Origin of the sequence: Micromonospora hortensis (genome assembly GCF_022230935.1) — a bacterium.
GTDB classification, from domain to species: domain Bacteria; phylum Actinomycetota; class Actinomycetes; order Mycobacteriales; family Micromonosporaceae; genus Micromonospora; species Micromonospora hortensis.
The window spans coordinates 1-230,067 of sequence record NZ_JAKKFE010000020.1 but is presented as its reverse complement, the minus strand read 5'-3'; the positions used below and the strand labels follow the sequence as shown (position 1 = coordinate 230,067).

The window sequence follows — 230,067 nt, the reverse complement described above, 5'->3', positions numbered from 1 at the left end:
GTGCAGAAGGACGCCGCGTACGTTCGGGCTCTTCTGGACAGCTTGCCCGGACCGGTCGTGATGGCCGCCCATTCCTACGGCGGGCTGGTCATGACCGAGGCCGCGGCCGGTGCCGCCAACGTCAAGGCCCTGGTGTACGTCGCCAGCGTGAGCCCGGACGTAGGCGAAAGTGTGATCGGGTTGCTCACCAAGTACCCCGGAAGTCAGCTCGCCACCAGCATCAACATGGTGCCGATCCCCTCCGACGACGGCGGCACGACAATGGATCAGTACATCTTCCAGGACAAGTTCCCCGAGGTGTTCGCCGCCGATGTCGACCCCGAAACCGCCAAAATCATGGCGGCGACGCAGCGACCCGCCTCGGCGAGCGCCCAGGAGGAGGGCGTGACCAAGGCCGCCTGGAAGACGATTCCCTCCTGGACCTTGATCACCACCCAGGACCAGGGCATTCCGCCGGACCTGCAGCGCTTCCTGGCCGACCGGGCGGGTTCCACGGCAGTGGAGATCGCCGCTTCCCACGCCGTGGCGGTCTCGCAACCCGGCCCGGTCGCAGACCTCATCGACACTGCCGCCCGCGCCACCGCCCGCTCGATGCAGATGTCCAAGAGTCGTCAAGGTTGACGAGGGTTTGCCGAAGCTGCGATGAGCCGTCGGTGAGTCAGTCAGCAGGATTGACGGTGGCGGGCACGCCCGGCCGGCTGGGCGCGGTGTCGGATCAGTGCGGGAAGGCGCGGGGGAGGCGTGCGCCGAGAAGCTCGTCGCGGAACGCTTGGATGCGTGTGATGACCTGGCGTCTGCCGATGGTGTTCTCGATGCGGTCGAGGTAGAGGCATCGGGCCGCGAGTTGGTCGAGATCGACGGTGAAGTAGATCGCCATCAGCGGGTTGACGAACAGGTCCCCGCCGCCGGTGCGTCGGGTGAATCGGACGTCGCCGAACCCGCCGCTGGTGGCGGCGGCGATCTGCCCCTGAACGATGCTCGGCCGCTGCGGGGTAGCCGCCTGGGCGTCAGCGACGGCAGCGCGGTAGAGCTCCGCCTCCCGGCTCGAACCGGGGATGGACAGAGCGCCGAGGTAACCACCGTCGCGGTCGAGCGCGGCGAGGTTCTCCAGCACCTCGACATGGTTGACGCCGTCGTAGGCGTCGATGCCGAAGCCCAGGCTGGTCACGAGCTTGACCGGTACGTCCAGCGCGGCCACGGCGGCCAGGCTGGTCATGTCCTCCACTGGAGTGCCGAGATTGCTTTCATCGCCGCGCAGCAGCACGTCGGTGCCGCCGTCGACCAGCACCACGGCGTCGATGTCGAGGTGTTCCACCAGGTGCCGGTACGCCGTTCGCAGCGGTTGGACACCGAGCGGCGGAAACGCGTACACCGTCGATGGCAGTTCTTGAGCCGCCAGCCATCGGGCGAGCGTCCGCTCCGGGAAGTACCAGTCGGTGCTGGTGGTGTCCGGCCGAACCGCTGCGACGTGCTCCACCATCCACGCGTCCCGGTCGATCAACTCGAGTTCCGAGAAGGAGAGGCTGGCCAGGTGCACCTGCGCGCCAGCGCCCCACAAGGCGAACGCCAAGGGCAGGCCCGCGTACACGTCGAAACCCCCGCCCGCTCCGGCGATGAGGATGTTCCGCGCCGGAGCCAACGCGGCGAACAGTGGCGGAACTGCCAACGAGAACGCACCGGAGTCGGCCGGCGGCGCCACAGGGGTCATCACCGCTCAATGATCACCGAGGCGTGGTGGACACGGCCAACCCTTCTGCCTACGCGGTTAAGCCGCACAGCCTGATCGCTGCGTGAGTGTGAGCTGTCCGAGTTCCTGGGTGCATCGGGTGAGCGCGACGTAGAGGCCGTTCCAGCCGCGCGGTTCGGCGGCGATGCCCTGAGGGTCGATGAGGAGCGTCGCGTCCCATTCCAGTCCCTTGGACTGGGTCGCGGTGAGCACTGGCACATCACTCAAAACCGCTTGGAGTGTGGCGATGCGGTCCGCGGGGGCGATGACGCCGACAGTGCCGCCGTGCCACCGTTGCCGCAACTGCCGCACTGCTTCCACGGCGGCGTCGGCGAGCTCAGCCGGTGTGATCGTGCGCTCCCAGGGGGCGATGCCGGAGGAGCGTACCGCTCGTGGCGGGGTGTTGTGGCTGCCAGCCTTCGTCAAGACCGGTTCGGTGAGGTCCATGACCTCGCGGGGGGTCCGGTAGCAGATGGTGAGTTCCGCGGCGGTCCAACGGTCGCCGAAGGCAGCCCGTACCGCTTGTGCCCAACTGGTGTGCCGGTGGGCTGCCTCGGCCTGGTCGATGTCGCCGACGGCGGTGATGGAGCGACTGGGACAGCGCCGGAGGACCATCTGCCACTGCATTTCGGACAGTTCCTGCGCTTCATCGACGACGACGTGGCCGTACACCCAGGCGCGCTGGCGGCGAGCGCGTTCGGCGAGGAACTCGCCCTGTGGTTGCGGGGTGTCGACCTCGCCGAGCAGGTCGGCGAGCGCGTCAAGCAGGGGGATGTCGCTTGATGCCCATGGGGTGGGCTCGGCCACGACGGCGGTGATCTCGTCGGGGGACAGTTGCGGGGCGAACCTGGCCAGCAGGGTGCGGTCGGTCAGGAGGTCACCCAGCAGAGCTTCGGCGTCGAGGGTGGGCCACCATGCCTCGATGAACCGGGCGATGGTGGCGTTCTCGGCGATACGACAACGAAGCTGCTCGACTTCCTCCTCGGAGAGCAACCCGTCGATGTCGCTGCCGGTGGACGTCCGGGTGGAGGAGTGGTCCTGCCCCATGCCCTTGTCGACGCGGGCGAGGATGTCCTCGAAGCCTTCCTCCATCTCCGCCATCAGCGCCTCGCGCTGCTCGGCGACGACATCGGCAAGGAGGTGGTGCACCTGCTCGGCGAACGCCGCGCGGGCGCGGTGGTACGGGCGTCCCTGCACCGCCGAGGCGAGCGCCTGCGCCACGGTCGCGGCTGCAACGACGTAGAACTCGCCCTCCCAGCGCAGCTTCAGCTCGCGCGGTCGGGGGAGCAGCGACGCGACGTAGCCTTCGAGCGTGGGCTGCCAGAGAGCGCGACCCTTGATTTCGGCGAGAAGTCGGCTCTCGTCGCGGCCCACCTGAACGTCGGCCAGCAGGGTGTCGCAGGTCGCCGAGACGACGGCGGTCTCACCGAGCGCGGGCAGCACCTGGGCGATGTACTGCAGGAACCGCGGCGAGGGGCCCAGGACCAGGACCGCCTGGTCGGCCATCTTTCGGTGGGTGAACAGCAGGTACGCGACGCGGTGCAGGGCAACCACTGTCTTGCCCGTGCCGGGACCACCCTGGACGATCAGCGGGCCGGTCGCCTCCGCCCGGACGATGTCGTCCTGTTCGCGTTGCAGGGTGGAGATCGCTGTCGACATGCGACCGGTGCGCCGCTGGTCGAGGGCGGCCAGAAGAGCGCCTTCGCCGACGAGTTCCGCCGTTGCGCTCCCGTCCAGGGGCTCGTCGTCCACGCCGACGACGGCCGATCCCGTCGTACGGATGTGCCGGCGCCGCGCCTGACCCTGTGGGTCGACAGCCGTCGCGGTGTAGAACGGCCGAGCCGCGGGAGCGCGCCAGTCCACCAGCAGTGGCTCAGTGTCGTCGCCGTCATCACGGAGACCGACACGGCCCACGTGGCGCACTGTGCCGTCGAGGCCGTCGAGGCGGCCGAAGACCAACCCCTCATCTGCTCGCCGTAGCTCGTCGTACTGCTGCCGGAGCATGCGCTGCCGGGCCCGCTCCAACGCGTCCATGGGCTCCGACGAAAGTTCGACCTGTAGGTGATCGGCCAGCCTGTCGCGCCGGGCCGTGGCCAAGTCCAGAAACGCCTGTTCCTCGGCGACCGCGGACCGGCGCGCGGCACCCTCTGCGGTAGAGGCCGGCAGTTGGCCGTCAGGTGCTACTTCGCCAACGCCGGCGGTGCCGTTGCTCGGGGCAGACTTCCGGTGCATTCGCAAATCCTTGTATCGGGGTAACCCTCGGCCCGGATGAGCCGCAGCGCATTCGGCGGCAAGCATAGAGTTGGTTCCCCTCAACGGCCACGAAATCCGCCGGCAGAGATCGGAATCTCAATGCCTTGCAGTTCCGGGGATGCTTATGGCCTCACCGGTGCCATTTTCTTATTGACAGTCGAGCCTTTTTCTGTTCTGCGGATGCTTTCCGAGCAGTGAGGCGCTCTTCGGCCTCAGGTCGGGGGTTGGGTTGTTCTCAGCCGGACTCCGGGCGGAGTCGGCTGTCGCATCAGGGGCGGTGAGGGCCGTTCCGCGCAGGTCAGCTCAATGTGAAGGACACGTCGTCGACGTCGAAGGCGGTGGCGCCGTTGCCAGCCGTCTCGCTGGCGAGGAAGCTGGCCGTCGCGGTGCGCTCGGTAGTGCCCGTTCCGCTCGACATGACGTACTGCCGCCACTGCGCCCCGCCGTCGAAGGCCAGCGAGAACCTCGTCTTCGGGGGTATCCCGGTGACCGCCAGTCCGACGTTCAGGTAGTCGCCGCGGCGGGTCTCCGTGGTGGTGGTCCGCACCCAGAAGCGGACCGTCAGGTCGCAGTTGGCCGGCACTGTGACGGTGGTGCGCAGCAGGTCGGCACGCGTCACGTCCAGCCCGGCGAAGGTGGCGTACGCACGGTCGGTGTGTGCGGGTCGGGTCGCGTCGCCGAGCACGACGATGCGGGGGCCGGCCGTCCAGTCGGCGGTGCCGCGCTCGAACCCCGGGTTCGGGTGGATCTGCCCGCTGCAGGGCGGGTCGGCCGCTGGCTGGCCGTGGGATGCGCCGCCCGTGGCCAGGAGCAGCACTGCCGCAACCGAGATGGTGGTGACGAATGCCTTCATCGGTTCCCCCAGCGTCCATACATTCGAGACGGTCTATGTCTATCGACCATGCGCGATGGACGTGGGCGCGTCAAGCCCTTCCCGCCGTCGGCTCCGCGCCGGCGGCGGCTGACCGGAACATGCTGGCGCTAGCGGCGGCGGCGGGCGTCGGCCTCGGTGTCGAGAAGGTCGTTGAGCGTCAGCGCCGAGTTGATCAGTGAGAGATGGCTGAACGCCTGGGGATAGTTGCCGATCTGCTCCCCGGTCGCGGCGATCTCCTCGGCATAGAGGCCGAGGTGGTTGCTGAAGGTGAACATCTTCTCGAACGTGAGTCGGGCGTCGTCGAGGCGCCCGGAACGGGCCAGCGCCTCGACGTACCAGAAGGTGCACATGTTGAAGGTGCCCTCGTGGCCCGGGAGGCCGTCGGGGGAGTGGACCGGGTCGTACCGGTGGACCAGGCTGTCGGAAACCAGCTCGCGTTCGATCGCCTGCAGGGTGGACTGCCACAGCGGATCGCTCGGCGTGACGAAACCGACCGCCGGCATGGCGAGCAGCGCCGCGTCCAGCACGTTCTCGTCGTACGCCTGCACGAAGGTGCCGCGGGCCCGGTCGTATCCGCGCTCCATGACCTGGTTGTAGATGCGGTTGCGTTGCTCGGTCCAGCAGGTCATGTCCCCGGGGCGGCCGGTGCGGGTGGCCAGCCGGATGGCCCGGTCCAACGCGACCCAGGACATCACCCGACCGAAGGTGTAGTTGCGGGGGTGGTGGCGGCTCTCCCAGATGCCGGCGTCAGGTTGGTCCCAGTTGTGGCAGAGCCAGTCGACCAGCCGGACGGTGCTCTTCCACACCTGGTGCGAGACGCGGATGCCCTGCTCGTCGGCGAGGTGCATGGCGTAGAGGGCCTCGCCGTGGATGTCGAGCTGGAGTTGGTCGGCGGCGCCGTTGCCGATCCGCACCGGCCGGGAGCCTCGGTAGCCCTCCAGGTGGTCCAGCACCTCCTCATGCAGGTCGGAGGAGCCGTCCACCCGGTACATGATCTTCAGCGGGTCCTGGTGGTCGCCGGCCTCGCGGATCCGCTCGTCGAGCCAGTTCATGTACCGGCTGACCTCCTCGGTGAAGCCGAGGCCGAGCAGTGCGTGCACGGAGAACGACGTGTCGCGTACCCAGGTGTAGCGGTAGTCCCAGTTGCGGGTTCCGCCGACCAGTTCGGGCAGCGCGGCGGTGGGTGCGGCGATCATCGCGCCGGTCGGCGCGTACGTCATGAGTTTGAGCGTGATGGCCGAACGCTCGACCATCTCCCGCCAGCGGCCGGTGTAGCGGGAACGTTCGAGCCAGCGCCGCCAGTAGTCCCGGGTCCACTCGAACATGCCCTGGATCTCTTCCGGCGCGAAGATGCGCGGCTCGGTTCCGCCCGTCTCCAGGACCACCCCGCCGGTGTCGCCCTCGTTCAGCGTGCCGTACGCGACCAGGTCGCCGCCCTCAAGGTGGACGTCACCCTGTTCGGAGATCAGCCGCCGCACGGGGTCGACCGGGTTGAACGTCAGCGTCGCCGACCGGCTGCGGAAGACGTAACCGTTGTGGTGGCGCTCGAGCTGATGCTCTTCGCGGGCGTAGTCGAAGCGCGGGCGGCACTCCACCCGGAAGCGCATGCTGCCCCGGACCATGGTGACGGTGCGGACCAGCCGATGCGCGTCGGTGGCCCGCTCGCCGGTGACCGGCATGAAGTCCATCACCTCGGCCACCCCGTCGGCGCTGATGAACCGGGTGATCAGGATGGGCGTGCCGGGGAGGTAGAGCTGCTTGGTCACGTACCGCACGTCGTGCGGCGCGATCTGGAAGTAGCCGCCCTTCTCCTTGTCCAACAGGGCGGCGAAGATGCTCGGCGAGTCGAACCGCGGCGCGCAGAACCAGTCGACGGTCCCGTCACACGTCACCAGCGCGGCGGTCTGCAGGTCGCCGATGAGCCCGTGATCCTCGATCGCCGGATAGCTGTCCACGTCTCTCCCCGGTTCGGCTGCGTCCTGCGCACCGAACCTAGGGGAGGAATTGTCGACTTAGGTGAGATTCACGTTCCGCCACCCTGTCGCGTGCCCGCACGTGCCACGGCGACGGCCGGGGTGCTGCGCCGCCTGGCCCCGGACGTCAGTGCAGCGGGCGGCAGGAGGAACGGATGACCAGCTCGGTGGGGAGCCGGATGTGGGTGTCGCGTTCGACGCCGGCGATCAGGTCGACGAGCAGGCGCAACGCCTCGGCGCCCATCCGTTGCAACGGCTGCATGATGGTCGTCAGCGGCGGGTTGACCAGCGCGGACTCCGGCACGTTGTCGAAGCCGATCACCGACAGGTCGTCGGGCACCGACAGGCCCATGTCGCGGGCCACTGTCATCGTGGAGATAGCGGAGAGGTCGTTGCCCGCGAAGATCGCGCTCGGCCGGTCGGTGAGGGCGAGCAGCTCCGCGGCGGTGCCGGCGGCACTCTCGATCCGGAACCCGCCGACGCGGACGAGCCGCTCGTCCACCGGCACGCCGGCCTCGGCCATCGCACTGCGGAAGCCGGCCTCGCGCAGCTGCGCGGACTTCAGGTCGGTGCGTCCACTGATGTGCCCGATCCGCGTGTGGCCGAGGGACAGCAGGTAGTTGGTCGCCAGCACCGCGCCGGCGAAGTTGTCCGAGTCGACGGTGGGCAGGTCGGACGGCCCGGTGTGGGGGTCGACGGCCACGACGTGAAAGCTGTGTTCGGTCTCGACCACTGTCGGTGTGACGATCACGGCGCCGTCGATGAGTGTGCCGGAGAGCCGGGCGAGCGAGCGCCGTTCCCACCCCACCGCGGCGCCCTCGCCGTCCCCGCTGGAGTAGGCAAGCAGTTGGTATCCGCTCCCGGCGACCTCCTGCGACGCCCCCTTGAGCAGTTCGGTGGAGAACGGCTCGAACTCGGCGACCAGGATGCCGAGCACGTTGGTGCGGTGGCTGCGCAGGCTCTGCGCCCCCAGGCTCGCCTCGTAGCCGAGCTCATGGATGACCCGCTGGACGCGCTCCACGGTCGCCTGGGCCACGCCGTAGCGGCCGTTGACGACCTTCGACACGGTCGCGACCGAGACGCCGGCAGTACGTGCCACATCCGACATCTTGACGCGCTGCTGAAACACCACGTCGATGATGATAGGGCCCCGCCGGGGGCCCGTCGTCAGCGACTCGAAAACGTTATCGATACCGATTGACATCAAGTTACATGACTGTAAAACTTCGCCGCAGGCCGAGTACCGCGACTGACTAGTCGAGGAGACATCGATGGCAACGAAGCGGCGTGCGAGTGCCGTTCTGGCACTGTTAATGACAAGTGTTGTCGTCCTCGCCGGGTGTTCCGGCGGCGGCGAAGAGGCGGCCCCTCAGAGCGAGCTGTACAAGGACCCGGTGACCCTGAGCTGGTGGCACAACGCCTCACAGGACGGGCCCGGCAAGACCTACTGGGAGAAGGTCGCCAAGGACTTCTCCGCACTTCACCCCACCGTCAAGATCGAGATCGAGGCGATCGAGACGAACCAGCTCCAGCGCACCCGGCTCCCTGCCGCGCTGCTGAGCAGCGACCCGCCGGACATCTTCCAGGCCTGGGGCGGCGGCGAGATGACCGAGCAGGTGGAGGCCGACTACCTCAAGGAAATCACCGACCAGACCAAGACCGAGGTCGGCGACATCGGCAGCGCCGCGGAGATCTGGCAGGTCAAGGGCAAGCAGTACGGCCTGCCGTTCCGGATGGGCATCGAGGGCGTCTGGTACAACAAGGAAATGTTCGCCAGGGCGGGCATCGCGGCTCCGCCGACCACCTTCGAGGAGCTCAACACCGCGGTCACCAAGCTCAAGGCGATCAACGTCATTCCGATCGCCGTGGGTGCCGGTGACAAGTGGCCGGCCGCGCACTGGTGGTACAACATGGCGCTGCGCGCCTGCTCGGTCGACGCCCTCAAGAAGGCCTCCGCGGAGAAGAACTTCGACGATCCGTGCTTCGTGAAGGCCGGCCAGGACCTGAAGGCGTTCATCGACACCAAGCCGTTCCAGCCCAACTTCATCGCCACGCCGGGCCAGAACGACCCGACCAGCGCCAACGGCATGCTCGCCAACGGCAAGGCCGCGATGGAGCTCATGGGTGACTGGAACCGCGGCACGCTGGACACCGTCACCACGGACAAGGCGAAGCTCGCGTCGTTCCTCGGCTGGTTCCCGGTGCCGGCGATCTCCGGTTCCCCGGGCGACCCGAAGGCGGCTCTCGGCGGTGGCGACGGGTTCTCCTGCGCCAAGAACGCCCCGGCGGAGTGCGTCGAGTTCCTCAAGTACCTCGTGAGCCCCGAGGTGCAGAGGGGCTACGCCGAGACCGGCACCGGCCTGCCTGTCGTCAAGGGCGCGGCGGACGCCGTGAAGGACCCCGCGCTGAAGTCCATCCTGGAGGCCACCTCCGGGGCGAGCTACGTCCAGCTCTGGCTGGACACTGCGTACGGCAGCACGGTCGGCAACGCGATGAACGACGCGATCGTCGCCATCTTCGCCGGCAACGGGACGCCTGAGAAGGTCGTCTCGGCAATGAAGGCGGCCGCAAGCAAGTGACCTCCGCCAACCAGATCCGTATGCCCGCCGGCGGCGCTTCCGCGTCGCCGGCGGGCCCCCACAAGGCCGGGCGCGACTCCGCCCGCCGAGCCGACAACCGCCGCAAGTGGTACGAGATCATCGGGCTCACCACGCCGGCCGTCCTGATCTACGTGATGTTCGTGCTGGTGCCGATGGGCTTCGCGGTCTACTACAGCCTGTTCCGGTGGCGCGGGGTCGGCCCTCCCACCGAGTTCGTCGGTCTGCGGAACTACACCCTCGCCTTCCAGGATCCGATCTTCCTCGACGCGTTGCGCAACAACGCGATCATCGTCTTCGGGTCGCTGCTGATCCAGGGCCCGATCGCCCTGGGCGTCGCCCTGCTGCTCAACCGTCGCTTCCGTGGGCGGGCAGTGTTCCGCCTGCTGGTGTTCGTGCCGTACGTGCTGGCCGAGGTCACCGTCGGCATCATGTGGAAGCTGCTGCTGACCGGCGAAGGCACTGTCGACGCGCTGCTGCGGTCCCTGGGTATGGGCGGCCTGGTGCAGGCCTGGCTGGCGGACCTGGATGTTGTCATCTGGACCCTGCTGGCCATCCTCACCTGGAAATACGTCGGCTTCGCCATCATCCTGCTCCTCGCCGGACTGTCCAATGTGCCCGACGAGCTGACCGAGGCGGCGGCCATCGACGGCGCGAGCTGGTGGCAGATCCAACGGCACGTCACGATCCCGCTGCTCGGCCCGACGATCCGGATCTGGATGTTCCTGTCCATGATCGGCTCGCTGCAGATCTTCGACATGATCTGGGTGACCTCGGTGCCCGCGGTGCGATCCCTCGGCGCATCGGCCACCATGGCGACGTACATGGTGGACAACGGGTTCTTCGCCCGGCTGTGGGGCTATGGCAACGCTGTGGCGGTAATCCTGTTCGTCATCTCCTTCGTGGCGGCGCTGCTGTTCCAGCGGTTCCTGCTCCGCCGCGACATCGAGGGCGCCATCACCGGAAGGGCGAAGTGACGATGGCCGTGAACTCGGTTCTCCCCCCGTCCACCGGACGCCGTCAGGTCTCCTGGGGCACGCCGCTCACCTACGCGCTCGCCCTCGCGATCGCGGCGGTGTCGATCGCCCCGGTCATCTACGTGGTCATCGGAGGCTTCCGCACCACCCCGCAGATCGTCGCGGACCCGGCCGGCCTGCCCGACCCGTTCGTCTGGGACAACTACGCCAGGGTGCTGACCCAGAGCAACTTCTGGCAACAGGCGTTCAACAGCGCGGTCATCGCCCTGGGAACCACGCTGGCCGTGGTCGTGCTCGGACTCGCCGCCGCGTTCGTGCTCGCCCGCTACAGCTTCCGCGGGCGGGAAGGGCTCTACACCTTCTTCACCCTCGGTCTGCTGTTTCCGGCCGGGGCGGCGATCCTGCCGCTCTACCTCATGCTGCGTGACCTGAACCTGATCAACTCCTACTACGCGGTGATCCTTCCGCAGGTCGCCTTCTCCCTGCCACTGACGATCGTGATCCTGCGTCCCTTCCTCTCGGCCATCCCGCGAGAGTTGGAGGACGCAGCCGCCATCGATGGCGCGAGTCGACTCGGCTTCCTCTGGCGCGTCGCGATGCCGTTGTCGCGGCCCGCGCTCGTCACCGTTGGCGTCCTGGCGTTCGTGGCGAGCTGGAACTCGTTCCTGCTGCCGCTGCTCGTGCTCAGCGACGTCAACCTGCACACCCTGCCGCTGGGCGTGCAGAACTTCTCCAGCCAGTACACCACCGACACGGCAGGCGTCCTCGCCTTCACCTCGCTGGCGATGCTGCCGGCACTGCTCTTCTTCACGCTCGCGGAGAAGCAGATCGTCGGAGGCCTGCAGGGCGCGGTCAAGGGCTGAGCGGCAGCGGCACGAGCACAACCACAGGAAGGCACAGCATGACTGAGGTCCACACGGTAGTGGGCGGGCCGACGCCGGCTCAGACAGGGCCCGAGCACGGACGACCGGACGCTCGCGACGGCGAGGCCCGCGTCCGCGATCTCCTCGGCCGAATGACGATCGAGGAGAAAATCGCCCAGCTCGTCGGCTTCTGGGAGAAGGAAGACGGCGAGGCGGTGGCCCCTATGCAGGGAGAGTTCGGCGGGAACGCCAAGCTCGAAGAGTTCTCCCGGCACGGGCTCGGTCACCTCACCCGCACCTACGGCACCCGCCCCGTGGACGCGGCCGAACACGCGCCCTGGTTGTGGAAGTTCCAGCGCGACCTGGTCACCGGAACCCGGCTCGGCATCCCGGCGATCGTCCACGAGGAGTGCCTCACCGGGCTGTCCGCGTGGAAAGCAGCCACCTTCCCCACCCCGCTGGCCTGGGGTGCCGCGTTCGACCCCGAACTGGTCACCGAGATGGCCGCGGCGATCGGCGCCTCGATGCGGGCCCTGGGCATCCACCAGGGGCTCTCTCCGGTGCTCGACGTTATCCGTGACCCCCGCTGGGGCCGGGTGGACGAGTGCATTGCCGAAGACCCGTACCTGGTCGGCACCATCGGCACGTCGTACGTGCGCGGTCTGCAGTCGCAGGGGGTGCACGCCACCCTCAAGCACTTCGCCGGATACTCCGCCTCGCGCGCCGGGCGCAACTTCGGCCCGGTGCACATCGGCCGCCGGGAACTGGCCGACGTCCTGCTCCCTCCGTTCGAGATGGCGATCATCGACGGTGACGCCCGCAGCGTCATGCACTCGTACACCGAGATCGACGGGATGCCCGTCGCCGCCGACCCGACCATGCTGACCGGCATCCTGCGCGACCAGTGGGGCTTCGACGGCACGGTGGTGGCCGACTACTACGGGGTCGCGTTCCTGAACCTGTTGCACCACGTGGCGAGCGATCACGCGGAGGCGGCCGGGCAGGCGCTGACCGCCGGCCTCGACGTCGAACTGCCGACCGGAGACGCCTATCTGACCCTGGGGGAGTCGGTGCGGGCGGGCGCCCTCGACGAGGCGCTCATCGACCGCGCGGTGCTACGGGTACTGCGCCAGAAGCTGGACCTGGGTCTGCTCGACGCGACCTTCGACGACGAGCCGCCCCAGGCGATCGACCTGGACTCGCCGGAGCACCGGTCGATCGCCCGCCGGCTCGCCGAGGAATCGATAGTGCTGGTCGCCAACCAGGACGCGCTGCCGCTGCCGTCGGGGCGACGGGTGGCCCTCATCGGCCCGAACGCCGACCGGCAGAGCGCGCTCTTCGGGTGCTACTCGTTCCTCAACCACGTCCTCGTCCAGCACCCCGGCGTGGAGACCGGCATCGAGGTGTCGACAGTGCTCGACGCCGTGCGAGCCGAGTTCGGCGGCGACCTCGTCACCTGGGCACGCGGCTGCGACGTGGACACCGACGACCGGTCCGGCTTCGACGAGGCCGTCACCACGGCCTCCGACGCGGACGTCGCCGTCCTGGTCGTCGGCGACCACGCCGGCCTCTTCGGGCGCGGCACCGTCGGCGAAGGCTGCGACCGGGACGACCTGGAACTGCCGGGCGTCCAACGCGAACTGGTCGAGTCGGTGCTGGCGACCGGCACACCTGTCGTCCTCGTGCTGCTCACCGGCCGGCCGTACGCGATCGGCTGGGCGCTCTCACGCTGCGCGGCGGTGGTGCAGGCGTTCTTCCCGGGTGAGGAGGGCGCCGGGGCGATCGCGGGAGTGCTCTCCGGGCGAGTCAACCCGTCGGGCCGGCTGCCGGTCAGCCTGCCCGGGTCGGCCGGCGCGCAGCCATACTCCTACCTGCACCCCACCCTCGGCGCGGGGAACGCGGGGACCAACCTGCTGGCGACGCCCGTGGCGCCGTTCGGCCACGGCCTGTCCTACACGACGTTCGCGTACAGCCAGCTCACAGTGCCCGCCACGGTGCCCACCGACGCGGCGATAGGGGTGACGGTGCGGGTGACGAACACCGGCGCGGTCGCCGGCGACGACGTGGTCCAGCTCTACGGTCGCGACCTGGTCGCCTCGGTGACCCGGCCGGTGGCGCAGCTGCTCGGCTACCGGCGAGTCCATCTGGAACCGGGCCAGTCCGTCACTGTCGAGCTGACCGTGCCCACCACCCGTCTGGCCTTCTCCGACCGCACGTTCACCCGCGTGGTGGAGCCCGGCGACGTCGAGCTGTGGGTCGGCACCAGCGCGCGGCGGGACACCCAGGCGGTGACCACGCTGGTCGGTGACACCGTCCCGGTCACCACCGCCTCCCCACGCTGGACCACCACCGACGTCCGCTGACAGCCGGTCCGCCGACTGTCCCCAGCGGGCAGTCGGCGGACCGGTCCCACTCGCACGCCGATCTGCGCGCTGACCTCACACGGAAAGCGCAGGGCCCGGCGCGTGCGAGCCGGCGACGCCAGCACCACGAGGTGTCACTCGGGCACGCGGTCCTGGTGGGGGCCGAGCTGGCTGATCTCGTACCCGTCGGGATAGCTCTTGGCTGTGATCCCGTCGGCGAACAACGCGGTCGTCCGCGGCACACCGAACCATCGCTGCAACCGCGAGCGCGTCCGCAAGGCCAGGTGCAACCCCGCCCGGACCGGCCAGACCGGCGTGTCGACCCGCGTCGCGCCCCGCAGCGGCGCGTCGTACAGGGCGCTGACCAGTGCGTTTCCCAGTGGGGCGAGCATTCGGGGGATCCGGGTGAGCATCAGCATGCGGGTGGCGCGTTCGATGGCCGCCGCGTCGTCGTTGGGTTGCAGGTGAGCGGCGTCGTACGCGTCGAACCAGGTCTCGAACTCGTCGTACGACCCGGGGATGTCGGTGATGCCCATCCGTCGGCCGAGCTCCCGATAGAACAGGTGCGTGGCGTGACGTTCGTGGCAGCAGGGTGGGCGCCAGCCGTACTCCTGCAACCACCGGGTGGGGATCACGACCAGGCAGCCGAGGACGTAGCGGAAGTCGTCGTTGCTGATGTCGTACCGGCCGTGGATCTGGTTGACGCGCCGCAACGCCTCGCGGCCCCGAGGCTGGTCGAAGCCGTTGAGCACCATCTCGTACATCAGCAGGCCGGTGTCGTCGATCCGCTTCTGGGTGCGTTCGGTCAGCTCGCCCGTGGCGGTGTGCACCGTGGCGATGGCGGGGATGGAGAACGACCGGTTGAAGGCGAGGTTGAGCCCCAGCTTCATGTCCCACGGAAACTCGTAGCGCAGCATGGTCTGGTAGATGACCAGGTGGTCGCGCTCCGGGTCGAGAGCACGGGTGCGGGTCAGGTTGTCGTAGCGGCCTCTCATCGGCGGACCCCCGGGTTCTGGTCATCCATCCAGGTGACGGTTGTCAGCGGGCTGCCACGGACGGTGCGCCATCAACCGAGTGTACGGGTGGCGGAGTGGGTCAGGTCGGCTCGCCGGTGGTCGGTAGCACCGCGATCAGGTCGAGCACCTCGACGGCGTTGGCCGGGCCGACGGTGTCGGTGAGGATGGCGGTGAACGCCTCGTCGCCGAGCCCGGCCCGCAGCTCGCGCAGCGCGTTGAGGTCCAGCGCCGCGTTCGTCGACCCGATCTGCCGGTCGATGCTCAGTGCCTCGACGATCAGTGGGATGCCCTCCGCCGGGTGGCCCTGCTCGACGCGCAGCTGCCCGATCGCCACCTGGTCCAGTGCCACCTCCTCCCAGTTGCCCTGCTCACGGTCGATCCGCAGGCAGGTCCGGTAGCACCGTTCGGCCAGGACCCGGTCGCCGCGCAGACCGGCCACCCGGCCAAGGTGGAAGGTGCTGTTGGAAACGCCCGACAGGTTCCCGAGCCGCTTCTTGATCGCGATGGAGCGGCGGTAGAACTCATCCGCGTCGGCGAGGTCCTCCTGCTCCTCACAGACCCGGCCGAGCTGGTGCAGGACGATGGCCTGGTTGGGCTCGTGGCGCAGCACGCGGTAGACCTGCAGCGCCTGCTCGTAGCGGGACCGGGCTTCGGCCAGCCGGCGGGTCTCCAGGCCCACCCGGCCGAGGTCCTCGTGGCACTTGGCGACCCCCGCCTGGTAGCCGGCGGCGGCGCAGATCGGCAACGCCCGCAGCAGGCACATCCGGGCGGTGCCGAACTCACCCGCCTGGGCGGCGGTGATGGCGAGCAGGACGTAGCCACTGCCGAGCGGCGTCGGGTGGGAGCCGTCGAACCGGAACCGCAGGTACGCCTCGACCCACTCGGCCCGCTGCGCCGCCTGCCGCCGGTCGAGGTGCCGGGCCAGCAGGTCGGAGAAGGCTCGCGCGCCCAGTTCCAGGCGCTGCACAGCCAGCCATTCCAGTGCCGCCTGGAGCGGCGGCTCGTCGTCCCCGCCGATCGCGTTGAGGGTGTGCGGCACCGCCTCGGCGGCCCGGCCGAGGACTGTTCGGACGCCGCCGAGCAGTTCGTCGCAGCGGCGCAGCAGCGGGTCTTCGCCGAGGGCCGCGACGATCGTCCGGGCGCGGGCGAAACAGCTCTCGGCGAATTCGAGGTCGTCGAGGTCGCGGGAGAGGTGACCGAGCAGCAGCGAGCACTCCGCGATGTGACCGTTGCTGCCGGCCTCCTCGAAGATCTTCAGGGCGGCGCGGACCCGCTCCTCGGCGGTCTCGTACGCGAACCTGGCGAGGTCGATCCGCCCGAGCATGACCAGCCCGCTGCCCTGCTGGACCCGGACGCCCAACCGTCCGTAGGCGGTGATCGCCACCTGGATGCACTGCTCGGCCTTCACGAGGTCGCGGGCCTCGAAGGCGAGTACGCCGATCTGGTGGTGGCTCGCCGCGATCCCCTCCAGGTCGTCGAGGTCCCGGGCGATCGCCAGCTCCTCCAGGTAACGCGACATGGCCAGCTTGGCGTCGCCGTTGCCGCGGGCGATGCCGGCGAGCTGGTGCAGGGTCCGGGAGACCGCCGAGCGGTCGTCGAGCCGGCTCAGGATCGTCAACGCCTCCTGGAACAGCCGGTCCGCGGTTGCCCGGTCACCCCGGTTGTCGGCGACCAGGCCCAACTGGTGCAGGAGTTTGCCGACCCCGCTGTCGTCGCCGAGATCCCGGTAGACGGCAAGCGCCGCCTCGTAGCGCTGCGTCGCCTGCGGGTACTCGCCCCGGCTGAGGTGCACGTCGCCGAGTCCCTTCAGGAAGCTCGCCCCGCGCGCCGAGCCGGGGGGCGCCATCGGCAGCAGCTCCCGCCAGATCTTCTCCTCCCAGGCCCAGTGCCCGGCCGCGTGCAACTCCTGGCAGGCCAGTTCGGAGTAGGTGACGACCTCGTCGGTGTCACCCGCCACCAGGTGGTGGTACCGCGCCTCGACGGCCCGGCGGATGTAGTCGTGCTGGTCGGTGCTGGATCGGGCCCGCCAGCCCCAGTAGCGGCCCGCCCGGCGATGCGCGTCCACCACCGCGTCGCGGCCGGCGATCCGCAGCAAACTCGCCGCCGTCCACCGGTGCACCAGGTGGCCCCCGGTCACCGGGGCGAGCAGCCCCAGCTGCGACAGCGTCTCGACCGACTCGTCCAGCCCCGCCGGTTCCGGTGGTGGGTCGTCGCCGTCCGTCGAGTCGGCGAGCTGCCAGGCGAGGCCGGTCCGGTCCGCCGGGGTGCGGTACACCGCCGCGCCGAGCAGCAACCGACGGGCCGCCGGGACGGCCTCCAGGCGGGCGAGCAGCCGGGGCAGCAGCACATCCTCGGCGGCCAGCGCGCCGGCCTCGGCCAGCGGCGTGCCGACCTCGGCCGGCCCGGCGTCCCGGCCACCGCCGGCCGCGGCCAGGCGGCCGGCCACCTCGTCGGATCGCGCGTTGCCGCCGTGCAGCAGGCCGTCGAGGTATTCCAGCGCGCGCGGGTGACCACCCAGCCGGTGCCACATCCGTTGCTGTTCGGCCGGCGCCAGTTGGCCGACGCCCGGCAGCCGCCAGAGCAGCTTGCGGGTCTCCTGCCAGGAGAGCGGACCGAGGTGACAGGTTTCCAGACCGGCGACCGGGAACGGGTGCCGGCTGGTCACGACCAGCTCGTGGCGGGACGCCCAGGCGGCGAGGAACGCGGCCAGGTCCGCGTCGGCCAACCGGTGCTCGGCGTCCAGGGCGTCCTCGGCGTTGTCGAGGACGAGCAGCAGTGCCGGGCCGCCGGTGCCGATCGCGTCCAATCGTCGCCGCCAGTCCTGGCCCGGCGCGGCGAGGGCGACGAGCCATCGCCGCAGCGGGTCGTCCGGTGCCGCCCGGACGCACCGGCTCTCCACCTGACGGCGCAGCTCGTCGAGGATCCCGTCGACTGCGGCGTCGCCGTGGGTCGCCACGACGATGCCACCCGTGTCGCGGAACCGCCGCGCGAGTTCCGCGGCGAGACTCGTCTTGCCGATCCCGCCGATGCCGTGGACGAGCACCCGAAGCTTTCCCCGCGACAGCCGACGCAGGATCTCCCGGCGGCCCACGAAGTCCGTGGGCGCGCGCACCACGCCGTCCCCGACGATCGACTGGACGGGCGGCGCGGCGACGGCAGCGCCGCCCCGTCCGCCGGCCAGCCGCAGCCCGGGGTCGGCCAGGAACAGCGTCGGCACCCACCACTCGGCGGCGGTCGGGGCCAGCTCGCGGCGTACGGCGGAGACCTCCGCCAACAGCTCCGGCTCGCTGCTGGCGGCCAACCGCTCGTAGAGCCGAGCGCAGAACTCGATGGTGTACCCGTCGCTGACCGTCCCGTTCATCGCCAGCACCGCCGGCGCGCCGTGGGTCAGCAGCGCGCCGGCCAGTCCGGGCAGCTCCCGTTGATCCTGCCGGGCGGTGGAGCAGCCGGCCAGCACGATCAACGGTACGGTCCGGCCCGGCGGCAGCACCTCGGCCAGGAACCGCGCGGCGTCCACGCGGTCCTCCGTGCCGGTGGGGGTCTCCAGCAGCAGCGCGCCGGGGCGCGCGTGACTGGAGACGTGCAGGACGTGGAAGGGCTCCTCGGCGAGGGCGGCCCGGATCGCGGCGGCGCTGCCCCACTCCAGGACGCGCACCCTCACCCCGTGCCGATGCCCGGGCTCCACAGCGCCGAGGATCCGACCGAGTTCCCGCTCGTGGTCCAGCAGCGGGTGGGTCGAGTCGTCCGGGCTCGCGATCGCCGCGAGCATCCGCAGCGGGCCGTCCACCCGGACCGTGGGTGCCGGTATGTCGGGGCCGATCCGGCAGACGTCGACGTCGGGGCGCAGTGCCAGCGGCAGTTCCTCGCCGGGCAGCACCAGGGTTTCCCAGGGCAGGTCGGCCAGGGCCGGGTCGGCGACCTCGATGCCGAGCCGGTGCCGGCCGGGGCGGTCCAGTTCGGCGCGCAGGGCCGGGCCGGGGGCGTCGAGGAAGCGGCGGCCGAGCACGACGCCGACCTCGTACGACAGCTCCACCGAGGGGCCGCCGCGCAGTCGCCAGAGCAGGTCGGCGCTACGTTGGTCGGCGGGGCCCACAGGGTGCCGACGCCGGTCTCCCCGAACGGCCAGGACCACGTCGGTCGCGCTGACTGTCAACCGGATCACGAAGGCCCCCCCCCTGCGGTCGCCCGGCGGACGACCCGACGCCGAAGTGGATTGCCGGGCTGACCGATACTGTATCCATGGCTGACGATCCTGAGGAGATTGCGCACGTCAACGCCGTGCGGATCAACGACAGCGGCGAGCTGGAGTTCTTCGACGGCCAGCGCTGGGTGCCGTACACCGATCTGCCCGACGACGAGAACGGTCCGCTGGGTGTCGTCTTCCGCGACGACAGCCGATGACCGGGGAGTCGCCGACGGGCGGCGCGGGACTGGACGCGCTGCCGTCCCCGTTGGACTCCGTGGCTGACAGTCGGGCGGCGGCTCGGTGGATCATCTCCTCGGCCGGCGCGGTGGGCGCGCTGCTGCTCGGCGGCGGCCCGCTGATCGCCGCCGGCAAGGTCACCGACTGGGCCCACGCGGCGTGGGCGGGCGGCGGTCTGCTGGTGACGCTGCTCGGCGTGGCCTGGGCGATCTGGCGGACCAGCGAGGTGCTCGTCCCGCCGATGACCACGCCGGCGACGCTCAGCGGGCCGGAGCTGCGCGGCCTGCGCGAGCGGCTGGAGGCCGAGCCCTGGTACCACTTCGGCGGGTACGCCGTCGACGTCGACGGTCTGCTGCGTCATCGCCGCATCGCTGCGGAGATCACCCGCCGCCTGTCGACGGTCCCGCCGCAGGAGCGGGCCGCACTCCGGGCGGGGCTCGCCACCGCGCGCCGCAACATCGCCCGGACCGATCCGTACCTGCGCTGGCTGCTCGCCACTGCGCACGCCTGGCAGGTCCGGGAGGCGTTGCGCCGGGCCCGACGGCAGACCTTCCTGGCCGCCGCGCTGGTGGTGGTCGGGGCGGTGGTGTTCATCGCCGCGACCGCCGGATAGCGCGCCGCTTTCGTCGGGCTACGACGACAGCGGCGCGCCATCCAGCCGTCGGTCAGTACGGATATCCGGGAACGTTCAGTCGCACGCTGTACAGCCCGGAGTCGCCCCACCGGCCCGACGTGACGAAGAGGGTCTGCCGGTCGGGGCCGCCGAACGCCACATTGGTGGTGCCGGAGTTGCCGGACCGGATCGTGCCGAGCTGGGTGCCCGCGGGGGAGTAGACGTGGACCAGGGAGTCCCCGCCCGAGGTCCAGTACACGTTGCCGGCGCAGTCGATCGTGCCGCCGTCCGGGCCGCCGATGTAGTTCACGAAGACGCTGCGGGCGCCGATGCTGCCGTCGGGCTGGACCGCGTACTTGTAGATCTTGTTCTCGGAGTAGGCGCCCACGTACAGCGCGGTTCCGTCCGGTGAGAGCGAGATGCCGTTGGGTTGGCGCAACCGGTCGTCGACCAGCGACACCTGCCCGTTGGAGACGCGGAAGACGCTGGTACGCCCGCTCATCTGGTCCGGGCGGTTGCCGCGCTGGAAGTTGGGGTCGGTGAAGTAGACGACGCCGTCGGAACGGACCGCGACGTCGTTCGGCGAGTTGAAGGCCCGGCCCTGGTAGTTCGGCGCGACGGTGCTGCGGGCCCGGTCGCTCAGCCGGTAGGCGGACACGCTGCGCTGGTCGTGGGTGGCCGCGACGAGCTGCTGGCCGTCGGCGCTGAGGGCGAGGCCGTTGCTGCCGGCGTCGGCGATGAACGTGTCGAAGCTCGCCGGCGGGGTGAACCGGCGGATCGTCGACGGCTGGACGTTGTACGGCCCGGTGCCGGCGGTCATGTCGGAGAACAGCAGGTAGCCGCCGTCGGCGACCCAGACCGGCCCTTCGAGGAACGTGAACCCACCCTGGATTCGCGGGGCCGTCACGGTGCTGGCCGGCAGCGGCGGGCCGTAACTGGCCCCCGTCGGGCAGGCCCCGGGCGGTGCGCCGGGCGGACCGGCGAGCGCGGCGTGAGCGCTGACATGCGCGGCGGCGACGGCAGCACCGGCGGGCACGGGGGTGGCGCTGACCGCCAGGCACAGGCCGGCCAGTGCGGCAATGGTTGGACGCCAGGTCATCGAATACTCCAATCGGCGTCGAGGGTGGCGATGGCCGGCGTGCGAGGTCGGTGGCTGGCACGGCGTGAGGGCGGGCCGTCGATGTGGGTATTCGGGAGCCTAGGTGATGAGCTGGCAACCCGCAGCAATCTTTCGGCGTTGATTCCGAGCGGCACGAGGGCCAGAAACACAAAGACGCTGGTCAATGTCAGAGCGGTCTCCGGAAATCTTTCCGGTACAACCACAGTGGACAGCTCAGTGATGGCGGGACACCCCCGGGCCCGGCCGAGCGGTAGGGCTTCCGACCGTTCTTCGACGGGGACGCAACCTGATGACCGTCCGGTCCCGTCGAGCATGCGGAGGAGGGAGCCTCGATGGTGGAAGCCGAGGGTGAGTTCGTGGAGTACGTCTCCGCGCGACTGCCGAGCCTGCATCGGACCGCGTTCCTGATGTGCGGCGACGCCCATCTGGCCGACGACGTGGTGCAGCAGACGGTGACGGCGCTCTACGTGAACTGGCGCCGGGTCAGCCGGGCCGACAACGTCGACGCGTACGTACACCGGATGCTGGTGCACAAGCTCGTCGATGAGAAGCGGTTGAACTGGGCGAAGGTTCGCCTGCTGGGGTCGGTGCCGGTGCCGGAGCGCTCGCCGGTGACACCGCACGACGACCTGGCCGAGCGAGACAACCTGCTCGCCGCGCTCGCCAGCCTCCCGCGCGGCCAGCGCACCGTGCTGGTCCTGCGGTTCCTGTGCGACCTGTCGTTGACCGACACGGCCGCCGCGATGGGCTGCTCGGAGGGCAACGTGAAGTCGCAGACGGCTCGAGCGTTGGCGGCCGTCCGCCAGGTGCTCGACGTGACCGAGATGTCAGTGAGGAGTCCGAGATGACCACCGTGGACGAGCAGCGGATCGCCGAGCTGTTGCGGGCGGCGCCGGTGCCGGAGCCTCGGGTCGACCTGAGCCGGGCGGTCCGCGACGGTCGGCGGCGCCGACGGCGTCGCCGTGTCGGTGGGATCGCCGCGCTGGTGGTGCTGGCCGGGGTCGGTGTCGTGGGTGCCGTTCAGGTCGGTGCGACCACCGGCCCGCCGGGTCCGACCCCGCCCGCGCTCGCGGTGACACCGGAGAACACCGGGTCGATCGCCCCGCGCCCGCCGGTCACCTGCCAGGCGTCGTGGTTGCCGCAGCCGGTCAAGGGTCCGGTCGCGGTGGCCAAAAGCGTTGATCCCACCGGACGGCACATCGTCGGCGACATCGGCACCGGGCAGGAGGACGGACGGGTAGTGCTGTGGACCGACGGCCGGCCGGTCGTCCTGCCGGCGACCGCGCGGCACGCGGCCGCGGTCAACACCCGTGGCTATGTGGTGGGCACCAACGGAGACGGCACCGGATGGCTGTACCGGGACGGGAAGCTGCGTTTCCTGGCGACGCCGCCCGGCTACGACACGGTGCTCGTGCACGCCATCAACGGCCGGGGCGACATCGTGGGCACCGCCGACCGGTCCGACGACTCGCACCAGGCTGTGCGCTGGTCGACGGACCACCCCCAGAAGTACCGGTTGGTCGGCCAGCGGGGGTCGTCCGCGACCGGGATCACCGAGGACGGCACGATCGTCGGCACCGTGGGCGAACAGCCCTACCGGTGGACGCCGCAGGGCGTCGGGGCGGCGTTGGCGGTGCCCGACGGCTACCCGCGGGCGTCGGTCGAGTCGGCGCGGGGCGAATGGGCGATCGGCATGGTTCCCGGCGACCAACGCAGCGGCGCCGTGCAGATGCTGCCGGTGCGGTGGAATCTCACCACGGGAGCGGTGAGCCTGTTGCCCTTCCCGGGGGCGAGCGCCATCGCCGGCAGTGGTGACGTGCTGGTCGCCGACGGTGCGCCGCTGGTCGTCGCCCCGGACGGCACCTCCCGCCGATTGGCGGGCCGACCGGAGGTGCGGGCGACCGAGGCGGGCACCTACACGGCCGAGGCGATCAGCGACGACGGTCTGACGGTGGTCGGGGCCGTCTACGAGAACCGGGCGTATCGGCCGCTGGTATGGCGGTGCACGCGCTGAAAGGGTGAGCAGCCCAATCTGAACTCCGTCGTGGGGGCGTGCCGTCCGGACCGTTTCAACCGAGCCGGTCCGTGGGTACGCTCCCACCGCTGATCACCCGACCGACGGAGACTCCCGTGATTATGGCTCTGCTGCTCGACCTCGCCAACATCGTCGGTGGCTTCCTGCTCGCCGTTGCGGTGCTGCGGCTGCTGCCGCGCGTCGGCGACGACCTGGGCCGCCTCGCCGGTCGGGCCGCCCCGATCGCGTGGGTGGTCGGCCTCGTGGCCCTGGTGACCGGCGGCTACTACCTCATCGTCCATTTGGTGTCCGGGCCCCGGGTGTTCCACTTCGAGGTGGTGGGGATCGGTGTGGGGCTCGCCCTGCTGTGGGACCGGTTGACCGGGCGGTCGACGCCGCGCGACGAGCGGTCGGACGGCGCCACCGGCGTCCGGCTGTTGCTCGCGATCTTCGGCCTCATCGCGATCGTCGTCGGCGTCCAGGGGCTGTTCACCCCCGACGGGTGACAGCCAGTCACGCGGTCAGATGGTGGACGGTCGCGGCGCCCGGGTACCCCCGGCGCTGGCGATCAGGAGTATCACCGCTGGTAGGAACGCGACGCCGATGCCCAGCCCGAGCAGCAGACCCCATCCCGTGAGGACGAGCGCGGCCACCAGATCGGCGACCACGGTCAGCCGACCGACCCGTTGCGCGAGGACGGGCAGCAACGCCGCGACGACGGGAACGCCGAGCAGGTAGCCGGCCGCCGCGCCCGAGTCGTCCACGGTGAAGGGAACCAGCACGGCGGCCACCAGCACGGTGATCGCCAGGGCCGACCATCTGAGCACCGAGCGGGTGTTGGCCGGCTTACGGATCAGGACCACGAGACCGACGAGCAGGACACCCACGATTGCGCCGACGGTCGCCAGACCAGTCATAAATGCCCTCCTCGACCGCAGCGGGTGGCGTTTAATCGAAGACGGCGGATCGTCGCCCCCGCGTCTCACGATACGGCTGGTCGGCCAGCCGCACGAGATCCAGCGTCGAGCAAGGAGGTCCTGGCATGCCTCTCCTGCGAATCCACCTCGGCACCGACCGGGGCACCGCCCGCCGGGTGTTGCAACTGCATCAGCAGGGCAGGGCCCATCACGAGTCGCGGGAGGCGGCCCGGGAACAGGCGTGGCGTCAGGGCCGCACCCCGGCCGGTGACCCGGTCTTCGTCGGCGTCACGAACGGCCGCCGCGACGTGCAGTTGCTCTACGACGTCGAGGTCTACTCGGAGGCGACCGGTTGAGCGGACGTCAGCCCGCGTCCAGCACCTCCCGCAGCCGCGCGGCGAACTCCTCGGGCTTGCCCGCGTAGCCGAACTCGCCGCCGAGGAACCCGCCGTGGTGGCTCGGGAACACCACGGCCTCCTGGCCGAGCAGCGCCGCGAGGCCCAGGGCGGTGCGGGCGGTGTACGTGCCAGCCGACTCCTCGCCGACAGCGACAACGATCCGGGTGGGCGCGGCGGTGAGCACGCTCGCGTCGGGACGGTAGTCGGTGATCGCCCACGAGTTCCGCGACAGCAGCGGGTCGTCGCGGCTGCCATCGTCGTCGGCGGCCATGCCGAACATCGCCGGGTCGGGAGCGGGCTGGGCGAAGTAGGCATCGGTGAACTCGCCCTGCCATGACGTCATGGCGATGAACGCGGCCATCCCCGCACCCGAGCCCTTCGCCTGGTACGCCTCGTAGAAGCCGGCTCGGGCGCGCTCGGCGGCCGTGGCGTCGGGGAGCACAGCGTTGATCGGCGGTTCGTGCGCCACCAGGGTGGCGACGTCGTCGGGGTGGGTGGCGACCAGTTCGAGTGCTGTCACCGCGCCGCCGCTACTGGCGAACACGTCGACGGGACCGACGTCCAGGGCCTGGATGAGCGCGTGCAGGTCGGCGGCCTGCTGCTGCGGCGTGTGGTCGGACCGACCGTCCTTGCGGACGCTGCGGCCCAGACCACGCGGGTCGTAGGTGAGCACCGTGCGGTCCGTGAAGTGCGGCGCGAGCTGTACGAAGCCCTCGGCCGCCATCGGCTGGCCGATCATGAGCAGCGCGCGATGGGCGCCAGCGGGAGGTAGCGGGCCGCGGACGTCGTAGACCAGGTCGACGCCGGGAATGGCCAGGGTGTGCGTCTGGGTGTCCTGCATTCGATGAGACTACGGACGGCCGACCTGTGTCGGGGTGCCTTGCGGGCGGCGAGCCGTCGGGTTCTTCGGGACGGCGCTCGCGCGTCGGGTGCTACCGATCGGTGGTACGGCGGATGGCCGCGGCCATCTGCGACGAGTCGTGGCCCGGCTCGACTCCGTCGACGAGAATCACCTCGCCGGTGAGGTGCCTCGTCCGCAGGGGCTTGATCTCCTGATAGGCGCTGGACCGGTACCAGGAGCGGGCCCGGTTCAGGTCGGGGAACTCGATGACGATCACGTCGCCGGGCCAGTCGCCCTCCAGGACGTCGACGGCGCCGCCGTGGACGATGAACCGGCCCGCGAAAGGCGCGAGGGTGGCGTCGATTCGCTCCAGGTACGTCAGCACCTCGGCGTGGACGGGTGCCTTACGGAGGTGTGCGAGCGCGTACGCGGTCATGGTTGTCGGTCCTTCGCGTTGTGTTTTCTCAGGTGGGAGTCGATTTTTTCAGTGTCGTGGTGGGCTGTCGATTACCTCGCAGGTAATGGCTCGGCCGTCGGTGCGGAACTAGGGTCGGTGAGTGAGGATCTCGACCCGACACGGGCGACCAGTGGGGGAGCTGCTGCGCGACTGGCGCCGGGCTCGCGGAATGAGCCAGCTCGACCTGTCGATCGAGGCGGGAGTCTCGGCCCGGCACCTGAGCTTCGTCGAGACCGGGCGGTCCCGGCCGAGCCCCGACCTCATCCTGCGGCTGGCCGAACACCTGGAGATGCCGCTGGCCGAGCGCAACACGATGCTGCTGGCCGGCGGTTACGCGCCCGCCTTCCCGCGCCACGAACTGGGCGACCCCGAGCTGACACCCGTCCGGGCCGCCGTACGGCGGATCCTCGATGGTCACAGCCCGTACCCCGCGCTGCTCGTCGACCAGCACTGGCACCTCGTCGACGCCAACCCTGCCGTCGCCCTGTTCACCATGGACGCGCAGCCCCACCTGCTCACTCCACCGATCAACGTGTTGCGCCTCAGCCTGCACCCCGACGGTCTGGCACCGCGCATCGTCAACCTGCCCGAGTGGCGCGCCCACCTGCTGAAACGGCTGCACCAGCAGGCGGCGACAACCAACGACCCGATCCTGTACGACCTGCACGAGGAGCTTCGCGGTTATCCCGGTGGCGACGTCGAGACGACACCGCCAGGCGATGCCGTCTCACGTGTTCTCGTCCCGCTGCGCTACCGGCACGGTGACCAGGAGTTGTCCTTCGTCAGCACCACGACCCTCTTCGGTACGCCGCGGGAGGTCACAGTCGCCGGGTTGGCCGTCGAGGCGTTCTTTCCCGCTGACTCGGCGACCACGCAGACCCTCCGGGCCCGTGCCGATCATGACTCGGCTGCCCGTCATCCTGCGGGAGCGGGCGGCGGCTGACGGAGCGCGTCGCCGATGATGCCGGGCATCCGCCGGGCCACTCCCGCAAGGAGATCCGCTACCTGCACTCGCGGATCGTCTCGGGAGTCGACCATCACCAGCCCCGCCAGGGGCGACACCCCGTTCGGCAACGTCCCAGCCCGGTCGACGCCGGCCGCCGACGCGTAGCCGTCGGCCAACACCCGCTGCAGGCGGGTCAGTCGGTCGGCCGTCAGGGCGCTCTGCTCGTCGTGGGTCACCAGCACCTGCCGCCGGCCGCCGCTCCAGGACAGGACCGTCTCCGCCAGCGCCGGCAGCAGCGGTTCCAGTGGGGGAGGGACCGTGCGGTCGTCGACGTCGAGCCTGGCCACCACGGCCCGCACGTGACTCGGGCGGAGCCCGTCGAGGACGGCGTCGGCCACCGTGCCGAGGCCGTGGCGTCGCAGCGCGTCCCGGGCCTGGAAGAACCGCCGCACGGTCTGGTCGACCGGAAGTCGCCGCTTCATCCGGACCAGATCGACGAACGCCGAGAGGAAGGCGGCCCAGTCGCCGTCGGTCGAGCGTCCGGCCTCGTGCAGGGCGAGAGCCGCCGGATGGTGCTCGCGCGCCAGGCGGGTACCCGCCGCGTACGACGGCTCGGTGAGCAGGAAGTCCACGATCCGGGTGACGAGGAAGAACTCCTTGTCGATGAGGTGGACGTGCGCGCGGCCGGCCAGCGCAGCCAGGAACCACTCCAGTGCCTCGTCCGCGCCCGAGCCGCGCAGGAACCGGCCTGACTTGAGCTCGTGCGGCGCGAACCGGAACCCGGACCGCAGGGCGGTGATGAGCGCGACCGCCTCGTCGACGGTCAGGTCGACGCTCGCGTGCGTGATCACCGGGGCGGTCGAGTGCAGCAGGTTCGTACCCGAGAATCCCGACTCGTCGCAGGCGATCTCCACGACGGCGCCGACCACCACCGCGCCGCCGGGCGGTAGTCCACCTTGCAGAGGCGATCTCACCCCCGAACTCCCGCCATGCCGCCCATGGTCACCCGTGCGCCGGCAGAGAACAACCCGATTGCGTACGGGAGTCGCAGTCCGCGATGTGCGCTCCGGTGTGCAGACCATCGCGGACGCCCTGTGCTCGCTGCCGGCCGGGCGCGTCGACGCCACCTGCTCAGTGGTCGCGGCAACCGACCTGGTCGCCGATCTCCGTCGGGATGCCGAACGGGGTGCATTCGAGTGCGCTGCCTTCGCCCAGCTTCTGCCATCTGCCGTCCGAGTGCTTGAACAGCAGCACACCGTCGCCCTGCATCCCGGGGTCGACGGCGATCACACCGGCCGTGGCCCACTGCCTCGCGCACTTGATGTGAGCGGGATCGATCCGTAGGGCGTTGCTCAGCCCCGATGCGCGTTGCAGGGTGGCGGCGCTCACCGGACAGGCGGTCGGGGTGGCGGTGCCAGACGACGTGCTGCGGGTCGGCGAGGCGGTGACGGCGGTGGACGGCGTCGCGGGCGAGGCGGGCGTGGCGCTGGCAGGTGGCGTGCTGCTCGCCCCGGCGACGGGAGCGGGGGAGGGGGTGGTGCAGGCCGCCAGGCCGGCCAGCGCGGCGACGGGCAGGAGGGCGCGGAGCGCGGTCAGGGTCATCGTTCCTCCGGTGAGACATCGATCGGGTTTCCCACTACATGTCCGTGGACCCGCCGGGGTTGCGCTGCCGCTTCGGGGCGCCCACGGATGCTGGTGCAACGGCCAGCTCGGATGCCCTCCTTCGTACATCTGATGTATGTCCGTCTGGCTGGGTGGTCGTCGGCGTGATTCTGGCGGGTCGCCGTGCTGTGCCGCGTCGGGCCGCCGCTGCTCACCCGCCCGTTCGCTCCGCTGACCGGCCAGAGCCGTGCCACCCCTGTCCATCGATCGACCGTTGCCTATTCTGTGGCCCCGGAGTAACCTTCCCGAAACACATCAGATGTCTGGCTCGCCAAAGCCCGGCGTCGGCCTGCTCAGGCAGGGTCCCGGTTGGCGCCACCAAGCGGATCCCCATGTCGAGTCCCATAGTTGTCACGCTTCGGGGTGGCCGGACTGGTCACCGTTTGGAGGATCGATGTCAGACCTGACCCGACGGCAGGCCCTCAAGGTCGGCGCGGCCGGCGCGGGCGGTGCTCTCCTGCCGGTGCCCTGGACCGCCGTGGCACGAGCGGATTCGGCGGCACCGCCACAGGTGTTGGCCGCCGGGGACCTCGCCCTCTGGTACGACGAAGGGGCCGGGAGCGACTGGCTGCGGGCGCTGCCGATCGGCAACGGCCGGCTCGGCGCCATGGTCTACGGCAACGTCGACACCGAGCGACTTCAGCTCAATGAGGACACCGTCTGGGCCGGTGGGCCGCACGATCCCAGCAACCCCAGAGGCGCGGGAGCACTCGCGGAGATCCGCCGGTTGGTCAACGCGAACCAGTGGACCCAGGCCCAGGATCTGATCAACCAGACCATGATGGGCAACCCCGGCGGCCAGCTTGCCTACCAGACCGTCGGCAATCTCCGGCTCGCCTTCGGTTCCGCCAGCGGAGCGTCACAGTACGACCGGACGCTCGACCTCACCACCGCCACCGTCACGACCTCGTACGTGCTGAACGGGGTTCGTCACCAGCGGGAGGTGTTCGCCAGCGCGCCCGACCAGGTCATCGCGATGCGACTGACCGCCGACCGGACCGGCTCGATCAGCTTCACCGCCACCTTCGACAGCCCGCAGCGCACAACGGTGTCCAGCCCGGACGGCACCACGATCGGCCTCGACGGCGTCTCCGGGAACATGGAGGGCGTCACCGGTGCGGTCCGCTTCCTGGCCCTGGCCAACGCGACAGTCAGCGGCGGCAGCGTGTCCAGCTCCGGCGGCACCCTGCGGGTGACAAACGCCAACAGCGTGACCCTGCTGATCTCCATCGGCTCCAGCTACGTCAACTACCGCAACGTCGGCGGCGACTACCAGGGCATCGCCCGGCAGCGCCTCACCGCCGCGCGGGCCAGCAGCTACGACCAGTTGCGCAGCCGGCACGTGGCCGACTACCAGGCGCTGTTCGGCCGGGTCACTCTCGATCTGGGCCGCACGTCCGCGGCCGACCAGACGACGGATGTCCGGATCGCCCAGCACAACAGCGTCAACGACCCGCAGTTCTCCACGCTGCTGTTCCAGTACGGGCGCTACCTGCTGATCTCGTCGTCGCGGCCCGGCACCCAGCCGGCCAACCTCCAGGGCATCTGGAACGACTCGCTGGCCCCGGCGTGGGACTCGAAATACACGATCAACGCCAACCTGCCGATGAACTACTGGCCGGCCAACACCACGAACCTGGCCGAGTGCCACAACCCGGTCTTCGACATGGTCAGGGATCTCGCCGTCGCCGGAGCGCGGACCGCCCAGGTGCAGTACGGCGCTGCCAGCGGCTGGGTCACCCACCACAACACCGACGCGTGGCGGGCCACCGCTGTGGTGGACGGCGCGTTCTGGGGCATGTGGCAGACCGGCGGCGCCTGGCTGTCCACGTTGATCTGGGACCACTACCTGTTCAACGGCGACATCGAGTTCCTGCGCACGAACTACCCGGCCATGAAGGGCGCGGCGCAGTTCTTCCTCAACACCCTGGTGACCGAGCCGACCCTCGGTTACCTGGTGACCAACCCGTCGAACTCGCCGGAGCTGAGCCACCACGCGAACGCCAGCGTGTGCGCCGGGCCGACAATGGACAACCAGATCCTGCGGGACCTGTTCGACGCCTGCGCCCGGGCCAGCGAGATCCTCAACGTGGACAGCACCTTCCGCGCGCAGGTTCGCGCCACCCGGGACCGGCTCCCGCCGATGAAGGTCGGCTCGCGCGGCAACATCATGGAGTGGCTCTACGACTGGGTGGAGACCGAGCCCAACCACCGGCACATCTCGCACCTCTACGGTCTGGCCCCCAGCAACCAGATCACCAAGCGCGGCACCCCGCAGCTGTTCGAGGCCGCCCGACGGACCCTGGCGCTGCGCGGCGACGACGGCACGGGCTGGTCGCTGGCCTGGAAAATCAACTTCTGGGCTCGGATGGAGGAGGGCAAGCGGGCCCACGACCTGATCCGCTACCTCGCCACCACCGCGCGGCTCGCGCCGAACATGTTCGACCTGCACCCGCCGTTCCAGATCGACGGCAACTTCGGCGCCACCGCCGGAATCGCCGAGATGCTGTTGCAGAGCCACACCGGCGAGTTGCACGTCCTGCCCGCGCTGCCGCCGGCCTGGCCGAGTGGGCGGGTGACCGGCCTGCGCGGTCGGGGTGGGCACACCGTCGGCATCACCTGGGCGAGCGGTGTGGCCACCGAGATCCTCATCCGGCCGGACCGGGCCGGCACCGTCCGCCTGCGCTCCCGGATCCTGACCGGCACCGTCACTGTGGTCGACACCGCCGACGGTACGGCGGCCCGGACCACCCGGATCGAGTCCGACCTGATCGACGTCACAGTGCAGGCCGGACGCACCTACCGGGTCACCAGTTCCGGTGCCACCACGCCGACGCTGGAGCAGAGCTTCAGCAACGTCGGCATCACCAGCGACAGCAACACCAACGTCGGGAACTTCGACGGCGGCGGGGCCTCGCTCTCCGCGCAGGCCCTGGCGCAGGCCGGTGCCAGCCCGGGTGGCACGGTGAGCCGCAACGGGGTCAACTTCCGCTGGCCCAACGTCAGCTCCGGGGCCGCCGACAACGCCATCGCCTCGGGCCAGACCATCGGCGTGACCGGCACCGGCAGCACGCTCGGCTTCCTGCTGACCGGCACCTACGGCGCGGTGTCGGGAACAGGCACCGTGGTCTACGCCGACGGCACCCGCCAGACGTTCACGTTGAGCACGCCGGACTGGTACGGCGGGCCGCACTCCGGGGGCACCGCGGCCATCGTGTCCGCGTACCAGAACCGGCCCAACAACGGCCGTCAGGCCACAGCGGCCTGCGTCTACTACGTGGGTGTCGCGTTGCAGAGCAAGGCGGTGGCCTCGGTCGTGCTGCCCAACATCAGCGCCCGGCCCGCCACGAACGTGCCGACCATGCACATCTTCGCCATCGCGATCGGGGGCTGACGGCAACGAATCCTGCTCGGGGGAGCACGACCGGGCCCGTCCCCACTGGGGGACGGGCCCGGTCGCGGCTTGCGGTGCTGCGGTGGTCCTGACCGTCGGTCGCCGTCGTCGGGCGGACGCGGTATTGAGCGGTATACCTCAGAGGTATGACTATGACTCTGAGGTATACCGCTCAACAGCACATCGACGTGCTGGTTCAGCGGATGCGCTCGCCGCGGCTCTCGATCCGGAAGTAGTCGAAGGCGACGTCGAGGTCGGTGGAGGTGCCGGCCCGGTTGAAGGCCAGCAGCCCGGCCTTCGTCGGCTCGACGTTCAGCGTGGTGGAGCCGACGTAGCGGTACACGCTTCCGTCGGTGGAGTAGTAGGCGCGGTAGCTGTCCCCGATCTTGGTCAGTCGTAGCCAGATGGCGCCGTCGGCCCCGACGATGCGCTGGGCGTCGGCTCCGGTGATCTCCAAGGTGGACGCCGTGCCGTTCTGCTCGCGCAGGAAGACGATCCGGGTCTTGTTGACCGCCGCGGTGGCGTTGCCCATCTCCCAGGCGAGCTTCACGTAGTTGTTGTCATCCGCGTACCCGAGCAGACCGCCCTGCTCGTTGTTGGCGGCCAGTGGGCGGGAGAAGACGACCCGGGACTCGGCGGTCCAGTCGCCGTCGACGTCCTGCAGGGCCAGGTTCCTGGCGGTGTTGGCGTTGCCCTGGAGGTCGCCCTGCTGGGCCGTGATGACCAGGGACCCGTCGGCCAGACGCCGGCTGCTCTCATCCGGCCGGACCCACTGCCACTGCGGGCCGAGCTGGGCCGAGGCGAACTCGTCGCTGCCGGTGATGGTGGTGTTCAGGTCAACTGTGTAGACCGACGAGGCGCCGCCGTTGGTGACGGTGACCCGAGCCTGCCCGGTGGGGCTCGTCGCCTGCTCGACAGCGACACTGGCGGCGGAGTCGGCGGCGCTGGCGGTGACCGTCGGCACGGTAGTGGTGCCGGCCGGCGTGAGGGCGTTGTAGCGCAGCACCGTCGGCGCGAAGGACGCCAGACGTGTGCCGTTGACGCGCACTGCCGTCAGCGTCGTGTCGGGCACCAGGTTGAAGACGTAGTTCTTCACCAGGGGGCCGAAGAAGCTCTCGGTCGTGACCTTGACGACCGCCTGACCGGGTACGCCGGCGGCCTGGGAGATGATCTCGTAGCGGGCCTTCCGGTCGGCCGTGCGCACCTTGGTGATGGTCGGCGACGCCCCGGCCGGCACCGGAATGGTGTACGAGGCGTCCGACAGGTTGAAGCCGCCGAACCTCTTCCCGTTCACCACGATCGTCGCCGACAGCGGCGCGTCGTCGACGGGGATGTCCCGCCCGCTGAACTCCTTCCAGTAGTTCACCGAGGTGTCCCGCCAGTCGGCGGCGTCCGCCTCGTGCACCGCCAGCTTGGCGCGTACCTCGGCGAACCGGCGTGCGTCGATGTCGGGTTGGAGCGCGTCCCAGGTCTCCCGCATCCAGGTCACGTACTGCACGCCCATCTGGTAGCGGTAGACCAGCTCGTCCCAGAACGTCCGGCCGCTGTCCATCCGATGGCCCCACGGCACGTGGTGGAACCACATCAGCAGGTTCTCCGGGACCGATTTGATGTTCCCGTAGCGCTGCTGCAGCCGGGGGAAGTACTGGGCGGCCAGGTTGCTGCCGGTGGGGGAGCGGTCGAAGCCCAGACCGACGCTGTCGGCCTTGTTGTAGTAGATCGGGCTCCAGTCGTCGCGGCCCGCCCAGTCGGCGGGGTCGGGGCGGTAGTGGACGCCCTCGGCGAACTGGTGGCCGATGCCCAGCGGCGTCTGGTAGCTCACCAGCGACTCCCACGAGCCCATCATCATCCGGTGGATGGTGTCGACGACGCGCCGGTCGTTGCTCCAGGTCATCCGCGTCCAGTCGGTCGCGATGTCCGCCGACTCCAGCGTCCAGTCCCACGCCTGACGTCCGAAGGCGAAGAGGTTCGCCTGGGCGAAGTGGTGCCCGGTCAGGTTGTCCGCGTTGCCGAGGTTGGCGACACCCACGATGGCGGTGTCCGGGTGGTGCTGGGCGGTCCCGTCGACGATGTTGCCGACCAGGCGCTTCTTGAGCAGCTGCCCGTTCGCGTCGGTCGCGTACGTGTCGGTCTTGAGGATCTCCTCGTACATCGGGCCGAGGTAGGCCAGCATCCAGTTCTGGCCGGTGTACTCCTGCGTGATCTGGAGTTCCAGGGCCTGGTTGGTGTTCTCCATCCGGCCGAACATCGGGTGGATGGGCTCCCGGGCCTGGAAGTCCAGTGGCCCGTTCTTGGTCTGGAGGAACACGTTGTCGGCGAAGCGCCCCCGGCTGCCGTCCGGCTGGACCTCGTCGTCGATCGGCCCGAACTCCAGGTAGGCCCGCTTGAGTCGGTCGTTGTCGACCTCGGCGTTGTAGACGAACGTCCGCCAGTGCACCGTCATCCCGAGCGGCGCCACCGCGGCGGCGATGGCGTTGGCGCCGTCACCGTGGTCGTACCCGAAGTCCTGTGGCCCCGGCTGGCCCTCGGAGTTGGCCTTGACGGTGAGGCCCATGAAGTCCGGGATCGCGGCCTGGATCTGCTGGGCCCGGCGGTGCCACCAGCCCCGGAAATCCGCGCCGTACGGATCGAGTTGGCTGTTGGTCAGCGTGTCGGGGGCGAACCGGCTGTCGGTGGGCGCGGTGTAGCGGATCGACAGGCCCAGCTTGATCCCGTACGGACGCAGCGCGTCGGCGAGGGCCGCCTCCTGCGCGATGCGGGTGCTCGTCAGGTACGCGTTGTCGGCGTTGACGTTGTTGATGGTGATGCCGTTGATGCCCAGCGACGCCAACGCGCGGGCCATGACGAGGTAGCGGTCGAGGATGACGGGCAGGTTCCGGCCGGCGCTGGCACCGGTGGCGGCGAAGTTGAAGATCGCCCCGCTCTCCCCGTTCAGCCCGCCGATTCCGGAGGCGTTGTTGCCCGCGTAGAGACGTTCGGTCTCCCAGTTGTTCAGCAACCGATGCTTGATCTTCGGTGACTCCGCGACGCGGAGGTGGTCGATGGGTTTCTGGGTCTGCAGCAGCCGGAGGAAGGCGAAGGTGCCGTACAGCGCGCCGAGGTCGCTGTTGCCGGCGATGACGGTGAAGCGTGCCCCGCCCCTCGACACCGACCGGACGAGGTAGCCCTCGTCGCCCACTTTGGCCAGGTCGCGGGTCGCGATGGTGCGGCCCACCAGCGGCGAACTCGTCGGCGTGCCCACCACTACCGCGCCGTCGGGGACCGTGCCGCCGTCGACAGTCGCCGTGGGTGTCGGTTGGCCGAGCAGCCCGCCCAGACCGCGGACCAGTTCGTCCCGGGCGGCGCCCAGCGTGGTCTCGACGAGCTTCTCGCTCGAACCGGGGGCCATGGCGAGGTCCGTCGTGTGCCGGTGGACCTTCGTGGCGTCGGCGTTCTCGACCACGATCGCCGTGACCGCGCTGCGGTAGTCACGCAGCAGCTTCGCGTCGTCGACCGGCACGTACCGCAGCCACAGGTCGGAGCCGTTGTAGTCGTCCGGCGACGGGGCCGCGGCGACCGGCGTGGTGGTGGCGACGGTGAGGGTGGCCGCGACGGTGGCCAGTGCCGTGCCCAGCACGATGAGGGTTCGCCGTAGCCGGGGTACCGAAGCTCGGTTCATCGCCATCTCCTCGTTCGTTCGCTGGGACGCCGTTCGGCCCGTCCCGCGAGCGCAACGACGTTGCTGGATGGATGCGCGTCGATCCTTCCCGGCGTGGCTCCGCCCCGGCAACGAGTTGTCGTTTCTTGTCGCGGGGCCGCGCGGCCCTCACGGCAGGCGGACCGCCGGGCCCGGAACGGGCCGCTGCCGCACCCACCCCGGTCGGGCCCGACCGGGGCTCGGGTTGCGCGCGGCCGTCGAGTCGCGGACCACGAGGCGTACCGGCAGGACCATCGGCCGGCCGGTGTGCCCGGGCGCTCCCTCGATCATCGTGAGCAGGTGCCGGGTAGCGGCCGAGCCCTCCGCGTAGAGCGGTGCCGCGACGGTGGTGAGCCCGGGGGTGACGATGTCGGCGGCGAGGATATTGTCGAAGCCCACGACGCTGACGTCGCCCGGAACGTTGACGCCCATCCGGCTGAGACCGCGGATGATCCCGATGGCCATCTGGTCGTTGAAGGCCAGGACCGCCGTCGCGGGACGCGCGCACAGCTCCTGAGCGGCCCGCTCACCGCCGGCCAGGGTGGGGCTGAACGGCCCGATCTGGCGAACCTTGATCTCCAACTCCATGCCGGCTTCGAGCAGCGAGCGCCAGCGCACACCGTTGGGCCAGGACGCCTGCGGCCCCGCGACGTAGGTGATGTGGTCGTGTCCCAACTCGCCGAGGTGCTCGGCGGCCCGCCGCACGCCGCGCGGGTCGTCAGTGACGACGCACGGCACGTCGGCGAGGGCGCGGTTGAGGACCACCACCGGCCGCTGCTTGGCGACCATCCGGATGGCCGAGTCGGACATCCGGCTGCTGGCCAGCACGATGCCGTCGACTGTCGACATGGTGCGTTCGACCGCCGCCCGTTCCAGCCGGTCGGACTCCTGGGCGTCGATCAGCACCGTGGTGTACTCGCCGTCGGCCGCCACCTCCTGCGCGCCGCGCACGATCTCGGCGTACACCGGGTTGGTGATGTCGGCGATGACCAGCGCGATCATCTGCGTCCGCGACGTGGTGAGGGCGCGAGCGAGAGGGTTGGTCCGGTAGCCCAACCGCTCGGCGACCTGCCGGATCCGTTCGGCGGTCTCGGAGTTGACCCGACTCGGTCGGGAGAAGGCGCGGGACACGGTGGACGGCGAGACGTCCGCATCGAGGGCGACGTCGTAGATCGTGACTCGCCTTCCCGGCGGCCTGGTGTGGTCGGGCATCTGCATGCTCCTCCCGGCTAGGCGCCGTGATCATGCTATGGCGGCCGTGAATACTCGGCAATGCCCCCGCAACAATCCAGCGGTCCGATCACATTCGCGCGAGGCAATACATGGCAACCCGTTGCCGCCGCGGCGCGCCGGCTGCCTCAATCAGCACTGATGACACCTGGCGGAGGGAACGGCTCATGGGTATCACGCGGCGCGGCGCTCTCCTGGTCACGGCATCGTCGCTCCTGGTGGGCACTGTCGGGTGCGGGGCACCCGAGGCCCCCGGCGACAACACTGGCGACAGCACCGGCGAGGTGCCACAGCGGCCCGGGAAGGCCGTCACGCTCAACGTCCTCGACGTGGCGGGCAACCTCCAGCTGACCCAGGGGATGATCGACGAGTTCGTCTCGAAGAACCCCGACGTGATCTCCCGGGTGACCTACTCGAAGGCGCCGGCGCCCGAGCTGGCCGGGAAGATCAAGGCCCAGCAGGGGGCGGACCGGGTGGACATCGGCCTCGTGCTGACCGGCGTCGACGGCCTGGCCGCCGGGATCGAGCAGGGGCTCTGGATCGACCTGCTGCCGACCTTCCAGGACCGCCTCGGCGGCATGAGCAACTACCTGGAGCCGGCCGCCGCGATGCAGAAGCTCGCCGGCAACGCGGGCGTCACCGTCACCTACTACCCGTCGGGTCCGCTGCTCGAATATCTGCCGTCCCGCCTGGCGACGCCACCCACCAGCGCGGACGCGCTGCTCGCCTGGGCCAGAGCCAACCCCCGCAAATTCCAGTACGCCCGGCCGGCCAACTCCGGCCCGGGGCGCACGTTCCTGATGGGTCTGCCCTACATCCTGGGCGACTCGAACCCCAAGGACCCCACAGCCGGCTGGGACAAGACGTGGGCCTTCCTCAAGGAACTGGGCCAGTACGTCGACTACTACCCGTCCGGCACCACCGAGACGATGAAGAACCTCGCCAACGGCACCGCGCACCTGATCGTCAGCACGACCGGTTGGGACATCAACCCGCGGGTGCTCGGCACGGTGCCCAAGGAGGCCAGGATCACCCCGATCGACGGCTTCCACTGGGTCACCGACGCGCACTACGCCGTCCTGCCCAAGGGCGTGTCGACCGACACCCAGGCCGCCGTGCTGGCCCTGCTGGCGTTCATGCTCACCCCTGAACAGCAGGCGAAGGCGTACGACGAGGGGTACTTCTACCCCGGCCCGGCCATCAAGGAGGTCCAGCTCTCGTCGGCGCCGCAGAAGAGCCAGGACGCGATCCGGGAGTTCGGTCGCCCCGAGTACGACGCGCTGATCGCCGGCAACCCGACCGAGGTCCCGCTCGACGCGAAGAGCCTGGTGGCGGCGTTCAGCCGCTGGGACCGCGAGATCGGCGGCGGCAAGGTCAAGCAGGGATGAGCGCCTTCACCCAGCTGCGGCTGGACGGGGTGTCCCGCCGATTCGGGGGCCAGGCCGCGCTCACCGAACTGGACCTGACGATCGAGGCGGGGGAGTTCATCGCCCTGCTCGGCCCGTCCGGCTGCGGCAAGTCGACGGCGTTGAACTGCCTGGCCGGGCTGCTGCCGTTGACGGAGGGGAGCATCTGGCAGGACGAGCGCCGGATCGACACGCTCCCGCCGGAGCGGCGCGGCTTCGGCATGGTGTTCCAGAGCTACGCCCTCTTTCCGCACCTGACGGTCCGGGCGAACATCGCCTTCGGGCTGCGGATGCGGCGGCTGCCCAAGGAGGAGACGCGCCGGCGTACGGAGGAGGCGGTGCGCCTGGTACGACTGGAGGACCACGTCGACAAGCTGCCCGGTCAGCTCTCGGGTGGCCAGCAGCAACGCGTCGCCATCGCCCGCGCCGTCGTGTTCGAGCCGTCCCTGGTGTTGATGGACGAGCCGTTGAGCAACCTCGACGCCAAACTGCGCCTGGAGATGCGGACCGAGATCCGCCGGCTGCACCAGTCGTTGGGGCTCACCACCGTCTACGTGACCCACGACCAGGAGGAGGCGCTCTCCCTGGCCGACCGGCTCGTGGTGCTGCGGGAGGGGCGGGTGCAGCAGATCGGCTCGCCGCGTGAGCTGCACACCCGACCGGCGAACTGGCACGTCGCCGACTTCATGGGCTACCGCAACCTGTGGCGGGGGCAGGTGGAGCAGCTCGACGGGCCCCGCGCCACCGTCGAGTCGTCCGGTCACCGCCTGATCGGCGAGGTGGTGGGGGATCTTCAGCCCCGGGCGGAGGCCATGGTCGCGGTACGCCCCGAGGACATCCGCGTCGACGGCCCCGGCGAGACCCGCAACGCCATGTCGGCGACGGTCGAGGTGGTGGAGTACCAGGGCCGCGAGTTGGCGGCCGAGGCCCGCACCGACACCGGGCTGCTGCTGCACCTGCGGACCGAGCAGCGGATCGCCCCGGGCGACCAGGTCAAGCTCGCCGTCGACCCGCAGCGGCTGCTCGTCTATCCCGCCGACGCGGCGCGGGAGACCGACCGCCTCCCGGAGGCTGCGGGGACGACCCGGTGAGCGGGCCCGGGAGGCCGCTGGCGCACTGGCAGCACCGTCTCGCCGAGCGGGGCGTCGACCGTCAGCTCTGGTTACTGGTCCCGGCCCTGGTCTTCGTCATCGCCCTGTTCCTCTATCCGTTCTTCTACGGGCTGACGCTCTCGTTCCAACCCACCAACGGTGGGCCGTTCAGCGACTACGCCCGGTTCTTCTCCGACTCCTACGAGCGGGGCACGATCTGGATCACGCTGCGGATCGCGTTGCCCGCCGCGCTCCTGAACGTCCTCGCCGCGGTGCCGATCGCCTATCGGATGCGCGGCCGGTTCCGGGGCAAGCGGCTGGTCACCACGCTGCTGGTAGTGCCGATCACGCTCGGCACGGTCCTCACCGCACAGGGGTTGCTGAACTTCCTCGGCCCGACCGGCTGGTTCAACCGGATCCTGCTGGCCAGCAACCTCGTCGACGAGCCGGTGCGGCTGACCCACAACTACTGGGGCGTGTTCTTCTCGCTGGTCATCACCGGCTTTCCGTTCGCGTTCCTGCTGGTGCTCTCGTACCTGTCCGGCATCGACCCGACCCTGGAACGCGCGGCCGCGACGCTGGGCGCGGACTGGCGTCGCCGGTTCACCCGGATCACCCTGCCGCTGCTGATGCCCGGCCTCGCCACGACCTTCTGCCTGACGTTCGTCCTGGCGTTCAGCGTGTTCCCGTCTGCCGTACTGGTCGGCAACCCGGCCGGGGAGACCCGGGTCATCTCCCTCGCCGCCTACCAGGCGGCCTACGAGCAGTACGACTACCCGTACGCGTCGGCGATCGCCATGATCATGGGCTTCGTCGAGCTGGTCATCATCGCTGTGGTGCTGGCCGCTCGTAGCCGCTTCTACACCGGCTCCACCGGAGGCAAGGGCTGATGGCAACGACCACCCAGGCCCCACCAGCGCGGCCCGCCGCCACCAGCACCGACCGGCGGCGGCGCATCGTCGCCCGCCCGGCCGCCTGGATCGTGTGGGGCGTCGTCATCTTCTTCTTCCTCAACCTGCTGGGCGTCGTGGCGTCCGTGCTGGTCAGCTCGTTCGGCCAGCGCTGGTTCGACACCTGGCTCCCGGACGGCTACACCACCAGCTGGTACGCCCGAGCCTGGGACGAGTTCGCGCTCCTCCAGGTCATCGTCGTGACGCTGGAGGTCTCCGTACTCGTCGTGGGTCTCTCGCTGGTGATCGGCGTGCCGGCCGCCTACGCCCTCGCCCGGCGCTCCTTCCCGGGCAAACGGCTGATCTTCCTGGTGTTCCTGCTGCCCATCCTGATGCCCCCGATCACCTACGGCATCCCGCTGGCGACCGTCCTCTACAAGTTCGGCCTGGCCGGGCACATGTCCGGGGTGGTGCTCGCCAACCTCGTGCCGTCGGTGCCCTTCGTCATCCTGACCATGACCCCGTTCATCGAGCAGATCGACCCGAAGATCGAGAGCGCGGCGCGCATGTGCGGCGCGGGCCTGCGCACGGTGTTCCTCCGGGTTCTCACGCCGCTGCTCGTGCCGGGCATCCTCGCCTCCGCGATCCTCGTGCTGGTGCGGACCGTGGGCATGTTCGAGCTCACCTTCCTGACCGCGGGGCCGGACTCGCAGACCCTGGTGGTGGCGCTCTACTACTCGATGTCCGCGTCCGGGATCAGGGCTCAGCAGTCGGTCGACGCCATGGCGGTCATCTACACCTCGATGATGCTGGTCCTCCTCGTCGTCGCGCTGCGCTACGTCAATCCGACCCAACTGGTGGCGCGGGTCAAGGACGAACCGGAGCACTGAGGCCGGCGCCGGCGTCGAGGATCTCGCCCAGGCGACCCGCGACGCTGAGGAGCGCGGGCAGCCTCGCCCGCAGACCGCGATAGGCGGCGGCGACAGCCGGGTCCACAGCGACGGGCTCGCCGCCGGCGACCCCGGGATCGAGCTGGCTGACCGCCTGCTGAAGATCGGAGGTGTGACCGATCGCGAAGAGCCCGAGGGTCGCCGCGCCGAGGGTGACCTGGTCGGCCACACCCGCGACGCGGACCGGACAGTCCAGCACCGCAGCCATCACCTCACGCCACAGCGGAGACCCGAAGGCGCCACCGGTCAGGCGGACGCTGTGGATCGGCGTCAGCTCGGCCAGCCGGTCACGGACACCAGCGAGTTGCAGGCAGACGCCCTCCACCGCGGCCCGGACCAGGTGCCCACGCGAGTGCTCGCTGCGCAGGCCCAGGAACGCGCCCGGCGGGGCGCAGCCCTGCGGCGGGGCCTCGTCGGCCCGCAGGTAGGGCAGCATCACGAGACCGTCACTGCCCGGTGCGATCCGCTCGGCGAGTTCCAGGAGCGCGAGCGCGGCACCGTCGTCACCGAGGACGCGTCCCGCCCACCGTACGACGTTGCCGCCGTTGCTGAGCGCACCGCCGACAACCCACGCGTCGTCGGTCAACGCACCGCAGGAGAAGGTCTCCGACGGGTCGGTGAGGGGAGCCTCGACGACCGTCCGCAGGGCCCCGGTGGCCCCGAGCGTCAGGCCACCGACTGTGGGGTCGATCGCCGCCGCGCCCAGACTCCGCAACGGGCCGTCTCCCGCGCCGACGACCACCGGTGTGCCGGAGGGTAGGCCGACCGCGCGCGCGGCCGTCGGCGACAACCGCAACACCGCCGTCGTGGGCAGCACCGGGGGTAGCTGACTCTCGGACGCCCCGGCAAGATCGAGTACGGCGGGACTCCACAGCCGACGGTGCACGTCGAACATTCCGGTGCCGGATGCCGAGGACAACTCCGTCACCAACATTCCGGTGAGCCGATGGACGACGTAGTCCTTGAGGCCGATCCACCATCGCGTCGCCGTGCAGAGATACGGCTCGTGGCGGGCGAACCACAGCAGCTTGCAGAGCGGGTTCATCGGGTGCACGGGTGTGCCCGTCAACCGGTGCAGCTCCCGGCTTTGGCCGGAGGACCGCAACTCACGGGCCGCCTCCGACGACCGCGTGTCGCGCCGGGTCAGCAGTGGCGTCACCGGCGTCATGGCCGCGTCCAGCCCGATCAGGCCGTACCTGGCGGAGCTCAGAGCGACGGCTACCACCTCCGCACCGGCGGTGCCGGCCACACACGCGGACATCGCCGCCAGTGTGGCCGCCATCAGCACGTCGGGCTTCTGCACCTGCCAGCCGGGCACCGGTTCAAGCAGTGGGTACTCCCGCGTCGCGACGTGTCGTGCGGTGCCGTCCAGTGCGAACGCGACAGCCCGCACGGCAGTGGTGCCCACGTCGACACCGACGATCACCCGACGCTCCGGCCCCATCCGCACATGGTCGAGCGGCGTTCGCCGGGCCGGCAAGCTGTTGCGCGCAGTTGTCCTGTCGTGGCACGAAGCCCAGCACACTAGCGCCGATGGTTGTTGCGGCCATCCGCATGACCGGCCGAAGGCCGAAGACGAAGAAGACCGAGCGCTTCACCTCACCCGGCACCGACGTCAGACGGTGAACCTGCCGCCCTTGATGCCCCGGACGAAACCGGCCCACTGACCCGCGCCGAACGACAGCACCGGTCCCTCCCGGTCCTTGGAGTCCCGGACCATGACCATCGGGGTTGGCGTGGCAACCTCGACGCAGTTCCCCTCGTTGCTGCGGGTGCTCGTCTTCCAGTTGAGCGTGGTCATGTTAGTTCCTCTGCGATCGATGCCATGAGTTTGCGAGACTGCGCTTCGGTCAGCGCGGGGTTCTCCATGATGTCCCACGCCTCTCCGTACGCTGCGACCTCGGCGGGCTTATCGAGGTAGAGCGCACCTGTGAGGCTGTCGGAGTAGATGATCGACGGCTCGGCTCCCCCCTCGAATTCGAGGATCGTGAACGTGCCGCTGGTCATGTTGCCCCGGTGCAGACCCCCGGCTAACGGAATTACTCGCAGCGAGACGTTCGGCTGCCTGCTGACCTTGATCAGGTGTTGCAGTTGCTCAGCGTCCACCCCACGCCGCAAGACAGCCTCCTCGAGCAGAACGTCGAACTGCGGCGCAGGTGGTGCCGAGCGCGTCAGCAGCGCCTGACGACCGAGACGCACGGCTAGCCGTCGCTCGATCTCCGCCCGGGTGATGTCTGGACGGGCTACCTGTAAGACGCGGGTAGCGTACTTCTCGGTCTGAAGCAGGCCGGGAACAAGCTGCCCTTCGTACGTCCGGAGTCGAGCTGCTGCGGCTTCTAGTCCCACGTACAGCTCGAACCACTCGGGGATGGCGTCACCGTAGGAGTGCCACCAGCCTCGCCCCTTCGTCTCCTTGGCGAGGCCCATCAAAGCCTCGGTCAGTTCTGGTGACGCTCTGTAGATTCTGCACATCGCTTCTACGTCGAGCGATCTCATCGAAGTAGCGCCGGTCTCGATGCGCCAGATCTTCGGTGTCGACCACTCCAGCGCGTCGGCTGCTGCCTTGACCGTCACGCGGGCTTCCTCGCGAAGCTGTCGCAGGTACCGCCCTAGCTGTCGCCTCGGGACTGTAGAGCCGGTGTCTGTCGTCACTGCCGCTCTCCTTATCCGTGACTACATACCGGGCGCAGCTTGCACTCGATATGTAACTCCTATCGGTCACGCGTAGCAACGAAATCTATCAAGATGAAATCTGCTCTTATGTTTCATCCAAAATGTAATATTGCATATCCGCGTTGACCGGTAAACCATTGCGCTGGGTGTGGTGGTCGAGTCACTGTGGGTAGCCGTGCTGCCGCCAACCTCTACGAGGGAGGGCGGATGAGCCGGCACGTGCCTTACGGCGAGTACCTGGCGGCGGTGGCGATGACTCTGGCTCGCAGGCATAAGCCGGTGTGGTCGTGGATCAGGTGGCGGAACGTCTGCACGTGCGGGAACGAGCTGCCGTGTCGGATCAGACACAAGATCCCGATCAACCGGGGTCACTGGCCGGGTGAGAGCTGATGACCACACACGGGCCGGTGCTTCCGCTGTGGCTGTGCGAGGCGTGCGAGCGACCTTGGCCATGTCCCACCCGCCGCTTGGAGCTGCGGGGGGAGTACGCCACGTCGCCCGCAGCCCTCAGGATCTACATGGGCTCGCATCTCACCGCAGCCATCGAGGACATGTCCTGGGCTCCCGCCGACACCGTGTACCGCAGATTCCTCGGGTGGCTGGCATGAAGGCGGGAGACGTCGTGCTGATCGGGTCGGCCTGCTCGGTGCAGTTCTCCGGGGATCGGGCCCTGATGCTGCGTCTGGTGTCGATCGGCGAGACCGACCCGTACAACGACTGGATCTGGATCACCGGGTACGTGCTCGACACGAAGGGGCTGGCTACGGCCAAGCGCGAGCTGTACGTCTTGAGGGCCGGGTTGCGTATCCGACGGCGAACCGCCCCGGCGAGTGCGCAACCGCGGCGGTCCGGTTCGCGCATGATGGCCTAATAAGCCAGCTGCACCAAATCTCCTTCCACGGCGTGGCCCGGTCGACAACCGCCGGCACCCACGGCGCAAGCGGGCAACACCCACCGTCCACATCAGTTAGATTCCTCGCGCGGCGGTTGACACGCGGGGTGTCAACACGGGGCGTCGCGGGTGCGTTGCACGGCGACAAGCCTGTCCGCCTCGGGTCCGCGTGTATGAGCGACCGTTTCACGGCGCGCTCTGAGCGGAAGGCGGGAACGGTCACCCATGATCCGAGCACAACGCCTGGTCTCCCTGTCGGCGGCGGCCCTCATGGCGCTGGCGGCCACGGTCTTCGTCGCCGCCGGCGCCGCCCCGGCGTCCGCCGGCGTCGCCCCGGTGTCCGCTGACCCGACGCCGTCGCGCTACCCCTACAGCAACCGTGACGTCGGCTTCTCCGAGGTCGGCTTCGACTTCAAGACTCCGGGTGGGATCGGCGACCATCTGGACCGCATGCAGGCGTTCGTCCCGGGCCGCACGCCGATCATCAGGGCATGGACCGACTTTCACACGTACGCGTCGAAAGATGAGGTCACGGGTGCCATCAGCATGGACTTCGACCACCTCGACAAGGTGGTGATGGAGGCGCACCGCAAAGGCATGCGACCGCTCGTGACCCTGTTCGGCTCGCCCAGCTGGCTCAACGGCGGCCACATCTGGACGGCCAACCCGACCCAGGACCCGCCGGAGACCTGGCTGCCGGCGGACAGCGAGGCCTGGAAGACGCTCGTGGACCTGACCGTGCAGCACTACGGGCCGCCGCCGGGTTCGCCGCCCGGCACCCCGCCCATCGTCGACGCCTTCGAGGTGTGGAACGAGCCGAACATCGACGGCTTCGGCAAGTACGACGGCGTGTACGGGGACGACGGCGTCATCCGGCCGGGGGACGGGATCTACGACACGGCCGCCGACGCGACCGCGACACTGGCCCGGTACTGGGAGCTGGTCAAGATCGCGTCCACGGAGATCCACAGCACGTGCGGCCAATGTTATGTGCTGGCCGGCGGGTCGGCGGGGCTCGGCGCGATTCACGGCGACGCGGCGAGGTCGCCGTCGGCGTGGCTGGACTGGGGGTACGCCCACGGTTACAAGGACACGTTCGATGCGGTCGCCCATCATCCGTACTCCGAGATGAACGAAGCCCCGGACACGCCGAAGTGTGGCGCGCCCTGGGAGAACCTGTTCGGACCGCCGGCCGACGACACGCCCGGGCAGGTCTGTGGTGAGCTCGCTGCGCTCCGCGACGTAATGGTGCGGAGAGACGACGCGGGCAAGAAAATCTGGGGCACCGAGTGGGGCTACGGGCTGATCACCCCCAATCCCGCCTGGTGGTGGTCGGAGAAACGCGACCAGTTGGTCAAGGGCGTCCGGATGTGGCAGGCGCAGGACTACACCGGCCCGCTCGTCCTGTTCTCGTACCGCGACTCCAAAGGCAACCCGTACGGCATCGTCGAGGAGCAGGGCTTCGTCAAGAAGGACGTGACGCTCTACGACGACCTGAGCCTGGCGTTCACCAACCCCGACCTGCGGGTGCCGTTCAAGTCGCAGGGCGGGATCGGCGGGTACGACCTGTCCGATCCCCGAGACCGGGTGGTGCCGTTCGACTACGAGCACACCGGCAAGCTCGACCACCTGCTGGTCTACCGGCCGGGCACCGGGATCGTGTACGTGCTGCGGCGAAAGACGACGGTCGGCGCCGAGCGGCCCAGCTTCGAGACGGTGTTCAGGTCCACGAACGGGATCGGCGGCTTCGATCTGAGCAGCGCCAACGACCAGATCATCAGCTACGACTTCGCGCACACCGGCCGGCAGGACTACCTGGTGCTGTACCGGCCGGGGACGGGCGTTGTGCACGTCGTCGGCCACGCGTCGGACGGCAGCTTCTGGCCGGTGTACACCTCGACCAGCGGCATCGGTGGCTACGACCTGGCGTCGACGAAGGACCGGCTCGTGGCCTACGACTACGAGCACACCGGCAAGCTCGACCACCTTGTGGCGTACCGGCCCGGCGACAACGTGCTGTTCATCCTGCAGCACAGCGCCGCGGGGCCGTTCACGCCGGTCGTCGGTTCGCATCAGGGCATCGACGGCTTTGCCCTGACCAGCCCGGACGACCAGGTCATCGCCTACGACTATGCGCACACCGGCAAGCAGGACGCCCTGCTGCTGTACCGCCCCGGCGCCGGGCTCGTCACCATCGTCGGGCACGGGGCCGGCAACACCTTCTGGCCGCACCTGATCTCGTCGAGCGGCATCGCCGGCTACGACCTCGCCGACCGGCGGGACCGCATCGTCGCCTTCGACTACGCCCACACCGGCATGGCCGACCACCTCGTCGTCTACCGGCCCGGCACCGGCTACCTGGACGTGGTGCGGCACGACCCCACCGACACGTACTCGGCGGTCCACGTCTCCCACCAGGGCGTCGGCAGCGTCGGCTGGTTCGACCTGCGCAACGCCCAGGACCGGATCGTCGCCTATGACTTCGGGCATACCGGCAGCGCGGACCATCTGCTGCTGTACCGGCCCGGCGGGCGCGCCGTCACCATCGGCACGCGATAGGACATGCCTTAAGGACAGACCGGCGGCGGCGGGTCCCGGTGCGACCGGGGCCCACCGCCGACCGAGCGTCAGGCGTTCGGCAGGTGCGGCTCAGCCGGGCCACCGTTCAATGTGCCTGTGGGGACCATCGGGTGATCCTCGGTCCCGTCGTGTTCGCCCTTGCCGTGGACGATGCACGATAACGCCCGAGGGCGCTCAGACCAGGAACTCCTCGCGCATCCGCGCGCCTAGGTTGATCCCACCGACCGCCCGTGGGCCGGCCGGATCGTGCACGGCGACGGTGTTGTTACGACGCATCAGCTCCCGGACCGCGGGCGGCAGCCGCGGCGGGTCGTCCATGGCCGCGAGGACCCGCCCGGCACTGACGATCAGCCGATCGGCCAGGGTGGCGGCGTCGGTGTCCACCCGCACCCGGCCGTACTCCCAGCCGGAGGTGGTCAGGTCGAGCACCTCGAACACGCGGGTCACCAGCGGGTTCGGGTCGGTCACCCGGTCGAGCCGGGGCGCCCGGCTGCCGACCACTGTGACGGCGGCGGCCACCTGCGCGTACGGGTGGAAGCCGCACGGCAACGCGAACAGCGGCCAGCGCAGGGCGGGCCCCGCCTCCTTCCACAGCGGCCGGTAGTTACGGCGGTGCACCAGCAGTCGCCGGCCCGTCCGCCGGTGGATCTCCTGGGCCTGGGCCTGAAGGTCCACGTGGGCCTCGTCGGCGACCTGGCTCACGATCCGGGTCGCCACCACCAGGCCGTCGTCACTGTCGAGCGAACCGGTGAGCGCGTCGACCTGCTCGGTGAACCGGATCCGCGCGTGGGGGCCGTACCGGGACTGGACGTCGTGCAGCAGCGCCTGCTGGCGTCCCGGGTCGAGCTGGACTCGCCTACCGCCCAGCAATCGACGGAGCCAACGCATGTCGCCTCGATTCAGCAGAGCCGTCGCGGACGGCGGCAATGCTAGTGCGTCGACCCTCCCTCATGTTCCCAAGGGGGCTGATCCACTCCTGCCTCGGGGGCGGCGATCACCGCCGACGCGGCGTGATCAGCCCCGACTCGTACGCCCACACGACCAGCTGGGCCCGGTCACGGCAGTGCAGCTTCGTCATCGCCCTGTTGACGTGTGTCTTGGCGGTCAGCGGGCTGATCACCATGCGCGCGGCGATCTCGTCGTTGGTCAACCCACGGGCGACCAGCTCGACGATCTCCTGCTCCCGGGCGGTCAGCACGTCACGTCCGGCCGTCGGCACGGCAGGCGGTGGGCCGGCCACGAACTCACTGATCAGTGTGCGGGTGACGGTCGGCGCGAGCAGCGCGTCGCCGCGCGCGACAACGGTGACGGCGTGCAGCAGGTCGGCGGGGTCGGCGTCCTTGAGGAGAAAGCCGCTGGCGCCCGCGCGAAGGGCGGCGAACACATAGGAGTCGAGCCCGTAGTTGGTGAGGATGAGAACGCGGATCGCGGCCAGGTCGGGATCAGCGGTGATGCGCCGGGTGGCTTCGATGCCGTCGAGGCCGGGCATCTGCACGTCCATCAGGACGACGTCCGGGCGCAGACACCGTGACAGGTGGACAGCCGAGGTGCCGTCGGTCGCCTCACCGACGACCTCCAGGTGGTCCTCGGCGTCGAGCAGTGCCCGGAAGCCGGCTCGCATCAGCGCCTGGTCGTCGGCGATCAGCACCCGGATCATTCCGGCTCCCGTAGCGGGAAGGTGGCCCGGACGGTGAACCCGTGGTCGTCGTGCGCGGCGGTCCGCAGCGTGCCGCCCAGGGCACTGACCCGTTCCCGCATGCCGCGCAGTCCCACGCCCGGGGTCAGCGGCTCAGCCGGCGACGCCTGACCGTCGTCGGTGACCGCGACGGTCAGCCCCGCCGGGGCGTACTCCACCTGGATGTGCGCGGTCGCGGGCCCAGCGTGGCGGGCCACGTTGGTGAGGGCCTCCTGGATGACCCGGTACCCGGCCTGGTCGACCTCGTCGGGCAGGTCCCCGCGTTGACCGGTGACGGTCACCTGCACCGGTACGCCGACCGCCCGGGTGCGCTCGGCCAGCTCGTCCACCCGGGCCAGCCCGACCCGATCGCCGTCGGTTGGCGCGCGGAGGACGTCCAGGGTCGTACGGAGTTCGCGCATCGCGGCGCCGCTGGCCTCCTGGATCGCCAGCAGCGTGGCCGACGGCTCCTCGCCGTGTTTGCGGGCCAGGTGCACGGCGATCCCCGCCTGCACCTTGATCACCGAGATGCTGTGGGTCAGGGAGTCGTGCAGGTCGCGGGCGATGCGCAGCCGCTCCTCCCCGGCGCGCCGCAACGCCATCTCCTCGCGGGTGCGTTCGGCCTCGAAGGCCCGCTGCTCGACCTGCTCCAGGTACGCCCGGCGCTGCCGCGCGACGAGCCCGGCGACGTTGGCCGCCACGAACCAGCCGAGCAGCAAGGCCGTCCGCTCGGCGACCAGTTGACCTGGCCGGTTGGCCGGCGCCATCGAGATGTCGCGGGCCAGGAAGCTACCGAGAAAAGCGAGGCTGGCCACGGCGGCGGCCGACCGGTGTCCCTGCCAGGCGCTGACGTAGACCGCGCAGAGGACGGGGAACGCTGCGGACACCCCGGGGTGCACCCGGACGTGAACGGCCAGCATGGCGACGGTGACCACGCCCAGCGCCACCACCGGGTAGCGCCGGCACGCCGCCAGGGCCACCACAGTGGCCAGGACCAGGGCGACGTCGAGCACCTCGACCGGCGCGGCGTCCGGGGTGAGCACGGCGTTGCCGAGCAGGAGGACGCCGAGGGCGAGACCGCCGAGGGCGTACGGGAGGTCACGGCGCATGGACGCACTGTAGAACGGCCGTCGTCGGTGCAGCATCCCGCGCGCGTGGTACCTGCGGCGTACCACGGTCGCGGTATGAGCGGCGGGGCAAGTGTCTGCGGCGGCACGACGTTTTCCCGGCTCGCTGGAACAAGCATCGAGCTCATGACGTACCGCTTCTTCACCCCCACGCCCCCGAGGGCGGCCACCGGCCGCACCGCGGCGGTCTACCAACAGTTGCGCGACGACTTTCTCGGGCCGTTGCCGACCTTCCAGGCGCTCTCGGCTGTGCCGGAGGTGCTGGCCGCGACCTGGGCGCTGATGCGGGAGGCGCTGCTCGCCGGGGACGCGCCCCGGGTCGACCGCGAACTCGTCGCGGCGACGGTGTCCCGGGCCAACCGCTGTCAGTTCTGCGTCGACGCCCACGTGCTGCTGCTGCACGCGCTGGGCGTACCGAAGCTGGCCGAGGCCGTCGCCCGGGGCGAGACGCCCGCCGAGCCGAGGCACGCCGTGCTCGTCGGTTGGGCGCAGGCGAGCCGCAGCCCCAGAGCCGCCGACTGGACCAGCACCCACGGCCCGGAGATCACCGGCACCCTGCTCGCCTTCCACTTCATCAACCGGGTCGTGTCCGCGTTGCTCGACCCCGATCTGCTCCCCGGCGGTCTGCAACGCTCCCCGCTGGTGCGCTCGGTCGGGGGCCGGCTCTACGCCAAGGCGGCCCGGGAGTCGAAGGAGCCCGGCGCAAGCCTTCCGCTCCTCGACGCCGACCCGGCGGCATCACCTCCCGCGTGGGCGGGGGACAGCCCGGTGGGCGTCGCCTACGCGTCGCTGCGCGACGCCGCCGTGCGGGGTGGGGATCTGCTGCTGGGCGACGTGGCGCGCGAGACCGTCACGGCCACCGTGCGCTGGGAGGACGGGCGGTTCCCGGCCCGGCCGGCGGACTGGGCCGTCGACCTGGTCCGGGACGTGCCGGGCACGGACCGCATCGGGACGCGGATCGCGTTGCTGGCGGCGTTCGCGCCCAGCGCCATCAGCCCGGGCGACGTCGCTCTCTGGCGGCTCTCCCACCCCGCCGACGCCGACCTCGTGCGGTTGGTCGCGTACGGGGCGATCACGGCCACCGATCACGTCGCCCGGGCTCTCGCCTCGGCGCGCCTCTAGGAGGTAACCCATGCGCAAGGCTCTCGTCATCGTCAGCGCCGTGTTGCTCGTCGCGTTCGCCGTGCAGTTCGTCCTCGCCGCCGTGGGCGGGTTCACCAGACCCGCAGGCGAGGACGCGTACGCGCTGCACAGCGTCAACGGCATGGCGGTCATCCCGATTCTCACAGTGCTCACCGCGGTGTTCGCGGCGCTGGCGAAGGCGCCGGGAAAGGTCATCGGACTGGCGATCCTGCCGATCGGCCTCGTCGTCCTCCAGCCGATCATCGCCATGCTGGCCGAGGCGTCCACCGACGCGTCGGGTGTCAGCACCCCGCTCGGCCTGACCATCGGCGGGTTGCACGCGCTCAACGGAATCATCGCGGTGCACGTCGTGGTCGGCGTCCATCGGGCGGCGCGACAGCTGACCGCTCCGGCTCCCGCCGAAGCGGCCCGGCTGGTCACCCGGGAAGGAGAGCCGGCGTGACCACCGGCTCGCTGCTCGTGGCCGACCTCGTGATCGCGGTCCTCGCGGCCGCCGCCTGGCTGGGCGGTGGCGCCGCGTCCGCCGCCCGCCGCCGCCCGTTCGCACTGGGACTGGCGGCCGTCGCGCTGCTCGCCACGCTCACCCGCGCGATCACGATTACCGCCCTCGCCCGCGCCGGCTGGTGGTTCGCCGCGGAGAAGGTCCTCATCGCGGCCCCACTGTCGCTCGCGGCGGTGGGCGTCGCCGGTCCGCGGTTGCTGCGGGCCCCGGGTGACATCCGGGCCGTCGCGGTTCCGCTGCTCTTCGCCGGGTACGCCACGAGCAGCGCCCTGCTCCTGACGGTCCTGCACGGCTATCCGGCGTCGGCAGGGGCGGGGCTGCTCGCGGTCGCCGGGGTCGTGGCGGCGACGGTGATCTCGGCGCGTGCGCTCGGTGCCCGCCCGTCCCGGACGGTGTCCCGGGTGGCCCTCGTGGTGGCGGTCGCGGCGCTGCTGACCGGAACCGGGCTGACCGTCGCCCCGGGCGCCGCGCCCGCCGTACCGCATGATCATGGTCTTGCGGCGGCCCGGATCGCCGACGAACCCACCCGGCGGTTCACACTGACCGCCGCAACCGCCACCGTGGACGCGGGCGGCCGGAACGTCGCGGCCTGGGCGTTCAACGGACAGGTCCCCGGACCGGAGCTGACCGCCACCGTCGGCGACGTCCTGGAGGTGACGCTGCGCAACCGGGACATCGGGCGCGGGGTCACCCTGCACTGGCACGGGTACGACGTGCCGAACGATCAGGACGGGGTGCCCGGGGTGACGCAGGCGGCGGTGCGGCCCGGGCAGGAGTTCGTCTACCGGTTCCGCGCCGACCAGGCAGGCACGTACTGGTACCACACGCACTCGGCCTCCGACGTCGGCGTGCGGATGGGTCTCTACGGGGTGCTGGTGGTGCGACCGGGCCCGGTGACCGGCCTCGACGTCACAGTGCCGGTGCACACCCTGTCGGGCCGTCCGTTGCCCGCGCCGAGAGTGGAGAAGCTCGACGCCGGCGTGCCGGTGCGGTTGCGGCTGATCAACACCGACAGCACGACGCACCGGTACGCGGTGGCCGGGACCGCGTTCCGGGTGGCCGCGATCGACGGCGTCGACCTGCGCGGCCCGACGCCGCTGGTGGACACCGCCGTGCTGATCCCGGCCGGGGGACGCTACGACCTGGTCTTCGACGCGCCGGCGACCCCGGTGGCGCTGTTCGTCGACGGGCGGACGGTCTACTCGACCGGCCCGGTGTCGACGGCGACCGGCGCCTGGCCGGTGCTCGATCCGCTCGGCTACGGCGCGACCGCCCCGGTGCCCTGGTCCCGGTTCGACAAGACGTTCACCCTCGTCCTCGATCGCGGCCTCGACCTGCGCGGACTGCTACCCCGGTACGCCCACACCGTCAACGGCGCGGCCGACCCGGACATCCCGCCGCAGGTCGTACGCCTGGGCGACGTCGTACGGTTCACCATCGTGAACAGGTCGCAGATCGTGCACCCGTGGCACCTGCACGGCCACCACGTCCTGGTGCTGGCCCGCGATGGCGAGCCGGCGGCCGGGAGCCCGCTGTGGCTGGACTCCTTCGACGTCCGTCCAGGTGAGGTGTGGGAGGTGGCGTTCCGGGCCGACAACCCGGGGATGTGGGCCAATCACTGCCACAACCTGGCGCACGCCGATGCCGGGATGACGCTGCATCTCATGTACTCGTGATCACGGAGGCCTGTAGTTTTCTGTCATGACCGATGACACCTTCCGTTCGGTGGCGATCGAGCGCACCAGCCTGGGCAACTACGTCGTGCGGAACTCCCGTGGCGGGTCGGTGTCGTTGGGCACGGGCGAGGACGGCAGTTTCACGCCGGTGGAGTTGCTGCTGGCCGCTATCGGCGGCTGCACCGCTGTCGACGTGGACCACATCACCAGTCGTCGTGCCGAGCCGACCGGGTTCGCCGTCGCCGTCACCGGTGACAAGATCCGCGACGAGGCCGGCGGAAACCGGATGCGGAACCTGCGGGTCGAGTTCACAGTCACGTTCCCCGAGGGTGCGGAGGGCGACGCGGCCCGCGCGGCGCTGCCCCGGTCGTTGCAGCAGTCGCACGATCGGTTGTGCACTGTCTCCCGTACCGTTGAGCTCGGCACTCCCGTCGCGATCGCCGAGGGCCCCGCGCCCACCGGAGATTGACCGGCGCTGAGCACTGCTACTCAGGCCTGTGCGGTTCGTTGGTGTAAGGGTGACGGCATGCGTCGACTACTGGTGCCACTGCTGATCGTCCTCACCGCGGTGGTGGCCTGCGCCGACCCGAACGCCCAGTCAGGTCGCTCGGACCCGACGGTCGCGGAGCCGGCGCCCACCGAGCTGCTCGCCGACGGCAGCGCGCCCTGGGCCGATCTGAAGATCACCGGCGAGGACCTCAACGGCCGCCCCGCCGCGCCGAGAACGCCGGCCGCCGGCAGCGAACCGTGCCGGGCAGAGCAGCTGACCGGCCGGCTCACCACCTGGACGCGGCCCGGCACCGGCGGTGAGACGCCTCGGGGTTTCGACGCCGCCATCGGCAAGCTCATCGGCGAGGTGGACGTGCGGAACTCGTCGACTGTCGAGTGCACGCTGCAGGGCGAGGTACCCACGACCATGCTCGCCGGCGGCCGTGAGATCCCGATGCTCTACACCCACGGCATCGACGAGGAGGGCCGTACCCGGGTGGTCGCCGTGCCGGCCGGCGGCAACGCCAGCCTGCGCCTGGACTGGTCCGGGCCGTTCTGTCAGCCCGTGAAGGGGGCGTTGGAGCTCGCGATCGAGCTGCCGCACGACGGCGGCAGGTTGCGCGCACCGGTCACCGCCGACGAGCGTCCAGGCTGTCCGCAGGGGGAGAGGGTGCACCCCCGCGCGCGGGGGACGCTGTCCGCGAGCGGGTTCACCGAGCCGGTGACGGTGTCGAAGCCCCCGTCCTCGCCGCTCGAGAAGCTCACCGTCGCTGTTCAGGGGCCGACGACCGCCGCCGCCGGGTCGCGGCTCTCCTTCCGGGTGACGCTGGGCAACCCGACCGGCGGCCCCCTCGTGCTGGACCCGTGCCCGGGCTACCTGATGGAACGGTTCTCTCTCGGCGACGCGACGAACGACGCGGTGAACTCGGCCCAGCTGTACCGGCTGAACTGCCGCGCGCTCCCGCAGATCCCCGCCGGCGACAGTGCCGTGTTCGAAATGGTCGCCGAGGTGCCGGCCTCGATGCGGGCCGGGCGCGAGCTGAGCGTGACGTGGAAGCTCTATCTGCCGCACTACGTGCAGCGGAGTAACCAGTTTGGTGTCCTCACCCTCACCGTCGTCTGAGGAAGGTCGCTGCCGGGCCAGCCGCACCGGTGAAGTCGACGTAGGTGAGAACGGGAGATAGATACTGTTGAGTGCGTGGGAGCGCTCCCGTACCATACCTGACGCGGCCTGTTAACGTTCACAATCGGTCACCGCACAGCGACCACCACCAATGCATAGGCCGCCGTCCCGCGAGGAGGGTGCTATATGACCAGATCCAGAGCCACCAATGTTGGTCTGGTTGCGGCCGGCGTCGGCTTACTGGTGTCGTCGACAGTTGTCGGGGCCCTGCCGGCCGGTGCCGCAGCCGAGGGTTGTTCGGTGAACTACGCCGTGTCGTCGCAGTGGCAGGGCGGCTTCGGCGCCAACGTGGCGATCACGAACCTGGGTGACCCGTTGAGCAGTTGGACGCTGACCTGGTCGTACGGCGCCGGTCAGACGGTGACGCAGGCCTGGAACACGTCGCTGACGCAGAGCGGGTCGGCGGTGACGGCGAAGAACGTGAGCTACAACGCTGCGGTCCCGACCAACGGCACTGTGTCGTTCGGGTTCAACGGGTCGTGGACGAGCAGCAATCCAGCACCGACGAGCTTCGCCCTGAACGGTGTCACCTGCACCGGTGACACGACGCCGACCGATCCGCCCACCGATCCGCCCACCGATCCGCCCACCGATCCGCCGACCGATCCGCCGACCAACCCACCGACGTGCAACCTTCCGTCGACGTACCGGTGGTCCTCGACGGGAGCGCTGGCGCAGCCGAAGTCCGGCTGGGTGTCGCTCAAGGACTTCACCGTGGCCCCCTACAACGGCCAGCAACTCGTCTACGCCACCACCCACGACAACGGCACCCGGTGGGGCTCGATGAACTTCGGCCTCTTCACCAACTACTCGCAGATGGCCTCCGCCAGCCAGAACGCGATGAACAACGGGACCGTCGCGCCGTCGCTGTTCTACTTCGCGCCGAAGAACATCTGGGTGCTCGCCTACCAGTGGGGTGGGCCCGCGTTCTCGTACCGGACCTCGACCAACCCGACCAACCCGAACGGCTGGTCCGCGGCACAGACGCTGTTCAGCGGAAGCATCACCGGTTCGGGCACCGGCCCGATCGACCAGGCGGTCATCGGTGACGACCAGAACATGTACCTGTTCTTCGCCGGGGACAACGGCAAGATCTACCGGGCCAGCATGCCGATCGGCAACTTCCCGGGCAGCTTCGGCTCCAACTACACGACCATCATGAGCGACACCACCAACAACCTCTTCGAGGCCGTTCAGGTCTACAAGCTCCAGGGCCAGACCCGCTATCTCATGATCGTCGAGGCGATCGGTTCGCAGGGTCGCTACTTCCGCTCGTTCACGGCCACCAGCCTGGGCGGCTCGTGGACGCCGCAGGCCACCAGCGAGAGCAACCCGTTCGCCGGCAAGGCCAACAGCGGTGCCACCTGGACCAACGACATCAGCCACGGTGAGCTGCTGCGCACCAACGCCGACCAGACGATGACCGTCGACGCCTGCAACCTGCAACTGCTCTACCAGGGCCGTTCCCCCAACTCCGGGGGCGACTACGGCCTGCTGCCGTACCGGCCGGGTCTGCTGACCCTGCAGCGCCCGGTGTGATCACGCTCGACTGACCACCAACGGGCGGGCACGGCGTCCTGCCGGGCCCGCCCGTACCACGCCGGGCGCGGTTGATCCTCTGTCCACGCAGGGTCCTCGCCTGGCTCACCGCGCCTCGCCCGCGACTACGAAACCCACCCCGGCACCTCAGACACCATCGCCTGCTGGGCCGCCATCGCCGGCATGTTCCGCCGCCTCACCCGAGGTGGATCAGCCACCCGCCAACAATGCCGTACCTTCATACGCGACCGACGAAGATGGGAGAGGCCTTCTGAGGGATGCGGGTCTCGGGGCCGGTCTCACAAACTGTAGTTGTCTACAGTGCTTGACGCCGCCTTGCCGAGACGCTGTCCGAGTGCAAACGGCCGCACCGTTGCCGATCTAGGTGGTCCTCGGCGATTACGAGCTGGAACGCTGAGCGGAGCGATTAGCCCGGCCACTCGACTTCGCCAGGCCGATGAACGCCGCTCCGCCCGCGACTGCCAACATCAACACGGCCGGCACGGTCACCGCGACCGACAGCCCGTCCGCGGCCGCGACCGCGCCGATCGCCACCGGGCCGACCAGGCTGCCGACTGTGCTTAACCCCGTCACGATAGCAATGTTGCGGCTCGGGTTACCCACTTGAGCGTGCCCGGCGATGCTCATGATTTGGGGAACCACGCATGAAACGCCCAGGCCCATCAGGATCAGGCCGGCGTACGCACCGGCGACCGTATGCGACAGCACCCCAGCGGCCAGACCGGTGCCGGCGACTACCGCGCCGACTCGAATCAGCCTGAGCGGGCCCCATCGGTCCGCCAGCCGGTCGCCAACCAGCCGACCGGCCGCGACCGCCGCCGAGAAGCACGTCAGTCCCCAGGCTGCCAGGCCAGCCGGCACGGCAAGGGCGTCGTGCAGGTACACCGCCGACCAGTCGGTCATCGCACCTTCGGCAGCGGCGCCGAACATTGCCAGCACACCAAGCACCATCACGGCCCAGTGCAGGTCGCGGCGGCGGATGCCCGGCGCCACGCGCTCGCCTGCCAGCGTGCTCAGCTTGTCGCCCAGTTCGTCGCCGAACAACCATGCCAATGACACGCCCGCGCCGAAGAGGAAGACGCTGGTTCCTGTGAGCGATACGGTAAGCGACAGATGTAGCTGCGTAAGAAGGCCGCCGGTCCCGGCTCCGGCGATCGCGCCGATGCTGTAAGCGGCATGGAACGACGACATGAGCGGCCGCGCGTACGCCTTTTCAATCGCCACCGCTCGAGCGTTCATCGAAATGTTGAGCAGGCACAGAGCAGAGCCGAACAACAGTAGTGCCGGGATCAGCTCAGCCAAGCCACGCGCAAAACCGACCGGCACCAGCGCGACCGGGGCGGCCAGCACGGCCGCCCGCAGCACCGACCCGCTGCCGTATCGCTCGACCGCATGGCTCGCCCAGGGCAGGCTGAGCACGGTAGCCAACGGTAGGGCGAACAGGGCCAGCCCGAGGGTGCCGTAGTTGAGGTCTGCCTGGTGCCGGACCTCCGGGATCCGGCTGCCCCAGATCCCCATCTCAACTCCAAGCAGGACGAAACAGGCCAGCACCGGAAGCCGAACTCGTCCGCAAGCCATGTGCACACGCTAAGGAGTTGGAGCCTGCACTTGCTCAGCAAGGAGATGCCTTACACACTGTTGCGGTGTCATCACCGTAGGGAGGCACCGATGTGGACGCAGATTCTCACCCTGGCCGCCGTGCTGCTCGGCGGATCGATGTCGTACGTATTCACCTCCCGCTTGGAGCGCGACCGCAACCGACGCGAGATGGTAATCCGCTGGGACATTCGTAAGTACGAAGCATTCACTGACTACCTGGCTGCGGTGACCCGGATGGCGCGAGTGAGCGGCCAGCTCGTCCGGCCGAACGGATGGGACGACCTCGCGGCCGAGGTGGAGCCGACGACCGGGCGCACAGCGCTGGACGAATTTGAGAGCGCGCGCACCGCAGCGTACGAACGGGTCGTCATGCTGGCCGACAGGAGATGCATCGATGCCGCAGACGCCCTGAACACCGCGGTCTGGAAACTGGAGTGGTTCGGGCGGGCTGTCGTCGTAGACGGTACCGAGCAGGAGTGGCGTGCGGCGCTGGACGCGTACACCACCGCGCTAGACACGTTCCAACAGGCGGCGAGGGACAACCTGGTCGTGCCCGGGGTGCTCCTCGCTCGGGCGATCGAGCGACCGGTACCCACGCCCCGTCGGGAGGGCAAGAGCGTCCCGGGCGTCTGAGAAGGTGTCATTCGTCGGCGGTCGATCCAATACCCTCCCCTCTCGTACTGAAAGGGGAGGGTCTCGTACTGAAAGGGGGGGTATTGTGCTGCGGGACTGGCTCGACGCCGATCTGCCGCACATGCCGGGCCTCTTCGACGCGCCGGACATCGCCGCGAACACCGATATTCCTTCTCCATTCGACGTGGACGCCTTTCTGGTCAGAATTCGGCGTCGCCGTGCCCAGGGCATTGTCGACTTGGCCGTGACGCACGACGGCGGGGAGCCGTTTGGCCTGGTCGCACTTCACGTGGCGAGCGGGGTACTGGGGTACGCGGCCCGGCGCACCGCGGCCGAGGCCTGGCGTCGCGTTCTCTGCGGTTGATGACGAGCTTCTGCCACGACGAACTCGGCCTCACCCGACTGCGACTGAGCATCGTGCAGGGCAATGTGCCCTCGCAGCGGGTCGCCGAGTCCGCCGGATACGTCCGGAGCGACGGTGACGCCACCGGGAGGACGAATCGGTTGGGGCAGCCAAAGCTGCTCGAAAGCTGGCATTGGATTGCTCCCGCGACGTCTGGCTGACAAAGACGGGATACGACACGCACCATCGGGGCGGCCTGTGGCTGACGAGTTTGGGACGATGCGCCGGTCGACCTACCGACATCACCCGACTCGAAGGGACCCCGCGATGGCAACTGTCATCTCCACGCTGTTCATCTCGGCCGACGGCGTGGCCGAGATCGACCCGGACTGGCACTTCCCGTACTTCGACGAGAACATGGGCCGCGCCGTCACCGAGGACTACGACGCCGCCAGCGTGCTGCTCATCGGCCGCGAGACGTACGACAGCTTCGCCGGAGCCTGGCCCGACCGGGAGGCCGCCGGTGGCGAGGACGCGCCGTTCGCCAAGCAGCTCGGCGACATGCGCAAGGTCGTCGCCTCGCGCCAGCCCCTGGAGTTCTCCTGGCGCAACTCCGAGCTGATCGACGGGGACCTCATCGACGCCGTCACCGCGCTGAAGGCCGATGCCGACGTCCGGGGAATCCTCATCCCCGGGTCGATCTCCGTCGTGCAGCAACTGCTCGCCGCCGGCCTGGTCGACGAACTACGTCTGCTGGTGCATCCGGTGGCCGCGCGCAAGGGCCGCAAGCTGTTCGACGAGGGAGACGCGGCGTACCACCTGCGACTGGTGGCGTCGGAGGCGTTCCCGACCGGCGTCCTTCGCGTGATCTACGCCCCGGGCACGGCACCGACTCCGGTCGGGTACGACGAGATCAAGGACCAGGTGCCGGCCGGAAACTAGGCGCGCTTCGGGGAAGCAGTCCCGGCGGATCGGGGCCACCGGTGCCCAGCGGTACGCACCGCTGGATTGACCACCACCGATTCATCCCACACTTCGGACCGGCATTTAGTGAGGGCTATCGATATTGACGATTGGTGGCTGCGGCGACAGGATCTCGGGCACCACCACCCTGATCCCCCTCCTGGGAGGCGCCATGACCCGTCCCCGCCTGCCCCGCCTGCCCCGCCTGCGGGCAGCCACCCGGTTGGCCGCACTCGCCCTCGCCACCGCCGGCGTGCTGCTCACCGTCGCCACCCCGGCCAGCGCCGCCGTGCCCACCGGCCGTTACGTCGCGCTGGGCGACTCGTACACCGCAGGTCCGCTGATCCCGACCCAGGTCGACCTCAACTGCCTACGGTCCAACCGCAACTACCCGTCGTTGGTGGCGGCGTCCGCGGGCTCGTCGTCGTTCGCCGACGTGAGCTGCTCCGGCGCCACCACTGACGACATCCTCTACGGCGGTAGCGGCCAACTGGGCATCGCGTTGCCGCCGCAGCTCAACGCGGTCACGTCGAACACGTCGCTGGTGACGGTGCAGATCGGCGGCAACGACATCGGCTTCTCCGGCATCATCGGCGACTGCGCGGAGGCGAGCGTCAGCAGCCCGCTCGGATCTCCGTGCAAGAACCGGTACACCGCCGGAGGTGTCGACCAGTTGCAGGCGCGGATCGTCGCCGCCACGCCGAAGATCACCGCCGTGGTCCAGGCGGTCCGGCAGGCCGCGCCGGGGGCGCGGGTCGTGGTGCTCGGCTATCCGGCGATCCTGCCGGACAGCGGTTACGGCTGCTGGCCGGTCGTTCCGATCGCCTACCAGGACGTGCCGTACCTGCGTGGCGTCGAGAAGTCGCTCAACGCGATGCTGGCCAGCGTCGCGAGCGCCAACGGCGCCACCTACGCCGATGTCTACACGCCGTCGATCGGCCGTGACGCGTGCAAGGGCAGCGGCACCCGGTGGGTCGAGGGTCTGGTGCCGCAGAACTCGGCCGCGCCGTTCCACCCCAACGCCCGAGGTGAGCAGGGCATGGCCACCGCCCTGATCGCCAGGCTGAACAGCTGACCGGGCCGTAGACGGCCGAGCCCGCCCCGCCGGCAGCGGCGGGGCGGGTTTCTCCTGCGGTGCGCCGACGCGGCGCGGTGCCCAGCCTCGCCGTGCTTGAGATCGGGTAGTCCGGGGTACCGAAAGCTATGCCGAATGTGGGGCAAGTCGTCGGAGACCGTTACCGCCTGGTCGAAAGCATCGCCAGCGGCGGAATGGGTGACGTGTGGCGGGCGGTCGACGAAACCCTCGACCGCTGCGTGGCGGTCAAGATGCTGCAACCACGGTTGGTTACCGACGGCGGCTTCGGTGAGCGGTTCCGGCGCGAGGCGCGGGCGATGGCGGCCCTGCGTCACCCGGGTGTCGCCCAGGTCTACGACTACGGTGAGGTGTCCCAGTCCGGAGCGCTGGCCCTCGCCTACATCGTGATGGAATGCGTGCAGGGGCAGCCCCTGTCGGAGCGGATCGCCGAGGTCGGCCGGCTGGACGTGGCCGAGACGATGTCGATCGCCGCGCAGACCGCCCGTGCGTTGCAGGCCGCGCATGACGCCGGTGTCGTCCATCGTGACGTCAAACCCAGCAATCTGATCATCGAGCCGGACGGGCACGTCGTACTCGTCGATTTCGGTGTTGCGGTGACGCAGGAAGCGGCGAGCCTGACCGGAGCGAACCAGATCGTCGGCACTGCCCTGTACATGGCACCCGAGCAGGTAGCGAAGAACGAGATCACACCGGCGATCGACATCTATGCGCTGGGGGCTGTCGTCTACCACTGCCTTGCCGGTCGGCCGCCGCACGAGGGCGAGAATGCCGTCGCGGTGGCGCTGCGGCATCTCGAAGAGGAACCGTCGCCGCTGCCCGAGGACGTTCCGGCGGAGGTCCGGCGTGTGGTCGCCACCGCGATGGCCAAGGATCCCGCCCACCGCTTTCCGACGGCGGAGGCCATGGCCAGGGCGGCGCAGACGCTCGCGGACCCGTCTGACCACCTGCCGGCCACCGCGACCGGGGCGACCGAGGTCGGGGTGCGGACCGAGGTCACGGCTGCCCGGCGGTCGGCCGTCGGCGGCACTGCGGGCCGGGCCGTCACTCCCGGGCCCAGAGCGCTCGCGGTGCTTCTCGGATCGTTGGCCGCCGCGGCTGCCGTCCTGGTGCTCGCCGATCCCATCGGGATCATGCCCGGCCCGACCGGGCGACCGTCGACGCCTCCCGTGGTGCCGCCAGCGGTGTCGCCAACGGTGCCGCCCGAGCGGGAACCGGGCCCCGGCGTCGGCGGCGGTGAACCGGCCACCCGCAGTTCGGCGGGCATGCCGGTCCGGGCGCCCGGCTCTCCGACTCCGACTCCGACGCCGACCCGGGGCGAGGGGACGGTGGATCCGTCGACGCCGTCCGGTGGGAGCACTACGGACGCGCCCGGTCCCACCGCGTCCGAGAGCGCTCCCGCGGAGCCGACGAAAGCCCCGACGGCAGCCCCGACAGACGGAACGACAGCGCCGCCGACCTCGGGGACGACGGAGAACCCCGCGGCGGACCCCACCTCGCAACCGTCGGCGGAGAATCGACGGCCGGAGGAGAGACCGCGGCGCCGCAGGCGTAGCGGACGGCGGTGACGACAATTGTCTCGCGACTGGACCGTGCCGCAAGTTCCGCCCTTTGCTCTGCACCCGCGGAAGCGCCATGCAGCGGTAGGCCGGCGGTGCCTCGGCGGGTGCAGAGCAAAGGGTGCGTCGAGCGGGGCCGGCCCGACGCCGTCATGGACGGTGGGCGGGCGAGAGGTTGCCCGCGCAACGCAGTCTGGCGTGGCGACCGAAGCCGCCACGCCAGTGATGCGATGTGTCAGGAACCTGTCGGGGTCAACTGGTGCGACAGGTGACCGTCGGCCAGTTCCAGTTGCCGTTGGCCATGATCGTTAGGCCGAAGTTGTTGCCGTTGCCGTTCGGCGTCGCGGTGACGGTGCCACTGTTGCCGTTGACGGCGGCGTTCCAACTGTTCTGAACGCTCTGGCCGCCACCGAGGCCGAGGCTGACGACCCAGTTGTTGGTGCCGCTGACCGCGACATTGAGGTTGAACCGGTCACCCCACTGCTGGCCGGCGGAGATCGTCGCGTTGCAGTTGCCGGTCCCCGGGTTGCCGGTGGGGGGAGGGGTGGTCGGGTTGCCGCCGCCGCTGCCCTCCCGGACGGTGATGTCGGAGCTTCCGCTGCTCTGGTAACCCTCGGTGGCCATGACCTGGTAGCTGTGGTTGGTGCCGAGGTTCAAGCCGGCCCGGGCCCACGCGTCGAAGTGGTTGGCGGTGGTGATGGTGCCACTCGAGCGCTTCTGCTGGCGGACGCTCCAGAACTGGTAGAACGTCTGGTTGCCGTCGATCGACGGGGCGTTGACCCGCTGGCTGCGGAGGATGTCGTAGGTGCCGCCGTCGGTGGTGACAGTGCCCATCCGCTGCGCGCCACTGCTCGGGTTGTAGGTGCCGAAGTTCTCCACCACGTAATACTCGATGAGCGGGTTGCGCGTCCATCCGTACAGGGCGAGGTAGGTGTTGTTGTTGCCCGGGTTGTAGCTGCCCGAGTAGGTGACCGTCCGTCGGTTGCCGGTGGCCCAACCCTTGCCGCCGACCCAGTTGTTGGTGCTCCGGTCCCAACTGCTGGTGTACCGGCCGTCGGCGCGCAGCGTCATGCTGGCGTTGCCGCTGTCCTTCCAGAACGAGAAGTAGTACCCGTTGTGCGTGCCGGTGAGGTTCGACGTGAGGGTCCGGTCGGCCTCGGCGTACGCGTTGGTGGCCGTCATCGTGCCGGCGACGGCCACGACGGCGGCGCATGCGGCGCCCAGGAGCAGCCGCATGCGGCCGCGACCTCTCGGTTTGGTGTGGCTGGTGTCGGTCATGGAACTGTTGCCTCCTCTGACGGCTGGCGGGGGCCAGCGGCGCGGTACGCCTCGGCAGGCTGCCGGTGGTCGGGTAAGGGCCACGGCGTCGTACCGCTCGGTGGTGGTGGGCCGGTCGTCCTGCACGACGATCGGAGAAGTGGGTCGTGGTGGCTGGTGCTGACGACAATCGAGCGCCGTCGATGGCGACCGTATTAACCCAGCCGTCGCCTTGTCAACAATTTTCGGAAACAGGGTGGCAACACCGCTGTCGTCACCGGAGCGACATCCATCCAGGTCAGTAGTCGATCAGAGTCCGGGGCCGTCACTGCGGCGTCGCAACACCTGAACATCGCTCGGGGTGGGGGTTGCCGAAAGTTCCGGAGACTTTCCGGACCAGGTGCCCCGGCCGTGCCGAGCGGCGCGGGCAGCCGTTGCCGTTACCCGCGGGGTCAGCGACGCAGCAGGGCGTTGAGCCGGGCGGACTGGCGGGTCAGGTGGTCGCGTTCGGCGAGGTTGGGAGCCTGCTGGGCGGCTTCGGCGTACAGCCGCGCCGCCGTTGCCAGGTCGCCGTCGCGCTCGTGCAGGTACGCCGCCACCGCCGTGTACCGGGGCAGTGCGTCGTCCACCGCCGCGAGTGCCTTCAGCCCGGCCCGGGGGCCGTCGGCCTCACCGACCGCCACCGCGCGGTTGAGTCGGACGACCGGGTTCGCGGTCAGGCGCGCCAGCTCGTCGTACCACTCCACGATCTGCACCCAGTCGGTCTCGGCGGCGGTCGGCGCGTCCGCGTGCAGCGCCGCGATGGCCGCCTGGGCCTGGAACTCACCCAGTTGGTCGCGGGCCAGCGCCGCCTGCAGGATCTCGACGCCCTCGGCGATCGACCGGGTGTCCCATCGGCGGCGGTCCTGCTCGGCGAGCGGCACCAGGCTGCCGTCGGGCCCGGTCCGGGCGGCGCGCCGGGCGTGGTGCAACAGCATGAGGGCGAGCAGCCCCGCCACCTCGGGGTGGTCGATCGCGGCCGCGAGCTGCCGGGTGAGCCGGATGGCCTCGGCGGCGAGATCCACGTCACCGGAGTAGCCCTCGTTGAAGACCAGGTAGAGGACGCGCAGCACGGTGGCGACGTCACCGGGTCGGTCGAACCGCAGCCCGGACACGGTGCGCTTGGCCCTGCTGATGCGCTGCGCCATGGTCGCCTCGGGCACCAGGTAGGCGTGGGCGATCTGCCGGGTGGTCAGCCCGCCGACGGCGCGCAGCGTGAGCGCGACAGCGGACGACGGCGTCAGCGACGGGTGGGCGCACAGGAAGTAGAGCTGGAGCGTGTCGTCGACCGTGGGGGCCGGCCCTGGCCCCGGTTCCTCGTCGACGAGATCCTCGCGCCGACGGCGAGCGGTGTCGGCTCGGGCCGCGTCGAGGAACCGTCGCCACGCCACAGTGGTCAGCCAGCCCAACGGGTCGCGCGGCGGGTCGGCCGGCCAGACCCGGACCGCCTCGACCAGGGCGTCCTGCACGGCGTCCTCGGCCGCCGCGAAGTCGATTCCGCGGCGGACGAGGATCCCGAGGACGCTCGGCGTGAGGCTGCGCAGCAGCGTCTCGTCCATCGAAGCCGTCACTCAGTGATGGTGGGGGGCTCGCTCAGGAACGGGCGTAGCTCCAGCCACTCGTGGATCGGCTTCCCGCCCGCCCCGGGAGCTGCCGACAGCTCCCCAGCCAGCTCGACGGCCCGGTCGTGACTGTCGACGTCGATCACCATCCAGCCGGCGATGAGATCCTTGGTCTCGGCGAACGGGCCGTCGGTGACCGGCGGGCGGCCCTCGCCGTCGTACCGGACGAACGTCCCCTCCGGGGCGAGGGCCTGGGCGTCGACGAACTCCCCGGTGCCCTCGAGTCGGGCCGCGAAGTCGCGCATGTACTGCACGTGGTCCGAGATCTCCGCCGGTGTCCACTGGTCCATCGGCACGTCGTTCACCGTGGCCGGGGTGCCCCGGTAGTGCTTGAGCAGCAGGTACTTCGCCATCGTGGTGCTCCTCGGTGCTGGCTGCGACCCATTGTGGTCGCGTTCACTGCGGGGACGAAGCCGGTAGGCGCTTCTCGACATCGCTGTCCGGTTTTTTTCCTCCCGCAGGTTAATCTCGGGTGAATCGTCCGCCGTTGGGGCACCTCGGAGGGCGCAAAACTTGATTCGTTCCAAAATAGTGAGCTAGTGTTCGTACCCGTGATGTCCGACTTCGAGGCGCAGCTGCGGGCCGTCTCGTTGCGCGTGACCCGGCCCCGGTTGGCGGTGCTGGCGGCGCTGCGCGACCACCCGCACGTCGGCACCGACGCGGTGATCGCGCTGGTCCGCGCGGAGCAGCCCACTGTCTCCCACCAGGCGGTGTACGACGTGCTGCGCGTGCTCACCGACGCCGGCCTGGTGCGGCGCATCCAGCCGGCCGGGGCGACGGCCCGCTACGAGTCCCGGATCGCGGACAACCACCACCATGTCGTGTGCCGCTCCTGCGGCGCCATCGCCGACGTCGACTGCGCCGTCGGTCACGCCCCCTGTCTCACCGCCTCGGGCGACCACGGTTTCACGGTCGACGAGGCGGAGGTCGTCTACTGGGGCACCTGCCCCGACTGCGCGACCGACCGCACGCCCCAGAGATCCGCAAGCTCGGAAGGAAGTACATGAGCGACACCCAGGACAACGGCCCCGTCAGTGCGCAGGGCGTGGACCAGAAGGCAGCGGCCGGCTGCCCGGTCGCGCACGACTCGGTGACCGCGCACGGCAGCGAGAGCGAGAACCCGGCGATCGACTCGCCGACCCCGAAGACCGGTGGTCGCCCGCGCACCAACCGGGACTGGTGGCCCAACCAGCTCGACCTGTCGGTGCTGCACGCCCACTCGTCCAAGGGCAACCCGCTGGGCGAGAACTTCAGCTACGCCAAGGAGTTCGCGAAGCTCGACGTCGAGGCCCTCAAGCGCGACATCGTCGAGGTCCTCACCACCTCGCAGGACTGGTGGCCGGCCGACTTCGGTCACTACGGCGGCCTGATGATCCGGATGAGCTGGCACGCCGCCGGCACGTACCGCATCGAGGACGGCCGCGGCGGCGCCGGCGACGGTGGGCAGCGGTTCGCCCCGCTCAACAGCTGGCCGGACAACGCCAACCTGGACAAGGCCCGCCGGCTGCTCTGGCCGGTCAAGCAGAAGTACGGCCAGCAGATCTCCTGGGCCGACCTGCTCGTGCTCGCCGGCAACGTCGCCCTGGAGTCGATGGGCTTCAAGACCTTCGGCTTCGGCTTCGGTCGCGAGGACGTCTGGGAGCCCGAGGAGATCTTCTGGGGTCCGGAGGACACCTGGCTGGGCGACGAGCGCTACGCCTCCGAGAAGGAGATGGCGGCCGGCGTCGGCTCGACCGAGATGGGGCTCATCTACGTCAACCCGGAGGGCCCGCGCGGTAACGCGGACCCGGCCGCGGCGGCGCACTTCATCCGCGAGACCTTCGGCCGGATGGCGATGAACGACGAGGAGACCGTCGCCCTCATCGCCGGTGGTCACACCTTCGGTAAGACCCACGGTGCCGGCGTCGCCGACAACCACGTGGGCGCGGAGCCCGAGGGCGCTCCGCTGGAGGCGCAGGGCCTGGGTTGGCTGAGCACCCACGGCAGCGGCAAGGGCGCCGACACGATCACCAGTGGTCTCGAGGTGACGTGGACCGACGTGCCGACGCAGTGGAGCAACCGCTTCTTCGAGATCCTCTTCGGCTACGAGTGGGAGCTCACCACCAGCCCCGGCGGTGCGAAGCAGTGGGTCGCCAAGGACGCCGAGGCGATCATCCCGGATCCCTTCGACCCGGCGAAGAAGCACCGGCCGACGATGCTCACGACCGACCTGTCGCTGCGCGTCGACCCGGCGTACGAGAAGATCTCCCGCCGCTTCCTGGAGAACCCCGACCAGTTCGCGCTGGCCTTCGCCAAGGCGTGGTACAAGCTGCTGCACCGCGACATGGGCCCGATCGAGCGCTTCCTCGGACCGTGGGTGGCCGAGCCGCAGCTCTGGCAGGACCCGGTGCCGGCCGTCGACCACGAGCTGGTGGGCGACGCCGACATCACCGCGCTCAAGGCGAAGGTCCTGGAGTCCGGTCTCACGATCGACCAGCTGGTCTCCACCGCCTGGGCCTCTGCCGCGAGCTTCCGGCACACCGACAAGCGCGGCGGCGCCAACGGCGCGCGCATTCGCCTCGAGCCGCAGCGCAGCTGGGAGGTCAACCAGCCCGAGCAGCTGGCCACCGTCCTCACCACCCTTGAGGGCATCCAGCAGGAGTTCAACGCTGCCGGCGGGGCGACCATCTCGCTCGCCGACCTGATCGTGCTGGCCGGTTCGGCCGCCGTCGAGAAGGCGGCGCGGGACGCCGGCGTCGAGGTGACAGTGCCGTTCCGGGCGGGCCGCACCGACGCGACCCAGGAGCAGACCGACACCGATTCCTTCCGGGTCCTCGAGCCGCGCGCCGACGGTTTCCGCAACTACCTGCGCGCTGGCGAGAAGACCCAGCCGGAGGTGCTGCTGGTCGACCGTGCCTACATGCTCAACCTGACCGCGCCCGAGATGACCGTCCTCATCGGCGGCCTGCGCTCCCTCGGTGCCAACGTCGGCGGCAGCCAGCACGGTGTGCTCACCGACCGGCCCGGCGTGCTCAGCAACGACTTCTTCGCCAACCTGCTCTCCCCGGGCACCCGGTGGAGCGCGTCGAAGTCCGACGAGCACGTGTACGAGATCCGCGACCTGGCCACCGATGAGGTGAAGTGGACCGCCACCGCGGTCGACCTCATCTTCGGGTCCAACTCGCAGCTGCGCGCCCTCGCCGAGGTCTACGCCAGCCAGGACGCCCGCGACAAGTTCGTGGCCGACTTCGTGGCCGCCTGGACCAAGGTCATGGAGCTCGACCGGTTCGATCTCGCCTGACAGGTACCACCGACGAGCCCCGGCCGATCCGCACGTGATCGACCGGGGCTCGTCGCCCTTTGCGTGCCGTTCGACGTGGCACCGGCGCCGTCCACCTCGATGTCACCCCGGTGCCATTCCCTTCGCGACGAATCCCATGGATGATTTTCCTGTCTCATTGATCAGCTGGCGGACGGGCCCATCCATGGCAAGGTGTTGACCCTGCCCGGGCGGCGGGCGCGGACCTAGTCACGCAGGGAGTCAACGTGGCCCATCCCGACCTGCAGGCCGAGGACGTGGACCAGCACGCCGAAAGCCCTGCGATACCCCGGCAGCGGGTGGTCCCCGCCCGGCGGTCCCGAGCGGGCGTCGCCGACACCGACACCGTCTGGCGGCCGCTGCGGATCGCGATGATCGGCCAGAAGGGGATACCGGCGACCTACGGCGGGATCGAACGGCACGTGGAGGAGATGGCCAGCCGGCTCGCCAGCTACGGCCACGAGGTCACCGTCTACTGCCGCCGGAGCTACGGCGAGACACCCGCCGACGGCTACCGGGGCGTACGGCTGCGCCAGACCCACACGATCTCGAGTAAACACCTCGACGCCATCGTGCACGCGGCGACCTCGACCATGGCGGCGGTGGCCGCGCGGCCCGACATCGTGCACTACCACGGGCTCGGGCCGGCCCTGGTCGCCCCACTTCCGCGTGCCCTGTCCCGGGCACGCGTGGTGCTGACAGTGCACGGTCTGGACAACCAGCGGAGCAAATGGGGGCTCGCCGCGCGGGCGGTGCTGGGCAGCGCCCACTGGTTCAGCGGGTACGTTCCGCACCAGCGGGTGGCGGTCTCCCAGGGGCTCGCCGCCCACTATGACGCCCGGTTCGGCCGCCCGACGACCTACATCCCCAACGGCGTGAACCCGGCCCGACCGGCGCGGACCCGTCAGATCCAGGACCGGTTCGGGCTGACCCCCGGCGGCTACCTGCTGCTGGTCGGTCGGCTGGTGCCGGAGAAGGCGGCCGACCTGCTGATCCGGGCCTTCCGCCGGACCGAGACCCCGCTGCGCCTGGCGATCGTCGGCGGGTCGTCGTTCACCGACGACTTCGTGGACCGGCTGCGCCGGGAAGCCGGGGCGGACGACAGGATCGTCTTCACCGGGTTCGCCTACGGTGACCTGCTCGCCGAGCTGTACGCCGGTGCCGCCGGCTTCGTTCAACCGTCCCGGTTGGAGGGACTGCCGTTGACGTTGCTGGAGGCCGCCGCGTACGGGCTGCCGGTGGTCGCCAGCGACATCGCGCCGCACGTCGAGGTGCTCACGTCCGACACCGCCGGCGGGCGGTTGTTCCGCGACGGCGACGAGGACGACCTGGTCCGGGTGTTGACGTCGCTGCTCGCCGACCTGCCGGGCGAACGGGCCGGTGCGGTGGCGCTGGGTGAGCGGATCACCAGCAGGTACAGCTGGGACACCGCCGCCCGCGAGTTGGAGCAGCTCTATCTCCGGCTGGCTCCGGAGCCGGGCCGCCGGGGCAGCGCGCGACCCACGGGGGCCGCCGACTGACCGGACGGCGTCGGCCGGTGGGGTGTCGGATCAGCCCCCCGGGGGACGGAGCAGTCGGTGCAACGGCCCCTTCTGCCGTCGGGGTGACAGGACTAGATTGAACCGATCTTGTGCCGGGAGGACATCGATTGGCCGCGCCCGGCAGCGGCCGGGCAGCGCCGATTCAGTTCAGTGGGATCAGTGGAACAACACACGCAGCAGGTCAATCCGCTCATGACCAAGCGGCTCGACCCGACCCGCCTGCTCACCGGCGGCGCGGCGCTGGCCGCCGCGGTCGTGGCGGTGGGCGCGGGCGTCTCCATGGCGGCCGGTGACCGCAGGGGCATGGTGCTGCCGCTCGCCGCGGTAGCGGGGATCGCTGTGGCCGTCCTCGCGCTGACCCGGTTCGCCGGGTACGTGCTGCTGATGCTCGCGGTGCGCTCCTGCGTCGACCTGTTCAAGCTGACCGGCCCGAGCGCCGGCCAGGCCGACTCCGCCGGAACGGCCCGGGCGGTGGACCCCTCCACACTGCTCGCTGTGCTGTTCCTCCTCGCCGCCGGGCTCTGGCTGGCCGCACAGCTCAGCCGTCACGGGCGGCTACGCGGCTCCCCGCTCAGCTGGGCCATGCTGCTCGTCGGCGCCAGCAGCGTGGTCAGCGCCCTCGGTGCCAGCCGGCCGGCGAACAGCCTGTTGGAGGCGCTGCGGATCCTCACCGTGGTGGTGATGTTCGTGGTGCTGGAACAGCTCATGCCGGACACCGCGGCGATCCGTCGGGTCCTGCTCGCCTGCTACGCCTCCCTGGTGCTGGCGCTGGGCTACACCGTCGTGCTGTCGCTGCTCGGCAACCCGCCGGCCGAGGTGAAGGGCGACTTCACCCGGATCAGCGGCACGTTCAGCCAGTCGACCACGTTCGGCCGCTACCTGATGTTCATGGTGATCTTCGGGTTCGCGGTGTACCGCTTCCTGGATCGTCGACTGCGGGTGTCCCTCGCGGTGCTGCTCGCCCTCTCACTGCTGTTCCTGCTGCTCACCAACACCCGCAGCGCCCTGCTCGGCGCGGCGATCGGGCTGGTGGTGGTCGCGGCGCTGCATCGCAGCAAGCGGATGCTGGTCACTCTCTGCGTGGTGGCGGTCGCCGGGGTGGCACTGGTGCCCGCCGTCGGCGAACGCTTCGCCCAACTCGGTACGTCCCGCGCTGTCGGCGGAGACCCGACCGGAAACACCCTGGCCTGGCGGATCGACTACTGGACCGAGATCGTCACGCTCGCCGACCGGAACCCGGTGACCGGGATCGGGCCGAACATGACCCAGCGTGAGACCGACGAGGCGAAGAAGCCGCACAACGACTTCCTGCGGGCGTACGTGGAGACCGGGCTGCTCGGTCTCGGGGCGTACCTGCTGATGCTGTTCGCCTTTCTGCACACCGCCCGGACCGCGCTGCGGCGCGCGCCTCCGGGCAGCTTCGAGCGTGGCGTCGCTGTCGGGTTCACCGGCTGCGCCGCCGCGTTCCTGGCGGTCAGCGCCGCCTCCAACGTCATTTCCAACGTGGTCACCCTCTGGTACTTCGTCGCGTTCGCGGCGGCGGCCAGCGTGATCGCCCGCCAACCGGCTCCGAACCTGACCGGCGAGCAGCCACGAGGCACGTCCGTCCCGGTTTGACTGAACGACAGCATTGGGGAAAAAGTGGAGATCGTCGACTACCTGCGGGTCGCCCGGCGGCGCCTCTGGGTACTCGTGGGGGTGCCGGTGCTCGCCACCGGCGCCGCGGCCGCCATCGTCCTGTTCGCGCCGCAGCAGTTCAGCGGGACCGCGTACGTGGCGGCGCCGGCCCTGGTGGGCGGCGCGGCCGGCACGCAGTACACCGGCACGCAGGCGGCGAACCAGTTCGTCGCGGCGTTCGGCGCGGCGGTCACCTCGCCCCGCGTCCTCGCCGACGTGGCCGCCGACAGCGGGGTGCCGCCGGAGCGGCTGCGCGACGGGCTCGCCGTCAGCCAGGTCGGCGCGAGCAGCCAGTTGGAGGTGACGTACACCGCCGGCGACCGGGCGACTGTCGCGCCGGTGCTGACCGCGACCACCACCCGGGCGCTTGCCTTCCTCTTCTCCTCCCAGGTTGGCATCGCCACCGGTGAGGTCGAGGCGGCCAACGCCGACGTCACAGCGGCGACCAAGGCCATCGGTGAGTGGGAGAAGGCGAACAAGGTCTCCCAGCCGGACCGGATCTACCAGGCCACGCTGGGTGAGCTGACCAGCCTGCGCCAGCAGCAGCTCTCCATGCAGGCGGTCGGCAACGGCCGGGGTGTCGACGCGGCGACCGCCGCGATCACCGCCGCCCAGAGGAAGCTCGACGAGCTGGGGCCGAAGCTCCCCGACTACCAGGCCCTGCTCGCCCAGCGCGACGCGGCGACCAACGCCCTGTCCCAGGCGCGGGAGGGGTTGCAGGCGGCGCGTGCGCAGGCCCAGGCCGCCGATCCCAAGCAGGTCACCAGCATCGGCGAGGCGCACGAGGTGAGCCGGATGACCGAGCTGGTGCGCACCGCCCTGCCGGTGGGCGGTGCGGGTCTGCTGCTCGGGGTGCTGCTGGTGGGCGTACTCGAACTGCTCTCCCGGGGTCGTGCCGCCACCCGGCCGGTGGCCTCGGCGGCGACCACCGCGGCCCCCTCGGCGCCGGCGGAGACCGTGACCGCGGCACGGCCGTGACCGTCGCGGAACGAGCCGCCGGGTGCGCGAGGTGACCGGCCGGTCGCCGGCCGCGCCGGAGGCCGGCGACCAGCAGGTACGCGGCATGGCCCGCGGCGGTGTGCTGAACCTGGGCGGCGCCGTGCTCAGCCAGGTGGCGCTCTTCCTGGTCATGCTGCTGCTGGCCCGGGTCCTGGGTGTACGCGAACTCGGCCGGTACGCCCAGGTCTACGCCGTGCTGTCGCTGCTGGGGCTGCTCTCGCTCTCCGGTTTCCGGGCCGGGCTGACCCGGTTCGTGGCGGTGCACCTCGCCGACGACGAGCCGGCCGCCCTCCGGGGCGCGGTCCGGCTCGGGCTCGGCATCTCGGCCGTGGCGTCCACAGTGATCGCCCTCGCTCTGGCGGTCGGCGCGCCGTGGCTCGCCGACGCCCTGCACGACCCGCAGCTCACCACCGGGCTGCGGTTGGCGGCGCTCTGCCTACCCGCCACCACCGTCTGTGAGGCCGCGCTCGCCGCCACCCGGGGGTGGCGCACACAACGGGCCTACGCGCTCATCGGCCAGGTCTACGAGCCGGCCGCCCGGCTGGTGCTCACCGCGCTGGCGCTGGCCCTCGGAATGGGCCTGACCGGCGCGTTCTGGGCGCTGGTGGCGGCGAGCTGGAGCGCGGCCGGGCTCGCCCTCGTGGCACTCGCCCGGATGGTGCGCCGGGTGCCCGCCGCCCGGCCCGCGTACCGGCCGGGCGAGCTGTTCCGGTTCTCCACCGTCAGCTGGGTCTCGTCGCTGTCGTCCACCGGGCTGATCTGGGTGGACGCGCTGCTGCTCGGCTTCTTCGACTACGGTCCCGACGCGATCGGCGTCTACCACGTGGCGACCCGGCTGGTCACTATCGCGGTGTTCGTGCTGGCGCCGGTGAACGCCTCGTTCGGTCCGCACCTGGCGCACCTCTACCATCAGGGTCGACTGGACGAGGTCCGCCGGATCTACCGGGTCGCCACCGGTTGGGTGCTCCGGCTGTCGTTGCCGGCCTTCGTGGCGCTGCTGGTCTTCCCGGAGCAGTTGCTGCGCCTGGTCGGCGGGCCGGGCCTGGCCGGCGGCGCGGCGGTGACTGTGGTGCTGGCGCTCGGCCAACTCGTCAACGCCGCCACCGGGCCCTGCGGGACGCTGCTGAACATGTCCGGCCGGGTCTCGGTCAACATGCTGGACAACCTCGCGGCCCTGCTGCTCAACGTCCTGCTCAACCTCTGGCTCATCCCGGCGTACGGCATTCTCGGCGCGGCGGTGGCCTGGGCGGTGTCGTTGGCGGCGGTGAACGTCGCCCGGGTCTGGCAGGTGCGCGCGCAGGTGCACACCGTGCCGGTGACGGCGGGCATGGTCAAGGGCCTGGTCGCCGCGCTGGTCGCGATGGGCGTCGGGTTCGGTGTGCGGTGGCTGGTCGGGGGCGGGATCGGGCAGCTCGTGGTCGGTCTGGCCGCGATCGTGGTGGCGTACCTCGCCGTGGTGCTCGCCCTCGGGCTCAGCCGGGAGGACGTCATGGTGTTGCGTTCGGTGACCCGCCGAGGTGGTCGACGCGCCGCGGCCGACCCCGCCGACGGCACCGGTGTGGGCGCCGGCCGCCCCGTGGTCCGCTCGTGACCGGCATCGTGCGGCGTCAGGTCACCGACCGGCTGCGTCGGGGGGTACGCGCGGCACGGGCGTGGGGGCGCGCGGCCCGGCCGGGAGAGCCCGGTCCGCTGCCCGACTTCCTGGTAATCGGTGGGCAGCGCTGCGGCACCACGTCGCTGTACCACCACCTCGCCGCGCACCCCCAGGTCCGGGTGGCCAGCGGTAAGGAGTTGCAGTACTTCAGCGTCCACCACGGTCGGGGGGTGCGGTGGTACCGGGGGCACTTCCCACGCCTCGCCCCGGGTGAGCGCACGTTCGAGGCGAGCCCCTACTACCTGTTCCATCCGAGCGTGCCGGCCCGGGTCGCGGCGACCCTGCCGCAGGCCCGCTTCGTCGTCCTGCTGCGCGATCCGGTGCAGCGGGCCTACTCGCACTACCTGCACACCCGCTCGTACGGCGTCGAGCCGCTGTCCTTCGCCGACGCGCTCGACGCGGAGGAGGAGCGGCTGGACCGGGCAACGCGCGGCGGCCCGGACAGCGCCGCCGCGCACCGGGCGTTGCGCAATTATTCGTACGCGGCCCGGGGCTGCTACGCCGAGCAGTTGGACCGGTGGTTCGCGCAGGTCCCGCGAGAGCGGATCCACGTCGCCCGGACCGAAGACCTGCACACCGACCCGGCCGGCACGTACGGCGACATGCTGCGCTTCCTCGGCCTGCCGGCCTTCACCCCCGAGGCGTTCACCCGGCACACCCGTCGCGTCGACAACGGCGTATCGCAGCTGACCCCTGCTCTGCGCGAGCGACTCGACGCGTACTTCGCGCCGCACAACGCCCGCCTGAGCGCCCTGCTCGACTGGCCCGACCCCTGGCCGGCCCGTTAGCGGACGGCGGCGAGGATCCGGTCCACCGGCTGGTCGGCGCGGAGCAGGACGGGTACGTCGGTCACTGTGGTGCCGTCGCCGGCCGCGCCCAGCGGGGAACCCACCACCCCGGTCTTTCCGCCCGGTGTCGCCGGCACTGTCACCGGCGCGTTCGACGCCGACCAGAGCACCAGCGTGCTCGACCCGCCCCGGACGAACGCGACCCCGTGCAGCCTGCCGGCCACCGGGGCGGGCAGCGGGGTGACTGTGGCGTCCCGGGCCGCGTCGGCCAGGGCGGCCAGCATTCGGCCGGCGTCCCGTTCGGCGCCGTCCGGTTCGAGCAGGCCGTAGCGGACCTCGCTGCCGGCGGCGTTGTTCGGGTTGTACGCCAACGGCAGCCAACTGATCTCGCCGATCCCGCCGGCGACCAGCAGGGTGACCGTCTTGACCATCTCCGCCGCCCGGCTGGCCGGGTCACCGTCGCCGTCGCGCCAGAACTGCCCGACCTCCCACGCCTGGATCGGCACACCCGGCGGTGTGGTGGCGCGCAGGTAGTCCAGCAGCGGGGGCACCCCGTTGAAGTGCTCGTAGAAATGCACCTGACGGACGTCGACGGTGCGGTCGGTCAGCAGCGACTCGGTCACCGCCAGGAAGCGCAGGCTGCGGCTGTTGGTCTCGGTGCCGAGCGCCCGGCGTAGTTGCGCCTCTCCGGTCACCGCCGGGATCTGCTGCCCCCGGGTGCCGACCCGACGGTGGAAGTACGCCTGGTAGGCGGCGATGGCCTCGGGTATCCGCCCGGCGCGTACCAGCCGGTCGGCGACACCCATGCCGTACGCGACGCTGCTGATCCCGGAGTCGACCACCCGCGCCTTCGGGTCGGTCGCGCGGATCGTCTCGGCGGCGGCCCGGACCAGCCGCGCGTACTCCTCGGGACTGCCGGCCCAGTAGCTCGGCGCGTTGACCTCGTTCTCGATGGCGTACTCCCGCACCCCGTACGGGCCGTAGCGCTGCACCACGGAGCGGACGAACCGCTGGTACGCACCGAGGTCGGTGGGCATCGCCGACTCGGTCTTCTTCGCCGCGCCCCGGGTGTAGCGGGCGGTGCCACCGGTCGCCCAGCACACGCCCGTGCGGATCTTCAGGTGCAGTGTGATGCCCAGCTCCCGGCTGCGCGAGGCGATCTCGTCGAGCCCGGCCCAGTCGGCCTGCCCCGAGGTCCGTTCGATCTCGCACCAGGAGATCTCCTCGTACGTCGCCGAACCGGCGAGCCGGCGCAGGTACGGCTCGAACTGCTGGTACCGCGACCAGTCCCAGTGCGCGCCGAACGGGTTGCTCACCTGGCCGGCGGTGCGCCCCGGCGTGCCGACTCCGGGCGCCGCCGTCGCGGAGGGGGTGGCGGCCGGCGGCGGATCGTCACCACCGGCGGTGCAGCCGGCGGTGAGCAGGAACGTGACGGCGACGGCGGCGGCGACCGCGCGCAGCCGGCCCGGGCGGGTCACCGGTAGCCCAGCGTGCGCAGGGTCCGACCGGAGAAGACCCAGACCAGCAGACGGAGGAACGGGTCGAGTTCGCGGCGGTAGCTGCCCACCCGGGAGCCGTAGATCGGCGCGGTGTCGCCCACCGCCGCGCGTCGTCGCTCCGCCTCGGTGGTGTACTTCTGGGCCACGTCGTGCTGCTTGCTGTCGTAGTCGAGGATGCCGTCCTCCCAGGGCTCGCCGAGGAACTCGAAGAGACCCCGCATCGCCTTCTCCGGCTCGCTGACCGCCTGCTCGTACCGCAGCTCGTAGTAGCGGTCCGCCGGCAGGGTCGCGCCGACCGCCCGCGCGGCGCGGATGTAGCGCGGCCACTTCACCACGCACTTCACGGCGGACCAGTAGCCGAACCGTTTGCGGTGCGAGACCACCACGTCGCGTCCGTCCCGGATGAGGTGCACGATCTGGGCGTCCGGGAAGACCTCGGTGACGAAGTCGAGCGACATCGCGTACAGCGGGGTCTTGTCGGCCCACCGGGTCTTGCCCCGCGCGGCGGCGTAGTCGGCGTGCACACCGCCGAAGAAGTCCCGGATCCGGCGCAGCCAGTCCTCGCGCGGAAAACCGAAGCGGGCCAGTCGTTCCCAGTCCCGGCCGACGATCCGTCGCAGGTCCGGCAGGAACCGGGTCTCCGGGCCGCAACTGATCCGCGAATGCGAGTCCAGGACCAGGCGCACCATCGTGGTGCCCGACCGCTGACAGCCGACCAGGAAGATCGGCGCCGTACTGGTTCCGGTCTCAGCCACGATCGACCGCCTTCGTCGTCTCGGATCGGGCGTCGGCCGCGGCGCGGTCGAGCCGGTCGGTCAGCTCGTCGCAGCGGGCCCGGACGCGCCTGTCGATCGGTAGCCGTCGGTCGCTCGCCGCGCCGTGCGACGTGCGCGGGGCGATGTGCGCGTGCAGCCGGGGATGGTAGGGGAAGTCGAGGAAGGCGCAGAGCCGTCGGAGCTGCGCGGCGGGCTCCGCGACCAGGCTGTCGTAGCGGCAGAGCAGCACGTCGGCCCGCCGGTCCAGGCCGAGCTGGAAGAACAGCGCGTTGCGGACGTACCAGAACAGGGCCGCGCCGCTGTGCGGATCCAACCCCTGCGGGTCGTGGGCCCGGATCAGCTCGATCGTGTCGGCGTCGAGGCGTTGCCCCTGCCACCGGCGGCCGATGCTGCCGTCGGCGATCGCGCGCAGGGCCCGCAGGTTCGCGTCACCGAACTTGGCGACCTCGGAGCGAGCCCGGTCGTCGACGTCGCGGTAGACCCAGAGCGCGCGCCCCGGCGTCACCCCCGGCAGGGCCAGCAACTCGTCCACGCGGTGGCTCTCGCAGAGCGGCTTGACCAGGACGTACGCGTGCCGGCTGCGGTGGAGGGCGGCGGTCAGCACCGGGTCGGGGCGCAGTTGGAAGCGGTGGAAGACGGTGCTGTCGTTCTCGTTGCGGACCTCGACCTCGGGCGCGGCGTCCAGGCCCCGGACCAGCATGTTCGTGCCGGAGCGTTGCAGACCGACCAGGTAGACCGGCATCGCCGAGCCGGGCGTCCGGCCGGCCCGCCGTCGCCAGCGTCGTTTCGCCAGGGCGGTGCCGATCCGGTCGACCGGGTTGAGGCGGTCCTCCTCGATCAGCCGTCCGATCCCCTCGGTACGCGCCCAGCGCAGATGCCGCCGGACCCGCCGCGCGGTGTACGCGAGCGCGGAGACCTCGTCGTCGGCTGCCACGGTCCTCCTCGTCGGACACCGGCCCGGCCCTACATCCGAGTGGGTGCGACCGGCGGCAGCCAGGCTATCGGGAGATCATGGCGGGAGGCCAGGCCGCGGACCGCACGGGCAGACGAAGATCACCCGTTCAGCCACATGCCAAACGTGAGCTGGACTCGCCGACCAGCCCTGCATACCGTGGGCCCTGGCCGGGGCGGGCAGACCCCGGTCATCACCTCCGGGCCCGGATCGCCCGATCGACGTGAGCAGGGCGAGTCGATGCGCGTGCTGCATGTGAACAAGTTCCTCTACCGCCGTGGCGGCGCGGAGGGGTATCTGCTCGATCTCGCCGACCTGCAGCGGGCTGCCGGCGACACCGTCGCCTACTTCGGCATGAGCCACCCGGAGAACGAGTCGCCCCTGCCGTACGCCGCGCGGTTCCCGTCCGAAGTGGAGTTGGAGCCGACGCCGAGCGGGGTACGGCCCCGCGCGGTGGCCGTCGGCCGGATGCTGTGGTCACCGACGAGCCGCCGCGGGCTGGCCCGGGTGATCGACGACTTTCGGCCGGACGTGCTGCACCTGCACAACATCTACCACCAGCTCTCCCCGTCGGTGCTCGCCGCGGCCCGGGCCGCCGGTGTGCCGTGTGTGCTGACCATGCACGACTACAAGCTCGCCTGCCCGAGCTACCAACTGCTGGACCGGGGTCGCCCCTGCCAGGCGTGCGTCACCGGTGGCCCGTTGCAGGCGGCCCGTCGCCGCTGCAAGGACGGATCGCTGTCGCGCAGTGGCCTGCTCGCCGTCGAGTCCTGGTTGCACAGGCAGTTCGACGCGTACGACCCGGTGCAGCTCTTCGTGAGCCCGAGCGGGTTCCTGGCCGACGTGATGCGCCGCGCTGGCGTCTACCCGGACCGGCTGCGGGTGGTCAACCACTTCGTCGACCTGACCGGCGTCGCGGCCAAGCAGACGCCCGGCGGCGGTGTCGTCTTCGCCGGCCGGCTCGCGCCGGAGAAGGGTGTCGACGTGCTGATCGAGGCGACCGCCGCGCTGCCGGACGGGGTCAGCGTGGACATCGCCGGAGACGGCCCGGCCCGCCCGGAGTTGGAGGCGCTCGCCGCGCGGCGGGTGCCCGGCCGGGTCCGGTTCCACGGCCGTCTGGACAAGCCGCGCCTGCACGAGCTGATCCGGTCGGCGGCGGTGGTCGCCGTTCCGTCCCGGTGGCACGAGAACCAACCGATGGCGGTGCTGGAGGCGTTCGCCTGCGGTGTGCCGGTGGTCGCCACCGACCTGGGCGGTCTTCCCGAACTGGTCGAGCCCGAGGTGGATGGCCGCGTCGTCGCCGCCGACGCGCCGACGGCCCTCGGCGACGCGCTCAACGACCTCCTGGCCGACCCGGAGCGGGCGTACCGGATGGGCCGGGCCGGCCGGGCGAAGATCGCCGCCCAGTTCGCCCCGGACCGGCACCTGGACCGGATCCGTGGGCTGTACGCGGAGGCCGCCGAGGCGCTGCCGTCGCGGCGGCGGGCCGCCCGGGGCACCGCCGGTGGGGGAGCGGTCCGATGAGCCCGGTACGGGTGCTCTACCTCGCCGGCAGTGGTCGCAGTGGCAGCACACTGGTGACCACGGTCCTGGGACAGTTGCCGGGCTTCTTCGCTGCGGGCGAGCTGCGGTACCTGTGGCGGCGCGGGATCCTGGAGAACCGGCAGTGCGGCTGCGGATCCCCGGTCGCCGACTGCCCGCTCTGGGCCCGGGTGCGCGCCGACCTGACCGACGCCGACCCGGCCGGGATCGCCGCCCGGTTGGCCCAGCGGCTGCGGCTGCGCGGGCTGCCCGCACTGCTGCGCCGCCAGCGTCGGGGGCAGCCGCCGGTAGCGGGCCACCCCGACGACACGCAGCTGGCCCGGCTCTACGCCTCGATCGCCGAACACGCCCTGGCCGGCCGGCCGGACGGCGTCATCGTCGACTCCTCCAAGCTGCCGCCGTACGGGGCCCTGCTCAGCAGCCTGCCCGGCATCGACCTGTACGTCCTGCACGTGGTGCGCGACCCGCGCGCCACCGCGTACTCCTGGCGTCGCCGACGCCCGCTGGACGGGCGCGCCGACGATGAGCTGATGAGCCGGCCACCGGTCGGCAAGGCCGCGCTGCTCTGGCTGGTCTGGAACACCGCGACGGTACGGCTGTGGGGCGACCGCCGTCGTGCGCCGGGCCGCTACCTGCGGGTGCGGTACGAGGACTTCGTGGCCGATCCGGCTGGCGTCACCGCCCGGATCGCCGGCTTCGTCGGCGCGCCTCCCGACGAGCTTCCGTTTCCGACACCGGCCACGGTGCGGCTCGCCCCCACCCACTCGGTGGCCGGCAATCCGTCGCGGCACCGCACCGGACTTGTCGACGTGGTCGCCGACACCGAGTGGCTGACCGGGCTACCCACCCGCGCGTACGCCGTGGTGACCGGGCTGACCGCCGTGGTCTTGCCCCGGTTCGGCTACCCGTTGCGTCGCCCGGCGGCCACCTCTCCCGCCGCCCGCCTCGCCGCGGAACCGGCTGTCTCTCCGTCACCCGCCACCCGGCAGGAAGGCTGAACGATGCTCTCACTGGTGGTGGGCACCGGTCGCTGCGGTTCGACACTGGTCCAGGAGTTGCTCTCCCGGCATCCCGCTGTCGGCTTCGTCTCCGGCCTGGACGACAAACTGGCCCGGCTCAACCCCAAGGGCAGGTTCAACGGCGCGCTCTACCGGCGTTCGGCGCCGCGCCCGGCGGGGATGACCTCGCTGCGTCACAGTCGACGACTGCTGGAGCGGGGTCGGCTGCGGGTGGCGCCGTCGGAGGCGTACCACCTGCTCGACCGGCAGGTGCTTGCCGGCTTCTCCCGGCCGTGTCGGGACCTGGTCGCCGAGGACCTGACCCCGTTCGTGACCCGGCGGCTGCGGGCCTTCTTCGACGAGCGGATCGCACGGCAGGGCTGCCAGCAGTTGGTGCACCACGTCACCGGATGGCCACGGACCGGCCTGCTGCACGCCGCGTACCCGGACCTGCGGGTGGTCAACGTGGTGCGCGACGGCCGGGCGGTGGCCAATTCGTGGCTCCAGATGGGCTGGTGGGACGGGTGGCGTGGGCCGGACAACTGGATCTACGGCCCGCTCCCGTCCGACCTGCGCGAGGAGTGGGCCGAGTCCGGTCGCTCCTTCCAGGTGCTCGCCGCGCTGGGCTGGAAGATGCTGATGGACGCCTTCGCGCAGGCCCGGCTGCGTCACCCGGTCGACCAGTGGTTGGACGTGCGCTACGAGGACCTGGTCGAGCAGCCGCGCGAGCAGGTCGGCCGGATGCTCGACTTCCTCGGGTTGAGCTGGTCGACAGCCTTCGAGAAGGGCTTCTCCCGTTACGACTTCACTGTGGGCCGGGCGGAGGCGTACCGGGACGAACTCAGCCCGGCGCAGCTCGCCGCTATCGAACGGGTGCTGGAGAAGCCGCTGGCCGAGTGGGGCTACCCGGCCTACGGCACGCTGCAGGAGTAGAGCACAGCCGTCAGCATGCTGACCGTGCCGGTGACCGGGGTCGACGTCCAGCCGCCCGGGCCGTTCGCCACCAGGTTGAAGGTGCCGCTCCCGATGGACAGCAGCGCCCCGGAGAGGGTGATCGAGGTGGCGCTGGGGCCGAGAGTGCCGCCGCCGGTGAAGCCGCCCGACAGCGACCAGGTGAAGCCGCTGCGCGTCAGGCCGCCGACCGGCAGGGTCCAGGTGAAGGTCGGCGGGGTGAGCAGACCCGCTGTGCACTGCAGGTTGGTCGGTGGGTTGACGGTGCCGGCCTGCAGCGAGCCGCGGCCGTACTCGGTGTCGGTCCAGGCGGCCAGCGTCGACTGCGGCGGTGGGAGCACGACGGCGGTGCCGGCGAGCAGCAGGGCCGTGGCACCGGCGAGCCAGCGCCGCCGGACGTGACCGGTTCGCTGCCGGGTCGGCAGAGCGCGAATGCGTGCACGTCTCACGGCCGCCCCACGGGGATGCGGTACCGGCGCGCGGCGCGCACGAGCAGCAGACCGGTGAAGAGCGCACCGCCTCCGGCCAGCAGCGGTGTCCACAGGTTGGTTCCGGTGCGCGGCAGCGGGCCGACAGTGCCGCCCGCCGATGCGCTGTCGCCGAACCCGGTCGCAGTGACGATCAGGTCCGCCGACCCCGAGGCCACCGAGTTGGCGAGCAGGCTCGCGGTGACGAGCACCCAACGCTGCTGGTCGGCGCGCATCGAGCTGATGATGATCGGGTGTGCGGCCAGTCTGGTGGCAGGACCGTCGGCGAGGACCTGCTCACCCTGGCCGGTGGGGCAGGCACCCTTCACCCACCGGATGGCGCAGACGGCGACCTTCACCTGAAGTCCGTCCGGTCGGACGGTGAGGGGGCCCGACGCCGAGAGCGAGATGGTCACCTCACCGGGCTGCCTCGCGTGTGCCGATACGCCCACCTGCCAGGGCACTGGCTGGTCCGGCGCCAGGTTCGTCATGCGATCGTTGTCGCCGATCGAGACCAGTGTGAGGTGCCTGCTCCGGATGACCTCCTCGGTGGTGTCCGCACGGGCCTGGCCCGGCGTCGCCAGGACCGCGGCGGCGACGCCCGGCAGTACCGCCAGCACCACCAACATGCGCCCCAGCGTCGAGTCGCCGTGCGCTCCCGGACCGCTCGGCTGGGTGCCGATCTCCGGCACTGCCCCCGCGTCGTCCGGCACCGCCGAATCCGGTCGCCGGCGTCGCCGGGTCCCCTGCTCGCCCCCGCGCGGCCAGAACGCCCACGTGACGATCGCGGCGGCCCCGATCGTGATCAGACTCGTGGCGTACACGTTCGACACGGCTCGCACCGCGTACCCGAGCCTGGGCACCGACCACTCCACGAGCCGTACGTGGCTCACCGCGTGCGGTGCGGCGTCGTTGGTCGCGTTCGCGTCCCCCCGCAGGGTGAGCAGGCGGGTGGGCCCGCCGCCGTTGGCGATGTCGACGACCCGGTGGGTGATCGGTGCCAGCGGCGTGCGGTCGACGGTGACGACGTCTCCCACGTGGACCTCGGACGCGGGGATCTCCCGCACCACGGCCAGTGACCCGGCGGGAATGGTCGGGCCCATCGACCCGGTCTTGAACAGGATGAGCGAGATGTCGAAGAAGAACGCCAGCGGGACGAGGACGACGCAGGCCGACCCACCGACGGCGAGCGCTGTCAGCACCAGGTCGCCGACCCGGGCGAGGGTGCCGTGCCGTCGACGTTCGCGTCCCACCATCTGCAGATCCTTTACGTAGACGTGGCAGTGAACACCCAGGTGACGATCCCGGTCGTGCCCTGGTACGCGTTGCTGGCGCCGGCCTGGACCCGGACCTCGAAGCAGAACCGCAGCTGCGGCGTCGCGCCGCTCGGCACGGTGATGGGGGACGACACCGGCGAGCCGGGAACCGCGGTGATGGCGGAGTAACCGGGCCCGACGATCCAGGTGGGTGAACCGGAGAAGGCGGCGGCGGCACACGTGGTGCTGGTGGTGGCGGTCCGCACCGCCCGGTACTCGAGCGCGGGCAACAGGGCGCCGGAGTTGTTCGACGAACTCGTCAGCGCGACAGTGCCGCCGACGTTCGTCGTCGAGGTCGTCCGGATGTCGATGAAGGCGTAGAACGACACCGAGGGGGACATCGCCGTCGCGTTGAACGCCAGCGCCGCGGCGTTCGCCACCGGGGTGTGGCTGGCCCAGGTACTGGAGGCGGTCTGCGATTCGGTGCCGAAGACGCTCGCGCCGAACGACCCGGTGCCGTACTCGCTGTCGGTCCACGCGGCGAGCGTGGACGTCGTCCCCAGGCCGAGAACGAGGGCGCCAGCGAGTACGGCACGGGTCCGGCGAAGCCGTGGTGTTCCGGCCGGCGTCCGACGGTTGACCACGGCCACCACCTAGACGGACTCGGCCAGGAGCTGCCAGGTTTCCGTTACCGACGTGCCCTGCACCAGAGTGCCCCCGGCCGTGACGACGAAGCAGAGGTTCACCGGAGCGCCCGGCGTCGTGGGAGGGGTGCCCTGCGTCAGGTTGAACGGCACCGCGCCGGCCACCGAGTTGAGCGGAGTGCCCTGCGCCACGATCCAGGTCGGGGTGGTGGGTGTCGCGCTGCAGTCGGCGAAGGCCGGGACGGTCGCGATCCCGTAGGTGAGGCCGACGAAGGCGGGTGGAGCGGGGGTCGCTGACGCCACAGTGACTGTCGCGTCGTACGTCGTGGCGGCGGTCAGCCGGACGGCGAACGGTGCCGCGACCACGTCACCGGGGCTGATGTCGTCGAAGCCGGTGCTGAAGGTCAACGCTGCCGCCGTGCCGGCGGTGTTGTGCTCGGCGTAGGTGGTGCCGTTGGTGCTGCCCTCCATGCTGAAGGTGCCCGCCGTGAACGTGCCGGTGGCGTACTCCGAGTCGTTCCAGGCGGCGAGGGTGATCGTGGCACCGAGGCCGAGGACGATTCCTCCGGCCAGGATGGCCTTCAGCTTGCGGCGGCGGCCTCGACTGCTCGGTTTCTCCACTGCCACCCCTGTCGGTTCGCTCAATGTGTCCTCCTCGGTGCTGGGCGGTTGGTTGTCGTGGGCCGGTGCCAGCGGCGCAAGGATCACGATAAGCACCAGACATGGACAAAACACCCAAAGCACTCAAGTCGGCACGAGAGGGTGCAGGCGGGCGGCCGGACCCACCGGTCGGCACTATCGACGGACGTCGCGGGGCCGGTTAATCTTTGGCCCCACACCATCGATGTGAGGAGATGCGATGGCGCGCCGTACCGGCCGACCCTCCTACCAGCTGGACAAGGCCGACGTGCGCCGCCAGCGAACAGTGCGCTCGGTAGCCGTCGCGGGGGTGATCGCACTGGTCACCGCGCTGCTGGGTGGGTTGATCGGCTACCAGGTGGGCCGTCCGGACGCCACCGAGGCGACCATCGCGAGCATCAAGCAGGACGAGGCGAAGCGGGACGCTCAGCAGATCGTGGAGCTGATCGAGACGGCCCGACGGGTCCGCGACCAGGTCGCCCCGGTCCTGACCGCCATCAAGACGGAGACGACCGGCGGACGTGCGCCGGATCCGGCGAAGGCACGCCAGTGGCAGGAGGCCATGCGCCAGGCGGCCGAGCCGTTCGCCGACCCGCCGTCGGGGGCCACCGCCACCAACGTGGCGCGCGGAGGATTGCGCGGAGCTGTCCAGCAGGCGTCGCTGGCCGTCGACGCCTACGCTCTGGCGGCCGGCGTTCCGGTCGCGCAACGGGCGGCCCTGCTGGACGTCACCGCGCGGCAGGCGGCCGAGGCCGCGACGATCTGGTCGGTCGCGGCGACCCAGCTCGATCAGATCAGCGTCGATTCCGGCCAGGGTCACCAGCACGTGTTCCTGGACACAGACCCCCACGAAGGGGCCCTCACCCCGGACGGGGCGGCCGAGGGAACCGGTGGCTGAGGCACTTTGCGGGGCAAGTGTCGGGTTTGCCGGCGGAGGTGGCCGGGCGGGGTCGACCGAGCGGTCACGGTGTGATCTGGGGGCGACGCGCCGGATCGGGTACGGTCGCTTATCGCAAAGTCTATGAACCAGATTGGCTTTCTGTGCAATGGAAGCCGAATCGGAGGGACACAGCCGTGAGGTTCCCCAACGCCGTCCGTCAGGCCGGCCTCGTCGTGGCCGTCGCCGCCCTCGCGCTGACCGCGGGTTGCGCGAAGAAGGACGACAGCGAGGTCCAGGCGAGCGGCGTCAAGCTGGTCGCGGCGGGCAAGCTGACCGTCTGCACCCACCTGCCGTACCCGCCGTTCCAGTCCAAGGACGCCAGCGGCAAGGTGACCGGCTTCGACGTCGAGATCATGGACCTGGTCGCCAAGGAGCTCGGCGTCGAGCAGACGATCATCGACACCCCGTTCGAGGGAATCAAGTCCGGCCAGGACCTCAACACCGGCAAGTGCGACGCGGCAGCCGCCGGCATGACCATCACCGAGGAGCGGCGGAAGGTCGTCGACTTCTCCGACCCCTACTTCGACGCCACCCAGGCGATGCTGGTGAAGACCGGCAAGACGTACAAGTCGCTCGACGACCTCAAGGGCAAGAACCTCGGCGTCCAGGCGGCCACCACGGGTCGTGACTACGCCAAGAAGCTCGAGGCGGAGAAGGGCCTGAAGCTCGTCGAGTTCGAGGACCTCGCCGCCCTCCAGCAGGCCGTCTCCAACGGCCAGGTCGAGGCCGCCATCAACGACCTGCCGGTCTGGACCGAGTACCTGAAGAAGAACCCGGGCGGGTTCGAGGTGGCCGCCGAGTTCGACACCGGCGAGCAGTACGGCTTCCCCGTGAAGAAGGACGCCAACCCGGAGTTGCTCAAGAAGATCAACGAGGTGCTGGCCAAGGCCAAGCAGGACGGCACGTACAACACGATCTACGAGAAGTGGATCGGTAAGCAGCCGAGCGCCTGAGCCGCGCACAGCGGCCGAGCGCCTGAGCCGCGCACAGCGGCCGAGCGCCTGAGCCGCGCACAGCGGCCGAGCGCCTGAGCCGCGCACAGCGGCCGAGCGCCTGAGCGCCGCGTAGTACCGGAGGGCGCGCGTCCCGCGCGCCCTCCGACGTCGGTAACCTCCGGGAAGGCAACGAGCGAACGTGAAGCTGCGACGCCGCCAGCGGGAGCGGCTGTCTCTCGGGCTCCAGTACCTGGTCTTCATCGCCATCATCGCCACGGTGCTCGTCGCCGCGGACTGGGACAGGTTGGCCGACGCGTTCTTCCGCGTCGACATCATCAAGTCGATGTTCCCGACGATCATCACCGTCGCGCTGCGCAACACCATTCTCTACACGCTGGGCGCGTTCGCCTTCGGCCTCGTGTTCGGCACCATCCTGGCGCTGATGCGCCTGTCCCGGGTGGCCCCGTACCGCTGGGTGGCGACGGCGTACATCGAGCTGTTCCGGGGTCTGCCCGCGCTGCTGGTGCTCTTCCTCGTCGGGTACGGCATCCCGATCGCCTTCCCGGAGCGCGAGATTCCGGGCGGGGTGTTCGGTTCGATCGCGATCGGCCTCGGGCTGACCGCCGCGGCGTACATGGCGGAGACGATCCGGGCCGGCATCCAGGCCGTGCCGAAGGGGCAGATGGAGGCGGCGCGGACCCTCGGCATGTCGCACTTCACCGCCATGCGCACGATCGTCATCCCGCAGGCGTTCCGGATCGTGATCCCGCCGCTGACGAACGAGCTCATCCTGCTCACCAAGGACTCGTCGCTGGCCTACGTGCTCGGGGTGACGGCGCAGACGATCGAGATCACGAAGTTCGGTCGGGACATGCTCAACGACCGGGTGAACGCGACCCCGCTGCTGGTGGCCGGCCTCGCCTACCTGGTGATCACCCTGCCGCTGTCGCAGGTGGTACGACGCCTCGAACTCCGCTACGCCAAGGCCCGGTGACCCTGATGACGACCACCCCATCCCGCCCCGCCGTGGAGATCCGCGACCTGCACAAGTCCTTCGGGCCGCTCAAGGTGCTCAAGGGCATCGACTTCGAGGTCGGCCAGGGTGAGGTGGTCTGCGTCATCGGGCCGTCCGGCTCCGGCAAGTCGACCCTGCTGCGCTGCGTCGACCTGCTGGAGGAGCCGACCGCCGGCAAGATCTGGGTGAACGGGGTCGAGATGACCGACCCCGACGTCGAGATCGACGCGGTCCGCCGCGGCATCGGCATGGTGTTCCAGTCGTTCAACCTGTTTCCGCACCTGACCGTCCTGAACAACCTCACCATCGCCCAGCGTCGGGTGCTTCGGCGAGGTCGGGCCGAGGCCGAGGGGATCGCTCGGGCCAACCTGGAACGCGTCGGGCTCACCGACAAGGCCGACGCCTTCCCGGCGCAGCTCTCCGGTGGGCAGCAGCAGCGGGCGGCCATCGCCCGGTCGCTGTCGATGGAGCCGAAGCTGATGCTCTTCGACGAGCCGACCTCCGCGCTCGACCCGGAACTCGTCGGCGACGTGCTCACCGTCATGCGCAAGCTGGCCGAGGACGGCATGACGATGATGGTGGTCACCCACGAGATGGCGTTCGCCCGCGACGTGGCCGACCGGGTCGTCTTCATGGACGGCGGTGTGGTGGTCGAGCAGGGGCCGCCGCAGGACGTGCTGGGCGCGCCGAAGCACGAACGGACCCGCGCGTTCCTCGCCCGGGTCCTGGACCCGACCCGCGTCGCGCAGCTCGGTCAGCCGGACCAGGCGTCCGCGCCGCCGCAGACCCCCAGCCTGCCGGCGGACGATCGCCACCACCTCTGACAGCACCTCCCGTACGTCCCCACCGGGCTGCCTCATCGAGGGCAGCCCGGCGTTCCTCTGTGCGCTGCCCGGGAGGGGGGCGGCGTCCGCCCCGCCACCGACCAGGTCGACGGGCTCCGTGTCAGCTTCATGTCAATCGACGGACGTCGTGATGTCAAGGTAATCTTTTTGCAATCAGACCTGTACTTTCGTCGATGGATTACATAAGTTGCTGTCATCCATCGAAAGTTCTGAGTCTTCCGAGCAAAGCCCGCGACGAGCCTCACCCTCAGTCGTGCCACCGCCCGTGCTCGGCGGTCAATGCACCCTGCCCTCGTCGCGTCTTCGCCCGGTCGGGAACGGAGACCCATGGACGATCACGCTGGTGGCCCTCACCGCCACCTGTCCCGCAGATCGCTGATCGCCACCGGCGCGCTCGCCGCCGGGGCGTTGGGCGCGTCCGCCCCAACGATCGGCACCGCGTTCGGCGGTAGCCCCGCCCGGGCCGCCGCCGGTGTCACCAAGAAGATCACCATCTACGCCGAGCAGTTGCCCGGCAACCTGTTCGGGTACGGCCTGGCACCCGGTCAGGCCACCGTCCCGGGCCCGATCCTGGAGATGTACGAGGGTGACACGCTGGAGATCACCCTGGTCAACACCACCAACCAGCGGCTGTCCATCCATCCGCACGGGGTGGACTACAGCACCGAGTCCGACGGCAGCCCGTTCAACGCCTCGTTCAACAACCCGGGTGAGACGCGGACGTACGTCTGGCGCTCCCACGAGATGGTGGCCGCGGCGGGTCGGCGGTACATGCCGGGCAGTGCCGGCTACTGGCACTACCACGATCACGCGATGGGCACCGACCACGGCACCGGCGGTGTCGCGAAAGGACTGTACGGCGCCCTGATCGTCCGACGGCGTGGCGACATCCTGCCGTCGAAGCAGTTCACTGCGGTGTTCCACGACATGATGATCAACAACAAGATGGCTCCGGCGACCCCGATGTTCGAGGCGAACCTGGGCGAGCGCGTCGAGTGGATCGCCATCGGCCACGGCAACCTGTTCCACACCTTCCACCTGCACGCGCACCGCTGGGCGGACAACCGCACCGGGATGTTGGAGGGGCCGAGCGACCCGAGCCTGGTGGTCGACAACAAGGACCTCAACCCCGGCAGCTCGTTCGGTTTCCAGGTGCTGGCCGGGGAGGGCGTGGGACCCGGCGCGTGGATGTACCACTGCCACGTGCAGACGCACTCCGACGGCGGCATGGCCGGGATCTTCCTGGTGCGCAACGCCGACGGCAGCATGCCGCCGGGCGCCGAGGAGGCGATCCACCGGTTCCAGGGCCACACCCACACGCACGGAAGCTGACCGAACCGAAAGTGGGGACGGGCATGACCAGAAAACTACGACGAACCCTTGCCGCGGTAGCGGCCTTGGCGACACTGCTCCCGGCGACGACGGCGGCTGCGGCCGCACCACGAACGGCGGCCGCCCCGCAGGCGGCGGTGCCGCAGCAGACAGCGGTCCTGGTGTTCCACGGCCCCGTGGCCGAGCAACAGGACCCGGTCGCACGCGCGGTGGACACCATCAAACAGCTTGGTGCCCTCCATGACATCGATGTCACGGCCACCACGGACCCGGCCGCCTTCACCGCGGCCGGCCTGTCCGCGTACCGCAGCGTGGTCTTTCTCTCCGCGACGGGCGCCGCACTGAACCGCGACCAGGAGTCGGCGCTGCAGAACTACGTCAAGGCCGGCGGCGGTTTCGTCGGCATCGCCGACGCCGCCCGCGCCCAGGTCGACTCCACCTGGTTCACCGGGCTGATCGGCACCCGCCCGGCCGGCGCCATCCCGGTCGCCGAGCCGGTGACCCGGGTGACCGCCAGCGGCGAGAACCCGCCCAACGAGACCAAGGAGAAACTGACCGACGGCGACGCCAACACGAAGTGGCTCGTCCGCACGCCGACCGCCTGGGTGGCGTACGAGTTGAGCGCACCGAAGAAGATCACCGGGTACGCGCTCACGTCGGCCAACGACTCCTCAGGTCGGGACCCGAAGGACTGGACCCTGCAGGGCTCCACCGACGGTCAGAGCTGGACCGACCTGGACCGCCGCACCGGGCAGACCTTCCCGGACCGGTACCAGACCCGGCGGTTCGACATCGCCGCGCCGCAGGAGTTCACGCGCTACCGGCTCAACGTCACAGCGAACAGCGGTGAACCGCTGGTCCAACTCGCCGACCTGCGCCTGTTCACCGGCAGCACCACCGCCCCGGAGCCACCCGCGGTGAACCGCGCGGTGGTGAACATCCTGGACCGCAAGCACCCGGCCACCGCGTCGCTGCCGATGACCCTCACCCGGTCCGACCGCTGGGAGAACTGGGACCCGAATCCGATCGGGACCGTGCACACGCTCGCCCAGGTCGAGGAGCGGCACTACAACCCGGGGGCGGCCGCCAACGGCGCCTTCCACCCGGTGTCCTGGTGCCGGGACTACGACGGCGGCCGGTCGTTCTACACCGGCATGGGCCACACCGAGGGCAGCTACGGCGAGGAGGCGTTCCGCACGCACCTCGTCGGCGCCCTCAACTGGACCACAGGTCGGGTACGCGGCGACTGCCAGGCCACCATCGCCGCGAACTACAAGGTGGAGCGACTCACCGCCGCCAACCAGACCGGGCAGCTGGACCAGATCGGCGAGCCGCACGGGCTCACCATCGCGCCGGACGGCACTGTCTTCTACGTCGGCAAGGCGGCCTGCCCGAGCGGCCCGATCGCGGACTGGAACAACCCGAAGGTCGGCTTGGGTTGCGGCACCATCCACTCCTTTGACCCGCGAACCAAGCAGGTCAAGCTGCTCACCACCCTGGAGGTGATGGGCAACCGGGGCAGCGGCTCCGAGTTGGTCAAGAACGAGGAGGGTCTGCTCGGCATCGTGCCCGACCCCGCGTTCGCCGAGAACGGCTGGCTCTACGTCTACTGGATGCCACACGACTCGGTCGACCGGGTGAAGCGGGTCGGTCAGCGGACCGTCTCGCGGTTCACCTACGACCGGCAGGCGCAGAGCGTCGACCAGGCGACCCGCAAGGACCTGTTGCAGTTCCCGGTGCAGATCCACAGCTGCTGCCACGCCGGCGGCGGCATGGCGTTCGACGCCAAGGGCAACCTCTACGTCGGCTCCGGCGACAACAACTCCTCCGAGGGGTCGCAGGGCTACGCCGGCAACAACTGGACCCAGGAGTACGAGGGGATCTCGTTCCAGGACGCCCGCCGCACGTCGGGTAACACCAACGACCTCGCCGGCAAGATCATCCGGATTCACCCGGAGCCGGACGGCACGTACACCATCCCGGAGGGCAACCTGTTCCCACCGGGCACCGAGAAGACCCGGCCGGAGATCTACGTGATGGGCGTACGCAACATCGCCCGCCTCCAGATCGACCCGGTGCACCAGTGGCTGACCGCCGGCTGGGTCGGCCCGGACGCCTCGTCGCCCAGCCCCACCCTGGGCCCGGCGAAGTACGAGACGGCCACCATCATCACCTCCGCCGGCAACCAGGGCTGGCCGTACTGCATGGGCAACCGGCAGCCGTACCGCGACCGCAGCAACACCGACGCGACGGTGCTGACCGGCTGGTACGACTGCGACAACCTGAAGAACACCTCGCCGCGCAACACCGGACTGGAGGACATCCCGGCGGCCCGGGACAACATGATCTGGTACTCGCCCGACGGTGGCGGCCCGGTGTTCCCGAAGCGGACCGACGGCAGCGGCCTGCCGACCTACGTGGCGGCCGACGCCACTTACACGCAGCCGTACCTGCGCGGCGGCGGACAGGCCATCATGTCCGGCCCGACGTACCACCGGAGCCTCGTCGACACCACCAGCGGCGTGGCGTGGCCGGAGCACTGGGACGGCAAGTGGTTCATCGGCGACCAGTCGAACGCCGCCAACCGGGTCGCGGTCACCGTCGACCCGGCCGGCGTGCCGCAGGCCGCCCCACCGGTGTACGCCGAGTCGCTGCGGGCCATCATCCCCGGTGGCAACGGCGACAACCGGCTGCAGAGCTGGATGGACGCGAAGTTCGGCCCGGACGGCGCGCTCTACCTGCTCGACTACGGCGGCGGCTTCTTCAGCCTGCACGCGAACCAGAAGCTGATCCGGGTCACCTACACCGGCGGGGCGCCCACCCCGGCACCGGCGGCGACCTCGGTCGCCGTGCAGAACAAGCCACTGACCATCGCCTTCACCGGTTCCCGCTCCGGCGGCGTCAGCCACCGCTGGGAGTTCGGCGACGGCGCCACGTCGACCGAGGCGGACCCGCGGCACACCTACACCACTGTCGGCACCTACACGGCGAAGCTCACCGTCACGTACGCCGACGGTCAGACGGCGACGGTGCAGACCACTGTGACGGTGGGCTGCGCGGTGCCCGACGACCGGTCGACGGTGTGGCTCGGCGACACCGACACCGGGGTGCCCAGTCGCACTGTCGGGCAGGGCTGCACGGCCAACGACCTCATCGACGACGAGAGCACCTGGGCCGACCACAACGGTTTCGTCCGGCACGTCACAGCGGTCGCCCGCACGTTGCAGGACGACGACCTGCTCAGCACCCGCGAAGCCGGCACCCTCACCCGCCTGGCCGCCGCGTCGCAGATCGGCCGGGACGGGCACACCGGGTACGAGCCGCTCTTCGACGGCACCACCGAGTCGCTGCGCGGTTGGCAGCAGGCGCCGTCGGGACAGTTCGGCATCCAGCCGGACGGGTCACTGCGCTCCAGCGGCGGCCTGGGCATGCTCTGGCACACCAAGGAGCTGGGCGACTTCTCGCTGAAGTTGCAGTTCCGGGACATCGCGCCAGGCACCGGCCGGGCCAACACCGGAGTCTTCATCCGGTTCCCGGACCTGCGAACACCCCTCGACCAGCGGCCACCGGACAGCTGCGGCACTGTCGGGTCGGCGCGGACCTCGGCGGCCTGGATGGCGATCTACTGCGGACACGAGATCCAGATCTACGACGGTGACACCGGTGAGCCGCAGAAGACCGGCTCGGTCTACAACTTCGACCCGGTGCCGCTGGCCCAGGCCGGCGTGACGCCGAAGAACGAGTGGAACGACTACGAGATCCGCGCCGTCGGGCAGCACTACACGATGATCCGCAACGGCGTGGTGATCAACGAGTTCGACAACACGCCCGGCAAGCAGTCGTCGCGAGCCGGCGACCCGCCGACCGACCTGCGGCAGTTCCTGCGCGGCTTCATCGGCCTGCAGAACCACGGTGACAACGACCTGACCGAGTTCCGCAACATCCGTGCGCGGGAACTCTAGGAGTGACGATGACGAGACGACTGACGGCCGCGCTGGCGGCGCTCCTGCTCACGGTGATCCCGTTGGCAGTGGCGCCCGCCTCCGCCGCCCCGCGCGTCGCCGCCGACCAGGTGTTGACCTGGACCGCCGACGACAGCATCACCCAGTACAAGTCCGCGCCCACCACGGCGGTGGCCGGAGCGACAACGATCATCTGGGAGAACAGCGCGGCCACCGGCAACACCACCGGGATGCCGCACACGCTGACCTTCGACACCAGCACCGAGGGCTACAACCACGACGTCACACTCAACATCCTGGCCAGCCCGTTCGACGCCAACGACGGCCGCCACCAGGCGACAGTGACGCTGACGCCGGGCCGGTACCGGTACTTCTGCTCGATCCCCGGCCACAGCTCGATGGTCGGTGAGCTGGTGGTCACCGACGGCGGTGGCGGTGGCGACACCACCGCGCCGACAGTGACCGCCGCGGTCTCCGGCGACCAGGACCAGGACGGCAACTACCTCGGCGCGGCCACCGTGACAGTGACGGCCACCGACGCCGACTCGGGGGTGCAGACCGTCGAGTACCAGGTCGACGACACCAGCTTCCTGCCGTACACCGAGCCGGTGCGGGTGACAGCGATCGGCGACCACGCGGTGCAGTTCCGCGCTACCGACCAGGCCGGCAACACCAGCGCCGTCGGCTCGGTGGCGTTCCGGATCGTCGAGCCGGGGGAGGACGACACCACAGCGCCGGTGGTCGCGATCGCGCTGGCCGGCGACCGCGACGACGACGGCAACTACATCGGTACGGCCACCGCCACGTTGACCGCCACCGACAGCGGATCCGGCGTCGCCACCATCGAGTACGCCCTGGACGGCGCGGCCTTCGCCGCGTACACGAACCCGATCGTGGTGAACGCGGCCGGGATGCACATGCTGCACTACCGGGCCACCGACGTCGCCGGGAACACGTCGGCGGAGCAGATGTCCCACTTCACAGTGGTCGAACCGCAGGCGGAGGACACGACTCCACCCACTGTCGCCGCCACTGTGGCCGGTGACCGCAACGACGACGGCGGGTACGTCGGCGGCGCGACAGTCACCGTCACGGCCACCGACGCCGAGTCCGGCGTGGCGAAGATCGAGTACGCGCTCGACGCCGGGGCCTGGACGGTGTACACCGCTCCGGTCGCCGTCCGCGCACCCGGCGCGCACACAGTGCGGTACCGGGCGACCGACACGGCGGGGAACTCCTCCACCGAGCAGTCGACGTCGTTCACAGTGGTGGTCGACGGCACCGACCGCTGCCCCGACTCGGACACCCGGGCCACCGTGATCATCGACGGCGGCGACACCGGTGTGGCCAACGCGGACACCGGCGACGGCTGCACCATCAACGATCTGATCGACGAACACGCCGACTACCCCGGCCACGCCGAATTCGTCCGACACGTCGAAACGGTCACCGCCGCGCTCGTGACCGGCGGCACGCTCGACCGGCGGCAGCAGGGCGCCATCGTCCGGGCTGCGGCCCGATCGGACGTCGGCGCATGAGTCCTCGAACCTCACCGACAGGGAGAACCACGATGCCCGGACGTACCGTCGCCAAGCTCGCCACCGTGAGCGCCGTCATCGCGGCCTCGGTGCTGGCCGTGGCGCCCACCGCACACGCCGACCTGGTCACCCACTGCATCGGCACCGGCGGCGCGGTGACAGTGCCCAACGACCTGCTCGTGCCCGCCGGCGAGTCCTGCGCGCTCACCGGCACCACGATCACCGGCAACGTCACCGTCGCGGCCGGCGGCAACCTGGTGGTGACCGGTGGCCGGGTCAGCGGCGAGGTACGCGTGTCCGCGGACGGCTACCTCGACGCCACCGACACCACAGTCGACGGGCAGGTGGTGCTGGCCGCCGGCGGGTACGGCATCTTCCTCTCCAACGCCCAGACCGGCAACGTGACAGTGCGACCGAAGGGCAGCGCGACCATCGACAGCTTCCTGTTCGCCGAGGGGTCGACGGTCGCCGGGACCGTCACCGTCGGCGCCGGTGAGGTCCGGCTCGACGGTGGCACCCAGGTGCAGCGCAACCTCAGCAGCACCGGCACCTACTACACCGACCTGCACGACTCGTTCGTGGACGGCACGCTGTCGGTGCTCAACAGCGCCACCGGCAGCGTCGTGTGCGGCAGCGCGGTGCGCGGCAAGGCCACGTTCGCCGGCAACCTGGGCGGCGTGCAGGTGGGCCCGAACGGCACGCTCGACAGCTGTGCCTCCGGTGGCTACTGGGGCGGGGACGTGAGCATCACCAGCACCACCGGCGGCGTCACCGTCGACGACAACATCATCAACGGCCAGTTGACGGTGACCGACAACAACCCGGCCGCCCAGGTGGCCGCCAACAACCGGATCCGCGGCGGGGTGACCGGCGACCAGGCGGCCACGACCACCAACCGGTCGGCCCGGGTGGCCGGCCCGGATCGGGAGGACGCCGGCGACCAGCGGGCCGAGGTCCGCCGTACCTCGGCGGTGCAGGAGGCCACCGAGGCGGGCGCCGCCCGGCTCTAGACGAGTGAGTCCAACCCTGGCTGGGGCGTGGGCGCGCAGCCGGCGGCCGGCGGTGACCGTCGGTCACCTCCGTCGGGGCGGATGCGGCAGTGAGGGGTATACCTCAGGGGCATATTCATACCTCTGAGGTATACCGCTCACCAGCACATGGAGAGGGTGGGCTAGCCAAAGCGCCGCCCTCAGCCCCAGAGTCAGCACGAGTGCGAGGCACACGCGAGAGCGGCCGGTCGCCCCCAGGGGGTGACCGGCCGCCGCCGTCGGGCCTCGTCGACTAGAAGTTACCGGCCGAGTTGCACTTGACGCCCTGGTCGAGGCAGTTGCGCACCCGTGCGGCGAGCGCCTCGTCCTTCCACGCGTTGAAGAAGTCCGCGTGCATGGAGAACGACGTGCCGGACGCGAGCGTGATGCCGTCCGTGTTCGCGCTCAACGGGTACGAGATCACGAAGGACACCGAGGGGACGGGCACCGGGTGGCTCCTGGGGCACGCCCCGGTGTGGTCCCCGTTGGCCATGTGCGCCTTGTGGTCGGGGCTGTCGAGGTGCTTGCCGTCCCAGCAGTCCGGGAAGGTGATCTGCCGGACGATGTTCGCGGTCTTGGCGCAGACCGGGAACGTCTTGTCGGCGCTGCGGCCGATCTCGCCGCCGATGCCGGCGCACCAGAAGTGGTTGCCCTGCTTGTCCGGGGTGTCGACCTGGTTCTTGGCGTTACCGGTGATCATTCGCAGGCCGAACGGGAACGGCTGGGTCTTGCCCGGGTCCTTCAGGCGGGAACCGTAGTAGACGGTCACCTCCTTCGGGTCCACGACCTTGCCGTTCTGGTACATCGTCGGCACCCAGTAGGCGGACTGGTCGTCCGGCGAGTTGCAGGTGGTCGCCTTGGACGCCCGCAGCGATTCGGCTGTCGAGTTGGCGTCGGTCGACCTGTTGCCCCAGAACGTGTGGTTGTGCGAGCCGCCCACCAGCTTCGGCAGCACGATCGGGTCGTCGCTGTTGTGGTGGCTGGTCGTACAGCCGACGTTGAATTCGGGCACCTTGACGGGGTTGCCGGTCACCGGCTTGGGCTTACGCGCGAAGAACGCCTTCGTCGCGGCGGCCTGAGCGGCGGCGTCGATGGTGATCCAGCCGCCGGACGCGGTGGGCGGGGCGGCGCTGGTCGCCGGCGTTCCCGGCTTGCCCGGCGCGGACGGGGTTGCCGAGGTGCCCGGGGCGCTCGGCGTGGCCGACGGGCCGCCAGGGGCGGTGGCCGTCGGCGCATCCGGGCCGGGCAAGCCGATGCCGGTGTCGCTGGACGGGCCGGACGCCCCGGGGGTGCCCGGCGCCTCCTTGCATCCGCCGGCGAGCGCCACGCTCACCAGCAGCAGGGCGGTGACGGAGCGACGGTGTCGAGGGGTGGATCGGAGATTCATCAACGGGGGCGCACCTTTCTTCCGAGCACGAAGAATACGAGTCGGCCCCCTGCTCGTTTCCGACTGAAACGATTAATTCTCCCTTAAATATCGCTCAGCGATTGCCTGGTCAGGTTTGTGGAGTGGCCGTGATGTCGGCTCGATCTCAATTCTTTGATTTTCCTCTAAAAACCGTAATCGACGGCTGCGGCGGCACTCTGCTTCTCTGCTGGGTCCCCGCGACCGCCGTCCTGCTCAACACTTGTCCCGTGCCTTGCGCAGGAAGGTCTCCCGGGACACGACAGTCGTCGAGTCCTGTCCGCGCGGCGCCAGCACCTGGTCCGGGCCGATCCGTGGGAGGTCTGCGAGGGTGAAGTCCACCGGGATGGAGTGACGGCGGCTTGACCCCACGACGGTGTAGGTGACCCCGGGCAGAAATTCGGTGAGCGGCTCGACGTCCGGATCGATGCCCGCCTCGGCCGCTGGGGTACCGACAACGCCGGCGACCTCCCAGCCCTCCGGCGGCTGACCCAACAGGGCGACTTCCACGATCTCGCTCGCGGGCGGGCCGTCGATGCTCCACCTGATCAGGGTTCGTTTGCCCGGTTCACCCTGATGGTTGTTCTCGAATACCGCGAGGCGCGCGTACCTGTCCTCGCAGGTGACCAGTACGCCGACGGGCTGGCCATCCTGGACGGCGAGGGCGGCGATCGGCTCATCCGGTGGGGTGCAGGCGGTCAGGAGGAGGAGGGGCAGCGGGAGCAGAATCCACTGACGTCGTCTTCTGCGCATGTCGGCCAGCATTCCACGGCGGCATCACGCTTCGATGCCCCGAGGATCACGAAAGGGAAGCGCAACGGACGGACCCGGACCGCGTGCCGTGCCGAACGTTCCCACCTTCGTTGCGTGATTTCCGGAAACAGCACAGGGCACCGTCGGCGCGGAGAGAATTGCCGCCACGGAGCACGCGGAAGCCGGGGGACGTTCGATGGGTTTACGAAGGCGTATGGCGCTCGTTGCGGTGACCGTCGCGGCGACACCGCTGGTCCTCGGTGGGTGCACCACCGAGCGAAAGGCCGCCGTGCGTCCCGCCGAGCAGGTGGTGCCCTCGCCCGAACTGACCCTCACGCCCGCCGATCTCTCCCGGGACGTGCCGCTCAGCGCCGAGGTGGCTCCGCTCGTCACGGGCGGGAAGATCACCGCCGTGCGCATCGTCGACGACACCGGCGCGCTGGTCCGAGCGGAGCCACGCGAGGACGGCTCGGCCTGGGTGCCGAGCGCTCCGTTGCGCCCGCAGCACACCTACACCGCGGCGGTGACCGCCACCGGCGACTCCGGGCGGACCACCACCCGCACCACCACCTTCACCACCGCGGCGGCGTCGACGAAGCCGCAGGTGAGCAGCACCCTGTACTTCGCCGACAAGCAGACGTACGGCACCGCGATGCCGGTGACCATCGGTTTCGATCCGCCCATCGCCAGGGCGGCCCGGGCCGACGTGCAGCGTCGGCTGTTCGTCACCACGAACCCACCGCAGCCGGGTGCCTGGTCCTGGGTGGACGACGGCAGCCAGGTCTACTACCGGGCTCCCGACTTCTGGCGGCCCGGCACGACCATCAGTGTCCGGGCTGGCCTGGTGGGGCTGCCGATCGGCAAGAACCACGTCGGTGACGCCGACCGCACCGCGACGTCCCGGATCGGACGGCAGGTGGCGCTCGAAGTCGACAACGCCACCAAGCAGATGCGCGTGCTGCGCGACGGCAAGCTGATCCGCAGGATCCCGGTCAGCCTGGGCAAGCGCAGTACCCCCACGTCCAGCGGCAAGATGGTGATCATGGAGAAGCACCAGTACACCACGTTCGACACGCGCGGCGAGCCGAACGGCGGCTACGTGGTGAACGTCGAGGACGCGCAACGGCTCACCTGGGGCGGCGAGTTCATCCACGGGGCACCCTGGTCCGTGTCGGATCAGGGACACCGCAACGTCTCACACGGCTGCACGAACATCTCGGCGGCCAACGCCGACTGGTTGATGGGCGTCACCCGGGTCGGTGACCTGGTCACCTTCACCGGCACCGAGGTCCGGCTCCAGTCGGGCAACGGCTGGACGGCCTGGAACACCAGTTGGGGCCAGTTCGTCAAGGGCAGCGCGCTGCCCGTACCCGCGGATCTGCGACCGGCCCCGGCGTCGGCGCCGCCCGCCCGCGCGGTCGCCGGTGGCGTGCCGACGCCGGGGCCGTCCGCCTCCGAAGGCTGAACCACCGGGCGCCCGGCGGGCTCTCGCCGCTGGCCCGGCGGCCCTACCCTCCGGGTCATGACGTACGAGCCGATGATGGTTCCCGGCCCGAGGCCCAACCGGACGCTTCGTACGGTCCTGATCGTCGTCGGCGCCCTCCTGGCGTTGTGCTGCGTGGTTGGCACCTGCGTCGGCGTATGGCTCTACCGCTCGGTCAAGGACACCGTCGAACCGGTCCGGGCGGCGGCGACGGCCTACCTCGACGACGTGCAGGCGGGCAACTACGCGGGCGCGTACGGGCGGCTGTGCGACCGGGTGCGCGACACTCTGCCGCAGGAGGACTTCGCTCGGATCCAGGGCGCGCAATTGAAGATCAGCAGTTACGAGATCACCGGCGTGAACGTCAACAACTACAACGGGCGGGTCACCGGGACCGTCCAGGTCGAGGCGGTCCAGGCGGCCACCGGTGCGAGGTTCACGCAGGGGGTGGCGCTGGTCAAGGAGGACGGCGACTGGCGCGTCTGCCAGTGAGTCACCGTGCCGTGCAGGGAAGTCGGTATGCGAGCTACGGTAAAACCTGACGTTCGCGTGAGGGAAAGCTGTGTGGCTGGCGTCACCGGCTGGGGGAGGGGTCGATGCGGATCGGGGAACTCGCCACCAAGACCGGGGTGTCGGTACGCGCCCTGCGCTACTACGAGGAGCAGGGCCTCCTTTCGGCCGCACGGAGCAGCGGCGGTCAGCGCCACTACCTCGACGACGCTGTCGACCGGGTGTATCTGATCCAGATGCTGTACGCCGCCGGCCTGTCCAGCCGAACCATCCTGGACCTACTGCCCTGCGTCGACGCGAAGGTCAACACACCGCAGTCGCGGGCCATGCTCCGCGCCGAACGCGACCGCATCGACCGGCAGATCACCCAACTCCGGCAGGCGCGCAAGCGGCTCGACGAGGTCATCGCGCTCAGCGAGAGCCCGACCAACGGTTGCACCCAAACGGACACCGACGCCGCGGTGGCGTAGCGACGCGGCGAGCCCCCGTCGCAGGCATCTGAGCTCGCGGCGATCGGTGGCAGCGCAGCAGGGCGCCGTTCGGCGTGTCGAGCTGCTCAACTGCCAACGATCAGGGGATGGCCAACTCCGGGATGCCGTAGTGCTGGTCGAGAACCTGCATGGCGGCGCCCGCGGCGATCACGTCCGCGCCGAGGCTGGACAGGGCCACAGTGGTGCTGAGCCAGTCCGCGCGCCGGGCGTCCGCCCCGACGGCCTCGGTGACCGCCGCGAGATAGGTCTGCGGGTGCCGGAGGAGGTCCGCGCCCGCCAGCACCACGTGGGCGAGGTCGAGGGTCTGAAGCAGGTTGACGACGCCGACGGCCAGCACGCGGGCGGCGTGTGCGATGTCTCCGGCCTCGGTTGCCCGGTGGTGCACGATCTCCAGGCACCCGTGCCGGCCACAGACGCAGCGGGGCCCGGTCAGGTCGACGACCGTGTGGCCGAACTCGCCCGCGTTGGTGTGCGCCCCCCGGTGGGCCGCACCGCCCAGCCAGAAGCCTCCACCGATGCCGGACTCGACCATGATGAGGGCCGCGTCGCCGAACGTCGCGCCGTGCCGCCAGGCCTCCGCCGTGATCCCCGCCGTGACGTCCTTGTCCAGGTGGACGGGGAGGCCGAGGTGCTTCTCGGCGATCTCGCGCAGCGGTACGTCGTGCCAGTGCCGCAGACCGTGGGCGTCGCGGACCAGGCCGTTGGCGTGGTCGAGCGGGCCGATCATGCCGATGCCCAGCCCGGTGAGCCGGCTCCGCAGGTCGCCGATGCCGGCCATCGTGTCGATGCCGGCGCTCAGGGCGTCGAGGAGCTGCTCCGGGGTGAAGTCGCGGGGCAGTGGGCTGACCGCCGAGTGGTGCACGGCGCCGGCCAGGTCGACCAGGACGAGCCGCAGCGTGCGTCGGGCCACGTGGGCGCCGATCGCGTACCGGCTGTCCGGGACGAGTTCGTAGACGACAGCGGGCTTGCCGATGCCTGGACGTCGCACGCCGGCGGGGCGGATCAGGCCGTCGGCGGTCAGCCGGGCGATGACCTTGGAGACCGCCTGTGGCGTCAGGCCGGTGGCCTCGACCACCGTCGCGCGCTCGAACGTGCGATTCGTGCGCCCCACCGCCATGACCAGTGCCTGGTTGTAGCCGCGTAGGAAGGTGACGTCGGCAGTGACGCGAGTCATCTCACCACCCTATTACGCAACGCTGTTGCTAAATTTTTTCGGTGATCGAGTTGAGTAGACGTCGACGGTTGGCGGCGCTGGCCGCCCTGGCACTGGGCGGCGTCGCGGTCGGCCTGACCGAGTTCGTGGCGATGGGGCTGCTGCCCGACATCGCCCGTGGTCTGCTTCCGCACGAGTACGCGCAGTCGTCGTCGGACGCCGTCGCCCGAGCGGGCTGGATGATCACCGCGTACGCGCTCGGTGTGGTCGTCGGCGCGCCGCTGATCGCCGCGTTGAGCGCACGCCTGCCCCGCAAGAAGCTCGTCCTCGGGCTGCTCGTGCTGTTCGCCGTCGGCACCGTCGCGTCGGCGCTCGCCCCCACCTTCGACCTGGTGCTGGTGGCCCGGTTCGTGGCGGCGCTGCCGCACGGCGCGTACTTCGGTGCGGCCGGTCTGCTCGCGGCGACCCTGATGGGCCCCGGTAACGAGGCCCGTGGTTTCGCCACGGTGCTCGGCGGTCTGACAGTGAGCAATCTGGTCGGCGTACCCCTCATCACGAGGCTCGGGCAGGCGGTCGACTGGCGGGTCGCGTACCTGGTCATCGCCGGTTTCTTCGTGCTCACCCTGCTGGCGGTGCTGGCCGTCGTCCCGGAGGTCGCCGCGGCGGTCGACGGCTCGCCGGCCGCGGAGTTGCGGGCGCTGCGGACCTCGCAGGTCTGGTGGGTCGCCGCGACGGGCGCTGTCGGTTTTGCCGGTTTCTTCGCGGTGAACACCTACATCGCACCGGTCACCACCGACGTCACCGGCCTCTCCGCCGTGACGGTGCCGTGGACGTTGGTCGCCGTGGGTCTCGGGATGACCGTCGGCAACGCCCTGGGCGGCTGGCTGGCGGACCGCGACCTGCAGCGGAGCATGGTCATCGGCTTCGTGGCGATGATCGTGAGCATTGCCGTGTTCAGCCTCGTGGCGTCGACCCGCGTCGGCCTGTTCGTGGGCGCGTTCCTGGTCGGTGCGACCAGCCTGTATCTCGGTCCGGTCCTGCAGGCACGCCTGATCACCGTCGCCCCGGGAGCGCAACTGATGGGCGCGGCGGTCAACCAGTCGGCAATGAACATCGCGAACAGCCTGGGCGCCGCGCTGGGCAGCGTCGCCATCGCCGCCGGATTCGGCTACCTCGCGCCGGCCCGGGTGGGCGTCGTTCTGGCGGTCATCGGGTTGATCCTGGGGCTGGTCAGTTTCGCCGTCGGGCGACGAGTGCGCGAGCGGGTTCCGGCCACCGTCTGACGAGTGCGAGCGGTCCCGGCCACCTGAGGCGGCCGGGCCGTCCGCGAGACGCGGTCAGAAGTCGTCCACGCTGACCGTCACCCGATCGGTGCTCGATCTCCAGTTGGGCACGTTGATCACCTCGTGGCCGCCGCCGCGTTGGCCCACGGTGATCCGTACCAGGCCGAGGTGTGCCGGCGTCGCCGGGATGAAGACGTCCATGCCGGTGATGAAGGTCTGGCTGAAGAACTCCGGCAACGGGGCCGTCAGGTCGGTGACGCCGTCGCTGCCGTCGTCGAAGGCGAAGATGCCGATCGTCCGCTTGACGCGCGGTGCGTTCGCCGTGTTCAGGACATCCCTGCCGTTGATCCAGAGGTGGTCGCCGGCGTCGCCCTGGTCGCCCCACCACTCCTTCTGCCGTTGGATGGTGAGCGCCGTGTGCCGGTCGCTGGTCTCGACCAGGCCGCTGAGGCCCTCGCCCGGCTCGCTGGTCGCCAAGCGCAGGAACGAGTCCGAGCGGAGGAACGGCTGGAAGTAGAAGTGGTGCGTCGCGGCGCCCGGGCGCACGATGGCGAACTCGTAGCGGGCCGTCGCCAGCACCGGGAGGGGGCCGAACGAGCCGTCGCCGCCGAGCGGCAGCCGGTGTGCGGGCCGGTGTGACAGTCGGCCGCCGGTCAACGGGCTGACCGGGTAGACCTCGAGGGTGGCACCGGTGACACCGACGTTGCTCGGGAAGAGCACGGCGCGGCCGGAGACCCGGGCGGTGCCGAAGAGTTGCGGCACGATCCGCGTCGTGTGCGGCGCGTGGCCCCGGAGGAAGCCGAACATCTCGGTGAACGACTCCGCCGACGACACGGTCTGGGTGTGCGACTGGTTCGGCAGGTGCACGTTTGTCGCGCCGACGACGGTGCGGGCCGGGTCACCCTCGCCCCAGATGGCGAGCGTGGGCACACCACCAGGCGGGGAAGTGGCGGTGCGCCCGTCCAGGTTGACGTAGTGCGCGACCCGGCCGGCACGCACCGGCGAGCTGGTGAGATAGCCCTGGGAGACGAAGGTGCCCAGCGAGTGCGCGACGAGGTCGACCCGGTCCGCGCCGGTGGCCGCCAGCAGGCGGGAGATCCGTGCGTCGAGTCCCGCGTACACCTGGGGCAGGATCGTCGCGATGCTCGGGGAGTCGTACTCGTGGGCTTCGATGATGTCGATCGGGTACCCGTTGCTGGCCAGCCGTTTGGCCTGGGTCTCGAACTGCGCCGCCGATCCCGCGCTGCCGTGTACGAAGATCACTGGACGGTGCGTCGGTGGGGCGGCGGCTTCGGCGGCGCGTGGAACGGCGACAGCGGACAGGCTGGCCACGAGGGCGACCCCGGCCACCACGGAGAGCAGGCTCCGGCGAGATGTGTGCATCGATCCTCCACCTGGACGGACGAAGTATTTGCACTACTAGCGCAAGTATCGTGTCAGGGTGGGACGCGATGGTCCACACCTTCCGGTCAGTTGACCTTCGTGGCGAGCAGGTCGCCGACGGCGGCGCGGACCGGGTCGGGGTTCGACCAGCTCCAGTTGGGGTGCGCGCGGTTGGTGAGCAGCGCCAGGACGAGTCTGCGGTCGGGCGCGACCACCAGCGAGGGGCCGGCGAATCCGGTGTGGCCGAAGGCCCGGGCCGAGGTGAGCTTCCCCATGAACCAGCTCTGGTTGAGCACGACGCCGAGGCCGTGCGCCGAGGTCCGGTTGGGGCGCTCGGGGTCGATGGCGGGTTTGCCGGCGTTGTGGTTGGTGAGCATCCGGCGCACCGTCGCCGCGGCGAGGATCCGCTCACCCCGGTGGATGCCCTCGTCGAGGAGCAGCTGGCCGATGGCCGCGAGATCGGTCGCGGAGGCGAAGATGCCGGCGTGACCGGCGACGCCACCGAGGTGATTGGCGACGTCGTCGTGGACGACGCCACGGAGCAGCCCCCGGGACGAGCGGGCGTCGGTGGCGACCAGCCGGCTGGCCTTCGCGGCGGCCGACAGCCAGCTGTTCGGGTTGAAGCCGGTGTCGCGCAGGCCGAGCGGGTCGGTCAGGTGGGTCTTGAGCGCCTGGTCGAGCCGCTGGCCGGTGACCTTCTCGACGATCTTGCCCGCGACCATGAGCCCGACGCTGGAATAGCGGAACGTCTTCCCCGGCACGGCGCCGGAGACCAGCGGCGTACCGAGCACGGCGTTCCAGCGGGCCGCGTTGTCGCGAAGGCCGGTGACCCTGGCGCCGACGGGAAGGCCGCTGGTGTGGGTGAGCAGCATCTCGACGGTGATCCGCTCCTTGCCCGCGCCGGTGAAGGCGGGCAGGTAGTCGCGCACCGGAGCGCCGAGGTCGACACGTCCCTTGTCGACCTGCTGCAACAGCAGGATGGCCGTGTACACCTTGGTGACCGAGGCGAGGTCGAAGATGGAGTCCGGGCGCATCGCGACGCGCTGGTTCGCCGCGAGCAGCTTCGGGCCCGCCGAATACCGCAACGCCTCACCGACAGCAGTGTGCACGGTCACCTTCCCGCCCACCAGGACGAGAGCGACCGCACCGGGAAAACCCTTGTGTTGCACGGTCTGCGGGGTCGCGGGCAGGTGTCGCCGGAGCAGGGCGGTCACGTCCTGCCCGTAGGGGGCCTGACGGACCGGTGGGTTGCCGCCGACCGGTGCCTCCGGGGCCCTGAGCGGCGGCCCGGCGTCTCCCGCCGGACCAAATCCGACCCGGCTGCCGGTGGCGCCCTTCCCGGTCGCCGCGTCGCCAGAGCCGGCCGAACCGGGGTTCGGCGCGCCGGTGGCACCGCAACCGGTGAGGGCGGAGGTCGCGGCGGCCAGGCCGATCCCGAGCAGAGTTCGACGTGCGACGGGCATGCCGGAGATCGTGACAGCCGGCCAGGAGACGCGCCACCTGACCCGTCCGAACGTCGGACCCGTCCGGCCCATCGGTCAACAGGTCGTCATCTGGCGGACACAGCCGGTTGCCGTTCAGGTGGTTGTGCGACGATCGGCGGGCAAAACGTCGAATGACCGTCCACCGGTCTGTCCGCGCACGGTCGCGGACAGTAACCGGGGAGGGCACACACCCCGTTACCCCCTTGGAGAGCACGATGTCCCTCTCCCCGTCCCGGGTCTTCGCAGAGCTGAATGCGGATCGACCCCCTGACCAGCCGTCCCCGACGATGGGCACGGCCGTCGTGGTCGGCGGCAGCGTCGCCGGTCTCCTGGCCGCCCGGGTGCTGTCCGACCACGCCGACACCGTCGTCATCATCGACCGGGACGACCCGCAGGTGACCGGCGCGCGGCCCGGCGTACCCCAGGGGACGCAGCTGCACGCGCTGCTGCCCGGCGGCCTCTTCCAGCTGGAGCGGCTGTTTCCCGGATTCCGCGACGAGGCACTGGCGCGCGGAGCGGTCGAGGCGCCGCCCGCGGCCCGGCGCAACTACCTCGACGGGCGTCTGAAGGTCGTCGTCCCCGACGACGCCGACAGTCTGGCCGGCAGTCGGCCGCTGCTGGAAGGGCTGATCCGCCAGCAGGTGCTCCGACTGCCCAACGTCAAGACGATCACCGCCCGCGCCACCGGCCTCGTGTTCGACGGCACCACGGTCACCGGCGTCCGTTGTGAGGTCGGTGGGGTGCCCGGTGTCGAACGCGCTGACCTCGTGGTGGACGCCATGGGGCGGTCCAGCCGACTCGCGGACTGGCTGGAGCAGGCCGACTGGGACCGGCCGGTCACCCGGCGGATGACAGTGCACCTCAACTACGCGACAGCCCTGTTCCGCCGCCCGGAGGTCACCCCGCCCTCGACTGTCGTCCTGGCCCTGAACACGCCGAGGACGGCGACGGACGTGGCAGGGGCCGCGTTCTTCGCCATCGAGGACGGCCGGTGGATGGCCATGATGGCCGGTTACGGCAACGACCGTCCGGGGCGTACCGCTGACGACTTCGTCCGCCGCCTGCGCGAGCAGTTCCCACCGGAGTTCGGCGAGGTCGCCGACCAGGAGATGATCGGCGACGTCCAGACCTACCACCACGCCGACAGTCGGCGACGGGACTTCCACGCGCTCAAGCGGTTCCCGGCCGGCCTGATCAGCGTCGGTGACGCCGTCGCGTCGTTCAACCCGGTGTACGGGCAGGGCATGACCGCGTCGGCCCTGCACGCGGCCTGCCTGTCGACGTACCTTCGGTCCGGCCCGGACCTGCGGGCGCCCGCGCGCCACTACCTCGCGCTCCAGAAGGTAGTGGTCGACGCCGCCTGGTCGCTCTCCACCTCGGCGGACCTGGCGTTGCCCCACGTCGACGGGCCCTACCCGCGCGGCTACCGGTTCTCCCGCTGGGCCAGCGGCCAGGTCATCGCCGCGACCGTCACGGACGTGGCGACCGCGCGGCGGTTCAACGACGTGGTCTCCATGCGCGAACACCCGCACTCGCTGGCCCGCCCCGGCGTGCTCCTGGGCGCCCTGCGCGCCAACCGGCGCACACGCTGAGCGAGTGACCCGGCGGCCTCGCCTGCGAGGCCGCCGGGAACGCGCTCTAGCGGGGGAGCTTGCGGAGGATGTCGACCACGAAACGGTGGTCGTCCAGCTGCGGCAGCCCGGAGACACCGACCCAGCCCACCACGCCGGTGCCGCGTACGCGCAACGGCACCGCGCCCCCGGCCGCCGCGTACCGCGAGGCCGGCAGGCCGAACCGCTCGGCCAGCGTCACCTGCCTGTCCTGGCACAGCCGCGCCATGTAGAGCGAGGAGTGCTCGAACCGCATCACCACCCGACCCTTGCGGCGCAGCCACGCGTCGTTGTCCGCCGTCGACCCCGGCAGGCCACAGTGGAACAGCTGCCGCCCGGCCCGCCACACGCCCACCGAGACCGGCAGTCGCTGCTCGGTCGCGGCGGTGACGGCGAGCATCCCCAGCTCGTACGCGTCGGTCTCGGACAGGCCCGCGAGCTCCAGCTCGTTCTCCTCGCGCAGCAGCTCGTCCAGCGTCGGCCACGATTCACGGTCAGCTGACATGTTCTTCTCCTTCTTGGTGCGGGCGATCATCCTCGTCCTGCGGGGCGATCACCAGGCGCAGGGCGCGTAGTCCTTCAGGAAACAGCCGTACAGGTCCTCGCCCTGTTCGCCACGGACGATCGGGTCGTACACCCGGGCCGCGCCGTCGACCAGGTCGAGTGGGGCGTGGAAGCCCTCGTCGGCCAGCCGCATCTTCGTCGGGTGGGGGCGCTCGTCGGTGATCCAGCCGGTGTCGACGCTGGTCATCAGGATGCCGTCGGTCAACATCTCCTCGGCGCTGGTGCGGGTCAGCATGTTCAGCGCCGCCTTGGCCATGTTGGTGTGCGGATGCCCCGGCCCCTTGTACCCGCGGCCGAACTGGCCCTCCATCGCCGACACGTTCACCACGTACTTGCGGCGGGCCGACGCGGCGGCCATCACCGGACGCAACCGGCTGACCAGCACGAACGGTGCGGTGACGTTGCACAGCTGCACTTCGAGCAGCTCGACCGGGTCCACCTCCTGGACCCGTTGGACCCAACTGTTCACCGAGTCGAGGTCGGGCACGAGACCCCCGGCGTCGATGGCAGTGGACGCCGCGATCCGTTCCGGCGAGGCCGAGCCGCTGGTCAGTGCCAGCGCGGTGAGCGCGTGCGGGGTGAGCGCCGTCGACTGTGGCCCGGCGGTCAGGCTGCCCACCGGGCCGCTCTGCCCGTCCGACTTGGCGAACGTGATCAGCTCCGGCAGCGGGCCGTCCGGCAGGGCCGCGGCCTCGGCGGCGATGAGCTGCGCGTACGCCCCGGGGGACCGGCGGACGGTCTGCGCCGCGTTGTTGATCAGGATGTCGAGGGGGCCCTGACTGCTGACGTCGTCGGCGAGGGCGATCACCTGGGCGGGGTCGCGCAGGTCGATCCCGACGATCCGCAGTCGGTGCAGCCAGTCCGCGCTGTCGGGCATCGCGGCGAAGCGGCGTACCGCGTCGTGCGGGAACCGGGTCGTCACCGTCGTGTGCGCGCCGTCGCGCAGCAGCCGCAGCGCGATGTACATGCCGATCTTGGCCCGGCCGCCGGTGAGCAGCGCACGCCGGCCCGTCAGGTCGGTGCGGGCGTCGCGGCGCTCCCGGTTCAGCGCGGCGCAGGACGGGCAGAGCTGGTGGTAGAAGGCGTCCACCTCGCGGTAGCGCTGTTTGCAGACGTAGCAGCCGCGCGGATTGTGCAGGAAGCCGGCCGTCTCGCCCGGGACGGAGGACGCGAGCGGAATGCCCTGCGTCTCGTCGTCGATCCGCCCCGGAGCGCCGGTGGCGGTGGCTTCCGTCACCGCCCGGTCGGCGGCGAGGATGGCGTCCCGCCGCTCCTCCCGCCGCCGCTGCTTGATCACCTTGTAGAGCCGGGCGGTGGCCCGCTGCACCTGCACCACGTCGGGATGGTCGGAGGGCAGCGCCTCCAACGCCTCGAAGACGCTGAGGCAGGCCTCCAGCCGGCTTCGGTCAATACCCTCTTGACCGTTTTCGGTAATGTTGTCCACCGTCATGCGTCGTTGTCTCGTCCCGTATCCCGTGCCGGCTCCAGCCGACCCGCCCCAAGTCCGACCCGAAACGGTACGCGCCTCACGGCCTCCGACGCACCTCGCGGCCGCCCGGCGTGGTGCGCCTCGCGGCGCTGTCAGTCGGCGTCGACGTGACCGAGACGCCAGTAGCCCATGAAGGCCACCGCCCGCCGGTCCAGACCCCGCTCGGCGACCAGGTGCCGGCGCAGGTTACGGATGACACCGGCCTCCCCGGCCAGCCACGCGTAGAGCGGCGCCGAGGCCACCTGCTCGGGCACCTCCCACAGGATCTCGGTGTCCACGTCGACGTCCGGCACGGGTTGGGCGGCTTCCGACACGCCGGGGGCCAGCAGTTCCCCGGCCGCCGCGACGACGGCGGGCACCAGCCGGCTGCCGTAGCCGTCGGCGCCCCGGGCCAGCCAGCGGACCTCGACGCCGGGCGGCGCGAGCAGCGGCAGCACGTCGGCGGCGTCGGGCACCTCCAGCACGACAGTGCCCCGGGCGTCGAGGGGGAGCCGCTCGCAGATGCTGCTGATCGCCGGCACGGCGGTCTCGTCCCCGGCCAGCAGCAGCGTGCCGCCGGTGGACTGTCGAAACTCGACCCCGCCGTGGTTGCCGTCGAAGCCGGCATCCGGCCCGACCAGCGCGATCTCGTCGCCGACGCTGGCCCGCCGAGCCCAGCGCGTCGCCGGGCCACTGTCGCCGTGCAGCACCATGTCGACGTCCACCTCGGCCAGGTGCGGGCGGACCGCACGCACCGTGTAGGTGCGTATCGGGTTGCGCAGGTGCTCGGGCAGGGCCCGCCACGTCGCGTACCAGTCCGCGCCGTCCGGCAGGGTCGCCCGGTCCTGACCGGGCAGCGGCATCGCCAACTTGATCCGCTGGTCGTAACCGTTGTCGGCGAAGCGGTCCAGGTCCGCCCCGGTGAAGGTCACCCGGGTGAAGGACGGGCTCAGGCGGCGTACCGCCCGGACGGTGACGGTGAACACGCGCCACGGGGCGATGGGCAGGGTCTCGGTCATGGTGCCTCTCTCGACTCGGGCGGCTCTACCGGGTGGTGCTCGCCACGGCGCGGGAGCGCCACAGCAGCCAGACGAAGTACGGGGTGCCGATCATGGCGGTGACCAGGCCGGCGGGGATCTGGGCCGGCGCGATGACCGTCCGACCGAAGGTGTCGGCGATGCTGACCAGCGCCGCGCCGAGCAGGGCGGCCACCGGGAGCACCCGGGAGTGCCGGCCGCCGACGAGCGCCCGCGCGGCGTGCGGGGCGACCAGACCGACGAAACCGATGACCCCGACGGCCGAGACGGCGGTGGAGGTGAGCAGCGCCGCCGCGCCGAGCGCGATCAACCGGGTGCGTTCCAGCCGGACGCCGAGCACGCGGGGGGTGTCGTCGTCCAGCGCCATCAGGTCGAGCTCCCGGCGGGCGGCGACCACGGCCGGCGTGAGCACCAGCAGGGCGATCAGCACCGGCAGCACCTGGGTGGGCATCCGGCCGTAGGTGGAGCCGGACAGCCAGGTCAACGCCTTCCCGGTGTTCCACGGGTCGAAGGCCACGACCAGGTAGGTGATGACCGCCATGCCGCCCTGCCACGCACCGAAACCGATCAGCACCAGTCGGTCGGAGCTCAGCCCGCCGCGCCAGGCCAGGCCGTAGACCAGGGCGAACGCCAGCATCGCGCCGAGCCCGGCGACGCCGGAAACGGCCCACACCCCGGCCAGTGGCACGAAGGTGAGCAGGGAGACCGCGCCGAGGCCGGCACCGGCGGTGATGCCGAGGATGCCGGGTTCGGCCAGCGGATTGCGGCAGACCGCCTGCACCGTGGTGCCGGCGACCGCGAGCGCCGCGCCGGCCAGGACCGCCGCGGCGACGCGCGGCCACCGCTGGTCCAGCACAAAGGTGTACGCGGGCCCGGTGGTGCCGTTGACCCAGTTGACCACGTCACCGAGCAGCACCCAGGTGTCACCGGCGAGCATGCCGACCGCCACTGCGCAGACGGCCAGGGTGGCGGTGACGGCGACGACGCCGCGGTGGAAGGCGGCGGAGCGGACGGCCGCGTGCCCGCCGGGCGGACGACGGGTGGGGCCGGCGTCGCGGTGCCGGCGGGCCAGCCAGATGAGGATCGCCGCGCCGAACAGAGTAGTGACCACGCCGGTGGGAATGTCGACCCCGGCCTGCCCGCCCATCACGGCCCGCAGCAGCACGTCGGATCCGAGCACGATGATGACCCCGGCGATGCCGGACAACGGCAGCAGGACGCGGTGCCGGTGCACCCCCGGCACCACGGGGGCGAGTAGCCGGACGATCACCGGTGCGCACAGGCCGACGAAGCCGACCGGGCCGGTGAGGGTGACTGCCGCGGCGGAGAGCAGCACGGCCAGCACCATGACGGTCAGCCGGGTGCGCCGCACGTCGAGGCCGAGCACTGTGGCGGTGTCGTCGCCGAGGGCGAGGATGTCGAGGCGGTGCCCGAGCAGCACGAGCACGATGGCGGCGCCGACGATCACCGGAGCGAGTTGGGTCAGCGCGGTCAGGTCGCTCTGCACCAGCGAGCCGTTGCCCCAGGCGAACAGTCCGATGGTGGCCTGTTCGAACAGGAGCAGCAGCACTGTGGTCACCGACCCGAGCGCCAGCGCGGTCGCCGAGCCGGCGAGGATCAGCCGGGTGGTGCCGGCCTGCCCACCGGAGGACATCGCCATCACCAGGCCGGCGGCGGCCAGCCCGCCGCAGAAGGCGAGGCCACCGGCCGGCAGCGCGGGCAGCGAGACGCCGAACGCGGCGACGGCGACGATCGCCAGGTGGGCGCCCGCGTTGACAGCGAGGGTGTCGGGGGACGCGAGCGGGTTGCGGGCGATCGACTGCAGCGCCGCCCCGGCGAACCCGAGCGCCACGCCGATGGCGAGCCCGGCGAGCAGCCGGGGCAGGCGGGACGCGATCAGGACGCGGGCCGCCTCGTCGTCGGCGCCGGTCGCGAGCCGCAGCAGGTCGAGGGCGCCGACGGTCGAGGTGCCCTGGGTGAGGTGCACCGCGCCGACCACGAGCAGCAGCAGGATCGCGGCGACGAAGACGACGGCGATGCGGGGCACGGCCGGGCGTCCGCCCGGAGCCGGCAGGGTGGCCGGCTCCGGGCGTGGGGGCGCGTTCAGCACGCTCACACCGCGTACGTCTTGACGAGTTCGTCGATGTACTGCTTGCCGGAGAGTGGACCGCCGAAGGTCCAGATGCCGTTGGGCATCTTGTGCAGGTTGCCCTTCTGCACGAAGGGCAGCGACTTCCAGATGGCGTTGCCGGCGAGACCGTCGGCGAAGACGTCGTCGCCGTCGGAGGCGTTGTAGAAGAGGTGCGTGTTCGGGTCCTTGAGGACCGTCATGCCCTCGACGTCGGTCTGGCCCAGGCCCCACACCTCGTCGGTCTTGCCGGTCCAGGCGTTGGTGAGGCCGAGTTGGATGCCGATCTGGGAGACCAGCGCGCCAGTGCCGAACATCCGGATGCTGACGGTGCTGCCCTCCTTCCAGCCGTCGGCGATGGCGAACGGTCGGCCGGCGGCACCCGCGTCGGCGATCTTCTTCTTGCCGTCGGCGATGGCGGCGTCGAAGTCGGCGAGCAGCTTCTCCGCCTCGGTGGTCTTGCCGACCGCCTTCGCGATCATGTTGAGGTCGGTGCGCATCCGGCCGAGGTTGTCGGTGGCGTCACTGCCCTTGGCGACCACGACGGGCACGAACTTCTCCAGCTGACTGACGATGTTGGCGCCCCGGTCGTCCTCCATCACGACGAGGTCGGGTTGGAGGGCGACGATCGCGTCGACGCTGGGCTCCCCGCGGACCCCGACGTCCTTGACGCCCGGGTCGAGCTTCGCGGAGGTGACCCAGGTGCCGTAGCCCTTGGGGTCGGCGACACCGACGGGCATGACGCCCAGGCTGACCAGCAGCTCGACCTCGCCCCACTCAAGCCCGACGACCTTGGTCGCCGGCGCCTTGAGGGTGATCTCCTTGCCCCGGCTGTCGGTGACGGTGACCGGGCCGCCGGACGCCGAGGCGGAGGTGTCGGGGGCCGCGGCGTTCTCGGTGGTGCCGCAGGCGCCGAGCGTCAGCGCGGCCACGACGGCGATGAGGGCGGTGAAACGGGTACGGGTCATGACGGTCTTTCTCTGCTGTGGATGGGGGTGTTCAGACCAGGGCGCGGATCTGGTGCCGCCCGACCGGGCGGGTGGTGACCAATCCGCTGACCGGATCGGTGGTCACCTCGATGCGGATCCCGTAGGTCTCGGTGAGGGCGTTCTCGGTGAACACCGTTGCCGGGGTGCCGGTGGCGCGGACCCGGCCCTGCTGCAACAGGACCACCTCGTCCGCCACGGCGGCTGCCTGGTTGAGGTCGTGCAGCACGACGCCGACGGCGACGCCGTGATCGTCCGCGAGGTCACGGACCAGGTCGAGGATCTCCACCTGGTAGCGCAGGTCGAGAAACGTGGTGGGCTCGTCGAGGAGCAGAACCGGGGTGTCCTGGGCGAGGCAGGCGGCCAACCAGACCCGCTGCAACTCGCCTCCGGAGAGTTCGTCGACGGGACGGTCGGCCATCGCGGCGACGCCGGTGACGTCCATGGCGCGTGCGATGGCGGCGGGACCGTCCGGGTCCTCGGTGCGCCAGCGCCCCCGGTAGGGGTGGCGGCCGTAGCCGACGACGTCGCGGACGGTGACACCGCTGGGCACCGGCCGGCTCTGAGCGAGCAGGGTGACCCGCCGGGCGAACTCCCGGGCCGCGAGGCTGGCGGCCGTGACACCGTCGGCGAGGTGCACGATGCCGGCTTCGATCGGGTGCAGCCGGGCCAGGGCCCGCAGCAGTGTGGACTTGCCGCTGCCGTTGGGCCCCACCAGTGCGGTGACGGCACCCGCGCGGAGATCGATCACGGCGCCGTGCACCACCGGCACACCGTGATAGCCCAGACGGAGGTCGACGCCGGACAGGCTGCGCTCCCCGTTGACCGACGCCAACTCGCTCTGCATGAGGTTAGGCTAACCTAACCGAACGACGGCCTGTCAAGCCGGCCTCGGGGCTGCGACCGGCCTGGCGGGCCGGTGGTCGTCGGGTCGGTGCGCGCGTGGGGGATGCTGGGTCCGTGCAGATCGCGACCCTCGGCCCACTCGCCGTCGACGGCCAGCCCGTTCGGGGTGAACGGCTCGCGGCGGTGCTCCGCGCGCTCGTCGACGCGCGGGGGCGGGCGGTCTCCGTGACCCTGCTCGTGGACGCCGTCTGGGACGGCGCGCCACCGGACGACGCGACCGGCGCCGTCCAGGCGCTCGTGTCCCGGGTACGCCGTCTCGGGCTGCCCGTGGTCGCGGTGCCGGGCGGATACCGGCTGCCCGCCGAGGAGATCACCGTCGACGCGGTCGAGGCGCGCGCGCTCGTCGATCAGGCGGGCACCGTGCTCCGGTGCGGTGATGTCCGTGCCGCCCGCGACCTGGCCGATCAGGCACGGGCCCTGTTCCCCGTGGTGCCGGAGTTTGTCAGCGCCGAGGACAGCCGCCTGTTCGCGGAGGTCGCCGCGCTGCGCGCGCAGGCGGCACTCGCCGGCGTGGGCCCCTTCGACGAGGTCGACCTGGGCCGACTCGTCGCGCGGACACCGCCGGACGAGCCGTCCGCCGCCCTGCTCGTCCGGGTGCTCGCCGCGCAGGGACGGGAGGCGGAGGCGTTGGAGGTGGTCGAGCGGCTGCGCGCCGAGCTGGCCGACCGCTACGGCACCGACCCGTCGCCCGTGATCACGAGCGTCCACCTGGCGTTGCTGCGCGGTGAACTCACCGCACCGCCCGTCGCGGCGCCGCCCCGGCAACAGGCCCGGATCACGCTGCCCGCCGCGTGGCGCCGCCCCATGGCCGGCCTCGTCGGACGGGAGCGGGACGTCAAGGCCGTCACCGACGCGCTCGCCGAGACACCCGTCGTGACGATCGTGGCGACCGGCGGGGCGGGCAAGACCCGGCTCGCCGCCGAGGTGGCCAGGCGTACGGCAGCGGGTGGGCGCGCGGTTCGCGTGATCGAACTCGCTGGTCTGCGCTCGCCCGACGAGGTGCTGCCCACTGTGCTCGCCGCGCTCGGCGGCGCGGACACCACGGCGACCGGCGGCAACCTGGGTCTGGAACGGCGGGTCCTGAGCCCCGAGGAGCGGCTGCGCGCCGTGGCGCCGGACCTCGACGGGTTGGTGGTGCTGGACAACTGCGAGCACGTGCTCGACGCGGTGGCCGTCGTCGTCGCGGACCTGGTCGCGGCTGCCTCGCCGGAGGTCGCGGTGCTCGCGACGAGCCGCGCCCCACTGGGCCTGGTCGGCGAGTTGGTGCACCGGCTGACCGCGTTGCCGGACGCCGACGCGCTCGCGCTGGTCGAGTCCCGGGCGCGGGCCGGCGGCGCCGTACCGACCTGGGACACCGAGCGGGCGCTCGCCCTGTGCCACCGGCTCGACAACCTGCCGTTGGCCCTCGAACTGGCCGCCGCGCGACTGCGGCACATGCCGATCGACGACGTGCTGGCCGGGCTGACCGACCGGTTCGCGCTGCTCGACGACGCCCTGCGCGGCCTGCCTGAGCGGCACGCGAGCCTGTGGGCGCTTGTCGACTGGAGCAGGGAACTGCTCGCCGAGGCCGACCGCGACCTGCTCCAGCGGGTCGCGGTCATTCCCGCGCCGTTCACAGCGGACCTCGCCGCCGCCGTCGCGCAGGCCCCGGACGTGCGTCGCGGCCTGGCGACCCTCGTCGAACAGTCCCTGTTGACGCTGGTCGAGGGGGACGGTCCGCCGCGCTACCGCATGCTCGAAACGGTCCGTGAGTACGGCGAGGCCCGGCTGGACGCGGCCGGTGCCCGGGATCAGGCCATGGCCGGCCTGGTCAGGTGGGCGCGGGAGCAGGCCGTGGCGCTGGCCGCCCGCTTCATCGGCCCCGGCCAGGTCGAGGCGCTGCACCGTTGCGCCGCCGAGCAGGACAACCTGGTCGCGGGCCTGCGGTGGGCAATGGCAGCGGACGACGAGCCCGCCTCCGTCGACGTCGCCACCGCGCTGTTCCACCTCTGGTCGGTGCGGGGCCTGCACCTGGAGGTCCTCGCCTGGGCGCGCGGGCTGTTGCACATCGACGACCCGCAGCGGCGGCTGCGATCGGCGATCCTGCGCGGCGCGGCCAGCGGCCGGCCACTTCCCAACGCCGACCGGCTGGCCTGGACCTGCGTGGTGATCAGCGTGAACGCCGGCGTCAGCGCCGACCTGCGGCCCGCCGTGCTCGCCCGGCGGGCGCTGCGGACGCTCCTGATCGAACGTCCCGGCGAGGTGTCGTCCCGGTTGACCGCTCTCACGTCGGCACTGCCCGGCTTCGACGCCGCCGACGTGGAGCAGAGCCTGAAGAGCGCTACCGAGATGGTCGCGCACCCGGACCCGTATGTGCAGGGGCTGGGGCTGTTCGCGCGCGCGGCGGTACGGGAGAACGGCGGCCTGCCGGAAGCGTCGATCAGCGATGCCGAGCAGGCTTACCACCGCTTCGAGGCCGCCGGCGACCACTGGGGCATGGCGATGGCGGCGGGTGCTGTTGGGCAGTTCCTGGTTCCGGGCGGGGATGCCCGGTCGGCCGATTGGCTGACCCGCAGCGTCCGGCACATGGAGTTGGTCGGCGCCACGCAGGACGCCAGGTCGATCCGGGTACGGCTGGACGTGCAGCTCGCCCTGACCGGCGACGCGGAGGCGGAGCGGCGACTGGGCGAGACGGCCGCGCTGGGCCAGGCCGAGCAGATCGACGCCGCGCAGGCGCTGCTCGGCCTCGCGCACCTCGCCTGGCAGCGTGAGCGGTACGACGAGGCACTCGCCCACGCCGACGAGGTGACGCGGGTCCTCGCCGGCTGGGTCGGGCCGCAGCCACAGCCGCGCGTGATGCTCCGGGCCACGGCGGCCATCATCTACCTGCGGGTGGCCCAGGTTGGGCGGGTGTCGGGCACCGACGCCACCATCCAGGCGGCCGCGATGCTGTCGCTCGCCCGCGAGGACGCGCTGACCTCACGGGACCTGCCGGTGATCGGGGCGTGGGCGTCGGGCGGCGCGGAGTTCGCGGCGTACCGGGGTGACGTCGACGCCGCCCGCGAACTGGCCGTACTCGCGAAGCGGATCGGCACCCAGATCGAGATGTTCTTCCCCTTCGAAAACGGCGAACGGCTCAACGCCATCCTCGGGAACGAGGAGCAGCGTGAGCCGTTGCTTGCCGCGTGGCGCGAGCGGCCACCCGCCGCGGCCGTCAGCCGGATCCGCGAGCTGATGGACGACCTGCTCGCGTAGGTCAGATCTTCTTGCGGTACGCCCGCAGCGCCAGCGGCATGAACACCGCGACGAAGCCGGCGCACCAGGCGAGCGTCCACCACACGTGGTTGCCCAGCGGGGTGCCGAGGAACAGCCCGCGCACCGACGCCACCAGGTGGGTCATCGGGTTGACGTCCACGAACGCCTGCATCCAGCCCGGCAGGGTGTCGGCGCCGACGAACACATTGGACGCGAAGCTCAGCGGCATGATCAACGCGAACATCACACCCTGCACGGCACCTGCGGTCCGCACCTTCATCGACACCAGCACCGGCAGCCAGCTCAGGCAGAGCGCGAACAGCACAGCGAGCAGACACCCGGCGATCGCCCGGAACGGGTCGGTGTCGATCCGGAAACCCATCACGTAGCCGATCGCGAGGGTCGACACGGTGACGATGACGTACCGGACGACGTCGCCGAGGACCGCGCCGACCAGTGGTGCGGAGCGGGGGATTGGCAACGACCGGAACCTGTCGAAGATGCCCTTGGCGATGTCGGTGTTGAGGTTGACGCCGATCGCGATGGCGCCGGTCGCGATCGTCTGCGCCAGGATGCCGGGCAGCAGGAACTGAAGGTAGTCGTGGGTCGATCCGGCGACGGCGCCGCCGAAGACGTACACGAAGATGATGAGGAACAGCACCGGTTGCAGTGTGACGTCGATGAGCGCCTCGGGCGTACGCCAGGTCTTGATGAGGCTGCGCTTGGCGAGCGCCAACGAGTGCCGGACCAGCCGGAACGGCCGAGGGTTCGGCGCGGTCGTCGAGAGTGCGCGGCTTCTCGTGGGCGCGGTGTCGGTCAGAGTGCTCATGCCGCGACCTCCGTGGGGCGGGTGGTGTCGTCTTCTGATGCCGTACGCCCGGTGAGGGTGAAGAACACCTCGTCGAGGCTCGGCAGGTGCAGGGAGAGTTCAGTGACCGCGATGCCGGCCGTGGCGAACCGCGCCACGCTCTCGGTCAGGGCCGCGTCGTCGGTGACCGGCACCGCGAGCACGCCCTTGCGGATCTCGTCGGCCTGCGCGCCGGAGCCGACCTGGGTCAGGATCTCCGCGGTGCGGGGCAGCTGAGCCGGATCGGACGGCCGGACCTCCAGGGTCTGCCCGCCGACCACCCGCTTGAGCCCTTCGGGGGTGTCGTGCGCGATGACCCGACCGTGGTCGATCACCGTGATCGCGTCGGCGAGCGCGTCGGCCTCCTCCAGGTACTGGGTGGTGAGCAGCACCGTCGAACCGTTGTTGACCAGCGTTCGGACCACGTCCCACATGTCCTCGCGCTTGGCCGGGTCGAGGCCGGTCGTCGGCTCGTCCAGGAAGATCACGTCGGGGGAGCCGACCAGGCTGGCGGCCAGGTCCAGCCGTCGCCGCATGCCACCGGAGTAGGTCTTGGCCTGACGGTTCGCGGCATCGGTCAGGTCGAACCAGTCGAGCAGCTCGGCGGCCCGTCGCCGGGCGCCGGCACGCCCCAGCTCCAGCAGGGTGCCGAACAGCTCCAGGTTCTGCCGCCCGGTCAGGTCCTCGTCGACCGAGGCGTACTGGCCGGTGAGGCCGATACTCTGCCGAACGCGTTCGGCGTCCCGTACCACGTCGAAACCGCTGATTCGGGCGGTCCCGCCGTCCGGGGTGAGCAGTGTGGAAAGGATGCGCACGGCGGTGGTCTTGCCGGCGCCGTTGGGCCCGAGCACCCCGAGCACCGTCCCACGGGGCACGGCGAGGTCCACGCCCTGTAGCGCCCTCGTCTTCCCAAACGTCTTCACGAGGCCCTCGGCCTCGATCACCAGGTCAGCTGTCATGCGCCCAGTCTGCGCGGGCCCGCTGACACCGCCCCGACACGCCACCGACACGGGCTGACACCGGGTGCCGAGAGCGCCCCGTCCGCGCCGATCTTGCAGTTTCGGTTGCCGAAACGCGCGAAATGCACCCTTTGCTGGGACAGTAAGTGCAAGATCGCGGGGCTGGGCGAGGCACCACGGACATGGGCCGGCCGGGCTCCCTCGCGGGGAGCCCGGCCGGTGCGGTCGACGCCGTCGTAGAGCTGTCCGGAGCGCAGCGGGGGGAGGGGCTGCGGCGGGAGAGGTACGGACGGCGTGACCGCGCTCCGCGCGGTGGTCCACCTGCTCAGCTCGGTCGGCGGCCCCGCGTGGAGACGAAGTGGTACGACATGACGGCGAACCCCGGGTCGCGGAGCAGCCGCCGGAAGGCGTGCAGTTGCTGGGGCGACAGCCCGGCCGCCAGCAGGTCCGGTTCCAACTGGCGGGAGTTGGTCTCGTAGAGCGACGTTCCGGTCGATCCGCCGGCCCAGCTCTGCGAGTGGGTGATGGTGTCCAGGTCGGTCAGACCGGCGAGGGCCATCTCGGTGTGTACGTCCTGCGCCCATCCCAGGTCGGCGCCGTGGTCCTCCAGGACACCCATCATGGCGTCCATCACCTGCGCGAAGAGCTTCGCGGCGTCGTCGGTCGGGGCGGTCAGCACCCGCTGCGGCGCGGTGCAGTCGAACTCCTCGACCACCAGCCACCCGCCGGGTGCCAGCGCGCCGCTGAGCGTGCGTAGGACCCGTCGTCGATCGGGGAGGTGCAGCAGCACCAGCCGGGCGTGGATCAGGTCGAACGCGTCCCCCGGTGGCGGGTCGGTGCGCACGTCGTGCTGGCGTACGTGCAGGTTGGCCTCGGCCACCAGGTGGGTGGGGTCGATGTCGGTGGCCAGCACGTGCCCGTCGTCGCCGACCGCGCGGGCCATCCGCCGGGCCATCGAGCCGCCACCGGCCCCGACCTCCCAGCAGGTCGCACCCGGTTCCAGCACCGGGCGGGCCAGCCGACGCGTCGTGATCGGATCCAGGAAGGACTCCAGCGCGTGCATCTGGGGAACGGCGTCCGGTGCGCCGTTGTCGAACGTGTACCTGTCATCGCTCGTAGCGGTTGTCATCGGTGTCTACCTCTCCGTAAAGGGTCGGGTGACTCGAGAATGTTCGGGTGACTACGGGGTGTCGGCCCAGAGCCGAGGGGTCGATCGGTTGGCCGGGGGCGGCGCAACGGCGGCGACGCTCAACATCGCCGCCAGTGGGGCCGGGTCGCGGCGGGCCTCCGCGGTCGGCCGGTCGTAGACCACCCGGCCGTACTCCAGCACCGCCACCCGGTCCGCGAGCTCGATGGCGTGCTGGAGTTGCTGCTCCACGAGCAGCACGGTGAGGCCGTCGGCGGCGAGACGGTTGACGAGTTCGCGGACCCGCGCCGCCAGATCGGGCGAGAGCCCCTCGCATGGTTCGTCGAGCAGCAGCACCCGGGGTTGGCCGAGCAGCGCACGGGCTATCGCCAGCATCTGCTGCTCGCCCCCGGAGAGTTCGCAGCCGCGGTGTCGCAGCCGTACCGCCAGCCTCGGCAGCAGTTCCAGGGTCCGGGCGACCGTCCAGCCCTCGCCGCCGGACGTGCGGGCCCGCCACGGCGCGGCCGCCAGGTGCAGGTGCTCGGCGACTGTCAACCGGGAGAAGACCCGGCGGCCCTGCGGGACGAGACCGACGCCGGACTGGGCGATGCGATGTGGTTGCCGTCCGGCGACGTGCACGCCGCCGATCTCGACGCGACCGCTGGCCGCCCGCACCAGCCCGGCGATGGTGTGCACGAGCGTGCTCTTGCCCGCCCCGTTGCGGCCCACCACGGCCTGGATGCTGCCCGGGCGCACCCGCAGGCTGACCTCGTGCAGGACGATTCCCCCGCCGTAGCCGGCGCAGAGGCGATCCACTGTGAGCATCAGGCCACCCCGTCGGCGTAGGCCTGCCGCACCAGCGGCGAGGTGCGGATCTCGTCCGGTGTGCCGGCGGCCAACGTCTGACCGTCGCGCAGCACCGTGACCGTGTCGGAGAGGGCGTACACCAGGTCCAGTCGGTGTTCGACAAGCAACACGGCGACCGCCCTGGGCAGCGCCTGGAGCAACTCGACCAGCCGGCCGACCTCGACGGCGGACAGCCCGGCCGCCGGTTCGTCGAGGAGCAGCAGGCGGGGGCGACCGGCCAGGGCCATCGCGATCTCCAACTGGCGTCGTTGCCCGTGCGCGAGGTGCCCGGCGGGCACCGCTGCGACGGCGCTGAGCCCCATCTGGTCCAGCAACGGGTCGGCCAGTTGCCGTGCGGCGCGGCGGCGTCCGCCCGGCCACCACCGGTGGCCCGGGATGACCCGTGGCAGTGCGGCCACCACGACGTTCTCCGTCGCGGTGAGCGTCGGAAAGACAGCGGGTCGTTGGTGGATGCGGTTGATGCCCCGCCGGGCCCGGGCTGCCGGGCCGAGCCGACCGACGTCCCGTCCGTCGAACCGCACGGTGCCGCGTTGCGGCCTGGTGGACCCGCCGAGCACGTTGAGCAGTGTCGTCTTGCCGGCCCCGTTCGGGCCGATCAGCGCGTGCCGTTGGCCGTCGTGGATGCGCAGGTCCACGCCGTCGAGTGCGGCGAGCGAGCCGTAGCGCACGGTGATCTCCTGGGCTTCCAGCAGGCCGGTCATCGGTGCAACTCCGCGACGGTGGCCTGATCATGGGCGGCTGGCCGGTCCGGCTGTCGTGCCGGGACGCCGGGCAGGCGCAGCCGACCCCGGGCCCGGTTGACGCCGGTCGGCAACAGGTAGACAGTCGCCACGAACAGCGCGCCCAGCACCAGCGGCGCGTGGCCGGGCAGCACCCCGAACAGCCAGTCCCGGACGGCGATGACCAACGCCGCACCCACCAGGGCGCCACCCACCGAGGCGGTGCCACCGATGACGACACCGAGCAGCAGCAGCGCGGACGTGTCGAAGCCGAAATCGGCGGGGGAGATGTACTGCTGGGCGACGACCAGCAGCGAGCCGGCGGCACCGGCGATCGCCCCGGCCGCGATGTGCGCGCCGGACAGGTGCAGCGCCACCCGGTGACCGCTGGCCCGCAACCGCGTCTCGTCGTCGCGGCCGGCACGCAGCACCAACCCGGCCCGGGTACGCAGCAGCACCAGCACCGCGCCGACCAGCGTGGCCACGACGACCAGGGCGTACAGGTAACGGGCCTGATCGTTGGCCAGCGCCGGGAGCCCCCAGAACGGGCGGACCGCGGGGATGCCGGCCAGCCCGTCCGTGCCACCGGTCACCGACCGCCACCGCCCGAGGACGATGACGACGAGTTCACCGATCGCCAGGGTGATCATCAGGACGATCACCCCTCGGGCGTGCACGACGAGCGGCACGGTGAGCGCGGCCAGCAACGCCCCGGCGGCCGCCGCGACGACGAGCTGCACGACACCGACGTCGGAGACTCGGCTGCCGACCACGGCGCAGGCGTAGGCGCCGGCCGCGTACGGCGCCGTCTGACCGAGGGTGGGCATGCCGGCGACGCCGGTGAGCAGGGCCACGCTCACCCCGACCAGGGCCAGCGCCAGCGTCCGGGCGAGGACCGACGTGGTGTAGTCGTCGACCACCCAGGGCGCCACGACCAGACCGACCAGGACGAGCGCCGCGATGCCGCCCCGAACGCGGCGGATCACCTCACCCCTCATGCCGCCCTCCACCTGCCGGCCAGGCCACGCGCCCGCACGGCCAGCACGGCCGCCATCGCGGCGAACAGCAGAAACGGCGCGGCGGACGGCAGCAACGCCACCCCCAGCGTCTGGATCTCGCCGATCGCGAGCGCGGCCAGCAGGGTGCCCGCCATCGACCCGAGACCACCGAGGACGACCACCACCAGGGACAGCAGCAGCACCGTGTCGGCGGTGCCCGTGCCGGGGCCGATGATGGGCGCGCCCAGGACACCGGCCGCGCCCGCCAGCGCGCCGGCGGCGGCGAGCACACCAGCCCGGATCCGTGCCGGACTCACACCCAGACAGGCGACCATCTCCGGGTCGTCGACGGCCGCCCGGACCAGCATCCCGGCCCTGGTGCGTCGCACCACCAGGTAGAGGGCGGCGGCGAGCACCGCCGCGACGACGATGAAGACCAACCGGTACGCGGCGTAGCGGTGACCGGCGACCATCACCGACCCCTCCAGGGCTGCGGGCACCTGGACCTGCGGGTTGTCGGGCCCGAAGCCGGCGACGAGCAGGCTGCCGCCGGCCAGCGCCACCCCGAACGTCAGCAGCGCCTGACTCAGGTGATTGCCGGTGGCGACCGGTGTGAGCAGGCCGGCCAGGAGCACCCCCGCCGCGGCGGCGGCCAGCACACCGACGGCGAGGGCCAACGCCAGGCTCGCCCAGCCGCCGTCGAGCACCGCCGCGGCGGTGTACCCGCCGATCGCGTAGAGCAGGCCGTGCGCCAGGTTGAGGATGTTGGCGACGCCGAAACAGAAGACCAGGCCCGACGCGGCGACGAACACGAGCAGCCCGTAGGCGACCCCGTCCAACGCCGGGATCAGGTACGGGTCGATCCGGTTCGTGCCGGCCGCCACCGCTATCACCGGCCGACGGTCGCGAGGTCGCCCACGACGGTGTTGGACAGCGCCCGGCCGTCCTGGCGGACCTGCCGCAGGTACCACTTCTGCACGGGGGAGTGCGTGGTGGTGGAGAACTGCCAGGTGCCGCGCGGGCTGGCGATCTGGCCGAGTTGGCCGATGGCCGTGTTGATGGCCTCGGGGGTCGGGTCGCTGCCGGCGGCGCCGATCGCCCGGTCGAGCACCGCCGCCGCGTCGTACGAGGCCAGCGCGTAGGTCGTCGGCGAACCGTCGTGCTTCGCCTTCCACGCGGCCACGAAGGCGCGGTTCTCGGCGTTGTCGAGGTCGGGCGAGTAGTTGAGCACCGAGTAGATGTCCCGGGCGGCCTCGCCCTGAGCGTTGAGCACGCCGCCCTCGGTGAGGAACCCGGCCGCGTACAACGGGATGTCCTTGATCTCCGACTGCGCGTACTGCTTCACGAAGTCGACGGCGGCGCTGCCGGCGTAGAAGGTGTAGACGGCCGCCGCGCCGGAGGCCTTGATGCGGGCGAAGTACGGGAGGAAGTTGGTGGTGGCCGGGAACGGCGTGAAGGTCGTCTTGCCGTCGGCGTTCGCGAGCTTCCCGCCGATCTTGCCGAACGCGTCGGTGAAGCCGCGCAGCTCGTCCCACCCGCCCTGGTAGTCCGGGCCGATCGCGTACACGGAGCCCTTCACGTTGTCGCGGACGTGCTGGGCGATCGCCGCCCCTGGCTCGTCGGAGAGGTACGAGGTGTGCCAGACCCGGGAGACGTCCTTGAGCTCCGGCCGACCGTTGGAGCCGACCAGTGGCACCTTGGTCTCGTTGAGCACGGGGGTGACTCCGGCGACCGAGCCGCCACCGACGATGCCGGTCAGCGCGGACACCCGGTCCTGCTTGAGCAGCTTGGTCGCCGCCGGAACAGCGGTCTGGGCGCCGTTGCCCTCGTCCGCGACGATGAGGTCGACCTGCCGGCCGCCCAACTTGCCGTCGTGGGTGTCCAGGTAGAGCTGGAAGCCGTCGCGGATCTCCGTACCGACCGCCTGGTACGTCCCGGACAGCGACGCGAGCAGGCCGATCTTTATCGAGCCGCCGGCGCTCGTGCCCGGAGCGTCGTCGCCGCAGGCCGTGCTGGTGGTCAGCACGGCGGCGAGCAGCGCGGCGGTGAGGGCACGGCTGCGCCAAGGCGTGGTGAGAGGCATGTCTAACTCCAGAGGAAGGGGAAGGGGTCTCCGGCGTGGGGGCGCCGGGGTGGTCAGCGGCTGCGGGCGAGCGCCGCTCGGGCAGCGGGGGTCAGCGCGTCCCCGATGCGGTTGGCCAGCTCGGTCATCTCGTAGGAGACCTTGCCCACGTCGCACTCGGGCGCGGCGAGCACCAGCAGCGAGGCGCCGTCGTTGAAGGCCATGGAGAACATGAATCCACCCTCGAGCTGGGTGACGTTGGAGATCACCGCGCCGGCGTCGAAGAAGGCCGCCGCCCCCCGCAGCAGGCTGACCAGCCCGCTACCCGTGGCGGCCAACTGGTCGGCCCGATCCGGTGGCAGGTCGCGGGTGGCGGCCACCATCAGGCCGTCGCTGGAAATGGCGATCGCGTGGCTGACCTCGGTCGCGCGCGCCGCGAAGTTGTCCAGCAGCCAGCCGAGATCCTGTTGGTCGGTCACGTGCTCTCCTGTCGCGTCATTTGTTACCGAGGTTGATCGGGGTGCGCCGTCGGTTCGCCACGCCGCGCGCGTACGCGGCCATCGCCGTGGCCACCTGCGCCGGGTCGCGGTACTCGGACCGTTGCTGCTGTTGCGGCACCGTCACACCGCCGGGCACGAGGTGCCGTTGCGGCTGTCGTTTGGGCAGGCCGGAATTGGTGGTCGTGGCGACCTCGGGGGTGTGCGCCTGGGCGGCCGTACGCCAGGCGTCGTCGGCGGGGCTGGACCACTGCTGGCCGTTCTGGCCGTTCTGGCCGTTGACGACATCGCTCTGGAACCAGTGGTTGACCTGTTCGAAGATGAGCAACTCCTCGGTGGGCGCGTCACCCCGGTCCGGGGACGGGGGAGCCGGTCGGAAGACCGGCGCGGCCGGCAGGGTCCGTTCGGTCGGCTGGCGTCCGGCGGTGGGTTCGGGGCGCGGCTGGTACGGCGGCGGAGGGCTGGGCGTCCGCGCCGCCCGCCGCGACAGCCGGCCGGGTGCGAGCAGGTACTCCTCCGGCGGCAGCGACCGGATGATCGCCGCGGGCAGTGTCGCCTCGGCGAGGATGCCGCGTCGGGGGCCGCGCCGTAGTTGGACGGTGGCGCCCAGCCGGGCCGCGAGCTGGCCCACGACGACCAGCCCCATCGCCCGTACGGCGGCCACGTCGATCGCCGGCGGACGGGCCAGCAGCTCGTTGAGTTGCTGCATCCTCTGCGTGGACAGCCCCACACCCTCGTCGCTGATCTGGACGATGACGCGGTCTCCCAGGCTCCGGCCGCTCACCCAGGTCTCGCTGCCCGGCGGCGAGTACGTCGTGGCGTTGTCCATGAGTTCGGCGAGCAGGTGCACGACCTCGTCGACGGTCTTGGCGGCCACCGCGACGTCCCCGTCGATCATGCCGAGCCGGACCCGTGCGTAGTGCTCGATCTGGGACAGCGCCGCCTGGAGCACCTGTTGCAGCGGAACGTCGCGCTGGCGTACGCGACCCACGCCGACACCGCCGAGCACCAGCAGGCTGGCGTTGATCCGGCCCATCCGGGTGGCCAGGTTGTCCAGTGTGTACAGCTGGTCGAGCCGGTCGGGGTCGGTTTCGTCCCGCTCGACCAGGTCGACCTGGGCCAGGACGGCGTCGACCAGTCGCTGTTCGCGGCGGCTGAGGTGGATGAAGATGTCGGCGGTGTTGGCGCGCATGACGGCCTGTTCGGCGGCGGTCCGCACGGCGGCCTGGTGCACGGCGCTGAACGCCTGACCCAGTTCGCCGATCTCGTCGTCGCTGGACGGTTCGAGGGCGGCACTGGACTGCTGGTGGGCCAGTTTCTGTGGGTCGACGGCGGCGCTGCCGGGCTGTTGGAGCTGGGCCACCACGGCGGGGAGCTGTTCGAAGGCAACGGCGTTGGCAGCGTCGCGCAGCCGGCGCAGCCGTCGGGTGATCTGCCGTGCGACGGCCCAGGTCACCAACGCGGTCAGGATCAGGGCCAGGAGGACGCTGGCCGCCTCGGCCACGGCCCGGCGGCGCTGGTCGGCGTGGGCGGCCCGAACGTCGTCGCGGACCGCGTCGTCGACCCGGGCGCGCAGGTCGGCCAGCCGGGCGGCGCGCGTCTGGGTGGTGGACACCCAGGCGTCGGTCTCCAGTTTCAGCCGCGACCCCGGCTGGGCCCGGGACACCTCGTCCTGCATCCGTTGCAGGGCCAGCGCCTCCTTGCCGGTGCCGGCCTGCTCCCACCAGATGCTCCACTCGGGTGGGGCCAGGGCCAGGAACGACAGGCTCGACTCGGTGTAGCTGGTGCGGGCCGCGGTGATGTCCTGCTGCATGGCCGGGGTCAGTTCCCCGCCCGCGACGGCACGCAGGACGGCCACCTGTTGCTGACCAATGGCCTCGGCCGTCTTCGACAGCGCAGCCGAGGCCCGGATCCCGTCGGCGAGTGGGGCGTCCACCACGCCGTGTGAGACGTTCTCCCGGAGGTTGATGAGGTCGGCGATCGCGATGCGGTAGCTGAAGGTCATCGCCGACACCGACGCGTGCGTGGCGGTGCGCACCTGGGTACGCAGCGGGGCGAGGCCGTCCAGAGCAGCATCGATGCGCCGCAGGAGAGCGGAGCTGGTGCCGTTGTCGGCGGACAGTCGGTCACGCTGTCCGCGGTAGCGGGCGACGGCGGAATCGGTGGCGGCCATCTCCACGCTGAAGGCGTCCTGCTGCTCCGGCCGGGCGTAGGTGAGCAGGTCGGCGGCGGCGATGCGCTCGCGTTGCAGGCGGTAGGCCAGGTCGCCGGCCTCGGCACCGACCTGCGCCAGGATCTGCAGGTCGCCGGCGCGGGCCGTCTGGCGTGCGCTCTCGGTCAGTGCGAGACCGGCGAAGCCGATCACTGCGACGAGCGGGGCCGCGACGATGAGGCGCATCCGGCCGGCGATCTTCCAACCGCGTCGGCGGGTCGGGTAGGGTCTGGCCGCGTGGGACCGGGTGCTCGACGCCAAGATTGACTCCCACGACTCGTCGATGACGGTCTATCCGCACGTTGCCGAATGCAAGTCCCATTCGGCCGGAAGCCGCGCTCGTAGACCAGACCTGGCCGTGGTACAAACTGCCGGTACCAGCATCTGTACCCAACGTCAGCGACCGGTGACGCCGCGAGGTCGGGTCGGATCCGTCAGGTCAGCGCTGGTTGTCGAGGGGTTCGGCCGACGGGTGCCGCCGCCCCGGTTCATCCGGTTCGGGTTGGCCGTTGAGCACCTGACCGATCAGCTCACGCAGCTCGTCGATCGCGTCCACCACGGCGCCCGGGTCGCGCGCGTCACGCCGTCCACGCTGACGCGGCACCTGTCGATCCAGTCGAGGCGGCTCCGGCGCGCGAGGGCCTCGGCGACCGTCTGCCGCCAACTGCTCGGCCGCGACGTGCGGCCACAGTGCGGCCAGCCGGCCGCCGGTGTCGAGCACGTCATCGCAGCGCAGCGCGAACTCGTGGCTGCCGAACCGGCGACCTGACTCGACCGCCGCGACCGTCTCCCGGCTGAACCGCACCAGGTCCGCCAGGGCTCGTTGGGTCAGGCCCTGTTGGACGCGGGAGTCGCGTAACTCCCGTCGGAACCGCTGACTGGCCGCAGAGTGAGCCGAGCTCGACGGGGACGTGTGCTCCATGCGCTCACCTTCGTGGAACGGGCATTCAGCGGCGGACGCCAGATCGAGATTGGCCGATGAGTTGAACATTCGCAGAGGGCAATTCTTAACCCAGGAAGCGATGGGTGTGAAGACGTTCACCGGTATGGATCGTCGGGAAAAGCGGGAAAGGTGCACGCCGGACCCGGTGCCGGCACCGACGTGCCCGGGTGGAACGGGTCGACGCCGGCCCACCCCACCCTCGGCCCGCCCGCAGGTCAGCACCGCTGGCGCCAGTGCCCGCTCAGGCGGCGTGCACTTCGGCCGTCGCGCCCTCCCGTCCCGTCGGCACGTCCGCGGGCGCCGGAACATCGATTATCGCGAGCAGCGTGCGGTGCGCGCGAAACGCGACATTGGGTTTGTACGAGCGATGTTGCTCCGGTGACAATCTCAGCCCGGGAATGGCTTCGGCGAGCCGGCAGAGGGCGATTCCAGCTTCCAGTCGCGCCAATCCCGCACCGATGCAGAAATGTGGACCGTGACCGAACGACAGGTGATTGCCCACATCGGCCCGGTGTGGGTCGAACCGGTCCGGGTCATGGAACGCCGCCGGGTCCCGGTTCGCCGCTCCGATCAACAGCAGGCACCGTGCGCCGGCGGGGATCGTCACCGCACCCACCGTGACATCCCGGGTGGTCACCCGCAGCCAGCCGTCGATGGCGGGCGCGAACCGGAGCGTCTCGCCCACGAAGGCGGGGACGAGCCCCGGGTCCACGGTGATCGCCGACCAGCGCTGGGGAGCCGACAGGGCCTGGTCGAGGGCGTGCGCGAGCAAACCGGCGGTGGTCTCGTGGCCCGCGACCAGGAGATTGAAGGCGAGGCTCGCCACCTCGGGCACCGTCAGCACGCTGTCGTCGTCGTCCCGGTAGTCCAGGGCACGGCTGATGAAGTCCTCGCCCCGGTGTCCACTGTCCACCCGCTGGCGGACCAGGTCCTCGCAGTAGTGCCAGAACTCCAGCAGGCCCTGGGCCAGGCGTACCTGCTCGGCCGGGTCCGGCTGCCCCCAGATGAGGGCTATCTGCCCGTCCGCCCAACTCCGGATCCGCCCGATGTCGGCGTCGGGCACCCCGAGGATGTCCAGGACCACCAGCAGGGGAAGCTCGGTCGCGAACTCCGGGATCAGATCGACCTGATCGCCCTGGCGGGTGGCGAGACGGGACACCAGTTGGTCGACCCGGCGTCGGATGATCGCCCCGTACTCGGCCTCGACCCGCTCGGCGGTGTTCGCGAAGGTCGCCCGTAGGGCCCGCCGGGTGCGCGGGTGCGCCGGTGGGTCCGCGGCGGCCGTCGTGGGTGGCGCGTCGATCTGCATGATGACGTTCAGTGCCGGTGGGCACACCTCGTAGACCGGGGCGAGGGTGAGGGCGTTGGCGAATGTCGTGGCGTCGGCGAGGGCCCGCCGGACGTCCGCGTGCCGGCTGATCAACCACAGGCCCAGATCCTCGGCGTAGTGCACCCCGTCAGGATCGTCGAGAATACGCCGCCACATGCTCGCCGGATCGGTGAGATAGACCCCGGTGAACGGATTCAACCGCATGGAAAGCCTCCTGATGCACGCGGCGCGAAACCGGCAGCGCCCCCATTTGGCGATCCACTTCAGCCGGGCCGATAATGGCGTGCATCTGCCTCTGGCTCTTTACGGTGCGCTGGCCGGCCGTACAAGTCAAGATTGGTTCTTGTCTATTTATTGGTCGGCGTAATTGCGTGTTGCAACAGCCGAGTGAACCTGGCCAGATGCAAGTTGCGGCGCGGTCCTTGCCGTGAAGTCGACCCAGCCGGACGGTGCGATCAACTCGCCGCTTTCGCTCATGACCGGGGAAACGACGCCCGAGACGACGAGTGACGCCGGGGTCCGGTCACCGACCGCGACGGAAACGCCGGCGCTGGCGGAAGGACCGAGCCCCGGGGCGATGCGGCGGAGCCGGCCCCGCCGCATCGCCCGCGCGTCGCGGGGGTTCCGGACCATGCCGGAACCCCCGCGCGTCTTCCTCGTGAAGCGGCTCGGTCAGCGCACAGCGGTCAGGGTGCCCACGGTGCGGCGATGTTCCAGGTGCTGTCGGCGGTCCACGACGTCGGCGTGTTGTACGCGTCGCCGCCGGCGCCGTTGCTGAGCCAGACCTCGGCGTTGTAATGCCGCAGGTACCTACCTCGGAAGTTGTACGACTCCAGCGACACGCCGGTGCCGGTCAGTCCGGTGCGGGCGCACCAGGTGGCGTCGGCGCGCAGCAGCGCGGAGCCGTCGTCCGGCGAGTTGCGGACCCGGGAGTTCTGGTGGCGCAGGTACTGCCCGGGAAAGTTGACCGACTCGAACGAGTAGCAACCGGCGCCGGCCAGACCGGGCCGGATGGTGTACGTGGCGTCGGCCTTGAGCAGGCTGGAACTCGCCGCGTCGACCACCTCCGTGTAGGCCAGGCTGTCCTGGTGGCGTAGGTAACGGTTGGTGAAGCCGGGCGTGGTCACCTGCAATGACCGGCGGGTGTTGGCCGGCAGGGCGACGGGTGCCGAACTGCCGATGGTCTTCGAGGCGTTGACCAGGGCGGTGTTGGCGGCGCGTACGCGCGCCTGGTCCATCTTGATCACTTGTCGGTCGTAGGTGAGGAACCCGTTCAGCTCACCCTCCAGGTCGGTGATCTCCGTGTAGATCGAGGCGCTGAGCCCCTTGCCGAGCATCAGGTTCTGGGTGCCCTGCACCAGCCCCACGTACCGGTCGGTGAGGGCGAGCGAGCTGGACTGCCACTCGTACGCGAAGAAGCTGCCGCTAGGGCTGTACTCGTGGCCCGGCGTGTGCAGGCCAAGTCCGCCGAACTCACCGAGCACCGCGATCCGGCTGCTCGACGGGACGGGGGAGTCCGGACCGAGGTAGACGTGCCAGTCGTCGATGTCGCCGTTGCCGGGGTTGCCGAGGGACTGGCAGCAGTTGTGGCCGCTGTGCGGGTTGACCAGACGTGTCGGGTCCTGGTTCTTGATGTTCTGCGCGACCCGCCGGGTGTCGGCGAGGGAGCGCTCGCCCCAGCCCTCGTTGTAGGGCGTGTACGCGACGACGGCGGGCGAGCTGCGGTGCTCGTCCACGATCTCGCGCGCCTCGGTCTCGAACTGCGCCTGCTGGGCGTCGGTGGGGTCGACGTCCTGTGCGGTCAGCGACGGGATGTCCTGCCAGACCAGTAGGCCGAGCCGGTCGGCGTGGTAGAACCAGCGCTGCGGCTCGACCTTGATGTGCTTGCGCACCATGTTGAAGCCCAGGTCCTTGTGCTTCTGCAGATCGAAGGCGAGGGCGGCGTCGGTCGGCGCGGTGTAGAGCCCGTCCGGCCAGTAGCCCTGGTCGAGGGTGCCGACCTGGAACACGAACTGGCCGTTGAGCTTGGGGCGCAGCACCCCGTTGACCAGGCCGGTGGTTATCTCCCGCATGCCGAAGTAGTGAGTGGTCCGGTCCACCGTGGCGCCGGTGGTGCCGCGCACTGTCACCCGGAGGTTGTAGAGGAACGGGTCGTCGGGTGACCAGCGGCGGGCGTTGGGCACCGGCACGCTGAAGTCGGTGAAGCCGCCGGTGGCCGATCCGACCACTGTGGCGCCGTTCAACGCCTCGGCGAGGACGCTGTGCCCGCTCACGTCGCCCCGGGTGAAGACCCGGACCCGCAGTGTGTTGTTGCTCAGGTTCGGGTAGACGTCCACGCTGCTGATCGAGGCGGCGGGCACCGGCTCCATCCACACCGTCTGCCAGATGCCGGAGCTGGGGGTGTAGAAGATCCCACTGGGTGTCTTGGTCTGCTTGCCGATGGCGGGCAGGCTGCCGTTCTGCCGGGTGTCGGTGGGATCCCAGACCTTGACCACGATCTCGTTCGTCCCGGTGGTGAGCTGGGGCGTCACGTCGAAGGTGAAGGCGTCGTAGCCGCCGGTGTGCGCGCCGACCCGCACACCGTTGACCCAGACGGTGCTCTGCCAGTCGACTGCGCCGAAGTGCAGCAGGGTGCGCCGGCCCGACCAGTTCGCCGGGACGGTGACGGTGCGTCGGTAGAACAGGTAGTTGCGGTTGTCGTTGGCGGCCCGCTGGATGCCGGACAGGGCGCTCTCCACTGGGAAGGGCACGTTGACCCGCTCGGGCAGGCTGGTGCCGAACTGCGGGGCGTCGTCGGTCGTCGACTGGCGTAGCTGCCACTCGCCGTTGAGGTTGAGCCAGTCCGGCCGCGTCATCTGGGGCCGCGGGTACTCGGGCAGTGGTGTGCCGTTCAGGGCCTGGCTGGTCCACGGGGTGGCCAGGGGTGGTGTCTTGGCCGGTGCGGCGTGCGCCGACGGGGCGGGCGCGGCGAGAACGCCGGCGACCAGGGCGATGATGAGCAGTAGTGGCAGTGCGGGGCGGATGGGGACGTGACGTGTCATGCCGTCTCCGGGGGGGCGAGTCGCCGCGGGCGGTGCAGCCAGGCCCGAAGCGCGTGGATGGTGGGCATCGGGTGGTCATTGACGGGGGACGGGCGTCAGCGACGGATGTCGGTGGGATCTCCACACGCCAACGGTGACCGGCATATTGACATCCATCATCACCTGTATAACGTTATAGAGCCGCGCCGACCCTCCCGTCAATGCTTGTTCATCAATGTCCGGTCGGCCCGCCCGTCGAATTCGCGAAAGGTGGGGGATGGGCGTCAACCTGAAGGACATCGCCCAGCGCGCCGGTGTCTCCCTGGCCACGGTCTCGAATGTGGTGAATGGGTACCGGCCGGTGGGGGAGCGGACCCGACAACGGGTGCAGCAGGCGATCGACGAACTCGGCTACAGCCCCAACCTCGGCGCCCGGCATCTCCGTCGGGGCCGTACCGGCCTGATCGCCCTGGCCGTCCCGGAACTGACCAACCCGTACTTCGCCGAACTCGCCGAGATCGCCATCTCCGAGGCCGCCGCGCTCGGCTACACGCTCGTCATGGAGAACACCGCAGCGGACCGGGAGGCGGAACTGGCGCTCCTCGACGGCTCGCGACAGCGCATCATCGACGGCCTGATCCTCAGCCCGGTGCGCATCGGGCGGGAGGAGGTGCTGGCCCGCACGGCCGGCAGCCCGCTCGTGCTGATCGGCGAGGGCGTCTACGACGTGCCACACGACCACATCGCCATCGACAACGTCGCCGCCAGCCACGCGGCGATCCGGCATCTCGTGGCCATCGGCCGCCGCCGGATCGCGTTCATCGGCGCCACCCCGGGCGGTGACCGGCAGTCGGCCCACCTTCGAGTCCGGGGTTACCGGGAGGCCCTGGCGGCCGCCGGCCTGCCGTGCCGACCACGGTTGGTCGCCCCCACCGACGCGTTCGGTCGGCGCGACGGCATGCGCGCCATGTGTGACCTGCTCGCCCTCGGTGAACCGCCGGACGCGGTCTTCGGATACAACGACCTGGTCGCCATCGGCGCGCTGCGGGCGCTGGCCGAGGCCGGTCACCGGGTGCCCGAGGACGTCGCGGTGGTCGGGATCGACGACATCGAGGAGGGGCGGTTCACCGCCCCGACCCTCACCACGATCGCCCCGGACAAGAGGGAGATCGGCCGTCTCGCGGTGCGCCGCCTCGTCGCGCGCATCGAGGGCGCGGAGGTCGCGGGCCCGCTGACAGTGCAGACACCGTTCCGGCTTCTCCGCCGCGAGAGCACCGGCACACCGGACGCCTGACCACCGGTCGCCGACAAGCCCCGCGCCGCGTGATCCATACCGCCGGTGATACGACCCAGAGAGGATGACCCGCTAGATCCATAAACCTCAATATGATGACCGCTATCTCGATTGCGGTGCGCTCACGAGGCGTGCCATCCCGATGCGGAGGAATGCATGGTTCGCTGGCGTACCCTCACTGGCCTGCTGGCCACCGCGTTGGCCGCGGTGACCGCGGCCAGCCTCACCCTCACCGCGCCGGCCGCCGCGGCCGACAGCCCCGTGACGCCGAACGTCGTCGGCGGCACCCGCGCCGCCCAGGGCGAGTTCCCGTTCATGGTCCGTCTCTCAATGGGCTGCGGCGGGGCGCTGTACAGCGCACGGCTGGTGCTCACCGCGGCGCACTGCGTGGGCGGGACCGGCACCAACACCAGCATCACCGCGACGCTCGGGACGGTCGACCTCCAGTCGTCCAGCCGGATCACCGTCCGGTCCAACTACGTCTACCGTGCCCCCGGCTACAACGGCGCCGGCCGCGACTGGGCGCTGATCCGGCTGGCCAGCCCCGTCACCGGGCTGAGCACGCTGCCGATCGCCAGCACCACCGCGTACGACAGCGGCACCTTCACCGTGGCCGGTTGGGGCGCCGCGCGTGAAGGTGGCGGCCAGCAGCGGTACCTGCTCAAGGCGACGGTGCCGTTCGTCAGCGACTCCACCTGCAACGCCAACTACGGCGGGGACCTCATCCCCGCCCAGGAGATCTGCGCCGGCTACGCCAGCGGCGGCACTGACACCTGCCAGGGTGACTCGGGCGGCCCGATGTTCCGCCGCGACGCCTCCAACGCCTGGATCCAGGTCGGCATCGTCAGTTGGGGCAACGGCTGCGCCCGGCCCAACTACCCGGGTGTCTACACCCAGGTGAGCTACTTCGCCTCGTCGATCGCCTCGGCCGCGGCGAGCCTCGGCGGCTGACCGTACGACGGGACGGCCAACCAGCGCATCGGTCGCCCCGCCACCGCTCGGGCGGCCCGGACGACACGGTCCGGGTCGCCCGTTCGTGCCGTCCCGGGTGGGCGGCGAGTGGGGCACCCGACAGAAACGGCGGGCCGTCGGTGCGCCGCCGGCCGCAGCGGCGATGATGGGCCGGTGAAGATCCTGTCCATCCAGTCGTCGGTCGCCTACGGACACGTGGGCAACTCGGCGGCGGCCTTTCCGCTGCAACGCCTCGGGCACGAGGTCTGGCCGGTCCTGACTGTGCACTTCTCCAACCACACCGGGTACGGCGCGTGGCGGGGACCCTTGCTCCCGGCGGCGGACGTGGCGGAGGTGATCGCGGGCATCGAGGACCGCGGGGTCCTCGGCAGCGCCGACGCCGTGCTCTCCGGCTACCAGGGCGACCCGGCGATGGGCGCGGTGATCCTGGACGCGGTGGCGACGGTGAAGGCGACCAACCCGGCCGCTGTGTACTGCTGCGACCCGGTGATGGGCGACGCCGGCCGGGGCATGTTCGTCCGGCCCGAAATTCCGGAGTACCTACGGGACACCGTCGTGCCCCGTGCGGACATCATCACGCCGAACCACTTCGAGCTGGACTTCCTCGCCGGTCGCACCACGAACTCGCTGGCCGAGGTGCTCGACGCGGTCGACGTGGTGCGCGCGACCGGGCCACGGCACGTCCTCGTGACCAGCGTGCTCCACGGCGACCTGCCGCCGGACTCGCTGGAGGTGGTGGCGGTCTCCGACGAGGGCGCCTGGGCGGTGACCACGCCGCTGCTGCCGATCAACCCGAACGGTGGGGGCGACGTCACCGCGGCGCTGTACCTGGCCCACCTGTGGACGACCGGCTCACCCGCGACCGCGCTGGAACGCACCATCGCTTCCGTCTACGCCGTGCTCGAGGCCACTCTCGCGGCGGGCACCCGGGAGATCCAGCTGATCGCGGCGCAGGACGTGATCGCCGACCCGCCGGCCCGGTTCACCGCCCGCCGACTGCGTTGACGACGGTCGCGGACCGGCTGCGTTGACGGCGGGCGCGGACCGGCTGCGTTGACGACGGTCGCGGTCCGCTGACCGGTGGCGGTCAGCGACCCTCGGGAACGGCCATTTCGCCGAGCAGCGACCAGTCCTCCTGCGGCACCGTGGCGTTCACGATCCGCGGCGTCTCGGCCAGGTACGGCGGCAGGGTCTCCTGGGCCGTGCGGAAATGCGCGGACTGGACGTGGGCCCCGCCGGCCTGGTCGTCGCGGAACGCCTCGACCAGCACGTACTCGGTGGGATCGTCGAGGCTGCGGGACCAGTCGAACCACAGGCAGCCCGGCTCCGCCCGGGTCGCCTCGGTGAACTCGGCGGCGATCTGCGGCCACCGGTCGGCGTGCTCGGCCAGGACCCGGAACTTGGCGGTAATGAAGATCATGGCCCCAGGCTACCCAGCCGGGCGGGCGCGGGCGACGACCTCCTCGGGGGTCAACGGCGCCTTCGGGTGGTGCGTCAGGCACAGCGGGGTACGGACCTTGACGAACGAGAACCCCTCCCCGGCCGCGTAGAACTCACCGCTGTTCAGCAGACCGATGTCCGGCAGCCGGCCGCCCTTGGCCTCGGCGAGCTGCCGGGCCGCGTCGATCTGCGCCGGCGCGTTGAGCAGCCCGAAGAACTGCGTCGTCGCGTTGCCGGAGATCTGGTTGTGCAGACCCTTGGGCGCCTGGGTGGCGAAGACCAGCCCGAGCCCGTACTTGCGGGCCTGCGAGGCCAGCGCGATCGAGCTGGCGGTGCAGGCAGTGGTGCCGGTCGACGGCGCGAGCGTCTGCGCCTCGTCCATCACGAACAGCCCGCCCAGCGGTCGGTCACCGGCGGGGTGCCGCTTGATCCACGCGAAGAGCGCCATCTGCAACTGGTTGACGAAGCTCTGCCGCTCCTGATCCGAGGTGAGGCCGACGAAGCTGATCACCGACACCCGGGCCCGCCGCCCGGCCGACGGCGTCAGCAGCAGCCCCGGGTCGGCCGGCGCGCCGACCCCGCCGAAGAGCGGATCGGTGACCATCGCCGCCTTGAGCGCCTCGGCCAACTCCTCGGCGAGCTTCCCCGCGCGGGCCAGCCGACTGACCCCCTCGGGCAGGTCGGTGAGGAAATCGGTGAAGCCGGGCAGGCCCACCATCCCGCTGCGCGCGTACGCCTGCAGGGCCTCGGTCAGGACAGCCTTGCCCTGCTGGGCGAGCCGGCTGGAGCGGTCCACGCCCGCCCGTGGCGCGAGCGCCTCCACGGCGGAGCGGACGGCCTGGTCGAACTCGTCGGGCCAGTCCCGCAGCGAGGTGAAGTCGGGCAGCGGCTGGAAGCTCAGCGGCCGACCGGCGGTGACCCGGGGCGTCCACACCACCACCTCGGTGTGTGCGAGGTAGTCGGCGGCGCGTTCGGCGTCGCCGGGGCCCCAGCCGCCCGGCGGGTCGGGCCACGGGTCGCCGAGCCGGGCCAGGTCGTTGTTGGGGTCGAGCACGATCGCGGAGACTCCCTCGCGGGCACACTCCTCGACCAGCCGGCGGATCAGCACGGTCTTGCCCGAGCCGGACCCGGCGAACACGACCGCGTGGCGGCGCAGCGACTCCAGGGGAACCGTGAAGGGGTGACCACCGTCGACGGTCCGCCCCAGCCCGACGGCCCGACCGCCCTCGCCGACGACGAGGTCCGCCGGGTCAGCGGGTACGGGCTCGGCCGCCGCACCAGCGGGGACGTCGGCCTCCGACACGGTCGCCGGGTCGGATTCGGGACCACCCGACGGTGGCTCGTCGTCGTCGGGCGTCGGCGGCTGGGCATCGCCGCGCGTCCCGTCGGGCCCGGGCAGGACCGCGCGGAACAGCTCGGTGCCGCTGGCCGGACGGCGGGCCACCAGCCACTCCTGCAAGGCCGTGGACGGTTCGGCCGCCATCACCCGCAGCGCAGCGAAGACCCGCAGGTCCGCCTCCGGTACGGCACACCGCAGGCCGCCGGCCGCGTCGAAGCCCGTCAACACCTCGGTCGTACGCTTCCCGGTCGGCCACGGACCGTTGCGCAGCAGGATCAGCCGCCGTTGTGGCAGGTCCCGGTCCAACCCTGCGAGGGTGCAGGCGGCCTTGACCCGGGCGGTGACGGCGACGGCATTGGGGTGCGCGACGGCCCGGAAGCACCAGTGCGCCTCGTTCTCGGTGGCCTCGTCGAGCACCTCGATGAGCCGCCCGTGCAGCGCGGGCTTGCGCCCCGGCGGCGGGTCGTACTTGTAGGTGGCGCCGGTCGGCGCCTGCTCGGCGATCCAGGCGGCCAGGCCGGCGGCGAGCAGCGGCGGCATGTGCTCGTCCTCGCCCGTCGGGTTGACGGCGGCGGACACGTCCGCGGCCTCGACCAGTTCCGCGAACCGTGCGTCCAACTCGTGCAGGCGGCGCTCGTCAGTCGTCGCCTCGGCGGAAGCGCTACGGGCGGTGCTGGCCGACTGCGTCGAGTCGGTGCCGTCGATGAGCCGGTCGAGCTCGACCACCTCGTCGCGGTCACGGCACCAGGCGATGTGGCGGTCCACCCGGCGGAGCAGAGCGCGGGGCGTCAGGGTGGGTGCGTCGGCGAAGGCGGCGGGGGCGATCGGCCAGGTGGGGTGCGGTGGCCCGAAGTACATGCCCGCGAACGCGGCGGAGAGGCGCTTCGCCACGATCGCCTGCCCGATCTCCGGCGTGGGGATCCGGTCCGGCAGGGCCGCCGTACGGAAACGGTCAGCGACCGGGGTGGGCGCGGTGCGGGTCAGCAACACCCAGGTGTCCGGCAGGCACGAGACGACGACCAGCGTGCGGCGGGTGATGTCGCGGAGCTTGAGCAGGCCGTCGGCGATCGGGCCGAGCACCTTGGCCTGGCCGTCCTCCAGACCCTGATGCTGGTGGAGCAGTGAGGTGCTGGTCTGGGCGAACAACGTGTCGAGCTGGTCCACGGCGATGACGGTGGGGTCCAGGGTCAGGGCCATCAGCCGGGAGATGTCCTGCACGACCTGCTGGGGGGTGCGGATCGCGGTGCTCAGACCCCACGCCGCCCGCGAGGCCGGGTCACCCGGCTCGGAGATCAGGTGGGCGTAACCGACGTCCTGTGCCTCGAAGTCGACGGCGCCGTGCAGGACGAGCGCCCGAGCGGTGTCCTGAGCGTCCCGCCCGACCTCCCGATCGCGCTCGCGCAGCGCCCAGATGAAGGTGTCGAGCTGCGCACGGGTCACCGGTCGGGCGCCGGCTACCGCGTCGCGGACCTCCACCGGCAGGCCGAGCTGGGGGGTGAGTCGACGCAGGAAGGTCTTCAACTGGGTGCCCCAGCCGACGTGGGGGCGGCCCATCCCCTCCACCAGGGCCAGGGCCACGCTTTCCCAGAACGTCTTGCCACTGACCATGTCGACAAGGAAGAAGTAGCCGCCGTCGCCTTGGATCCGTTCGCGGACCGCCCCGAGCAGGTGCGTCTTGCCGGCACCCGCGCGGCCCTGCATGGCCACGCCGAGCGGCATGCTCGTGTCGTCGGTGCGGGCCCGCGCCACCCCGCGCAGGATCTCCGCGGCCACCTTCTCGTGCAGCTCCGGCACGTTGTGCGCGCTGGGTCGCCAGACGTCGTCCGGGGTGACCGCCGGGTTGAGGCTGACCGCTTCCAGCGCGGCCCGCTGGTCGTCCGAGATCATGCCGGGCCGATCGCCAGGGCGTGGTTGTCCTCGTTCCCGATGCGGACGGCCGCGGCCCGGTCCCGTGCGGTCAGTGACTTGGTGTTCGCCACCGGGATGATGCGGACGTCCTCCCGGCCGACCATCGCCCGCAACGCCGCGTCGAGGGTGGCCCGGTCGGTGTCGGCGAGCCGGTCGCGGACGTCGGCGAGGCCGACCCAGGCGCCCGGCGCGGCGGCCAGATCCCGGTACGCCGAGCGAACCAGTGCCTCCACCTGCACCGCGGACACCGGTGCCGCCGCCGCTGCCGGTGCCGCCGCAGGCGCCGCGGGTGCCGGTGCTTCCCGTAGCGGCTCGCTGGTCGCCGGGGCGGCCGTAGCCTCGGTCTGCTTGAAGAAATCGCCGTGGCTGACCCGGAGCCGGTCCAGCGAACGGTGCAGGTTGGACAGGACGACGAACAGGGACCGGGTCGTCGAGCCACCCTGCTTCGGCGGCGCGGCGGTGTGCAGCTGACGTGCCACCCGCCAGCCCTGCTCGGTCAGCTCGTGGGCGAAGGGCCGGTGCGTCCGATCGGTGTCCACCAGGCCCAGGTCGACGAGCTTCGTGTTGTCCTTGCCGGTCAGCGTGAAACCGGCGAGTTCTTTCAGCTCGACGTTGGTGAGTCGGCGTGCCTCGACCATCAGCACCACGAGGGCGTTGATCTGGTTCGGCGTCAGGTGCGGGACGTCCGCCGGGCTCGTCATGATGTCTCATCTCCGTGGGGGTGCGTGCCGCCCGCGCGTCGCCGGGCCAGCAGCCGACGGATCCCGTCGACCACCGCCGGCGCGTCGGTGAGCACCTGCTCGTTGGTGAAGCGGAGCACGTCCAGCCCGAGGAGTTGCAGCTGTACGTCTCTCCGCCGGTCGTTGGCGAAAGCGATTCGCCCACGATGCTCCGGGCCGTCCACCTCGACCGCAAGACCCTCAGTGGGCCAAAACAGATCCAGACGGTACGCCGTGGCCAGGACGTGCCACTCGTAGGTCTGGTTCCACCGCCGGCCCCGCGCCCAGTCGTGCGGCGCGAGCGCACGTTCCAACGCCTGCTCGGCGGCGCTGTCACCGCGGGGCACACCCGCGATCGGCGGCCACGCCAGCACCGTCGACTCCGGCTCGGCGGCGAGGGCCGGAATCCGTTCGGTCGTGCTGGCCAGCTGGGCGAATCGGGCCGGCAGAGGCATGCGTACTGAGCGCACCCGGTCGGCGTGGCGCAGCGGCCCGCCAGCCAACCACACAGTGAAGCCGCCGTGCCGCACGAGCCACTCGGCGGCGGCCACCAGCGTCCGCTCGGCTTCGGCGTCCAGGTCGGGCAGGGCCACGACGAGTACACAGCTCTCCCGGTCGTACGCGTCGGCGATCACCCGGGCGAGCCCGGCGGCGCGTACCCCCGGGGCGAAGCGGGACCGGCCGCCGGGGCGGCGCGGGCCGCGCAGCCCTCGCTCGGCGAGGTCGGCCAGGAACGGGCCGAAGTGCCGGGAGCGGGCGGCGGTACGGGCCGCGAGTGCCCGTACCGCCGCGACGCCGAGAGTGCCCTCGCTGTCGAACTGGTCGGCCCCCGTCAGCCAGCGGGGGAACATCGTGAGGGCCGCGGCGTCCAGTTGGTCGAGCACCGTGTCCACGAGGTCGCCGAGCGGACGCGTCACAGTGGGCCGGTAGTGCACGATCGCGGGTGCTGCCGGTGGCAGCGGGTCGAGTGCCACCCGCAGCAGCTCCGGGTCGATGCCCGGCAGGTGACTGACTCGCCGTGCCGGCGGGGCAGCCCACCAGGCCCTGCTGGCGTCGCCGTTGGCCCGGACGAGGTGCGCCATGGCGGCACCCTACGACACGGACGGGCGCGACCGGGGACCCCTGGTTAGCGAGGCGGAGCGCTCGCCGCTCAGCGCAGCCGGCGGATGTCGCCGTACGCGCGGTAGTAACCGCCGCGGCTGGATTCGCGCACCTCGGTCACCAGGTAGCGGGCGCCCGGCTCGCGGATCCCCTTGGGGAACTGCACCGACCAGTCGCGCCGGTAACCGTCGGAGAGCACCTGAACCCGCAGCCGCCCCCGATCGTCCAGGCACTGCACGACCACGCCCGCGCCCGAGTCGCTGGTCACCTCGACGATCGTCGGCTGCACCGGCTGGGGCGCCTGGCGGGGGGCCTTGACGTCGCGTACCTGGGGCACGTTGCCGGCCTGCGCCGCGCGGATCGCCGGCTCGCTCGCGTCGATGCAGGCCAGATGGCCGCCGGTGGTGACGACGTAGAGCCGGTCGTCGTGGTACTGCATGGAGTACGCCGAGCCGCAGCCCGTGCCGAGCTTCCACAGCCGGGTGCCCGCCGCGTCGAAGCAGTAGATCGAGGACTGGCTGTCACCGGCGAAGACGTACTCGCCGCCCTCGGCGGTGGCACAGGAGAAGACCGGGGCGTCGCACAGATAGGTGCGTTCGTGGCGACCCGACTTGGACAGCCGCACCACCTCGCGGCTGCTGGTGCCGGCGAACACACTGCCGTGCTCCTGCCAGCCGAAGAGCACCGAACCGGTATTGGTGTGCCACAGCTCGCTGCCGGTCCGCCACTCGTAGCCGGTCACGCCCTGCGAGTGGCCGTGGTAGATGGCATCGTCGTCGCACCGCACCATCCAGGCCGAACGCCCCCGCCCGGGCCGACGCCACAGGAACTCGTCCTCGTGGTCGACGGCGGTGATCCCGCCGTCGGCGTCGGAGACGCCGAGGACGCCGTCGTGGATGTCCAGCCAGTAGATGTCGATCTCCGGGGCGATCGCGTACGCCACGCGGGGCACCTTGCCGGACAGGTCGTAGACGTTGCCGTCGTCGCAGCCGGCGTAGATCCAGGCGTCGTCGGCGACGATGCACTTCACCCCGTCGGGAAGGCGGACCTGGCTGCGCACCTGGGCGTCGTGGTCGAGCGTGGTGATGACACCGTGCTCGTTGCCGACCATGCAGTGCTGCCCGTCGACGAAGATGCCGAAGGCGGGGGCGCCGGAGTCGAAGCGCCAGAGCACCGGGGCGGTGTGGGCGGTGGAGCGGGTGCTCACGATCTGCCGCCGCGACACGGTGCGCTTCTGGCGGACGCCGGGGACCGCCGGGGCGTAGCCCTTGCGGACCTTCTCACCGATCTTCTTCGCCGCGGCGGCCCGGGCCCGGGCGTTGTCCGGATAGGCACTCGCCTTCACCTGCCCCTGGTCGCCGATCCGGCCGTAGCGCACCGTCAGCGTGGTGTTGTCGACGATGACCTCGTAGAACTTGTGCGCACCGTCCACTTCGGACAGTTCGAGGTAGGTCGTCTCCTGGGACATGGGGGGCCTCCGAGGGTCAGCGAGCGGCGCGATCCGGCCGGCGCGGCGACAGTGACCACACGGTAGCGGTGCCCCCCGACAGGATCGGCTGCCGCTGACGGCTGGGCCCGAGCGGCGCGTCGGTCCGGTCCGCGACCCCTGCCGGGCCCCGTCGAGGACGGGCTCAGCCCACCCCGGGTCAGCCCTGGCGCAGGACGCGCGCGATGGCTGTCGCGACGGCTGTGGTCAATACCCATCCCGACAGGATCAGGCCCCAGGCCACCCATCGGGCGCCGCTGTCGAAGCGCCAGGTCGAGTCCTGCCCGAGGCTCACCACCGGAATCAGGAGGTCCACCGAGTAGACGAGTGAGTGGAACTGCGGTGGCTTCTCCACGGCGGCGATGGCGCTGTCACCGATCGGCGTGAAGATGGACCACCCCAGAGCCGTCAGCCCGATCAGCCAGATCGACGCGAGCCACGTGCGATAGCCGTAGCCCACGGTGGCCCACAGGATCCCCGACCAGATTCTTGAGATCCCTCTGACCTCCTTCGCGCGGGCGTGTTGCTTCCGGTACCCGACGACACGCGCCTCGTGCTCCTGTCCGGCTTGCCGGTACGCCGCGATCAGTTGTTCGTACGGCTGCGGGCGGTAGGTGGCGTCGCCCCTGGTGAGCCACCTGATCCTCTCGTGGACGGTGACCGGTTGGGGCGAGCTCAGTCGGTCGTACGCGAACCCGTCGAGCACGATGGCTGCGGGCCAGGTGCTCGGGTTGTCCGTCACCACCCGGGCAGACACGTTCGTCATGTCGAGCGTCGCCGGGGGTTGTGCGAAGTCGAGGTCGACCATTCCGGCAGACGTCCCGGACAGGTCGACCAGGCTCGGGTCCGCCGCTGGGTCAGCCGTACCGGAAGCGAACGCCGCCGTGTCGAACGAGACCGCCCCCTCCACGCTGGCGTAACACAGACCGATCGCCCCGTCCGACCGAAACGCCTGGTCACACCTGATGTCCCTGGTCACCTTGAGCCCGTACGCCTGAAGGCTGGTGGGGCGGTCCTTCAGCCGCTTGCGCGTCGACCCCCGATGCGGGTGGGTCAGTGCGACGCCACTCAACAGGATGGACCCACCGACCTTGGCGTTGTCGAGAATGATCCGTCCCTCGACGGTGGCCGCTCGTCGTGTGGCGTCCGCGTCGAACCAGAGGCCCTCATCAATTTCCGTACGCTCGGCCTGCAGGCACACGTTGCCCGGATTGTGCAGCTCCGCACCGCGGAAGATGGCGGCTCCGCCGATCTGGGCGCCGATCATGCGAATCTGACCGGTGACGGCGGTCTTGGCGAAGGACACGTTACTTCCGACGGCCATCTGGCTCGCGCGGACCGCGTGCGAGGAACTACGGAGATCGCACTCCCGAAAGTGCAGCACGCCGTCGATCTGGGCGTAGCGCAGATCGATCGTGTCGGTACTGGTGACCCGAACCATGCTGACCGAGCCTCGGACCCTCAATCCGGTGGCGTCGAGCCCGGGGATCGTCGAGTCGGTGAGGGACAGGCTCAGCAGGTTGGCGTCGCAGAGCCGGGGAGCCTGGTCGAATTCGCACCCGTCGAAAGTCAGCGGGTAGCCGATGTCGAGGCCGGTCAGGACCAGTTCACCGACGATGGACGCTCCGATGAGGTGGATAGTACGGATCTCGCCCACCAATTCCTTGACCTGACCGGTGACGAGCCGCTCGAGAAAATCCGCGCGGACCGTTTTATCGGCGACCGACCCCGCGTCGGCGGGCGTGCGGCTTGTGCAGACGGCCAGTATCAGCCGCTCCATCGGAGAAACGTCGGCGTCCGGTCCGTCACTTGTGGAACGTGGCTGGGGCACATCCATTCCCAGCATTCTTGTGACGGTGACATGAGACGGCAATGACCCATCAATGCCTCAACCGTGGCTGATCGTCCGGTTGCTGTCGCCGAACGTCCGTCCGGCGCGACTCTGTGAGAGCATCTCATGCAGCCGTCATGCCGCGAAGGGATCAGACAATGGGCGTCGACCTGGATGCTGTCAACCACGCCACCCGGGTGGTGCTCGACGCCGTTCACCCTGTTCGCTACGCCCACTACATCACGCCCACCAACCTGGCACAGGTGCGCGCGGAGTTTCTGGACGCGTACAACGCCGGCCGTGCCGTGGATCCACTATTCGAATACCCGCCGATACCCGGCCAGCTCGCGGCCGCGCTCGACGCGGCGCGGGCCGCGTCGACGGGGGCGGGGCCGTGGCGAGAGACCCTGGACCGAGAGCTGACATACGCGCGGGCAGGTCTCGCGGCACTGCGTTCTCGTGACCCCGAGGCGATGACGAGCTACTCGCAGAGCCAGTTCGGCGATGTTGCCGCCGCTGCGGTGGCGGGCGCGCGCCGGCGCCTGGGAGAGCAGCCACCGACCGCCGACACCGAAGCGACGTGGAGCTCCGATCGGGTGGCAGCCGTCATGGGCCGGGTCCTGGCCGAGCTGGGCCTGCACGACTGGACCATTGATCACAATGACCGCATGGCAGCGCGGATGAGTGTGGTCGGCCGGCGGCGTCAGGTGCGAGTCAAGCGTGGCGTCACTTTCACCGCCGCGACGGTACGGCGACTGATCGTGCACGAGGTCGGTACCCACGTGCTGCGCACGGCCAACGGCATGCGGCAGCCACTGCATCTCCTGGCGCACGGAATCCCCGGCTACCTGGGGACCGAGGAGGGCCTCGCGGTCTGGCACGAGCAGCAGGCGGGGATGACAGATCCCGGTGTCATGCGGCGGTACGCGCTGCGGGTAATTGCCTGTGATACGGCGCTGCGGGCCGGCTTTCGAACCGTTTTCGATGCTGTCGTTCCGCATACCACTGCCGACGAGGCCTTCGATCTCACGCTCCGCGTGAAGCGGGGGCTACTCGACACGTCCGTGCCTGGCGGCTACATCAAGGACCACATCTACCTTGGCGGCTTCATCGAGGTCACTAATCATCTGGAGCGCAACCCAGGTGATCACGATCTGTTGATGGCCTGCAAGTGGCCACTGTCGGAGGTGCCGCTGTTGCGGAGACTTCTCGACGACCGGTCGTCGATCCCGCCGCACCATCGGGTCGACAAGGTGGTCGACCTGATTCGGACAGTTGTCGCCGAGGGTTGAGGTGTGAGGCCGCCGTTACTCTGTCTTGAGGACCTCCCACTTGTGATAGAAGGCGGAAATCATCTCGAAAAGCTCCCGAGCGCTCCGCGTCTCGGGACTCTCCGGCCCCCGAAGGAACTTCGGCGATACAGAGTAGATGTTCCACTGCATCAGTGGTTCGACGAGCGCTGTGTAGAGATTCCCGGTGGCTCCGATGAGGACGAAGAAGCTGACGACGGCGTTGAGGGTCTCGACGATTTCCGGCCCGGCCGCCGCAGGGTCGATCTGCCCGGCGTCCACCTGTTGCTGCAGGAAGCCCACCCGCTCCAGCGCGGCACCGGCGTCATCCTTTGACTCGATCGTGACCGGCACTGTGCCTCCTGGTCGGTTGTGGAAACCCGGAGCCAGATTAGATGCCATAACGTGAGAATGGTCCGCACTGACCGTTAGCCGACACGCTCGCCTCTGGTGAGGGGACCGCCCGCCCTGGGGGGTTCGGCGTAGCGTTCTTGGTCACCGATCTGGCCAGCGCAGCGCGTCGTCGCGGAGCACCGCGTGCGCGCCGACGATCTGGTTGACGATCTGCGTCACTCGCACGTCGACAGCGATGCTGGCCAGCGCCGCCGCGTCCGCGCGGCTGAGGCCGTGCAGTCGCTGCATCAGTGTCAGCATCGAGTTCAGGGCGGTGAACGTGGCGTCGTCGAGGGAGTCGCCGACACCCAGGGTCAGCCATGCGTCGGGGGTGCGGGCCACCGGGCCGGTGACCGGAAAGTCGTCGCGTACGTCGAAGGTCAACGTCACCTCGTCCATCGGACACTCGATCGCGGTGCCGCCGACCTCGCCGTCACCCTGGGCGGCGTGCCCGTCCCCGACGGAGAACAGCGCGTCGTCCACCGGGATCGGCAGCAGGAGGGTGCTGCCGGCGGTGAGGTCCCGACAGTCCAGATTGCCGCCCGAGGGGCGCGGTGGAGTCGTCGAGTGAAGCCCCGGCTCCGCGGGTGGCATGCCGAGCACTCCCATGAAGGGCCGCAGCGCGATCGTGTGGCCGTGCTGGTTGCGGCCGGTCATCGTCACCGGGTCCAGCGCCCAGGCGTGCACCACCTGTTGGTCCTGCACGCCGTAGCGCTGGTTGAACGCACTCGGCCAGCCGCCGGCCACTGTGGTTCCCCAGCGGCCCGGGACGACCGCGTCGACGCGTACCGCGAGGGTCTGGCCGGCGCGCGCACCGCGGACCGCGACCGGACCGATCAACGCGTGGCCGTGGTCGGGCCGGTGCTGCGCGACCCGGGGTCGGTCCCGGTTCGGCCCGCCGGGGTACGGGCCGGCGGACCACCAGCAGTCCAGGGTGCGATAGGTGACGGTGTCGCCGGGGTCGATGGTGAGCACCGGCGGGAAGTCGGGGGAGAAGTGGCCGTGCAGGCTGTCATCCCCGGGCGTGAGGGTGTGTCGCATCAGTGCAGGCTAGTGGCCAGGTGCGGCGGGCAGGCAGGTGCGCGGTGGGTGCCGGGCGCACCCACCGCGCACGTCTCAACCTGGGCGATGTCAACCCGAGGTGCAGGAGCGGATCTGTGGGCGGGCGCTGCTGTTGCCGTTGGTCATCGTGGTGAAGCCGAAGGTGTTGCCGCTGCCGTTGGACCGCATGGTCATGACTGTCCCGCTGCTGTCCCAGGTGGCGGTGCCGTTCCAGATGGTGGTGACCCGCTGCGGCGAGGTGATGGCAACGACCACCGTCCACGTGCTGGCGCCGCTGACCGTCACCGACGTGTTGTACCGGTCGCCCCAGACGTTGGGGGTCGTGGCGGTCGCGGTGCAGGTGCCGCCGGCGGGCGGCGGGGTGGTGGTGGGCGGCGGGGTGGTGCCGTCCGGCGCGACGGCGCGGCCGGTGGACGGCGAGATCATGCCGGGGCACAGGTTGCGGCTGGTCAGGTTCGCCATGATCTGGGGGATGGCGTCGCGGGTGTTCTGGATCCCGTCGTGCATCAGGATGACCTGACCGGCTTGGAGTCGGCTCGCGTTGGCCACGATCTGGCTGACGCTGGCGCCGTTCCAGTCCTGGGAGTCCACGTCCCAGAGCACCTGGCGCATGCCCAGTGACGACGCGACGGACTGCAACGTGGAGTTGGTCTCGCCGTACGGCGGCCGGAACAGCACCGGTCGGCTGCCGGTGGCCGACTGGATCGCCGAGCTGGTCTGGGAGAGGTCCGACTGCATCTGAGCCTGGCTCATCGAGGTCATGTGGGCGTGGTTCCAGCTGTGGTTGGCCACCCACATGCCGGCGGCCACCTGTGCCTGCGCGGCCGACCGGTTGTTCTGGACGTTCTGCCCGACGTTGAACATGGTGGCTCGTACGCCGTTGGCGCGCAGCACGTTCAGCAGGGAGCTGGTGCTGCCGGTCGGACCGTCGTCGAAGGTGAGGCCGACGTAGCCGTTGCAGGCGGCGGCGCTCGACGGGGTGGAGGTGGCCGCGATGACGACGCCGCACATCGCGACGGCGGTGGCCAGGACGGCGAGCGCCGCGCGCAACCGCCTGGACCACAGGGCCGTGCGGGGGAAGAGCCTGCTCATCTGGTGCCCCTTCGCGCAGGCCCGGACGCGCCCCGGGCGGGCAGCACGGTCCGGACAGGTGTGGACAAGTGGGTAGGTGGAGCGGAAACCGCAACGAAGCCGATCGCATTGACCTCAGTGGATCGGAGTATTACAGCGAGAATTCCAACGCGTCAACAAGTTCCGGAACATCCTCGGAACAACTCAGGAGGCTCTGCGGCGGTCGGTGCAGGAAGGCCCCGGTCGTCGCTGGAGCTCCGATGCCCTCTCGATCACGTCATTCGGCGGATCTGCCGGTTACGTGATCCGGAAAGTGGCCGGAACTATCGATCGCCGAGCGCCGGGTCCACCGTCGCGCCCGTCGCGCCTAATAGTAAAGATTGTGAACAGAAGATGTTACAGTCATCCCGGTCGATATCCGCTCGGGTTTCGGCCGATGAGGTCCCAGAAAGGAGTGATCACATGGCGAGACTGCGCGCGCTGGTCGCGCTGGCGGCACTGATCGTCGCCGGTGGGCTGGTCGCTGTCATCCCGGCCACCGCCGCCTCGGCGGCGGCCTGCTCGGCTTCGTGGCAGGCCTCGGCCGTCTACTGGGGAGACGCCCAGGTCTCCCACAACGGCCGCAACTACCGGGCGAAGTGGTGGACCCAGAACGAGGCGCCGCCGGGAACGACCGGTGTCTGGGAGGATCTCGGCGCGTGCGGCGGGGGCACCACGCCGCCCACCGGGGGGACGTGCAGCTACCCGAACTGGACCGCCGGGACCTGGTACGCCACCGGGGCGATCGTGCGGTACACGAACGGTTCCTACTACATCGCCGAGCACGACAACCCGGGGTACGACCCCATCGTGAGCACCTGGTACTGGGAGCCCTACACCTGTGGCGGTCAGCCACCGACCACCCCGCCGCCCACCAACCCGGGCGGCTTCGTGGTCACCGAGGCCCAGTTCAACCAGATGTTCCCAGGCCGCAACTCCTTCTACACGTACTCCGGGCTCGTCGCCGCGCTCAGCGCCTACCCGGCGTTCGCGCGCACCGGCAGTGCCACGGTCCAGCGTCAGGAGGCCGCGGCCTTCCTGGCGAACGTCTACCACGAGACCGGCGGGCTCGTGCACGTGGTCGAGCAGAACACCGCGAACTACCCGCACTACTGCGACTACGGCCAGCCGTACGGCTGCCCCGCCGGGCAGGCCGCCTACTACGGGCGGGGGCCGATCCAGCTCAGTTGGAACTTCAACTACAACGCCGCGGGCAACGCCCTCAACCTGCCGCTGCTGACCAACCCGTGGCTGGTGCAGACCGACGCCGCGGTGGCCTGGAAGACCGGGATCTGGTACTGGATGACCCAGAACGGGCCGGGCACGATGACCGCCCACAATGCGATGGTCAACGGCGCCGGGTTCGGCCAGACGATCCGCAGCATCAACGGCTCGATCGAGTGCAACGGCGGAAACCCCGCCCAGGTGCAGAGTCGCGTCACCCGTTACCAGCAGTTCGTCGGCATCCTCGGGGTGTCCGCCGGAGCCAACCTCTACTGCTGAACAGTGGCCGGGCCTCGGCGGACGGCGTCGAGGCCCGGCATCTCGGCCGCCGAGGCCCGGTGAGGGCGGCGGCCGCATCGGCGCGATCAACCCGTTGACACAGCCGTGCTGCGCCCGGAACTATCAGCGGCAGTCCACCCGTCCTGGCTCCCGTTGCTCACGAACTCTCATGACAACGATGTCAGGGCTCCGACCCGCCACCCGATCCACACTGCCCAGACGTTCGACGTACTCGACCCGGTTCGAGTCGAAAGGCTCCGTCCCTCATGTCGCACACCCCCCTTGCGCGCTCCCTCTCACCCCGCCTGATCGCGGCGACGACAGCCGCCCTGCTACCGCTGGGCCTGCTCGTCGCCGCGCCCCTGGCGAACGCCGCCCCCAATCCGGCACCGCCGGGCAACTTCACCTCCTCGTTCGAGTCCGCCGACCCGCAGCCCGCCACCAGCACCGCGGAGGTCGGCCCGAACGGAAAGCCGGTCCAGGCCAACCTGAGCGGCACTGTCGCCACGCTGCCCGGCAGCCTGCTCGGCCAGGTCAGCGCCGTGACCGCGAGCGACGAGAACCCGCCGCGAGAGATCGCCGCGAACCTCGCTGACGACGATCCGTCGACCAAGTGGCTCGTGTTCGCGTCCACCGGCTGGGTGACCTACCAACTCGCCAAGCCGGCGACGGTGGCGCGCTACTCGCTGACCGCGGCCGACGACGCACCGACCCGGGACCCGAAGGACTTCGTCATCCAGGGGTCGAACGACGGCAGCACCTGGACCGACCTGGACAAGCGTGCCGGCGAAAAATTCGGCGGGCGCTTCGCCACCAAGACGTACAGCATCACCAACCCGAACGCCTACGGCTTCTACCGGCTCAACATCACCGCCAACTCCGGTGACTCGCTCGTGCAGCTCGCCGACTGGAACATCAGCGACGGCTCGGACGTCCGCCCGCCGGCCACCCCCATGGTCAGCGAGGCGACCGCAGGCCCGAACGGCGGCTACACCACGAAGCCGGACGTCGGGTTCACCGGACTGGCCGCGCTGCGCTACTCCGGCGGTGCCGAGGGCAACGGCCGGTCGTACGCGACGAACAAGCTCTTCGACGTCACCATCCCGGTCGGGCCGGAGACCCGACTGTCGTACAAGATCTTCCCCGAGTTCACCAGTGGAGACGGCCGGTACCCGTCCACCTACGCCGCCGTCGACCTGCACTTCACCGACGGCAGTTACCTCAGTGGTCGATCGCCCGTCGACCAGCACGGCTACCCGCTCACGGGCGCCGGTCAGGGCGCCTCGAAGGTGCTCTTCGCCGACCAGTGGAACCTGGTGCAGGCCGACCTGGGCGCCGTCGCGCGCGGCAAGACGATCGACCGCATCCTGCTCGCCTACGACAATCCGCAGGCCATTGGGGCTACCCGCTTCCAGGGTTGGCTCGACGACATCGAGCTGACGGCCGCGCCGGCGTCCATCGACGGCTCGAAGCTGACCAACTACGTCGACACCCGACGGGGCACCAACTCGACGGGCGGCTTCTCGCGCGGGAACAACCTGCCGATCACCGCAGTGCCGAACGGGTTCAACTTCTTCACCCCGGTGACCGACGCGACCTCCGACTCGTGGGAGTACGAGTACCACCGGATCAACAACGAGGCCAACCTGCCCATGCTCCAGGGCCTCGCGATCTCCCACGAGCCCAGCCCCTGGATGGGTGACCGCAACCAGATGTCCGTCATGCCGGTCGTCGGTGGCGGTCCGCTCACCGGTCAGCCAGCCAGTCGTGCGCTCGCCTTCAGTCACGACGACGAGACGGCGCGGCCGGACCTCTACCGCGTCACGCTCCAGAACGACCTGGTCGCGGAAATGTCGCCCACCGACCACGCCGGGATCATGCGGTTCACCTTCCCCACCGGGCAGGCGACCGGAAGCCTCGTCTTCCACAACGGCACGTTCACCATCGGCACGGACGGCACGTTGACCGGTTGGGTCGACAACGGAAGCGGCCTGTCGGCCGGTCGTAGCCGGATGTTCGTCTCCGGCGCCTTCGACCGGGCGCCGACGGCGTCCGCCGCGACCTCTGCCACCTTCGACATCTCCGGCTCGCGGGAGGTGACGATGCGTCTCGCCACGTCGTTCCTCTCCGTCGACCAGGCGCGCCGCAACCTCGATCTGGAGGTCACCGGCAAGAGCTTCGACCAGATCCACGCCGAGGCGACGGCCGCGTGGAAGGACCGGCTCGGCCGGGTCGAGCTGCGCGGCGCCACCGAGTCGCAGTTGGTCACGATGTTCTCGAACCTGTACCGGCTGAACCTCTACCCGAACTCACAGTCGGAGAACACCGGCACCGCCGCCGCGCCGCGCTGGCAGTACGCGAGCCCGGTCTCGGCGCCGACCGGCGCGTCGACCCCCACCCGGACCGGCGCGAAGGTCGTCGACGGGCAGATCTACGTCAACAACGGCTTCTGGGACACCTACCGCACCGTGTGGCCCGCCTACGCGCTGCTGTACCCGGACGTCGCCGCGAAGATCTCCGACGGCTTCGTCCAGCACTACCGCGACGGCGGCTGGATCGCCCGTTGGTCGTCCCCCGGCTACGCCGACCTGATGACCGGCACCAGCGCGAACGTGGCGCTGGCCCAGGCGTACCTCACCGGGGTCAAGCTGCCCGACCCGCTCGCGGCGTACGACGCGGCCGTCAAGGACGCGACCGTCGCGTCCGGGCGCAGCGCGGTCGGGCGTAAGGGCATCGAGAGCTCCCTGTTCCTCGGCTACACGCCGACGTCCACCGGGGAGTCGGTGTCCTGGGCGCTGGAGGGCTACATCAACGACTTCGGCATCGGCAACATGGGCGCGGCGCTCGCCAAGGACCCGGCCACGCCGACGTCGCAGCGCGCCCGGCTCAAGGAGGAGTCGCGGTACTTCCTGGAGCGGGCCCGCAACTACGTCCACCTCTTCGACCCGAAGACGAAGCTCTTCCAGGGTCGCGACGCCGCCGGCAACTTCCTCGCCGGTGACCCGCTGGACTGGGGCGGCGTCTACACCGAGACCAACGGGTGGAACTTCGCGTTCACCGCTCAGCAGGACGGCCAGGGTCTGATCAACCTGTACGGCGGGCAGAAGGCGCTGCGGGACAAGCTCGACGCGTTCTTCACCACCCCGGAGAACGCCGACCGCCCCGGTGGGTACGGCGGCGTCATCCACGAGATGCTCGAAGCGCGCGCTGTGCGGATGGGTCAACTCGGCATGAGCAACCAGCCGTCGCACCACATCCCGTACATGTACAACGTGGCCGGCGCGCCCGCCAGGACCCAGGAGACCGTGCGGGAGATCCTGCGGCGTCTCTACGTCGGCAGTGAGATCGGCCAGGGCTACCTGGGCGACGAGGACAACGGCGAGATGTCGTCCTGGTACATCCTCAGCTCGCTGGGTATCTACCCGTTGCAGGCCGGGTCGTCCGAGTGGGCGATCGGCTCGCCGCAGTTCACCAGGATGACAGTGCGTCGCAGCAGCGGCGACATCGTCGTCAACGCGCCGAACAACAGCACGGCGAACGTCTACGTGCAGGACGTGAAGGTCAACGGCAAGAAGCAGCGCGGCCTTTCCCTGGATGTCGCGACGCTCGCCAAGGGCGGCACCATCGACTTCCAGATGGGCCCCAAGCCGTCGTCGTGGGGCACCGGCAGGAACGACGCGCCGCCGTCGCTGACAAAGGGTGACGAGGCGCCGAAGCCGTTGCAGGACGTCACCGGCCCCGGTCTCGGCACCGCGACCGCGACCGGCGCTCAGGACGCGTCGAAGCTGTTCGACGACTCGTCGACCACGCAGCTGACCTTCACCTCGGCGACCCCGCAGATCACCTGGGCCTTCCGTGGTGGCAAGCAGAAGCCGAAGTACTACACGGTCACGTCCGGGGCCGCTGCCGGCGATCCGGCGGACTGGCGCCTGCAGGGCTCCAACGACGGCCTCACCTGGACCACTGTGGACTCCCGCGCCGGCCAGGTGTTCCCCTGGCGCAACCAGACCCGCCCGTACTCGATCGACAGGTCGGGACGGTTCGCCCAGTTCCGCCTCGCCGTCACGAAGACCGTCGGCGCCGCGCAGACCAACCTCGCCGAGGTCGAGCTGCTCGCCGGAGGTGACCTCGACCTCGGTGGCGGCGACATCACCGTCACCGCCGCGGACGGCGTGCACGCCACCACCGGCGTACCCGTCTCGGTGCCGCTGGGCACCGTCACCGGCGGCGACGCCAGCGGCTACCAGGCCATCATCGACTGGGGTGACGGCACGCCGGTCACCGCGGGCACCGTGACGTTGAGCTCGCGGGCCGTCTACCGCATCGCCGGGTCGCACACCTACGCCACGCCCGGCTACCACCAGGCGAACGTCACGGTGACCGACGGCGAGAGCCAGAGCTCCGCGACTGTCGGCGTCGAGGTGGCCTACGCCCCGGCCTCCGGTCTCACCGCCGCGTTCGACAACGTCTGCGTCGGTGACGAAGGGGTCCTGGCAGCGGACTGTGACGCCAAGTCGTGGGCGTACTCGCGGGCCGCCCTGGCGGCCGGTGGTGCCACCCAGGGCCAGGCACAGCAGGTCCCCGGAACGGCGCTGCGGTTCACCCTGCCGGTGATTCCGGCCGGGCAGCCGGACAACGCCACCGGCAACGGGGCGACAGTCGTCCTCGACCTTCCGCAGGACGCGAAGAGCATCTCGTTCATCGGCGCCGGAACGCAGGGCAACCAGAACACCACCGGCACGGCGACGTTCAGTGACGGCAGCACGGCCAGCATTCCGATCCAGTTGAGCGACTGGACGCTGGGCGGCAACGCCAACGGCACCCCGTCCTACGGCAACATCGTCGTGGCCCGGACGGCGTACCGGTTGCAGGGCACGAGCCGCGACGGCGCCCAGCCGTTCCTCTTCGCCACCGCGCCCTACCAGATCCCGGCGGGCAAGACGCTGGTGTCGGTGACCCTGCCGACGCAGACCGGTGACCCTCGCTCGGCGGGTCGGATCCACGTGTTCGCCGTGGCCAACGACGGCACGCCCGCCCCGGCGCTGACGACCGCCGCCCCGAAGAACCAGACGGCCACCGCCGGGCAGGCCCTCGCGGCGAACCTCGGTGCGGTGACCGGCGGCGTTCCCGGTACGACGGGCTACCGCGCCCGCGTCCAGTGGGGTGACGGCACGGTTCCGGACGACGTGACGATCGGCGCGTCCGGCGCGATGAGCGGCCAGCACACCTACGCACGGGAGGGCACCTACACGGTGCGCGTCACCGCGTGGGACGCGTTGTCGAGCAGCACCGAGTCCTTCACCGTGACAGTGGCTCGGGGCGGATCGCAGCCGGCGATCGCCCTGTCCGCGTCCGGCACCGTCGCCACCGGTGGCGCGATCACCGTCACCGGCAGCGGCTTCGCCGCCGGTGAGCAGGTGACCGTCAGCGTCGGTACCGACCCGGGTCGGATCATGAAGGTCGCGGCCTCCGCGACGGGAACGGTCCGCGCCTCGGTGCCGACCTCCGGTGACGCGCAACCCGGCCGGTACGCCGTCACCGCGACGGGCACGTCCTCGCGTACGCCGGCCACGGCCACCGTCCAGGTGACCGGGGAGCCGGAGGCGCGAACCTACCAGCCGCGGGTGGCGCTGTTGATTAACTCGGGCCCCCGCGGCACGTCGATCATGGTCGACGGTTCCGGGTTCGCGCCGAACGAGGTGGTCACGATCGCCTTCGGGACCGGACTGGCGGTCGTCACCGTGCGCGCGAACGGTGACGGCGTCATCTCCGGCGCGACGGTCACCGTTCCGGGTGCGGCGAAGGCGGGCGCGACCAGCGTCACGCTGAACGGCGCCACGTCGGCGACGAAGGTGTCCCGACCGTTCACCGTCACCGGCTAGCACCGAGCCGGGGACAGTACAGCCGCGTGGGGCGGGCCGTGATCACGGCCCGCCCCACGCGCTCGTCGTGCAATCCACTGTTAGCGTCGTCTGCCATGGCCGATCACGCGCTGCTCGCCTCGGGGCGCGACGCCGACGTCTACGCGCTCGACGCGTCTCGGGTGCTGCGCCGCTACCGCCAGGGCGGGGACAGCGCGCCCGAGGCGGCGTTGATGGCGTACGTCGCGGCCGCCGGCTACCCGGTGCCCATGGTGTACGACGCCCAGGGACCCGACCTGGTGCTCGAACGCCTCGACGGCGAAACTCTCCTGGCGTCGACGCTCGCCGGGCGCACCGGCATCGGCGCGGCCGCCGACCTGCTCGTGGGCCTGCACGACCGCCTTCACAGCATGCCGGTCCGGTTCAGCGCCGACCCGGCGGACCGCGTCCTGCACCTCGACCTGCATCCACAGAACATCATGGTGACCTCACGCGGGCCGGTGGTTATCGATTGGCGCAACGCGACCGAAGGGCCGGCCGACCTGGACGTGGCCATGACCGCTCTCATCCTCGCCGAGGTGGCGATCAGCACGGACCCGCAGCTCGCCGATCCAGCTCGGGACGGCCTCGATGCCTTTCAGCGACGCGCCGAGCCGCCCCGGGCCAGCCAACTACGGCACGCCGTGGGTCTGCGTCGGGTCGACCCCGCGCTGTCCGCCGACGAGAAGGCCGCCCTGGGTCGCGCCGCCGCCCTGGTCCACACCCGCGTCTGAGGCAGAGCCGAGCCCCCGGCCGGGCTCAGCGCCACGTTGACGCCCGCGCCGTCGGCGATGTCCCGGACGGTGGTGGCCGCGTAGCCGTCCCGGGCGAAGCGCTGGCGAGCGGCGTCGAGCAGCAACTGCCGGGTCTCGGCCGCGTCCCGACGGCGACGCTGGGCCGGTTCGCCGGCGGTGTGGCTGGTCGCGAGGACAGGCGGTTCTGCTGCTGTCACGACGCGTTCTGCAAGGGCTGCCCACCGACGCGGCGTTCGGTGCGCCCTCAACCTGCTCGCGGTGCGCCCAGTCGGAGCTGCCAGCGCGTGCCCTGACTGGTGAGCCGGACGACGGCCAGGGGCTCCACGTCCACCTGCCGGTACGTCGCCACCGGAAGACCGAGGGCGTGCACCACAGCGACCCGGATCACCAGTGGGTGGGTGACCGCTATGACACGTCCGCCGGCTCGGTGCTGCTCGTCCAACCAGCTTCCGACCCGATCCCGCACGGCCGTGACGGACTCACCGCCGTGCGGCGCGGAGTCCGGAGCGGACAGCCAGTCGTGCAGCGCCTGTGGCTGCGATTCAGCGATCTCCTCAAGCGTCCGTCCGGACCAGGTCCCGTAGTCACAGTCGGCCAACGCCGTCTCGATCGTCGGCAGCAGGCCGAAGGCGTCGGCGGTCTGTCGGGCGGCCACCGCGGGACTGGACAGGCAGGTGGAGTTCACGCCGAGGAGCCCACGCCGGTCAGCGCCCGCACGAGCCTGGGCGAGGGCGGCGCGAAGGCCACCCTCGTCCAGGCCGTCGTCGACTCCGCCGAAGCGGGCGCGGCGCAGCGCGGCGGTGTGACCGTGGGCGACCAGCCGGAGGCTGGTTCCGGTCACGTGCTCGGCAGTGCGAGGCCGGCCCGGCGACGCCGCTCGTGGTGCATCAGGGCCGCGAACAGCAGGCCGATGCCGGTCCAGAGCACGACCTGGGTGCCGAGCGAGGCCAGTCGGAAACTCCACAGCAGCGTCGCCGGGAAGTCCGCCGGAACCTCCTGGAAGGACGGCATCACCACGTACGACACTGCCGTGACCAGGAGGAACCCGCCCACGGCCGCGGCCGCACGCAACCACGTCGGCGCCTGGGCGCCGACCGACCGGTAGCCCAGCGACCCGGCCCACACGGCCACCAGCCCGAGCACCACCATCAACAGATAGGTGACGGTCCGTTGGTTGATGGTGGCCGGGTCGCCGACCGCCGGTGGGTTCGCCGGGTACTTGAGGAACGGCACGATCACCGCGCCGAGCAGCGCCGCGCCGGCCAGCAGCAGACCCGACCGTCCGTCGTCGTCGCCGCGCCGCCGACGGGACAGCAGGACGTACGCCGTGGCCAGCAGGCCACCCATCGCGGCCCCGAACAGGCCGGTGGCCAGGAACAGCCCGCCGCGCTGACCCGTCCGGCCGACCAGGGCGTCTTCGTGATCGTGGGCACCAGCGGCGGGCTCGGCGTGCGCCGCCGCCTCCTCGATGGCGATGGCCGCCTCGACGTGCGGTTCGCCGGCGACGTACGCGAACGCACCGGCCAGCAGGCCGGCGATCAGGCCAGCCAGCAGCCCGCGGACGAGGACGGCGAGGAACGGGGGAGCGGCGGTGGTGTTCAGTGGCACGGGACGCCCAGCAGGTGCCGGCCGTCGTGCATCAACTCGTGCAGGTACATCCCGCTGCGCGACACCGCGCCCTGGTCGAAGGCGACGACATACGCCAGCAGGGTGAGTGCGGCAACGGTCGCCAGAGCTGTCCACAGCAGACGGGCACTGCCAGCGGGGTGCACCACCGGCTGGCTGGAAGCGGAGCTAGACATGAATACACGAACCTCCCCAGGGATGACGCGTCCCCATCGCAAGGCTGCGGACGACCGAGCGTCCTGGCTCGCGGCCCCCAGTTGTGGTTGGGGAACCGCTCACAGTGGCGCGACCGCGCCGGATTCACACCGGCTTCCCTCGCGTCGCCGCAGATAGTGGGTCGACGGTATCGGTGCCGCCTCAGGCGGTCAACCCGGGCCCCGCGCCCCGAACGCGTCCGGATACCGGCACGTCAACGAGGCGGACCAGCCGCAGGCGCCGGTGGATTCGTCAGACCAAAAGGCGACACTGCCGGAAGCTGGTCGTGACGCGCGTTCCGGGACTCAACAACAGTCTGTTACCGCTAACATGGTCAACCTGCCAGATCGACTCTGTGGCTCCGGGTTGACCCGGAGGGCTCGATCAGCGGCTGGGCGGGGTGTGGGGTGGACGAGAACGCGCCAGGGCGGGTCCGGTGACGACCGGTGACGTCGCGCGACGACCGGGCATCGTCGACGCGCATCATCACCTCTGGGTCCGGGCGCGGCACCCACAGCCCTGGATCGATCCGCACACCATGGCCGCGATCGACGGCGACTTCACGCCGCTCGAGCTCGCCCCGGCGACCCGGGCCGCAGGGGTCACCCAGACCGTTGTCGTTCAGTCCGTCGCCGTTCGGTCGGAGACGCCCGAGCTGCTCGGCATCGCGGCCGACGACCCGCTCATCGCCGGGGTCGTCGGCTGGGTCGACCTGAGCGCCGCCGATGTCGACCGCCGCCTTGCCCGACTCCGCAGGGCGCGCGGCGGCGAACGACTGGTCGGGATCCGGCACCTGGTCCAGTCCGAACCCGATCCGACCTATCTCGACCGTCCCGACGTGCGGCACGGCATTGCCGCGGTCGGCACCGCCGGCCTCGCCTTCGACCTCCTGGTGCGCCACAGTCAGCTGCCGGCGGCCGTCCGGCTCGTCCGCGACATGCCCCAGGTGCGGTTCGTCCTGGACCACCTCGGCAAGCCCCCGCTCGGGCGTGCCGATCTCGGTGACTGGCAGCGCGACCTGCGGGTGCTCGCGGCCGAGGCCAACACCACGGCGAAGCTCTCCGGCCTGGTGACCGAGGTGGACGGCGGGTCCTGGACGGCGTCCGACCTGCGGCCCGCGGTCGAGTACGCCCTCGACGTGTTCGGGCCGGATCGGCTGATGTTCGGCTCGGACTGGCCGGTGTGCCTGCTCGCCACCTCGTACACCCGCTGGGTCACCGTTCTGGGTGACCTGCTGGACCCGCTGTCCGACGACGAGCGGGCCGCGGTCTGGCGTCAGACCGCCGGCCGGGTCTACCGGCTGGCCCCGTCCTGAGACGGCAGCGCCCTTTTCGACCTGGGGACATAGCATGTTATCGATAACATGCTAGCGGCGGCAGTCGATGTCGATTTGGTCTGACGTATGGCTTCGATGGCGCAGGTAACGATGGCAAAACATGCTCGCAAGACCTTGGCAACATACGTGAATGCGTGGCAAGGTAACGCCTGATCGTGGGAAACATCCGACCTATCTCCGAGGGGTGTGCGGGCGCCTAGCCGCACCGCCGTCCGAGCGGGGTCGGTGCTCACAGGCGTTCGGCTCGTCGGCGGGTCCCCGTCGGACGCCGGCGCCACGCTTGGGGAGGTCAGGTCCGACGATGAGTAGCGCCGAGGCAACCGCCGGCACGCAGCGCGGCGAACTCAGCGACTGGTTCCGGGAACGGATCTCCCACGCCGTCTCCGAGTTCACCGCCGCGACCGCGCTGGTCGTCCTGTTCATCGCCCTGTCCTTCGCGAGTCCCTACTTCCTGACAGCCGACAACCTCTTCAACATCGGGGCCCAGACGGCGGTGATCGCCATCATCGCCACGGCCCAGACGATGGTCATCATCACGAAGGGCATCGACCTGTCGGTGGGATCGGTCGCCGCGCTCGCCGGCGTGTTGGGCGCGATGGTCGTGCGCGACCTCGGCTTCTCGCTCTGGGCGGCCACGGCTGTCGCCATCGGCGTCGGCGCGTTGGCCGGGCTGTTGAACGGGCTGCTCGTCACGGTGGCCCGGATTCCGCCGTTCATCGCGACGTTGGGGACGATGTCCGTGGGCCGCGGCCTCGTCTTCATCATCACCGGAGCCGTCGGCGTCTACGGCCTGCCCCGATCCTTCCAACTGCTCGGCAACGGGCAGATCCTCGGCATCCCCTTCGCCGTGGTGATCACCGTCCTGGTTGCCGTCGGGGTCGCCTTTCTGCTCTCCCAGACCCGCTTCGGTCAGTACACCTACGCGATGGGCTCCAATCTGGAGGCAGCCCGCCGCTCCGGCATCCGGGTCGGGCGGCACCTCACCGGGGTGTACGTGCTGGCCGGCGTGCTGGTCGGGCTGGGCGGCATGATCGCCGCGTCCCGGGTCAACTCCGGCCAGCCCAACTACGGGATCTCGCTGGAACTCGACGTCATCGCCGCCGCCGTCATCGGCGGAGCCAGCCTGTTCGGTGGGCAGGGCCGGATCGTCGGAACCATCATCGGCGCGTTCCTCATCGCCCTGGTCCGCAACGGCGCCGTCCTGCTCGACATCAGCATCCACTACCAGCAGGTGATCGTCGGCGTGATCATCTGGGCCGCCGTCTACTTCGACCAGTACCGCCGCCGGCGGCTGGAATCACGGGGTTGACATGCCATTCCGAGAGTCCGAACGAGGAAGGACACACACCATGGCACACACCACCACCAGCCGGCGGACGCGAGGACGACTCCTGCGCGCGCAGGCGATCCTGGCCGCGGCCGCGGCGACCGCCCTGCTCAGCGCCTGCGGCGGAGTCGAGGTCCGGGACGGCGGCGACGGCGCGACCAAGGACGCGAGCGGCCCGTTGAAGCTCGCCGTCGTACCCAAGGCGGTCGGAGCCGACTACTGGAACACGGTCAAGGCCGGCGCCGAGTGCGCCGCGCAGCGCGCCGGGGACGTCACCGTCCAGTGGGACGGGGTGACCACCGAGACCGACGTCGAGGGTCAGGTCAACCTGATCCAGAACTTCGTCACCAAGAAGGTCGACGGCATCGTCTACGCGGCGACCGACTCCAGCGCGCTGGCACCGGCGACCGACAAGGCGCTCAGCGCCAACATCCCGGTCGCCATGATCGACTCCGGCACCAGCCCGCAGCCGTCGAACGTGCCCCTCTTCGCCACCGACAACCGCGCGTCGGCGACCGAGGCGGCGAAGCTGCTCGCCACCGAACTCGGCCCCGGCAACCACGAGGTGGCGCTCGTCGAGTTCCAGCCCGGATCCCAGACCAACACCGAGCGGGTCGACGGCTTCAAGGCCGGCCTCGCCCAGTACCCCAACCTGAAGCTGGTCGGCCAGCAGCCGAGCCGCAGTGACGTCAACGAAGCCCGACGGGTCACCGAGAACATCCTCACCGCCAACCCCAAGCTCGCCGGCGTCTTCGCCGCCAACGAGCCGAGCGTGCTCGGTGCCGCGCAGGCCATCCAGGCCGCCGGCAAGTCCGGCAAGGTGGTCATCATCGGCTGGGACGCCGCCCCGGACGAGATCGCCGGAGTGCGCAACGGCCAGATCTCGGCGCTGGTCGTGCAGAACCCGTTCAAGATGGGCTACTTCGGCGTCGACAAGATGGTCAAGCACCTCCGGGACAAGGCGCCGCTGGCATCGGCCGACACCGGCGTCACGTTCGTCACCAAGGAGAACATCGACTCGGCGGAGATCAAGGCGGTGCTCGAGCCCAGCTGCGCCAACCCGCCGGTGCAGTGATGGGCGGCACTCCAACGGCCACCGCCGACAGCGACCAGCAACCCACCGAGACGGAACCGCCGGTCCTCGAGGCACGCGGCATCGTCAAGCGGTTCGGGCACGTCGAGGCGTTGCGGGGCGCCGACTTCACGGTCCGCCGCGGTGAGGTCGTCGCGTTGATCGGCGACAACGGCGCCGGCAAGAGCACCCTGATCAAGACCCTGTCCGGTGTGCATCCGCCGGACGAGGGCGAGATCCGGGTCGGCGGCCGTCCGGTCCAGTTCTCCACCCCGGTCGATGCCCGACGGGCCGGGGTGGAGACCGTCTACCAGGACCTCGCCGTCGCCGACGACCTCAGCGTGGCCGCCAACCTGTATCTCGGCCGGGAGATCCTCCGCTCCGGACCACTCGGCCGGCTCGGACTGTTGGACAAACGCGCCATGCGCCACGGCGCCGCCGCCGCCCTCGACGAACTCGGCGTACGGATCCCCCGGGTCACCACCCCGATCGCGATGCTCTCCGGTGGGCAGCGGCAGTGCGTGGCGGTGGCCCGGGCCATCATCTGGGCGACAAACGTGGTCATCCTCGACGAGCCCACAGCGGCCCTGGGTGTGGTCCAGACCGGGCGGGTGCTCGACGTCGTCCGGCGTGCCCGCGACGCCGGCATGTCGGTGGTGCTGGTGAGCCACAACATGCCTCAGGTGCTCGAGATCGCCGACCGGGTCGAGGTCCTGCGCCTCGGTCGACGCGCTGCCCAACTCCGCGCCGACGAGGTCACCACCGACGATCTGGTCGCGGCGATGACCGGCAGCACCAGCGTGGATCGGGACGAGCGGTGACGGCTGCCGTCCAGCGGGGCGCGCAGGATCCCGGCCGTCGGGCGACCTCGAACGCCGTCGGGTCGCCGTTGCGGCTGAGCCCACTGGGCTTCGGCGCCTCGCAGGGCGGCAATCTCTACCGGGCGACGTCGGACGAGCAGTTCGCCGCCGCCGTGGACACCGCGTGGGCGGGCGGCATCCGATACTTCGACACGGCGCCGCACTACGGGCTGGGCCTGTCCGAACGACGCCTGGGCGCGGCCCTGCGCTTACGCCCGCGCGGCGAGTACGTGGTGTCGACGAAGGTCGGCCGGCTGCTCGTGCCGTCCCCGGAGACGGCACACCGGCGGGATCCGGAGGGGTTCGACGTCCCCGCCGACCATCGCCGGGTCTGGGACTTCAGCCGCGACGGCGTACGCCGTTCCCTGGAGGCGAGCCTTCGGCGCACCGGCCTGGACCGGATCGACGTGGTGTACCTGCACGACCCGGACGAGCACTGGGAGCAGGCCGCCCGCGAGGCGATCCCGGCGTTGGTGGAGCTGCGGGAGCAGGGCGTCATCGGTGCCGTCGGGGCGGGGATGAACCAGTCCGCGATGCTGGCCCGTTTCGTGGCGGAGACCGACGTGGACGTGGTGATGTGCGCCGGCCGGTACACCCTGTTGGAGCAGGGCGCGTTGACCGACCTGCTGCCCGTCGCGCAGACCCACGACGTCGGTGTGGTGGTCGCCGGGGTCTACAACTCCGGGCTGCTGGCCCGGGACATGCCGCCGCCCGACGCCGTCTACGACTACCAGCAGGCGCCGGCAGAGGTGATCGACCAGGCCCGCCGGATAGCGCGGGTCTGTCAGATGTACGGCGTCACGCTGCCTCAGGCGGCGTTGGCGTTCGTCCGTCGTCACCCGGCCGTCGTCTCGACAGTGGTCGGCATGCGGGACGAGGCACAGGTGACCGAGACCCTGCGTCGAGCCGGTGTCGACGTCCCAGATCAGCTCTGGACGGCGTTGTACGACGAAGGGCTGCTCGACGTGCAGCCGTGAGGGGCGGCCGTCACGACCGGGCCGTCACGATGCTCGCGTCGGCGTCGTCGGGTAACCCCTGCAACGACTCCTCCACGCCGATCAGGTGGTTGGCCATCCGGGTGCGCGCCCGCTCCGGGTCGCGCGCCACGAGGGCCTTCAGGATCGCCACGTGTTCGTGATGGGTGCGCAGGTCCGCGCCCTCCTCGTGCAGACTCCGCCAGAGCCGGCCACGGATGGTGCGCCCGGCGAACGCTTCGATCAGGCCGACGAGCACCGGATTCTCGGCGTGCACCGAGATGATCCGGTGGAAGGCGATGTCGATCTCCATGATCCGCTCGTGGTCCGGCGGTGACTGGCCGATCAACCGGGCCGCCTCGTCGAGCAGGTCACCCGCCTGGGCCAGGGCCTCGTCGGTGATCCTGGTCGCCGCCAGGCAGGCGGCCTCGCACTCCAGCAGCCGGCGAACGGTGTGGATGTGCCGGGGGTCGCCCTGGCCCTGGAAGTCCACCACGAAACCCATCGGCGCCAGCAGTTGTGGCGCGTCGAGGTTGGTGACGTAGGTGCCGTCGCCCTGGCGGATGTTGACGATGCCCAGAATCGACAGGGCCGACATCCCCTCGCGCAGAGACCCACGCGAGACACCGAGCTGCTCGGCGAGGTCCTTCTCGATGGGCAACCGGTCCCCGGGCCTGAACTGCCCTTCGAGGATCATCCGCTTGATGCCGTTGACCACTTCGTCAGTGCGAGACATGATCCCCCTAGCGGCCGGCGGGGGTGGCCTTCCCACCCGCAGTCACGTACGCCGCCTCCGGAGATGACACGGTAGTCGGGTCTGTCGCCGCCCAGTAGTGGCCGTCGGGAAAGCGGTAGAGCGCTACCGACTCCTGACGCATCCGGGTGGAGTAGCCGGGCTGGCTGGGCAGGACGTATCCGCTGCCGGAGCCGGTGTCCCGGATGATGCAGGGATCGGTGAAGTGCTCGTGCAGGTGGTCGACGAACTCGGTGACCCGGTTGGTGAGGTCTCCCGAGACCGCGACGTAGTCGAGCACCGACACGTGTTGGACCATCTCGCACAGGCCGACACCGCCGGCGTGTGGGCACACCGGGACGTCGAACTTCGCGGCGAGCAGCAGCACGGCGACGATCTCGTTGATGCTGGCCAACCGGCCGGTGTCGAGCTGGCAGAAGTCGATGGCCTCGGCCTGGAACAGCTGCTTGAACATCACCCGGTTGTGGCAGTGTTCGCCGGTGGCGACGCCGATCGGAGCGACGGCGCGGCGGACGGCGGCGTGGCCCAGGATGTCGTCGGGGCTGGTCGGCTCCTCGATCCACAGTGGCGTGAACTGCGCGAGGGCGGTGACCCAGTCGATGGCCTGACCGACGTCCCACACCTGGTTGGCGTCGATCATCAGGTTGCGATCCGGCCCGAGGATCTCGCGTGCGATAGCGCATCGGCGGATGTCGTCGTCGAGGTTGGCGCCCACCTTGAGCTTGACGTAGCCGTAGCCGGTGTCCACCGCCTCCTGGCACAGCCGGCGCAGCTTGTCGTCGCCGTAGCCGAGCCAACCCGCGGAGGTGGTGTAGGCGGGGTAGCCGGTCCGGTCGAGCTCGGCGAGGCGGGCGGCCTTCGTGCCCTCCTTGGCCCGCAGGATGGCCAGTGCCTCGTCGCGGGTCAGCGCGTCGGACAGGTAGCGCAGGTCCGCGATGTCGACGAGTTGCTCGGGGGACATGTCGACGAGCAGCCGCCACAGCGGCTTGTCGGCGAGTCGGGCGACCAGGTCCCACGACGCGTTCAACACGGCGGCCAGGGACAGATGGACGACACCCTTCTCCGGGCCGAGCCAGCGCAGTTGCGAGTCGGAGGTGAGGAGGCGGTAGACAGCGCCCATGTCCGCTGCCATCGTCGCCACGTCCAGGCCCACCAGGAGCTGTGCCTGGTGGACCGCCGCCGCCGCGACGATGTCGTTGCCTCGGCCGATGGTGAAGGTCAGGCCGTGCCCCGCGAGTGGCGCGAACGCGCCGTCGACGCCGTCGGTGTGCAGGACGACGTAGGCCGCCGAGTAGTCGCCGTCCTTGTTCATGGCGTCTGACCCGTCAGCGGTCAGGGAGGTGGGGAAGCGGACGTCTTCGACGGTGACGGCGGTGATCTGCGGCATGCGCTCCTCGCCCGGCTCGGCTAAAGATCAGATGATCACTGGGAGTATACGGAGGGCTGCTCCAGCCCGTCAACGATGTCGATCATCGTAGGCCCACAGACGTATGATGTTTGCACCGAGGGTCGTTCCGCCTTGTCGCCCATCGTGCCGGTAGACGGGCGAAGGTGGCGGGGGTGGCGGGTTGTGGAGATTGGATGTTCCACCTCGCGCCGGGGCATTGACGTCGACGTATGGGAGTACTCTGCGGTGCCGTGGCCTCGATACATCAAATCTTTGTCGACTGTCGACACGCGCGGGGAGAGTCCGGTCTCTGGTGCCCGGCCTCGGTCGGCGTGGGGTGGTCGGCCGGGGTGGTGACGGTGGTCACCGAGTGAGTCGCCGACACGCCCGAGACCGACATGTGGGGTGTGACAACGGCTGTGTCCCTATATATGGTGTCGAGCGCAGCTGGTTCGGCCGCTCATCCGGGGCGGTCGAGGCAACAGGGAACCCGGTGGAAATCCGGGACTGTCCCGCAGCGGTGAGTGGGAACGACCGCCGTCATCAGCACTGGGCCACCAATCGGCCTGGGAAGCGACGGCCAGTAGGAGACCGGCGGAGTCCGGTCGTGCCCGCGAGTCCGAAGACCTGCCAGCGCGCCGCGTACCCGCACCCGGGTGGGCGGCGGTCCGAGGCCGCGTGGGACGGCTGACGCCACCTGACCCACGCCGTGCCGGCGTGGCGTCCGCCGGTGTCTGTCTCCTCGCGTCCGGACCACCAGGTCTCGAACTCCGAGGAGCGAGTGGTGACAGTCACCGAGGTAGTCCCGGCCAGCGGCGACGCGATCCTGCGGCGGACGCCGATGCAGGTCCGCAAGCGCGACGGCGGCACCGAACCCGTGGACGTGAACAAGATCGTCCGGGCGGTCGAGCGGTGGGCCGACGATCTGACCGACGTCGACCCGATGCGGGTGGCCACCCGCACCATCAGCGGCCTCTACGACGGCGCGACCACTGCCGAACTGGACCGGCTGTCCATCCAGACCGCGGCCGAGATGATCGGTGAGGAGCCGCAGTACTCGCGTCTCGCCGCGCGGCTGCTGGCCGGCTACGTCGACAAGGAGGTGCGTCGACAGGGCATCACCTCGTTCAGCGCGGCGATCCGGGCCGGCCACGCCGAGGGCCTGATCGGTGACGACACCGCCGCGTTCGTCGACGCACACGCCGCGACGCTCGACCACGCCATCGACCCGGACGGCGACCGCCGGTTCGAGTACTTCGGCCTGCGTACCGTGTCCGACCGCTACCTGCTGCGCCACCCCACCAGCCGGCTGGTGCTGGAGACCCCGCAGTACTGGCTGCTGCGGGTGGCCTGCGGCCTGGCCCGGACGGCGGACGAGGCGGTCGGCTTCTACCGGCTGATGTCCAGCCTGGCCTACCTGCCCAGCTCACCGACCTTGTTCAACTCCGGGACGCGGCACACCCAGATGTCCTCCTGCTACCTGGTCGACTCCCCGCTCGACGAGCTGGACTCCATCTACCAGCGGTACGCCCAGGTCGCCAACCTGTCCAAGTTCGCCGGTGGCATCGGCATCGCGTACTCCCGGGTCCGCTCCCGCGGCGCGTTGATCCGGGGCACGAACGGGCAGTCCAACGGGATCGTGCCGTGGCTGCGCACGCTGGACGCGAGCGTCGCCGCGGTGAACCAGGGTGGCCGGCGCAAGGGTGCGGCCTGCGTCTACCTGGAGCCGTGGCACCCGGACATCGAGGAGTTCCTGCAACTGCGGGACAACACCGGCGAGGACGCCCGGCGCACCCACAACCTCAACCTGGCCAACTGGGTTCCGGACGAGTTCATGCGCCGGGTCGAGGCCGACGAGCTGTGGTCGCTGTTCGACCCGCACGAGGTGCCCGAGCTGCCCGACCTGTGGGGGGAGCGGTTCGACGCCGCGTACCGGGAGGCCGAGGCGCAGGGCCGCTACGTGCGGCAGGTTCCGGCACGGGAGCTGTACGGGAAGATGATGCGGACCCTCGCCCAGACCGGCAACGGCTGGATGACCTTCAAGGACGCCGCCAACCGGCTCTGCAACCAGACCGCCGAGCCGGGCAACGTGGTGCACCTGTCGAACCTCTGCACCGAGATCGTCGAGGTGTCCAGTGACGCCGAGACCGCCGTGTGCAACCTCGGCTCGGTGAACCTCGCCGCACACCTCACCGACGGTGGCATCGACTGGGAGCGGCTGCGCGCCACGGTGCGGACCGCTGTGACCTTCCTCGACCGGGTCATCGACATCAACTACTACCCGACCGCGCAGGCGGCGGCGAGCAACCCCCGCTGGCGGCCGGTCGGACTCGGGCTGATGGGCCTACAGGACGTCTTCTTCGCGCTGCGGCTGCCGTTCGACTCGCCGGCCGCCCGCGAGCTGTCCACCCGGATCAGCGAGGAGCTGTACCTGACCGCGCTGGAGACCTCCGCCGACCTGGCGCGCGACTTCGGCGCGCACCCGGCGTACCCGCAGACCCGGGCCGCGCGAGGCCAGCTCCAGCCCGACCTGTGGGGTGTCGAGGGTACGCAGACCGCGCGGTGGGACGCGCTGCGCGAGCGGGTCGAGGCGTACGGGCTGCGCAACTCGCTGCTCGTGGCGGTCGCACCGACCGCGACCATCGCCTCGATCGCCGGGTGCTACGAGTGCATCGAGCCGCAGGTGTCCAACCTGTTCAAGCGCGAGACCCTGTCGGGGGAGTTCCTCCAGGTCAACACCGCTCTGGTACGCGAGCTGAAGGCCCGCGATCTGTGGACCGAGCGGATTCGTTCGGCGATCAAGCGGGCGGAGGGGTCGGTGCAGGACATCGCCGAGCTGCCGGCCGGCGTACGGGAGTTGTTCCGCACCGCGTGGGAGCTGCCGCAGCGGGCGCTGATCGACCTGGCTGCCGCCCGCGCCCCGTTCATCGACCAGTCCCAGTCGTTGAACCTGTTCCTGGCCGCGCCGACCATCGGCAAGCTCTCCTCGATGTACCTGTACGCGTGGAAGGCCGGGCTGAAGACCACCTACTACCTGCGCTCGCGCCCCGCGACGCGGATCCAGCAGGCCACCGTCAGCGCCGTCGCACCCGTCGTCGTCGACGCGGAGGCGCTGGCCTGCTCGCTGGAGAACCCCGAGTCGTGCGAGGCCTGCCAGTGACTCCCGCCGACGCCGCCACCACCGATGCCAGCACCACCGACACGAGGACCACGCACATGCTGCTCGACCCCGGGATGGACCTGACTCTCCGCCCGATGCGCTACCCGCACTTCTTCGACCGGTTCCGCGACGCGATCCGCAACACCTGGACGGTCGAGGAGGTCGACCTGCACGCCGACCTCGCCGACCTGGACAAGCTGTCGCCGGCCGAACGGCACCTGGTCAGCCGCCTGGTGGCGTTCTTCGCCACCGGTGACACGATCGTCGCCAACAACCTGGTGCTCAACCTCTACCAGCACGTCAACAGCCCGGAGGGTCGCCTCTACCTGTCCCGCCAGCTGTTCGAGGAGGCCGTGCACGTCCAGTTCTATCTCAACCTGCTCGACACGTACGTGCCCGACGAGACCGAACGCTTTGCGGCCTTCGCGGCCATCGAGAACATTCCCTCGATCCGTCGTAAGGCCGAGTTCTGCTTCCGGTGGATCGACTCCCTGACCGACCTGCGGGAGCTGCGGTCCCGCGAGGACCGGCGCACGTTCCTGCTCAACCTCATCTGCTTCGCCGCCTGCATCGAGGGTCTGTTCTTCTACGGCGCGTTCGCGTACGTCTACTTCCTGCGCTCCCGCGGCCTGCTGCACGGCCTCGCCTCGGGCACCAACTGGGTGTTCCGCGACGAGTCCATGCACATGGCGTTCGCGTTCGACGTCGTCGACACCGTCCGCGCCGAGGAGCCGGACCTGTTCGACGACGACCTCGCCGACCAGGTTCGCCGGATGCTCACCGAGGCGGTCGAGTGTGAGGTGCAGTTCGCCGAGGACCTGGTGGGCCACGGTGTGCCCGGTCTGACGTTGGCCGACATGCGGGAGTACCTCCAGCACGTCGCCGACCGTCGCCTCGCCCAGCTCGGCATCGCGCCGCACTACGGTTCGAGCAACCCGTTCGGCTTCATGGAGTTGCAGGACGTGCAGGAGCTGTCCAACTTCTTCGAGCGGCGGGTGTCGGCGTACCAGGTCGGGGTGACCGGCACCGTCGCCTTCGACGACGACTTCTAAGAACCCCGTCCCTTCTCCGCGATCTTGCACTTGCTGTCGCGGCATACGGGGCATTCCGGGAATCTCGCCGACCGAAACTGCAAGATCGGCGCCGGCGGGGAGGTCGCCAACGCGACGGTGATGGGAAGTAGCTCAGAGGTGACCCCGACGGCTACTTCTCATCACCCCGGTTCAGCTCGGTGAGGAGCTTCTCCACCCGACCCCGGATCTCGTCACGGATCGGGCGGACGGCGTCGACTCCCTTGCCGGCCGGGTCGTCGAGCGTCCAGTCCTCGTAGCGCTTGCCGGGGAAGACCGGGCAGGTGTCGCCGCAGCCCATGGTCACGATGACGTCGGAGGACCCCGCTGTCGCGTACTCCAGAAGTTTCGGGGTCTGGTCGGTGATGTCGATGCCGACCTCGCGCATGGCCTGCACGGCGGCGGGGTTGATCGTCTCGGCCGGCGCGGAGCCGGCGGAGCGAACCTCGACGGTGTCGCCGGCGAGGTGGCGCAGCCAGCCGGCGGCCATCTGGGAACGGCCGGCGTTGTGGACGCAGACGAACAGGACGCTGGGCTTGTCACTCACGGCGGGTGCCTTCCGGGTTACGCGGTTGCGGAGTTCGTGGAGGTGAAGAAGCGGCGGGCCCACAGGGAGACGTAGACCAGCCCGACCAGGACGGGTACCTCGATCAGGGGGCCGACGACCCCGGCGAGGGCTTGGCCGGAGGTGACGCCGAAGGTGCCGATCGCGACGGCGATCGCCAGTTCGAAGTTGTTCCCGGCGGCGGTGAACGCCAGCGTGGTGGTGCGTTGGTAGCCGAGGCCGATGGCCCGGCCGAGGGCGTAGGAGCCGGCCCACATGAGCGCGAAGTACACCAGCAGGGGCAGGGCGATGCGGACGACGTCCAGGGGTCGGCTGGTGATGGCGTCGCCTTGCAGGGCGAACAGGATCACGATGGTGAACAGCAGCCCGTAGAGGGCGGCCGGGCCGATGCGGGGCAGGAAGCGTGCCTCGTACCAGGCGCGGCCCTTGGCGCGTTCGCCGAGGCGGCGGGTGAGGTAGCCGGCGAGCAGCGGGATGCCGAGGAAGATGAGCACGTTACCGGCGATGTCCCACGCGGAGACGTTCAGCTCGGCGCCGGAGAGCCCCAGCCACTGGGGGAGCACGGCGAGGTAGAACCAGCCGAGCAGGCCGAAGGCGACGACCTGGAAGACCGAGTTGAGGGCGACCAGGACGGCGGCGGCCTCCCGGTCGCCGCAGGCGAGGTCGTTCCAGATGATGACCATGGCGATGCAGCGGGCCAGGCCGACGATGATCAGCCCGGTGCGGTAGGCGGGTTGGTCGGCCAGGAAGATCCAGGCCAGGGCGAACATCACGGCGGGGCCGACGATCCAGTTGAGGACCAGCGAGGAGATCAGCAGCCGGCGGTCGCCGGTGACGGTGTCGAGCCGGTCGTAGCGGACCTTCGCCAGCACCGGGTACATCATGATCAGCAGGCCGACCGCGATGGGTAGCGAGATCCCGCCGATCTGCACCGCGTCCAAGGCGCTGTTCAGCCCGGGGATCAGCCGACCGAGGAGCAGGCCGGCGGCCATCGCGAGCCCGATCCACGCGGGTAGGAACTGGTCGAGTCGGGACAGGCGGCCGACGACCGCGCTCTCGGCCGAGTCGCTCTGGAGGGTCGTCGTCATGTCGCCGGCGCCACGGTGAGCAGCGCGGCGAGCTGGCGCAGGATGGCCGGCCGGGCGCGGTAGTAGACCCAGGTGCCACGGCGTTCGGCGTCGACCAGCCCCGCCTCGCGCAGCGTCTTGAGGTGGTGCGAGATGGTCGGACCGGTCAGGTCGAACGCGGGGGTCAGGTCACAGACGCAGATCTCCCCGGTCTCGGCGGAGGCGATCATCGACAGCAGTTGCAGCCGCACCGGGTCGCCGAGGGCCTTGAACGCGGGCGCGAGCACAGCGGCGGCCTCGGCCGGTACGCGTCGCTCGGCCAGCGGGACGCAGCACGACACGTCCATGGTCGGACCTGCTTGATTCGACATTCCTCTAGGTTGACACTTCTCTAATCAGTGTGCAACTGTCTGTTTCGACGGACGTCGAGACAGGCATCTGATCTCTTCCGGAAGGCAACCCGCTGATGGCCGACATCACCGTGCGCACCATGACCGACGACGACGCCGACCGGGTCCTGGCGATCTACCAGGCCGGTCTGGACGCCGGCAATGCCAGCTTCGAGATCACCGCCCCGACCTGGGCGGCGTTCGACGCCGCGCGCCTGAGCGCGCACCGCTTCGTGGCCGTCGACAGCGACGGGGTGGTGCTCGGCTGGATCGCCGTCTCGCCGACCTCGACCCGCACGGTCTACGCCGGTGTGGTCGAACACTCCGTCTACGTCGACCCGGCCGCCCAGGGCCGGGGCATCGCCCGGCTGCTGCTGACCGCGCTGGTCGCCTCCACCGAGGCCGCCGGCATCTGGACCATCCAGTCCGGAGTCTTCCCGGAGAACACCGCCAGCCTCACCCTGCACCAGCGTGCCGGCTTCCGGGTCATCGGCGTACGCGAGCGGGTCGGCCGCCATCACGACCGCTGGCGCGACGTCGTCCTGCTGGAACGTCGCAGCCCCACCATCACCTGACCAGCCGTGGCCCTCAAGACGGGCCAGGCCACCACACCGAGGAGCCACTGATGAACGCTCTGGACGACAGTCCCACCATCGTCATCGGCGCCGGCCCGACCGGTCTCGCCGCCGCCGCGCACCTGCACGAACGCGGGCTGCCCTTCACCGTCCTCGAAGCCGGCGACATTCCCGGTGCCGCCGTACGCCAGTGGGGGCACGTGCGGGTCTTCTCGCCGTGGCGTTACAACATCGACCCGGCTGCCCGTCGGCTCCTCGACGAGGCCGGTTGGGTCGCCCCCGACCAGGGGGCACTGCCCACCGGCGCGGAGCTGGTCGACGACTACCTCCGGCCCCTCGCGCAGCTGCCGCAACTGAAGCCACACGTGCGGTACGGAGCACGCGTCGAGGCGATCAGCCGGCTCGGCCTCGACCGGTTGCGTACCGCCGGGCGCGACACCGCACCGTTCCTGCTCCGCCTCGCCGACGGCGACGAGCTGGTCGCCCGCGCCGTCATCGACGCCTCCGGCACCTGGGGCACGCCGAACGTCCTCGGCGCGTCCGGTCTGCGCGCGCGGGGGGAGGCCGATGCGGCGGCGTACCTGGAGCACGCGCTGCCAGACGTCCTCGGCGCCGACCGGGGCCGGTTCGCCGGACGGCACACGGTGGTGGTCGGCGCCGGTCACTCGGCCGCGAACACCCTGCTGTCCCTCGCGGAGCTGGCCGCCGTCGAGCCCGACACCGAGGTGACCTGGGCTATCCGGGCCGCCGCGCCGACGCGTACCTACGGCGGCGGGGACGCCGACGCCCTACCGGCGCGGGGCGCGCTCGGCGCACGGCTGCGTTCGCACGTCGACGCTGGCCGGATCCGGCTGCTCACCGGCTTCTCCGTGCAGGCGCTCACCCCGACGGACGGCCGGGTGAGCGTGGTCCTGCGGCACGGCGACGGCACCGTCGAGTCGATCACCGTCGACCGTGTTGTCGCGGCCACGGGCTTCCGCCCCGACCACAGCATCGCCGCCGAGTTGCGGCTGGACCTCGACCCGGTGCTGGGCGCCACCCGTGCCCTGGCCCCGCTGATCGACCCCAACGAGCACTCCTGCGGCACCGTGCCGCCGCACGGGGTGGACGTGCTCGCCCACCCCGAGCAGGGCTACTACGCCGTCGGCATGAAGTCCTACGGCCGAGCGCCGACGTTCCTCATGGCCACCGGCTACGAGCAGGTCCGCTCCGTGGTCGCCGCGCTGGCCGGTGACTGGGCCGCCGCCCGCGACGTCCAACTCGACCTGCCCGCGACCGGTGTGTGCAACAGCAACCCTGCCGACTCGGTGGGCGGCGACGACTGCTGTGGGCCGCAACCGACGGGGCGTGGACTGCCCACCGGCATCTCCGGAGGGCTGCGGTCCGCACCGATCAGCCTCATCGCCCTCGACGCCGCGCCGGCAGCAGGTTGTTGCGCCGGCTGATCACCGGATACGACGGTGCCCGCCGCGGCCTGCCTCGCCCGGCGGCTACCCGGCCGCCCCCCATGCCGCCGTCCGGGCAGCCCGTGCAGTCGGACGGTCCCCCCAGTGAGGTGCGGTCGGGCGGGCCACCGCCGAGGCAGGCAGGCGCCGTCACCGCCGGCTGGCACAGGCGACACACGTACGCGCGGACGGGCGGGCGACGAGCCGGTCGGCGGGAATCGGACGGGCGCACCGTTCGCACACGCCGTAGCTGCCGTCGTCGACCCGTCGCAGCGCGATGTCCAGCTCCGCCAGGCGTCGGCGGGTGGCGTCCAGGACGGCGGTGAGCTGCGCGCGTTCGAAGGCGATCGTGCTGCCCTCGGGGTCGTGTTCGTCGTCGGCGTTGGACGACCGGGACGCCTCGAAGAGGCTCCGCAGGTCACCGTCCAAGGCAGTGGCCTGAGCCTCGGTCTGCTCGCGAAGCCGCAGCAACGCCTCACGGATCGCGCTGGAATCCCTGTTCATGACCGTTTCAGAGTACTGGGGGATGACCGTGGTCACATCGCTGGCATTCCGAGACGACCGGTCATATCGTGGTGTCCGTCAGTCAGCCGGAACCACGGACGAGAGGAGTGCCACGAGATGCCACGATCGAAGTCGCCGGCCTCCGCCGGGACCCGGCAACGGCTGTCCGACGCGGCGCTGGACCTGTTCCACCTGCGCGGCTACAACGGCACGAGCGTCCAGGACATCGTCGCCGCAGCCGGGGCGCCCAAGGGCACCTTCTACAACCACTTCGCCAGCAAGGAAGACCTCGCTCTCGACTCGGTAGCGAGATACTCCGCGGCGATGGGGCTGGAGATGCTCGACGAGAAGCAGGGCGGCACCCCGCTGGAGCGGATCACCGGGCATCTGAGATACATCACCGGCCTCGGCGACACCATGGGCGACCGTGGCTGCCTGCTCGGCAACTTCGCCACCGAGATCCCGGCACACAGCGACGTTCTGCGCAACGCCGTCGACGCCGGCTTCGGCCGCTGGGTCGCCGCGCTCGCCACGGCGATCGAGCAGGCGCGGGCCGCCGGTGAACTGCACGGCGACGAACCGGCCACCGACCTCGCCGGCTTTGTCGTCTCCAGCTACGAGGGCGCGGCAGCGCGGGCGAAGGCATCCGGCGACCCGGCCGCTCTCCAGGAGTTCTTCACGATCACCACGGCCCGGATCCTCACCTGATCCGCGTCCGACCCCAGCGATAACAGCTCGCGTCACCCCCATCCGGCGCAGCGCGCAACCAATTCAAGACGACCGGTCGTACGCCTTCGGCCGGGAGGCAGCACCCCGCAACTGAGGAGTGAGACATGAGCACCTACCTGATCAACCACCTGCGTATCCCGGGCGGAGTGCCGACCGAGGAGTCCCTGCGTTACCTGGAGCAGGTCCAGGCCACCACCGAGGCGTACGGCGCCACGTGGCTCGTCCTGGATGCCGAGGTGCAGGTCCTCGAGGGCAGCTGGCCCGGTTCGGTCGTGCTGATCGAGTTCCCGGACGCGGAAACCGCCAAGACCTGGTACAACTCGCCCGAGTACCAGGCGATCCTGTCGCTGCGCGTCGAGCACACCATCAACGACCTGGTCCTGGTGGACTCCGTCGGCCCGGACTTCACGGTGGCCGGCTACGCGCGTCAGATCCGGACCCTGCTCGGCCAGTGACCAGCGCTCGCTGACCTGCCCTGCCGCGATCCCCGCGCACGCCATGCCGTGCGCGGGGATCGGCTACATGAAGTTGCGGGTGTGCAGGGCGGAGAGCGCCGCCGCCTCGTCCGGCCGGAAACCCAGGCGGACGAGGCGGCGCTGACGGCCCTGATCCATCGCGTGTTGCAGAGCCTGCACCCGGTCGAAGCCGGCGGAAACGTCGTCCGGATGCCAACCACCCGCCGCGAGCAGCACCAGCGCGTCGAAGACATCCGCGTTGAGCCCGGCGGTGTCGACAAGCGCGTCGTGACGGCGGTGGATGGCCGCCCGCAGCCGATCCCGCAGCAGCGGATCCAGCTGCGCCTGATGCTCCAGGTGTGCCATGCCGAACACCACGTGCCGGCGCTCGTCCTGCATGGCGAGCCAACAGATCCGACGCGTCACCGGGTCCGGTGCGTTCTCGTGCAGAAACGAAAGCAGATCGACGAAGCTACCCTCGCCGAGCACGGAGAGCAGGAACGACGCCAACGCGAAGTCCGACTCCGCGACGAGGGTGAACAGCGACTGCCGACCGCCAGCGGACGACGTGCCCATCTCGGCGCCGCGCAGCAGTGCCCGCCGGCTGAAGACCTCCATGTGCCGGGCCTCGTCGGCCATCTGCACGGCGAGCAGTTGCACCACCTCCCGAAAGTGCGGGTGGATGCGCCCCACGAACCGGGCCGGCACGACGAGGGCGGCCTGCTCGTTCTCGACCAGGTAGGTCATCACCTGCACCACCGCCGCCTCGACGTCGGCCGGCAGCGCGAACGGGTCGTCCCACGGCACCGCGGTCTGCGGGTCCCACTGTCGGGCGGCGGCCTGCGCGTACAGGTTCGGGGCGATGTCGGCCCAGACCAGGTCGCGGTCGTCCAGGTCGAACCGCGCCTCCGGACCACCGGCTTCGAGGAGCGCGCCCCGGGCGCCGAGCCCCCACCGCGCGGGTGGGCGGCTGCTGAGCGCCGACGGCAGGGCCGGCCCGGCCCGCTCCGCCCCGAACCAGCGGTCGTCATCCGCCGACCCCCGGACCACCACCGCCACCAGCTCGCTCGTCTCGCCCCGGTCCGGCCATTCGACCCGATGACCCCGGCCACGACACCAGGCGGGCAGGTGTACGCGCAGCGCCGGGTCGCGCCCGGAGACCGCCAACCGGCCGCCGGGCGGCAACCCGGCCAGGGCCCGCTGCACCAGCAGGTGCGCGCCCCGGCCGAAACCCAGATCACCCAGATCGACCTCGGCGAGCGGTGCTGCGCTCACGGCCGGTAGTCCGTGGCCGTCACCCGCCCGTCGGGGGAGTAGAAACCGTTGGCGTCGACCGCGTCGGCGAGGGCGTCATACCCCGTGGTGCGGCCCTCCCGCCAGGCCTTCAACCCCTCCAAATCGAGCAGCGGACGCACCTGCGGATCGGCGTACGACATGCCGAGCAGCAGCCTGCCGAAGAGCCGGACGCCGTCGGACTCCGGCGCGCGGACCGTCATGTTGCAGTGGTCGTAGCGTGCGGTCTGCGCCACGACGCGGGTGCCCTCCGGCGGTAGCGTGCCCTCCTGGACGAACGCCAGGTGGTTGGCGTCGATCATGCAGGCGGCGTCGACCTCCCCGGCCACCAGGGCGCGGGCCGCGTCGCGCTCGCCGCCGATGTGGTCGCCGTGCAGGCCGACACCCACGTCGAAGCGGCGTACGTCGACAGTGACCCCGGCCGCCGCGAGGTGACCCAGTGGAATCAGCGTCGCCTGTGGACTGTCGACCGCCCCGACGGCGACCACCCGTCCGGCGAGGTCCGCGATCCGGCGCACCGGCGAGTCCTCGCGGACCACCACGACGGAGGTGAGGTCCTGGTCGGTGTCGCGCATGGTGAGCGCGCGGACGGCCGTGCCGGTGGCGGCCGCCAACCGCTCAGCCCGCAGCCAGGCCAGGGGAGAGTTCCAGGCCGCGTCGATCCGCCCGGCGAGGAGGTCCTCGACCTGTCGTTCGTAGTGGGAGTAGAGGACGAAGTCGAAGTCCAGGCCCTGCCCGCGCAGCCAGGCGCGGAAGCCCTCCCAGATGGTCACCACCTTGGGGTCGTACGCGACCGCGCCCAGCAGAACGGTTGGCGCGGGCATCAGCGGTTGGCCTCGTCGAGCAGCGGCAGCCCGGTGGCGAGCCGACCGACGAAATCGTGCAGCGCGTCGGTGGTCGGCGCCATCACCCGGGCCGCGCGGGCGTCCCGGAAACGGCGCTCAAGGCCCAACTCCTTGCGGAAGGCGCTGCCGCCGCAGAGCTGCATCGCGCCATCGGTCACGTCGGCGGCGGTCTCGCCGGCGAGCGCCTTGACCTGGAGCACCCGCAGCATCGCGTCCTCGCGGCCGGTCTCCAGTGCGGTCAGCGTGTCACCCAGGAAGGCGCGCAACGCGTCGGTGCGGATCATCAGCCGGGCGAGGTCGCGTCGGGTGACGGGCGCGTCGCGCAGGGCGGCGCCGGTGTGCGCGAGCGTGGTCCTGGTGAGATGTCGGCCCGCCTCGGCCACCGCGCTGTCGGCGAGACCGAGGCAGAAGGCGGCGTTGAGCACCAGGAACCAGGGCAGGACCGCACCGAGCGCGGTGTCGAGCCCAGCCCCGTCGGCCGCCATCCTCGCCGTCGCCGGAACCCGGAGCCCGTCGGCGGTCATCGGCCGAGAGCCGTTGCCCCGCAGACCCAGCCCGTCGAAGTCGCCGGTCACGCTCAGGCCGGCGCTGTCGGCCGGCACCAGCCACAGCGTCATCGGGCCGGTGTCGCGGGTCAGCGGAAGGCTCGACCAGACGTAGCTGTTGGCCTCGCCGGCCGAGGTGACCCAGCTCTTACGCGCGTCGAGGCGGACGGTGTCGTCGGCTGCGGCTGTCGCGGTGCCGGTCGGCGACCAGAAGTGGCTGCGCGAGCCGTACTCGGAGAAGGCCAACGTGGTGAGGTGATCGCCGCTGGCGATCGCCGCGCGGACGTCGTGCGGGCCGTGCGCCTCGATGACGGCGGTGGCCGCGTAGTGCATGAGCACCACCATCGCTGTGGACCCGCACTCGGCGGCCAGCCGCTCGATCACCTCGGCGACCGCCCGCAGGCCGTGGCCGGCGCCTCCGACGTCGGTCGAGGAGGCCAGGCCGAGCAGGCCGGCTGCGGCGAGAGCGTCGACACCCGGACGGGGGAAGGTCCCGTCCCGGTCGACGATCGGCGCCTGCGGGCGGATCACGTCGTCGATCACCGTGCCGAGCGTGTCCGGGGGATCGGTGGCGGTCTGGGCATTGTCGACACTGGTCGTCATGCTCGGAACCCCTCACGGCAGGCCGATGGGACCGCCGCCGACACTATCCGAACTCGTGGACGCAGCGCGAGCGTCGGATCACCGTCTGGCGCGGGCGTTGTCCCGGTGGGGTCGGCCGTGCCCGTCGTCCCGGTCGATGCGCAGCTCGCGCTCCAACTCGGTGATGACCGCGCGCAGGTCGTCCAGCCGTTGGGTGAGCGCGATCCGGTCCACCTCGTCCGGTACGCCGTCGCCGTCCTCGTCGTACCCGGGAGCCAGTCGCTCGGTCATCTCCAACCGGCGGGCCTCCTCCATGGAGTTCACGATGACAGCGATGAGGATGTTGAGCAGCAGGTTGACGGTGATGACCACGTAGCTGACGTAGTAGAGCAGCGTCCATGGTGAGATCGCCATGCCCTGCTCGATGAGGTCCGGCAGAGTCTCCAGCGACAGCAGCACGAACAACGTCAGCAGCGAGCGGCCGATGTCGCCGTACTCCTCCGGATACCTGTTGCCGAAGATCAGCCAGCCGGCCATGCCGTACACGTAGAGCGTCACCACGGCTAGGGCGAGGAACCCGGTGACTCCCGGCAGGCTGCGCCACAGTGCGGAGACGATGGTCCGCAGACCCGGTGAGAACCGCACCAGGCGGACCATGCGGGCGACCCGGACGACCCGCAGCAGCGCCGGGTCGCCGTGCAGGCCCGGGATGAAGATCGCCGCGATCACCACGAAGTCGAAGACGTTCCAGCCGTGCCGGAAGAAGTCCTGTGGGCGTCTGCCGTAGGCGGCCAGCCGGACGGCGATCTCGATGACGAAGACGGCCCGGAAGAACAGCTCCAGGCCGTGCAGCGCGGTGCCCGCCGGGCTCAGATCGTCGTACGTCTCCAGGCCGAGAACGATGCCGTTGGCGAGGATGACCACGACGATGGCGATCTCGAAGGGCCGTGACCGGGCGAGCCGGTCGCAACGGCCGGTCCATCCGGAGCGGTGCGACGGCGGTGTGGACGGACCGCCCCGCTGGGCGGGCACGGGTGCGTCGGTCACCAGTCGGCCGGCTCGATGAGGCGTGCCGGGGCCGGGGCCCACCTCCGGCCGTCGTCCTGGCGGTGCGGATGGTGTGCGGGCATGCCCACCACCCTAGCCAAGATCAATGACGCTGCGCGACAGTGCCGTCAGTGCAGCGTGACGTGTTCGCTGCGCGTCGACGCGATCCGTGCGGCGACGACAAATCGGAACGCCGTGTGCGATTTACAGTAGATCAGTGAGTGACACAGCCGCGAGCGACCCCGACCGGCAGCCGATCTGGAGCAGGCCCGAACGCGGCAGCCGTGGCCCCGCTCCGGCGCACAGCCGGGAGGCCATCGTCGTGGCCGCCATCGCCCTGGCCGACACCGAAGGGCTGGCCGCGGTGTCGATGCGCGCCGTGGCCGCCACGCTCGGCACCGGCGCCGGATCCCTCTACCGCTATTTGTCGTCCCGCGATGACCTGCTGGACCTGATGACCGACCGGGCGGTGGGGGAGCTGCGCCCGTACCCGCAGGTGGAGGGCGACTGGTTGGAGACGATGGTGCTGCTGGGCCGCCGGCAGTTGGCACTGTTCGGCGCCCACCCGTGGCTGCTCGACGTGATCCACCGGCCCTCCGGCATCGGCCCGCAGAGCCTGGCCTGGTTCGACAACTGCATCCGGATCCTGGAACCAGTGCGCTGCCCTGCCGCCGCCAAGTTCGAGACCATCGCGATGATGACCGGCGTGGTGAGCCTCTTTGCCCGCCGCGAGTCCGCCGCCGGGGCGTTCAGCTTCGCCGGGGTGGACCTCGCGGCGTACCCGCACCTGGTCGCGGCGTTCCGTCAGCCCTCCGGACCGGCACCCCGGGCGGACCTCGTCGAACGGACAGTGCGCAGTCTGCTGACCGGCCTGCTGCTCGCGGAGTCGACCGAGGCGGGCTGACCCGCCTCGCCTCGGCCGGGACGCGGGAGCGCCCGCAGCCGGCGTCACGTCGCGGCGGTGAGATATCGGCGGTAACCGAGAGCGGACTGCGCGAACCCGATGGACGCGTAGAACCGGTGGGCGTCGGTGCGAGCGGCGTTCGACACCAGTTGGACCTTGTAGCAGCCGGCCGCCGTCGCCTCGTCGAGCGCCGCCAGCATGAGGGCCCGGGCAACTCCGCGACGGCGCCAGCCGGGCGCGACCACCACGTTCTCCACCAGCATGTACGGTCGCGCGCCGTGGGTGAGGTTGGGGGCTACGAGGGTGTCCAGGGTGCCCACGAAGGTGTCCCCGGCGACGGCCAGCAGGAGGCTGCGGCCGGATTGGGCGTGCAGGTCGCGCCAGGCGGTGGCGAGCCGGGCGGTGTCCGGCCGTGCGTCGTCGGGGGCGAGTTGCCACAGCACGTCGAAGACCAGCTCGGGGTCGTCCTGCGCCACGGCGGCCCGGACGACGAAGTCGCCGCCGCTCACCGGGCCGACGCCGGAGTGTCCAGGTCGGACCGCACGGCGTGCCGACATGGCGGTCCGACGGGCCGGGCGAGTTGCTCATCGACGTGCCTCACCATGTCGTCGAGGATACGTGCGCGGCTTCACGGCGTGGCGGGCGACGGCGACCGGAGGCCCCGCCGCCCGCTTCGGCGATGGATCGGGTTCAGGCCCGAGCGGCGCGGATGGCGTCGTGCAGCGGGGTGCTCGGCCGGCCGAGCAACCGGCTGAGGTCGTCGCTGTCGGTTGCCAGCTCGCCGTTGGCGATCGAGTGGTCGAGCGCGGCGACGAAACCGGCGGTGCCCGCATCCAGGCCGACGTTCTCCAGGGCCGAGGCCAGGTCGGCGGCGGACATGTCCTGGTGGACGACTGTGGTGCCGGTGACCTCGGTGACGGCCTCGGCCAGCTCGTCGAAGGTGAACGCGGTGCCGCCCAGTTCGTAGACGGCGTTGCCGTCCTCTTCCCGGGTCAGCGCGGCCACGGCCGCCCCCGCGTAGTCGGCCCGGGTGGCGGCGGAGATCTTGCTGCCGCCGGTGGCGCCGAGGATCGTGCCGGACCCCAGGTACTGCGGGAGCTGGTCGGTGTAGTTCTCGGTGTACCAGCTGTTGCGCAGCACGGTGTAGGTCAGACCGGACGCGGCGAGGACCTCCTCGGTGGCCTTGTGCTCCGGGGCCAGCGGGTTCGCTGTGGTGTCGGCCTTGAGGATGCTGGTGTAGACGAGACGCTCCACCCCGGCGAGCTTGGCGGCGTCGATGACCGCTGTGTGCTGCGCGACGCGCTGACCGGGGGTGTCGCCGGAGATGAGCAGCAGGCGGCGTACGCCGGCCACGGCGCCGGGCAGCGTCGACGGGTCGTCGTAGTTGGCCTTGCGGATCTCGACCCCGTGCGTGGCCAGGTCGGCGGCCTTCTCCGGGCTGCGGACGATGGCGGCGATCTCGGCGGCGGGTACGCCGCTGTCGAGCAACTGCTCGATCACCAGGCGGCCCAGCCGGCCGGTGGCGCCGGTGACGGCATAGGTGGGCATGGGAACCTCCGGAGGGTAGGGGTCGATCAGTAAGCACTTACGAATCTACAGCACTAACTTATGGGCGGCATGGGATAGGCTGGTGAGGTGAGCGACATGCCGGCCCAGGACCCGGCGGGGCCTACCCAGGAATTCGTCAGCGATGTGTTCGCGCGGGGTTGCACCTCCCGTGCGGCCTTCGAGGATGTCACCTCGAAGTGGGCCTCGCTGGCCCTGTTGGCGCTCGGCGAGGGCCGCTACCGGTTCAACGCGCTGCGGCGCCGCATCGACGGGGTCAGCGAGCGGATGCTGTCCCAGACCCTGCAGACCCTCGAACGCGACGGGATGCTGACCCGCGAGGTGCTCACCGCGATCCCACCGCGCGTCGAATACTCGTTGACCCCGCTCGGCGCCCGGGTCGCCGAGCAACTGCGTGGCCTCGCCGACCTGCTGGAGGCCTCGGTGCCCGAGTTGCAGACCGCCCGCGACAGCCGCGAGCGCGACCGGGGCTAGCGCGATCTCGCGCCGGCCTCGCGTCGCGCCACCACCGTCCGTGGGCTCTGGCGGATGCGCTGGGTCGCCACGACGCATCCCAGCACCACCAGCGCCGCCGCGATCGAGGCGGGGGAGACCACCTCGCCGAGCAGCAGCGCCGACCACCCCAGGGTCAGCACCGGCTGGGCGAGTTGGACCTGGCCCACCTGCGCGATACCGCCCCGGGCCAGGCCCGCGTACCAGGCGAAGAAGCCCAGGAACATCGAGACCCCGGTGAGATAGCCGAACGCCGACCAGCCGAGAGCATCGGCCCGCGGCGGACCGGCTGCGGCGGCAACGACAGTGACGGGAACGGTGACGGGCAGCGAGAGCAGCAATGCCCAGCAAATCGTCCGAGCGCCGCCCAACTCGCGGGCAAGTGCGCCGCCCTCGGCGTAGCCGAGGCCGCAGAGCACTACCGCCGCGAGCAGGAACAGGTCGGGCAGGGTGAAGGCACCGCGTACCGCGCCGCTGGCGCCGAGAAAAGCGAGAACCGCCAGCAGTCCGCCCGCGCTCACGATCCAGAACAGCGGCGGTGGGCGCTCGCCGGCCCGCAGCACCGCGAACACGGCCGTCATCGCGGGCAGCGCGGCGATGACGACAGCGCTGTGCGCGGAGGTCTGGGTGAGAAGCGCCATCGAGGTGAACAACGGAAAGCCGACGATGACTCCGAGCGCGACGATCGGCAGCCGTTGCCACTGACCGCGGGTGGGCCGCCGTGCGCCGGTGAGACGCAGGTACGCCCATGCCAGCAGCCCCGCGCCGACAGCCCGGCCGAAGGCGACGAACCACGGGTCGAGCTGCTGCACGGCGATCCGGGTGGCCGGTAGCGACAAGCTGAAGCCGAGCACGCCCAGGGCGCCGAGGCCGAGCCCGACGATCCGATCCGCTGTTACCGTGTTTCCGGCAGTAGCGCTACTCTTGTCCCTCATGGAAAACGGTAACGCAGCGCGGCGCGTTATCCAAGATCTGCGGGGTCTCGCGGCCGCCGCCGGTCCCGGTGCCCGGCTGCCCTCGGTACGCGAGCTGACGGCCCGACATCAGGCCTCGCCGGTGACCGTCGCCGAGGCGATCCGCCAGTTGGCGGCCGAGGGGCTGATCGAGGCGCGACCCGGCCGAGGCACCTTTGTGGCCACTGAGCCGGACGAGCCGGGCGTACCCGACCTGTCCTGGCAGACCGTCGCGCTCGGGCCCCGCCGGTTCGGTCAGGACGAGATGCGGGCGCTGTTGGCGCTGACGCCCGCCGGCACGATCCCGCTGTCCGGGGGCTACCTCCACGCGGACCTCCAGCCCGCCGCCGCGCTCGGCGCCGCCCTCACCCGGGCCGCCCGCCAACCCGCGAGCTGGCAGCGTGGGCCCGTCGAGGGGCGCGCGGACCTGCGCGCCTGGTTCGCCCGCGAGGCCGGGGCAGGGCTGCACGCCGAGGACATGGTGATCTGCCCCGGTGGACAGGCCGCCCTGTCGTCCGCGCTGCGGGCGCTCACCACGCCCGGCGACGCCCTGCTCGTCGAGTCGCCGACCTACCTGGGTGCGTTGGCCGCCGCCCGCGCGGCCGGGCTGCGGGTGGTGCCCGTGCCGGCCGACGCCGACGGGGTACGACCCGACCAACTCGCCGCCGCGTTCGCCCGCACCGACGCCCGACTCTTCTACTGCCAGCCCCTGTACGCCAACCCGCACGGCGCGACGCTGGCGGAGCACCGCCGGGCGCAGGTCGCCGAGGCCGTACGCGACGCCGGGGCGTTCCTGATCGAGGACGACTACGCCCGTGACCTCACCATCGACGATCCGGCCCCGCCACCACTGGCCAGCGATGATCCCGACGGCCACGTCATCTACCTGCGCTCGCTGACCAAGTCGACCGCCCCCGGGCTGCGCGTCGCCGCCATCGGAGCCCGTGGTCCGGCCGGGGCGCGACTGCGCGATGCCCGGGTACTCGACGACTTCTTCGTCGCCGGACCACTGCAACAGGCGGCGATCGACTTCCTCACCTCTCCGGTGTGGTCGCGGCATCGCCGGGCACTGCGCACGGCCCTCCGGACACGTCGTGACGCGTTGCTGACCGCGCTACGCCGGCACCTGCCAAGCCTCACTCCACATTCGATTCCACGTGGCGGCATGCACCTCTGGGTACGCCTCCCCGCCGGCACCGACGACGCGGCACTGGCCGCTGCCGCGGCGGCCGAAGGCGTCGCCGTCTTCCCGGGCCGGCCCTGGTACGCGGCTGAACCCCCGGCCCCGCACCTGCGCCTCACCTACGCGGCAGCCGCACCCGAACTCATGGACGAGGCCGTGCGACGCCTTGCCCGCGTCCTTCGCTGAACACCGGGCGCCTGGCTGGTTGGCGTCCGTGCGGGTCTCAGGTGTTCAGCGTCTCGCGCGGCGGCACCCCGAAGCTGGCGTGGTATCGCGCGGTGAACCTGCTGTGGCTGGCGAATCCCCACCGACTGGCGATTGCCGAGACCGTCTCCTGGCGCGGGTCGGCGCGTACCAGGTCGTGGTGTGCCCGGACGAGCCGGACCCGACGCAGGTAGGCCATGGGGGTGGTGCCGAGGTGACGGCGGAAGGCGAGTTGCACCGCCCGGAGGGAGACCCCGGCGGCGCCGGCGATGTCGGCCGCGCTGATGTCCCGCTCGGCGTGCTCCTCCAGAAACGTGATCGCGCGTCGCAGCGTGGCGGTGGTGGCGTCGTTCCGGTCGGCGGCGGTCGGTTCGGTGAACGCGGTGTTGGGGAAGACCGCGAGCGCGGCCGCGGCCAGCATCCGGGCGGCGTTGCCGATCACCAGCGACTGTGCCCCGGCGGCCGGGCTGTTCAACACGACGTCGCGGACGAAGCTTGTGGTGTTGCGCCACTGCCGGGCCAGGGCCGTGCTCGCGGCACCCAGCTCGGTGAACTCGATCCGACCGGGCCGGCGGGCCGGCGCGGTGGTGGCCACCTGTGCCAGCACCGACAGGTCCAGTACGCAGAGCTCCACCTCACCGGGATGCCAGCGGACGGCGCACGGCTCCTCCGGCCTGGTGACGAGGAAGACCTCGCCGGGGCCGAACCGGTGGGCGGATCCGGCGCAGGAGCGATCGACGTGTGCGGTGCGGGTGCGACCGATGACCAGCCCGCCGAGTGTGCTGGCATCGATCTCGAGGTGCCCGGTCTGGCGGGTCGCCGCGATGGCGAAGGGGCCGGTGTCGACGCGGCGGTGGGTGAGCCGGTATCCGTTCCTGCTCTGAATGCGCAGTCTCGGGTCGTACGCGGCGGACAGGAATTCCTGGATGGCCGCCGGGTCACGGCTGTCGAACTGGTGGGTCTGCACTGGCGATGACGTCATCCGCTGTCTCCGTCCGGTGGAGGTGCCGCCGGGTGCTGGAACGGGTGCCGACGGCAGGTTCGGGACGTGCCGGGGTGCTCGGCGGTGACCCGGCACGTCGTTGGCCGGCGGTGCGGTGGGATGGAACGTCGCGAGCGGGACGGCAGCGACCGGTTGAGCGTGTCGGATCTGGTCTGACCATTCACTGACGCTGAGGCGCAATATCTGTAGATGGGAATGTCACCATACGACAATCACCGACGTGCCGTCCCGCGAATCACCGCGACGTGTCGGCAGCTCGACTTCGTTTTCCGACTAGTGCGCCACATGGTTTTGCGTCTGCTGTCCTAGCCACCCTCGTGGCCGACAGCGAAATCTTGTTCATGATTCGTCGGAGGATGACCGGGTCACTGCCGGGAGGCCGACCCACGGAGGGGGAAACGTTGGACAGTACCGATCCTGACCGCGTCGTTCGGTTGGCCGTCGCCGAGGCGCTGGCCCGGGTGGCGGACGAGGACAGCCTGGGTCTGGGCGAGGGGGACGCGCTGGAGAGGCTCGGGCGTGGGCTCCGCGAGGTGCTGCGCCGCGCACTCGACGACCGGGTGCCACTGACCACGCCGGAGTTCGTCGACCTCTGCCGCGACCTGCGTCTGCACCGTGACGCCTTCGACCTGCTGGGGCACTATCTGATGACCGCGTTGCTGACCCAGCACGTCGGACCGGACGCCCTGATCCGCGTCGGCGTGCTCTTCGGCACCGTCGGGCGTTACCTGCCCGGTGCCCGTCCGGTGGCCCACCGCAACGAAGGGCCCGCGGCACGGCGACGTGACGTGCGCTCGGACAACAGCGTCGTCGGTCGGTACCGCCGCGCCAAGCTGCCCGAGCACCTCCCCAACCCACCGAGCTGGACCTGCACGGGATGTGGCCGCGAGTGGCCCTGCGCCACCAAGCAGAGCCAACTGCTCGCCGAGTTCGGTGGAGCGCGCGCCTCCCTCGCGGTCTATCTCGGCTCCTGCCTCGTCGCCGCCGCTCAGGACCTGCCCACGATGCCGTTGCCCCGGGTCCGGCTCCGCTTCCTGGGCTGGCTGCCGCGCGCCCGGATCTGAGCGGACCGTCGGCAGGGCACCGGTCGTCCGGTGCCCCGACCCGGACACGTCGTGCGGGTCCCGACTGGACGCTGTGCGAGCACGGGGTGACCCGCTGCTGCCCCACCCGACGATGCGCGCAGGCCGGGGCAGGGTGTTCATCGTGCGCACCAGCTGCGTACGGCGGCTGTTCACCGCCTTCTCCGAGGCTCCTTGATCGAAAGAGCATTCGCTTGATCGAGGAGAGGCTCTCAGGTGAGAGACAAGCATCCCGAAGAGACCGAGCACGCGCAGCTGTCCCGGCGCAAGCTGGTCAAGTACGCGGGCGTCGGCGCGACGCTGGCCGCGGCCAGCCCACTGGTCGGTTCCGGCGTGGCCTGGGCCGACGAGGACCGCCGGCCGGGTGACGACGACAAGACCGACCGGGGCAACTCCAAGAACCGGGCGTGGCGTGCGGGCGACCACCACATCCACTCCGAGTACAGCGGCGAGTTCGACACCACGAAGTCCCCGATCGTCTTCCACAAGGGCGCGGACGCGGTCTACCCGATCGTCACCAACGCCATCATGGCGAAGAACTTCGGCCTGACCTGGGCGATGTGCACCGACCACGGTGGACCGACCCACTCGAAGGTGAACATCGAGCAGGCGTACCCCGACCTGCTGCGGTCCCGCAAGCTGGTCCCCGAGGTGCTCCAGTTCTGGGGCATGGAGTTCGACGCGCCCTCGCTGGACCACCACACGCTGATGATCCCGCGTCACGAGGACGAGGCGAAGCAGCTCTTCGAGCTGGAGAGCCGGTTCGCCAAGTACGACGCGTTCCCCACCGACCCGGCCCGCGACACCGAGGCCAAGATGGTGGAGTTCCTCAAGGTGGCCCGGGGTATGCCGCACAAGCCGCTGGTGATCGCCCACCACGCGTCCCGTTCCGCGCCCGGTCTCGGCGTCTACGGTCAGGACACCCCGCGCGAGTTCCGCAACGGCAACAATGCCGCGCCGGACGTCTATATCGGCTTCGAGGGCGCGCCCGGTCACCAGGCCGGACCGCTCAACGGTGGCAAGCGGGGCGGCTACGGCAACCACCCCACCTACGGCGGCTTCGACCAGATGACCGCCCGGGTCGGCGGCCTGTGGGACTCACTGCTCGGCGAGGGCCGGCGCTGGTGGATCACCGCGACCTCGGACTCACACGTGCACTGGACCCGGGGCGGCTCCGACTTCTGGCCGGGCGAGTACAGCAAGACGTACGTGCACGCCCGCCAGGACTACGGCGACATCATGGACGGCCTGCGCAACGGCCGGATCTGGGTCACCACCGGTGACCTGATCCGCAGCCTCGACGTCACCGCCACGTCCCAGGGCCGGACCGCCGAGGTGGGCGAGACGATCACGGTGAGCCGTCGTAGCCGCACCGATGTCGAGATCGAGATCACCTTCCGCCCGCTGGGTGGGGTGAACGCGAACGGTGACCGGCCCGAGGTCCGCCGGGTCGACCTGATCGTCGGCCAGATCACCGGCCCGAGCGCCAGCCTGGACGCCGACACCAACCCCACGACCACTGTGGCGGCCCGGTTCGGCCCGCGGGACTGGCGTCGGCACGGCGACAGCTACGTCATCCGGCACACCTTGCGCAACGTCGAGGCGGACACCTACGCGCGGGTGCGGGGCACCAGCACCGACGAGGCCGAGCCGCTCGCCGACGGGCTGGAGAGCCCGTGGGACGACCTGTGGTTCTACTCGAACCCGGTCTTCGTGCACGTGCGCTGACCGAGTGCGGTAGCGACATCGCGGGCCTGTCCGGCATCGCTCGATTGACGACGTCGGGCGGTGTGGGGCAGGCCCGCCCGCGGTATCCGCAGGTCAGTCGGGCCTGCTGCGGCGGGCTCGGGGGGTGGCGGTCCGCCCGCTCCGCGCCGCCGCGGCGCCGGTCCGGCGCGCAGCGGGTGCCGCCGTCGTAGTCTCGGCCTGCACCTGGGTGACCACCTCGCAGAGGTCGCGCAACGGGTCCACCGCCTGCGCCGAGCAGGCGACCTTCTGCAGCAGTGACCGCAGCGTCGCCGACTCGGTCGACGTGAGCGCCCCCAGCAGGTGCGATTCGACCTGCCGCAGTGCCAACCGCCGCTGCTCCCAGGCGGCACGACCGGCGTCGGTGACCTCGATCAGCCGGTTGCGCCGGTCGGCCGGGTCCGCGCGCCGGGCGACGAACCCGGGCCGCTCCAGGTCGTCGATGAGGTACGTGAGGACGGTGCGGTCGATGCCGATCTCCTCGGCGATGGCGCCCTGGTTCCGGGCCGGCCCGTTGCTGGCCGCGGTGAGTAGTTGGTAGCCGCGCGGGCCACCGGGAAAGTCGGTGAGCGCGTGCTCGGCCGCCCGGACGTAGCCGCGGAAGACGATCCCGAGCATCCAGCCCAGGTCGTCGTCGAGCGGATCGGGCCGGTCCGGCCGGTGAGTGGCACCCGTCATGCCCCGACAATAGCGCAGTGAGTCAGACCTTGTTGGCAGAAGATGTTCTGTGTGGCATAAGGTTAAGGTTGCGACGCATCGTCCGAGGCGTCGAGGAAATCGGGAGGCTCGCAGATGAGCGACTACGGCCACGACCTGGTCTTCGGCTCCTTCGTCACGCCCAGCGCTGACAACCCGGACCGCGCGGTCGGCGTCGCCGTCCTGGCCGAGCAGGTCGGGTTGGACCTGGTCACCTTCCAGGATCACCCGTACCAGCCGGCGTTCCTCGACACCTGGACGCTGCTGAGCTTCGTCGCGGCCCGCACCAACCGGGTGCACCTGGCGGCGAACGTGACCAACCTGCCACTGCGCCCGCCGGCGGTCCTCGCCCGCAGCGTGGCCAGCCTGGACCGGCTCAGCGGTGGCCGGATCAGCCTCGGCCTCGGGGCGGGGGCGTTCTGGGATGCCATCGAGGCGATGGGCGGCCGACGGCTGACCTCCGGCCAGGGCGTACGAGCGCTGGAGGAGGCCATCGAGGTCGTCCGTCAGCTCTGGGACGTCGAGACGCGCGGCGGCGTGCGGGTCGACGGCGAGTTCTACCGGGTGGTGGGCGCCAAGCGCGGTCCCGCTCCGGCCCACGCGGTGCCGATCTGGCTGGGTGCGTACAAGCCCCGGATGCTCCAGCTCACCGGTCGTCGGGCCGACGGTTGGCTGCCCACGCTGGGCTACCTCCAGCCCGGTGATCTGACCAAGGGCAACGCGATCATCGACGACGCCGCGCAGCAGGCCGGCCGGTCCCCGCAGGACGTGCGTCGGCTGCTCAACATCGCCGGAGAGTTCTCGACCGTCGGGCGCGGCCCGCTGAACGGGCCCGCCGAGCAGTGGGCCGAGGAGCTGGCCGAACTGGCGCTGGAGGAGGGTGTCGGCACCTTCATCCTGGGCAGCGACGACCCCGACGACCTGCGCCGCTTCGCCGGCGAGGTGGCCCCCGCCGTCCGCGAGCTGGTCGCCGCCGAACGTGACCGGGACGCGGCTCCGGAGCCGGAGCCCGTCGCTGCGCCGCCCGCGCGGGCGAGCCGCGCCACCGCGACCGGTGGTGCGTTCGCCGTGGTGCCGACCCCGGACGACGGCGTACGGCGAAGCGAGCAGCAGGTGTGGGACGAGTCGGCCCGGCCGACCGGGCCGGCGCCCGACCCGGAGCGCACCTACACCCCGCAGGAGCAGGCCACCGGCGCGCACCTCGTGCAGATCCACGACGGCCTGCGCGCCGAACTGGCCCAGATCCATGACCTGATCGAGCAGGTGGCGGCGGGCGAGATCGACGCCGGCGCGGCCCGCTCCCACATCAACACGATGACCATGCGGCAGAACCGGTGGACGCTCGGCGTCTACTGCGAGTCGTACTGCCGCATCGTCACCACCCACCACACCATCGAGGACCAGTCGCTCTTTCCCCGGTTGCGGGCGCGGGACCCCCGACTCGGCCCCGTGGTCGACCGGCTGGAGCAGGAGCATCACGCCATCCACGACGTGCTGGAAGGTGTCGATCGTGCGCTGGTCGCGTACGTCGGGTCTCCGGACGGCATCGCCGAGCTGCGCGCTGCGGTGGACCTGCTGACCGACGCCCTGCTGTCGCACCTCAGCTACGAGGAGCGGGAGCTGGTGGAGCCGCTGGCGCGGCTGGGAATCGCCTGATCACCGCGCCGCTGCGGCGGCTCGGGGTTGCCCCGATCTAATCTGAGAGACTACTCTCGAAACATGTCTCTCAAGAATCCGTACGGGGATTTCGAGATCACCGAGCCGCAGGCGCTGCGGGCGCTGGCCCACCCGGTACGCCTGGCGATCCTCGAACACCTTCAGCGGCACGGCCCGGCCACGGCAACCGGGCTCTCACCGCACGTCGGCGCCACGCCGTCGGTGGTCAGCTGGCACCTGCGGCACCTCGCGACGTTCGGCCTGGTCCATGACTGGGACGGCGCCACCAGCAAGCGGGAACGCTGGTGGCAGGCCGTCGCCCGAGGCTTCCGGTTCACCGCCCCCGAGGGCACCGAGGGGCAGTCCGCCGTCCAGCAGCTCCGCGCGGAGATGTTCGCCCGCAACGCCGACGCACCCCAGCAGTGGCTGCTGCATGAGGAGCCCCGACTGCACCCCGAGTGGCGCGCGCTGGCCGGCATGGCCGACACCCGGTTCGTGGCCACCGCCGCCGAGCTGCGGCAACTGGAGGAGTCCATCGAAGAGCTGATCGCCCCGTACGTGCGACGCAAAGAGGAGTCGGCCCCGGCCGACGCGCGGATCGTCCGGATGCTGCGCTACCTGCTGCCCGAGCCGGGGGACGAAGCCCCGGCCGAGCCCAGCGACGACGACGCGGCCACGTCGTGACCGCCGCCATCGACGCCTCCGCCGACACCGGGCCCCCGCCGACCCTGCACCGAGACCGGCGGTTCCGCACCTTCTGGGTCAGCGAGACGATCTCCCATTTCGGCGATCGGATCAGCGAACTGGCTCTACCGCTGATCGCCGTCACCCTGCTCACCGCCACACCCGTGCAGGTCAGCGTTCTCACCGCGCTGATCTGGCTGCCCAACCTGCTGGGCCTGTTCCTGGGCGCCTGGGTGGACCAGCGCACCCACAAGCGGCGACTGCTGATCATCGCCGATGTGATCCGCGCCGCGGTGCTGCTCAGCCTGCCCGTGGCCTACCTGTTCGACGCGATCACCCTCACCCAGCTCTACCTGGTGGCACTGCTCACCGGCTTCGGAGCGGTGCTCTTCGCCATGGCGCGGCAGGCGTTCTTCGTCGGCCTGGTGCCGCGATCGGCGTACGTGGACGCGAACAGCAAGATGAGCATGAGCCGGTCGCTCTCCTTCATCGCCGGCCCGGCCGTCGGCGGTGGCCTCGTTCAGGCGCTCAGCGCGCCGGTCGCGATCGTCGTCGACGCGGTCTCCTTCCTCGGCTCCGCGCTGCTGCTCAGCCGCATCCCGGTGACCGAGCCCCCGCCCCCGCCGCGTCGAACGTCCACTCTCGGCCTGGTCCGCGAAGGGCTCGTGCTGGTACTGCGGCACCCGGTGCTGCGGGCCGCCCTCGGCTGCACCAGCACTGTCAACTTCTTCACCTTCATCGCCGGCGCGCTGCTGGTGCTCTACGCCAGCCGCGAACTCGACCTGTCGGCCGGCGCGATCGGCATCGCCCTCGGCTTCGGGGCGATCGGCGGATTCATCGGCGCGGCGCTCGCGCCGCGTGTCTCACGCGCCATCGGACTGGGCCGTACCGCCATGATCGGCGCGGTGCTCTTCCCCGCGCCGCTGGCGCTGACCGCCCTGGTGTCCGGACCCACCTGGACGAAGGTGGCCATGCTGGCGGCCATCGAGCTGGTCTCCAGCATCGGGGTGATGCTGATGGACGTGAACCTCAACGCCCTCCTCATCGCCGTGACACCCGCCGACGCGCTCGGACGCCGGGCCGGCGCCTACAGCGCCGTCAACTACGGCATCCGACCACTCGGCGCGCTGGTCGGCGGCGCGTTGGGCACCACCATCGGGCTGCGGCCCACCCTGGCCATCGCCGGCCTGGGTGGCGTGCTCGCCGTGCTGTGGCTGCTCGCGTCACCGGTGCGCCACATCCAGACCATCGACACGGCCTGAGGGCTGCGGGCGTACGGCCGACCTGGCTCTGCGGCCTTCGCAAGCGAAGCTCAGCCGGCCTCCGCCAACAGAATCCGAGCCAGCTCGGCGGGCTGGGAGAACATCGGCCAGTGGCCGGTGTCCATGGTGACCAGTCGCCAGTGGTCGCTGGTCAGCAGTTTCGCCACCGTGTCGTTGGGCTCAGGCCCGTCGAGCAGGCACTTGACGTACGTCGCCGGCAGCTCACCCAACGGCCGGGTCAGCACGGCCGGCTCGGTCAGCGTGGCCCCGGGATGCGGCGTGGAGCCCTCGATCAGCCGGGTGACCTGCTCGTCGGTGAGACCCTGACCGTCGACGTCGGCCGGGTCGAGCGGAGCCCAGTAGCCGTTGTTGTCGGCGATCTGCGCCTCGAAGGCCGCCTGGCCCTGCCACCAGCCGGAGGCGAACGACCCACCGTCGACCGGCACCTCAGAATCCACGAAGACCACCCGGCTCAACCGGTCGCCGATCCGCTCGGCGGCCTGACCCACCGGAATGCCCGAGTAGCTGTGCCCGACCAGCACCACGTCGTGCAGGTCGCCGCGCTCGATCTCGTCGACGATGTCCTGAACGTGGGTCTGCTGCCCGGCGGGCACATTCCGCCGGTCGGCGAGGCCGGAGAGGGTCAGCGGGTGGGTGCCGTGGCCGGCCGCCCGCAGTGGTGCCACCACCTCGTCCCATGCCGAGGATCCCAGCCACGCACCCGCCACCAACACGAAATCAGCCATGGGCGGACCCTAGCGGCACCCTCCGACAGCCCCGATACGTCGCTACCAGGCGCGGGCCGGGACCGGTGATCGCGAACGGTCAGCCGGTGGCGTCGAGGTGGGCAGCGATCTGCCTCGGCAGCGGATAGCTTCGTTCGGCCGGCAGGTGGTCCGTGGCCGCCCGCACGTCATCGGCCCGCACCAGTTCCCGGACGCGGTGGACAGCGGGGGTGATGTCCGTGACGCTGACCGTCCAGTCGTCGACGTACCGGGCGACGGCTTCGCCGGACAGCCCGACCTGCAACGACCGGTAGGGCAACGCGCTCAGGTGCAGTGTCCGTTCCGGATCCCACTGCACCCGGACCGGGCTGGCCTTGAGTTGCCGCGACCACGTCGCCCGGTCACCGTGCAGGCCCTTGTCGTAGTGACTCAGACAGGCTCGCGCCAGCGCCCACTCGAAGCCCTCCCGCGTGATGTCGATGGACAGCACGCGCTCCTGCCCGGGCTTGGTGGCCCAACCGCAGCGGTACATCATCCACAGGAACGACGGCTTGATCCAGGTCATCCGGTCGCGCTTGAAGGGGGCCACGAAGCGACCGGCGGCCACCGCCGGCAGCGCGATCTCCGGTGGGTACGCCTGGTACACGGTGATCGTGTCGGCCGAGAAACGAGCACGGATCTGACGGGCAGGAACAGACACCCTGCGATCTTCGCCCACCGGACCGCACCTCTCCACCGGGTTTCGTAGCCGGGCCGGGGAGACCCGTTGTGGACCGCCGGATTGAGCACTCAGGCGTGGTCTTGGGCGGGCGGCCCGATCTCAACGGGCATCCGATAGATCTGGACCGGGTAGTCGACGGCCGAGACCCCGCCGTTGAGCCCGGCGGTCAGATGCAGTTGGGCCGCCGGCATCCACAGCCGGGCATCGGCGTCGAGCCACATCGCGTCCACCCAGGCCAGCCGGGGGTCGGCGACGAGTGTCCGTACGCTGCGGTCGGGAGCGAGGACCAGGACGCGCCGCCGTTCCAGGTCGCTGAGGTAGATGGTGCCGGTGGCGTCGATGGCAGTGCCGCCGGTGCTGGGTGTGTCACACCAGCGTTCGACCCTCCGGGCCAGCTCGACGGCGGACACCGACGGGTCGTCCAACCAGCGGGTGGCGATCCGGGACATCCCGCCGGAGGCCGGCTGGTAGTAGAGCCAGCGACCGTCCGGCGACACCTCCAACTGGTCCACGTGCAGGCGTACCTCGGCGCCGTCCGGGTCACGCAGCACGCGACCGTCGGCGACCACCGGGCCGCCCGCCGTGCTCGGATGCCCGTCCAACACCCGCCTCGACCGACCCGAGTCGAGGTCGAGCACGATGAGGCCGGCCGCCCCGGCATCGCTGAGATAGGCCATCCGGCCGTTGAAGCGGACATCGTCGACGTAGCTGCCCGGGTGCACCGCCTCGTCGAGGTCGTAGACCCGCTCTACCTGGTCGTCGTCCGGGTCGACAGCGATCAGCCGAGCGCCGCCCGGCACCTGCGCGCCGCCGATCCGCGGCGAACCCGAGTCGACGATCCACAACCGGCCGTCCGGGCCGGCGCGCAATCCGTTGACGTGTACGAACGCCCCGCTCGGCGGCTGGTCGGCACGATTCCACGCGGCGTCGGGGTAGGGGACACGACGGCCGTCCGGCAGCGCCTCGACCACCTGTACGCCGGGCCGATCCGCCGACGGGTAGCTCAGGAACACCCGCTCGCCCACTGTGGACACGCCCGTGCACACCCGGTCCTCCTGGAACACCGGTGTCAACCGGTGATCCTCCTCGGTGGGCAGCGACGACATGGACCTGCTCCTCACCCGTTCGGCGGCGCCTCGGCTTCAGCCGGTAACCGACGTCGGCGGCCGTCCGGTTAGCCGGCAACGAACGGCCACTGCCGCCCGGCGCGGTATCCCCGGAGCGTGCCGGCCGAAACCGCCGGTCGCAGGACACCGACGCTCAACCGGCGGCAGGGCGCCCCGGCGCTCACCCAATCGGCGGTGCCGGGGGGCCGACCCGGGCGGCGAGCCGCTTCGGGGCCATCACGCAGTAGCTCTCGGTGAGCAACTCATCCACCTCCTCCCAGTCGGTGTTCTCGTCCAGGACCATGCCCATCACGTTCGGACTCCAGTCCGGTTTGTAGAAGGGGTGCCCCGTGGCGAGGAGCCCGGCGATCTCGTCGAGTGGCGACCGGAAGGTCAGCAGGCAGGCGGGCTGATCGAGTGCGGCAGCCCGTGCGTGCACCGGCTGGCGATCGGGGTCGACGGTGAGCACGTGGGCGATGGTCCGCTTGCGGATCCGCCAGCGGGTGCCCACCCACGCCGGCTCCTCGTAGGTTTCCGGCAGCTCGAGACAGATCGGCCGCAGCCGGTCGAGAACCTCGGGCGGGACGTCTCCGGGTGCGGTCACGGACAACGACGCTAACCGGTCGGTGTGACAAGTTCCGCTCGTCGAACCCCACCCGGGCCGGTGGTGCGCGCCCCGTCGATCCGCCAGGATGGGCGGGGCGACAGTGGGCCGTCGCCCCGGCCCGACCCGCCCCCGTGCCCGCTGAGGAGTGCCGTGCCGTCCACCCTGCTCTCCCGCCGTGACCTCGACTTCCTGCTGCACGAGTGGCTGCGGGTGTCCGAGCTCGTCGAGCGCCCCCGCTACGCCGAGCACTCCCGGGAGACCTTCGACGACGCCCTGGATCTCGCCGAGCGGGTGGCCACCGAGCAGTTCGCCCCGCACAACCGCGCCGCCGACCTGGCCGAGCCCACCTTCGACGGGCAGCGGGTGCGGCTGATCCCGCAGGTCCGCGCGGCGTTGGACAGCTTCGCCGAGACGGGCCTGCTCACTGCCGGGCTGGACGCCACGGTCGGCGGCCTGCAACTGCCGCACGCCGTAGCGGCTGCGTGCTTCACCTGGTTCCAGGCCGCCAACGTGGCCACCTCGGCGTACCCGTTCCTCACCCTGGGCAACGCCAACCTGCTGCTGGCGCACGGCAGCCCCGAGCAGGTCGACACCTACGTCCGGCCCATGCTGGACGGCCGGTTCTTCGGCACCATGTGCCTGTCCGAGCCGCACGCCGGCAGCTCGCTGGCCGACATCACGACCCGCGCCGAGCCGCAGGCGGACGGCACGTACCGGCTCTTCGGCACCAAGATGTGGATCTCCGGTGGCGACCACGAGTTGGCCGAGAACATCGTCCACCTGGTGCTGGCGCGCATCCCGGGCGCACCGCCCGGCGTCAAGGGCATCTCGCTGTTCATCGTGCCGAAGGTGCTGGTCGGCCCGGACGGGTCGCTCGGTGAGCGCAACGACGTGGCGTTGGCCGGGCTCAACCACAAGATGGGGTTCCGGGGCACCACGAACACCCTGCTCAGCTTCGGCGACGGCGCGCACACCCCGGCTGGCCGCGCCGGAGCTGTCGGGCACCTGGTCGGCGCGCCGCATCAGGGTCTGGCGCAGATGTTCCACATGATGAACGAGGCCCGGATCGGGGTCGGGGCGGGCGCCACCGCGCTGGGCTACACCGGCTATCTCAAGAGCCTGGCGTACGCGAAGGAGAGGCCGCAGGGCCGGCCGGTCGGCGCGAAGGACCCGGCCGCCGCGCAGGTGCCGATCATCGACCACCCTGACGTACGACGGATGCTGCTGGCCCAGAAGAGCTACGTGGAGGGGGCACTGGCGCTGGTGCTCTACTGCGCGCGGCTGCTCGACGAGCAGAAGACCGCACCGGCCGAGGCCGACCGCGAGCGCGCACACCTGCTACTGGATGTGCTCACCCCGATCACCAAGAGCTGGCCGTCACAGTGGTGCCTCGCCGCCAACGACCTGGCGATCCAGGTGCTCGGAGGTGCCGGCTACACCCGCGACCACGACGTGGAGCAGCACTACCGGGACAACCGGCTCAACCCGATCCACGAGGGCACCCACGGCATTCAGGCACTGGATCTGCTGGGGCGCAAGATGACCATGCAGGGCGGCGCTGGTCTCGCCCTGCTGACCACGACGATCGGTGACACTGTCGAGCGGGCCCGCAAGGTCGGGGGAGAGGCGTCCGAGCTGGCGGACCGGCTGGCCGCCGCGGTGGACCGGGTCACCGCTGTCACCCGTCGACTCTGGGCCGACGGTGACCCGGTGCTCGCGCTGGCCAACGCCAGCGCCTACCTGGAGGCCGTCGGGCACGTGGTGATCGCATGGATGTGGTTGGAGCAGGTGCTGGCGCTGCCGGCGGAGGGTGCCGGCGACGCGTTCCACGCTGGCAAGAGGCAGGCCGCCCGCTACTTCTTCGCCGTCGAGTTGCCCCGGACCGGCCCGCAGTTCGACCTGCTGGAGAGCCGGGACCGGACCACGCTCGACATGCGCCCAGACTGGTTCTGACCGGTCCCGCCGCCGTTCACCGTCGGCGGGACTGGTGGCTCACGGCCTGCCGCCCCTTGACGACGCCCCAGACGATCACGATCACCAGCGCGATCACACCGATGATGATCAGCCAGCGGACCGCCTCGAGAATCAACCCGAGCAGGATCAGCACGCCGGCGACCACGCCGACAACCCAGAGCAGCGCGCGCATGTCGACCTCCCGTAACCGGCCGCGCCTCGTGCGGCCGGCCCCGGCTCCTCGTTCCCCGTCCGGCCGACACCATGCACGCGCCGCATACCGAAGTCGATCAGGGGCCGGTACGCGCCACGTAGACGGTGTTCGCCGACTCCCCGCCGGTCAGCGGATTGGCGAACGGCACGACATGCGCGCGTACGCTCGCGAACACCTCGGTGAGAGCTGCGGTGAACTCGGCGTCCGGCGGGTCGTCCGACCAGAGCGCGAAGACGCCCTCGGGGCGTAGCAGGGCGGCCAGGCGACGCAACCCGGCCGGCGGGTAGAACGCCGCGTGGCTCGGGTGCAGGACGTTGCGCGGGGAGTGGTCGACGTCGAGCAGCACCGCGTCGAACCGCCGGCCGGGCACCTCGGCGTCGAAGCCGGTGTCACCGGCAACCGCCGCGAAGAAGTCGGCCTGCACGAAGCGGGTCCGCGGGTCCTCGGCGAGCCCCGCCGCGAACGGCAGCAGCCCTCGCTGGTGCCAGTCGATCACGTCCTCGATCGCCTCCACCACGAACAGTGAGCGCACCCGGGGGTCGGCCAGCGCCGCGCAGGCGGTGTAGCCCAGCCCGAGACCGCCCACCACCACGTCGAGCGAGTCACCGGCCACCTCGGCGAGACCGAGCCGGGCCAGCTCGATCTCCGCGACCGGGAAGAGGCTGGACATCAGGTACTCGTCGTCGAGCTTGACCTCGTACACCTCGACCTGGAGTGCCGGGTCCCGGCGTCGGCGCAGACTGATCGCGCCGATCGGGGTCTCCCGCCAGGCCAGCTCTTCGAAACGCGCGCCCACGGGTGCCCTCTCGCCGCCGGATTCGTCCACGGATGGTAGCGGTTGCCCCGCGACAGGCGGCCACGCAGGGTCCACGGGACATCGACGCAGCGCATATCCTGTGCCCGGCCGATCCACCGGAGGGGAAGTAACTGCTGGCGTTCTGACGGTCAGGAGTGTTCAGTGGTCGTCTAGAGGGGCGGTGTGAACTTGAAGGAGTGGGCGGCGGCTACCGGCGTCTCGTACGCGACGGCGGTACGAGTCCGGGACGTTGCCTGTTCCCGCGTACCGGCTCGCCGCGCGGCCGAGGTGGTCATCGAGGATCCGACGTGAAGACGATCCAGGCTTACCGGTTCGCTCTCGACCTCACCCCTGGCCAGGAACGCGCCGTGAGGGCGCATGTGGGGGCCGCGCGAGTGGCGCACAACTGGGCGCTGGCCCGGGTCAAGGCGGTCATGGACCAGCTCGCGGCGGAGCGCTCCTATGGGGTGCCGGATGAGTTGCTGACGCCGTCGCTGCCGTGGTCGCTCGCCGGGCTGCGCAAGGCGTGGAACGCTGCGAAGGCCGATGCGGCGCCGTGGTGGGGTGAGGTGTCGAAAGAGGCGTTCAACACCGGCCTGGATGCTCTCGCCCGTGGCTTGAAGAACTGGGCTGCTTCCCGTCAGGGCGGGCGGGGCGGCAGGCGGGTCGGTTTCCCTCGCTTCAAGTCCCGCCGCCGTGGCACACCGTCGGTGCGGTTCACCACCGGCGCGATTCGGGTCGAGCCCGATCGTAGGCATTCGGTGGTGGGGGTGGATGTCGGAATCAAACATCTTGCGGTGTTGTCCAGCGGCGAGCGGGTCGACAACCCGCGGCACCTCGTCGCCGTGCAGGCCCGACTGCGGGCGCTCGGTCGGGTGTTGTCGCGGAAGTCTGGGCCCCACCGGCGCACCGGCTGCCGCCCCTCGAACCGCTGGCAACGCGCGTCGAGGCGACTTGGTCGGGCCCATGCGCGGGTTGCGAACCTGCGCCGCGACGGGCTGCACAAGCTCACCACGAGGCTGACACGCGAACACGGCACCATCGTTGTCGAAGACCTGAACGTCGCGGGCATGCTGCGCAACCGGCGGCTGGCCCGGCACATCGCTGATGCCGGGTTCGCCGAGATCCGCCGTCAGCTGGCATACGAAACCAGGTGGAACGGCGGCCGGTTGCTCGTGGCCGACCGCTGGTATCCGTCCTCGAAAACCTGCTCGGGTTGCGGCGCGGTGAAAGCCAAGCTCGCCCTGCACGAGCGTGAGTACGACTGTGAGGCGTGCGGCCTGGTCATCGACCGTGACCACAACGCCGCACTCCGCCGGCAAGACCGGGACCGCCCCCACCGCAAGGCGGGGCAACCAATCACGCGCTCACTAGAGCGCACCGAAAGGTAACGGACTCATGCCGTCGCGGCAGGACCAGCTGCACTCCTACCAGTTCAGCGTCCAGCGGGCGGTCGCCGCCCTGGTGATGCGGGAGACCGACCCCGCCCAGTCGCCGTTTCGGCGGCTGGCCGGCGCCGGCCTGGCCAGCGTCCTGGTCGCGGCGATCGGGCTCGGTGGTTTCGCCCTCTACGGCCTGTTCGCCGGTGGCGGCAAGGGGTGGCGCGACCCGGGCGCGGTGATCGTGGAGAAGGAGTCCGGCGCCCGGTTCGTCTACCGCGAGCAGAAGCTGCACCCGGTGCTCAACTACGCCTCGGCGCTGCTCATCGTCGGCGCCGACCGTTCGAAGACCGTCCTGGTGTCCCGACGCACTATCGACGGGGTGCCGCGCGGGCTGCCGTTGGGCATCGCCGACGCACCCGACTCGCTGCCCGCCCCGGGCCGGCTGGCCGCCACGGCGTGGACGGTCTGCTCGACGGTCCCGGCCGGCACTGGCGTCGAGGCGCCCCGCTCCGCGTTGCTGATCGGCACCGAGCCCGACGGCGGTCGGCCGTTGGGCGACGACGCGCTGCTGCTGCGCCACCCCGACGGCGGGCTGCACCTGGTCTGGCACCAGCGCCGCTACCTCGTCCGTGATCCCAGCCGGGTGCTGGCGGCGCTCGCCACCACCCGGGCCCAGGCGGTTCGGGTGGCGCCGGCGCTGCTCAACTCGCTGCCCGCCGGCACCGACCTCGCCCCACTCGATCTGCCCGCGCTGGGCCGGCCCGCCACCCGGGTGCCGGGTGCGGCGATCGGCACTGTCTACCTGGTGAGCAACTCCGGTGGCGGCCGGCAGTACGCGGTGGCGCTCGACGCCGGCCTGGCCGGCATCACCGAGTTGCAGGCGGGGTTGTTGCTGGCCCGCACCGGGCAGGTCGAGCCGGTGCCGATGACGTTGGGTCGGTTCGCCGCGCTGCCCACTGTGCCTGATCTCGCTCCGACCGGCCCGAACGCCCCGCCACCGAGCCCTCCCCGGCTCGCGGCCGGCGACGGTGGGGCGCTCTGCACCCGCATCGGCGACGACGGCGGGGTCGGTGAGGTGCGCTGGGGCGTACCGCTGGGGGACCTGACGGCGGTGCCCCGCACCGCGCCGACCGGCGGCGCGGTGCTGGCCGACCACGTGGTGGTGGAGCCGGGCCGCGGTGCGGTGGTCGAGGCCGCCGCGGCGCCCGGCGCGACCGGCGGCGCGGTCTCCGTGGTCACCGACCTGGGCCGACGGTACGTGCTGGCCGACCGCGAGGTGCTCCCGATGCTGGGCTACCGCGACGTGCGGCCGGTGCGGCTGCCGGCCGGGCTGGTCAGCCTGGTACCCGCCGGCGCCACCCTCGACCCGGCCGCCGCCCGCGCCGTCGCCGCCCCAGACTGAGGATGACCCGCCCCGTCGACGGGGCGGCGGTGATCAAGAGGTTTGCGTCAGAAATTGGCGCGAGCCTGACGGAAATCTCTTGATCACCGGGAGGCACCGGGAGGCACCGGGAGGCGGACGGTGGTCAGTCGGCCGGGCGGCGCAGGACGGTGACCGCGAACGGAGCGTCGTCGCGCCACGGGCGCAGGTCCCAGGTGGCGAAGCGCTGCTCCACGCGCAGCCCGGCGGCCACCGCGTCGGCGTCGAACGCGGTCAGCGGGTAGCCGCGCTCGGTGCCGAAGCCCACTGTCAGCACCCCGTCGGGTCGCAGGTGCGCTGCCACCCGGCGCAGCACGGCCGGTTCGGTGCCGACGGCGACGAAGGCGAGCACGTTGCCGGCCAGCACTGCCGCGTCGAACGGCTCGGCCTCACCCAGCGCCGGTAGATCCAGCTCGGCGAGGTCGGCGACCAGCCACGTCGGGCCGGGATAGTCGGCGCGGGCGGCATCCACCAGCGCGGGATCGGCGTCCACCCCGACCACCGTGTGCCCCCGCTCGGCCAGCGCGGCACCGACGCGGCCGGTGCCGCTGCCGGCGTCGAGAATGCGGGAGCCGGGCGCGACGAGGGCGTCCACCAGTCGGGCCTCGCCGGCCAGGTCCGCACCCTCGGCCACGAGCTTGCGGAACCGGTCGATATACCACTGTGAGTGCTCGGGACCGGTGTCGGTAGCCCAGCGGGTCGGGTTGGCCATGAGGCCACCGTATCCGGGCCGGTGGGGCCCGGGCGGGCGACCCGGACGAGACCATCATCCCTTCTCCGCGCCGCTGGTCAGTCCCTCGGTGAGCAGCCGTTCGCTGGCGAAGAAGAGGATCACGATGGGCAGGGTGAGCACTACCGACCCGGCCATCAGCACGGTCTTGGGGACCTCCACCCCGTCGGCGAGCAGGGACAACCCCAGTGACACCGTCCACCGGTCGGGTTTGTCGACCAGGAACAGCAGGGCGAAGAGGAACTCGTTCCAGGCGATCATGAAGTCGTAGAGCGCGACCGCCATGATCGACGGCATCGCCAGGGGCAGGCTGACACGGCGGATGATGCCGAGCCGGCCGGCGCCGTCGATGGCGGCGGACTCCTCCAGACTGACCGGGATGGTCTCGAAGTAGTTCTTCAGCATGTAGACCGACACCGGCAACGTCTGCGAGATGTAGACCAGCACCAGACCGAACAGCGAGCCGCGCAGCCCGGCCCGGGTGAAGACCACGAACAACGGGATCGCGATGACGATCGACGGGAACAGGTAGACCGCCAGGAACAGGAAGTCCACCTGCCTCCGGCCGAAGAAGCGCAGCCGGGCCACCGCGTAGGCGCCAGGGATCGCGACCAGGAGAGTGAGCACTGTCGCCGCGACGGCGACCAGCCCGCTGTTGCGGATGAAGGTGAGGAAACCCTGGCCGCCGTCGTCGGTGGCCTTGAGCACCTCGGCGTACGTGGCAACTGTCAGCTCACCGAAGCCGACCACCAGCGCCCCGGGGTCCAGCAGCAGCCGCTCGATGGGGCGCACCGAGAGCACCAGCATGTAGTAGAAGGGGAAGACCGTGATCACCAGGAACACGGCGATCACCAGGCGGCGCAGCCAACGCAGGCTCACCGTCTCCACCACGTCCCGGTCCATCAACCCACCCTCCGTCCGAAGAAGCGCAGATAGATCAGCACGAACACGATGAGCACCACGGCCAGCACAACCGCCTGGGCGGCCGCGGCCCCGATGTCGGTGCGGGCGGTGAGGAACTCGTACACCCGCACGCTGACCACCTCGGTGCCGGCCGCACCGCCGGTGAGCAGGTAGACGTCGTCGAACTTGTTGAACGTCATGATGAAGCGCAGCACGCCCAGCAGGGCGATCACCGGCAGCAGTTGCGGCAGCAGGATGTGCCGGAACCGCTGGGTGGGGGTGGCGCCGTCGACCCGTGCGGCCTCCTCCAACTCGCCGGGCACCGCCTGGAGCCGGGCCAGCAGGAACAGGAACGCGAACGGGAAGTACCGCCACGCCTCGAAGACGATCACCGTGGCCAGCGCTGTCGACTCCTGGGTGAGGAACGGCACCGGGGCGTCCCAGCCGAGCAGGCGTTGACCCCAGGCGTTGACGATGCCGAGCTGCGGGTCGAGCATCACCTGCCAGACGAACGTCACGGCGACCACCGGTGCCACGTACGGCAGCAGCATGGACGCCCGGACCAGGGTGCGACCCCGGAACGGCCGGCGGACGACCAGTGCGGCCACCAGACCGAGCACTATCGATCCGACGGTGCCGCCGATGCTGTAGATCAGCGTGACCCACAGCGTCTCGGCGAAGCCGGGGGTGTTCAGCACCCGGTCGATGTTGTCCATCGTGAACTCGCCGAACAGGCCGGTCTTGCGCAGCGTGGCCAGCCGGACCCGCTGGAAGGCGAGCACCACCGTCCAGACGATCGGGATGCCGATGACCGCGATGGTGACGAGCAGGGTCGGTGCGACCAGCGCGAGCCCGGCCCGGGATTCGCGGCGGCGCAGGGTCAACGGTCGGCGCCGGGGTGGCACCGACCGCTCCCTGGTGGGGGAGCGGCCGGGGCCGGGCGCGGTGGTGGTCAATTGACGCCCGCCTTGATGGCGTCCACGTCCTTCGTGGCGCGGTTGGCGGTGGCCGCCGCGTCGGACTTGCCGGAGACGAGGTCGCCCAGCACCTTGGGCACCGGCAACTCGCCGAGCATGGCGCCGACGAGCTTGCCCTGCCCCTGGGTGAGCCCCCAGCGCCCAAAGGTGTCCGGGCTGCGGCGCAGCGTGGCCAGCACCTCTTCGCCGTACACGTCGGTGAGGGGCTTCTTCGCGTCCACGCCCGCCTGGCTGGTGTTCCAGGCGGTCAGGTACGCCTCCGGCTCGGCGGGGGTGCCCTTGCGCACCGGGAAGCGGCCCTCGGGGGACATGCCGAACCAGCGCGGGTAGCCGTCACCGAGCATGTACTCCACGAAGGACTTCGCCGGGTCGGTGACCGCACCGTCGAGAACCGCCCATGAGCTGATCTCGCCGTACTGGGCCGGCTCGGTGCCGTTCGGGCCCTTGATCGCGGTGACGAACCCGCTGTTCTTGGCGAGGAACGCCGGGTCCGCCTGGCACTGGGGGCAGGTCGGCTTGGCGTCGTTGCGCAGCCCGGCCAGCTCGTCGAGGATGAACGGCGACCAGATCACCATTGCCGCCTTGCCCGCGAAGTAGGTGGCCCGGGTGGTGTCCACGTCCTGCGCGCCCTTCACCGAGCTGGTGCGGATCAGGTCACCGTAGAAGCGGAACGCCTCGACGCACTGGGGCGAATCCAGTGTCACCTTCCCCGAGTCGTCGGTGAGCTGGCAGCCGTTGGCCAACGCCAGGTGCTCGAAGGTCTGCTGGGTGAACACGTCGCTGGGGGCGGTCGCCGCGGTGATGCCGGCGACGCCGCCGGTGTTCAGCCGGGCCGCGGCGGTGGTGATCCGCTCGTACGTGTCGGGGGCGGGCAGGCCGGCCGCGGCGAACAGGTCCTTGCGGTAGACGAGCAGCTGCCCCCAGCCGTCGCTGGGCACGGACAGCTGTTTGCCGTCGTCGGAGGTGAGCTCCAGCGCTCGGGGGGAGAACGTCTGCTTGCCCAGCTTGTCGACGACCTCCGCGTTCGCCGAGGCGTGCAGCAGCTCGTTGCCGGCGAGCGTACGGATGCCGGCTAGGGAGACCGAACCGACCACGTCGGGCAGGTCGCCGGCGGCGGCGTTGGCGGCGATCAGTGAGGGGAACTGGTCCTCGTTGACGGTCACGAGATCGACCTGGATCCCGGTCTTGGCGGTGAAGTCGGCGATGATCGCCTTGGTGGCGGTGACCCGGTCGGCCACGTCCTCCAGGCTCCAGACGGTGATCTTCTTGCTGTTGCTGTCTGGCTCGTCGTCGCCGCAGGCAAGCAGGGTGGTCGTGGTAAGTGCCAGGATCAGGGTGGTGGCGAGTATCCGCCTCGGAGGTGCAGACATCGATGGCACTCCTCTCGAAGGGTACAAGAAGGATCCAACACCTTCGATTGATCAATAGCAAGACATATCGCGATTTTTTGCTATCCTGGAGCCCAGTGCTACCGGGATGTGACACATGGGCAACTGGGTGGTCTCTCTCGCCGGGCCTCGACGCATCAGCCTCGAGCCCTGCCCGCCGGATCCGCTCGGCCCCGGCCAGGTCCGAGTCCGCACCTGCTACTCGGGCATCTCCGCCGGCACCGAGCTGACCCTCTACCGGGGCAGCAATCCCCGGCTCAGCAAGGACTGGGACGACGCCGCCCGGATGTTCGTCCCCCGACAGACGCCGGTGCCCTACCCGTTGATCGGCTTCGGCTACGAAGAGGTCGGGGAAATCATCGAGGTCGCCTCGGAGGTCACCGACCGGCATCCGGGGCAGCTCGTCTGGGGCATCTGGGGGCACCGGGCCGAGGCCGTGCTCGCCGCCGACGCGGTCCGGGCGCTCCCCACCGGGCTGGATCCGCTCGCCGCGGTCTTCGCCCGCCCCGGCGCCATCGCGCTGACCGCCGTGCTCGCCGGCGACCTGCACCTCGGCGACTGGGTCGGCGTCTTCGGCCAGGGGGTCATCGGGCTGCTCGCCACCCGGCTCGCGGTGCTCTCCGGGGCCCGGGTGGTGGCCGTCGACCCGGTCCCCGACCGGCTGGAGCACGCCGCCCGATACGGCGCACACTCCACTGTGGACGCCACTGTCACCTCCGCCGCCGCCGTCCTCCGCCAGGCCACCGACGGCCGGGGGGCCGACGTCTGCCTGGAGTTGTCCGGCGCGTACCCGGCGCTGCACGAGGCGATCCGCTCCACCGCCCACGCCGGCCGGGTCGTGGCCGCCGGTTTCTACCAGGGCCAGGCCGACGCGCTCGGCCTCGGCGAGGAGTTCCACCACAACCGCATCCAGTTGGTGGCCGCCCAGGTCTCCGGGCCCACCCCCGCGCCGAGCATGGCCGGCCGGTGGACCGGAGATCGGGTCGCGCAGACCTTCATGGACCTGGTGGCCGACCGCAGCGTCGACCCGCTGCCGCTGGTCAGCCACATCGTCGACGCCAGCGCGGTCGCCGACGCCCTCGCGCTGCTCGACCGCGGCGCCGGTGACGTCCTCCAAGTCGTGCTGAGGTTCTCATGACCACCATCGCGCTGGCCTGTCAGGAACAACTCCTGCCGGGCACCAACCTGATCCAGAAGTACGCCCTCGCGGCAGCCCTCGGCTACCAGGGCATCGAACTACGCGGCCGCGGCGACCTGGCGTTCGCCCGCCGGCTGCCCGAGCTGCGCCGGGCCCGCGCCGCCGGGGTGGTGATGCCCACCGTCTGCGTCGAGATGGACCACTTCATCGGCGACTTCGACCCGGCCCGGTCCGCCGACGCCGTCCGCAACCTGCGCTCCCAGCTCTCGGTGATCGCCGAGCTGGGTGGCGTCGGGGTGATGACCCCGGCCGCCTGGGGGATGTTCTCCCGACGACTGCCGCCGTTCGAGCCGCCCCGGGCCCCCGACGGCGACCGGCAGGTGCTCCTCGACGCCCTCGGCGAGCTGGGCGAACACGCCCGGGCCGAGGGGGTCACCCTCTTCCTGGAACCCCTCAACCGGTACGAGGACCATATGGTCAACCGTCTCGACGAGGCGGTGGCGCTCTGCGCCGCGCTCGGACTTCCGTCGGTCCGGGTGGTCGCCGACACCTTCCACATGAACATCGAGGAGGACGACGTGCACCGCGCGCTACGCGCCGCCGCGCCGTACCTCGGGCACGTCCAGGTCAGCGACTCCAACCGGTACCAGCCCGGCGCCGGGCACCTGGACTGGCCGGCGCTGGTGCGTACCCTGCTGGAGCTGGACTACCGGGGCTGGCTGGCCCTGGAGTGCCGGCTCCGCGGCGACCCGGTCCGGGCCCTGCAACAGGCCGCCACGGTGCTGCGGCACGCACTGCCCCGGCGGGCCGCCGCGTGACCGCCGACGCGAGGCTGACCAGCGTCGGCGCTTCCGCCGACGCCGAGCCGATTAACGTCGGCGAGCCCGCCGACGCCGGAGCGACGCGCGCCGACGCCGCCGGCACGGGTGGCCCGGCCGACGCGGCCGGGCTGCGCCGGCTCGCTGTCGACACGCTCGACGCCAACTGGGAGCACGACCACACGGTGCCGTCGCGCACGCTCTACCCGCATCAGTGGAGCTGGGACTCCGCGTTCATCGCGATCGGGTTGGCCCAGGTCCGCCCCGACCGCGCCTGGCGCGAGCTGGCCAGCCTGTTCCGGGCGCAGTGGGCCGACGGACGGGTGCCGCACATCGTGTTCAACCCGGCACTGCGGGTCGGCGCGTACTTCCCGGGGCCGGAGATGTGGCGATCGGCCGACGTGCCGGGAGCACCGACGGTGGCCACCTCCGGCCTGGTCCAGCCGCCGGTGCACGCGCTCGCCGCGTTGCTGGCGTACCGGCGGGCGCCCGATCCCACCGGCCTGACCGCGCTGCGCCGGCTCTATCCCGCGCTGGTCGCCCAACAGCGTTACCTGGCCGACCGGCGGGACGTGGCCGGTGACGGGCTGGTCTGCATCGTGCACCCGTGGGAGTCCGGATTGGACAACAGCCCGGCCTGGGACGAGCCGATGGCCGCGGTGCCGGCCGAGGCGGCAGTCATGCGGGCGTACCGTCGGCACGACACCACGCACGCCGACGCCGCGCACCGCCCCACGGACCTGGACTACGCGCGTTACCTGGCGATCGTCGCCGCCTACCGCGACCACTGCTACTCCGACCGCGACCTGGCCGCCGGGCACCCGTTCCTGGTGGAGTGCCCGCTGTTCAACGCGGCGTTCGGGGCCGCCGAACACGCCCTCGCCGAGATCGCCGCGCTCGTCGGCGACGATCCCGGACCGCACCGGGCCCGCGCGGCCCGGGTCACCGAAGCCCTCCTGCGCCGGTTGTACGACCCGGACACCGGCACGTTCCAGCCCCGTGACCTGCGCACCGACCGCCTGGTGAGCGCCCGTACCGTGCTCGGGCTGACCCCCCTGATCCTGCCCGACCTGCCGACCCGGCAGGTCGACGCGCTGGTCGTCGAGGCCCGGTCGGCGCGCTTCGGGGTGGCCCGTCGGATGGACCGGCCGCTGCCCACCTACGACCGCACCGCGCCCGACTTCGAGCCGCTGCGTTACTGGCGTGGGCCGAGCTGGCTCAACATCGGCTGGCTCGTCCGGCGTGGGCTGATCGAGCACGGGCACCCGGAACTGGCCGCCGGGCTGGGTCGCTCGATGATCGGTCTGGTCGCCGGCGCGGGCTGTCACGAGTACTTCCACCCGGACACCGGCGCCGGGCTGGGCTCACCGGCGTTCAGCTGGACCGCCGCGCTGCTGCTCGACCTGCTCGCCGACTGAGCGCGCTGCCGGGTGGTAGCGTCCCCGATCCCGGTGGCGGCAAAAGGAGCATCGTGCGCGAGATCGACAAGGTGGCCTGGATCCTCGTCGAGGACGGTCGGGTGTTGAGCACCCGGTCGGTGGGCAAGGACGTCTGGTACCTGCCGGGCGGAAAGCGCGAGTCGGGCGAAACCGACCTGCAGACCCTGCGTCGGGAGATCGACGAGGAGTTGAGCGTGGAGGTCGTCGTGCCCGGCGCCGTGCACCTGGGCACCTTCACCGCGCAGGCGCACGGCCACTCGACCGGCATCACCGTGCGGATGACCTGCTACCGGGCCGACTATCGGGGAGAGCTGCGGCCGGCCAGCGAGATCGCCGAGATGGCCTGGCTCGGGTACGCGGACCGACACCGCACCTCGCCGGTCGACCAGATCATCTTCGACCACCTGCGGGCCGAGGGTCTGCTGGCCTAGCAGCAGTTTGTCGCGGCCGGCCAGGGGTAACCGGCCGAGCGTGACCGACGGCGACGGGTTCCCGTACTTCATCGACGCGGTGTCCCAACGGTCCGGCCTGCCGGCCGAGGAGGCCGCCGTGCTCGCCCGCGCCGTGCTTCAGACGTTGGCCGAGCGGGTGACCGGCGACGCGCCCGGCGACCTCGTCGGGCACCTTCCGAACGAGGTCGACGGCTACCTGAGTGGCCCGGCCCCGGATCCGGCCGGGGCCTCCGGTCCGGCCCCGGATGCGGCCGCGACGGCCCTTCCGGCCGGCGCCCTCGGCCCGGATGCTGGCGCCGATGGGTTGACCAGCGGGGTGGGCCTGGAGGTCGGCGGTGCCGGCGCGACCCCGATGGAGGCCGGCCCGACGGAGTTCCTTCGTCGGGTGGAACAGCGTGCCGGGGTGGACCCGGCCACCGCCCGGGCCGGAACGGGCGCCGTCTTCGCCACGTTGCGAACGGCGATGACGGTGCGGGAGTTCCGGGAGATGGTGGCGCGACTGCCGCGCGACGGCGGTTTCTGACCCGGCCCGGCGGGATCAGCCCAGGAGGGCCCTTGTGACGTCGGCCCGGTTGAGGGCCGCCACGCACCAGGCGAAGTGGCCGTCCTGACCCGTCGGGTCGTAGGCGTTCGCCGTGATCACCGAGTAGGCGGCCCGGTAGACGAGCAGCGCCCCGCGGTCGTAGCCCAACCGCGCCTCGATCCGGTCGAGGAGGTCGCGTTCGATTTGCGCCGCCTCAGGCCCGTACATGTCGAAGATCGCGGCGGTGACCGCCGCGTCGAACGCCGGGTCACCCTCGGTGGTCAAAAAGCCCCAGTCCAGCACCGCGCTCGGTCGACCCGAGGCATCGACCAGGATGTTCCCCGGAATCAGGTCACCGTGCAGCACCGCCCGCCGGCCACTGTCCACCTCGACCAGACGGCTGGTGAGCGCCGCGGCTTTCCGGTCGAAGTCGGCGACGGCCCCGCTCAGCACCTGTCGGAAACGCTCGACCCGGCGTTCGGCGAGGCGCGCGAGGGCGACCGGAAAGCCCTCCCCGGTGTTGAACAGCGGGGCAACCTCGCCCAGGACGGCCAGCTCACGGGCCGCCCGGAGACCACCGCCGGCCGCGAGCGCGGCCACGATGTCGACAACGATCGTGTACGCGGCCTCGCGGGACACCGCGCCGGCCGCGAGCGCGGCGGCCACTGTCGTGCCGGTCAGCCGCCGCTCGATGGTGACGACTCGGCCTCCCACCGATTCCACCTGCGTGATCCGCGGCACCTGGAACGGCAGCGGCTTCGCGGCCAGTGCGTCGTAGAACGCTGCCGCCCGGCGGGACGACTCGACCGAACCGGCGAACCAGATTTTCGCCACCCGCGAGTCGTCGACCTCGAAGACCGCGCCCTCCATGCCCTCGCCCAGCAGCTTCGGGGTGGTCGTGCCGATCCACTGCCGGAGCACAGCGGCCACCTGGTCCTCCGCGAGGTGACTCACGCCTCGGACACCTCCTCGGGCTCGGCGACCCAGGCGGAGAAGACCGGCACCCCGTGCCACGGGCCGGTGACGCCGTCGGCTCGGGCGTCGGTGGCGACGGCCACCACCGCGTACGGGTGGCCGAAGCGCAGCTCGGCGGTGCGGGCCACGCCCTCCGGCGGCATGCTGGTGATCCCGGCCATGCCGGTCACCGCCGCCGCCTCGAAGCCGTACCTGTCGAACCGGGCCACCGCCGTCTGCCATGCCTCGAAGCGCTCCACCGGCAGCGCCAGCGCCGTCGCGAGCGTGTCCACCGCGGCGGCGAAGCCGAGCGCCGGGGCGGTCAGGTCATGGTCGTTCCGAGCGGACCAGCAGGGCAGGACGGCGGTGTGCCGCTCTTCGCGGCCATCGCGGGCCCAGGTGTGTACTCGTTCCTCGGCCAGCGTCCACAGCGGAGTCTCGCCGAGCGGCAGGTCGAACAGCGCGCGGCTGCCCGCCGGTGGCGCGCCGTCGGCCGCGCCGGCGCTCAGGTCGTACGCAGTGGCCAGCACCTCGGCCGGTGGCACCTGCGGCGCGGCGGCCACCGAGAGGACGACCAGCCCCGCGCCGTCGGTCGTCTGGGCGGGTGCGGCGTGCACGATCACGTCACCGGCCCGCGCTGTGGACACGATGGCGCAGCGGTGGCCATGGCTCGGGCTGCGTAGTGCCCGCCGTAGTTGGCCGGCCCACGGGCTGTTGGCGCCGAGCGCGCGTGCGTCGGCGACGTCGAACGGGTTCGCCCAGGACACCCGGGTGGCCAACGCACTGGCCAGGATGAACACCACGTCCCAATCGACCTCCAGGGGGAACGTCTCGATCAGGCCGAGGCTGTGCTCGCGCGCCCAGGCGTCCAACCCGGCCTGATCGGGCAGTGCGCCGACCTCGGTCGTGCTGGGCAGCGCGGCCCGCCACGCCGCCGGCCCGCCGTCGCCCTGCCCCGTTCGGTGCCAGAGCGCGGTGGCGGACCCGACCAGCGGGTGCGGCGCCTCCAACAGTGTTCGGGCCACCTCGGCCGCGCTCGGCAGGTCGGTGCCCAGCGCCTGCGCCAGCTTCGCGGCGGCTCTGTCCGCTACGGCCGGATCGCTGTCGGCCGTGGTGGCAGTGACAGCGAGCAGCAGCCAGGCACCGAGCGGGGAGGCGACGTGGTGTCCGTCGCCGGCCGTGGTGTGCAGCCGCGCGGCGTACGCGGAGAGCGGCCCGTGCAGATCGGTCCTCATGTCCCCACTCTGCCCGCCGGCCCCGCTCATGACCACAGCTCGAACGGCTCGTCGATCTCCGTGCCGGCGAGGAACGGGGTGATCAGCCGGGGGAGCTGCCCGGGATAGAACCGTTCCCGACTGGCGACCACCGCCGGCAAAGGCCACCAGCGGAAGCCGAAGTAGTCCTCCCGCTCGTAGTCGAGCCGGTGCGCCTCGTCCACGTCCGGGCCGGGGCCGGCCAGCCGTACGGCGACGACAACCTCGTCCTGGACGTGCCGCAACTGGCGGTGCAGGAAGCTCGCCCGCCGCCGCCAGTTCGGCGCACCAACCTCGTCGGCGGTGATCACGATGCCGGTCTCCTCCCGCAGCTCCCGCACCGCCGTGTCGCGATAGGTCTCACCGGGATCCATGCCACCGCCCGGCAGCTCCCACCAGGTGCCCAGCCGGGCGTGGTCCGGGTCGCGGGTGTGAAACAGCAACACCCGGTCGGCACCGTCGGTGACCACCACCCGCACCGCGCGTCGCTCCAGGATCGGCAGGTCACGGGGCAGCTCGTTCATGGAGCCAGTCTGTCGTACCGCCCTCTTCGGCGGCGGGTAGGCTGCCCGCCGTGGCTGGTCTGTTGAGGAATGTCGCGGCGCGTATCTCCCGGGTCGGTGCGGTGATCCCGTCGCCCCGGCGTACCGGGCCGGCGCCCGCGCAGGTGGCCCGCCGCCGTCAGGTGAGCGCCCTGCAGCGTCGGGAGCTGACCTACGCTCCGGAGCGGGACGGTCAGGCCGACCCGGGCGAGATCGTCTGGACGTGGGTGCCGTACGAGGACGACCCCCGCCAGGGCAAGGACCGGCCGGTGCTGGTCGTCGGGCGGCACAGCCGGACTCTGTTCGGGCTGATGCTGTCCAGCCAGAGCGAGCGGGACGGTCAGCGGCACTGGTTCGCGCTCGGGCCGGGTGAGTGGGACCGCGACAACCGGCCGAGCTGGGTCCGGCTGGACCGGGTGCTCACCATGCGCGAGGACAGCATCCGCCGGGAGGGCGCCGTGTTGGACCGGCCCCGCTTCGACCGTGTCGGGCAGGCGTTGCGCGCCGGCTACGGCTGGCGCTGACCGCGCGGCGAGCAACCCCGGCAGTGGGGGTAGCCCCACAGTGAGGCACCTGGCGGCGAGATCTATTCGCGGCTCGGCCCGACCGCGGCACCCTTCGTGTCCGGCGGCGGGTACGGCTGGTCGGCGAGGAGTCGGGCCAGGTGTGCGGTGTTGAGCGCCAGGGCCTTCGTGGTGCGGCCGGTGGTGTCGGGCTTGGGGCCGGCGTCGCGGTAGTCCACGGTCTGCAGTGCCTCCCCGACCCAGTAGGTCGCGGCGGCGGCGGCGATGGTGAACCCGACCTCGTTGAGCGCCTGCTGCACCTCGCCGATGGTGTGGTGGGCGCCGTCCTCGTTGCCGACAACGGCGACACCGGCCACCTTGCCGTAGGTGAGGAGTCGGCCCTCGGCGTCGGTCTCGGAGAGTTCGGCGTCGAGGCGTTCGAGGACCATCTTGCAGACGCTGGAGGGTTGGCCGAGCCAGATCGGCGTGGCGATGATGAGCACCTGGGCTGCCATCAGCTTGTCGCGGATCGCCGGCCAACCGTCGCCGTCGCCCTCGTCCGTGGACACCCCGAAACGCACGTCGTGATCGACGACGCGGATCATCTCGCCCTCCACGCCCTGCGCTGCCAACTCGGCGAGCACTTCCCGGCCGAGTTGCTCGGCGCTCGACGGCGTCGGTGACGGCTTGAGGGTGCAGTTGAGTACGAGGGCGCTGATGGTCGCCACGTCGGTTCCTCTCGGCGGTCATGATTCGGGTACTGGTTTCCCATACCCGGATAGGACGTCTCAGAACGCCCCGGCGGCCGGCAAAACCGCTGGGTCGGTGGCCGGAGCGCTGGCATGGTGTTCCGCATGGTGCAGGACGTCGCACGGCAGGTGGCCGAACAGGTACGGGCGGGCTTCGGCCTGCGCCTGTCCACGATGGAGCCGGTCACCTCCGGCGCGGACCAGCACGCCCGACTTGCCGGGCATCACCGCGCCACTGCGGGCCGACGACGGCCACCGCCTCTTCAGGGCGGCCACGATGCGGTGCGGGGCTGAACGGTCAGCGCTCGCCGAGGAACGCGCTGTCGACCAGTTGGCGGGGTGACCGGGTGCCACCGAGGCTCTTCGCCTGGTACATGGCCGCGTCGGCGCGGCTGAGCGCGTCGGTGAGCTGGGCCGGGCCGCTCACCGGGGCGAGCCCGACGGACGCGGTGACCCGGACGCTGCACCCGCTCAGCCGGATCGGCGCGGCGACGGTCTCGCTGAGCCGGCGGGTGGAGTGCTCGATCCAGCGCCGGTCGACGGTGGGGCTGGAGAGCAGCCCGGCGAACTCGTCGCCGCCGAGGCGCGCCACGAGGTTGTCCCCGGCAAAGCCGGCGAGGCGTTCGGCAACGCTGATCAGCACCTGGTCGCCGGCGGCGTGCCCGTACCGGTCGTTGATCTGCTTGAAGTCGTCCAGGTCGAGCACCACGGCGATCAGCGGCTGGCCGGCGGCGTCGGTGAGCAGGGCGGCTGCCAGACGGTAGAAGGCGCGTCGATTGGGCAGCCCGGTGAGCGGGTCGTGACTGGCGGCGTGCCGTTCGGCGGCAAGCTCTGCCTGGAGGTGACCGATCTCGGCCTCGGCGCGCACCGCCCGTCGGCGTAGTTGCCAGGAGGAGAGCAGCGCGCCCGCCGCGCAGACGCCGGAGGCGACACTCATCGGATCCGGCACGAACCCTCCCATCGCCGCGACCGCCTCCAGCCTTCGGTTGACGCGGCACGCCGCGTCGGGCCCAGTTTTGCCTGATCGTTGCCCGTGTGGGGGTAACACAAAGTGAACGGATGGGCACCGATCATGTGCGTTATCATGCTCGCCGTCGGATGCAGATGCAATAGCAGATGCACGTGCAGAACCGTCCAATGTCGATACCGCACCTCCTCGCCGTCACCGCTCCTCCCACGGCCACCGGCGGGCTCGTAACAGAAAGACGCCCCCATGCAGCAGCCACCCAATGGCGTACCGATCCACCAGTTGCCTCCGCTGAGCTGGCAGAAGAGTCGCCGCAGCAACCCCAGCGGCAACTGCGTCGAACTGGCCGAACTGCCCGAGGGAGCGGGCATCGCGGTCCGCAACTCACGACACCCGGAAGGGCCGGCGCTGATCTACACGGTGGATGAGATCGCCGCCTTCGTTCTCGGTGCGCGGGACGGAGATTTCGACCACCTGATCAACTGACCGTCCGGGGGTGGGTCGTCCCGGCGACGGGACTTATTCACCGACGCGGAGGAGTTCACCTCACTGTCGGTCCATGGCATGCTTACACGTCGGCCGGGCCGGGGCGCCCGGCCGTCGTGGGTCGGTGTCCGGAGGTCCGCACGTGACGATGGTTCCCGCCGAGGGTGGCCCGACAACCGGGCCGACCGTGCTGCGCATGCTGCTCGGCGCCCAACTGCGCCGCCTTCGGGAGTCCAGCGGGGTGACCCGGGAGGGCGCCGGCTGGGAGATCCGCTCCTCCGAATCCAAGATCAGTCGAATGGAGCTGGGCCGGGTCGGTTTCAAGGAGCGTGACGTCGCCGACCTGCTGACCCTCTACGGCGTCACCGAGGACCACGAGCGTGACGCGCTGCTCAAGCTCGCGCGGGACGCCAACAGCCCCGGCTGGTGGCACCGCTACGGCGACGTGCTGCCCTCCTGGTTCCAGTCGTACCTGGGCCTGGAAGCGGCCGCCGCGCTGATCCGCAGCTACGAGGTGCAGTTCGTGCCCGGCCTCCTGCAGACCCGGGAGTACGCCCGGGCGGTCGTGCTGCTCGGGCACGGCGCGGCCGGTCCGGGCGAGATCGACAGACGTGTCGCGCTGCGGATGCAGCGTCAGCAGTTGCTCCACCGGCAGAACCCGCCGCAGCTCTGGGCCGTGGTGGACGAGGCGGCCCTGCGCCGGCCCATCGGCGGCGCGGAGGTCATGCGCGGTCAGCTCACCGCGCTCATCGAGGCGACCAAGTCGCCCCACATCCGGTTGCAGGTCATCCCGTTCGCCGCTGGTGGCCACGCCGCTGCTGGCGGCGCCTTCACCATCCTGCGCTTCGGCGACCAGGAGCTTCCGGACATCGTCTACATCGAACAGCTCACCAGCGCCATCTACCTGGACAAGCGCGACGATCTGGATTACTACGCGGTGGCCATGGAGCGGCTCTGCGTCGAGGCCGAGCCGCCGGAGCGTACGGCGGAGATCCTCGGCGACCTGCTGGACGACCTCTACCCGGCCTGACTGCCGACCGCGACGGCCCTGGCCTGGTCAATGACCGTGGACAGTGGGCCGGAGTCAGCCCGCCTGCCCTGACCGCTCGAGCCCTCAGCGGAAGACCCTCAGCGCGCGTATTGACCGACGCCGACCGGCCGAGCTAGTCTCTGTATCGATACAGACTGGATCGATGCAGAGAGGTGCCGGTGAAGCCAACACTGCAAGCCGTGGCCGACGCCGTCGGTGTCTCGCGCAGCACCGTGTCCAACGCCTACAGCCGCCCCGACCAACTCTCCGCCGCCCTGCGCGAGCGAATCCTGGACGCCGCCCGGCAACTCGGGTACCCCGGCCCCAACCCCACCGCGCGCTCCCTGCGCCGAGGTTTCGTCGGGTCGATCGGGGTGCTGTTCACCTCGCAACTGTCGTACGCCTTTACCGACCCGTTCGCGGTCCGCTTCCTGGCCGGCGTCGGCGCGGCGGCCGAGCGGCACGGCACCAGCATGCTGCTGGTGCCGCTGCCCCCGGCGGTGACCGACGCCCGACAGGCGGTGGAGAACGCCGCCGTCGACGGGTTCTGCGTCTACTGCGTCGCCGACGAGGACTGGGCGTTGGACGTGATTCGCCAACGCGGGCTGCCGTTCGTCAGCACGGCCGCCCGCGACGACGCCAGCGACGACGAACGGTTCGTCGGCATCGACGAGCGGGCCGCCGCACGCAGCGCCGCCGCGCACGTCGCAGGGCTCGGGCACCGTCGGGTGGCGCTGCTCGCCGACTCCGTGCTGCCCGACGCGCCGGCCGGCCCGCTCACAGTGACCGGGGTCGACCAGGTGCCGCATCCGACCACCCGAGGTCGGCTCAGCGGGTTCGCCGACGCCTTCGCCGAGGTCGGCGTCGGCTGGGCCGAGCTGACGCTGGTCAACGTCCCCGGCAACAGTCGCCCGGCGGCAGCCGCGGCCATCGCCGGGCTGTTCGACCAACCCACGCCGCCGACCGCCGTGCTGGCCGGCTCCGACGTCCTCGCGCTCGGTGTGCTGGACGCCCTGGCCGCACGGCCGGCCCATGATCGTCCAACCGTCTCGGTGACCGGCTTCGACGACGTCCCCGAGGCCGCCGCGGCCGGTCTGACCACCGTCCGGCAACCGGCCGAGGAGAAGGGCCGGATCGCCGCCGAACTGCTGCTCGACCCGCCCGCGGACGTCGCGGCCGGTCACGTACTGCTGCCCACCGCACTCATTGTCCGGGGCTCCACCGGACCTGTCCCGAGGAGTTGACCATGGAACTTCCCACCGGATACATCACCGCGCTCGACGCCATGAACCGGCACGTCAACTCGGCCCGACCGGACGCTCCGGTCCAGGTCGAACACCCCCGCCGGGCCCTGCTCGCCCCGACCCGGCAGGCCACCGCCCTCGCCCTGCGCCGGCTCGCCGACCGCATCCAGCCACGACCGCTGCCCGCCACCCCGCGCTGCTCCTGACCCGCACCAATCCCATTCCGGTACGCACGGGACGAACAGTGTGGGTCCGGGCACGCAGAGTGGTCGACGGCGGTGTTGCCAGGCAGACTGGTGAAGCCATGTCACCGCTCACGCCCACTCTCCGCCTCCACGACCGCTACGTACTGCACGAGCGGATCGGTCTCGGTGGCATGTCCGAGGTGTGGCGGGGCGACGACGAGGTGCTCGGGCGGCCGGTCGCGATCAAGGTGCTCGCCGGGCAGTTCGCCACCGACCCACAGCTGCGGGCCACCATCCAACGCGAGGCCCGTGCGGCCGCCCGGCTGACCCACCCACACGTGACGCAGGTGTACGACTACGCCGAGGCGACCCTGGCCGGCGGCGTCGTGGTCCCGTACCTGGTGATGGAACTCGTCGACGGTCACAACCTGGCCGACCGGCTGCGGACCGGGCCCCTGCCCTGGCCGGAGGCGGTCCGGGTGGCAGGGCAGATCGCCGCCGCGCTGGCCGCCGCGCACCGCATCGGCGTCGTGCACCGCGACGTCAAGCCCGGCAATGTCATGCTCACCGACACCGGCGCCAAGGTGCTCGACTTCGGCATTGCCGCGCTCGGCGGCCTCGACAGCCAGTCCGGCGAACCGTTGATGGGTACCCCCGCCTACTTCGCCCCGGAACGGCTGACCGCCGGCCCGCCCGACCCGGCGAGCGACGTGTACGCCCTCGGCGCACTGCTCTACCGCACCCTCACCGGGCGGGCGCCACTGCCCGTGCAGAGCTGGGAGGACGCGCTGGAAGTGCACCGGCGCGGCACCCCGGTGCCGCCGCTGCGGGTGCCCGGCCTTCCCGCCGACATCGCCGAGCTGACCGTCGCCAGCCTGGCCGCCAACCCGGCCGACCGGCCGAGCGCCGCGCACCTGGCCCGCCGCTTCGGTGCCGGTCAGCCGGTCGAGCCACCCACCGAGCTGCTGCGCATCCGACCGGCCGCCCACCCGCCCACCCTGATCGACCGGTCGATGGTGGCCCGCCCCGTCCCGGCACCCGCCGCACCGGCCCGACGCCGGTCGCGTCGGCCTCTCGCCGTGCTCGCCGCGGCCGTGCTGGCCGTACTGATCGGCGTCGGCGTCCTGTTCGTGGAGAATCCGCTCGGCAACCCGGGCACACCCGACCCGGCCGAGATTGCGGCCGCGCCGTCGACCTCCGCCCCGGCTCCCGCGCCCACGACACACTCGCCGACGCCGGCCGCACCGTCGCCAACACGCCCCACCGCCAGCACCGCGCCCCCGACCGTCGGGCAGCAGCTACCGGTCAGCTTCCGGGAGGTGAGCAGCGAGTTCGCCGCCGTCCTCGCCACCGCTGTCTCCCGCGGTGACGTCGACCCGAAGACCGCCGAAGATCTGCGTGACGACCTGGCCGACATCAACCGCCGCACCAGGGACCGCGCCAAGCGCGTCGGCGACCTACGGGACCACATCGCCGAGCTGGTGCGGCGGGACCGTCTACCAGCGCAGACGGGCGCGAAACTGGACGCTTTGCTCAGCCGGGCCGACGCCTTCTCCACCAGCCGTACGGACGACTGATACTGCCGTCGATACCGCTGGCATGATGTCCCGATGCGGACACGTCTGATCTTCGTGCGACACGGCGAGTCGGTCCACCAGCTCGAAGGAATCATCGGTGGGCCACGTGGCTGTCGGGGCCTCACCGCCCTCGGCCACGAGCAGGCACACGACCTGGCCAACCGGCTCACCGGCGAGGTCGCCGTCGACGGGCCGGTGGCGGTCTACTCGTCCGTGCTGCGCAGGGCCGTCGAGACCGCGCAACCGATCGGTGCGGCGTTCGGCGTCCGGCCAGTGGCCGACTGTGGTCTCTGCACCTGGCACACACCCCCGTACGCAGACGGCCTGCCGACCGCCCTCTTCCGCACCGACCACGCGGTGGCGGGCGGCGGTGTGTTCCGACCCTTCGAGGAGGGCAACGAGAGCTGGGCCGAGCTGGTGGTCCGCGTCAGCCGCGCGATCATGGAGATCGCCCACCGGCACCGGGGCTCCACAGTGGTCCTGGTCGGCCACAGCGAGACCGTCGAGGGCGCGTTCCACGCGCTCGCCGCGCAGCCGGTCTTCCGGGCGTTCGACCTGGACGTGCCCCCGGCCTCGATCACCGAATGGACCACCGACCACGACCCCGGCGGTTGGCCGCCGGCCCGCTGGACGCTGCGCCGCTTCGCCGACACCGGCGGGTGGGCCAGGGGATGATCCGGGCCGCACCGGGCGCGACCAGCTTGGGCATGCGGTGGCGCTAGTCGGCGGCCAGGATCTGCTCGCGCAGGATCTCCGCGTGCCCGCAGTGCTGGGCGAACTCGCGCAGCACGTGCAGGTAGACCCAGCGCAGCGGCAGCGGGCCGCGCCGGTTGCCGCGAAGCAGGTCGTCGAGGCCCAGGCTGGACGTGGCGCGGCGGGAGGCTTCGCAGGCTTCCTGGTGCGTGCGCTGGACGGTGGCGATCGTGTCGCCGTCGTCGAGGATGAACGACTCGTCCGGCGTGGCGGGGATGCCGATCTCCGAGCGGGGTCGACAGGTGACGGCCTCGTCGAACCAGACCTTCTCCACGAACGCGGCGTGCTTCACCAGACCCAGCAGCGTCGTCCGGGACGGCACCAACGACCGGCGCGCCTGCTCCTCGGTCAGCCCGTCCAGGTAGCCGTTGAGCGCCCTGCGGTGCTCGTCGATGAACGCCTCGAACTGCGCCTGGGCCGACTGGCCGACCACATCATCGGCGAAGGTCGGAGGAAAGGAGGTCATCCCGGAAGCATTTCAAGGTCATCGCCGCTGCGCAAACAGCACACTCAGCCGAAGGAGAGAAGAGCACCGCGCTCGTCGAAGCGGGCGGTGCCCGCCCAGGCGATCTCCCAGCGGTTGCCCTCCGGGTCGGCGATGTAGCCGGAGCGCCCACCCCAGGACCGGTCGGTCGGCTCCGTCACGACCGTCGCGCCTGCCGCGACGGCGGCTTCGAACGCCGTGTCGACCTCGTCGCGGCTGTCGACGTTGCAGGCCAGCGTCACCCCCGACCAGCCACCGGCCGGCGCTGGCGCACCCGGCGCCGCCTCGGCGGCCAACTCCGGCAGCGGGTAGAGCGCGAACAGCACACCACCGAGCAGGAAGGCCGACCAGCCGTCGTCACTGGCCGGCAGCTCGGGCCACCCCAACGACCGGTAGAACGACCGCAGCGCGGCGACGTCGCGTGCTCCCAGCGTGACCACTGACAGTCGGGAGGGGACGGTGCTCATGGGCCGATCCTGCCCGAGACGTACGACAGGTGCCAGGCGTCGCCGTTCAGTCGGCGCGGCCGGAGAAGTGGTCGGCAAGCACCGGTGCCAGCACCTCGTCCGAAACGCCGTGCCACTCGCCGGGCAGGGTCCGGTGCCGCCCCGCTGGCAGCGCTTCGGCCACCCCCTGTGCCCAGCCGTGCAGCCGTGCGTCGCTCTGTGCGCTGTCGAGCACCAACGTCGGGATCGTGAGTGCGGTCAGTGCCTCGGCAGGTAGGGCCGTGAGCAGGGTGAGGTCGTACACCAGGGTGTGCGCCAAGGCCTCCATGGCCGGCCAGCCCGGCCCGTCGCGCATCCCGTCGACGAACTCGGCGGGCACACCGATGCTGCGCTGGAAATGCAGCATCGCATCGCCCGGACGGCCGGCGGCGACCAGCTCGGTGATGTCCGCGGCCAGGCCCGGATCGCCAGTCGACTGCTCGTCCTGTGTGAACGGCGGCTCCAGGAGGGCCAGCCGGGTGACCGACAGGCCGCCGGTCGCGGCGAGGAGCGCCAGCACCGCCCCCGAGGAGAAACCGTAGAGGGCTGCCGAACCGCCGGACGCGCCCTCGATCAGGGCCCGTAGATCCTCGACCTCCCGCTGTGGCGCGTACGGAGACGTGTCGGAACTCTGCCCCCGGCCCCGCCGGTCATAGGCCAGCACTGTGAACTCCTCGGCCAGGTGGGCAGCCAGCGACCTCATCGGGCCCATCTCGCGGAACCCGCCAGCCGCATCCACCAGGATCACCGCGGGACCGGCGCCGCTGCGCTCGTAGGCGATGGTGGTGCCGTCCGCCGAGCGGACCGTGCCGGTCGTCGTGGCCTCGGCCATGCGCTCCTCCTCGTGTCGGTGACACTGCCGCACGCTAGGGGATGGGTCCGACGTCGACCGCCCAGTCACCCGATGCTGACGCTGAGCGACTCGCCCGGTCCAGTGTCCGCGCGGGCGTACACCTCGCCGTCCGGCGTCCAGACACCGGAGCGCCCCGCCGCCTCGGTGTAGCCACCGCCGGTCGACCCGGCGAAGCTCGCCACCGCCACCCAGACCCGGTGCGCCGTGGCGATCCGCTGCGCCCGCTGGTCTATCACGGCGGCGTCGCGGGCCGATTCCAGGACGCCCGCCGCGTACACGTCGATCCCGAGCGCGGCCGTCCGGTCCGCATGCGCGGCCACGCCGGTGTCCTTGCAGATCGCCAGCCCCAGCCGCCAACCGTCCACATCGAGCACGACCGGCGCGTCGCCGGGCCGGAAGCGACGGGCCTCCGCGTCCCCCAGCCACATCTTCCGGTACGCCACCGTCGCACCGCCGCCGGTAACCGCCAGCATCGCGATGTGGTCACCGGTGACCGGCGCACCGACCAGGGCCAGCGCACCCGCCTCGGCGCACGCCTCGACCAGCGGCGCCAACCGCGGGTCGTCGACCGACACGACCGGCGCGTCCAACTCGTACCCGGTCAGCGACAGCTCCGGAAAGACCACCACTCGGGCGCGCGCCGCGCGGACCGCGGCGGCGTGCGCCCACGCGTTTACCGCGACATCCAGGGGTACGCACGGCGGCTGGACCACGGCGAGCCGCAGCGGGGTGCGGCTCTCCACACCCCCACCGGTGTGGTCGACCCGCGCGGTCGGGCGGTCGGCCCCATGGTCGGCTCTCAGGATGACTTCGTAACGTGGGCGCATGATTCGAACGTCCCACGCCGTGTTCGCCACCGGAACCCCCGCCGCCGCAGCGGAGCCACCACAGGACGGGATCGTCGGCTACGTCACTGACCTGGTGGAACGACTCGGCGGGCCGGGTGCCGGCCTGGCGGTGGCGTTGGAGAACCTCTTCCCGCCGATCCCCAGTGAGGTGATCCTGCCGCTGGCCGGGTTCGTCGCCGCGCAGGGACGGATGAGTCTGGTCGGTGCGATCTTCTGGACCACGCTGGGTTCGGTGGTGGGCGCGCTCGCGCTCTACCTGATCGGCGCGGCCCTGGGGCGCGACCGGATGCGCGCCATCGTTTCCCGGCTTCCGCTGGTCAAGCTCAGCGACGTGGACCGGACCGAGGCGTGGTTCCTGCGGCACGGTGTGAAGGCGGTCTTCTTCGGCCGGATGATCCCGATCTTCCGGAGCCTGATCTCCATCCCGGCGGGCGTGGAGCGGATGCCGGTGACCACGTTCCTGCTCTACACCACGCTGGGCAGCCTGATCTGGAACACCACATTCGTGCTCGCCGGCTACCTGCTGGGCGACAACTGGCACCTCGTCGAGGGCTACGTCGGCACGCTTCAGAAAGTGGTGATCGTGGTCTGCGTGGCGGCGGCCATCTGGTTCGTCGGGTCCCGCGTGCTGAAAGCCCGGCGCGCCGCCCGCAACCCCGAGCCGACCGAACCCGAGCAAGGCGAACTGAACGGGATGCCCGACCCGGGTGGTCGCGGCACCCTCTACCGAAGCGGATCGTGGGCCTCGGACGAGCGCTAGCCCCCTCTTCTTCTCCTCCACCCCACGCGCCACCCCCCGTGGTCGCATGCGGGCGGGTCAGATGACGCAGAGCAGGAGAACAGGCGTGGTGCGGAAGGCGGGCGAGGTGGTGGGGGAGCGGCGGACCGGCAGGCGGTGGCTTCGACTGCCGTTCGGCGTCGCCGTCGGCATCGCGACGGCCGCCGTCGAGTTCGCCTTCCTCGCCGTCGCGGCCGCCGCATCCAGCGTGCGCGCTGTCGCGCCTGCGGCCGGCCGTCGGGTTGCCGGCCTGACCGACCGGTACGGGGGGCGGCTGGTGCGGATGGAACATCGCCGCCTCGTCGGGCTGCTCGCCGCGGAGGATCTGCCCGTGCCGATCACCGTGGCGACCCGGCGGCATCTCGGCTACCTGGCCGCCCGGCTGCTACCCGGCACGCTCGGCCTGCTGGCGTACGCCGTGCTCGGCGTCGGCGTGGTGCTGGCCGGGATCGTGCTGCGCGCGGCGGTGCGCGGAGAGCTGACAGTCCTCGACGCCCTGTCCCAGATCGGCGTCGGGGCGGTGCTGTTGCTGCTCAACGTTCAGGCCGTTGCCAGCATCGCCGCGCTGGACATCCGGCTGGCCCGACGACTGCTCGGGCCGGGAAGTCGGGCGGAGCTGACGCGGCGGGTCCACGAGCTGACCACCAGTCGGGCCGGGGTCATCGCCGCCGTCGACGCCGAACGGCAGCGCATCGAACGTGACCTGCACGACGGCCTCCAACAGCGGCTGGTGGCCCTCGGCATGCTGCTCGGCAGAGCCCGCCGCGCCCGCGACGCCGACCGCACACACGCACTGCTCGCCCAGGCGCACGAGGACGTGCAGCGGGCCATCGAAGAGTTGCGCGAGGTGGCGTGGCGGGTCTACCCGTCAGCACTGGACGACAGTGATCTGGGCGAGGTCCTGGCCATCGTCGCCCGCGGATCCGAGGTGCCCGTGCGGATCCGCTGCGAGCTGCCCGTCCGCCCCGAGCGGCAGGTCGAGACGGTGCTGTACTTCGTGGCCTGCGAGGCGCTCACCAACGCCGCGAAACACGCCGCCGCTACCCTGGTCAGTGTCGACATCGGAGTACGGGATGGGTGGATCCGGATGCGCGTACACGACGACGGCATCGGCGGGGCGGAACCGACCGGACGCGGGTTGTCCGGACTGGCGCGACGGGTCGCCGCGCTGGACGGCCGGCTGCTGGTGACCAGCCCCGCCGGCGGTCCGACGACAGTGCTGGCGCAGCTGCCGTGCGGCTAGTCCTCGCCGAAGACTCGACGCTGCTCCGGGAGGGCCTGACGCGGCTACTCGCCGACGAGGAGCACGAGGTACTCGCTGCGGTCGCGACCGCCGACCAGCTTGTCGAGGCGGTCGGACGATCCCGTCCCGACGTGGTCGTCACCGACGTCCGGATGCCACCCAACCACACCGATGACGGGCTACGGGCCGCCCTGGAGATCCGTCGTCGGTGGCCCGACACCGGAGTCCTCGTGCTCTCCCAGTACGTGGAGCGGCGTTACGCCGGGCGGCTGCTCGCGGACCGTCCCGAGGGAGTCGGCTACCTGCTCAAGGACCGGGTCGCCCAGGTGGACGACTTCCTCGACGCACTCGACCGGGTCGCCGCCGGAGGCACCGCCCTCGACCCGGAGGTGGTCCGTCAGGTGGTGGCCGGCTCGGACCGACCCGACCCGTTCGGTCGGCTCACACCGCGGGAACGGGACGTGTTGCACGAGATGGCGCAGGGGCACACGAACCTTGCCATCGCCCAGCGGCTGCATGTATCGCAGAGCGCAGTCGAGAAGCATGTCAACGCCATCTTCGACAAACTCGACCTCGTACACACAACGGGCTACAGCCGACGAATCCTGGCAATCCTGCGCTACCTGGGCTCGTAGTCCGGGCACCCTCGTAGTGCGGGCACCCTCGTAGTGCGGGCACCCTCGTAGTGCGGGCATCCTCGTAGGCCGGGCGCGGCGGCCGGTCCAGCCTGCGGAATCAGGGGCCGTGCAGGTGCGGGCCGGGCAAGCCATGCGGGTCTGGGGCCGTGCAGGCGCGGACCAGGCAAGCCATGCGGGATCGGACGCCGGGCACGCGGGGGCCGGGCCCGGCATGATCGACTCGGGTTCCTTGATGTCGGGGTGTCCCGGCGTCCGGGATGCCCCGCCTTCCGTGAACCCGAGTGGATCAAGCGGGTGAGGGGCGATTAGACGCCAGGGTTCCGGTGGGTGTGGGTGGTTTGGTCGTTGGTGGGGGTTTGTGGGGTGTGGTCGGGCGCACTCGTGGGCCGGAATCATGGCCGGGCCGGGGTCGTTACACACCCTGACGATCGCAGCACCACCGACCGGCCGCCCGACCCCGAGGGCTGGTCGCGCCGGGTTGGAATGCCGATCCGCGCTCGGTCGTTACGACCCCCACGAACGACCGCAGGCGCCGCCGCGATGAGGGTGCCGACGGGTGGGCCGATCCCGGAATGACCCCGGCCCCCCGGTCGTTGCAGTCCCCACGAACGACCGACAGGCACCGCCACGACGAGGGTGCCAGCAAGTGGGCCAACCCCGGAATGACCCCGGCCCCCCGGTCGTTACACATGAACCCGGCGCCACGAGCCCCCGCTCGCCAGGTCGCCGACCCCGACACCCCGACACGGTGTCACCCCCTCAGACTTTTCCCCCTTGTTTGTGCAGCGCCGGACGAGGTGCTCACACCCTTGCCGCCGTCCCCCCTTTGGCGGTGTGGGTGTTCTACCCCCGAAGGAGCTACCCCCATGAACACGATCTTCCGTAAGAGCATGCTGTCTGTTGCTGGTCTCGCGTTCGCCGGTGGTGTGTTCGCCGGCCCGATCGCCGCCCACGCCAACCCGGTGGATGCCAAGCCGGTCGCGGTCACCGTGCAGTCGGCGGCGCCGAAGCCGCAGGGCGACCAGTCGCACATCAGCCTGAATGACGAGCAGACCGCGAACGTGAAGGCGATCATCGCCGCCACGAAGAAGGCCGGTCTGCCGGAGCGGGCCGCGGTCATCTCGATCGCGACGAGCCTGCAGGAGTCCAAGCTGGAGAACCTGGGTCACCTGGGCGACATGAACGACCACGACTCGCTGGGCCTGTTCCAGCAGCGCCCGAGCTCGGGTTGGGGTACGCCGGAGCAGATCACCGACCCTGAGTACTCCACGACCGCGTTCCTCAAGGGTTTGAAGCAGGTCGACGGGTGGCAGGACATGGCCTTGACCGACGCCGCGCAGACGGTGCAGGTGTCGGCGTACCCGGACGCCTACGCCCAGTGGGAGCAGCAGGCCACCGACCTCGTCGCCCAGCACTGGAACAGCTGACCCGCACCACAGCACCACAGCACGGCACGACACGACAGGGCACGGCAAGATGACACCAGGACAGCGACCGCTGGCCGGCACCCGCAACCCGGGTGCCGGCCAGCGGCACTTCCGTCTCCGTGTGCGGCAGACACATACTCGCTGGTCGCGGATCGCCGCGCCGCCGGGTGCCGCCGGAAGCGGATGCCGCGCTGCCAGAAGCGGATGGCGCGGTCCGGTCACCAGCAGATCTTGGACAGTTTCCGTTCTGCCGTAACGGAAACTGTCCAAGATCTCGTGGGTTCTACCCGAAGGGTGGCGCGTTGGCGGGTGTTGTGGTCGTGAGGCGACCGCTGTCCAGCGATGGGACCCGGCGGCGGGCGGCCCGGCAGCGATGGACCCGGCGGCGGAGCGGCCCGGCGGCGGGGCGGCCCGGCAGCGATGGACCCG

General features: G+C 70.9%; 203 protein-coding genes, 1 pseudogene and 2 riboswitches (1 of these 206 only partly in view). Of the genes and pseudogenes, 101 read left to right on the top strand and 103 right to left on the bottom strand.

Features of this window, described 5'->3' with window-relative positions; all coding sequences use genetic code 11:
• A protein-coding gene (locus NIE111_RS15485) for an alpha/beta hydrolase (protein ID WP_238685057.1) crosses the window boundary here: on the top strand, positions 1-621 show its 3' portion. 153 nt of this gene lie to the left of the window's left edge; 621 of the gene's 774 nt are visible here — the last part of the coding sequence; its start codon lies beyond the left edge, outside the window; its stop codon occupies positions 619-621.
• A gap of 94 nt (positions 622-715) precedes the next feature.
• On the opposite strand, the gene NIE111_RS15480 is transcribed toward NIE111_RS15485, so the two are convergent.
• The 5 genes from NIE111_RS15480 to NIE111_RS15460 all read right to left on the bottom strand — a co-directional run bounded on the left by NIE111_RS15480 (position 716) and on the right by NIE111_RS15460 (position 7,958).
• Positions 716-1,708, bottom strand: a complete 993-nt coding sequence (locus NIE111_RS15480; RefSeq protein ID WP_238685106.1) for a DUF1152 domain-containing protein — start codon at positions 1,706-1,708, stop codon at positions 716-718.
• A 57-nt stretch (positions 1,709-1,765) separates the two neighbouring features.
• Entirely contained in the window at positions 1,766-3,958 is a 2,193-nt protein-coding gene (locus NIE111_RS15475) for a HelD family protein (protein WP_238685056.1), read from the bottom strand.
• Between the two features lie 319 nt (positions 3,959-4,277).
• Positions 4,278-4,832, bottom strand: coding sequence for a hypothetical protein (locus NIE111_RS15470; protein WP_238685055.1), 555 nt, complete (start codon positions 4,830-4,832; stop codon positions 4,278-4,280).
• Positions 4,833-4,960: 128 nt separating this feature from the next.
• Positions 4,961-6,808, bottom strand: a complete 1,848-nt coding sequence (locus tag NIE111_RS15465; RefSeq protein ID WP_238685054.1) for a glycoside hydrolase family 15 protein — start codon at positions 6,806-6,808, stop codon at positions 4,961-4,963.
• A gap of 145 nt (positions 6,809-6,953) precedes the next feature.
• Positions 6,954-7,958 (bottom strand): LacI family DNA-binding transcriptional regulator, encoded by a 1,005-nt coding sequence (locus tag NIE111_RS15460; protein ID WP_238685053.1) that lies wholly within the window; start codon positions 7,956-7,958, stop codon positions 6,954-6,956.
• A gap of 181 nt (positions 7,959-8,139) precedes the next feature.
• Between NIE111_RS15460 and NIE111_RS15455 the strand changes: the two genes are divergently transcribed.
• The 4 genes from NIE111_RS15455 to NIE111_RS15440 all read left to right on the top strand — a co-directional run bounded on the left by NIE111_RS15455 (position 8,140) and on the right by NIE111_RS15440 (position 13,626).
• Positions 8,140-9,405: an extracellular solute-binding protein gene (locus tag NIE111_RS15455; RefSeq protein WP_238685052.1), complete on the top strand. Its 1,266-nt coding sequence runs from the start codon at positions 8,140-8,142 to the stop codon at positions 9,403-9,405.
• Complete coding sequence (locus NIE111_RS15450) at positions 9,402-10,400, top strand: carbohydrate ABC transporter permease (protein WP_238685051.1); 999 nt, start codon at positions 9,402-9,404, stop codon at positions 10,398-10,400. The genes NIE111_RS15455 and NIE111_RS15450 overlap by 4 nt, the downstream gene beginning before the upstream one ends.
• Before the next feature lie 2 nt (positions 10,401-10,402).
• Positions 10,403-11,263: a carbohydrate ABC transporter permease gene (locus tag NIE111_RS15445; protein ID WP_181539431.1), complete on the top strand. Its 861-nt coding sequence runs from the start codon at positions 10,403-10,405 to the stop codon at positions 11,261-11,263.
• A 152-nt stretch (positions 11,264-11,415) separates the two neighbouring features.
• Positions 11,416-13,626, top strand: a complete 2,211-nt coding sequence (locus NIE111_RS15440; RefSeq protein WP_238685050.1) for a beta-xylosidase/alpha-l-arabinosidase — start codon at positions 11,416-11,418, stop codon at positions 13,624-13,626.
• A gap of 134 nt (positions 13,627-13,760) precedes the next feature.
• Here NIE111_RS15440 and NIE111_RS15435 read toward each other — a convergent pair whose 3' ends face one another.
• Together NIE111_RS15435 and NIE111_RS15430 are read right to left on the bottom strand one after the other, a co-directional pair.
• Positions 13,761-14,621: an oxygenase MpaB family protein gene (locus NIE111_RS15435; protein WP_238685049.1), complete on the bottom strand. Its 861-nt coding sequence runs from the start codon at positions 14,619-14,621 to the stop codon at positions 13,761-13,763.
• A gap of 100 nt (positions 14,622-14,721) precedes the next feature.
• Complete coding sequence (locus NIE111_RS15430) at positions 14,722-18,804, bottom strand: tetratricopeptide repeat protein (protein ID WP_238685048.1); 4,083 nt, start codon at positions 18,802-18,804, stop codon at positions 14,722-14,724.
• 77 nt (positions 18,805-18,881) lie between these two features.
• Here NIE111_RS15430 and NIE111_RS15425 point away from each other — a divergent pair, with 77 nt between their 5' ends.
• Together NIE111_RS15425 and NIE111_RS15420 are read left to right on the top strand one after the other, a co-directional pair.
• On the top strand, positions 18,882-19,043 hold the full coding sequence (locus NIE111_RS15425; RefSeq protein WP_238685047.1) for a hypothetical protein: 162 nt from the start codon (positions 18,882-18,884) through the stop codon (positions 19,041-19,043).
• Positions 19,040-19,678, top strand: a complete 639-nt coding sequence (locus tag NIE111_RS15420) for a hypothetical protein (protein WP_238685046.1) — start codon at positions 19,040-19,042, stop codon at positions 19,676-19,678. Before NIE111_RS15425 ends, NIE111_RS15420 begins: the two co-directional genes overlap by 4 nt.
• A gap of 52 nt (positions 19,679-19,730) precedes the next feature.
• Here NIE111_RS15420 and NIE111_RS15415 read toward each other — a convergent pair whose 3' ends face one another.
• Entirely contained in the window at positions 19,731-20,777 is a 1,047-nt protein-coding gene (locus NIE111_RS15415) for an SMP-30/gluconolactonase/LRE family protein (RefSeq protein ID WP_238685045.1), read from the bottom strand.
• 353 nt (positions 20,778-21,130) lie between these two features.
• Between NIE111_RS15415 and NIE111_RS15410 the strand changes: the two genes are divergently transcribed.
• The 3 genes from NIE111_RS15410 to NIE111_RS15400 all read left to right on the top strand — a co-directional run bounded on the left by NIE111_RS15410 (position 21,131) and on the right by NIE111_RS15400 (position 23,318).
• Positions 21,131-21,646 (top strand): SigE family RNA polymerase sigma factor, encoded by a 516-nt coding sequence (locus tag NIE111_RS15410; protein ID WP_238685044.1) that lies wholly within the window; start codon positions 21,131-21,133, stop codon positions 21,644-21,646.
• A complete protein-coding gene (locus tag NIE111_RS15405; RefSeq protein ID WP_238685043.1) occupies positions 21,643-22,812 on the top strand; it encodes a hypothetical protein in 1,170 nt (389 codons plus the stop codon). The genes NIE111_RS15410 and NIE111_RS15405 overlap by 4 nt, the downstream gene beginning before the upstream one ends.
• 122 nt (positions 22,813-22,934) lie before the next feature.
• Positions 22,935-23,318, top strand: a complete 384-nt coding sequence (locus tag NIE111_RS15400; protein ID WP_238685105.1) for a hypothetical protein — start codon at positions 22,935-22,937, stop codon at positions 23,316-23,318.
• A 15-nt stretch (positions 23,319-23,333) separates the two neighbouring features.
• Here NIE111_RS15400 and NIE111_RS15395 read toward each other — a convergent pair whose 3' ends face one another.
• Positions 23,334-23,729: a hypothetical protein gene (locus NIE111_RS15395; RefSeq protein ID WP_238685042.1), complete on the bottom strand. Its 396-nt coding sequence runs from the start codon at positions 23,727-23,729 to the stop codon at positions 23,334-23,336.
• 125 nt (positions 23,730-23,854) lie between these two features.
• Here NIE111_RS15395 and NIE111_RS15390 point away from each other — a divergent pair, with 125 nt between their 5' ends.
• On the top strand, positions 23,855-24,085 hold the full coding sequence (locus NIE111_RS15390; protein WP_238685041.1) for a hypothetical protein: 231 nt from the start codon (positions 23,855-23,857) through the stop codon (positions 24,083-24,085).
• A 7-nt stretch (positions 24,086-24,092) separates the two neighbouring features.
• On the opposite strand, the gene NIE111_RS15385 is transcribed toward NIE111_RS15390, so the two are convergent.
• Both NIE111_RS15385 and NIE111_RS15380 read right to left on the bottom strand, forming a co-directional pair.
• Entirely contained in the window at positions 24,093-24,968 is an 876-nt protein-coding gene (locus NIE111_RS15385; RefSeq protein ID WP_238685040.1) for an alpha/beta fold hydrolase, read from the bottom strand.
• A gap of 91 nt (positions 24,969-25,059) precedes the next feature.
• Positions 25,060-25,404, bottom strand: coding sequence for a DUF1330 domain-containing protein (locus tag NIE111_RS15380; RefSeq protein ID WP_238685039.1), 345 nt, complete (start codon positions 25,402-25,404; stop codon positions 25,060-25,062).
• A 121-nt stretch (positions 25,405-25,525) separates the two neighbouring features.
• On the opposite strand from NIE111_RS15380, the gene NIE111_RS15375 reads away from it, so the two are divergent.
• Positions 25,526-26,368 carry a helix-turn-helix domain-containing protein gene (locus NIE111_RS15375; RefSeq protein WP_308193681.1) on the top strand — a complete coding sequence of 281 codons (843 nt, stop codon included), beginning with the start codon at positions 25,526-25,528 and terminating at the stop codon, positions 26,366-26,368.
• Here NIE111_RS15375 and NIE111_RS15370 read toward each other — a convergent pair.
• The gene (locus NIE111_RS15370) at positions 26,341-27,345 is read right to left on the bottom strand and encodes a hypothetical protein (RefSeq protein ID WP_238685038.1); all 1,005 of its coding nucleotides are present in this window, start codon (positions 27,343-27,345) and stop codon (positions 26,341-26,343) included. The genes NIE111_RS15375 and NIE111_RS15370 overlap by 28 nt on opposite strands.
• 157 nt (positions 27,346-27,502) lie before the next feature.
• Positions 27,503-27,973 carry a hypothetical protein gene (locus NIE111_RS15365; RefSeq protein ID WP_238685037.1) on the bottom strand — a complete coding sequence of 157 codons (471 nt, stop codon included), beginning with the start codon at positions 27,971-27,973 and terminating at the stop codon, positions 27,503-27,505.
• A gap of 454 nt (positions 27,974-28,427) precedes the next feature.
• Between NIE111_RS15365 and NIE111_RS15360 the strand changes: the two genes are divergently transcribed.
• Positions 28,428-31,427, top strand: a complete 3,000-nt coding sequence (locus NIE111_RS15360; RefSeq protein ID WP_238685036.1) for a glycoside hydrolase family 95 protein — start codon at positions 28,428-28,430, stop codon at positions 31,425-31,427.
• Between the two features lie 196 nt (positions 31,428-31,623).
• On the opposite strand, the gene NIE111_RS15355 is transcribed toward NIE111_RS15360, so the two are convergent.
• Together NIE111_RS15355 and NIE111_RS15350 are read right to left on the bottom strand one after the other, a co-directional pair.
• On the bottom strand, positions 31,624-35,085 hold the full coding sequence (locus NIE111_RS15355) for an alpha-glucuronidase family glycosyl hydrolase (RefSeq protein ID WP_238685035.1): 3,462 nt from the start codon (positions 35,083-35,085) through the stop codon (positions 31,624-31,626).
• Between the two features lie 147 nt (positions 35,086-35,232).
• Positions 35,233-36,315 carry a LacI family DNA-binding transcriptional regulator gene (locus NIE111_RS15350; RefSeq protein WP_238685034.1) on the bottom strand — a complete coding sequence of 361 codons (1,083 nt, stop codon included), beginning with the start codon at positions 36,313-36,315 and terminating at the stop codon, positions 35,233-35,235.
• A gap of 185 nt (positions 36,316-36,500) precedes the next feature.
• On the opposite strand from NIE111_RS15350, the gene NIE111_RS15345 reads away from it, so the two are divergent.
• The 4 genes from NIE111_RS15345 to NIE111_RS15330 are packed head-to-tail and all read left to right on the top strand — an operon-like array spanning position 36,501 to position 40,610.
• Entirely contained in the window at positions 36,501-37,721 is a 1,221-nt protein-coding gene (locus NIE111_RS15345; protein WP_238685033.1) for an ABC transporter substrate-binding protein, read from the top strand.
• Positions 37,718-38,830: an ABC transporter ATP-binding protein gene (locus NIE111_RS15340; protein WP_238685032.1), complete on the top strand. Its 1,113-nt coding sequence runs from the start codon at positions 37,718-37,720 to the stop codon at positions 38,828-38,830. The genes NIE111_RS15345 and NIE111_RS15340 overlap by 4 nt, the downstream gene beginning before the upstream one ends.
• Positions 38,827-39,720: an ABC transporter permease gene (locus NIE111_RS15335; RefSeq protein ID WP_238685031.1), complete on the top strand. Its 894-nt coding sequence runs from the start codon at positions 38,827-38,829 to the stop codon at positions 39,718-39,720. Before NIE111_RS15340 ends, NIE111_RS15335 begins: the two co-directional genes overlap by 4 nt.
• Positions 39,720-40,610, top strand: a complete 891-nt coding sequence (locus NIE111_RS15330; protein WP_238685030.1) for an ABC transporter permease — start codon at positions 39,720-39,722, stop codon at positions 40,608-40,610. Before NIE111_RS15335 ends, NIE111_RS15330 begins: the two co-directional genes overlap by 1 nt.
• Here NIE111_RS15330 and NIE111_RS15325 read toward each other — a convergent pair.
• The 3 genes from NIE111_RS15325 to NIE111_RS15315 form a co-directional block, all read right to left on the bottom strand.
• On the bottom strand, positions 40,588-42,114 hold the full coding sequence (locus NIE111_RS15325; RefSeq protein ID WP_238685029.1) for a gluconokinase: 1,527 nt from the start codon (positions 42,112-42,114) through the stop codon (positions 40,588-40,590). The two genes, NIE111_RS15330 and NIE111_RS15325, sit on opposite strands and share 23 nt — an antisense overlap.
• 171 nt (positions 42,115-42,285) lie before the next feature.
• On the bottom strand, positions 42,286-42,471 hold the full coding sequence (locus NIE111_RS15320; protein ID WP_238685028.1) for a DUF397 domain-containing protein: 186 nt from the start codon (positions 42,469-42,471) through the stop codon (positions 42,286-42,288).
• Positions 42,468-43,322: a helix-turn-helix domain-containing protein gene (locus NIE111_RS15315; protein ID WP_238685027.1), complete on the bottom strand. Its 855-nt coding sequence runs from the start codon at positions 43,320-43,322 to the stop codon at positions 42,468-42,470. The genes NIE111_RS15320 and NIE111_RS15315 overlap by 4 nt, the downstream gene beginning before the upstream one ends.
• A gap of 625 nt (positions 43,323-43,947) precedes the next feature.
• On the opposite strand from NIE111_RS15315, the gene NIE111_RS15310 reads away from it, so the two are divergent.
• Both NIE111_RS15310 and NIE111_RS15305 read left to right on the top strand, forming a co-directional pair.
• Positions 43,948-44,214 carry a hypothetical protein gene (locus NIE111_RS15310; RefSeq protein ID WP_238685103.1) on the top strand — a complete coding sequence of 89 codons (267 nt, stop codon included), beginning with the start codon at positions 43,948-43,950 and terminating at the stop codon, positions 44,212-44,214.
• A gap of 246 nt (positions 44,215-44,460) precedes the next feature.
• The gene (locus NIE111_RS15305; RefSeq protein WP_238685026.1) at positions 44,461-46,794 is read left to right on the top strand and encodes a hypothetical protein; all 2,334 of its coding nucleotides are present in this window, start codon (positions 44,461-44,463) and stop codon (positions 46,792-46,794) included.
• A 195-nt stretch (positions 46,795-46,989) separates the two neighbouring features.
• Here the strand turns inward: NIE111_RS15305 and NIE111_RS15300 are convergent, their stop codons facing one another.
• The 3 genes from NIE111_RS15300 to NIE111_RS15290 form a co-directional block, all read right to left on the bottom strand.
• Complete coding sequence (locus NIE111_RS15300) at positions 46,990-47,703, bottom strand: hypothetical protein (RefSeq protein WP_238685025.1); 714 nt, start codon at positions 47,701-47,703, stop codon at positions 46,990-46,992.
• A gap of 106 nt (positions 47,704-47,809) precedes the next feature.
• Positions 47,810-48,472 carry a response regulator gene (locus NIE111_RS15295; RefSeq protein ID WP_238685024.1) on the bottom strand — a complete coding sequence of 221 codons (663 nt, stop codon included), beginning with the start codon at positions 48,470-48,472 and terminating at the stop codon, positions 47,810-47,812.
• Positions 48,469-49,599, bottom strand: a complete 1,131-nt coding sequence (locus NIE111_RS15290) for a sensor histidine kinase (RefSeq protein WP_238685023.1) — start codon at positions 49,597-49,599, stop codon at positions 48,469-48,471. The genes NIE111_RS15295 and NIE111_RS15290 overlap by 4 nt, the downstream gene beginning before the upstream one ends.
• Positions 49,600-49,743: 144 nt before the next feature.
• Between NIE111_RS15290 and NIE111_RS15285 the strand changes: the two genes are divergently transcribed.
• From NIE111_RS15285 to NIE111_RS15260, 6 genes are all read left to right on the top strand, one after another.
• Positions 49,744-50,739: a carboxymuconolactone decarboxylase family protein gene (locus tag NIE111_RS15285; RefSeq protein WP_238685022.1), complete on the top strand. Its 996-nt coding sequence runs from the start codon at positions 49,744-49,746 to the stop codon at positions 50,737-50,739.
• 10 nt (positions 50,740-50,749) lie between these two features.
• Complete coding sequence (locus tag NIE111_RS15280; RefSeq protein WP_238685021.1) at positions 50,750-51,202, top strand: DUF6220 domain-containing protein; 453 nt, start codon at positions 50,750-50,752, stop codon at positions 51,200-51,202.
• Positions 51,199-52,938, top strand: coding sequence for a multicopper oxidase family protein (locus tag NIE111_RS15275; RefSeq protein WP_238685020.1), 1,740 nt, complete (start codon positions 51,199-51,201; stop codon positions 52,936-52,938). The genes NIE111_RS15280 and NIE111_RS15275 overlap by 4 nt, the downstream gene beginning before the upstream one ends.
• Before the next feature lie 25 nt (positions 52,939-52,963).
• The gene (locus tag NIE111_RS15270) at positions 52,964-53,407 is read left to right on the top strand and encodes an OsmC family protein (protein WP_238685019.1); all 444 of its coding nucleotides are present in this window, start codon (positions 52,964-52,966) and stop codon (positions 53,405-53,407) included.
• 57 nt (positions 53,408-53,464) lie between these two features.
• Entirely contained in the window at positions 53,465-54,550 is a 1,086-nt protein-coding gene (locus NIE111_RS15265; protein WP_238685018.1) for a hypothetical protein, read from the top strand.
• Positions 54,551-54,736: 186 nt separating this feature from the next.
• Positions 54,737-56,149, top strand: coding sequence for a glycoside hydrolase family 62 protein (locus tag NIE111_RS15260; protein ID WP_238685017.1), 1,413 nt, complete (start codon positions 54,737-54,739; stop codon positions 56,147-56,149).
• Positions 56,150-56,548: 399 nt separating this feature from the next.
• Here the strand turns inward: NIE111_RS15260 and NIE111_RS15255 are convergent, their stop codons facing one another.
• The gene (locus NIE111_RS15255; protein WP_372488339.1) at positions 56,549-57,748 is read right to left on the bottom strand and encodes an MFS transporter; all 1,200 of its coding nucleotides are present in this window, start codon (positions 57,746-57,748) and stop codon (positions 56,549-56,551) included.
• A 90-nt stretch (positions 57,749-57,838) separates the two neighbouring features.
• On the opposite strand from NIE111_RS15255, the gene NIE111_RS15250 reads away from it, so the two are divergent.
• The 5 genes from NIE111_RS15250 to NIE111_RS15230 all read left to right on the top strand — a co-directional run bounded on the left by NIE111_RS15250 (position 57,839) and on the right by NIE111_RS15230 (position 62,369).
• Positions 57,839-58,402 (top strand): hypothetical protein, encoded by a 564-nt coding sequence (locus NIE111_RS15250; protein WP_238685015.1) that lies wholly within the window; start codon positions 57,839-57,841, stop codon positions 58,400-58,402.
• Between the two features lie 96 nt (positions 58,403-58,498).
• Positions 58,499-58,966 (top strand): GNAT family N-acetyltransferase, encoded by a 468-nt coding sequence (locus NIE111_RS32430; RefSeq protein ID WP_372488341.1) that lies wholly within the window; start codon positions 58,499-58,501, stop codon positions 58,964-58,966.
• A 106-nt stretch (positions 58,967-59,072) separates the two neighbouring features.
• The gene (locus NIE111_RS15240) at positions 59,073-59,687 is read left to right on the top strand and encodes a dihydrofolate reductase family protein (protein WP_238685013.1); all 615 of its coding nucleotides are present in this window, start codon (positions 59,073-59,075) and stop codon (positions 59,685-59,687) included.
• A gap of 193 nt (positions 59,688-59,880) precedes the next feature.
• On the top strand, positions 59,881-60,783 hold the full coding sequence (locus tag NIE111_RS15235) for an SGNH/GDSL hydrolase family protein (protein ID WP_274531143.1): 903 nt from the start codon (positions 59,881-59,883) through the stop codon (positions 60,781-60,783).
• Positions 60,784-60,911: 128 nt separating this feature from the next.
• Positions 60,912-62,369, top strand: coding sequence for a serine/threonine-protein kinase (locus NIE111_RS15230; protein WP_274531142.1), 1,458 nt, complete (start codon positions 60,912-60,914; stop codon positions 62,367-62,369).
• A 243-nt stretch (positions 62,370-62,612) separates the two neighbouring features.
• Here the strand turns inward: NIE111_RS15230 and NIE111_RS15225 are convergent, their stop codons facing one another.
• From NIE111_RS15225 to NIE111_RS15215, 3 genes are all read right to left on the bottom strand, one after another.
• The gene (locus tag NIE111_RS15225; RefSeq protein WP_238685010.1) at positions 62,613-63,638 is read right to left on the bottom strand and encodes a glycoside hydrolase family 11 protein; all 1,026 of its coding nucleotides are present in this window, start codon (positions 63,636-63,638) and stop codon (positions 62,613-62,615) included.
• A 431-nt stretch (positions 63,639-64,069) separates the two neighbouring features.
• Positions 64,070-65,215, bottom strand: a complete 1,146-nt coding sequence (locus NIE111_RS15220; RefSeq protein WP_238685102.1) for an RNA polymerase sigma factor — start codon at positions 65,213-65,215, stop codon at positions 64,070-64,072.
• Between the two features lie 8 nt (positions 65,216-65,223).
• Positions 65,224-65,631 carry a YciI family protein gene (locus NIE111_RS15215; RefSeq protein WP_238685009.1) on the bottom strand — a complete coding sequence of 136 codons (408 nt, stop codon included), beginning with the start codon at positions 65,629-65,631 and terminating at the stop codon, positions 65,224-65,226.
• Positions 65,632-65,829: 198 nt separating this feature from the next.
• Between NIE111_RS15215 and NIE111_RS15210 the strand changes: the two genes are divergently transcribed.
• The 7 genes from NIE111_RS15210 to NIE111_RS15180 all read left to right on the top strand — a co-directional run bounded on the left by NIE111_RS15210 (position 65,830) and on the right by NIE111_RS15180 (position 75,235).
• Positions 65,830-66,285, top strand: a complete 456-nt coding sequence (locus NIE111_RS15210) for a Fur family transcriptional regulator (protein ID WP_308193682.1) — start codon at positions 65,830-65,832, stop codon at positions 66,283-66,285.
• Positions 66,282-68,558 (top strand): catalase/peroxidase HPI, encoded by a 2,277-nt coding sequence (katG, locus tag NIE111_RS15205; RefSeq protein WP_238685008.1) that lies wholly within the window; start codon positions 66,282-66,284, stop codon positions 68,556-68,558. Before NIE111_RS15210 ends, katG begins: the two co-directional genes overlap by 4 nt.
• Before the next feature lie 245 nt (positions 68,559-68,803).
• Complete coding sequence (locus NIE111_RS15200; RefSeq protein WP_238685007.1) at positions 68,804-70,096, top strand: glycosyltransferase family 4 protein; 1,293 nt, start codon at positions 68,804-68,806, stop codon at positions 70,094-70,096.
• Positions 70,097-70,276: 180 nt separating this feature from the next.
• Positions 70,277-71,734, top strand: coding sequence for an O-antigen ligase family protein (locus tag NIE111_RS32265; protein WP_238685006.1), 1,458 nt, complete (start codon positions 70,277-70,279; stop codon positions 71,732-71,734).
• Between the two features lie 24 nt (positions 71,735-71,758).
• Positions 71,759-72,772, top strand: a complete 1,014-nt coding sequence (locus tag NIE111_RS15190; protein ID WP_238685005.1) for a Wzz/FepE/Etk N-terminal domain-containing protein — start codon at positions 71,759-71,761, stop codon at positions 72,770-72,772.
• 22 nt (positions 72,773-72,794) lie between these two features.
• Positions 72,795-74,384 (top strand): oligosaccharide flippase family protein, encoded by a 1,590-nt coding sequence (locus NIE111_RS15185; RefSeq protein WP_238685004.1) that lies wholly within the window; start codon positions 72,795-72,797, stop codon positions 74,382-74,384.
• Positions 74,381-75,235, top strand: coding sequence for a sulfotransferase family protein (locus NIE111_RS15180; RefSeq protein WP_238685003.1), 855 nt, complete (start codon positions 74,381-74,383; stop codon positions 75,233-75,235). The genes NIE111_RS15185 and NIE111_RS15180 overlap by 4 nt, the downstream gene beginning before the upstream one ends.
• On the opposite strand, the gene NIE111_RS15175 is transcribed toward NIE111_RS15180, so the two are convergent.
• From NIE111_RS15175 to NIE111_RS15165, 3 genes are read right to left on the bottom strand one after another with little or no spacing between them, the layout of a single operon-like run.
• A complete protein-coding gene (locus tag NIE111_RS15175) occupies positions 75,232-76,713 on the bottom strand; it encodes a hypothetical protein (protein ID WP_238685002.1) in 1,482 nt (493 codons plus the stop codon). The two genes, NIE111_RS15180 and NIE111_RS15175, sit on opposite strands and share 4 nt — an antisense overlap.
• Entirely contained in the window at positions 76,710-77,489 is a 780-nt protein-coding gene (locus NIE111_RS15170; RefSeq protein WP_238685001.1) for a sulfotransferase family protein, read from the bottom strand. The genes NIE111_RS15175 and NIE111_RS15170 overlap by 4 nt, the downstream gene beginning before the upstream one ends.
• Complete coding sequence (locus NIE111_RS15165; protein ID WP_238685000.1) at positions 77,482-78,444, bottom strand: sulfotransferase family protein; 963 nt, start codon at positions 78,442-78,444, stop codon at positions 77,482-77,484. Before NIE111_RS15165 ends, NIE111_RS15170 begins: the two co-directional genes overlap by 8 nt.
• Before the next feature lie 258 nt (positions 78,445-78,702).
• Here NIE111_RS15165 and NIE111_RS15160 point away from each other — a divergent pair, with 258 nt between their 5' ends.
• From NIE111_RS15160 to NIE111_RS15150, 3 genes are read left to right on the top strand one after another with little or no spacing between them, the layout of a single operon-like run.
• Positions 78,703-79,986 carry a glycosyltransferase family 4 protein gene (locus NIE111_RS15160; protein ID WP_238684999.1) on the top strand — a complete coding sequence of 428 codons (1,284 nt, stop codon included), beginning with the start codon at positions 78,703-78,705 and terminating at the stop codon, positions 79,984-79,986.
• Positions 79,983-81,002 (top strand): sulfotransferase family protein, encoded by a 1,020-nt coding sequence (locus NIE111_RS15155; protein ID WP_238684998.1) that lies wholly within the window; start codon positions 79,983-79,985, stop codon positions 81,000-81,002. The genes NIE111_RS15160 and NIE111_RS15155 overlap by 4 nt, the downstream gene beginning before the upstream one ends.
• 3 nt (positions 81,003-81,005) lie before the next feature.
• Positions 81,006-81,935 (top strand): sulfotransferase family protein, encoded by a 930-nt coding sequence (locus tag NIE111_RS15150; RefSeq protein WP_238684997.1) that lies wholly within the window; start codon positions 81,006-81,008, stop codon positions 81,933-81,935.
• On the opposite strand, the gene NIE111_RS15145 is transcribed toward NIE111_RS15150, so the two are convergent.
• Genes NIE111_RS15145 through NIE111_RS15130 form a run of 4 tightly spaced genes read right to left on the bottom strand, consistent with a single transcriptional unit; the run spans position 81,914 to position 84,965 of the window.
• The gene (locus NIE111_RS15145) at positions 81,914-82,402 is read right to left on the bottom strand and encodes a hypothetical protein (RefSeq protein ID WP_238684996.1); all 489 of its coding nucleotides are present in this window, start codon (positions 82,400-82,402) and stop codon (positions 81,914-81,916) included. The two genes, NIE111_RS15150 and NIE111_RS15145, sit on opposite strands and share 22 nt — an antisense overlap.
• A complete protein-coding gene (locus NIE111_RS15140) occupies positions 82,399-83,676 on the bottom strand; it encodes a signal peptidase I (RefSeq protein WP_238684995.1) in 1,278 nt (425 codons plus the stop codon). Before NIE111_RS15140 ends, NIE111_RS15145 begins: the two co-directional genes overlap by 4 nt.
• An 11-nt stretch (positions 83,677-83,687) precedes the next feature.
• Positions 83,688-84,320 (bottom strand): SipW-dependent-type signal peptide-containing protein, encoded by a 633-nt coding sequence (locus NIE111_RS15135; RefSeq protein ID WP_238684994.1) that lies wholly within the window; start codon positions 84,318-84,320, stop codon positions 83,688-83,690.
• Between the two features lie 9 nt (positions 84,321-84,329).
• The gene (locus NIE111_RS15130) at positions 84,330-84,965 is read right to left on the bottom strand and encodes a SipW-dependent-type signal peptide-containing protein (RefSeq protein WP_238684993.1); all 636 of its coding nucleotides are present in this window, start codon (positions 84,963-84,965) and stop codon (positions 84,330-84,332) included.
• Between the two features lie 214 nt (positions 84,966-85,179).
• Here NIE111_RS15130 and NIE111_RS15125 point away from each other — a divergent pair, with 214 nt between their 5' ends.
• The 8 genes from NIE111_RS15125 to NIE111_RS15090 all read left to right on the top strand — a co-directional run bounded on the left by NIE111_RS15125 (position 85,180) and on the right by NIE111_RS15090 (position 96,536).
• A complete protein-coding gene (locus NIE111_RS15125; protein WP_238684992.1) occupies positions 85,180-85,857 on the top strand; it encodes a hypothetical protein in 678 nt (225 codons plus the stop codon).
• 176 nt (positions 85,858-86,033) lie between these two features.
• Positions 86,034-86,852 (top strand): basic amino acid ABC transporter substrate-binding protein, encoded by an 819-nt coding sequence (locus NIE111_RS15120; RefSeq protein ID WP_238684991.1) that lies wholly within the window; start codon positions 86,034-86,036, stop codon positions 86,850-86,852.
• A gap of 181 nt (positions 86,853-87,033) precedes the next feature.
• Entirely contained in the window at positions 87,034-87,828 is a 795-nt protein-coding gene (locus tag NIE111_RS15115; protein WP_091406922.1) for an amino acid ABC transporter permease, read from the top strand.
• A gap of 5 nt (positions 87,829-87,833) precedes the next feature.
• The gene (locus NIE111_RS15110) at positions 87,834-88,673 is read left to right on the top strand and encodes an amino acid ABC transporter ATP-binding protein (protein ID WP_238684990.1); all 840 of its coding nucleotides are present in this window, start codon (positions 87,834-87,836) and stop codon (positions 88,671-88,673) included.
• Between the two features lie 348 nt (positions 88,674-89,021).
• Positions 89,022-90,026: a multicopper oxidase domain-containing protein gene (locus NIE111_RS15105; RefSeq protein WP_091406920.1), complete on the top strand. Its 1,005-nt coding sequence runs from the start codon at positions 89,022-89,024 to the stop codon at positions 90,024-90,026.
• A gap of 23 nt (positions 90,027-90,049) precedes the next feature.
• Positions 90,050-93,988, top strand: a complete 3,939-nt coding sequence (locus tag NIE111_RS15100) for a ThuA domain-containing protein (protein WP_238684989.1) — start codon at positions 90,050-90,052, stop codon at positions 93,986-93,988.
• Positions 93,989-93,996: 8 nt separating this feature from the next.
• Positions 93,997-95,526 (top strand): OmpL47-type beta-barrel domain-containing protein, encoded by a 1,530-nt coding sequence (locus NIE111_RS15095; protein ID WP_238684988.1) that lies wholly within the window; start codon positions 93,997-93,999, stop codon positions 95,524-95,526.
• 32 nt (positions 95,527-95,558) lie between these two features.
• Complete coding sequence (locus NIE111_RS15090) at positions 95,559-96,536, top strand: hypothetical protein (RefSeq protein WP_238684987.1); 978 nt, start codon at positions 95,559-95,561, stop codon at positions 96,534-96,536.
• Positions 96,537-96,807: 271 nt separating this feature from the next.
• On the opposite strand, the gene NIE111_RS15085 is transcribed toward NIE111_RS15090, so the two are convergent.
• Positions 96,808-97,941, bottom strand: a complete 1,134-nt coding sequence (locus NIE111_RS15085) for a DUF1996 domain-containing protein (RefSeq protein ID WP_238684986.1) — start codon at positions 97,939-97,941, stop codon at positions 96,808-96,810.
• 234 nt (positions 97,942-98,175) lie between these two features.
• Complete coding sequence (locus tag NIE111_RS15080; protein ID WP_238684985.1) at positions 98,176-98,712, bottom strand: hypothetical protein; 537 nt, start codon at positions 98,710-98,712, stop codon at positions 98,176-98,178.
• 214 nt (positions 98,713-98,926) lie between these two features.
• On the opposite strand from NIE111_RS15080, the gene NIE111_RS15075 reads away from it, so the two are divergent.
• The 3 genes from NIE111_RS15075 (at position 98,927) to NIE111_RS15065 (ending at position 101,175) form a co-directional block, all read left to right on the top strand.
• Positions 98,927-100,177: a L,D-transpeptidase gene (locus NIE111_RS15075; protein ID WP_238684984.1), complete on the top strand. Its 1,251-nt coding sequence runs from the start codon at positions 98,927-98,929 to the stop codon at positions 100,175-100,177.
• 57 nt (positions 100,178-100,234) lie between these two features.
• Positions 100,235-100,687 carry an Rv0361 family membrane protein gene (locus NIE111_RS15070; RefSeq protein WP_238684983.1) on the top strand — a complete coding sequence of 151 codons (453 nt, stop codon included), beginning with the start codon at positions 100,235-100,237 and terminating at the stop codon, positions 100,685-100,687.
• A 104-nt stretch (positions 100,688-100,791) separates the two neighbouring features.
• Positions 100,792-101,175, top strand: coding sequence for a MerR family transcriptional regulator (locus tag NIE111_RS15065; protein WP_238684982.1), 384 nt, complete (start codon positions 100,792-100,794; stop codon positions 101,173-101,175).
• A gap of 100 nt (positions 101,176-101,275) precedes the next feature.
• On the opposite strand, the gene NIE111_RS15060 is transcribed toward NIE111_RS15065, so the two are convergent.
• Entirely contained in the window at positions 101,276-102,370 is a 1,095-nt protein-coding gene (locus tag NIE111_RS15060; RefSeq protein WP_238684981.1) for an ROK family transcriptional regulator, read from the bottom strand.
• A 41-nt stretch (positions 102,371-102,411) separates the two neighbouring features.
• On the opposite strand from NIE111_RS15060, the gene NIE111_RS15055 reads away from it, so the two are divergent.
• Positions 102,412-103,632: an MFS transporter gene (locus NIE111_RS15055; RefSeq protein ID WP_238684980.1), complete on the top strand. Its 1,221-nt coding sequence runs from the start codon at positions 102,412-102,414 to the stop codon at positions 103,630-103,632.
• Positions 103,633-103,686: 54 nt separating this feature from the next.
• Here the strand turns inward: NIE111_RS15055 and NIE111_RS15050 are convergent, their stop codons facing one another.
• Positions 103,687-105,015 carry an alpha/beta hydrolase gene (locus NIE111_RS15050; protein ID WP_238684979.1) on the bottom strand — a complete coding sequence of 443 codons (1,329 nt, stop codon included), beginning with the start codon at positions 105,013-105,015 and terminating at the stop codon, positions 103,687-103,689.
• An 86-nt stretch (positions 105,016-105,101) separates the two neighbouring features.
• A complete protein-coding gene (locus NIE111_RS15045) occupies positions 105,102-106,478 on the bottom strand; it encodes a serine hydrolase domain-containing protein (protein ID WP_238684978.1) in 1,377 nt (458 codons plus the stop codon).
• Between the two features lie 236 nt (positions 106,479-106,714).
• Here NIE111_RS15045 and NIE111_RS15040 point away from each other — a divergent pair, with 236 nt between their 5' ends.
• Positions 106,715-108,091: an FAD-dependent oxidoreductase gene (locus NIE111_RS15040; RefSeq protein WP_238684977.1), complete on the top strand. Its 1,377-nt coding sequence runs from the start codon at positions 106,715-106,717 to the stop codon at positions 108,089-108,091.
• Positions 108,092-108,137: 46 nt separating this feature from the next.
• On the opposite strand, the gene NIE111_RS15035 is transcribed toward NIE111_RS15040, so the two are convergent.
• The 6 genes from NIE111_RS15035 to NIE111_RS15010 all read right to left on the bottom strand — a co-directional run bounded on the left by NIE111_RS15035 (position 108,138) and on the right by NIE111_RS15010 (position 115,139).
• Positions 108,138-108,614 (bottom strand): heme-degrading domain-containing protein, encoded by a 477-nt coding sequence (locus NIE111_RS15035; RefSeq protein WP_238684976.1) that lies wholly within the window; start codon positions 108,612-108,614, stop codon positions 108,138-108,140.
• 48 nt (positions 108,615-108,662) lie between these two features.
• Positions 108,663-110,123 (bottom strand): SDR family NAD(P)-dependent oxidoreductase, encoded by a 1,461-nt coding sequence (locus NIE111_RS15030; protein WP_238684975.1) that lies wholly within the window; start codon positions 110,121-110,123, stop codon positions 108,663-108,665.
• Positions 110,124-110,254: 131 nt separating this feature from the next.
• Positions 110,255-111,160 (bottom strand): siderophore-interacting protein, encoded by a 906-nt coding sequence (locus tag NIE111_RS15025; RefSeq protein WP_238684974.1) that lies wholly within the window; start codon positions 111,158-111,160, stop codon positions 110,255-110,257.
• A gap of 25 nt (positions 111,161-111,185) precedes the next feature.
• On the bottom strand, positions 111,186-113,285 hold the full coding sequence (locus NIE111_RS15020; RefSeq protein ID WP_274531166.1) for an iron ABC transporter permease: 2,100 nt from the start codon (positions 113,283-113,285) through the stop codon (positions 111,186-111,188).
• 5 nt (positions 113,286-113,290) lie between these two features.
• Positions 113,291-114,274 carry an ABC transporter substrate-binding protein gene (locus NIE111_RS15015; protein ID WP_238684972.1) on the bottom strand — a complete coding sequence of 328 codons (984 nt, stop codon included), beginning with the start codon at positions 114,272-114,274 and terminating at the stop codon, positions 113,291-113,293.
• Between the two features lie 31 nt (positions 114,275-114,305).
• Complete coding sequence (locus tag NIE111_RS15010) at positions 114,306-115,139, bottom strand: ABC transporter ATP-binding protein (protein WP_238684971.1); 834 nt, start codon at positions 115,137-115,139, stop codon at positions 114,306-114,308.
• A 113-nt stretch (positions 115,140-115,252) separates the two neighbouring features.
• Between NIE111_RS15010 and NIE111_RS15005 the strand changes: the two genes are divergently transcribed.
• Positions 115,253-118,432 (top strand): ATP-binding protein, encoded by a 3,180-nt coding sequence (locus tag NIE111_RS15005; protein ID WP_238684970.1) that lies wholly within the window; start codon positions 115,253-115,255, stop codon positions 118,430-118,432.
• 1 nt (position 118,433) lies between these two features.
• On the opposite strand, the gene NIE111_RS15000 is transcribed toward NIE111_RS15005, so the two are convergent.
• The 13 genes from NIE111_RS15000 to NIE111_RS14940 all read right to left on the bottom strand — a co-directional run bounded on the left by NIE111_RS15000 (position 118,434) and on the right by NIE111_RS14940 (position 134,033).
• A complete protein-coding gene (locus NIE111_RS15000) occupies positions 118,434-119,261 on the bottom strand; it encodes an ABC transporter permease (protein ID WP_124822795.1) in 828 nt (275 codons plus the stop codon).
• Positions 119,258-120,238, bottom strand: a complete 981-nt coding sequence (locus NIE111_RS14995) for an ATP-binding cassette domain-containing protein (RefSeq protein ID WP_210781139.1) — start codon at positions 120,236-120,238, stop codon at positions 119,258-119,260. The genes NIE111_RS15000 and NIE111_RS14995 overlap by 4 nt, the downstream gene beginning before the upstream one ends.
• Positions 120,239-120,563: 325 nt before the next feature.
• Positions 120,564-121,367, bottom strand: coding sequence for a class I SAM-dependent methyltransferase (locus tag NIE111_RS14990; RefSeq protein WP_238684969.1), 804 nt, complete (start codon positions 121,365-121,367; stop codon positions 120,564-120,566).
• Between the two features lie 51 nt (positions 121,368-121,418).
• Positions 121,419-122,189, bottom strand: a complete 771-nt coding sequence (locus NIE111_RS14985) for an ABC transporter ATP-binding protein (protein ID WP_238684968.1) — start codon at positions 122,187-122,189, stop codon at positions 121,419-121,421.
• Complete coding sequence (locus NIE111_RS14980; protein ID WP_238684967.1) at positions 122,189-122,932, bottom strand: ABC transporter ATP-binding protein; 744 nt, start codon at positions 122,930-122,932, stop codon at positions 122,189-122,191. The genes NIE111_RS14985 and NIE111_RS14980 overlap by 1 nt, the downstream gene beginning before the upstream one ends.
• Positions 122,929-123,948 (bottom strand): branched-chain amino acid ABC transporter permease, encoded by a 1,020-nt coding sequence (locus NIE111_RS14975; RefSeq protein WP_238684966.1) that lies wholly within the window; start codon positions 123,946-123,948, stop codon positions 122,929-122,931. Before NIE111_RS14975 ends, NIE111_RS14980 begins: the two co-directional genes overlap by 4 nt.
• On the bottom strand, positions 123,945-124,841 hold the full coding sequence (locus tag NIE111_RS14970; protein WP_238684965.1) for a branched-chain amino acid ABC transporter permease: 897 nt from the start codon (positions 124,839-124,841) through the stop codon (positions 123,945-123,947). The genes NIE111_RS14975 and NIE111_RS14970 overlap by 4 nt, the downstream gene beginning before the upstream one ends.
• Positions 124,838-126,031 carry an ABC transporter substrate-binding protein gene (locus tag NIE111_RS14965; RefSeq protein WP_238684964.1) on the bottom strand — a complete coding sequence of 398 codons (1,194 nt, stop codon included), beginning with the start codon at positions 126,029-126,031 and terminating at the stop codon, positions 124,838-124,840. The genes NIE111_RS14970 and NIE111_RS14965 overlap by 4 nt, the downstream gene beginning before the upstream one ends.
• Before the next feature lie 53 nt (positions 126,032-126,084).
• Positions 126,085-126,489, bottom strand: a complete 405-nt coding sequence (locus NIE111_RS14960; protein WP_030490280.1) for a roadblock/LC7 domain-containing protein — start codon at positions 126,487-126,489, stop codon at positions 126,085-126,087.
• 16 nt (positions 126,490-126,505) lie between these two features.
• Positions 126,506-128,905, bottom strand: a complete 2,400-nt coding sequence (locus NIE111_RS14955; RefSeq protein WP_238684963.1) for a sensor histidine kinase — start codon at positions 128,903-128,905, stop codon at positions 126,506-126,508.
• 253 nt (positions 128,906-129,158) lie between these two features.
• Positions 129,159-129,641 carry a helix-turn-helix transcriptional regulator gene (locus NIE111_RS14950; protein ID WP_238684962.1) on the bottom strand — a complete coding sequence of 161 codons (483 nt, stop codon included), beginning with the start codon at positions 129,639-129,641 and terminating at the stop codon, positions 129,159-129,161.
• Positions 129,642-129,903: 262 nt separating this feature from the next.
• Positions 129,904-131,196 carry a cytochrome P450 gene (locus NIE111_RS14945; protein WP_238684961.1) on the bottom strand — a complete coding sequence of 431 codons (1,293 nt, stop codon included), beginning with the start codon at positions 131,194-131,196 and terminating at the stop codon, positions 129,904-129,906.
• Between the two features lie 482 nt (positions 131,197-131,678).
• Complete coding sequence (locus NIE111_RS14940; RefSeq protein ID WP_238684960.1) at positions 131,679-134,033, bottom strand: AbfB domain-containing protein; 2,355 nt, start codon at positions 134,031-134,033, stop codon at positions 131,679-131,681.
• Positions 134,034-134,289: 256 nt separating this feature from the next.
• Here NIE111_RS14940 and NIE111_RS14935 point away from each other — a divergent pair, with 256 nt between their 5' ends.
• The 3 genes from NIE111_RS14935 (at position 134,290) to pdxY (ending at position 137,283) form a co-directional block, all read left to right on the top strand.
• Positions 134,290-135,306, top strand: coding sequence for a LacI family DNA-binding transcriptional regulator (locus tag NIE111_RS14935; protein WP_238684959.1), 1,017 nt, complete (start codon positions 134,290-134,292; stop codon positions 135,304-135,306).
• A 156-nt stretch (positions 135,307-135,462) separates the two neighbouring features.
• Complete coding sequence (locus NIE111_RS14930; protein WP_238684958.1) at positions 135,463-136,257, top strand: S1 family peptidase; 795 nt, start codon at positions 135,463-135,465, stop codon at positions 136,255-136,257.
• A gap of 174 nt (positions 136,258-136,431) precedes the next feature.
• Positions 136,432-137,283 (top strand): pyridoxal kinase PdxY, encoded by an 852-nt coding sequence (pdxY, locus tag NIE111_RS14925; RefSeq protein WP_238684957.1) that lies wholly within the window; start codon positions 136,432-136,434, stop codon positions 137,281-137,283.
• 82 nt (positions 137,284-137,365) lie between these two features.
• Here the strand turns inward: pdxY and NIE111_RS14920 are convergent, their stop codons facing one another.
• The 6 genes from NIE111_RS14920 to NIE111_RS14895 all read right to left on the bottom strand — a co-directional run bounded on the left by NIE111_RS14920 (position 137,366) and on the right by NIE111_RS14895 (position 146,051).
• A complete protein-coding gene (locus NIE111_RS14920; RefSeq protein WP_238684956.1) occupies positions 137,366-137,698 on the bottom strand; it encodes a putative quinol monooxygenase in 333 nt (110 codons plus the stop codon).
• 9 nt (positions 137,699-137,707) lie between these two features.
• Positions 137,708-140,944 (bottom strand): ATP-binding protein, encoded by a 3,237-nt coding sequence (locus tag NIE111_RS14915; protein ID WP_238684955.1) that lies wholly within the window; start codon positions 140,942-140,944, stop codon positions 137,708-137,710.
• On the bottom strand, positions 140,941-141,666 hold the full coding sequence (locus NIE111_RS14910) for a hypothetical protein (RefSeq protein WP_238684954.1): 726 nt from the start codon (positions 141,664-141,666) through the stop codon (positions 140,941-140,943). Before NIE111_RS14910 ends, NIE111_RS14915 begins: the two co-directional genes overlap by 4 nt.
• Complete coding sequence (locus NIE111_RS14905) at positions 141,663-142,766, bottom strand: endonuclease domain-containing protein (RefSeq protein WP_238684953.1); 1,104 nt, start codon at positions 142,764-142,766, stop codon at positions 141,663-141,665. Before NIE111_RS14905 ends, NIE111_RS14910 begins: the two co-directional genes overlap by 4 nt.
• Positions 142,767-142,834: 68 nt before the next feature.
• A complete protein-coding gene (locus NIE111_RS14900; RefSeq protein WP_238684952.1) occupies positions 142,835-144,253 on the bottom strand; it encodes a WGR domain-containing protein in 1,419 nt (472 codons plus the stop codon).
• Positions 144,254-144,431: 178 nt separating this feature from the next.
• Positions 144,432-146,051, bottom strand: coding sequence for a hypothetical protein (locus NIE111_RS14895; protein WP_238684951.1), 1,620 nt, complete (start codon positions 146,049-146,051; stop codon positions 144,432-144,434).
• A gap of 209 nt (positions 146,052-146,260) precedes the next feature.
• Here NIE111_RS14895 and NIE111_RS14890 point away from each other — a divergent pair, with 209 nt between their 5' ends.
• The gene (locus tag NIE111_RS14890) at positions 146,261-147,394 is read left to right on the top strand and encodes a tyrosine/phenylalanine carboxypeptidase domain-containing protein (RefSeq protein ID WP_238684950.1); all 1,134 of its coding nucleotides are present in this window, start codon (positions 146,261-146,263) and stop codon (positions 147,392-147,394) included.
• Positions 147,395-147,409: 15 nt separating this feature from the next.
• Here NIE111_RS14890 and NIE111_RS14885 read toward each other — a convergent pair whose 3' ends face one another.
• The 3 genes from NIE111_RS14885 to NIE111_RS14875 form a co-directional block, all read right to left on the bottom strand.
• Entirely contained in the window at positions 147,410-147,745 is a 336-nt protein-coding gene (locus NIE111_RS14885) for a hypothetical protein (protein WP_238684949.1), read from the bottom strand.
• A gap of 141 nt (positions 147,746-147,886) precedes the next feature.
• Positions 147,887-148,825 carry an acetamidase/formamidase family protein gene (locus NIE111_RS14880; RefSeq protein ID WP_238684948.1) on the bottom strand — a complete coding sequence of 313 codons (939 nt, stop codon included), beginning with the start codon at positions 148,823-148,825 and terminating at the stop codon, positions 147,887-147,889.
• A 90-nt stretch (positions 148,826-148,915) separates the two neighbouring features.
• The gene (locus NIE111_RS14875) at positions 148,916-149,938 is read right to left on the bottom strand and encodes a polysaccharide deacetylase family protein (RefSeq protein WP_238684947.1); all 1,023 of its coding nucleotides are present in this window, start codon (positions 149,936-149,938) and stop codon (positions 148,916-148,918) included.
• 441 nt (positions 149,939-150,379) lie between these two features.
• Between NIE111_RS14875 and NIE111_RS14870 the strand changes: the two genes are divergently transcribed.
• The 3 genes from NIE111_RS14870 (at position 150,380) to NIE111_RS14860 (ending at position 158,093) form a co-directional block, all read left to right on the top strand.
• Positions 150,380-151,459, top strand: a complete 1,080-nt coding sequence (locus tag NIE111_RS14870; RefSeq protein ID WP_238684946.1) for a glycoside hydrolase family 19 protein — start codon at positions 150,380-150,382, stop codon at positions 151,457-151,459.
• Between the two features lie 266 nt (positions 151,460-151,725).
• The gene (locus NIE111_RS14865) at positions 151,726-157,341 is read left to right on the top strand and encodes a GH92 family glycosyl hydrolase (protein WP_238684945.1); all 5,616 of its coding nucleotides are present in this window, start codon (positions 151,726-151,728) and stop codon (positions 157,339-157,341) included.
• A gap of 95 nt (positions 157,342-157,436) precedes the next feature.
• The gene (locus tag NIE111_RS14860; RefSeq protein ID WP_238684944.1) at positions 157,437-158,093 is read left to right on the top strand and encodes a phosphotransferase; all 657 of its coding nucleotides are present in this window, start codon (positions 157,437-157,439) and stop codon (positions 158,091-158,093) included.
• Positions 158,094-158,134: 41 nt separating this feature from the next.
• Here the strand turns inward: NIE111_RS14860 and NIE111_RS32260 are convergent.
• The 4 genes and pseudogenes from NIE111_RS32260 to NIE111_RS14840 form a co-directional block, all read right to left on the bottom strand.
• Positions 158,135-158,311, bottom strand: a pseudogene (locus NIE111_RS32260) (TetR family transcriptional regulator); the annotation flags it as partial.
• 47 nt (positions 158,312-158,358) lie between these two features.
• Entirely contained in the window at positions 158,359-158,955 is a 597-nt protein-coding gene (locus NIE111_RS14850; protein WP_238684943.1) for a histidine phosphatase family protein, read from the bottom strand.
• The gene (locus tag NIE111_RS14845) at positions 158,952-159,722 is read right to left on the bottom strand and encodes a CbtA family protein (protein ID WP_238684942.1); all 771 of its coding nucleotides are present in this window, start codon (positions 159,720-159,722) and stop codon (positions 158,952-158,954) included. The genes NIE111_RS14850 and NIE111_RS14845 overlap by 4 nt, the downstream gene beginning before the upstream one ends.
• The gene (locus NIE111_RS14840; protein ID WP_238684941.1) at positions 159,713-159,916 is read right to left on the bottom strand and encodes a CbtB domain-containing protein; all 204 of its coding nucleotides are present in this window, start codon (positions 159,914-159,916) and stop codon (positions 159,713-159,715) included. Before NIE111_RS14840 ends, NIE111_RS14845 begins: the two co-directional genes overlap by 10 nt.
• 35 nt (positions 159,917-159,951) lie before the next feature.
• Positions 159,952-160,097: riboswitch (cobalamin riboswitch) on the bottom strand.
• Between the two features lie 274 nt (positions 160,098-160,371).
• On the opposite strand from NIE111_RS14840, the gene NIE111_RS14835 reads away from it, so the two are divergent.
• From NIE111_RS14835 to NIE111_RS14815, 5 genes are all read left to right on the top strand, one after another.
• Positions 160,372-161,250, top strand: coding sequence for an amidohydrolase family protein (locus NIE111_RS14835; RefSeq protein WP_238684940.1), 879 nt, complete (start codon positions 160,372-160,374; stop codon positions 161,248-161,250).
• Positions 161,251-161,572: 322 nt separating this feature from the next.
• Entirely contained in the window at positions 161,573-162,580 is a 1,008-nt protein-coding gene (locus NIE111_RS14830; protein WP_238684939.1) for an ABC transporter permease, read from the top strand.
• Positions 162,581-162,620: 40 nt separating this feature from the next.
• The gene (locus NIE111_RS14825) at positions 162,621-163,673 is read left to right on the top strand and encodes an ABC transporter substrate-binding protein (protein ID WP_091406812.1); all 1,053 of its coding nucleotides are present in this window, start codon (positions 162,621-162,623) and stop codon (positions 163,671-163,673) included.
• The gene (locus NIE111_RS14820; RefSeq protein WP_238684938.1) at positions 163,673-164,491 is read left to right on the top strand and encodes an ATP-binding cassette domain-containing protein; all 819 of its coding nucleotides are present in this window, start codon (positions 163,673-163,675) and stop codon (positions 164,489-164,491) included. The genes NIE111_RS14825 and NIE111_RS14820 overlap by 1 nt, the downstream gene beginning before the upstream one ends.
• The gene (locus tag NIE111_RS14815) at positions 164,488-165,507 is read left to right on the top strand and encodes an aldo/keto reductase (RefSeq protein ID WP_238684937.1); all 1,020 of its coding nucleotides are present in this window, start codon (positions 164,488-164,490) and stop codon (positions 165,505-165,507) included. Before NIE111_RS14820 ends, NIE111_RS14815 begins: the two co-directional genes overlap by 4 nt.
• A gap of 10 nt (positions 165,508-165,517) precedes the next feature.
• Here NIE111_RS14815 and NIE111_RS14810 read toward each other — a convergent pair whose 3' ends face one another.
• Both NIE111_RS14810 and NIE111_RS14805 read right to left on the bottom strand, forming a co-directional pair.
• Positions 165,518-166,240 carry a FadR/GntR family transcriptional regulator gene (locus NIE111_RS14810; RefSeq protein WP_238684936.1) on the bottom strand — a complete coding sequence of 241 codons (723 nt, stop codon included), beginning with the start codon at positions 166,238-166,240 and terminating at the stop codon, positions 165,518-165,520.
• Positions 166,241-166,247: 7 nt separating this feature from the next.
• Positions 166,248-167,645, bottom strand: coding sequence for an enolase C-terminal domain-like protein (locus NIE111_RS14805; protein WP_238684935.1), 1,398 nt, complete (start codon positions 167,643-167,645; stop codon positions 166,248-166,250).
• 431 nt (positions 167,646-168,076) lie between these two features.
• Positions 168,077-168,294, top strand: a riboswitch (cobalamin riboswitch).
• Positions 168,295-168,486: 192 nt separating this feature from the next.
• Between NIE111_RS14805 and NIE111_RS14800 the strand changes: the two genes are divergently transcribed.
• Together NIE111_RS14800 and NIE111_RS14795 are read left to right on the top strand one after the other, a co-directional pair.
• Positions 168,487-170,805 (top strand): ribonucleoside-diphosphate reductase subunit alpha, encoded by a 2,319-nt coding sequence (locus NIE111_RS14800; protein WP_238685100.1) that lies wholly within the window; start codon positions 168,487-168,489, stop codon positions 170,803-170,805.
• Positions 170,806-170,861: 56 nt separating this feature from the next.
• Positions 170,862-171,857, top strand: coding sequence for a ribonucleotide-diphosphate reductase subunit beta (locus tag NIE111_RS14795; RefSeq protein WP_238685099.1), 996 nt, complete (start codon positions 170,862-170,864; stop codon positions 171,855-171,857).
• Between the two features lie 151 nt (positions 171,858-172,008).
• Here NIE111_RS14795 and NIE111_RS14790 read toward each other — a convergent pair whose 3' ends face one another.
• The 3 genes from NIE111_RS14790 to NIE111_RS14780 are packed head-to-tail and all read right to left on the bottom strand — an operon-like array spanning position 172,009 to position 173,878.
• Positions 172,009-172,422 carry an arsenate reductase ArsC gene (locus tag NIE111_RS14790; RefSeq protein WP_238684934.1) on the bottom strand — a complete coding sequence of 138 codons (414 nt, stop codon included), beginning with the start codon at positions 172,420-172,422 and terminating at the stop codon, positions 172,009-172,011.
• A 17-nt stretch (positions 172,423-172,439) separates the two neighbouring features.
• The gene (gene arsB, locus NIE111_RS14785; protein WP_238684933.1) at positions 172,440-173,528 is read right to left on the bottom strand and encodes an ACR3 family arsenite efflux transporter; all 1,089 of its coding nucleotides are present in this window, start codon (positions 173,526-173,528) and stop codon (positions 172,440-172,442) included.
• Positions 173,525-173,878, bottom strand: coding sequence for an ArsR/SmtB family transcription factor (locus tag NIE111_RS14780; RefSeq protein ID WP_238684932.1), 354 nt, complete (start codon positions 173,876-173,878; stop codon positions 173,525-173,527). Before NIE111_RS14780 ends, arsB begins: the two co-directional genes overlap by 4 nt.
• Before the next feature lie 95 nt (positions 173,879-173,973).
• Between NIE111_RS14780 and NIE111_RS14775 the strand changes: the two genes are divergently transcribed.
• Together NIE111_RS14775 and NIE111_RS14770 are read left to right on the top strand one after the other, a co-directional pair.
• Positions 173,974-174,471, top strand: coding sequence for a GNAT family N-acetyltransferase (locus tag NIE111_RS14775; RefSeq protein WP_238684931.1), 498 nt, complete (start codon positions 173,974-173,976; stop codon positions 174,469-174,471).
• Positions 174,472-174,521: 50 nt separating this feature from the next.
• Positions 174,522-175,916, top strand: coding sequence for an FAD-dependent oxidoreductase (locus NIE111_RS14770; protein ID WP_238684930.1), 1,395 nt, complete (start codon positions 174,522-174,524; stop codon positions 175,914-175,916).
• A gap of 150 nt (positions 175,917-176,066) precedes the next feature.
• Here the strand turns inward: NIE111_RS14770 and NIE111_RS14765 are convergent, their stop codons facing one another.
• On the bottom strand, positions 176,067-176,420 hold the full coding sequence (locus tag NIE111_RS14765; protein ID WP_238684929.1) for a TraR/DksA family transcriptional regulator: 354 nt from the start codon (positions 176,418-176,420) through the stop codon (positions 176,067-176,069).
• Between the two features lie 117 nt (positions 176,421-176,537).
• On the opposite strand from NIE111_RS14765, the gene NIE111_RS14760 reads away from it, so the two are divergent.
• Positions 176,538-177,128: a TetR/AcrR family transcriptional regulator gene (locus NIE111_RS14760; protein ID WP_238684928.1), complete on the top strand. Its 591-nt coding sequence runs from the start codon at positions 176,538-176,540 to the stop codon at positions 177,126-177,128.
• 125 nt (positions 177,129-177,253) lie between these two features.
• Entirely contained in the window at positions 177,254-177,604 is a 351-nt protein-coding gene (locus tag NIE111_RS14755) for a DUF1330 domain-containing protein (protein ID WP_238684927.1), read from the top strand.
• A 63-nt stretch (positions 177,605-177,667) separates the two neighbouring features.
• Here the strand turns inward: NIE111_RS14755 and NIE111_RS14750 are convergent, their stop codons facing one another.
• From NIE111_RS14750 to NIE111_RS14735, 4 genes are all read right to left on the bottom strand, one after another.
• Complete coding sequence (locus NIE111_RS14750; RefSeq protein WP_238684926.1) at positions 177,668-178,879, bottom strand: ferritin-like domain-containing protein; 1,212 nt, start codon at positions 178,877-178,879, stop codon at positions 177,668-177,670.
• Positions 178,876-179,721: a phosphate/phosphite/phosphonate ABC transporter substrate-binding protein gene (locus NIE111_RS14745; RefSeq protein ID WP_238684925.1), complete on the bottom strand. Its 846-nt coding sequence runs from the start codon at positions 179,719-179,721 to the stop codon at positions 178,876-178,878. Before NIE111_RS14745 ends, NIE111_RS14750 begins: the two co-directional genes overlap by 4 nt.
• On the bottom strand, positions 179,721-180,890 hold the full coding sequence (locus tag NIE111_RS14740) for an acyl-CoA dehydrogenase family protein (RefSeq protein WP_238684924.1): 1,170 nt from the start codon (positions 180,888-180,890) through the stop codon (positions 179,721-179,723). Before NIE111_RS14740 ends, NIE111_RS14745 begins: the two co-directional genes overlap by 1 nt.
• Positions 180,891-180,968: 78 nt before the next feature.
• Entirely contained in the window at positions 180,969-181,916 is a 948-nt protein-coding gene (locus tag NIE111_RS14735) for an ion transporter (RefSeq protein WP_238684923.1), read from the bottom strand.
• Between the two features lie 217 nt (positions 181,917-182,133).
• On the opposite strand from NIE111_RS14735, the gene NIE111_RS14730 reads away from it, so the two are divergent.
• Positions 182,134-182,820, top strand: a complete 687-nt coding sequence (locus tag NIE111_RS14730) for a TetR/AcrR family transcriptional regulator (RefSeq protein ID WP_238684922.1) — start codon at positions 182,134-182,136, stop codon at positions 182,818-182,820.
• 44 nt (positions 182,821-182,864) lie between these two features.
• Here the strand turns inward: NIE111_RS14730 and NIE111_RS14725 are convergent, their stop codons facing one another.
• Together NIE111_RS14725 and NIE111_RS14720 are read right to left on the bottom strand one after the other, a co-directional pair.
• Positions 182,865-183,377 (bottom strand): GNAT family N-acetyltransferase, encoded by a 513-nt coding sequence (locus NIE111_RS14725; RefSeq protein ID WP_238684921.1) that lies wholly within the window; start codon positions 183,375-183,377, stop codon positions 182,865-182,867.
• A 133-nt stretch (positions 183,378-183,510) separates the two neighbouring features.
• The gene (locus tag NIE111_RS14720; RefSeq protein WP_274531141.1) at positions 183,511-184,368 is read right to left on the bottom strand and encodes an SDR family oxidoreductase; all 858 of its coding nucleotides are present in this window, start codon (positions 184,366-184,368) and stop codon (positions 183,511-183,513) included.
• A 96-nt stretch (positions 184,369-184,464) separates the two neighbouring features.
• Between NIE111_RS14720 and NIE111_RS14715 the strand changes: the two genes are divergently transcribed.
• On the top strand, positions 184,465-184,860 hold the full coding sequence (locus NIE111_RS14715) for a winged helix-turn-helix transcriptional regulator (RefSeq protein ID WP_196924914.1): 396 nt from the start codon (positions 184,465-184,467) through the stop codon (positions 184,858-184,860).
• On the opposite strand, the gene NIE111_RS14710 is transcribed toward NIE111_RS14715, so the two are convergent.
• Positions 184,857-185,813 (bottom strand): DMT family transporter, encoded by a 957-nt coding sequence (locus tag NIE111_RS14710; RefSeq protein WP_238684920.1) that lies wholly within the window; start codon positions 185,811-185,813, stop codon positions 184,857-184,859. The genes NIE111_RS14715 and NIE111_RS14710 overlap by 4 nt on opposite strands.
• Between NIE111_RS14710 and NIE111_RS14705 the strand changes: the two genes are divergently transcribed.
• A complete protein-coding gene (locus NIE111_RS14705) occupies positions 185,812-187,200 on the top strand; it encodes an aminotransferase-like domain-containing protein (RefSeq protein WP_238684919.1) in 1,389 nt (462 codons plus the stop codon). The two genes, NIE111_RS14710 and NIE111_RS14705, sit on opposite strands and share 2 nt — an antisense overlap.
• Before the next feature lie 37 nt (positions 187,201-187,237).
• On the opposite strand, the gene NIE111_RS14700 is transcribed toward NIE111_RS14705, so the two are convergent.
• Positions 187,238-188,200 (bottom strand): helix-turn-helix transcriptional regulator, encoded by a 963-nt coding sequence (locus NIE111_RS14700; RefSeq protein ID WP_238684918.1) that lies wholly within the window; start codon positions 188,198-188,200, stop codon positions 187,238-187,240.
• A gap of 422 nt (positions 188,201-188,622) precedes the next feature.
• On the opposite strand from NIE111_RS14700, the gene NIE111_RS14695 reads away from it, so the two are divergent.
• Positions 188,623-189,285, top strand: a complete 663-nt coding sequence (locus NIE111_RS14695; RefSeq protein WP_238684917.1) for a hypothetical protein — start codon at positions 188,623-188,625, stop codon at positions 189,283-189,285.
• Between the two features lie 234 nt (positions 189,286-189,519).
• Entirely contained in the window at positions 189,520-191,031 is a 1,512-nt protein-coding gene (locus NIE111_RS14690; RefSeq protein WP_238684916.1) for a CehA/McbA family metallohydrolase domain-containing protein, read from the top strand.
• Positions 191,032-191,124: 93 nt separating this feature from the next.
• Here NIE111_RS14690 and NIE111_RS14685 read toward each other — a convergent pair whose 3' ends face one another.
• Positions 191,125-191,727, bottom strand: a complete 603-nt coding sequence (locus tag NIE111_RS14685; protein WP_238684915.1) for a MarR family winged helix-turn-helix transcriptional regulator — start codon at positions 191,725-191,727, stop codon at positions 191,125-191,127.
• A gap of 114 nt (positions 191,728-191,841) precedes the next feature.
• Here NIE111_RS14685 and NIE111_RS14680 point away from each other — a divergent pair, with 114 nt between their 5' ends.
• The 3 genes from NIE111_RS14680 to NIE111_RS14670 all read left to right on the top strand — a co-directional run bounded on the left by NIE111_RS14680 (position 191,842) and on the right by NIE111_RS14670 (position 195,347).
• Complete coding sequence (locus NIE111_RS14680) at positions 191,842-193,401, top strand: LLM class flavin-dependent oxidoreductase (protein ID WP_238684914.1); 1,560 nt, start codon at positions 191,842-191,844, stop codon at positions 193,399-193,401.
• A gap of 63 nt (positions 193,402-193,464) precedes the next feature.
• Positions 193,465-194,085 carry an ArsR/SmtB family transcription factor gene (locus NIE111_RS14675; protein WP_238684913.1) on the top strand — a complete coding sequence of 207 codons (621 nt, stop codon included), beginning with the start codon at positions 193,465-193,467 and terminating at the stop codon, positions 194,083-194,085.
• Positions 194,082-195,347 carry an MFS transporter gene (locus tag NIE111_RS14670; RefSeq protein WP_238684912.1) on the top strand — a complete coding sequence of 422 codons (1,266 nt, stop codon included), beginning with the start codon at positions 194,082-194,084 and terminating at the stop codon, positions 195,345-195,347. Before NIE111_RS14675 ends, NIE111_RS14670 begins: the two co-directional genes overlap by 4 nt.
• 50 nt (positions 195,348-195,397) lie before the next feature.
• Here NIE111_RS14670 and NIE111_RS14665 read toward each other — a convergent pair whose 3' ends face one another.
• The 4 genes from NIE111_RS14665 to NIE111_RS14650 all read right to left on the bottom strand — a co-directional run bounded on the left by NIE111_RS14665 (position 195,398) and on the right by NIE111_RS14650 (position 198,503).
• Positions 195,398-196,093, bottom strand: coding sequence for an alpha/beta fold hydrolase (locus NIE111_RS14665; RefSeq protein ID WP_238684911.1), 696 nt, complete (start codon positions 196,091-196,093; stop codon positions 195,398-195,400).
• Between the two features lie 79 nt (positions 196,094-196,172).
• Entirely contained in the window at positions 196,173-196,772 is a 600-nt protein-coding gene (locus tag NIE111_RS14660; RefSeq protein WP_238684910.1) for a DUF4291 domain-containing protein, read from the bottom strand.
• An 89-nt stretch (positions 196,773-196,861) separates the two neighbouring features.
• A complete protein-coding gene (locus NIE111_RS14655) occupies positions 196,862-197,899 on the bottom strand; it encodes an SMP-30/gluconolactonase/LRE family protein (RefSeq protein WP_238684909.1) in 1,038 nt (345 codons plus the stop codon).
• 181 nt (positions 197,900-198,080) lie between these two features.
• Entirely contained in the window at positions 198,081-198,503 is a 423-nt protein-coding gene (locus tag NIE111_RS14650; RefSeq protein ID WP_238684908.1) for an MmcQ/YjbR family DNA-binding protein, read from the bottom strand.
• A 153-nt stretch (positions 198,504-198,656) separates the two neighbouring features.
• Between NIE111_RS14650 and NIE111_RS14645 the strand changes: the two genes are divergently transcribed.
• A complete protein-coding gene (locus NIE111_RS14645; RefSeq protein WP_238684907.1) occupies positions 198,657-200,459 on the top strand; it encodes an acyl-CoA dehydrogenase in 1,803 nt (600 codons plus the stop codon).
• A 16-nt stretch (positions 200,460-200,475) separates the two neighbouring features.
• On the opposite strand, the gene NIE111_RS14640 is transcribed toward NIE111_RS14645, so the two are convergent.
• Complete coding sequence (locus NIE111_RS14640; RefSeq protein ID WP_238677404.1) at positions 200,476-200,652, bottom strand: hypothetical protein; 177 nt, start codon at positions 200,650-200,652, stop codon at positions 200,476-200,478.
• A 97-nt stretch (positions 200,653-200,749) separates the two neighbouring features.
• Entirely contained in the window at positions 200,750-201,469 is a 720-nt protein-coding gene (locus NIE111_RS14635; protein WP_238684906.1) for a polyamine aminopropyltransferase, read from the bottom strand.
• A gap of 183 nt (positions 201,470-201,652) precedes the next feature.
• Here NIE111_RS14635 and NIE111_RS32005 point away from each other — a divergent pair, with 183 nt between their 5' ends.
• Genes NIE111_RS32005 through eccB form a run of 3 tightly spaced genes read left to right on the top strand, consistent with a single transcriptional unit; the run spans position 201,653 to position 204,253 of the window.
• Positions 201,653-201,781 carry a hypothetical protein gene (locus NIE111_RS32005; RefSeq protein ID WP_266302799.1) on the top strand — a complete coding sequence of 43 codons (129 nt, stop codon included), beginning with the start codon at positions 201,653-201,655 and terminating at the stop codon, positions 201,779-201,781.
• Positions 201,778-202,860: an RNA-guided endonuclease TnpB family protein gene (locus tag NIE111_RS14630; protein ID WP_238684905.1), complete on the top strand. Its 1,083-nt coding sequence runs from the start codon at positions 201,778-201,780 to the stop codon at positions 202,858-202,860. Before NIE111_RS32005 ends, NIE111_RS14630 begins: the two co-directional genes overlap by 4 nt.
• A 7-nt stretch (positions 202,861-202,867) precedes the next feature.
• Positions 202,868-204,253, top strand: a complete 1,386-nt coding sequence (eccB, locus tag NIE111_RS14625; protein ID WP_238684904.1) for a type VII secretion protein EccB — start codon at positions 202,868-202,870, stop codon at positions 204,251-204,253.
• Positions 204,254-204,377: 124 nt separating this feature from the next.
• On the opposite strand, the gene NIE111_RS14620 is transcribed toward eccB, so the two are convergent.
• The 4 genes from NIE111_RS14620 to NIE111_RS14605 are packed head-to-tail and all read right to left on the bottom strand — an operon-like array spanning position 204,378 to position 208,251.
• Complete coding sequence (locus NIE111_RS14620) at positions 204,378-204,983, bottom strand: class I SAM-dependent methyltransferase (RefSeq protein WP_238684903.1); 606 nt, start codon at positions 204,981-204,983, stop codon at positions 204,378-204,380.
• Between the two features lie 54 nt (positions 204,984-205,037).
• On the bottom strand, positions 205,038-205,904 hold the full coding sequence (locus tag NIE111_RS14615) for a carbohydrate ABC transporter permease (RefSeq protein WP_238684902.1): 867 nt from the start codon (positions 205,902-205,904) through the stop codon (positions 205,038-205,040).
• Positions 205,904-206,860: a carbohydrate ABC transporter permease gene (locus NIE111_RS14610; protein ID WP_238684901.1), complete on the bottom strand. Its 957-nt coding sequence runs from the start codon at positions 206,858-206,860 to the stop codon at positions 205,904-205,906. The genes NIE111_RS14615 and NIE111_RS14610 overlap by 1 nt, the downstream gene beginning before the upstream one ends.
• Complete coding sequence (locus tag NIE111_RS14605; protein WP_238684900.1) at positions 206,857-208,251, bottom strand: ABC transporter substrate-binding protein; 1,395 nt, start codon at positions 208,249-208,251, stop codon at positions 206,857-206,859. Before NIE111_RS14605 ends, NIE111_RS14610 begins: the two co-directional genes overlap by 4 nt.
• Before the next feature lie 115 nt (positions 208,252-208,366).
• Between NIE111_RS14605 and NIE111_RS14600 the strand changes: the two genes are divergently transcribed.
• The 5 genes from NIE111_RS14600 to NIE111_RS14580 all read left to right on the top strand — a co-directional run bounded on the left by NIE111_RS14600 (position 208,367) and on the right by NIE111_RS14580 (position 212,639).
• The gene (locus NIE111_RS14600; RefSeq protein WP_238684899.1) at positions 208,367-209,407 is read left to right on the top strand and encodes a zinc-dependent alcohol dehydrogenase; all 1,041 of its coding nucleotides are present in this window, start codon (positions 208,367-208,369) and stop codon (positions 209,405-209,407) included.
• Complete coding sequence (locus tag NIE111_RS14595; protein ID WP_112589707.1) at positions 209,404-210,225, top strand: sugar phosphate isomerase/epimerase family protein; 822 nt, start codon at positions 209,404-209,406, stop codon at positions 210,223-210,225. The genes NIE111_RS14600 and NIE111_RS14595 overlap by 4 nt, the downstream gene beginning before the upstream one ends.
• A 131-nt stretch (positions 210,226-210,356) precedes the next feature.
• A complete protein-coding gene (locus NIE111_RS14590; RefSeq protein WP_238685098.1) occupies positions 210,357-211,643 on the top strand; it encodes an MGH1-like glycoside hydrolase domain-containing protein in 1,287 nt (428 codons plus the stop codon).
• A gap of 53 nt (positions 211,644-211,696) precedes the next feature.
• Positions 211,697-212,095, top strand: coding sequence for an NUDIX hydrolase (locus NIE111_RS14585; RefSeq protein ID WP_238684898.1), 399 nt, complete (start codon positions 211,697-211,699; stop codon positions 212,093-212,095).
• Positions 212,096-212,135: 40 nt separating this feature from the next.
• Positions 212,136-212,639: a DUF2267 domain-containing protein gene (locus tag NIE111_RS14580; protein ID WP_238684897.1), complete on the top strand. Its 504-nt coding sequence runs from the start codon at positions 212,136-212,138 to the stop codon at positions 212,637-212,639.
• A 15-nt stretch (positions 212,640-212,654) separates the two neighbouring features.
• Here NIE111_RS14580 and NIE111_RS14575 read toward each other — a convergent pair whose 3' ends face one another.
• The 3 genes from NIE111_RS14575 to NIE111_RS14565 are packed head-to-tail and all read right to left on the bottom strand — an operon-like array spanning position 212,655 to position 215,370.
• Positions 212,655-213,593 carry a phosphotransferase family protein gene (locus tag NIE111_RS14575; protein ID WP_238684896.1) on the bottom strand — a complete coding sequence of 313 codons (939 nt, stop codon included), beginning with the start codon at positions 213,591-213,593 and terminating at the stop codon, positions 212,655-212,657.
• Positions 213,590-214,828, bottom strand: a complete 1,239-nt coding sequence (locus NIE111_RS14570; RefSeq protein ID WP_238684895.1) for a hypothetical protein — start codon at positions 214,826-214,828, stop codon at positions 213,590-213,592. Before NIE111_RS14570 ends, NIE111_RS14575 begins: the two co-directional genes overlap by 4 nt.
• Positions 214,829-214,854: 26 nt before the next feature.
• Positions 214,855-215,370, bottom strand: coding sequence for an NUDIX hydrolase (locus tag NIE111_RS14565; protein WP_238684894.1), 516 nt, complete (start codon positions 215,368-215,370; stop codon positions 214,855-214,857).
• 50 nt (positions 215,371-215,420) lie between these two features.
• Here NIE111_RS14565 and NIE111_RS14560 point away from each other — a divergent pair, with 50 nt between their 5' ends.
• Positions 215,421-215,912, top strand: a complete 492-nt coding sequence (locus NIE111_RS14560; RefSeq protein ID WP_030336385.1) for a type II toxin-antitoxin system PemK/MazF family toxin — start codon at positions 215,421-215,423, stop codon at positions 215,910-215,912.
• A 62-nt stretch (positions 215,913-215,974) separates the two neighbouring features.
• Here the strand turns inward: NIE111_RS14560 and NIE111_RS14555 are convergent, their stop codons facing one another.
• Positions 215,975-216,619, bottom strand: coding sequence for a flavodoxin family protein (locus NIE111_RS14555; protein ID WP_238684893.1), 645 nt, complete (start codon positions 216,617-216,619; stop codon positions 215,975-215,977).
• 126 nt (positions 216,620-216,745) lie between these two features.
• Between NIE111_RS14555 and NIE111_RS14550 the strand changes: the two genes are divergently transcribed.
• Entirely contained in the window at positions 216,746-216,934 is a 189-nt protein-coding gene (locus NIE111_RS14550; protein ID WP_238684892.1) for a hypothetical protein, read from the top strand.
• Between the two features lie 4 nt (positions 216,935-216,938).
• Here NIE111_RS14550 and NIE111_RS14545 read toward each other — a convergent pair whose 3' ends face one another.
• Positions 216,939-217,589, bottom strand: a complete 651-nt coding sequence (locus NIE111_RS14545) for a GGDEF domain-containing protein (protein WP_238684891.1) — start codon at positions 217,587-217,589, stop codon at positions 216,939-216,941.
• Between the two features lie 264 nt (positions 217,590-217,853).
• Between NIE111_RS14545 and NIE111_RS14540 the strand changes: the two genes are divergently transcribed.
• The 6 genes from NIE111_RS14540 (at position 217,854) to NIE111_RS14515 (ending at position 222,804) form a co-directional block, all read left to right on the top strand.
• Positions 217,854-218,093, top strand: coding sequence for a DUF397 domain-containing protein (locus NIE111_RS14540; RefSeq protein ID WP_091406718.1), 240 nt, complete (start codon positions 217,854-217,856; stop codon positions 218,091-218,093).
• Between the two features lie 148 nt (positions 218,094-218,241).
• Positions 218,242-219,123 (top strand): Sco1979 family transcriptional regulator, encoded by an 882-nt coding sequence (locus NIE111_RS14535; protein WP_274531148.1) that lies wholly within the window; start codon positions 218,242-218,244, stop codon positions 219,121-219,123.
• Between the two features lie 200 nt (positions 219,124-219,323).
• Entirely contained in the window at positions 219,324-220,367 is a 1,044-nt protein-coding gene (locus NIE111_RS14530) for a LacI family DNA-binding transcriptional regulator (RefSeq protein WP_238684889.1), read from the top strand.
• 2 nt (positions 220,368-220,369) lie between these two features.
• Positions 220,370-220,573 carry a hypothetical protein gene (locus NIE111_RS14525; protein WP_238684888.1) on the top strand — a complete coding sequence of 68 codons (204 nt, stop codon included), beginning with the start codon at positions 220,370-220,372 and terminating at the stop codon, positions 220,571-220,573.
• Between the two features lie 98 nt (positions 220,574-220,671).
• Positions 220,672-222,129, top strand: a complete 1,458-nt coding sequence (locus NIE111_RS14520) for a serine/threonine-protein kinase (RefSeq protein ID WP_238684887.1) — start codon at positions 220,672-220,674, stop codon at positions 222,127-222,129.
• Between the two features lie 33 nt (positions 222,130-222,162).
• Positions 222,163-222,804, top strand: a complete 642-nt coding sequence (locus tag NIE111_RS14515) for a histidine phosphatase family protein (RefSeq protein WP_238684886.1) — start codon at positions 222,163-222,165, stop codon at positions 222,802-222,804.
• Between the two features lie 43 nt (positions 222,805-222,847).
• Here NIE111_RS14515 and NIE111_RS14510 read toward each other — a convergent pair whose 3' ends face one another.
• The 4 genes from NIE111_RS14510 to NIE111_RS14495 form a co-directional block, all read right to left on the bottom strand.
• Positions 222,848-223,348, bottom strand: a complete 501-nt coding sequence (locus NIE111_RS14510; protein WP_238684885.1) for a DinB family protein — start codon at positions 223,346-223,348, stop codon at positions 222,848-222,850.
• 44 nt (positions 223,349-223,392) lie between these two features.
• Positions 223,393-223,833, bottom strand: a complete 441-nt coding sequence (locus tag NIE111_RS14505) for a VOC family protein (protein ID WP_238684884.1) — start codon at positions 223,831-223,833, stop codon at positions 223,393-223,395.
• Between the two features lie 46 nt (positions 223,834-223,879).
• Positions 223,880-224,683, bottom strand: coding sequence for an alpha/beta fold hydrolase (locus NIE111_RS14500; protein ID WP_238684883.1), 804 nt, complete (start codon positions 224,681-224,683; stop codon positions 223,880-223,882).
• 65 nt (positions 224,684-224,748) lie between these two features.
• Complete coding sequence (locus NIE111_RS14495; protein WP_238685097.1) at positions 224,749-225,447, bottom strand: carbon-nitrogen hydrolase family protein; 699 nt, start codon at positions 225,445-225,447, stop codon at positions 224,749-224,751.
• An 82-nt stretch (positions 225,448-225,529) separates the two neighbouring features.
• Between NIE111_RS14495 and NIE111_RS14490 the strand changes: the two genes are divergently transcribed.
• The 4 genes from NIE111_RS14490 (at position 225,530) to NIE111_RS14475 (ending at position 229,638) form a co-directional block, all read left to right on the top strand.
• Complete coding sequence (locus NIE111_RS14490; protein WP_238684882.1) at positions 225,530-226,312, top strand: DedA family protein; 783 nt, start codon at positions 225,530-225,532, stop codon at positions 226,310-226,312.
• An 85-nt stretch (positions 226,313-226,397) separates the two neighbouring features.
• Positions 226,398-227,573 (top strand): sensor histidine kinase, encoded by a 1,176-nt coding sequence (locus NIE111_RS14485; protein ID WP_238684881.1) that lies wholly within the window; start codon positions 226,398-226,400, stop codon positions 227,571-227,573.
• Positions 227,564-228,208 carry a response regulator gene (locus NIE111_RS14480; RefSeq protein ID WP_238684880.1) on the top strand — a complete coding sequence of 215 codons (645 nt, stop codon included), beginning with the start codon at positions 227,564-227,566 and terminating at the stop codon, positions 228,206-228,208. The genes NIE111_RS14485 and NIE111_RS14480 overlap by 10 nt, the downstream gene beginning before the upstream one ends.
• An 869-nt stretch (positions 228,209-229,077) precedes the next feature.
• Positions 229,078-229,638, top strand: coding sequence for a hypothetical protein (locus tag NIE111_RS14475; protein ID WP_238684879.1), 561 nt, complete (start codon positions 229,078-229,080; stop codon positions 229,636-229,638).
• Positions 229,639-230,067: the final 429 nt, after the last annotated feature.

Bases quoted from the DNA above. Each gene is read 5' to 3' on its own strand.
- NIE111_RS15480 (WP_238685106.1), bottom strand. From the start codon at position 1,708: ATGACCCCTGTGGCGCCGCCGGCCGACTCCGGTGCGTTCTCGTTGGCA.
- NIE111_RS15475 (WP_238685056.1), bottom strand. From the start codon at position 3,958: ATGCACCGGAAGTCTGCCCCGAGCAACGGCACCGCCGGCGTTGGCGAA.
- NIE111_RS15470 (WP_238685055.1), bottom strand. From the start codon at position 4,832: ATGAAGGCATTCGTCACCACCATCTCGGTTGCGGCAGTGCTGCTCCTG.
- NIE111_RS15455 (WP_238685052.1), top strand. From the start codon at position 8,140: ATGACAAGTGTTGTCGTCCTCGCCGGGTGTTCCGGCGGCGGCGAAGAG.
- NIE111_RS15445 (WP_181539431.1), top strand. From the start codon at position 10,403: ATGGCCGTGAACTCGGTTCTCCCCCCGTCCACCGGACGCCGTCAGGTC.
- NIE111_RS15440 (WP_238685050.1), top strand. From the start codon at position 11,416: ATGACGATCGAGGAGAAAATCGCCCAGCTCGTCGGCTTCTGGGAGAAG.
- NIE111_RS15435 (WP_238685049.1), bottom strand. From the start codon at position 14,621: ATGAGAGGCCGCTACGACAACCTGACCCGCACCCGTGCTCTCGACCCG.
- NIE111_RS15425 (WP_238685047.1), top strand. From the start codon at position 18,882: ATGGCTGACGATCCTGAGGAGATTGCGCACGTCAACGCCGTGCGGATC.
- NIE111_RS15420 (WP_238685046.1), top strand. From the start codon at position 19,040: ATGACCGGGGAGTCGCCGACGGGCGGCGCGGGACTGGACGCGCTGCCG.
- NIE111_RS15415 (WP_238685045.1), bottom strand. From the start codon at position 20,777: ATGACCTGGCGTCCAACCATTGCCGCACTGGCCGGCCTGTGCCTGGCG.
- NIE111_RS15410 (WP_238685044.1), top strand. From the start codon at position 21,131: ATGGTGGAAGCCGAGGGTGAGTTCGTGGAGTACGTCTCCGCGCGACTG.
- NIE111_RS15405 (WP_238685043.1), top strand. From the start codon at position 21,643: ATGACCACCGTGGACGAGCAGCGGATCGCCGAGCTGTTGCGGGCGGCG.
- NIE111_RS15400 (WP_238685105.1), top strand. From the start codon at position 22,935: ATGGCTCTGCTGCTCGACCTCGCCAACATCGTCGGTGGCTTCCTGCTC.
- NIE111_RS15395 (WP_238685042.1), bottom strand. From the start codon at position 23,729: ATGACTGGTCTGGCGACCGTCGGCGCAATCGTGGGTGTCCTGCTCGTC.
- NIE111_RS15390 (WP_238685041.1), top strand. From the start codon at position 23,855: ATGCCTCTCCTGCGAATCCACCTCGGCACCGACCGGGGCACCGCCCGC.
- NIE111_RS15385 (WP_238685040.1), bottom strand. From the start codon at position 24,968: ATGCAGGACACCCAGACGCACACCCTGGCCATTCCCGGCGTCGACCTG.
- NIE111_RS15380 (WP_238685039.1), bottom strand. From the start codon at position 25,404: ATGACCGCGTACGCGCTCGCACACCTCCGTAAGGCACCCGTCCACGCC.
- NIE111_RS15365 (WP_238685037.1), bottom strand. From the start codon at position 27,973: ATGACCCTGACCGCGCTCCGCGCCCTCCTGCCCGTCGCCGCGCTGGCC.
- NIE111_RS15360 (WP_238685036.1), top strand. From the start codon at position 28,428: ATGTCAGACCTGACCCGACGGCAGGCCCTCAAGGTCGGCGCGGCCGGC.
- NIE111_RS15355 (WP_238685035.1), bottom strand. From the start codon at position 35,085: ATGAACCGAGCTTCGGTACCCCGGCTACGGCGAACCCTCATCGTGCTG.
- NIE111_RS15350 (WP_238685034.1), bottom strand. From the start codon at position 36,315: ATGCCCGACCACACCAGGCCGCCGGGAAGGCGAGTCACGATCTACGAC.
- NIE111_RS15345 (WP_238685033.1), top strand. From the start codon at position 36,501: ATGGGTATCACGCGGCGCGGCGCTCTCCTGGTCACGGCATCGTCGCTC.
- NIE111_RS15340 (WP_238685032.1), top strand. From the start codon at position 37,718: ATGAGCGCCTTCACCCAGCTGCGGCTGGACGGGGTGTCCCGCCGATTC.
- NIE111_RS15330 (WP_238685030.1), top strand. From the start codon at position 39,720: ATGGCAACGACCACCCAGGCCCCACCAGCGCGGCCCGCCGCCACCAGC.
- NIE111_RS15325 (WP_238685029.1), bottom strand. From the start codon at position 42,114: ATGGGGCCGGAGCGTCGGGTGATCGTCGGTGTCGACGTGGGCACCACT.
- NIE111_RS15320 (WP_238685028.1), bottom strand. From the start codon at position 42,471: ATGACCACGCTCAACTGGAAGACGAGCACCCGCAGCAACGAGGGGAAC.
- NIE111_RS15310 (WP_238685103.1), top strand. From the start codon at position 43,948: ATGAAGGCGGGAGACGTCGTGCTGATCGGGTCGGCCTGCTCGGTGCAG.
- NIE111_RS15305 (WP_238685026.1), top strand. From the start codon at position 44,461: ATGATCCGAGCACAACGCCTGGTCTCCCTGTCGGCGGCGGCCCTCATG.
- NIE111_RS15300 (WP_238685025.1), bottom strand. From the start codon at position 47,703: ATGCGTTGGCTCCGTCGATTGCTGGGCGGTAGGCGAGTCCAGCTCGAC.
- NIE111_RS15295 (WP_238685024.1), bottom strand. From the start codon at position 48,472: ATGATCCGGGTGCTGATCGCCGACGACCAGGCGCTGATGCGAGCCGGC.
- NIE111_RS15290 (WP_238685023.1), bottom strand. From the start codon at position 49,599: ATGCGCCGTGACCTCCCGTACGCCCTCGGCGGTCTCGCCCTCGGCGTC.
- NIE111_RS15285 (WP_238685022.1), top strand. From the start codon at position 49,744: ATGACGTACCGCTTCTTCACCCCCACGCCCCCGAGGGCGGCCACCGGC.
- NIE111_RS15280 (WP_238685021.1), top strand. From the start codon at position 50,750: ATGCGCAAGGCTCTCGTCATCGTCAGCGCCGTGTTGCTCGTCGCGTTC.
- NIE111_RS15270 (WP_238685019.1), top strand. From the start codon at position 52,964: ATGACCGATGACACCTTCCGTTCGGTGGCGATCGAGCGCACCAGCCTG.
- NIE111_RS15265 (WP_238685018.1), top strand. From the start codon at position 53,465: ATGCGTCGACTACTGGTGCCACTGCTGATCGTCCTCACCGCGGTGGTG.
- NIE111_RS15260 (WP_238685017.1), top strand. From the start codon at position 54,737: ATGACCAGATCCAGAGCCACCAATGTTGGTCTGGTTGCGGCCGGCGTC.
- NIE111_RS15255 (WP_372488339.1), bottom strand. From the start codon at position 57,748: ATGGCTTGCGGACGAGTTCGGCTTCCGGTGCTGGCCTGTTTCGTCCTG.
- NIE111_RS15250 (WP_238685015.1), top strand. From the start codon at position 57,839: ATGTGGACGCAGATTCTCACCCTGGCCGCCGTGCTGCTCGGCGGATCG.
- NIE111_RS15240 (WP_238685013.1), top strand. From the start codon at position 59,073: ATGGCAACTGTCATCTCCACGCTGTTCATCTCGGCCGACGGCGTGGCC.
- NIE111_RS15235 (WP_274531143.1), top strand. From the start codon at position 59,881: ATGACCCGTCCCCGCCTGCCCCGCCTGCCCCGCCTGCGGGCAGCCACC.
- NIE111_RS15230 (WP_274531142.1), top strand. From the start codon at position 60,912: ATGCCGAATGTGGGGCAAGTCGTCGGAGACCGTTACCGCCTGGTCGAA.
- NIE111_RS15225 (WP_238685010.1), bottom strand. From the start codon at position 63,638: ATGACCGACACCAGCCACACCAAACCGAGAGGTCGCGGCCGCATGCGG.
- NIE111_RS15220 (WP_238685102.1), bottom strand. From the start codon at position 65,215: ATGGACGAGACGCTGCTGCGCAGCCTCACGCCGAGCGTCCTCGGGATC.
- NIE111_RS15215 (WP_238685009.1), bottom strand. From the start codon at position 65,631: ATGGCGAAGTACCTGCTGCTCAAGCACTACCGGGGCACCCCGGCCACG.
- katG (WP_238685008.1), top strand. From the start codon at position 66,282: ATGAGCGACACCCAGGACAACGGCCCCGTCAGTGCGCAGGGCGTGGAC.
- NIE111_RS15160 (WP_238684999.1), top strand. From the start codon at position 78,703: ATGCGCGTGCTGCATGTGAACAAGTTCCTCTACCGCCGTGGCGGCGCG.
- NIE111_RS15155 (WP_238684998.1), top strand. From the start codon at position 79,983: ATGAGCCCGGTACGGGTGCTCTACCTCGCCGGCAGTGGTCGCAGTGGC.
- NIE111_RS15150 (WP_238684997.1), top strand. From the start codon at position 81,006: ATGCTCTCACTGGTGGTGGGCACCGGTCGCTGCGGTTCGACACTGGTC.
- NIE111_RS15140 (WP_238684995.1), bottom strand. From the start codon at position 83,676: ATGGTGGGACGCGAACGTCGACGGCACGGCACCCTCGCCCGGGTCGGC.
- NIE111_RS15125 (WP_238684992.1), top strand. From the start codon at position 85,180: ATGGCGCGCCGTACCGGCCGACCCTCCTACCAGCTGGACAAGGCCGAC.
- NIE111_RS15110 (WP_238684990.1), top strand. From the start codon at position 87,834: ATGACGACCACCCCATCCCGCCCCGCCGTGGAGATCCGCGACCTGCAC.
- NIE111_RS15105 (WP_091406920.1), top strand. From the start codon at position 89,022: ATGGACGATCACGCTGGTGGCCCTCACCGCCACCTGTCCCGCAGATCG.
- NIE111_RS15100 (WP_238684989.1), top strand. From the start codon at position 90,050: ATGACCAGAAAACTACGACGAACCCTTGCCGCGGTAGCGGCCTTGGCG.
- NIE111_RS15095 (WP_238684988.1), top strand. From the start codon at position 93,997: ATGACGAGACGACTGACGGCCGCGCTGGCGGCGCTCCTGCTCACGGTG.
- NIE111_RS15090 (WP_238684987.1), top strand. From the start codon at position 95,559: ATGCCCGGACGTACCGTCGCCAAGCTCGCCACCGTGAGCGCCGTCATC.
- NIE111_RS15085 (WP_238684986.1), bottom strand. From the start codon at position 97,941: ATGAATCTCCGATCCACCCCTCGACACCGTCGCTCCGTCACCGCCCTG.
- NIE111_RS15080 (WP_238684985.1), bottom strand. From the start codon at position 98,712: ATGCGCAGAAGACGACGTCAGTGGATTCTGCTCCCGCTGCCCCTCCTC.
- NIE111_RS15075 (WP_238684984.1), top strand. From the start codon at position 98,927: ATGGCGCTCGTTGCGGTGACCGTCGCGGCGACACCGCTGGTCCTCGGT.
- NIE111_RS15070 (WP_238684983.1), top strand. From the start codon at position 100,235: ATGACGTACGAGCCGATGATGGTTCCCGGCCCGAGGCCCAACCGGACG.
- NIE111_RS15065 (WP_238684982.1), top strand. From the start codon at position 100,792: ATGCGGATCGGGGAACTCGCCACCAAGACCGGGGTGTCGGTACGCGCC.
- NIE111_RS15060 (WP_238684981.1), bottom strand. From the start codon at position 102,370: ATGACTCGCGTCACTGCCGACGTCACCTTCCTACGCGGCTACAACCAG.
- NIE111_RS15050 (WP_238684979.1), bottom strand. From the start codon at position 105,015: ATGCACACATCTCGCCGGAGCCTGCTCTCCGTGGTGGCCGGGGTCGCC.
- NIE111_RS15045 (WP_238684978.1), bottom strand. From the start codon at position 106,478: ATGCCCGTCGCACGTCGAACTCTGCTCGGGATCGGCCTGGCCGCCGCG.
- NIE111_RS15040 (WP_238684977.1), top strand. From the start codon at position 106,715: ATGTCCCTCTCCCCGTCCCGGGTCTTCGCAGAGCTGAATGCGGATCGA.
- NIE111_RS15035 (WP_238684976.1), bottom strand. From the start codon at position 108,614: ATGTCAGCTGACCGTGAATCGTGGCCGACGCTGGACGAGCTGCTGCGC.
- NIE111_RS15030 (WP_238684975.1), bottom strand. From the start codon at position 110,123: ATGACGGTGGACAACATTACCGAAAACGGTCAAGAGGGTATTGACCGA.
- NIE111_RS15025 (WP_238684974.1), bottom strand. From the start codon at position 111,160: ATGACCGAGACCCTGCCCATCGCCCCGTGGCGCGTGTTCACCGTCACC.
- NIE111_RS15015 (WP_238684972.1), bottom strand. From the start codon at position 114,274: ATGACCCGTACCCGTTTCACCGCCCTCATCGCCGTCGTGGCCGCGCTG.
- NIE111_RS15010 (WP_238684971.1), bottom strand. From the start codon at position 115,139: ATGCAGAGCGAGTTGGCGTCGGTCAACGGGGAGCGCAGCCTGTCCGGC.
- NIE111_RS15000 (WP_124822795.1), bottom strand. From the start codon at position 119,261: ATGAGCACTCTGACCGACACCGCGCCCACGAGAAGCCGCGCACTCTCG.
- NIE111_RS14995 (WP_210781139.1), bottom strand. From the start codon at position 120,238: ATGACAGCTGACCTGGTGATCGAGGCCGAGGGCCTCGTGAAGACGTTT.
- NIE111_RS14990 (WP_238684969.1), bottom strand. From the start codon at position 121,367: ATGACAACCGCTACGAGCGATGACAGGTACACGTTCGACAACGGCGCA.
- NIE111_RS14985 (WP_238684968.1), bottom strand. From the start codon at position 122,189: ATGCTCACAGTGGATCGCCTCTGCGCCGGCTACGGCGGGGGAATCGTC.
- NIE111_RS14980 (WP_238684967.1), bottom strand. From the start codon at position 122,932: ATGACCGGCCTGCTGGAAGCCCAGGAGATCACCGTGCGCTACGGCTCG.
- NIE111_RS14975 (WP_238684966.1), bottom strand. From the start codon at position 123,948: ATGAGGGGTGAGGTGATCCGCCGCGTTCGGGGCGGCATCGCGGCGCTC.
- NIE111_RS14965 (WP_238684964.1), bottom strand. From the start codon at position 126,031: ATGCCTCTCACCACGCCTTGGCGCAGCCGTGCCCTCACCGCCGCGCTG.
- NIE111_RS14955 (WP_238684963.1), bottom strand. From the start codon at position 128,905: ATGCGCCTCATCGTCGCGGCCCCGCTCGTCGCAGTGATCGGCTTCGCC.
- NIE111_RS14950 (WP_238684962.1), bottom strand. From the start codon at position 129,641: ATGGAGCACACGTCCCCGTCGAGCTCGGCTCACTCTGCGGCCAGTCAG.
- NIE111_RS14945 (WP_238684961.1), bottom strand. From the start codon at position 131,196: ATGCGGTTGAATCCGTTCACCGGGGTCTATCTCACCGATCCGGCGAGC.
- NIE111_RS14940 (WP_238684960.1), bottom strand. From the start codon at position 134,033: ATGACACGTCACGTCCCCATCCGCCCCGCACTGCCACTACTGCTCATC.
- NIE111_RS14935 (WP_238684959.1), top strand. From the start codon at position 134,290: ATGGGCGTCAACCTGAAGGACATCGCCCAGCGCGCCGGTGTCTCCCTG.
- NIE111_RS14930 (WP_238684958.1), top strand. From the start codon at position 135,463: ATGGTTCGCTGGCGTACCCTCACTGGCCTGCTGGCCACCGCGTTGGCC.
- NIE111_RS14920 (WP_238684956.1), bottom strand. From the start codon at position 137,698: ATGATCTTCATTACCGCCAAGTTCCGGGTCCTGGCCGAGCACGCCGAC.
- NIE111_RS14915 (WP_238684955.1), bottom strand. From the start codon at position 140,944: ATGATCTCGGACGACCAGCGGGCCGCGCTGGAAGCGGTCAGCCTCAAC.
- NIE111_RS14910 (WP_238684954.1), bottom strand. From the start codon at position 141,666: ATGACGAGCCCGGCGGACGTCCCGCACCTGACGCCGAACCAGATCAAC.
- NIE111_RS14905 (WP_238684953.1), bottom strand. From the start codon at position 142,766: ATGGCGCACCTCGTCCGGGCCAACGGCGACGCCAGCAGGGCCTGGTGG.
- NIE111_RS14900 (WP_238684952.1), bottom strand. From the start codon at position 144,253: ATGTCCCAGGAGACGACCTACCTCGAACTGTCCGAAGTGGACGGTGCG.
- NIE111_RS14895 (WP_238684951.1), bottom strand. From the start codon at position 146,051: ATGGAGCGGCTGATACTGGCCGTCTGCACAAGCCGCACGCCCGCCGAC.
- NIE111_RS14890 (WP_238684950.1), top strand. From the start codon at position 146,261: ATGGGCGTCGACCTGGATGCTGTCAACCACGCCACCCGGGTGGTGCTC.
- NIE111_RS14880 (WP_238684948.1), bottom strand. From the start codon at position 148,825: ATGCGACACACCCTCACGCCCGGGGATGACAGCCTGCACGGCCACTTC.
- NIE111_RS14875 (WP_238684947.1), bottom strand. From the start codon at position 149,938: ATGAGCAGGCTCTTCCCCCGCACGGCCCTGTGGTCCAGGCGGTTGCGC.
- NIE111_RS14870 (WP_238684946.1), top strand. From the start codon at position 150,380: ATGGCGAGACTGCGCGCGCTGGTCGCGCTGGCGGCACTGATCGTCGCC.
- NIE111_RS14865 (WP_238684945.1), top strand. From the start codon at position 151,726: ATGTCGCACACCCCCCTTGCGCGCTCCCTCTCACCCCGCCTGATCGCG.
- NIE111_RS14860 (WP_238684944.1), top strand. From the start codon at position 157,437: ATGGCCGATCACGCGCTGCTCGCCTCGGGGCGCGACGCCGACGTCTAC.
- NIE111_RS14840 (WP_238684941.1), bottom strand. From the start codon at position 159,916: ATGTCTAGCTCCGCTTCCAGCCAGCCGGTGGTGCACCCCGCTGGCAGT.
- NIE111_RS14830 (WP_238684939.1), top strand. From the start codon at position 161,573: ATGAGTAGCGCCGAGGCAACCGCCGGCACGCAGCGCGGCGAACTCAGC.
- NIE111_RS14825 (WP_091406812.1), top strand. From the start codon at position 162,621: ATGGCACACACCACCACCAGCCGGCGGACGCGAGGACGACTCCTGCGC.
- NIE111_RS14820 (WP_238684938.1), top strand. From the start codon at position 163,673: ATGGGCGGCACTCCAACGGCCACCGCCGACAGCGACCAGCAACCCACC.
- NIE111_RS14810 (WP_238684936.1), bottom strand. From the start codon at position 166,240: ATGTCTCGCACTGACGAAGTGGTCAACGGCATCAAGCGGATGATCCTC.
- NIE111_RS14805 (WP_238684935.1), bottom strand. From the start codon at position 167,645: ATGCCGCAGATCACCGCCGTCACCGTCGAAGACGTCCGCTTCCCCACC.
- NIE111_RS14800 (WP_238685100.1), top strand. From the start codon at position 168,487: ATGCAGGTCCGCAAGCGCGACGGCGGCACCGAACCCGTGGACGTGAAC.
- NIE111_RS14795 (WP_238685099.1), top strand. From the start codon at position 170,862: ATGCTGCTCGACCCCGGGATGGACCTGACTCTCCGCCCGATGCGCTAC.
- arsB (WP_238684933.1), bottom strand. From the start codon at position 173,528: ATGACGACGACCCTCCAGAGCGACTCGGCCGAGAGCGCGGTCGTCGGC.
- NIE111_RS14780 (WP_238684932.1), bottom strand. From the start codon at position 173,878: ATGTCGAATCAAGCAGGTCCGACCATGGACGTGTCGTGCTGCGTCCCG.
- NIE111_RS14775 (WP_238684931.1), top strand. From the start codon at position 173,974: ATGGCCGACATCACCGTGCGCACCATGACCGACGACGACGCCGACCGG.
- NIE111_RS14770 (WP_238684930.1), top strand. From the start codon at position 174,522: ATGAACGCTCTGGACGACAGTCCCACCATCGTCATCGGCGCCGGCCCG.
- NIE111_RS14765 (WP_238684929.1), bottom strand. From the start codon at position 176,420: ATGAACAGGGATTCCAGCGCGATCCGTGAGGCGTTGCTGCGGCTTCGC.
- NIE111_RS14760 (WP_238684928.1), top strand. From the start codon at position 176,538: ATGCCACGATCGAAGTCGCCGGCCTCCGCCGGGACCCGGCAACGGCTG.
- NIE111_RS14755 (WP_238684927.1), top strand. From the start codon at position 177,254: ATGAGCACCTACCTGATCAACCACCTGCGTATCCCGGGCGGAGTGCCG.
- NIE111_RS14745 (WP_238684925.1), bottom strand. From the start codon at position 179,721: ATGCCCGCGCCAACCGTTCTGCTGGGCGCGGTCGCGTACGACCCCAAG.
- NIE111_RS14740 (WP_238684924.1), bottom strand. From the start codon at position 180,890: ATGACGACCAGTGTCGACAATGCCCAGACCGCCACCGATCCCCCGGAC.
- NIE111_RS14725 (WP_238684921.1), bottom strand. From the start codon at position 183,377: ATGTCGGCACGCCGTGCGGTCCGACCTGGACACTCCGGCGTCGGCCCG.
- NIE111_RS14720 (WP_274531141.1), bottom strand. From the start codon at position 184,368: ATGCCCACCTATGCCGTCACCGGCGCCACCGGCCGGCTGGGCCGCCTG.
- NIE111_RS14715 (WP_196924914.1), top strand. From the start codon at position 184,465: ATGCCGGCCCAGGACCCGGCGGGGCCTACCCAGGAATTCGTCAGCGAT.
- NIE111_RS14705 (WP_238684919.1), top strand. From the start codon at position 185,812: ATGGAAAACGGTAACGCAGCGCGGCGCGTTATCCAAGATCTGCGGGGT.
- NIE111_RS14710 (WP_238684920.1), bottom strand. From the start codon at position 185,813: ATGAGGGACAAGAGTAGCGCTACTGCCGGAAACACGGTAACAGCGGAT.
- NIE111_RS14700 (WP_238684918.1), bottom strand. From the start codon at position 188,200: ATGACGTCATCGCCAGTGCAGACCCACCAGTTCGACAGCCGTGACCCG.
- NIE111_RS14685 (WP_238684915.1), bottom strand. From the start codon at position 191,727: ATGACGGGTGCCACTCACCGGCCGGACCGGCCCGATCCGCTCGACGAC.
- NIE111_RS14680 (WP_238684914.1), top strand. From the start codon at position 191,842: ATGAGCGACTACGGCCACGACCTGGTCTTCGGCTCCTTCGTCACGCCC.
- NIE111_RS14675 (WP_238684913.1), top strand. From the start codon at position 193,465: ATGTCTCTCAAGAATCCGTACGGGGATTTCGAGATCACCGAGCCGCAG.
- NIE111_RS14665 (WP_238684911.1), bottom strand. From the start codon at position 196,093: ATGGCTGATTTCGTGTTGGTGGCGGGTGCGTGGCTGGGATCCTCGGCA.
- NIE111_RS14655 (WP_238684909.1), bottom strand. From the start codon at position 197,899: ATGTCGTCGCTGCCCACCGAGGAGGATCACCGGTTGACACCGGTGTTC.
- NIE111_RS14640 (WP_238677404.1), bottom strand. From the start codon at position 200,652: ATGCGCGCGCTGCTCTGGGTTGTCGGCGTGGTCGCCGGCGTGCTGATC.
- eccB (WP_238684904.1), top strand. From the start codon at position 202,868: ATGCCGTCGCGGCAGGACCAGCTGCACTCCTACCAGTTCAGCGTCCAG.
- NIE111_RS14620 (WP_238684903.1), bottom strand. From the start codon at position 204,983: ATGGCCAACCCGACCCGCTGGGCTACCGACACCGGTCCCGAGCACTCA.
- NIE111_RS14615 (WP_238684902.1), bottom strand. From the start codon at position 205,904: ATGGACCGGGACGTGGTGGAGACGGTGAGCCTGCGTTGGCTGCGCCGC.
- NIE111_RS14605 (WP_238684900.1), bottom strand. From the start codon at position 208,251: ATGTCTGCACCTCCGAGGCGGATACTCGCCACCACCCTGATCCTGGCA.
- NIE111_RS14600 (WP_238684899.1), top strand. From the start codon at position 208,367: ATGGGCAACTGGGTGGTCTCTCTCGCCGGGCCTCGACGCATCAGCCTC.
- NIE111_RS14595 (WP_112589707.1), top strand. From the start codon at position 209,404: ATGACCACCATCGCGCTGGCCTGTCAGGAACAACTCCTGCCGGGCACC.
- NIE111_RS14570 (WP_238684895.1), bottom strand. From the start codon at position 214,828: ATGAGGACCGATCTGCACGGGCCGCTCTCCGCGTACGCCGCGCGGCTG.
- NIE111_RS14565 (WP_238684894.1), bottom strand. From the start codon at position 215,370: ATGAACGAGCTGCCCCGTGACCTGCCGATCCTGGAGCGACGCGCGGTG.
- NIE111_RS14550 (WP_238684892.1), top strand. From the start codon at position 216,746: ATGGTGCAGGACGTCGCACGGCAGGTGGCCGAACAGGTACGGGCGGGC.
- NIE111_RS14540 (WP_091406718.1), top strand. From the start codon at position 217,854: ATGCAGCAGCCACCCAATGGCGTACCGATCCACCAGTTGCCTCCGCTG.
- NIE111_RS14535 (WP_274531148.1), top strand. From the start codon at position 218,242: ATGGTTCCCGCCGAGGGTGGCCCGACAACCGGGCCGACCGTGCTGCGC.
- NIE111_RS14525 (WP_238684888.1), top strand. From the start codon at position 220,370: ATGGAACTTCCCACCGGATACATCACCGCGCTCGACGCCATGAACCGG.
- NIE111_RS14520 (WP_238684887.1), top strand. From the start codon at position 220,672: ATGTCACCGCTCACGCCCACTCTCCGCCTCCACGACCGCTACGTACTG.
- NIE111_RS14515 (WP_238684886.1), top strand. From the start codon at position 222,163: ATGCGGACACGTCTGATCTTCGTGCGACACGGCGAGTCGGTCCACCAG.
- NIE111_RS14510 (WP_238684885.1), bottom strand. From the start codon at position 223,348: ATGACCTCCTTTCCTCCGACCTTCGCCGATGATGTGGTCGGCCAGTCG.
- NIE111_RS14505 (WP_238684884.1), bottom strand. From the start codon at position 223,833: ATGAGCACCGTCCCCTCCCGACTGTCAGTGGTCACGCTGGGAGCACGC.
- NIE111_RS14500 (WP_238684883.1), bottom strand. From the start codon at position 224,683: ATGGCCGAGGCCACGACGACCGGCACGGTCCGCTCGGCGGACGGCACC.
- NIE111_RS14490 (WP_238684882.1), top strand. From the start codon at position 225,530: ATGATTCGAACGTCCCACGCCGTGTTCGCCACCGGAACCCCCGCCGCC.
- NIE111_RS14475 (WP_238684879.1), top strand. From the start codon at position 229,078: ATGAACACGATCTTCCGTAAGAGCATGCTGTCTGTTGCTGGTCTCGCG.